The sequence below is a fragment of the Vibrio cyclitrophicus genome (genome assembly GCA_023206055.1).
GTDB lineage: Bacteria > Pseudomonadota > Gammaproteobacteria > Enterobacterales > Vibrionaceae > Vibrio > Vibrio cyclitrophicus_A.
In genome coordinates this window covers 461,370-692,055 of record CP065367.1, presented here as the reverse complement: position 1 = coordinate 692,055, position 230,686 = coordinate 461,370, and the positions used below count along the sequence as shown (strand labels likewise).

185 protein-coding genes, 9 tRNA genes and 5 pseudogenes (2 of these 199 only partly in view) are annotated in these 230,686 nt (G+C 42.1%); 112 read left to right on the top strand and 87 right to left on the bottom strand.

Annotated elements, in window-relative coordinates; all coding sequences use genetic code 11:
- Positions 1 to 217 carry the beginning of an exoribonuclease R gene (locus tag ITG09_18790; protein UPR54980.1) on the bottom strand. The gene continues 239 nt to the left of window position 1, outside the view, so 217 of the gene's 456 nt are visible here — the first part of the coding sequence; it begins with the start codon at positions 215 to 217; its stop codon lies beyond the left edge, outside the window.
- A 158-nt stretch (positions 218 to 375) separates the two neighbouring features.
- Positions 376 to 1,305 carry a DMT family transporter gene (locus ITG09_18785; protein ID UPR55211.1) on the bottom strand — a complete coding sequence of 310 codons (930 nt, stop codon included), beginning with the start codon at positions 1,303 to 1,305 and terminating at the stop codon, positions 376 to 378.
- Between the two features lie 149 nt (positions 1,306 to 1,454).
- Here ITG09_18785 and ITG09_18780 point away from each other — a divergent pair, with 149 nt between their 5' ends.
- A complete protein-coding gene (locus ITG09_18780; protein ID UPR54979.1) occupies positions 1,455 to 1,913 on the top strand; it encodes an Lrp/AsnC family transcriptional regulator in 459 nt (152 codons plus the stop codon).
- Between the two features lie 169 nt (positions 1,914 to 2,082).
- On the opposite strand, the gene ITG09_18775 is transcribed toward ITG09_18780, so the two are convergent.
- Positions 2,083 to 2,325: a hypothetical protein gene (locus ITG09_18775; GenBank protein UPR54978.1), complete on the bottom strand. Its 243-nt coding sequence runs from the start codon at positions 2,323 to 2,325 to the stop codon at positions 2,083 to 2,085.
- 293 nt (positions 2,326 to 2,618) lie between these two features.
- Entirely contained in the window at positions 2,619 to 3,170 is a 552-nt protein-coding gene (locus ITG09_18770) for a hypothetical protein (protein UPR54977.1), read from the bottom strand.
- 96 nt (positions 3,171 to 3,266) lie between these two features.
- Here ITG09_18770 and ITG09_18765 point away from each other — a divergent pair, with 96 nt between their 5' ends.
- The 5 genes from ITG09_18765 to phaC all read left to right on the top strand — a co-directional run bounded on the left by ITG09_18765 (position 3,267) and on the right by phaC (position 8,894).
- Positions 3,267 to 3,950 carry an SH3 domain-containing protein gene (locus ITG09_18765; GenBank protein UPR54976.1) on the top strand — a complete coding sequence of 228 codons (684 nt, stop codon included), beginning with the start codon at positions 3,267 to 3,269 and terminating at the stop codon, positions 3,948 to 3,950.
- Positions 3,951 to 4,534: 584 nt separating this feature from the next.
- Positions 4,535 to 5,275 carry an SDR family oxidoreductase gene (locus tag ITG09_18760; protein UPR54975.1) on the top strand — a complete coding sequence of 247 codons (741 nt, stop codon included), beginning with the start codon at positions 4,535 to 4,537 and terminating at the stop codon, positions 5,273 to 5,275.
- A gap of 26 nt (positions 5,276 to 5,301) precedes the next feature.
- Complete coding sequence (locus ITG09_18755; GenBank protein ID UPR55210.1) at positions 5,302 to 6,513, top strand: acetyl-CoA C-acetyltransferase; 1,212 nt, start codon at positions 5,302 to 5,304, stop codon at positions 6,511 to 6,513.
- 131 nt (positions 6,514 to 6,644) lie between these two features.
- Positions 6,645 to 6,992 (top strand): phasin family protein, encoded by a 348-nt coding sequence (locus tag ITG09_18750; protein ID UPR54974.1) that lies wholly within the window; start codon positions 6,645 to 6,647, stop codon positions 6,990 to 6,992.
- Between the two features lie 75 nt (positions 6,993 to 7,067).
- Entirely contained in the window at positions 7,068 to 8,894 is a 1,827-nt protein-coding gene (gene phaC, locus ITG09_18745; GenBank protein ID UPR54973.1) for a class I poly(R)-hydroxyalkanoic acid synthase, read from the top strand.
- Between the two features lie 127 nt (positions 8,895 to 9,021).
- Here the strand turns inward: phaC and ITG09_18740 are convergent, their stop codons facing one another.
- From ITG09_18740 to napF, 6 genes are all read right to left on the bottom strand, one after another.
- Positions 9,022 to 9,159: a TIGR02808 family protein gene (locus tag ITG09_18740; protein ID UPR54972.1), complete on the bottom strand. Its 138-nt coding sequence runs from the start codon at positions 9,157 to 9,159 to the stop codon at positions 9,022 to 9,024.
- An 11-nt stretch (positions 9,160 to 9,170) separates the two neighbouring features.
- Positions 9,171 to 9,752, bottom strand: a complete 582-nt coding sequence (locus ITG09_18735) for a NapC/NirT family cytochrome c (protein UPR54971.1) — start codon at positions 9,750 to 9,752, stop codon at positions 9,171 to 9,173.
- A gap of 29 nt (positions 9,753 to 9,781) precedes the next feature.
- Positions 9,782 to 10,243, bottom strand: a complete 462-nt coding sequence (locus ITG09_18730) for a nitrate reductase cytochrome c-type subunit (GenBank protein ID UPR54970.1) — start codon at positions 10,241 to 10,243, stop codon at positions 9,782 to 9,784.
- A gap of 124 nt (positions 10,244 to 10,367) precedes the next feature.
- A complete protein-coding gene (napA, locus tag ITG09_18725) occupies positions 10,368 to 12,857 on the bottom strand; it encodes a periplasmic nitrate reductase subunit alpha (protein ID UPR54969.1) in 2,490 nt (829 codons plus the stop codon).
- A complete protein-coding gene (locus tag ITG09_18720; protein ID UPR54968.1) occupies positions 12,854 to 13,159 on the bottom strand; it encodes a chaperone NapD in 306 nt (101 codons plus the stop codon). The genes napA and ITG09_18720 overlap by 4 nt, the downstream gene beginning before the upstream one ends.
- A 23-nt stretch (positions 13,160 to 13,182) precedes the next feature.
- Positions 13,183 to 13,662, bottom strand: a complete 480-nt coding sequence (napF, locus tag ITG09_18715) for a ferredoxin-type protein NapF (GenBank protein UPR54967.1) — start codon at positions 13,660 to 13,662, stop codon at positions 13,183 to 13,185.
- Positions 13,663 to 13,915: 253 nt separating this feature from the next.
- On the opposite strand from napF, the gene narQ reads away from it, so the two are divergent.
- Both narQ and ITG09_18705 read left to right on the top strand, forming a co-directional pair.
- Positions 13,916 to 15,646, top strand: a complete 1,731-nt coding sequence (narQ, locus tag ITG09_18710; GenBank protein ID UPR54966.1) for a nitrate/nitrite two-component system sensor histidine kinase NarQ — start codon at positions 13,916 to 13,918, stop codon at positions 15,644 to 15,646.
- Positions 15,633 to 16,265, top strand: a complete 633-nt coding sequence (locus ITG09_18705; protein ID UPR54965.1) for a response regulator — start codon at positions 15,633 to 15,635, stop codon at positions 16,263 to 16,265. Before narQ ends, ITG09_18705 begins: the two co-directional genes overlap by 14 nt.
- Positions 16,266 to 16,450: 185 nt before the next feature.
- Here the strand turns inward: ITG09_18705 and dcuC are convergent, their stop codons facing one another.
- The 3 genes from dcuC to ITG09_18690 all read right to left on the bottom strand — a co-directional run bounded on the left by dcuC (position 16,451) and on the right by ITG09_18690 (position 19,494).
- On the bottom strand, positions 16,451 to 17,818 hold the full coding sequence (gene dcuC, locus ITG09_18700) for an anaerobic C4-dicarboxylate transporter DcuC (protein UPR54964.1): 1,368 nt from the start codon (positions 17,816 to 17,818) through the stop codon (positions 16,451 to 16,453).
- A 472-nt stretch (positions 17,819 to 18,290) separates the two neighbouring features.
- Positions 18,291 to 18,797: a hypothetical protein gene (locus ITG09_18695; GenBank protein ID UPR54963.1), complete on the bottom strand. Its 507-nt coding sequence runs from the start codon at positions 18,795 to 18,797 to the stop codon at positions 18,291 to 18,293.
- Positions 18,790 to 19,494, bottom strand: coding sequence for a winged helix-turn-helix domain-containing protein (locus tag ITG09_18690; protein ID UPR54962.1), 705 nt, complete (start codon positions 19,492 to 19,494; stop codon positions 18,790 to 18,792). The genes ITG09_18695 and ITG09_18690 overlap by 8 nt, the downstream gene beginning before the upstream one ends.
- A gap of 357 nt (positions 19,495 to 19,851) precedes the next feature.
- Between ITG09_18690 and ITG09_18685 the strand changes: the two genes are divergently transcribed.
- From ITG09_18685 to ITG09_18670, 4 genes are all read left to right on the top strand, one after another.
- Positions 19,852 to 22,110 (top strand): lipase, encoded by a 2,259-nt coding sequence (locus ITG09_18685; GenBank protein ID UPR54961.1) that lies wholly within the window; start codon positions 19,852 to 19,854, stop codon positions 22,108 to 22,110.
- Complete coding sequence (locus ITG09_18680) at positions 22,100 to 23,293, top strand: outer membrane protein transport protein (GenBank protein UPR54960.1); 1,194 nt, start codon at positions 22,100 to 22,102, stop codon at positions 23,291 to 23,293. The genes ITG09_18685 and ITG09_18680 overlap by 11 nt, the downstream gene beginning before the upstream one ends.
- A gap of 194 nt (positions 23,294 to 23,487) precedes the next feature.
- A complete protein-coding gene (locus ITG09_18675) occupies positions 23,488 to 24,771 on the top strand; it encodes an efflux RND transporter periplasmic adaptor subunit (protein UPR54959.1) in 1,284 nt (427 codons plus the stop codon).
- Complete coding sequence (locus ITG09_18670; protein UPR54958.1) at positions 24,758 to 27,835, top strand: efflux RND transporter permease subunit; 3,078 nt, start codon at positions 24,758 to 24,760, stop codon at positions 27,833 to 27,835. The genes ITG09_18675 and ITG09_18670 overlap by 14 nt, the downstream gene beginning before the upstream one ends.
- Positions 27,836 to 27,977: 142 nt before the next feature.
- Here the strand turns inward: ITG09_18670 and ITG09_18665 are convergent, their stop codons facing one another.
- The 5 genes from ITG09_18665 to ITG09_18645 form a co-directional block, all read right to left on the bottom strand.
- The gene (locus ITG09_18665; GenBank protein UPR54957.1) at positions 27,978 to 28,889 is read right to left on the bottom strand and encodes a 2OG-Fe(II) oxygenase; all 912 of its coding nucleotides are present in this window, start codon (positions 28,887 to 28,889) and stop codon (positions 27,978 to 27,980) included.
- 292 nt (positions 28,890 to 29,181) lie between these two features.
- Positions 29,182 to 30,198 carry a polysaccharide lyase family 7 protein gene (locus tag ITG09_18660; protein UPR54956.1) on the bottom strand — a complete coding sequence of 339 codons (1,017 nt, stop codon included), beginning with the start codon at positions 30,196 to 30,198 and terminating at the stop codon, positions 29,182 to 29,184.
- Positions 30,199 to 30,389: 191 nt separating this feature from the next.
- A complete protein-coding gene (locus ITG09_18655; protein UPR54955.1) occupies positions 30,390 to 31,142 on the bottom strand; it encodes a DUF481 domain-containing protein in 753 nt (250 codons plus the stop codon).
- 192 nt (positions 31,143 to 31,334) lie between these two features.
- Complete coding sequence (locus ITG09_18650) at positions 31,335 to 32,231, bottom strand: hypothetical protein (protein UPR54954.1); 897 nt, start codon at positions 32,229 to 32,231, stop codon at positions 31,335 to 31,337.
- Positions 32,232 to 32,452: 221 nt separating this feature from the next.
- Positions 32,453 to 33,169 (bottom strand): GntR family transcriptional regulator, encoded by a 717-nt coding sequence (locus tag ITG09_18645; protein ID UPR54953.1) that lies wholly within the window; start codon positions 33,167 to 33,169, stop codon positions 32,453 to 32,455.
- Positions 33,170 to 33,486: 317 nt separating this feature from the next.
- Here ITG09_18645 and mngA point away from each other — a divergent pair, with 317 nt between their 5' ends.
- From mngA to manA, 4 genes are all read left to right on the top strand, one after another.
- Entirely contained in the window at positions 33,487 to 35,421 is a 1,935-nt protein-coding gene (gene mngA, locus ITG09_18640; protein UPR54952.1) for a PTS 2-O-a-mannosyl-D-glycerate transporter subunit IIABC, read from the top strand.
- A gap of 236 nt (positions 35,422 to 35,657) precedes the next feature.
- Positions 35,658 to 38,297 carry a mannosylglycerate hydrolase gene (gene mngB, locus ITG09_18635; GenBank protein UPR54951.1) on the top strand — a complete coding sequence of 880 codons (2,640 nt, stop codon included), beginning with the start codon at positions 35,658 to 35,660 and terminating at the stop codon, positions 38,295 to 38,297.
- Between the two features lie 45 nt (positions 38,298 to 38,342).
- A complete protein-coding gene (locus tag ITG09_18630; GenBank protein ID UPR54950.1) occupies positions 38,343 to 39,509 on the top strand; it encodes a glycerate kinase in 1,167 nt (388 codons plus the stop codon).
- Positions 39,510 to 39,511: 2 nt separating this feature from the next.
- Complete coding sequence (gene manA, locus ITG09_18625) at positions 39,512 to 40,699, top strand: mannose-6-phosphate isomerase, class I (protein UPR54949.1); 1,188 nt, start codon at positions 39,512 to 39,514, stop codon at positions 40,697 to 40,699.
- Positions 40,700 to 40,930: 231 nt separating this feature from the next.
- On the opposite strand, the gene ITG09_18620 is transcribed toward manA, so the two are convergent.
- The 3 genes from ITG09_18620 to ITG09_18610 all read right to left on the bottom strand — a co-directional run bounded on the left by ITG09_18620 (position 40,931) and on the right by ITG09_18610 (position 44,227).
- Positions 40,931 to 41,221, bottom strand: coding sequence for an antibiotic biosynthesis monooxygenase (locus ITG09_18620; GenBank protein ID UPR54948.1), 291 nt, complete (start codon positions 41,219 to 41,221; stop codon positions 40,931 to 40,933).
- Positions 41,222 to 41,403: 182 nt separating this feature from the next.
- On the bottom strand, positions 41,404 to 42,825 hold the full coding sequence (locus ITG09_18615) for an endonuclease/exonuclease/phosphatase family protein (protein ID UPR54947.1): 1,422 nt from the start codon (positions 42,823 to 42,825) through the stop codon (positions 41,404 to 41,406).
- Between the two features lie 259 nt (positions 42,826 to 43,084).
- The gene (locus ITG09_18610; GenBank protein ID UPR54946.1) at positions 43,085 to 44,227 is read right to left on the bottom strand and encodes a fatty acid desaturase; all 1,143 of its coding nucleotides are present in this window, start codon (positions 44,225 to 44,227) and stop codon (positions 43,085 to 43,087) included.
- 166 nt (positions 44,228 to 44,393) lie between these two features.
- Between ITG09_18610 and ITG09_18605 the strand changes: the two genes are divergently transcribed.
- Complete coding sequence (locus ITG09_18605; GenBank protein ID UPR54945.1) at positions 44,394 to 44,939, top strand: GNAT family N-acetyltransferase; 546 nt, start codon at positions 44,394 to 44,396, stop codon at positions 44,937 to 44,939.
- 170 nt (positions 44,940 to 45,109) lie between these two features.
- On the opposite strand, the gene ITG09_18600 is transcribed toward ITG09_18605, so the two are convergent.
- The 12 genes from ITG09_18600 to ITG09_18545 form a co-directional block, all read right to left on the bottom strand.
- Entirely contained in the window at positions 45,110 to 46,135 is a 1,026-nt protein-coding gene (locus tag ITG09_18600; protein ID UPR54944.1) for a GGDEF domain-containing protein, read from the bottom strand.
- 282 nt (positions 46,136 to 46,417) lie between these two features.
- Complete coding sequence (gene ylqF, locus ITG09_18595; GenBank protein ID UPR54943.1) at positions 46,418 to 47,353, bottom strand: ribosome biogenesis GTPase YlqF; 936 nt, start codon at positions 47,351 to 47,353, stop codon at positions 46,418 to 46,420.
- A 167-nt stretch (positions 47,354 to 47,520) separates the two neighbouring features.
- Complete coding sequence (locus ITG09_18590; protein UPR54942.1) at positions 47,521 to 47,835, bottom strand: cytochrome c; 315 nt, start codon at positions 47,833 to 47,835, stop codon at positions 47,521 to 47,523.
- Positions 47,836 to 48,172: 337 nt separating this feature from the next.
- On the bottom strand, positions 48,173 to 48,862 hold the full coding sequence (locus ITG09_18585) for a response regulator transcription factor (protein UPR54941.1): 690 nt from the start codon (positions 48,860 to 48,862) through the stop codon (positions 48,173 to 48,175).
- A 95-nt stretch (positions 48,863 to 48,957) separates the two neighbouring features.
- Positions 48,958 to 49,839, bottom strand: a complete 882-nt coding sequence (locus ITG09_18580; protein ID UPR54940.1) for a hypothetical protein — start codon at positions 49,837 to 49,839, stop codon at positions 48,958 to 48,960.
- Positions 49,829 to 52,213 carry a fimbrial biogenesis outer membrane usher protein gene (locus ITG09_18575; GenBank protein ID UPR55209.1) on the bottom strand — a complete coding sequence of 795 codons (2,385 nt, stop codon included), beginning with the start codon at positions 52,211 to 52,213 and terminating at the stop codon, positions 49,829 to 49,831. The genes ITG09_18580 and ITG09_18575 overlap by 11 nt, the downstream gene beginning before the upstream one ends.
- 91 nt (positions 52,214 to 52,304) lie before the next feature.
- On the bottom strand, positions 52,305 to 52,991 hold the full coding sequence (locus tag ITG09_18570) for a molecular chaperone (GenBank protein ID UPR54939.1): 687 nt from the start codon (positions 52,989 to 52,991) through the stop codon (positions 52,305 to 52,307).
- A gap of 2 nt (positions 52,992 to 52,993) precedes the next feature.
- Positions 52,994 to 53,719: a molecular chaperone gene (locus tag ITG09_18565; protein ID UPR54938.1), complete on the bottom strand. Its 726-nt coding sequence runs from the start codon at positions 53,717 to 53,719 to the stop codon at positions 52,994 to 52,996.
- A 98-nt stretch (positions 53,720 to 53,817) separates the two neighbouring features.
- Positions 53,818 to 54,315, bottom strand: coding sequence for a hypothetical protein (locus tag ITG09_18560; protein ID UPR54937.1), 498 nt, complete (start codon positions 54,313 to 54,315; stop codon positions 53,818 to 53,820).
- A 78-nt stretch (positions 54,316 to 54,393) separates the two neighbouring features.
- Positions 54,394 to 54,747, bottom strand: a complete 354-nt coding sequence (locus tag ITG09_18555; protein ID UPR55208.1) for a hypothetical protein — start codon at positions 54,745 to 54,747, stop codon at positions 54,394 to 54,396.
- Between the two features lie 959 nt (positions 54,748 to 55,706).
- Complete coding sequence (gene ltaE, locus ITG09_18550) at positions 55,707 to 56,711, bottom strand: low-specificity L-threonine aldolase (protein UPR54936.1); 1,005 nt, start codon at positions 56,709 to 56,711, stop codon at positions 55,707 to 55,709.
- A gap of 39 nt (positions 56,712 to 56,750) precedes the next feature.
- Positions 56,751 to 57,266 carry an NUDIX hydrolase gene (locus ITG09_18545; protein UPR54935.1) on the bottom strand — a complete coding sequence of 172 codons (516 nt, stop codon included), beginning with the start codon at positions 57,264 to 57,266 and terminating at the stop codon, positions 56,751 to 56,753.
- A gap of 288 nt (positions 57,267 to 57,554) precedes the next feature.
- On the opposite strand from ITG09_18545, the gene ITG09_18540 reads away from it, so the two are divergent.
- The 8 genes from ITG09_18540 (at position 57,555) to ITG09_18505 (ending at position 62,569) form a co-directional block, all read left to right on the top strand.
- Positions 57,555 to 59,210 carry a DUF3763 domain-containing protein gene (locus ITG09_18540; protein UPR54934.1) on the top strand — a complete coding sequence of 552 codons (1,656 nt, stop codon included), beginning with the start codon at positions 57,555 to 57,557 and terminating at the stop codon, positions 59,208 to 59,210.
- 11 nt (positions 59,211 to 59,221) lie between these two features.
- Positions 59,222 to 60,667, top strand: a complete 1,446-nt coding sequence (gene viaA, locus ITG09_18535; GenBank protein UPR54933.1) for an ATPase RavA stimulator ViaA — start codon at positions 59,222 to 59,224, stop codon at positions 60,665 to 60,667.
- Positions 60,668 to 60,866: 199 nt separating this feature from the next.
- Positions 60,867 to 60,940, top strand: a tRNA-Cys gene (locus tag ITG09_18530).
- Positions 60,941 to 60,990: 50 nt separating this feature from the next.
- Positions 60,991 to 61,066: transfer RNA gene (locus ITG09_18525), tRNA-Gly, on the top strand.
- 80 nt (positions 61,067 to 61,146) lie between these two features.
- Positions 61,147 to 61,233 (top strand) — tRNA-Leu (locus ITG09_18520).
- 61 nt (positions 61,234 to 61,294) lie between these two features.
- Positions 61,295 to 61,368, top strand: a tRNA-Cys gene (locus tag ITG09_18515).
- A 448-nt stretch (positions 61,369 to 61,816) separates the two neighbouring features.
- Positions 61,817 to 62,269, top strand: coding sequence for a hypothetical protein (locus ITG09_18510; protein ID UPR54932.1), 453 nt, complete (start codon positions 61,817 to 61,819; stop codon positions 62,267 to 62,269).
- A gap of 51 nt (positions 62,270 to 62,320) precedes the next feature.
- Positions 62,321 to 62,569, top strand: coding sequence for a hypothetical protein (locus ITG09_18505; GenBank protein ID UPR54931.1), 249 nt, complete (start codon positions 62,321 to 62,323; stop codon positions 62,567 to 62,569).
- A gap of 311 nt (positions 62,570 to 62,880) precedes the next feature.
- Here ITG09_18505 and ITG09_18500 read toward each other — a convergent pair whose 3' ends face one another.
- The 11 genes from ITG09_18500 to ITG09_18450 all read right to left on the bottom strand — a co-directional run bounded on the left by ITG09_18500 (position 62,881) and on the right by ITG09_18450 (position 76,267).
- A complete protein-coding gene (locus tag ITG09_18500) occupies positions 62,881 to 63,669 on the bottom strand; it encodes a lipase (GenBank protein ID UPR54930.1) in 789 nt (262 codons plus the stop codon).
- A 105-nt stretch (positions 63,670 to 63,774) separates the two neighbouring features.
- Complete coding sequence (locus ITG09_18495; GenBank protein ID UPR54929.1) at positions 63,775 to 64,746, bottom strand: TonB family protein; 972 nt, start codon at positions 64,744 to 64,746, stop codon at positions 63,775 to 63,777.
- A gap of 5 nt (positions 64,747 to 64,751) precedes the next feature.
- Positions 64,752 to 65,174, bottom strand: coding sequence for a biopolymer transporter ExbD (locus ITG09_18490; protein UPR54928.1), 423 nt, complete (start codon positions 65,172 to 65,174; stop codon positions 64,752 to 64,754).
- Between the two features lies 1 nt (position 65,175).
- A complete protein-coding gene (gene exbB, locus ITG09_18485) occupies positions 65,176 to 66,021 on the bottom strand; it encodes a tonB-system energizer ExbB (GenBank protein UPR54927.1) in 846 nt (281 codons plus the stop codon).
- Between the two features lie 107 nt (positions 66,022 to 66,128).
- The gene (locus tag ITG09_18480; protein UPR54926.1) at positions 66,129 to 67,610 is read right to left on the bottom strand and encodes a DUF560 domain-containing protein; all 1,482 of its coding nucleotides are present in this window, start codon (positions 67,608 to 67,610) and stop codon (positions 66,129 to 66,131) included.
- A gap of 54 nt (positions 67,611 to 67,664) precedes the next feature.
- The gene (locus tag ITG09_18475; protein UPR54925.1) at positions 67,665 to 68,393 is read right to left on the bottom strand and encodes a transferrin-binding protein-like solute binding protein; all 729 of its coding nucleotides are present in this window, start codon (positions 68,391 to 68,393) and stop codon (positions 67,665 to 67,667) included.
- Positions 68,394 to 68,538: 145 nt separating this feature from the next.
- Positions 68,539 to 69,918 carry a PKD domain-containing protein gene (locus ITG09_18470; protein ID UPR54924.1) on the bottom strand — a complete coding sequence of 460 codons (1,380 nt, stop codon included), beginning with the start codon at positions 69,916 to 69,918 and terminating at the stop codon, positions 68,539 to 68,541.
- 190 nt (positions 69,919 to 70,108) lie between these two features.
- Positions 70,109 to 71,431 (bottom strand): PKD domain-containing protein, encoded by a 1,323-nt coding sequence (locus tag ITG09_18465; GenBank protein ID UPR54923.1) that lies wholly within the window; start codon positions 71,429 to 71,431, stop codon positions 70,109 to 70,111.
- A 186-nt stretch (positions 71,432 to 71,617) separates the two neighbouring features.
- A complete protein-coding gene (locus ITG09_18460; GenBank protein ID UPR54922.1) occupies positions 71,618 to 74,740 on the bottom strand; it encodes a TonB-dependent receptor in 3,123 nt (1,040 codons plus the stop codon).
- A gap of 53 nt (positions 74,741 to 74,793) precedes the next feature.
- On the bottom strand, positions 74,794 to 75,750 hold the full coding sequence (locus tag ITG09_18455; GenBank protein UPR54921.1) for a FecR domain-containing protein: 957 nt from the start codon (positions 75,748 to 75,750) through the stop codon (positions 74,794 to 74,796).
- A gap of 1 nt (position 75,751) precedes the next feature.
- Positions 75,752 to 76,267, bottom strand: a complete 516-nt coding sequence (locus tag ITG09_18450) for a sigma-70 family RNA polymerase sigma factor (protein UPR54920.1) — start codon at positions 76,265 to 76,267, stop codon at positions 75,752 to 75,754.
- A gap of 190 nt (positions 76,268 to 76,457) precedes the next feature.
- Between ITG09_18450 and ITG09_18445 the strand changes: the two are divergent.
- The 10 genes and pseudogenes from ITG09_18445 to cobA all read left to right on the top strand — a co-directional run bounded on the left by ITG09_18445 (position 76,458) and on the right by cobA (position 83,280).
- Positions 76,458 to 76,740 (top strand): annotated as a pseudogene (locus tag ITG09_18445) (hypothetical protein).
- A 321-nt stretch (positions 76,741 to 77,061) separates the two neighbouring features.
- A tRNA-Leu gene (locus ITG09_18440) sits at positions 77,062 to 77,148 on the top strand.
- 65 nt (positions 77,149 to 77,213) lie between these two features.
- A tRNA-Cys gene (locus tag ITG09_18435) sits at positions 77,214 to 77,287 on the top strand.
- A 46-nt stretch (positions 77,288 to 77,333) separates the two neighbouring features.
- Positions 77,334 to 77,409, top strand: a tRNA-Gly gene (locus ITG09_18430).
- 80 nt (positions 77,410 to 77,489) lie between these two features.
- Positions 77,490 to 77,576: transfer RNA gene (locus ITG09_18425), tRNA-Leu, on the top strand.
- A gap of 66 nt (positions 77,577 to 77,642) precedes the next feature.
- Positions 77,643 to 77,716, top strand: a tRNA-Cys gene (locus ITG09_18420).
- Positions 77,717 to 78,395: 679 nt separating this feature from the next.
- Positions 78,396 to 80,954 (top strand): nitrite reductase large subunit, encoded by a 2,559-nt coding sequence (locus ITG09_18415; GenBank protein ID UPR54919.1) that lies wholly within the window; start codon positions 78,396 to 78,398, stop codon positions 80,952 to 80,954.
- A 15-nt stretch (positions 80,955 to 80,969) separates the two neighbouring features.
- The gene (gene nirD, locus ITG09_18410) at positions 80,970 to 81,293 is read left to right on the top strand and encodes a nitrite reductase small subunit NirD (protein ID UPR54918.1); all 324 of its coding nucleotides are present in this window, start codon (positions 80,970 to 80,972) and stop codon (positions 81,291 to 81,293) included.
- Between the two features lie 123 nt (positions 81,294 to 81,416).
- Positions 81,417 to 82,232, top strand: coding sequence for a formate/nitrite transporter family protein (locus tag ITG09_18405; protein ID UPR54917.1), 816 nt, complete (start codon positions 81,417 to 81,419; stop codon positions 82,230 to 82,232).
- Positions 82,233 to 82,509: 277 nt separating this feature from the next.
- On the top strand, positions 82,510 to 83,280 hold the full coding sequence (cobA, locus tag ITG09_18400; GenBank protein UPR54916.1) for a uroporphyrinogen-III C-methyltransferase: 771 nt from the start codon (positions 82,510 to 82,512) through the stop codon (positions 83,278 to 83,280).
- Between the two features lie 30 nt (positions 83,281 to 83,310).
- Here cobA and ITG09_18395 read toward each other — a convergent pair whose 3' ends face one another.
- A complete protein-coding gene (locus ITG09_18395; GenBank protein ID UPR54915.1) occupies positions 83,311 to 83,853 on the bottom strand; it encodes a DUF4174 domain-containing protein in 543 nt (180 codons plus the stop codon).
- Between the two features lie 267 nt (positions 83,854 to 84,120).
- On the opposite strand from ITG09_18395, the gene ITG09_18390 reads away from it, so the two are divergent.
- The 3 genes from ITG09_18390 (at position 84,121) to ITG09_18380 (ending at position 86,722) form a co-directional block, all read left to right on the top strand.
- A complete protein-coding gene (locus tag ITG09_18390) occupies positions 84,121 to 84,594 on the top strand; it encodes an NYN domain-containing protein (protein ID UPR54914.1) in 474 nt (157 codons plus the stop codon).
- A gap of 80 nt (positions 84,595 to 84,674) precedes the next feature.
- The gene (locus tag ITG09_18385) at positions 84,675 to 85,340 is read left to right on the top strand and encodes a response regulator transcription factor (GenBank protein ID UPR55207.1); all 666 of its coding nucleotides are present in this window, start codon (positions 84,675 to 84,677) and stop codon (positions 85,338 to 85,340) included.
- The gene (locus tag ITG09_18380) at positions 85,337 to 86,722 is read left to right on the top strand and encodes a histidine kinase sensor domain-containing protein (GenBank protein ID UPR54913.1); all 1,386 of its coding nucleotides are present in this window, start codon (positions 85,337 to 85,339) and stop codon (positions 86,720 to 86,722) included. The genes ITG09_18385 and ITG09_18380 overlap by 4 nt, the downstream gene beginning before the upstream one ends.
- A gap of 172 nt (positions 86,723 to 86,894) precedes the next feature.
- Here the strand turns inward: ITG09_18380 and ITG09_18375 are convergent, their stop codons facing one another.
- Entirely contained in the window at positions 86,895 to 88,199 is a 1,305-nt protein-coding gene (locus tag ITG09_18375; protein UPR54912.1) for a dicarboxylate/amino acid:cation symporter, read from the bottom strand.
- A 559-nt stretch (positions 88,200 to 88,758) separates the two neighbouring features.
- Here ITG09_18375 and ITG09_18370 point away from each other — a divergent pair.
- The 7 genes from ITG09_18370 to ITG09_18340 all read left to right on the top strand — a co-directional run bounded on the left by ITG09_18370 (position 88,759) and on the right by ITG09_18340 (position 95,977).
- Positions 88,759 to 90,879, top strand: a complete 2,121-nt coding sequence (locus tag ITG09_18370; protein ID UPR54911.1) for a TonB-dependent receptor — start codon at positions 88,759 to 88,761, stop codon at positions 90,877 to 90,879.
- A gap of 178 nt (positions 90,880 to 91,057) precedes the next feature.
- Entirely contained in the window at positions 91,058 to 91,825 is a 768-nt protein-coding gene (locus ITG09_18365) for a DUF3450 domain-containing protein (protein UPR54910.1), read from the top strand.
- Complete coding sequence (locus ITG09_18360; GenBank protein ID UPR54909.1) at positions 91,825 to 93,201, top strand: MotA/TolQ/ExbB proton channel family protein; 1,377 nt, start codon at positions 91,825 to 91,827, stop codon at positions 93,199 to 93,201. Before ITG09_18365 ends, ITG09_18360 begins: the two co-directional genes overlap by 1 nt.
- Positions 93,201 to 93,761 (top strand): MotA/TolQ/ExbB proton channel family protein, encoded by a 561-nt coding sequence (locus ITG09_18355; protein ID UPR54908.1) that lies wholly within the window; start codon positions 93,201 to 93,203, stop codon positions 93,759 to 93,761. Before ITG09_18360 ends, ITG09_18355 begins: the two co-directional genes overlap by 1 nt.
- Positions 93,758 to 94,162: a biopolymer transporter ExbD gene (locus tag ITG09_18350; protein UPR54907.1), complete on the top strand. Its 405-nt coding sequence runs from the start codon at positions 93,758 to 93,760 to the stop codon at positions 94,160 to 94,162. The genes ITG09_18355 and ITG09_18350 overlap by 4 nt, the downstream gene beginning before the upstream one ends.
- A gap of 19 nt (positions 94,163 to 94,181) precedes the next feature.
- A complete protein-coding gene (locus ITG09_18345; protein UPR54906.1) occupies positions 94,182 to 94,802 on the top strand; it encodes an energy transducer TonB in 621 nt (206 codons plus the stop codon).
- Positions 94,799 to 95,977 (top strand): hypothetical protein, encoded by a 1,179-nt coding sequence (locus tag ITG09_18340; GenBank protein ID UPR54905.1) that lies wholly within the window; start codon positions 94,799 to 94,801, stop codon positions 95,975 to 95,977. Before ITG09_18345 ends, ITG09_18340 begins: the two co-directional genes overlap by 4 nt.
- Positions 95,978 to 96,160: 183 nt before the next feature.
- Here ITG09_18340 and ITG09_18335 read toward each other — a convergent pair whose 3' ends face one another.
- Complete coding sequence (locus ITG09_18335; GenBank protein ID UPR54904.1) at positions 96,161 to 96,481, bottom strand: hypothetical protein; 321 nt, start codon at positions 96,479 to 96,481, stop codon at positions 96,161 to 96,163.
- 388 nt (positions 96,482 to 96,869) lie between these two features.
- Here ITG09_18335 and ITG09_18330 point away from each other — a divergent pair, with 388 nt between their 5' ends.
- The 9 genes from ITG09_18330 to ITG09_18290 all read left to right on the top strand — a co-directional run bounded on the left by ITG09_18330 (position 96,870) and on the right by ITG09_18290 (position 103,585).
- On the top strand, positions 96,870 to 97,499 hold the full coding sequence (locus ITG09_18330) for a PepSY-associated TM helix domain-containing protein (protein ID UPR54903.1): 630 nt from the start codon (positions 96,870 to 96,872) through the stop codon (positions 97,497 to 97,499).
- 84 nt (positions 97,500 to 97,583) lie between these two features.
- A complete protein-coding gene (locus ITG09_18325) occupies positions 97,584 to 98,102 on the top strand; it encodes a DUF2271 domain-containing protein (GenBank protein UPR54902.1) in 519 nt (172 codons plus the stop codon).
- Positions 98,103 to 98,220: 118 nt separating this feature from the next.
- On the top strand, positions 98,221 to 99,057 hold the full coding sequence (locus ITG09_18320) for a DUF4198 domain-containing protein (protein UPR54901.1): 837 nt from the start codon (positions 98,221 to 98,223) through the stop codon (positions 99,055 to 99,057).
- A gap of 115 nt (positions 99,058 to 99,172) precedes the next feature.
- Positions 99,173 to 99,508 (top strand): hypothetical protein, encoded by a 336-nt coding sequence (locus ITG09_18315; protein ID UPR54900.1) that lies wholly within the window; start codon positions 99,173 to 99,175, stop codon positions 99,506 to 99,508.
- Positions 99,505 to 100,101, top strand: coding sequence for a hypothetical protein (locus ITG09_18310; protein ID UPR54899.1), 597 nt, complete (start codon positions 99,505 to 99,507; stop codon positions 100,099 to 100,101). Before ITG09_18315 ends, ITG09_18310 begins: the two co-directional genes overlap by 4 nt.
- Positions 100,102 to 100,114: 13 nt before the next feature.
- Positions 100,115 to 101,050: a zinc ABC transporter substrate-binding protein gene (locus tag ITG09_18305; protein UPR54898.1), complete on the top strand. Its 936-nt coding sequence runs from the start codon at positions 100,115 to 100,117 to the stop codon at positions 101,048 to 101,050.
- Entirely contained in the window at positions 101,050 to 101,784 is a 735-nt protein-coding gene (locus ITG09_18300) for a metal ABC transporter ATP-binding protein (GenBank protein UPR54897.1), read from the top strand. Before ITG09_18305 ends, ITG09_18300 begins: the two co-directional genes overlap by 1 nt.
- The gene (locus ITG09_18295; protein UPR54896.1) at positions 101,784 to 102,659 is read left to right on the top strand and encodes a metal ABC transporter permease; all 876 of its coding nucleotides are present in this window, start codon (positions 101,784 to 101,786) and stop codon (positions 102,657 to 102,659) included. Before ITG09_18300 ends, ITG09_18295 begins: the two co-directional genes overlap by 1 nt.
- A gap of 2 nt (positions 102,660 to 102,661) precedes the next feature.
- Entirely contained in the window at positions 102,662 to 103,585 is a 924-nt protein-coding gene (locus ITG09_18290; GenBank protein ID UPR54895.1) for an ABC transporter substrate-binding protein, read from the top strand.
- Positions 103,586 to 103,700: 115 nt separating this feature from the next.
- Here the strand turns inward: ITG09_18290 and ITG09_18285 are convergent, their stop codons facing one another.
- Complete coding sequence (locus ITG09_18285) at positions 103,701 to 103,910, bottom strand: DUF2986 domain-containing protein (GenBank protein UPR54894.1); 210 nt, start codon at positions 103,908 to 103,910, stop codon at positions 103,701 to 103,703.
- 97 nt (positions 103,911 to 104,007) lie between these two features.
- On the opposite strand from ITG09_18285, the gene ITG09_18280 reads away from it, so the two are divergent.
- Together ITG09_18280 and ITG09_18275 are read left to right on the top strand one after the other, a co-directional pair.
- Positions 104,008 to 104,523 carry a GNAT family N-acetyltransferase gene (locus tag ITG09_18280; GenBank protein ID UPR54893.1) on the top strand — a complete coding sequence of 172 codons (516 nt, stop codon included), beginning with the start codon at positions 104,008 to 104,010 and terminating at the stop codon, positions 104,521 to 104,523.
- A gap of 3 nt (positions 104,524 to 104,526) precedes the next feature.
- On the top strand, positions 104,527 to 104,922 hold the full coding sequence (locus tag ITG09_18275) for a nitrous oxide-stimulated promoter family protein (GenBank protein ID UPR54892.1): 396 nt from the start codon (positions 104,527 to 104,529) through the stop codon (positions 104,920 to 104,922).
- A 111-nt stretch (positions 104,923 to 105,033) separates the two neighbouring features.
- Here the strand turns inward: ITG09_18275 and ITG09_18270 are convergent, their stop codons facing one another.
- Positions 105,034 to 106,431, bottom strand: a complete 1,398-nt coding sequence (locus ITG09_18270; GenBank protein UPR54891.1) for an MATE family efflux transporter — start codon at positions 106,429 to 106,431, stop codon at positions 105,034 to 105,036.
- 50 nt (positions 106,432 to 106,481) lie between these two features.
- Here ITG09_18270 and ITG09_18265 point away from each other — a divergent pair, with 50 nt between their 5' ends.
- The 3 genes from ITG09_18265 (at position 106,482) to ITG09_18255 (ending at position 108,365) form a co-directional block, all read left to right on the top strand.
- Positions 106,482 to 107,375 carry a helix-turn-helix transcriptional regulator gene (locus tag ITG09_18265; protein UPR54890.1) on the top strand — a complete coding sequence of 298 codons (894 nt, stop codon included), beginning with the start codon at positions 106,482 to 106,484 and terminating at the stop codon, positions 107,373 to 107,375.
- 148 nt (positions 107,376 to 107,523) lie between these two features.
- Positions 107,524 to 107,856, top strand: coding sequence for a winged helix-turn-helix domain-containing protein (locus ITG09_18260; protein UPR54889.1), 333 nt, complete (start codon positions 107,524 to 107,526; stop codon positions 107,854 to 107,856).
- 173 nt (positions 107,857 to 108,029) lie between these two features.
- Entirely contained in the window at positions 108,030 to 108,365 is a 336-nt protein-coding gene (locus ITG09_18255; GenBank protein ID UPR54888.1) for a winged helix-turn-helix domain-containing protein, read from the top strand.
- Positions 108,366 to 108,523: 158 nt separating this feature from the next.
- Here ITG09_18255 and ITG09_18250 read toward each other — a convergent pair whose 3' ends face one another.
- Positions 108,524 to 109,675 (bottom strand): MFS transporter, encoded by a 1,152-nt coding sequence (locus tag ITG09_18250; GenBank protein UPR54887.1) that lies wholly within the window; start codon positions 109,673 to 109,675, stop codon positions 108,524 to 108,526.
- A 534-nt stretch (positions 109,676 to 110,209) separates the two neighbouring features.
- Positions 110,210 to 111,235, bottom strand: a complete 1,026-nt coding sequence (locus tag ITG09_18245; GenBank protein ID UPR54886.1) for an AraC family transcriptional regulator — start codon at positions 111,233 to 111,235, stop codon at positions 110,210 to 110,212.
- A 369-nt stretch (positions 111,236 to 111,604) separates the two neighbouring features.
- Here ITG09_18245 and ITG09_18240 point away from each other — a divergent pair, with 369 nt between their 5' ends.
- Positions 111,605 to 113,212, top strand: coding sequence for a long-chain fatty acid--CoA ligase (locus ITG09_18240; protein UPR54885.1), 1,608 nt, complete (start codon positions 111,605 to 111,607; stop codon positions 113,210 to 113,212).
- A complete protein-coding gene (locus tag ITG09_18235; protein ID UPR54884.1) occupies positions 113,205 to 114,872 on the top strand; it encodes a GMC family oxidoreductase N-terminal domain-containing protein in 1,668 nt (555 codons plus the stop codon). The genes ITG09_18240 and ITG09_18235 overlap by 8 nt, the downstream gene beginning before the upstream one ends.
- 108 nt (positions 114,873 to 114,980) lie before the next feature.
- Here ITG09_18235 and trxC read toward each other — a convergent pair whose 3' ends face one another.
- The gene (gene trxC, locus ITG09_18230) at positions 114,981 to 115,415 is read right to left on the bottom strand and encodes a thioredoxin TrxC (GenBank protein UPR54883.1); all 435 of its coding nucleotides are present in this window, start codon (positions 115,413 to 115,415) and stop codon (positions 114,981 to 114,983) included.
- Positions 115,416 to 115,537: 122 nt separating this feature from the next.
- Between trxC and ITG09_18225 the strand changes: the two genes are divergently transcribed.
- The 5 genes from ITG09_18225 to ITG09_18205 all read left to right on the top strand — a co-directional run bounded on the left by ITG09_18225 (position 115,538) and on the right by ITG09_18205 (position 119,566).
- On the top strand, positions 115,538 to 116,635 hold the full coding sequence (locus ITG09_18225; protein ID UPR55206.1) for a ketoacyl-ACP synthase III: 1,098 nt from the start codon (positions 115,538 to 115,540) through the stop codon (positions 116,633 to 116,635).
- A gap of 32 nt (positions 116,636 to 116,667) precedes the next feature.
- Positions 116,668 to 117,132, top strand: a complete 465-nt coding sequence (locus tag ITG09_18220; protein ID UPR55205.1) for a GNAT family N-acetyltransferase — start codon at positions 116,668 to 116,670, stop codon at positions 117,130 to 117,132.
- Positions 117,133 to 117,231: 99 nt separating this feature from the next.
- A complete protein-coding gene (locus tag ITG09_18215) occupies positions 117,232 to 118,464 on the top strand; it encodes a glycosyltransferase family 4 protein (protein UPR54882.1) in 1,233 nt (410 codons plus the stop codon).
- A gap of 209 nt (positions 118,465 to 118,673) precedes the next feature.
- Positions 118,674 to 119,135, top strand: a complete 462-nt coding sequence (locus tag ITG09_18210) for a YeeE/YedE family protein (protein UPR54881.1) — start codon at positions 118,674 to 118,676, stop codon at positions 119,133 to 119,135.
- Positions 119,135 to 119,566 (top strand): YeeE/YedE family protein, encoded by a 432-nt coding sequence (locus ITG09_18205; GenBank protein UPR54880.1) that lies wholly within the window; start codon positions 119,135 to 119,137, stop codon positions 119,564 to 119,566. Before ITG09_18210 ends, ITG09_18205 begins: the two co-directional genes overlap by 1 nt.
- Positions 119,567 to 119,665: 99 nt before the next feature.
- Here the strand turns inward: ITG09_18205 and ITG09_18200 are convergent, their stop codons facing one another.
- Positions 119,666 to 120,541 (bottom strand): endonuclease/exonuclease/phosphatase family protein, encoded by an 876-nt coding sequence (locus ITG09_18200; GenBank protein UPR54879.1) that lies wholly within the window; start codon positions 120,539 to 120,541, stop codon positions 119,666 to 119,668.
- A 303-nt stretch (positions 120,542 to 120,844) separates the two neighbouring features.
- Here ITG09_18200 and ITG09_18195 point away from each other — a divergent pair.
- The 5 genes and pseudogenes from ITG09_18195 to ITG09_18175 all read left to right on the top strand — a co-directional run bounded on the left by ITG09_18195 (position 120,845) and on the right by ITG09_18175 (position 126,460).
- Positions 120,845 to 121,717 (top strand): annotated as a pseudogene (locus ITG09_18195) (NTP reductase large subunit).
- 217 nt (positions 121,718 to 121,934) lie between these two features.
- A complete protein-coding gene (gene nrdD / locus ITG09_18190; protein UPR55204.1) occupies positions 121,935 to 124,070 on the top strand; it encodes an anaerobic ribonucleoside-triphosphate reductase in 2,136 nt (711 codons plus the stop codon).
- Positions 124,071 to 124,079: 9 nt separating this feature from the next.
- Positions 124,080 to 124,547 (top strand): anaerobic ribonucleoside-triphosphate reductase-activating protein, encoded by a 468-nt coding sequence (nrdG, locus tag ITG09_18185; GenBank protein ID UPR54878.1) that lies wholly within the window; start codon positions 124,080 to 124,082, stop codon positions 124,545 to 124,547.
- A 469-nt stretch (positions 124,548 to 125,016) separates the two neighbouring features.
- The gene (locus ITG09_18180) at positions 125,017 to 126,291 is read left to right on the top strand and encodes a hypothetical protein (GenBank protein ID UPR54877.1); all 1,275 of its coding nucleotides are present in this window, start codon (positions 125,017 to 125,019) and stop codon (positions 126,289 to 126,291) included.
- Between the two features lies 1 nt (position 126,292).
- A complete protein-coding gene (locus tag ITG09_18175) occupies positions 126,293 to 126,460 on the top strand; it encodes a hypothetical protein (GenBank protein UPR54876.1) in 168 nt (55 codons plus the stop codon).
- A 658-nt stretch (positions 126,461 to 127,118) separates the two neighbouring features.
- Here ITG09_18175 and ITG09_18170 read toward each other — a convergent pair.
- From ITG09_18170 to ITG09_18150, 5 genes are all read right to left on the bottom strand, one after another.
- Positions 127,119 to 127,766 (bottom strand): recombinase family protein, encoded by a 648-nt coding sequence (locus ITG09_18170; GenBank protein ID UPR54875.1) that lies wholly within the window; start codon positions 127,764 to 127,766, stop codon positions 127,119 to 127,121.
- A gap of 625 nt (positions 127,767 to 128,391) precedes the next feature.
- On the bottom strand, positions 128,392 to 130,680 hold the full coding sequence (locus ITG09_18165) for a DUF262 domain-containing protein (GenBank protein UPR54874.1): 2,289 nt from the start codon (positions 130,678 to 130,680) through the stop codon (positions 128,392 to 128,394).
- The gene (locus tag ITG09_18160) at positions 130,677 to 132,701 is read right to left on the bottom strand and encodes a DUF262 domain-containing protein (GenBank protein ID UPR54873.1); all 2,025 of its coding nucleotides are present in this window, start codon (positions 132,699 to 132,701) and stop codon (positions 130,677 to 130,679) included. Before ITG09_18160 ends, ITG09_18165 begins: the two co-directional genes overlap by 4 nt.
- A gap of 18 nt (positions 132,702 to 132,719) precedes the next feature.
- Complete coding sequence (locus ITG09_18155) at positions 132,720 to 134,342, bottom strand: ATP-dependent helicase (protein ID UPR54872.1); 1,623 nt, start codon at positions 134,340 to 134,342, stop codon at positions 132,720 to 132,722.
- Between the two features lie 4 nt (positions 134,343 to 134,346).
- On the bottom strand, positions 134,347 to 136,041 hold the full coding sequence (locus ITG09_18150) for an AAA family ATPase (protein ID UPR54871.1): 1,695 nt from the start codon (positions 136,039 to 136,041) through the stop codon (positions 134,347 to 134,349).
- Between the two features lie 398 nt (positions 136,042 to 136,439).
- On the opposite strand from ITG09_18150, the gene ITG09_18145 reads away from it, so the two are divergent.
- The 3 genes from ITG09_18145 (at position 136,440) to ITG09_18135 (ending at position 142,435) form a co-directional block, all read left to right on the top strand.
- Positions 136,440 to 137,987 carry an N-6 DNA methylase gene (locus tag ITG09_18145; protein ID UPR54870.1) on the top strand — a complete coding sequence of 516 codons (1,548 nt, stop codon included), beginning with the start codon at positions 136,440 to 136,442 and terminating at the stop codon, positions 137,985 to 137,987.
- Positions 137,977 to 139,266 carry a restriction endonuclease subunit S gene (locus ITG09_18140; protein ID UPR54869.1) on the top strand — a complete coding sequence of 430 codons (1,290 nt, stop codon included), beginning with the start codon at positions 137,977 to 137,979 and terminating at the stop codon, positions 139,264 to 139,266. Before ITG09_18145 ends, ITG09_18140 begins: the two co-directional genes overlap by 11 nt.
- 82 nt (positions 139,267 to 139,348) lie before the next feature.
- Positions 139,349 to 142,435, top strand: a complete 3,087-nt coding sequence (locus ITG09_18135) for a type I restriction endonuclease subunit R (protein ID UPR54868.1) — start codon at positions 139,349 to 139,351, stop codon at positions 142,433 to 142,435.
- Between the two features lie 115 nt (positions 142,436 to 142,550).
- On the opposite strand, the gene ITG09_18130 is transcribed toward ITG09_18135, so the two are convergent.
- On the bottom strand, positions 142,551 to 143,078 hold the full coding sequence (locus ITG09_18130; protein ID UPR54867.1) for a hypothetical protein: 528 nt from the start codon (positions 143,076 to 143,078) through the stop codon (positions 142,551 to 142,553).
- A gap of 82 nt (positions 143,079 to 143,160) precedes the next feature.
- Here ITG09_18130 and ITG09_18125 point away from each other — a divergent pair, with 82 nt between their 5' ends.
- Positions 143,161 to 143,412, top strand: a complete 252-nt coding sequence (locus ITG09_18125) for a helix-turn-helix transcriptional regulator (GenBank protein ID UPR54866.1) — start codon at positions 143,161 to 143,163, stop codon at positions 143,410 to 143,412.
- A gap of 102 nt (positions 143,413 to 143,514) precedes the next feature.
- Positions 143,515 to 143,775, top strand: a complete 261-nt coding sequence (locus ITG09_18120; GenBank protein UPR54865.1) for an AbrB/MazE/SpoVT family DNA-binding domain-containing protein — start codon at positions 143,515 to 143,517, stop codon at positions 143,773 to 143,775.
- Between the two features lie 97 nt (positions 143,776 to 143,872).
- Here the strand turns inward: ITG09_18120 and ITG09_18115 are convergent, their stop codons facing one another.
- The 5 genes from ITG09_18115 to ITG09_18095 are packed head-to-tail and all read right to left on the bottom strand — an operon-like array spanning position 143,873 to position 152,696.
- Positions 143,873 to 146,206 (bottom strand): AAA family ATPase, encoded by a 2,334-nt coding sequence (locus tag ITG09_18115; protein ID UPR54864.1) that lies wholly within the window; start codon positions 146,204 to 146,206, stop codon positions 143,873 to 143,875.
- Positions 146,196 to 146,705 carry a hypothetical protein gene (locus tag ITG09_18110; protein ID UPR54863.1) on the bottom strand — a complete coding sequence of 170 codons (510 nt, stop codon included), beginning with the start codon at positions 146,703 to 146,705 and terminating at the stop codon, positions 146,196 to 146,198. The genes ITG09_18115 and ITG09_18110 overlap by 11 nt, the downstream gene beginning before the upstream one ends.
- The gene (locus ITG09_18105) at positions 146,698 to 147,366 is read right to left on the bottom strand and encodes a hypothetical protein (GenBank protein UPR54862.1); all 669 of its coding nucleotides are present in this window, start codon (positions 147,364 to 147,366) and stop codon (positions 146,698 to 146,700) included. Before ITG09_18105 ends, ITG09_18110 begins: the two co-directional genes overlap by 8 nt.
- The gene (locus ITG09_18100; GenBank protein UPR54861.1) at positions 147,359 to 151,171 is read right to left on the bottom strand and encodes a hypothetical protein; all 3,813 of its coding nucleotides are present in this window, start codon (positions 151,169 to 151,171) and stop codon (positions 147,359 to 147,361) included. Before ITG09_18100 ends, ITG09_18105 begins: the two co-directional genes overlap by 8 nt.
- On the bottom strand, positions 151,164 to 152,696 hold the full coding sequence (locus tag ITG09_18095; protein UPR54860.1) for a site-specific integrase: 1,533 nt from the start codon (positions 152,694 to 152,696) through the stop codon (positions 151,164 to 151,166). Before ITG09_18095 ends, ITG09_18100 begins: the two co-directional genes overlap by 8 nt.
- 135 nt (positions 152,697 to 152,831) lie before the next feature.
- On the opposite strand from ITG09_18095, the pseudogene nrdD (ITG09_18090) reads away from it, so the two are divergent.
- The 5 genes and pseudogenes from nrdD (ITG09_18090) to ITG09_18070 all read left to right on the top strand — a co-directional run bounded on the left by nrdD (ITG09_18090) (position 152,832) and on the right by ITG09_18070 (position 158,778).
- Positions 152,832 to 154,100 (top strand): annotated as a pseudogene (gene nrdD, locus ITG09_18090) (anaerobic ribonucleoside-triphosphate reductase).
- A 156-nt stretch (positions 154,101 to 154,256) separates the two neighbouring features.
- The gene (gene nrdG, locus ITG09_18085; protein ID UPR54859.1) at positions 154,257 to 154,724 is read left to right on the top strand and encodes an anaerobic ribonucleoside-triphosphate reductase-activating protein; all 468 of its coding nucleotides are present in this window, start codon (positions 154,257 to 154,259) and stop codon (positions 154,722 to 154,724) included.
- 265 nt (positions 154,725 to 154,989) lie between these two features.
- On the top strand, positions 154,990 to 156,174 hold the full coding sequence (locus ITG09_18080; protein ID UPR54858.1) for an aspartate/tyrosine/aromatic aminotransferase: 1,185 nt from the start codon (positions 154,990 to 154,992) through the stop codon (positions 156,172 to 156,174).
- Between the two features lie 11 nt (positions 156,175 to 156,185).
- On the top strand, positions 156,186 to 156,872 hold the full coding sequence (locus tag ITG09_18075) for an ATP-dependent zinc protease (protein UPR54857.1): 687 nt from the start codon (positions 156,186 to 156,188) through the stop codon (positions 156,870 to 156,872).
- A 298-nt stretch (positions 156,873 to 157,170) separates the two neighbouring features.
- Positions 157,171 to 158,778 (top strand): ABC-F family ATPase, encoded by a 1,608-nt coding sequence (locus ITG09_18070; GenBank protein ID UPR54856.1) that lies wholly within the window; start codon positions 157,171 to 157,173, stop codon positions 158,776 to 158,778.
- 184 nt (positions 158,779 to 158,962) lie between these two features.
- Here the strand turns inward: ITG09_18070 and ITG09_18065 are convergent, their stop codons facing one another.
- Both ITG09_18065 and ITG09_18060 read right to left on the bottom strand, forming a co-directional pair.
- The gene (locus ITG09_18065; protein UPR54855.1) at positions 158,963 to 159,487 is read right to left on the bottom strand and encodes a hypothetical protein; all 525 of its coding nucleotides are present in this window, start codon (positions 159,485 to 159,487) and stop codon (positions 158,963 to 158,965) included.
- A gap of 110 nt (positions 159,488 to 159,597) precedes the next feature.
- Entirely contained in the window at positions 159,598 to 159,975 is a 378-nt protein-coding gene (locus tag ITG09_18060; GenBank protein UPR54854.1) for a NirD/YgiW/YdeI family stress tolerance protein, read from the bottom strand.
- 270 nt (positions 159,976 to 160,245) lie between these two features.
- On the opposite strand from ITG09_18060, the gene ITG09_18055 reads away from it, so the two are divergent.
- From ITG09_18055 to modC, 4 genes are read left to right on the top strand one after another with little or no spacing between them, the layout of a single operon-like run.
- Positions 160,246 to 161,712 (top strand): cobyric acid synthase, encoded by a 1,467-nt coding sequence (locus tag ITG09_18055; GenBank protein UPR54853.1) that lies wholly within the window; start codon positions 160,246 to 160,248, stop codon positions 161,710 to 161,712.
- A 55-nt stretch (positions 161,713 to 161,767) separates the two neighbouring features.
- On the top strand, positions 161,768 to 162,526 hold the full coding sequence (gene modA / locus ITG09_18050) for a molybdate ABC transporter substrate-binding protein (protein UPR54852.1): 759 nt from the start codon (positions 161,768 to 161,770) through the stop codon (positions 162,524 to 162,526).
- Complete coding sequence (modB, locus tag ITG09_18045; protein UPR54851.1) at positions 162,526 to 163,224, top strand: molybdate ABC transporter permease subunit; 699 nt, start codon at positions 162,526 to 162,528, stop codon at positions 163,222 to 163,224. The genes modA and modB overlap by 1 nt, the downstream gene beginning before the upstream one ends.
- On the top strand, positions 163,221 to 164,327 hold the full coding sequence (modC, locus tag ITG09_18040; GenBank protein ID UPR54850.1) for a molybdenum ABC transporter ATP-binding protein ModC: 1,107 nt from the start codon (positions 163,221 to 163,223) through the stop codon (positions 164,325 to 164,327). The genes modB and modC overlap by 4 nt, the downstream gene beginning before the upstream one ends.
- Positions 164,328 to 164,684: 357 nt before the next feature.
- On the opposite strand, the gene ITG09_18035 is transcribed toward modC, so the two are convergent.
- A complete protein-coding gene (locus ITG09_18035) occupies positions 164,685 to 165,122 on the bottom strand; it encodes a DUF3069 domain-containing protein (protein UPR54849.1) in 438 nt (145 codons plus the stop codon).
- 131 nt (positions 165,123 to 165,253) lie between these two features.
- Between ITG09_18035 and ITG09_18030 the strand changes: the two genes are divergently transcribed.
- Together ITG09_18030 and ITG09_18025 are read left to right on the top strand one after the other, a co-directional pair.
- Positions 165,254 to 166,225, top strand: a complete 972-nt coding sequence (locus ITG09_18030) for a diguanylate cyclase (GenBank protein UPR54848.1) — start codon at positions 165,254 to 165,256, stop codon at positions 166,223 to 166,225.
- 77 nt (positions 166,226 to 166,302) lie between these two features.
- Positions 166,303 to 167,304 (top strand): Solitary outer membrane autotransporter beta-barrel domain, encoded by a 1,002-nt coding sequence (locus ITG09_18025; GenBank protein ID UPR54847.1) that lies wholly within the window; start codon positions 166,303 to 166,305, stop codon positions 167,302 to 167,304.
- A 186-nt stretch (positions 167,305 to 167,490) separates the two neighbouring features.
- Here the strand turns inward: ITG09_18025 and ITG09_18020 are convergent, their stop codons facing one another.
- Positions 167,491 to 168,732 carry a GGDEF domain-containing protein gene (locus ITG09_18020; protein ID UPR54846.1) on the bottom strand — a complete coding sequence of 414 codons (1,242 nt, stop codon included), beginning with the start codon at positions 168,730 to 168,732 and terminating at the stop codon, positions 167,491 to 167,493.
- A gap of 393 nt (positions 168,733 to 169,125) precedes the next feature.
- Here ITG09_18020 and ITG09_18015 point away from each other — a divergent pair, with 393 nt between their 5' ends.
- The 13 genes from ITG09_18015 to ITG09_17955 all read left to right on the top strand — a co-directional run bounded on the left by ITG09_18015 (position 169,126) and on the right by ITG09_17955 (position 185,690).
- On the top strand, positions 169,126 to 169,494 hold the full coding sequence (locus ITG09_18015; protein UPR54845.1) for a late competence development ComFB family protein: 369 nt from the start codon (positions 169,126 to 169,128) through the stop codon (positions 169,492 to 169,494).
- Between the two features lie 39 nt (positions 169,495 to 169,533).
- Positions 169,534 to 169,815, top strand: a complete 282-nt coding sequence (locus ITG09_18010; protein UPR54844.1) for a transcriptional regulator — start codon at positions 169,534 to 169,536, stop codon at positions 169,813 to 169,815.
- A gap of 300 nt (positions 169,816 to 170,115) precedes the next feature.
- On the top strand, positions 170,116 to 171,663 hold the full coding sequence (pntA, locus tag ITG09_18005) for a Re/Si-specific NAD(P)(+) transhydrogenase subunit alpha (GenBank protein UPR54843.1): 1,548 nt from the start codon (positions 170,116 to 170,118) through the stop codon (positions 171,661 to 171,663).
- 10 nt (positions 171,664 to 171,673) lie between these two features.
- The gene (pntB, locus tag ITG09_18000) at positions 171,674 to 173,071 is read left to right on the top strand and encodes a Re/Si-specific NAD(P)(+) transhydrogenase subunit beta (protein ID UPR54842.1); all 1,398 of its coding nucleotides are present in this window, start codon (positions 171,674 to 171,676) and stop codon (positions 173,069 to 173,071) included.
- 288 nt (positions 173,072 to 173,359) lie between these two features.
- Positions 173,360 to 174,832, top strand: coding sequence for a DUF3404 domain-containing protein (locus tag ITG09_17995; protein ID UPR54841.1), 1,473 nt, complete (start codon positions 173,360 to 173,362; stop codon positions 174,830 to 174,832).
- A complete protein-coding gene (locus tag ITG09_17990; protein ID UPR54840.1) occupies positions 174,807 to 175,466 on the top strand; it encodes a response regulator transcription factor in 660 nt (219 codons plus the stop codon). The genes ITG09_17995 and ITG09_17990 overlap by 26 nt, the downstream gene beginning before the upstream one ends.
- On the top strand, positions 175,466 to 176,353 hold the full coding sequence (locus ITG09_17985; protein UPR54839.1) for a DUF2861 family protein: 888 nt from the start codon (positions 175,466 to 175,468) through the stop codon (positions 176,351 to 176,353). The genes ITG09_17990 and ITG09_17985 overlap by 1 nt, the downstream gene beginning before the upstream one ends.
- A gap of 50 nt (positions 176,354 to 176,403) precedes the next feature.
- Positions 176,404 to 177,564 (top strand): conjugal transfer protein TraF, encoded by a 1,161-nt coding sequence (locus tag ITG09_17980; GenBank protein UPR54838.1) that lies wholly within the window; start codon positions 176,404 to 176,406, stop codon positions 177,562 to 177,564.
- Between the two features lie 41 nt (positions 177,565 to 177,605).
- Complete coding sequence (locus ITG09_17975) at positions 177,606 to 177,758, top strand: YoaH family protein (protein ID UPR54837.1); 153 nt, start codon at positions 177,606 to 177,608, stop codon at positions 177,756 to 177,758.
- A 1,782-nt stretch (positions 177,759 to 179,540) separates the two neighbouring features.
- The gene (locus ITG09_17970; GenBank protein ID UPR54836.1) at positions 179,541 to 180,977 is read left to right on the top strand and encodes a site-specific integrase; all 1,437 of its coding nucleotides are present in this window, start codon (positions 179,541 to 179,543) and stop codon (positions 180,975 to 180,977) included.
- A 39-nt stretch (positions 180,978 to 181,016) separates the two neighbouring features.
- The gene (locus ITG09_17965) at positions 181,017 to 182,561 is read left to right on the top strand and encodes a hypothetical protein (GenBank protein UPR54835.1); all 1,545 of its coding nucleotides are present in this window, start codon (positions 181,017 to 181,019) and stop codon (positions 182,559 to 182,561) included.
- Positions 182,558 to 185,050 (top strand): hypothetical protein, encoded by a 2,493-nt coding sequence (locus ITG09_17960; protein ID UPR54834.1) that lies wholly within the window; start codon positions 182,558 to 182,560, stop codon positions 185,048 to 185,050. The genes ITG09_17965 and ITG09_17960 overlap by 4 nt, the downstream gene beginning before the upstream one ends.
- Before the next feature lie 172 nt (positions 185,051 to 185,222).
- Positions 185,223 to 185,690 carry a hypothetical protein gene (locus ITG09_17955; protein ID UPR54833.1) on the top strand — a complete coding sequence of 156 codons (468 nt, stop codon included), beginning with the start codon at positions 185,223 to 185,225 and terminating at the stop codon, positions 185,688 to 185,690.
- A 113-nt stretch (positions 185,691 to 185,803) separates the two neighbouring features.
- Here ITG09_17955 and ITG09_17950 read toward each other — a convergent pair.
- The 4 genes and pseudogenes from ITG09_17950 to ITG09_17935 all read right to left on the bottom strand — a co-directional run bounded on the left by ITG09_17950 (position 185,804) and on the right by ITG09_17935 (position 194,113).
- Positions 185,804 to 186,847 (bottom strand): annotated as a pseudogene (locus ITG09_17950) (hypothetical protein).
- Positions 186,848 to 187,328: 481 nt separating this feature from the next.
- Complete coding sequence (locus ITG09_17945) at positions 187,329 to 190,202, bottom strand: UvrD-helicase domain-containing protein (GenBank protein UPR54832.1); 2,874 nt, start codon at positions 190,200 to 190,202, stop codon at positions 187,329 to 187,331.
- Between the two features lie 559 nt (positions 190,203 to 190,761).
- Entirely contained in the window at positions 190,762 to 192,399 is a 1,638-nt protein-coding gene (locus tag ITG09_17940) for a hypothetical protein (protein ID UPR54831.1), read from the bottom strand.
- Positions 192,400 to 192,874: 475 nt separating this feature from the next.
- Positions 192,875 to 194,113 carry a hypothetical protein gene (locus ITG09_17935; protein ID UPR55203.1) on the bottom strand — a complete coding sequence of 413 codons (1,239 nt, stop codon included), beginning with the start codon at positions 194,111 to 194,113 and terminating at the stop codon, positions 192,875 to 192,877.
- Positions 194,114 to 194,250: 137 nt separating this feature from the next.
- Here ITG09_17935 and ITG09_17930 point away from each other — a divergent pair, with 137 nt between their 5' ends.
- A complete protein-coding gene (locus ITG09_17930) occupies positions 194,251 to 195,417 on the top strand; it encodes a hypothetical protein (GenBank protein UPR54830.1) in 1,167 nt (388 codons plus the stop codon).
- A 124-nt stretch (positions 195,418 to 195,541) separates the two neighbouring features.
- On the opposite strand, the gene ITG09_17925 is transcribed toward ITG09_17930, so the two are convergent.
- The 3 genes and pseudogenes from ITG09_17925 to ITG09_17915 all read right to left on the bottom strand — a co-directional run bounded on the left by ITG09_17925 (position 195,542) and on the right by ITG09_17915 (position 202,040).
- The gene (locus tag ITG09_17925) at positions 195,542 to 199,261 is read right to left on the bottom strand and encodes a hypothetical protein (protein UPR54829.1); all 3,720 of its coding nucleotides are present in this window, start codon (positions 199,259 to 199,261) and stop codon (positions 195,542 to 195,544) included.
- A gap of 434 nt (positions 199,262 to 199,695) precedes the next feature.
- A pseudogene (locus tag ITG09_17920) lies at positions 199,696 to 201,470 on the bottom strand (ATP-binding protein).
- A 204-nt stretch (positions 201,471 to 201,674) separates the two neighbouring features.
- On the bottom strand, positions 201,675 to 202,040 hold the full coding sequence (locus ITG09_17915) for a regulator (GenBank protein ID UPR54828.1): 366 nt from the start codon (positions 202,038 to 202,040) through the stop codon (positions 201,675 to 201,677).
- Positions 202,041 to 202,488: 448 nt separating this feature from the next.
- Between ITG09_17915 and ITG09_17910 the strand changes: the two genes are divergently transcribed.
- From ITG09_17910 to ITG09_17895, 4 genes are all read left to right on the top strand, one after another.
- The gene (locus ITG09_17910) at positions 202,489 to 203,829 is read left to right on the top strand and encodes an AAA family ATPase (protein ID UPR54827.1); all 1,341 of its coding nucleotides are present in this window, start codon (positions 202,489 to 202,491) and stop codon (positions 203,827 to 203,829) included.
- A 572-nt stretch (positions 203,830 to 204,401) separates the two neighbouring features.
- On the top strand, positions 204,402 to 205,016 hold the full coding sequence (locus ITG09_17905) for a hypothetical protein (protein ID UPR54826.1): 615 nt from the start codon (positions 204,402 to 204,404) through the stop codon (positions 205,014 to 205,016).
- Between the two features lie 11 nt (positions 205,017 to 205,027).
- Complete coding sequence (locus tag ITG09_17900) at positions 205,028 to 205,990, top strand: DUF4868 domain-containing protein (protein UPR54825.1); 963 nt, start codon at positions 205,028 to 205,030, stop codon at positions 205,988 to 205,990.
- Positions 205,991 to 206,755: 765 nt separating this feature from the next.
- Positions 206,756 to 208,054, top strand: a complete 1,299-nt coding sequence (locus ITG09_17895) for a hypothetical protein (protein ID UPR54824.1) — start codon at positions 206,756 to 206,758, stop codon at positions 208,052 to 208,054.
- A 1,201-nt stretch (positions 208,055 to 209,255) separates the two neighbouring features.
- Here the strand turns inward: ITG09_17895 and yciH are convergent.
- Together yciH and ITG09_17885 are read right to left on the bottom strand one after the other, a co-directional pair.
- Complete coding sequence (yciH, locus tag ITG09_17890) at positions 209,256 to 209,567, bottom strand: stress response translation initiation inhibitor YciH (protein ID UPR54823.1); 312 nt, start codon at positions 209,565 to 209,567, stop codon at positions 209,256 to 209,258.
- A gap of 3 nt (positions 209,568 to 209,570) precedes the next feature.
- Positions 209,571 to 209,939, bottom strand: a complete 369-nt coding sequence (locus tag ITG09_17885; GenBank protein UPR54822.1) for a DUF3319 domain-containing protein — start codon at positions 209,937 to 209,939, stop codon at positions 209,571 to 209,573.
- A gap of 100 nt (positions 209,940 to 210,039) precedes the next feature.
- Here ITG09_17885 and ITG09_17880 point away from each other — a divergent pair, with 100 nt between their 5' ends.
- Positions 210,040 to 211,008 (top strand): tyrosine-type recombinase/integrase, encoded by a 969-nt coding sequence (locus ITG09_17880; protein UPR54821.1) that lies wholly within the window; start codon positions 210,040 to 210,042, stop codon positions 211,006 to 211,008.
- A 158-nt stretch (positions 211,009 to 211,166) separates the two neighbouring features.
- On the opposite strand, the gene ITG09_17875 is transcribed toward ITG09_17880, so the two are convergent.
- Together ITG09_17875 and ITG09_17870 are read right to left on the bottom strand one after the other, a co-directional pair.
- Positions 211,167 to 212,162, bottom strand: a complete 996-nt coding sequence (locus ITG09_17875; GenBank protein ID UPR54820.1) for a D-alanine--D-alanine ligase — start codon at positions 212,160 to 212,162, stop codon at positions 211,167 to 211,169.
- Between the two features lie 179 nt (positions 212,163 to 212,341).
- The gene (locus ITG09_17870) at positions 212,342 to 212,905 is read right to left on the bottom strand and encodes an SPOR domain-containing protein (GenBank protein UPR54819.1); all 564 of its coding nucleotides are present in this window, start codon (positions 212,903 to 212,905) and stop codon (positions 212,342 to 212,344) included.
- Positions 212,906 to 213,121: 216 nt separating this feature from the next.
- On the opposite strand from ITG09_17870, the gene ITG09_17865 reads away from it, so the two are divergent.
- The gene (locus ITG09_17865) at positions 213,122 to 215,806 is read left to right on the top strand and encodes a bifunctional acetate--CoA ligase family protein/GNAT family N-acetyltransferase (GenBank protein ID UPR54818.1); all 2,685 of its coding nucleotides are present in this window, start codon (positions 213,122 to 213,124) and stop codon (positions 215,804 to 215,806) included.
- On the opposite strand, the gene ITG09_17860 is transcribed toward ITG09_17865, so the two are convergent.
- Entirely contained in the window at positions 215,795 to 216,682 is an 888-nt protein-coding gene (locus ITG09_17860; protein ID UPR54817.1) for a LysR family transcriptional regulator, read from the bottom strand. The two genes, ITG09_17865 and ITG09_17860, sit on opposite strands and share 12 nt — an antisense overlap.
- Positions 216,683 to 216,907: 225 nt before the next feature.
- Between ITG09_17860 and ITG09_17855 the strand changes: the two genes are divergently transcribed.
- Positions 216,908 to 219,055 (top strand): TonB-dependent hemoglobin/transferrin/lactoferrin family receptor, encoded by a 2,148-nt coding sequence (locus tag ITG09_17855; GenBank protein ID UPR54816.1) that lies wholly within the window; start codon positions 216,908 to 216,910, stop codon positions 219,053 to 219,055.
- A 345-nt stretch (positions 219,056 to 219,400) separates the two neighbouring features.
- Here ITG09_17855 and galE read toward each other — a convergent pair whose 3' ends face one another.
- The 4 genes from galE to ITG09_17835 all read right to left on the bottom strand — a co-directional run bounded on the left by galE (position 219,401) and on the right by ITG09_17835 (position 223,193).
- Positions 219,401 to 220,414 carry a UDP-glucose 4-epimerase GalE gene (galE, locus tag ITG09_17850; protein UPR54815.1) on the bottom strand — a complete coding sequence of 338 codons (1,014 nt, stop codon included), beginning with the start codon at positions 220,412 to 220,414 and terminating at the stop codon, positions 219,401 to 219,403.
- Between the two features lie 82 nt (positions 220,415 to 220,496).
- Complete coding sequence (locus tag ITG09_17845; protein UPR54814.1) at positions 220,497 to 222,473, bottom strand: diguanylate cyclase; 1,977 nt, start codon at positions 222,471 to 222,473, stop codon at positions 220,497 to 220,499.
- Positions 222,473 to 222,997 carry a YfiR family protein gene (locus ITG09_17840; protein ID UPR54813.1) on the bottom strand — a complete coding sequence of 175 codons (525 nt, stop codon included), beginning with the start codon at positions 222,995 to 222,997 and terminating at the stop codon, positions 222,473 to 222,475. The genes ITG09_17845 and ITG09_17840 overlap by 1 nt, the downstream gene beginning before the upstream one ends.
- On the bottom strand, positions 222,987 to 223,193 hold the full coding sequence (locus ITG09_17835; GenBank protein ID UPR54812.1) for a hypothetical protein: 207 nt from the start codon (positions 223,191 to 223,193) through the stop codon (positions 222,987 to 222,989). Before ITG09_17835 ends, ITG09_17840 begins: the two co-directional genes overlap by 11 nt.
- 170 nt (positions 223,194 to 223,363) lie before the next feature.
- Here ITG09_17835 and ITG09_17830 point away from each other — a divergent pair, with 170 nt between their 5' ends.
- From ITG09_17830 to ITG09_17815, 4 genes are all read left to right on the top strand, one after another.
- Positions 223,364 to 224,107 carry a LamB/YcsF family protein gene (locus tag ITG09_17830; protein UPR54811.1) on the top strand — a complete coding sequence of 248 codons (744 nt, stop codon included), beginning with the start codon at positions 223,364 to 223,366 and terminating at the stop codon, positions 224,105 to 224,107.
- Position 224,108: 1 nt separating this feature from the next.
- On the top strand, positions 224,109 to 224,270 hold the full coding sequence (locus ITG09_17825) for a hypothetical protein (protein UPR54810.1): 162 nt from the start codon (positions 224,109 to 224,111) through the stop codon (positions 224,268 to 224,270).
- A 90-nt stretch (positions 224,271 to 224,360) separates the two neighbouring features.
- Complete coding sequence (locus tag ITG09_17820; GenBank protein UPR54809.1) at positions 224,361 to 225,128, top strand: carboxyltransferase domain-containing protein; 768 nt, start codon at positions 224,361 to 224,363, stop codon at positions 225,126 to 225,128.
- Positions 225,121 to 226,071, top strand: a complete 951-nt coding sequence (locus tag ITG09_17815; GenBank protein UPR54808.1) for a biotin-dependent carboxyltransferase family protein — start codon at positions 225,121 to 225,123, stop codon at positions 226,069 to 226,071. Before ITG09_17820 ends, ITG09_17815 begins: the two co-directional genes overlap by 8 nt.
- Before the next feature lie 170 nt (positions 226,072 to 226,241).
- Here the strand turns inward: ITG09_17815 and ITG09_17810 are convergent, their stop codons facing one another.
- From ITG09_17810 to ITG09_17800, 3 genes are all read right to left on the bottom strand, one after another.
- Positions 226,242 to 227,696: an FAD-dependent oxidoreductase gene (locus tag ITG09_17810; GenBank protein ID UPR54807.1), complete on the bottom strand. Its 1,455-nt coding sequence runs from the start codon at positions 227,694 to 227,696 to the stop codon at positions 226,242 to 226,244.
- Positions 227,697 to 228,228: 532 nt separating this feature from the next.
- Positions 228,229 to 230,667, bottom strand: coding sequence for an ABC transporter permease (locus ITG09_17805; GenBank protein UPR54806.1), 2,439 nt, complete (start codon positions 230,665 to 230,667; stop codon positions 228,229 to 228,231).
- Between the two features lies 1 nt (position 230,668).
- Positions 230,669 to 230,686, bottom strand: the 3' end of a protein-coding gene (locus ITG09_17800) for an ABC transporter ATP-binding protein (GenBank protein ID UPR54805.1). The gene runs 657 nt beyond the window's last position; only the last 18 of its 675 coding nucleotides appear in the window; its start codon lies off the right edge, out of view — the gene reads right to left on this strand; it ends in the stop codon at positions 230,669 to 230,671.

Sequence of the window (230,686 nt, the reverse complement as noted above, 5' to 3'; positions counted from 1 at the left end):
GGTTGACCTCACTCAGCGCGATTGCGGTCATTCGAAGCATCGCATCAAACTTCGCTGATTGCATACGCTCTTCATTGGTCACTTCTTCCTGTTCGAACGTAAACAGTTCCGTCATTGCATCTTCAGGGACAAGGCGATGAATCATTCTTAAACTAAATTCTTCTAGTTCTTCACGAGGCATGCTGTTTAAGCAAGTTAAAGTGTAATCGCGTTGCATGGTGTTCTCTTGGATCGACAAAAAGGTCGGACAGTTTAATGGAGAAGCGAGCTTAGAAAAAGCAGATTTTGGATAAGCTTACGTTGGTAGGCTTATCTGTGTACTGCAAACCCTAAGGTCGATGCTTAGGAGAACTGTGCGTTGGTTTGAACGCAGCATCAGGCTTTGCTATGGCTTGGAGGTTGATACTGCATAGACTTGTCATGCTTCATGAAAATATTGCTCGCGACCAAACTGCCAATGCAAATCGAACCAAGGGCCAGCCAAGTCATTATATCTGGAATCTCATTAAAAAGCGGTATCGCTAACAAGGTTGCCACAGCAGGTGTTGCACTGCCAAAAGCGGCAGAACGTTCAGCCCCTAACGTGTTTACAGCATATAAATAAGTGAAAGCCGCGATTAAACCTGCACCAACGCCTTGCACTGCTGAATGAAGGGCAAGCTCTGCGAAAGGCCATTGAGCGATTGGGGTATCCATTAAATGGCTAGGTAGCGTTCCTGTCAGGATTAGGGCTAGTAACAGCAAAGTGGAACAGAATGAGATAAAACCTGCACTCACGAGCGCATTAAGGTTGGCAACACGTGCTGAGATGGTAAAAGTTGCCCACATCAAGCTGCCGCACAAAAACAACAAGTGACCTTTGGTGTATTCAAAGTTGAAGCTGCTTAAGCTATTTCCTAGAAACAACAATATCCCGAGTAAAACAAGACTTAAACCAACGACACGGTGCCGGCTAAGCGGTTGTTTAAAAAAGAGTACCGCGATTCCTGTTACGAACAGAGGAAGCGTTCCCGGAACCAAAGCACTCCCGTGTGATACCGGAACAAACTTCATGGCCGTTCCTGCAACAAGTAGATAAGGTAATCCGCTACCAACAAACATACCCGTTAGATATCGTTTTGGGACTTCAGCAATCGCACTGCGTGCTTTCCACATCAGAGGCAATAACACCAAAGCCGGTATGAGAAACCTTGTGAGAGCGATATCTGCAGGTGTTAAATCTGAATTTGCTCCGCCTTTAAGAGACAGGAAAAAGCTCGCCCAAATGAGTAGGGTGACAGTAATAGATAAGTAGCCAAGATTCATAATATAAAAGGAGAGTGGGTGATGGCCCATTATGGGATAGTTGGTGTGCCACAGGTTGGCAAGTTTTGGTCTAACTTGAGCTATCGTTGAGGATTTCTGCTAATATTTGCCAAATAATTAACGGATTTAACTAATGTTTGGCATTTGCTATGGATAGAATTGATAGACATCTTCTCGAACTGCTACAAAAAGATGGTAGGTTAACCACGGCTGAACTTGCTGATGAAGTGGGTTTGTCACCGTCGCCTTGCGCAAGGCGGGTCAAAAGGCTAGAAGAAAAGGGCATTATTGACGGTTATCGTGTGAGCTTGTCTCGAGAGCAAGTTGGCATCGCAATGAGTGTATTTGTTGAGGTAAGCTTAAACAATCACCAAGAAGTGTCGATTAATAAGTTTGAAGGGGCTGTTGTAGAAATGGAGGAGGTTATCAGTTGCCACGTTGTATCTGGGGCTTATGATTATCTCTTAGAGGTGGTTAGCCCGAACTTGATGGCTTACGAGGCATTTACAAGAAAACTTCAAAGGCTCTCTAACGTGAAAGACATCCATACTCACCTTGCGATAAGACAAGTAAAAGGCAACGCGGCACTGCCAATTTATACCGATTAAACCAAAATTAGAGCAGCTACGCAGCAGCTGAATGAGCTGAAATCGAAATGGTTTACTCTTGAATTAGAAGTACCATCAATGTCAAATGTCATCGATAATTTGTCAGGTTCCAAGCAATAAAAAACGGAGCACCTCGTGAAAGGTACTCCGTATATGATAGGTGCAAAACTTAGTGATACTTAAAGTTAGAGATTGAACAATCCCCAGTTTGTGCGTTAATTCTGAATGAAAAAGCATGTGAATGGTAATCCACACCGTCATTCCAAATTGTCTCTCCAAATATCTTACATAGCTCTAGCTCACTTACTGAACCGAACTCTTCCATGTGTTTAGCTACAGATAAAAGTTTACCTCTTATCTCTGCAGTCCATTCCGTGTTACTCAAGCAGTTGAAAGCCATAGTCTTTTGCATATTACCTAGCCAAAATATTTCTTGTTATTAAGTTATATGAAGATTCATGATAACAATTTTCTGGCGTTTGTAAATCTATTTTGTGATGAATATCTCACATACTCGCTTGCATTGGTCGGAAATTGAACTTCATTGTTGATAGTTAGCACATTAGTTTTACAACTTATTGATAAAGCTTTTATTAACGAGTTCTTAGAATGTTATGAATGAGGGAGAACATATTTACCGGAAAAATCCAGTCGAACAAGTGAGAAAATCTAAAGGCGATGTCAGTTTTGTACATTCTTTATCGGCTAGTTTGTGTGACTTGCTTTATCAATCATCTTAGCTTCTCTGCGGTATTTTGAAGACAGCTGCCGGAATTTTTCACTGAGTGTATGGAGATCTCGGTAGAGTGATTGTGAGCTTTGTACGTGCATCTGCGCGTTTTCTACTTGGTGTGGGAGTTTTGCTTTAGTGCAGTGTTTGGCGACGACTTGCCATGAATACTTTAGAGACTGAGCACCTTCAAGTTCAGTAGACACAACGTACGCCTGTTGTAACAATACCTCAGAGACATCATACGCGGTATTCATATGACTCTTGAGCTGCAAACTAAACCTTTCTTCGTACTTTCCCCAAAGCTCAACAATCTGCTCTTCATTAAAGTGTTTAGATAACAAGGTTTGTGATTCATAGGTTGAGAGAACTTGGTTGAACTCTTTGGTGTACTGATTATAGCGACCTTCAAACGAGAGCTGACGATCCAGCAGTGTTTGCCAGTTTTTACGGTCACAATGATTCGCTAGAGCGACATTGGCACTCAAAGTTATGCTTGCAATGATAACCTTTCCCCAAAAACTCATGACTTTCCTCTACTTACCGTGCGATCTATCAAGAGTATAGATGAGCAGCAGGATGAGTTGATGTACACTTGAGATATACCTATAACGGAAGAGCTGGTGGATTTGATGAAAAAAGCGCTGATCGCTTTACTTGTGTTGTTGATATTGGGCGGAGGGGGAGGTGCGGCATACTACTTCTTGGTCATGAATAAAGACCCAATCCCACTAGAGCAAACGGAAGAGCCGGCGTTAGAAGCTACCAAGCAATCTGAATCTGACCTCGCACCCATCATGGATCTTCAGCCTGAACCAGAGCAGACGGAATTTTACGTTTTGGAGAGAAAGCTTGAAGTAGTTGAGCAACCTGAAATTGATGGCTTGATAACAGATTACCTCTATAAAGGAGAAAAGGTGGAGGTGCTAGAGAAACAGGGCGAATGGGCTCGTATCTCTGATTATATTGTTCTCAAGGAAGGTGGTCCGCAGACAGCTGAATGGGTCTCGATGTCTGGCCTATCCAATGATGAAGTCATTATTTCGGATAAAGAAAGCAAAGAGATATTGGATTCCTATTTGGTTAAGTCCGACGACCTTAAAATCCATAAAGAGAAGTTTCGCAATACGGTTGCAGAGCTGATCTCTGATGGTGAATGTGACCCAAGTGATTTCGAAGAATTAGGTGGTTGGGTGAAATCGGTGAAGTACAGTGAGCGAGATGTCTATTTTATCTATTGCGGTGGTTTATCTCTTGAAAATAAAATTTATTTGGATGTAAATACAAACGAAATATTTACTAAGTAAGATCCACTCCGTTATTAATATTCGATGTATTAATAGCGATTAACCTTTCTATTTATTGATTTAGACCGAAAGCCTGCTCTCAGCGAGAGTGGGCTTTTTTATTGCTCATGTTTTTCATCACCTAATCAAACAGTTAGTTACTATGAATTTAAGCATTAAATTATATTGAACTCGATATAGGTTAGCCTCGATAGATTTATTAATAAGAAATAATGGTCTGATTATTATTTGCACCGTCAATTGTTTGATTTTCCAATGTTGCATTATTCTTGAAATAAGTTAGAGAGCATCATTTTATTTATGGTAAACAATGGCTTATCGGCTTAATGATAAAAGTGAAATTAAATAAAACTTACTAATATCATAGTCTTGCGTTGGTTTACATATGTGTAACATTTCATTGGTTTTGGGATGCAAGTCTAGTTTTTAATCATAATACGGAAATATTTTATATTTGTAATAATACTTTTTGATCTTGAGTTGTAGGGTTTAATTAAAGCAAAACGAAAAGTTTAATTATCAACTAAGACATTATCTTATTAACATCATTGTTATTTAATTGCTTGTAAGGGATGGAACCATTAATGAAAAAGCTTGCTTTAATTACAGGGTCAAAAGGCGGTATCGGCTCAGCAATTTCCTCTAAATTAGTTGCAGACGGCTATCGTGTTATCGCGACTTATTTTACTGGAAATTACCAATGTGCATTGGATTGGTTTAATGAAAAACAATTCACCGAAGATCAAGTAAGATTGTTTGAATTAGATGTTACCAATACTGCGGAATGTGCGCTGAGCTTAAGCAAGTTGTTAGAAGAAGAAGGCACGGTGGATGTGCTGGTCAATAACGCAGGTATTACACGTGATAGCGTCTTTAAAAAAATGGATGCCGAAGCGTGGAAAGACGTGATTGAAACGAACTTAAACAGTTTGTTCAACGTGACTCAACCTCTGTTCGCCCCTATGTGTGAGAAAGGTAACTGTCGTGTTATCAACATCTCTTCCGTCAATGCTCTTAAAGGTCAGTTTGGACAAACCAACTACTCTGCAGCGAAAGCAGGAATGATCGGTTTCTCTAAAGCTTTGGCTGCGGAAGGTGCTCGTAGCGGCGTAACCGTGAACGTGATTGCTCCTGGCTACACAGCAACCCCTATGGTTGAGCAAATGAAGCCCGAAGTACTTGATTCAATCAAGAACCAAATCCCTATGAAACGCTTAGCGACACCTGTTGAGATTGCAGACGCAGTGGGCTTTTTAGCGAGTGAATCTGGCGCGTACATTACAGGCGAGACATTGTCTGTGAATGGCGGCTTGTACATGCACTAATTGGCGAAACTGAAGGGATTGGAATGATGGAAAAAGTATTTATTGTTGCGGCTAAGCGCACTCCTATTGGTGCATTTACCGGGTCGCTAAAAAATGTATCTGCGGGCGAGCTGGCTGGCGTTGCGATCAAAGGTGCGCTTGAGTCTGTCGATATTTCGTTAGATGCGATTGATGAAGTGATCGTCGGCAACGTGATTTCTGCTGGGCAGGGTATGGGCGTAGCGCGTCAAGCCTCAATCTACGCAGGGCTTGCAGAAGAAACGCCAGCGTACGGCGTCAACATGATTTGTGGCAGTGGCATGAAGTCAGTCATGGATGCTGCGGCACACATTAAGGCGCAAGACGCTGAAGTGGTGGTTGCTGCTGGTGTTGAAGTGATGTCTCAAATCCCTTTTGTGGTTCCGCCGAGCATTCGTAACGGACACAAGATGGGCGACATTTCGATGAAAGATCTGTTGGTAGGTGATGGTTTAACGGATGCGTTTAACAACTACCACATGGGCATGACGGCTGAAAACATCGCGAATGCGTTGAACATTTCACGTCTTGCTCAAGATAACTATGCGTTAGAGAGCCAACAGAAAGCGGTCGCGGCAATCGAAGCAGGCAAATTCACCGAGCAAATCGTGCCAGTTGAAGTCAAGCAACGTAGACAGACAGTCATTTTTGATACTGATGAGTATCCGAAATCTGACGCAACATTCGAAGGCCTACAAAAGCTTCGTCCGGCATTCGACCGTGAAGGAACCGTAACGGCGGGCAACGCTTCAGGTATCAATGACGGTGCGAGTGCAATTATCTTGGCATCAGAGAGCGCAGTCGCGAAATACGGGCTAACACCACTGGTTGAACTAAGCAGCTACGCACAATCTGGCTTAGACCCAAAAATCATGGGCTTAGGTCCTGTGGAAGCGGTATCGAAAGCGCTCGACAAAGCTGAACTCACGCTTGAAGAGATCGATTTGTTTGAACTGAATGAAGCCTTTGCAGCACAAGCGCTTGGTGTGATGTATCAGCTTTCTGAGCAGCACGACCTGCCTCTAGAAGCGTTCAAACCTAAGGTCAATGTGAATGGTGGAGCGATCGCGTTAGGCCACCCTCTAGGAGCTTCAGGCAATCGAATCATTGTTTCACTTATCCATGAGATGCTTGAACAAAAGACAACTTATGGTGTTGCTTCACTCTGTGTGGGTGGAGGAATGGGAACCGCTGTTTTGCTAAAAGGTATTGAAGGTTAGAGCCTGATATATCGGTAGCAAGCTTAAAATATCGGATCAGCTTTTCAAAGCATCGTGAGTTAATCGATGAGCGTTGGCTGAAACGGTAGTGACACAAATTTATTAAACTATGTATTCATCAGGAGTTACTTATGTACACGGATATTTTCAAAACAATTACTGACCAAACTGAAAAGCAATTTGAACCGTACTTAAAGTTCAACAAGTTGGTTGCAAAGAACGTCCAAACGATGACTGAACTGCAAATGAATGCAATGCAGACTTACACGGACATGGGTCTTGCGCAAATGAAAGCAGTGACTGAAATCAAAGACGTGACTAGCCTAACGGCTTTCAACAGCCAGCAACTAGCAGCGCTAACTCAACTGTCTCAACAGATGATGACTGATAGCTCAAAAATGCAAGCTGCTGCAAAAGAGTTCAAAGAAGATGTTGAAACACTAACAACTGAAAACTTGAAAACAGTTACACCTGCATAAATTTAATCGCCATCGAGTTAGCGCAGTGTTTGCTGTGAGGCTCGGTGGCGATTTTCCGATTATTGGAGTCATGTTATGTTTCAACACTTCTTTTCGGACTACCTTGTTAAACTTCAACAAACGAACCAGCAATGGTGGGAAAGCTTTGAACAAAACAAGGAAGCCGCGCAATCTCCCCTAAACCAAGCGATGCAAGAATTGAACTTTGAGGATGCATCAAAAATCTTCGAGCAAGCCGCCAACCAACCCGCTGTTCTACTTCAGTTACAATCTCAATGGTGGGAACAGCAACTTAAGATCTGGCAGAATGCCGCGCTGATGGGCAACACCGAGAGTCTTATCTCAGAAGACCGCAGCGACAAGCGCTTTATTGATGAAGCGTGGAAAAACGACCCGTTCTACAGCTTTATCAAACAATCCTATTTGTTATTCAGTAAAAGCTATATCGACACTATCAACTCGATCGAGGGTATTGACGAAAAAACCAAAGAGAGAGTGGCGTTCTTTTCTCGTCAGGCAATCAATGCACTTTCTCCAAGCAATTTTATTGCAACGAATCCAGAGTTGATGAAACTGACGCTTGAGCGAAATGGTGAAAACCTTCTCGATGGGTTAGAGCAGTTACAAGCGGACGTTGAAGCAAGCGCCGATATACTCAAGATCCGCATGACCAACAATAACGCTTTTCGATTGGGTGTGGATGTGGCGAACACCGAAGGTGATGTTGTTTTTCAAAACGAGCTGTTTGAACTGATTCAGTACCATCCAAAGACACCGCAGGTTAACGCGACGCCTTTGTTGATCGTTCCGCCGTTCATCAATAAGTACTACATTCTTGATCTTCGTGAGAAGAACTCGATGGCGCGCTGGTTACTTGAGCAAGGGCATAGCGTATTCATGATGTCTTGGCGCAACCCAGGTGAAGCGCAGAAAGACACTGAGTTTGGTGACTATGTCACGGAAGGTGTGGTTAAAGCCGTTACCGCGATTGAAGACATCACAGGTAAAGAGCAAATCAATGCAGCCGGTTACTGTATTGGCGGTACGGTGTTGGCTTCGACCGTAGCTTATTACGCTGCGAAACGAATGAAAAAGCGCATCAAAACAGCGACCTTCTTTACCACCTTGTTGGATTTCTCGCAGCCGGGAGAGGTTGGCGCGTATATCAACGAAACGATCATTAACGCGATTGAGAAACAGAACGACGCCAAAGGCTATATGGATGGTCGCTCATTGAGTGTGACGTTCAGTTTGCTACGTGAAAACAGTCTTTACTGGAACTACTACATTGATAACTACCTCAAAGGCAGCAGCCCGATGGAGTTTGATCTTCTGTACTGGAACAGTGATAGCACAAACGTAGCAGCTAAGTGTCATAACTTCTTGCTGCGAGAGCTTTATCTTGAAAACAAACTGGTTCAAGACAAAGGTGTGAAAGTGGGCGGTGTTTGGATTGATCTCAATAAGATAAAAATACCAAGCTACTTCATTTCAGCCAAAGAAGATCATATCGCGCTTTGGCAGGGAACTTACCGTGGTGCTTTGAATACCGGTGGCAACAAGACGTTCGTGCTTGGCGAGTCTGGTCATATTGCGGGTATTGTTAACCATCCAGATAAGAATAAGTACGGGTTCTGGCTGAATGACAACTTAGACGACTCGGCGGACGAGTGGCTAACTAATGCTACTCACAATGAAGGTTCTTGGTGGACACACTGGAATCAGTGGTTACAAGGTTTTGAAACTGAAGAAAAAATCGAACCTTTCAATCAAGGTTCAGAGCTTCACCCTGTGATTGGCAAGGCGCCGGGCAACTATGTAAAACAGGTGCTGCCGATTGTGGATAAAGAGCGGGTGGATAAAGAGACTGCAGAGACAGAAGCGCCAGAAAAAGAAGCTTAGGGCGTTAAGTCACATTCAATAATAGAAATATACAACGTCAGATAATAAAAAAGCCACTGAAATCAGTGGCTTTTTCGTATCAACTCATATCAGAAATAGCTAGAAGAAGTTGATGTAATCTCGATTGTTAATCGATTTCTTTGTCTTTACCCATAGATAAAATCCAAAGAGATACGGCTGCAACACCTGCGAAGCCGCCAAGAATGATAACTGGCATAGCGCTGTAACCTAGGATGTGCCAAATTACGCTTTCTAAAGTACTCATTCAATCGCTCCTTATTGCCAGCCTTCAACGCCGTGCATATCTGGTAGTTTGTGTGCAATACCTTTGTGACAGTCTACACACGTTTTCTCACCAGAAGCTAACGCTGTCGAGTGTTGTTTCGCACTACGAGGGCTTTGCTCTGAGAAGTCCATGTAATCGAATTGGTGGCAGTTACGACACTCAAGTGAATCGTTCTTTTTCAATCGAGCCCATTCGCGCTCTGCTAAGTGATGACGACGCTCTTTGAATTTCTCAGGCGTATCAATCGTCTTAGAAATAAAGTGCGCATATAGCTCTTTTGATGCTTGAACTTTACGAACAATTTTATCAGTCCACTCATGCGGTACGTGACAGTCTGAACAGATTGCACGAACGCCTGAACGGTTAGAGTAGTGAATCGTCTCTTGGATCTCTTCAACAATAGGTGCGTGACAGCCAGAACAGAACTCTTCCGTGTTGGTTGCCTCCATACCCGTGTTGAATGCACCCCAGAACAAAAGACCACCCGAGAAACCCAAGAACAAAACAACGCCTACGGCTGCTTTACTTGGTGTCGCGAGTCTTTTCCAAAACGCTTTAAGTAATTTTATCATATATAGCCTCTCTTACAGTCCGGCTACGATTAACGCAGTGAATCTACAGGTTTGAACTCGTTCTCAACTAGTGGCTTAGCATTAGCTTGAGGTACGTGACACTGTAGACAGAAGTAACGACGAGGTGATACGTCTGCAAGTACCGCATCTTCACGGTTCATGTAGTGAGTTACACTCACTTTAGTAGCACCCATTTCTTTTGCGTTTTTCCAGCTGTGGCAAGAAAGACACTTGTTAGCGTTAAGAGAAACTTCATAGCTACGAATAGTATGAGGCACTAGAGGTGGTTGGTATACATAGTCACTCTCAAGTACTTGGTCACGAGGGAAATTTTTGAAGTCATCTGCTGCTCGAGTTGCTTCTAGTTCACTTGCACCACGTAGAGATTCTACGCCACCAATGCCGCCTGGGTTATCCAGCTCAGCTTCAGCTTGAACTGCACCAGCTAGCAAAAGACCAGCTGATAGTAGGGCAGTAATCAGTTTTTTCATGGTTAATTTCTCCGCCTAAAGGCTAATTCTTTGAGTGGACTACTTCTTTCAAAAAGTAACGAAAAAAGTAGTCGCAATATTAAATACGTTAGATCTTGTATCTAGGTTCGAAAGCGCTTAGCTCTTAAGAAACCTTAGTGATCTTAACTGGACACTTCTTATAATCCGTCTGTTTAGACAGAGGATCCGTTGCATCCAAGATCAACTTGTTGATCAGAATTCTTGCATCAAAGAATGGTACGAATACCAAGCCTTGTGGTGGACGGTTACGACCACGAGTTTCAACACGAACGCGTACTTCACCACGTTTGTTTTCGATAAGAACTTCATCACCACGGCGAAGGCCACGAGCTTTAGCATCAGCAGGGTGGATGTAACAAAGTGCATCAGGTACTGCTTTGTAAAGTTCTGGTACACGACGAGTCATAGTACCTGTGTGCCAGTGCTCAAGAACACGACCTGTACATAGCCACATATCGTATTCATCGTTTGGTACTTCAGGTGGCGCTTCGTATGGCGCATTGATGATCAGCGCTTTACCATCTGGCTTACCGTAGAAGTCCCAATCAGAGCCTTTCTTAGCGTATGGATCCGAACCTTCTTTAAAGCGCCATAGTGTCTCTTTACCGTCAACAACAGGCCAACGTAGACCACGAACTTGGTGGTAGCGATCGTATGGTGCTAAATCGTGACCGTGGCCGCGACCAAAGGCTGCGTATTCTTCGAATAGACCTTTTTGAACGTAGAAACCTTGAGCTTGTGCATCGTCGTTAAGCTCTTGCGCTTCAGACAGTGGGAAGGCATCAACATTGCCGTTTTTGTAAAGCACGTCGTACATGGTTTTGCCACGGTACTCAGGCATTTTCGCAACCAGTTCTTCACCCCAAACTTCTTCAATAGTGAAGCGCTTAGAGAATTCCATGATTTGCCATAGGTCAGACTTAGCTTCACCTACGGTTTTCACTTGTTGGTACCATGCTTGTGTACGACGCTCTGCGTTACCGTAAGCACCTTCTTTCTCAATCCACATTGCTGTTGGAAGGATAAGGTCAGCCGCTTGAGCTGTTGCCGTTGGATACGGGTCAGAACATACAATGAAGTTATCTGGGTTACGGTAACCTGGCAGACGTTCAGTGTTGATGTTTGGACCCGCTTGCATGTTGTTGTTACACATTACCCAGTAAGCGTTGATCTTACCGTCTTTAAGCATACGGTCTTGAACAACAGCGTGAGCACCTGGTTTAGCAGGGATAGTGCCTTCTGGAAGTTTCCAGATGTCTTCTGCAATCTTACGGTGTTTAGGGTTAGCAACAACCATATCTGCCGGTAGACGGTGAGAGAACGTACCAACTTCACGAGCTGTACCACACGCAGATGGTTGGCCAGTTAGTGAGAATGGGCTGTTACCTGGAGTAGAAATCTTACCTGTAAGAAGGTGGATGTTGTACACAAGGCTGTTCATCCATACGCCACGAGTATGTTGGTTCATACCCATAGTCCAAAGTGACATTACTTTGATGTTTGGATCGGCGTATTGCTTAGCCAACTTGATAAGGTCCTCTTGAGATACGCCTGACATTTCAGATGCTTTCTCAACGGTGTATTCAGCAACAGAAGCTTTGTAGTCTTCGAAAGAGATCGCAGTCATTTCACCTGAGTTAGGGTTTGCTGCTGCTTTCTGTAGCGGATCATCGTCACGCAGACCGTAGCCGATGTCTGTCGTTGCTTGCTTGAAGTTCGTGTGCTTGTTCACGAAGTCCCAGTTAACTGCATCGTTTTGAATGATGTAGTTAGCAATGAAGTTAGCAATAGCTAGATCTGATTGAGGTTCGAAGATGTAACCCGTGTCTGCAAGCTCGAAAGAACGGTGGTAGTAAGTAGACAGTACGTTTACTTTAACGTGTGGGTGGCTTAGACGACGGTCTGTAATACGAGTCCATAGTACTGGGTGCATTTCTGCCATGTTTGAACCCCACAGTACAAATGCGTCTGCGTGTTCAAAGTCATCGTAACAACCCATTGGCTCATCGATACCGAAGGTACGCATGAATGCACCTACCGCAGAAGCCATACAGTGACGAGCGTTTGGATCGATGTTGTTTGAACGGAAACCCGCTTTCATCATCTTAACGGCTGCGTAGCCTTCCATTACTGTCCACTGACCAGAACCGAACATACCAACACCTGTTGGGCCGTTCTTCTTAAGAGATGCTTTCCATTTCTCAGCCATCACGTCGAACGCTTTGTCCCAAGATACTGGTGCAAAATCACCATCTTTGTGGAACTCGCCATCTTTCATACGAAGAAGAGGTTGTTCTAGACGGTCTTTGCCGTACATGATTTTTGAAAGGAAGTAGCCTTTGATACAGTTAAGGCCTTTGTTTACTGGTGCTTCTGGGTCGCCTTGAGTCGCAACCACTTTGCCGTTTTGAGTACCAACTAGTACCGAACAGCCCGTACCACAAAAACGACAAGGCGCTTTATCCCACGTGATTTTTGTTTGATCAGAGCTAGCAATCAGATTGGTTGCTGTTGCTGGTAGTGTTACGCCTGCAACGGCTGCCGCTGATGCAGCTGCGTTTGCTTTCACAAACGCGCGTCTTGTCATTTTCATACTTCACCCTCAAGTTGAGAATTATTGCTTCCAGTTTCTAAATCCGTTTCGTCCAGTCCAGTTTCGATTTGGTGATAAACCAAAGCTGTCCCTAAAACGTTCGTAATATTATTAATTTCTTCGATGGTATCCGTTACAAAACCTTGGTTTTCGGTTTCTAGGACCACTATGATTTTGCCTTCAGGGCTACTGCCGTAAATCTCTGCATTATCGAACTGTTCGATTTGTGCTTTGATCTCGTCTAGATGCTCTGGGCTCACATGCACGACTAAACTTGATATATGCACTTCATTTAGTGCCATAAATTGCTCTCGTTATTTTTGTTTTATGCATTACTCACAAGAATAGCCGAAGTAGGGCAAACTGCTACGCAGGCTCCACAACCGCTACACTCATCTAACTTGATTTTTGGTAGAGCAACACTGCCTGCTCTAAGTTGAAATTGAATGGCCATAGGTTCACACATGTCACCACAGCTCCGGCATTCAACATTTTGTTGCGCTAAACACTTATCAGAGATATGTGCTTTTGCTTGCCAAGGCTCTCCTTGCTTTGGCTTAAAAATGGGTTCGGGACAAACATCTGCACATTGATAACAGAACGTACACTCATCAATAGAGAAATCGACAGTAGGAAACCCACCATCGCCTACAATGATTATCTTAGTCTCACAATTCTCGATGCATTTACCGCAGCGAGTACAGTCACCTGTAAAGTTTTCTAGGTTGTTAATCCAAGGCAAACGAATCTGGCTTGAGTCAACTTTTCGTCTTGAAAAAAGACGGCGTTTTGATAGATCTACCACTAGATACCTATAGATGTTACTAAGATGTTGTAATTGTAGGTCATTATTCTATTAATATCTTGTAATGAGTCCTCATAAGTAGTGTAGTTTTAGAAACAATTGTATAAATACCCCCTAAGGGCTAATTGGGGGCATATATTGTCTTAGATCAATAAATTACGGAGCGAGTGATCACATATTGAATGGAGCTATGATTTTTGATGTGTGACAATACGATATTGCTGGCAAGTCATTTATCAATAGGAAGGCACTTTTGCTTATAAGACCGGTTTCATCTGTAACAAGTACGATAGCAAAATCCTTGCTCTCTATACTGCTGTTGTCGGTTGCTACGACTGGCTTTGCCATCTTTACTTTAGCTTCAAGTTTGAATGATGCTGAAGCGGTTAACGTGGCTGGCTCAATGCGAATGCAGAGCTACCGTTTAGCCCATGATATTCAAATAGAATCCGTCGATTACGAATCTCATATTCGTGAGTTCGAAAGTTCTCTTTACTCGCCGTCGATGACCAACTTAGTCAGTTGGAATGTTCCAACTGACATTACTCAAGACTACTATCTGATTATTGGCCGTTGGCATGAACTAAAACAAGTCTTGAATAGTGAAGAGCGCGATCACTATCTCGTGTTGGTTGAAAACTTCGTGGCTGAAATCGATGGCTTCGTTTATAAGCTGCAAGAGTTCTCTGAAGACAAGTTAATAAAATTAGCGTGGGCTGGTGGTATTGGTTTAGGCGGAATTCTCGTCATATCTCTTTTTGTTGTTCACTTTGTACGTAAACAAGTTGTTAAGCCACTACATGCGCTCGTTGGAGCCAGTCAGCGGATCAAAAACAGTGACTTTGAGGTAGAATTAAAGGTCACCAATAACAACGAACTGGGCATCCTGACTAAAACGTTTAACTCGATGGCCAAAGATTTGGGAGTGCTCTATCGAAACCTTGAATCTGTTGTGGATGCTAAGACAGTCGAGTTGCAAAACGCCAACCAATCTTTGCAGGCGCTTTACCACTCCTCACAAGAGCTCACGGTAACGCGGATTGCACCTGAAAACTTCCGAGCGATTCTGCAGCACCTAGTCAGTTTAGAAGGGATAGAGTCGTTAAGGCTTGAGATAGCAGATAATTCGGGTCGTTCATTGATTATGGACGAAGGGTATGATTCGAACTTGGATTATGAAAAATTTGAAATGAAGTTGGATGATAACGAGCTCATCTTGGGCTATTTATATTGTTCATATCATCACGGTCATTCAACCAAGACGCTGATTGAGAGCTTTATCCAACTGTTATCACGAGCGATCTATTATAATCGAGCGCAGAAAAAAGCAGAGCAGCTTATTATAATGGAAGAGCGTGCAACGATTGCACGTGAGCTGCATGATTCACTTGCTCAGTCACTTTCGTATCTGAAAATTCAAGTGACCTTATTGAAGCGCGTGATTGGCAAATTGCCAGAGCAACAGCATCGAGAGCAATCTGAACAAATAGCGTCTGAAATCGGCAACGGTTTAGCTGATGCCTATACTCAATTACGAGAGTTGCTCACAACCTTTAGGTTGACGATAAAAGAGGGTAACTTTGGAGACGCTTTGAGCACCATGCTTGAAGAGCTCAGTGAAAGAACAGATGCAAAGATTAACCTAACCAACAATCTTTCATCCATAGAACTTGATGCACATAGTCAGGTTCACTTGCTTCAATTGATTCGTGAAGCAACAATTAACGCAATAAAACACGCCAATGCCGACTTGATAGATGTATGCTGTATCGATGAGGACGGTGAAGTATTAGTCGTGATTAAAGATAATGGAGATGGCTTTGACTCAAGTAGTTCTAAGATGAACCACTACGGGATGAGCATTATGCAGGAGCGTGCGGCAAGACTGAATGGCGACTTAACGATTGAAGCGGCTCAAGGTGAAGGCTGTACAGTCATATTGAAATATAAAAGTTTGAAGGAAGTTAAAGTTGACGATTTGTAAAGTAATGCTGGTTGATGATCATCCATTGATGCGCAGAGGTATAAGCCAATTACTGAGCTTTGAAGATGAATTCGAAGTGATTGCAGAAGCAAGTAACGGTACTGAAGCGGTCGCTCTTGCCCATGAAGAAGAACCGGACCTGATCCTTTTGGATCTTAATATGAAAGGCATGTCTGGACTTGACACGCTGAAAGCACTTCGTACTGATGGCTCAAGCGCTAACATCGTTATTCTAACGGTTTCTGATAGCCCTGCAGACATTGAAGCGATTGTAAAAGCAGGCGCTGATGGCTATTTGTTGAAAGACACAGAACCCGATGAGTTAATCGAACTGCTTAAGCAAGCACACAGCGGTGACAAGGCTTACAGCAGTGTGGTTGCTCGTTACTTAAATGACGCTGGTAGCCGCAATGATATCTTCGACCAACTGACTGAACGCGAAATGCAAATCCTTCAAGAAGTCGCGAAAGGTTACCGTAACAAGCAGATAGCAGATCACCTGTTTATTTCTGAATCGACAGTTAAGGTACATATGAAAAGCTTGCTGAAAAAGCTGCAAGTGCCTTCTCGTACTGCTGCAACGGTTCTGTATCTAGAACGCTACGGTGAAATGAAGTAGGGCTTGTTCCTTTGAAATAAAACTATTTCAAGCCGTACTATTAGTTACAAGTGCTCGGATCAAATAGCGTTAGCTTCAAACGACATTGAACATGTGACATTAAAAAAGGCGCTGAGCTTATTAAGTTCAGCGCCTTTTTGTTTAAGCATTTTATATCTAAATTACCATGTCTCTTTTACTGACAATTAAGCTGCCATTGGTACTAGAACAAGCGTACCGAAGATAACGGTAATAAGACCACAGATTACCGGTACAGACGTACGTTTAACGACTTCAAATGGGCTAATTTTACCCATGCCAGAAGTCGCTACGATTACGCCAGATACTGGTGAAATGGTACGGCCTAGGTTCGATGCTTGAAGCATTGGGATGATTAGGAACGCTGGGTTCAAGCCCATTTTCGCCGCTAATGATGGAGCCAGCTCTACGAATGCATAGAAAGGCGCGTTACCAGAGCCTGTCGCGATAGCAGCAGCCACCGTTAGACCTGTCAGGATAAGCATTAATGCGATACCGCCTGCGCCTGCCGATTCAGCAAGACCGATTAGGTTATCAATCGCACCAATAGACATTAGACCTTGAGCAAATACGCCCGCCGCAACCAACAGCATTACCACGCCTTTGAATGCTTCCGCCATGCCTTGGTAGCAAGAGTCTAGATCTTCTAGTGTTTTCTCACCGTCAAACTTCTTCACAACGTAATCGATGATTGCGCCCACGAAGATAGAACCCACTACGATGGTGTAGATATCAAGTGAAAGGCCTGGAATCGTACGGCCGTTAAATAGGAATACACCGATGATAGGTAGGAATGGCAGTGCAGCGTAGAAAGCGGGTGCCGTTGTTTCAATGTCAGAAACGTCTACTTTTTCCATTGGTGTGTTTTCTTTCTTATCTAGATACTTGTTCCAGAAGAAAGCGGCTGCAGCCATTACGATGATTGCACAGATAGAAACAGGCAGTACCGTTTGAACAGCAAACACATCAAGAGACATGCCTGATTTTTCTGCTGCGATAACCACATCACCAGAGGTTGGTGAAAGAATGATGGCTGCAGGTGATGCGCAAACCGCAACTGCTGCTGGGCGAGAAATACCCATTGCCGTCATCATTGGGAATAGGGTTGCCATCAATAGCACACCAAGACCCGTTGCAGAACTTACTGCTAGAGACATTAGACACGCTACGATGTAAGCCGCAACAAGAAGTACATAGGGAGATTTGATCGCTGCAAGTGGTTTAGAAAATTGCTTTACTACCACGTTGTTCGCGCCGATGTGAGTCATGTATGAAGCGAAACCACACAGAAGCATGATTTGCATGCCTAGGCCGCCCCCGCGGTATTGAAGCATGTACTTAACGAATTCTAGTGAGTCGGTAACCATGTTACCTGTTGAAGCTACCTTAGCTGGTAAAACTGTGTGACCAATAAGGCCAGTAATAAGAAGTAGGGCGAGGCCAGCAGTTAGTAGTACACCCGCTGCTTTATAGCCTTTTACAATAAAGTAACCAACAGCAATAGTAATCACTAATCCGATCAAGAGCTCTAACATAGAAATCTCCACAAAGTTTAAAAAATATAAGAAAGTGTTTCAGAATATGACAATGAATGTACAGAAAACTGCACTGTGGCACGAGGCATAGTTGAGGTTGATATGATCTAAGACAAACATTTTTTTCGATGTTAATTGTGGTTGTAAATCGTGATTAACTACTGTTGTTTAGATGTTAATAAACAAATTTTGTAGCTCGTTAGAATATAACTTGGATCACCTTTGATTGTTCTAGTTGCATATGCAGGCGTTGTTTTATAAATTGTGAGTGTTTTTTGTACTTTGGAAGGGAATGTGTAATGAAGTGGGTATTTATCGGAGTAAAGAGGTGAGAATCTTCGCTTTTAAACTTACTTAGCTTTGAAGCTTATTTACGTTTAAAGATTACTTATGTTTAACGCTTACTTATTTCCCTTAAGTAAGCGCTAAAACACAAGCTGGCACTAAAATATAATTAGAATAGCGAGCGAGTTTAGTTTATATCAACGTCAGGAGTGTCATTTGAATACGTTGGCAGCTCAGAACAGACGACCTTCTTACAAAAGTGAATCACCCCATAGCGAGTAATGAGTAAAAACTCTTCTCTATTCAATGGAATGTAAGGCATCGCGTCAGAAGAAAGGGTAGCCCCTTCACTTATCATCACCTTTTCGTAAAACGACAACTCGCGACTCGGGATGATTTGTTGGTGTTGGTTCTCATCCAGTGAGATGTCGTGTTGAGTGACAGAGTAAGATCCTGATGACGTAAAGCCGACTTGCTTAGTTGATACGTACAATAAGTCATAACTGTCATTCTTCTTAAACTCGATATTAATAGCAGACTGGTTATGAATCATATTATTGGATGGGTTAATAATCGATGCTGTATTGGCTAAATAATGCCCTTCAAGATGTGACTTGGGAATAAAGGTAGAAACCCAGCCGACTAATACGCCAAGCAGTACCACAAAAATTGCTGCATTCGTTTTATTATTCACAAGTCACTCCTTTAAATCCGGCAGGGAAGCTCAGAGATTTTCCTGAATTATCGATGATGATGTTTCGTCCCTTATATTCATAAAGCGTCACGTTGAATAACTCATTAAAATTGAATTCGTCGGATTCGATTTTACAAGAGATAAAATGCTGACCCACGAGATCTTCGCCTAGGCTGTTTCTATCTAAATAAGAAAAAAAATAATGGGATAAACCCGCAGTCACTACAAATAATGCCACCAATGCTAATAGACGGTTTGTATTTTTCGTAGCGGCCGCTGTCTCGGTTGTTGAGCTTTCTGTCGCTGTACTGTCTTCAGGTTGTTTCGTTTCTTGTTTTGGTTGAGATTGAATTTTACGCAGCGCGCGTTCTTTGTCTTGTGTCACTTGTCCTGCAAACCGGTATCCTTTACCGCGCTCAGTGACGATGATCATCCCACCCTTATCTTCTAACGCTTTTCGGCAAATCGAGATGGTTTGCATTAGGCTGCCATCTTCAACGTATATGCCTTTAGACACCCACACCTGTTCAATAAGAACTTGGCGAGTGATCACCTCATTGGGTCTCGAGATAAAAAACTTAAGTAGTTCTGATTCATTAGAGCCTATTGGGTAGGTACGGCCCGTCTTAAAGTGATGGATTTCACTCTCTTCTAAATTGACCTGTATATCATCATTGATAATAAATTCAGCAGACATCTGGGTTCTCATTGTTATAAGCCTTCTAACCTAAATATAACAAATCTCACAACAAATATAAACTTGCTGACTTCATCGTCTTTGATGTTTAAGTATCTGAATTTATGTTGATTATTAAGATAATTAGATTTCCTTATATACCTTTTTGAGGTTGTTTCATGCGGTTTCAGGTGCTTGCTGTTAGTAGCTATTGGATCATTAACGGGTGACGCTGATTTAGTGGGTGTGGGTTAATTGCTCAGATTTCTTACGTAGTTCTATCAACGTGTCATTCCAATTTCGTGTTGCCTTGCTCTCTACAAATAAAAGTCGAACTTACCTCCGACTCAATCGGCAACTCAAATAACGATAAATCGCATGACCACACCAGTTAAATGCGAAAGCTACGAAGGAGCTGTTTTGAAAGAATTCAATAAGCCATATATATGTGGACTAATTACGCTTGCCTTACTCGGCTGTCAGTCTGAAGACTCGACTCAAGAGGCCGTTTCGGTATTGGTTCCCTACAACATTAATGAATTACCAAAACCAAACGATGGGTATGGGTATGACGACGATGGAACAATATCAGGAGTCGGTGAAGAAGTTGCCGCAATGTCATCGACCAATGATGCTTATTATCAGGACTACAACAATTCATACGCAGCCCTAGACGGTTGGGGACTTTGTGCGGAACCGATTTTAATTCCTCTACAAAGTGTTAATTCGGACAAACGTTATCCACTCAATAACGAAACCTTAGCCGGGAATGTTGTATTAATTGATGACCTAACAGGCGAAGAAGTTGTCACTCAAATATCCGCTGATGGTTCCAATATTAAAATTCAATGTGAATCAGGCTTAGCTGAGAGTCGTACTTATTCGATTGTAGTAACGGATGGGGTAAAAACTGAATTTAATGAGCCTTTAAAAGCAGATGCTAGCTTTGATGATTTGATTTATTCAGAAGTTCCATTAAATAACGAAAAAGAAGAAGTGCTTCAAGAGCAAGTATTGAGCGCTATTGATTCATATTATGCGTTATATCCAGATAAGGGTATTCCTGTATATGCCGCGCAATTTAAAACTCAAAGTTCTTATGCTCCCTTGGATGCGATGAGGGATAACCACGTCAAATTTAATACTAGGTTCTTAGATGGTTATGAAACGGTTCGAGAGTTTAATGGGGATTACAATCAGTATTCTAAGAAGTTAAGAATACCGTCATATTTACCTTTTACTCAGGCTCGAGAGTCCGAGTGCCTTGTTGATGAGTTTGATCCGAAAGAAAATTGTCCTCCTTTATATGAATGGATTACGAATCAAGATGGTGGTTTCCCAACAGCCGAGATGCCAGAGCCAAAATTAGTCGAATTCCTCGATATAACTGCTGATATCTATTTACCCAATTATTCCGATACACCTCGACCGAAAGGTACATCGATCGGTTTCCCGACTGCGATATTTATCCACGGTGTTACTGCAGAGCGCGGCACTGCTTCTTTGATGGCAGCCGAGTACACAAAAAAAGGCTATGCCGTTGTTGCTATCGATATGCCATATCACGGGGAAAGAATGCGCTATGACAATACCGATCCAGACGGTGGGGGGCCAGAGAAAGGGGTAGAGATTAGTGCTAGAGCAGACAAGGCGTTCTTTATTAATATTGATTCCCCTTTGGCACTTCGTTCTAACCTCCAGCAGTCTGTTTCTGACTTTCTGGGTCTTCGTTATGCGCTAAGCCAAGAAGCTTGGGTGAAAAGAGATGATGTCCACTTAATTGGGCAATCGTTGGGAGGAATCATGTCGGTGATGGTAAGTGAATTCAGTCAAGCGTCTCGAGCACTTACGGCTAACTCAGACTTTACTTTCAACACTGTAAACTTTGTTGTTCCGGGGCAGGGGCTAACTAACTTGGTTCTGTCCTCTCAAACCTTAGGCCCTGAAATGTCTGAAGGTGTTAAGAAGTCTCCGGATGTTCAGCGTGGCATTGCTGAAACGGTGATACCAGATACATGTACAACAGAAGCAACGAATCAGCAGTGCATTGAAGCGCTTCGTGAGTTTGTAGAGCTTTCATCTGATAACGCGCTTCTTGTCAGCCAGCTAGAGAATGACATCTTCGATTTAGTTGTGACAGACCTTAAACAAGGGGTCCAAGCAACAATTGATAGTGCTGACCCTGCGAGCTTTATCTCTCGCCAAGTCGCTGCTCAGCAACCAACTCTTTTGTTAGCTGCCGTTGGAGATTGCGGGGAGACTTGTGACGTTGGTGTTGATTACGTCCCAGATAGCGTAATTCCGAATACCGCGCCAGATAACATTCGTACTGGTACTGAACCACTGATTACTGCGCTTGGCTTAGACCCAATAACAGGTACCTCAGAAAATATTGACGAAAAGCGTGGAGCAGTACGAACCACAACCGGCGGGCATGGTACGTATCTGTTCCCCTATGAAGGTCCCGTTGATGAAAATGGCTTACCGGGCACACCAGGTGAAAACATGTCAGACGTTCGTGAAGCGGTGGACACTCAACAAATTGCCGTTGCTTCTATGGTAATGAGTGACGGTGCAGTAGTCGTCATTAATAACGAAGATCACATCGAAACCGAGGTGCCTCAAGATGAAGAATAAATTCTTACTGAGCACTGCCGCTGCTCTTGTCCCTTGCCTGACTAATGCGGCTGGCTTTCAACTTAACGCGCAGTCTGCAACCGGGTTAGGTCGTGCATTCGCCGGTGATGCAGTGATGGCAGATAGCGCGGCAATTGTTGCTAAAAACAGCGCTGCGATGGCTTACATCGAGCAACCAACACTCTCTGTCGGCGCTATCTATATCGATAGTGGTATTGATGTGTCTAGCGTTAGCTACACACCAATGATTGGTGATACTGAAATGTTAGATGACCAATCATTAGACGCAGGGACATTAGTTCCGAACATTCATTATGTACATCCAATCGAAGGTTCTAAGTTCACTCTGGGAGCGACGGTGCACTCTAATTTTGGTACCGACGTAGAATTTGATAACTCGTTCGAAGCGGATGAGTTTGGAGGAAAAACGGCGCTTTCCAGTATCAATGTGGGTTTCGCTGTGGCTTACGAGTTGTCTAAAAAAATCAATTTGGGCATAGGGCTAGATGTTATTTACGGTGAGGGCGAAATATACCGCCAAAACTTGTTAAACGTAGATGCCGATGGTTTCGGTTTGGGGGCTAACGTTGGTGCGACCTATCAAGTCAATGAACATAACAAGTTTGGTATTACTTACCGTTACAGTCCAGATATCGAAGTGGAAGGTGACATTACTAAAGGTGGTGTCCCTGCCGACAAGATGGATGTTCCGTTACCAGACACACTCGAGTTTTCTGGGTGGCACCAACTCAACGAACAATGGGCTTTCCACTACAGCTTGCAGTGGGTGAATTGGTCTGAATTTGATTCGTTAACGTCTGATTCTTATGACGATTCTATTAAAGAATACCAATGGAAAGATGCGGGACACGTTTCGGTTGGTGGCACTTACACCATGTCAAAAGAGATCATTCTGAGAGCGGGTTATATGTACGACATTTCCCCAACTGATGAACTTACATCGTTATCTATTCCTGATGTTAACCGTCATTGGCTCACGGTCGGAGGGACATATAACTTCACGGCTGCCAGTTCTGTGGACATTGGTGTCGGATTTATCATCGGAGAATCACAAGATATTGACGAAAGCCTGACGACGATCCCAGGAACGAGTTCCAATATAACTGCTGATGTGACTGCCGATGCTCTCTTGATCGGTGTTCAGTATCAGCATCGTTTTTAACTTTTACTTTGGAGTTCAGAACGTAAAAATTTAGGAATCATATAAAAATTGCAGGGCTCGACAGTGAGTTGAGCCCTTTTCTCATTATTAGCTGTTTTAGCATTATTTAAATAGCTGGAAGCTCATTAAGTAAGAAATAGCTGCTTAGAAAAACGTTTTAATTCAGACGAATTCAACGGTTATGGTTATTAAAAATGAAATTTACAAAGCTTAGTAAAACAATCTGTTTGGCACTGTTTGCCTTACATATCTCTCCATCGTTTGCCCAAGACTCAAACTTAATTCCTGTGACTATCGAAAAAGCGCACAAACAAGCCTTCACTTCTTCAATCAACGAGGTTGGCAAAATCAGGGCAACGGATTCTGCTGCATTGACATTTAGTGCCTCCGACAAAATTCTTAATATCCATTTCAAAGATGGAGATCCAGTTAAAAAAGGCGAACTGATCGCCCAGTTGGACAATACCAAAGCGAAAGCCGATTTAGACAAAGCAAGAAGCTCTCTAGCGTTAGCAAAGTCGAAATTAAAGCGTGTACAAGAATTACTGAAGAAACAGCCTGACTCGATGTCTCAACAAGATGTGGAAGAACTGGGCGAACAGGCGAACCTAGCCGCAGCTGATTTCCGTCAGAAAGAAGCGCTGATGAATGACTATTTATTGGTAGCGCCATTTGATGGGCAGCTAACTAACTTCACTCACTCAGTGGGCAGTAAGATTGATAGCGCAACCGCGTTGGTCAGTTTGATCAAACTCGATCCTGTCGAAGTTCAGTATTCCATTGGACAGTCGGATTTGGGCAACGCAAAGCTTGGGCAGAATGTTTCCATCCAAGTTGATGCATTTGTTGATGAAGCGTTTTCTGGCGTGGTGGATTACATTGCGCCAGCGGTGGACGAGAGCTCAGGCCGTGTAGAGGTGCACGCGCACGTGACTAACCCAGAGCATCGCTTAGTTCCGGGTATGTTTGCCAAAGTAAGTCAGATGACCAGCGAAGATTCAACGCAGATGGTGGTTTCTCAAAACTCCGTTCAAGCCAAAGATACAGAGCGCTTTGTTTGGGTCGTGAATGGTGAAAAGATCGATCAACGCATTGTCGAATTAGGCGTGAATACTAACGACGGCTACGTTGTTGTAGAAAAAGGCTTGAAGCTTGGTGATGACGTCGTGGTGACGGGACAGCAGAACCTCAAGAAAGCGTCGTTGGTTAAGGTCATGAACCCAAATGCTGAACAGAAAACCGTTGAGCTAATAACTGAACCGACAAGCAAAGAGAACGCTCAGCTGGCTCAACCGCATCCGATTGAACCTTCGGTTGATTGGACGGAAGCATCGAAAGGTGTAGACGAAGCGATCACCGAAAACAGCGAGCAAGCAGAAACAAGCTCGACTGTTGAGAAATCAGTAAGCGAAACTCAAAGCAAGGAAACACTAAGCAAGGAAGCTGTAACGAAGGAGAATCTGAATGAAGCTTCCTGAGATTTGTATTAAGCACCCTGTATTTGCATCAGTTCTGAGTATCGCAATTGTCTTATTTGGCCTACTGTCATTTCAAAAGCTCTCGATCCAATATTTCCCAGAACATAAAACACCGTCGGCGACTGTAACCGCGGCGATCAACGGCGCGAGCGCTGAGTTCATGTCACGCAATGTGGCAGATAAGCTTATTACCGCAGCAACGGGCCTCGACAGCGTGAAAACCATGACGACGGACTGTCAGGAGGGCACGTGTAATCTAAAAATCATCTTTGAAGATGACATTAATGATGTCGAATACACCAGCTTGATGAACAACCTGCGCAGCAGCGTCGAAGCGATTGGTGATTTCCCGCCGAGCATGACGGATAAGCCAACAGTCACGGATGACTCTTCTGACACCAGTATGCCGAGTAACATCATCACGTTTGTGAATACTGGCAAGATGTCTAAGCAAGATATGTACGACTACATTAGCCAGCAAGTCGTGCCTCAATTTAAGCATATTCAAGGTGTGGGTGGCATTTGGGGACCGTATGGTGGCAGCGAGAAGGCGGTGCGTGTTTGGTTGCAACCGGATCGCATGATGGCACTCAATATGAGTGCATCCGATGTTGTTGGAACATTGAGTTCATACAACGCAACGTTTACTGCGGGTACGATTAAGGGGCAGGTTCGAGATTTTTCCATCAACCCAGTAAACCAAGTAACCAGCGTTGATGATGTACGCGACTTGGTGGTCCGTGTTGATGACGGCAAGATCATTCGTGTCGGCGATATTGCAGAAGTTAAAATGGGAGAAGAAAGCTTAACCCCGAGTATTCTTCGAGTCGATGACAACTTAGCAATGTCGATTCAGGTGTTACCGCTAAAAAGTGAAAACCCAGTCACAGTAGCGAATAAAGTTAAGAAACAAATCGATGTGATTCAGCCTCAGTTGCCAGAAGGCATTGAGATGAAGATGGTCTACAACCAAGCGGATTTCATTAAAACCGCAATTGATGAAGGCTTCATGACTTTAGTTGAAGCGATTGTTCTGGTTTCAGCAGTGGTGGTTCTATTCCTTGGCTCTTTTCGAGTTGCTTCAATTCCGATCATCACCATCCCGGTGTGTGTGATAGGCGTATTTGCCGTCATGCATTTACTTGGGTTTAGTATCAACGTACTGACGATTCTCGCTATCATTCTCGCCATTGGTTTGGTGGTTGATGATGCGATTGTTGTGGCTGAAAACTGCTACCGTCATATCGAAGAGGGTGAAACCCCATTCAACGCTGCAATTAAAGGGTGTCGAGAGATCGTCTTCCCGGTGATTGCGATGACGCTAACTTTGGCGGTTGTTTACTTACCAATTGGCTTGATGGCAGGCCTAACCGCCGATCTATTCAGGCAGTTTGCGTTCACGCTTGCAGCAGCGGTGATCATCTCTGGATTTGTGGCGTTAACGCTCTCACCAATGATGAGTGCTTACTTAATGAAGCCAGTATCAACTCCGGCGAAGTGGTATCAAAAGGTTGATGCGAAACTGAATGTGTTATCGGATTTATACACCAAAGAGCTAGGCAAATGGTTTGATCGTAAGGCTCTGATGAGTGGTATTGCTTTAGTGCTGATCGCTTTATCGGCCTTAGCGGTTTGGAAAATGCCTCAAGTATTGCTTCCAACGGAAGATACCGGTTTTGTTGAGGTGACCTCTACACCACCAACAGGTGTTGGCCGTCAATACCATCTAGATAACAACGCGCAACTTAACAATGTGTTCAAAGGTGATAGTTCAGTAGAAGCGAACCTATCTTACATTGAAGGTACACCGACCAATCACGTTCTTTTGAAACCTTGGGGTGAACGTGATCAATCAGCGGATGAATTGGTAAACGAGTTTATCGCTAAGGCACAAAGTTCAGTCTCTGCTTACGGCATGTCTTTCAAGGTTCGCTCAGCAGATAACTTGAACATTGCAACCAACATGATCCTTGAACTGACGACGGTTAACCGTGATACCACTGTGTTGTCTGAAACCGCGAGCGAAGTCGTTAAGGCGCTTGAGGATTACGAGGGCGTGACCAACATTAAGAACTCAATGCTGCGTGACCAGTTACGTTATGACTTGTCGATTGATCGCAATGCGATTGTATTGTCTGGTGTTGATTACGGTAACGTAACCAATGCGTTATCGACGTTCCTTGGTTCTGTTAAAGCCGCAGATTTGCAAGCCGACGACGGTTATACATACCCAATTCAAGTTCAAGTGAACCGAAGTGATCTTGGTGATTTCAAGGTGCTCGATAAGCTGTATGTGGATTCACAGTCGGGTCAAAGGCTTCCTTTATCTCAGTTTGTATCAATCAAACAAGTGACATCGGAATCTAATTTCAAGACGTTCATGGGTAAAGACAGCGCTGAAATCACCGCGGACTTGATGCCCGGATATACGGCGAGCGACGTGAAGGCATACATTGATGACACGGTACCAAGCCTGTTGAAACCTGCTCAGAGCTACGAGTTCAATGGCGTAGTTAAAGATCTGGTTGATTCAACCGCGGGCGCACAAGTGCTGTTCGTATTGGCGTTGATTTTCATCTTCTTGATCTTGGCGGCGCAGTTTGAAAGCTTTGTTGACCCAATGATAATCTTGCTGACGGTTCCATTGTGTATTGTGGGCGCGATTTTGACGCTTTCGGTATTTGGTCAAAGCCTGAATATTTACTCGAAGATAGGATTGCTGACACTGGTTGGTCTCGTGACCAAACACGGTATTTTGCTGGTGGAGTTTGCCAACGAGAAACGTAAATCTGGCGCGAGTGCGAAAGAAGCGGCGATCAGCAGTGCGCGTTCAAGGTTACGTCCAATTTTGATGACCTCACTGACGATGATCCTCGGTTCATTGCCATTGGCATTGGCGGATGGCCCGGGTTCCTTAGGTCGAATCAATATTGGTTTGGTATTAGTCGGCGGTTTGACAGTCGGAACCTTCTTCTCACTGTTCTTAGTGCCAGTGGCTTACGTTGGTATGGCGAATCTAAAACAGATGGACATACTGACTCGGTTGAGAACGAAACCCGCATAACTCGCCATATAGATTGACCAGTTAATTGAAGTGAAAACTAAAACGCGCCTACCATGGCCATGGTGGGCGCGTTTGTATTTATTCTCTCAATTGCCGAGAAAGGCTAAGAGAGTTTGTATCATCTAAGATGGTACGAAGCTGTCTAGAACGGTACAAAATTATCATGTACCACGGTTGGTATCGTCCAGCGTTGATGCGCATTTATAGGTTCTAATGACGAATTGTGGTGTGGTATTTGTCCACGATCGCCATACAACCACAATACCAAGTTTGAACGTTCACCACTTGTTATCGGCAGTGCCGCATGGGCAACGTTTCCTCGATGAATCATAGCGACACCGGGTGTGAATGTCGTTTCATTCATCTTACCTGTAGCAGGATCATAAAAGTTAAGTTCTGACCCTGAAAACTCTTCATTTGGCATATTTACGTTAATGTTGAGCGTGACAGAAGACGCATCAGTATGCAGGCGTAAAGACGTATCTTTGTTCGCTTGATACTGAATCGAGAACCCAAAAGTTTGCGTATCGTAACCCATGATTTCAGGGAACAATAAGCGAGCGATAGGGCGCATGTAACTGTCGAGTAAATCTCGGTAAAACGCTTGGAAACTTGGCGCTGCCAAATAACCTTCAGAACGGCTGTCTAGCATTGCTCCACCGCGGTTAAGCACTATGCCATATGGTGGTCGCAGCGGGATTTGAGCATTTGAGACCGCTTCCAAGTAATCACGCAACTCAGCGAGACGTTCAGCATCAAAGAACTGAAACTTAAACACCCCAGGAGAGATCTCTTCGAGTAAGTCTTTTACCGCGATTTCTTTCTCTGGATCTTGCCAAGCTTCTCTGACAGCTTCACGCAGGCGGGCATCTAACAGTGAATCATCGAAATCCAATTGACTGCCTTCCGCACTTGCTTCCCATTCTTTCCAAGCGTCGCTGAACAAACCCTTATTGCTGTCCCAAAACTGTTGTACAGAAGGAGCTCGTTGAAGCATCGCTTCTCGTGTTGGTAAATCGATGGCACGTGCGCGCTCTAGTTGATTGGATAACATAATGTGTTCGCTCCTTTTGTTTGCTTGCAACCAATCTATTACACCAAGGTTTGTAGATAAACGGGCCGCTGGGCAAAACAGAATTAATGTTTTCTATATAATCAGCGTGAAGGAGGGGTTACTTTAAGAAGCTGTCAGTCCTTGCTTAGGCGAGGTCATTTGAACGTAAGTTTAACTTAGCGAGTTGCGATGTCGTGGGCGTATCAGTGATAAAACAGCGTATGGATGAGATACCCACACGCCGTTTTCAAGTATCAGTAGTGATTTTAGACACAACTGATGAGGTGACATTCTATCTATGATCAATATTGATCTTCGAGAAGCTAACCGAGAATACTTGACCAGCAAACTCTCTTGAAGGCTTTATTTGGGCGTAAAGACCGGCTTTAAAGTAGTACTCTTCCTCTAACCATGCTTTTGACAACGTAACCTTGTTACCATCACGGTCTTCTGTTTCGATGCCCCAAGGTAAGAAGCGCTCTGATAATTCGTCATTAATGAGTGTTGAAAGGTAAATACCTTGCTCATCGAGGCGAATCGTGTAATCCCAATCCAGGTTTGCAGGTGCGACTCCTAGGTTGACACTGAATGGCTGACAGTCGCTACACATTTTGTTTCCTGGTAGAAATGAATCGTTCAGAACAACACGTACCGGCTTGTTTTCACCATCCCACTGCAATTTCACCAGCGCTTGTTTAATGTCTTTACCATGAATTTGGCCGAGAACGACTTTTGGGTCACTGCCTGTCACGTCTTTATTCGGGAACTGATCAACGCTCACTGTCGCTTTAAGTTCATGTGTCCCTGTTACCGCCCAGTTTTGGTCTTTAGTGCTGCATCGATTTTCGGTATTGAACTTATACAATTCACGAAGTTCCGAACGAGCGTATTTTGTGTTTGCTGTTGTTGAAACTTGACCACCAAGATCAACGGTGAATTTTAGACGTTCTTCGCCATTAACAGACTCACGAGAGAACCAAGGAAGATGAGTGTCGTTGGTTAAGTACTCTTTACCATTACATTCTTGGGGGATGAGCTCGGCTGCGCTGCTACGGCCATTGTTGTAGTAATCGTCACCACTGACTGGAAGGGTGATTTTCCATTGCTCGATGTTCCAATTGCAATCGGTGCATGTTTTAAGCTCTGCTTGTTCGCTTTTAGCATTAGCTTCACAGCCAGCGAGTAATAATCCACTAGAGATAAACGCAGCAACTTTGAGGTATTTTAAAGGTTGTTGATAGTTGAACATAAAAATTGTTTGTAATACAAAAGGTGAGCAAACTTTATCGATAAACCATGAGGTTTTCATTGGCTAAAGAGCGGTTTTACATTTTGTTGACAGAGCTTTGAGCTACCGATCCCAAAAACACATCTCAATACAATTTTTCTAGTTATGGAGCTAGAGCTAGAGTCAATGAGGTTGGTTTTCGTATACGGCTTAGTAATGATTCTCTGAACGATCATGCAAATCCTTTTGCATGTTCGATGGGGAAGCGTTATTTAGAAATCGTAGTTGAGGTTCATTGAGCTGTAGATTTCGGCGTTACTTTGGTCTGATGCGACAGTGGTGTTGTAGATGTATTCGGTATCAAAAGTCAGAGCTAAATTGCCCATCAATATGTTCTTTAGATAGCCTTTGAGGTTGTAATTGGTGTTCTCTTCACCGTAAGCCATGTTAGCCGTTGCCCCCATAGAAAACGTTTCTGTGATCGTCAGAGAGCCATCAACACTGGCATTCACGATCAGCTCATAGTTCTCTTTGTTCGGGAACTCTTCATCGGAGGATTGGCGTTGACTGATTCGGTAACCCGGACCAGCAGAGCCTTGAAGTTTGATTCTTTCAGTATCATAAAAGTGGCGACCCAATCCTGTAGCTGTTATAAATTGCTTACGATAAGTACCAAAGTGGTCGTGTTCAAAACGTGTTGTCGCGACCAAATAGGTGACTTCGTTCAAGTCATAGCTGATGCCATAGTTGGTGGTATAGCGATTGGTGCCGTCTTCATCGTTTTCAGCATCGGTATAGTAGGTATCAAACTGAACTCGTTGGCCCCAGTTCTCTTTTTTGTATCCAACAGATATGCCAGAGTTGATAGACAAAGATGAACTGGTGTTTTGTGAGTAGATAAACCCGAGTTTGGTCAGGGTTGTAAAAGGGGATTCTTGAGCTTCTTCTTGTAAGTCAGAACCTTCGCTTAATACGACGTCGCCCTCGAGTTCCACTTCTTCAACTTCTTCGGCAAATACGGGCATAGAGATAGCGATTAGAACTAAAGGTAGCTTTACTAAGGATCGTGTATATGAAACTGTGTTGGTTAATGGGCGCGTTGTTTGTGAGATAGCGTGTGTCGACATAATGGTTTGGGTATATAAGGTGATTGAACACGATGAACGCAAGGTTAGTCGTGAAGAGTCGTCAATGATTGAATCGAAAATGCGAGTGAGTTACGACGCAATAGGCAAAGGCGAAAAGATCGTTTTTATCGCTGAGAACCCATTACCTCGATGAGGATTAAAATCTTCAATGTGGACAAAGAATTCAAGTGTCTCAGAGGGTTTATCGTCTTCGATTAATAAGAACTCGAGTAGTCCTTGTTCTACATGGCATGAAACGATGGTTTCGCTCGATTGATCTGCTGAAATCTGTTCAACGTTGACCAAGACGCTCGTCTCGGGTAACACATTGAAAGCATCTTGCGCGCACTTAAGAATACAACTGCACACGTACTCACGATATAAGGCGTTGCTTTCTGAAAGGGATAGAGTCTCTAACTTTACTTCACCTTGGCACAATACCTTTTTCTCTTTAGGGATGACGTTGTGCTTATTAACCTGAATATTGATTTCTAACAGGTGGCCGTTCTTGTAGGTATTAAAGTTATGATTGATCAGCTTAGTGTCGACCACTGCGGCGTTCAGCGTGTTTTGTTGAGCTTCAGAAAGGGCAGACAGCTTTGCTTGGCTATCGTTATTCAAAACACCTTTCGACAGTTGATTGCCTTTGGCCCAGTAGCTGTAATTCTGCACCCAATGTACAAATTCAGATTTGTATTGTTCGATGTCTTTCTCTGCCGCTCGCTCAATATTGGCGGTGAGGGTATACAGCTTAGATTTGTTGCCCAGCAGCATGTCGAGCCAGTTGGGTTTGTACTCGTCGAGCGCTTCCATGGCTTTGACTTTATGGTCGAAGCGAACCGTTGGCATTACGGGTGCCGGTTCCATGGCAATCGACTCCCAATTCACTTTTGGTGTAGGAATGGTATGGACGGATTGGATTAAGTGCAGGTGTTGATTGAACAAGGTCACTTCATTGACCGCGTCCTCAAGTTGTTTGGTATTCATCTACATTCCTGTCGACTGTTGTTCTTGTAATTTGGCGTTTAGTTTATGGTCAAAGCGCGCGAACAATATTTAAATGAATGTGAATGATCTTTCGTGAGGTTACTTGATATTGGTTTAGGAATATTTGGAGTGGTAGCGTTGAGGCTTTTCCTTTGGGGAATGAGGGTTTTCACAGAGGACGAGTGTCCTCTGTGTTGGTCATAGCAATACTTGATTGAGTTTTATCTTTGGCGTCTCGCGACCAAAGTGAATCGGTAATCGTTAGATGTGAAGTAGTTACGGCTGTATTCAAACACCGTGTTATTGGCGAGGTAACCGCGAGTACGTTTTTCAATGATAGGCTGAGCTGGGTCAATACCTAACTGTTTAGCAACGTCTTCAGGTGGAAGAATCGGCACCAGTTCTTGCTCACTTCTATCAATCACCATGCCTTTGGTGTTCTCAATAAAGTCGTACTTTGATGTCTGCATCACTTGATAGGTGAGATCTGGGAATAGGGCAACAGGTAACCAAGTTTCTTCAACCGTGATTGGATTGTTATCTATGAAACGAACGCGCTTTACGTAGAAAACCAATTCGCCTTCTTTGATATCTAAATGTTCAGACATCGCTAAAGAACACGGCTTCATTTCAAAGGCCAGAACTTCACTGTGTGTAACCACATCCAAATGCGCCCACTTTTCTTGAAAGCTCGACTGTTTGTAGATGTCGTAATTGATCTTGTTCTCTTTGACGTAAGTGCCGCTGCCTTGAATGCTTTCAAGCTCATCGTTTTCGATCAGTAGTTTCAGTGCTTGTCTTACGGTGACACGGCTGACAGAAAAGACTTCACGTAGCTGTGCTTCTGTTGGAAGTGCTTCTCCAACTTTATATTCACCAGAACTGATCTTTTCTCTTATTGCATCGGCGATTTGGCGATACATAGGGAGTCTTGCCATTTTTGCCTCATTTGTGCGCTAGGACAACTAGACTTTGATTAACAACCTGTACCTTAAATACGTAAATTTGCTCTATATAAGCCTTGCTTTAAAGGTTAGTGTGAGCGTCGTATCGGCGTTTTGTAGTACATATAATACAAATTAAACGATACATAACAAGCTTTCTTAAAGGATTTACCAATACGATTTAAATACAAATTAAATACAAATATGTATTGGTGAGATCGTGATCACGGATTAAATGTCTTAAAGTTGTATTATCCTTCTCGTCGACAGGGACGACTGTCGTACTAATCCGTGACTATGGGACAAAGGTTATGAAACTTACTACTCTAACGAATAAGTCGCTCGTAAATCTGCAAACTACGTTTAGCAGTCGAGAAGAAGCGATTTACGCACTTGCTGACCATCTGGATCAGCAAGGCAAACTGCATAACAAGCAAGAGTATCTTGATGCAGTATTTGCTCGTGAAGAGCAAGGCCCGACAGCGCTTGGTGAAGGCCTAGCTGTACCGCACGGCAAGACTGACGCGGTTAAAGAAGCTGGCTTCGCTGTCGCAACGCTTAAAGAAGACATGAAATGGAAAGGCTTGGACGAAGACGAAGATGTCAATCTTATCTTCCTAATTGCGATTCCAAATGCAGAAGCGGGTTCTACCCACATGCATCTGCTGACTGCACTGACAACTACATTGGTCGACGACGATGTTCGCGAAGCGGTATTAAAAGCGACAACGGCTGAAGAAATCTTTGCGCTTCTTGATGGCGACAATCAACAAGAAGAAAAACAAGACAACTTAGATACAAATGCACCGACAATTGTATGTGTTACTGCTTGCCCTGCAGGTATTGCTCATACCTATATGGCGGCAGAGTACCTAGAAAAAGCCGGCAAAAAGCTTGGCTACAAGGTTCATGTTGAAAAGCAGGGCGCAAACGGTATTGAAGATCGCTTAACTGCGGAACAACTTAATAATGCTGTGGCGTGTGTGTTTGCTGCTGAAGTAGCGATTAAAGAATCTGAGCGTTTTAATGGCATTCCTCGTGTTGAAACCCCAGTTGCAGAACCGATTAAGCACGGTGAACGCATTCTTAATGAAGCGATTGAAGAGTCGAAAAAAGGTAACGGTGCAGAACGTAAAGTTGCTACCGATGACAAACCGAAGAAACTGCCGTTGAAAACTGAGCTTAAACAAGCACTGCTTTCTGGTATTTCTTACGCGGTTCCTCTTATCGTTGCTGGTGGTACTGTTCTTGCGGTTGCTGTTCTTATCGCGCAAATTTTTGACCTGCAAGAGCTCTACGCAACAAAAGATTCTTGGCTATGGATGTATCGCAAACTAGGTGGCGGCCTACTGGGTACATTGATGGTGCCAGTACTGGCGGCTTACACAGCTTACTCACTAGCAGACAAACCGGCACTTGGCCCTGGCTTTGCCGCGGGTATTGCAGCAAACATCATTGGCTCTGGCTTCCTAGGCGGTGTTGTTGGTGGTTTGATTGCTGGTTACGTGATGCGTTGGGTGAAAGAGCATGTTCGCTTAGGCCCTGCGTTTAACGGTTTCCTTACTTTCTACCTTTACCCTGTGATTGGTACTTTGGTAGCGGGTAGCTTGATGCTGTTTGTTATCGGTAAACCTGTAGCGTTCCTAAACCAAGGTCTAACGGATTGGTTGAACGGTATGTCAGGCACCAATGCGCTGTTATTGGGTGCGATTCTTGGTCTGTTTGTATCATTCGACTTAGGTGGCCCTGTAAACAAAGCTGCTTACGCATTCTGCTTAGGTGCAATGGCGAACGGTGTTTATGGCCCATACGCAATCTTTGGCTCAGTAAAAATGGTATCGGCGTTCACTGTAACGGCTTCAACCATGATTGCTCCACGCCTATTCAAAGACTTTGAGATTGAAACCGGAAAATCGACATGGCTACTTGGCCTTGCGGGTATTACCGAAGGTGCAATCCCAATGGCGATTGAAGATCCAATCCGTGTAATCGGCTCATTCTTACTAGGCTCTGTGGTTACAGGTGCAATGGTTGGCGCGGCAGGTATTGGTTTATCGACTCCGGGTGCAGGTATCTTCTCTATCTTCTTGTTACACGATTCTGGTTTGGGCGCATTCTCTGCTGCTGCAATCTGGTTCGGTGCTGCGATTGTCGGCACAGTAATTTCAACGATTACTCTTCTGATGTGGCGTGGTCACGCTGTAAAAAAGGGTAAGTTTGAAGCAAGTACTGCAACACAGAACTAATTGAATTTTGGGTTAGCTCCTAACTCACTGCGAAATCAATATATAAAAATAACAAACAACTGGCTGTCCTAAATACCTGTGCTCCTAACGGTTTTATTCACACAGATTCTGGGCGTGGTTTTCTGCACCCTAAATTTAGTGGCAGCCAATTTTAACCCCTTGAAAAAATTTAATTTTAGTCGTATTTGAGTTCGAATTTTAGATTTACTCGAAGCGACACATTTAGGTAAATGATTATGACTACATCACGCGTACATATTACTCCACACATGCACTGGGATCGTGAATGGTATTTCACAACAGAAGAGTCTCGTATTCTTCTTGTGAACAACATGGAAGAAATCATGAACCGTCTGGAGAGTGATCCAGAATACAAATACTACGTTCTAGATGGTCAAACAGCCGTTCTAGAAGATTATTTCGCGATCAAACCAGAGAACACAGAACGCGTAAAAGCATTGGTTGAAGCGGGCAAGCTTATTATTGGTCCTTGGTATTCTCAAACCGACACAATGCAAGTTTCTGGCGAGTCGATTGTACGTAACATGATGTATGGCATTCGTGACTGTATGAAATTTGGCGATGCAATGAAGATTGGTTACCTACCAGATTCATTCAGCATGAGTTCTCAACTGCCGATGATCTACAACGGCTTCGACATTACACGTGCAATGTTCTGGCGTGGTTGTTCAGAGCGTCATGGCACCAACAAAACAGAATTCTTATGGCAATCAAACGACGGCAGTGAAGTAACGGCACAAGTACTTCCACTGGGTTACGCGATTGGTAAATACCTTCCGCAAGATGAAGAAGGTCTACGTGCTCGTTTAGATAAGTACTTCCCAGTGCTAGAAAAACCATCGGTAACAAAAGACATCCTATTGCCAAATGGCCACGATCAAATGCCGATTCAAAAAGACATCTTTGAAGTGATGGACAAGCTTCGTGAAATCTATCCAGATCGCGAATTCTCAATGAACCGCTTTGAAGAAGTATTCGAAAAAGTAGAAGCAGCACGCGATCAACTCGACACAATCAAAGGCGAATTCAACGACGGTAAATACATGCGTGTTCACCGTACGATTTCTTCGACGCGTATGGACATCAAACTGATCCATGCAGAAATCGAAAACAAGATTGTAAACATCTTAGAGCCTCTAGCATCCATCGCTTGGACATTAGGTTTCGAATACCACCATGGTTTGATTGAGAAAATGTGGAAAGAGAGCATGAAGAACCACGCTCATGACTCGATTGGTTGCTGCTGTTCTGACAAGGTACACGCTGAAATCCTAAACCGTTACATCCTTGCTGACGACATGGCGACAAACCTAATCCACTTCTACAAGCGTAAGATTGTCGACCATATGCCGGATCGCGAAGGTTGCGACAAACTGGCGATGTTTAACCTTTCTCCGTACGAGCGTGAAGAAGTGGTGAACACAACCATCACTATCCGTGCTCAAGAATTTTCTATCTTTGACGAAAACGAAAACCCAGTTGAGTACTTCATTCAAGACAAGCGCCAAATTGACCCAGGTAAAGTAGACCGTCAAATCGTTCACTACGGTAACTACGACCCATTCATGGAGTTTGATATTCAAATCAAACGCACTGTGCCAGCGATGGGCTTCACCACGTTACACATTCAAGCTAACGAGAAGGGCGCAGTAAAAGTTGCTGAGCAAAAAGACTATTTACTAGAGAACGAATACTACCGAATCAATGTAAACGACAACGGTACTCTGACTATTTTCGATAAAGAGACAGAGCAAGTATTCGACCAAGTACTTCGTTTAGAAGACGGTTCTGATGACGGCGATGAGTACGATTACTCTCCATCTCGTCAAGAGTGGCTGTTGTACTCAGATGAATTCCCGGTAGAAACATCGATTGACCACCAAGGCTTCCAATCGGTAGCGAACATCGCTTTCCGTATGAACGTGCCTGCAAACCTGGCAGAGCGTGAAGAACGCACGGGTCAACACGGTTTTGTGGAAGCGCAATGCCAAGTGGTACTAAAACAAGGCTCTCGCCGCATCGAAGTTCGCATGGAGCTAGACAACCAAGCCGACGACCACCGTGTACGTGTGCTAGTACCAACGCCATTCGTTTCTGAAACTGTCGTTGCAGATAACCAGTTCGGTTGCATTACTCGCCCGACCAACGACCCTGCTATGGCGGTTTGGGAAGAAGAGAAGTGGAAAGAAGCGCCAGTTCCTGTGTATCAATTAATGAACTTTGCAGCGCTAGAAAACGGCAAAGCAGGCATGGCGATCATGTCGAATGGTCTGCGTGAATTTGAGGTGATTGCATCTCAAGGTGACGAAAACAGAGATACGTTCGCACTGACACTGTTCCGTGGTATCGGCGTGTTGGGTAAAGAAGAGCTATTGCTTCGTCCGGGTCGTCCTTCTGGTATCAAGATCCCGACACCAGATTCACAAGTGCGCGGAAAGTTAGTATGTGAATTCACACTGTGTGGCTTCTCTGGTAATCACATTGACGCGAACATCATGGCGCAAGCACGTGACAATGTCACTCAAATCGAATGCTACAACAAGATCCCTTACAACGCGATGAAGCTTAATGTGGGTGAGCAAAACCTACCAATGAACTTCAGCTTGCTATCGAAGCAACAAGCAGGTGCGGTACTAAGCGTTCTTAAGAAAGCTGAAGACGAAGATGCGTTGATCATGCGTGTCTACAACCCAGCAGAAACGGGTTCAGTATCGGATTCAATCTCTTTCACTCAAGCGGTTTCAAGCTGGAAAGAGACAAGCATGGACGAGCGCGTTCGTGAAGGTGATGTAGCGGCAGAAACCTTCGGTGAATTGGCATCTTGCCAAGCAAAAACATTCCAAATCAAATTCTAATTTTAATCACCCGCTCACCTTGGTGGGCGGGAATGGTGAACGACAATGAAAATTGTAATTGCCCCTGATTCATTTAAAGAATCACTCGACGCTCATCAAGTTGCGTCTTGCATTGAGCGTGGATTTGCCGACGTTTTCCCTCATGCAGAGTTTGTGAAAATGCCACTCGCCGATGGCGGAGAAGGCACGGTAGATGTGTTGCTAGAAGCGCTCAATGGTAACAAGCAAAGCTTGCAAACGACGGATCCAATCGGTCGTGAATGTACGGCTTATTGGGCATCGTTAGAGCAGACTTTTGATGGAACTAAGGTGAAAACTGCCTTGTTGGAATTTGCTCAAGCGTCGGGCTTAGACCGATTAACGGTAGGAGAAAGAGCACCTTTAACCGCATCTTCGTTTGGCACAGGGCTATTGATTAAAGATGCTTTAGATCAAGGCGTTGAACAAATCATTATCGGCTTGGGCGGTAGCGCAACCAACGATGCAGGTGCTGGCATTTTACAAGCGTTGGGAGGCAAGTTATTAGACAAGCAAGGCAACGAGTTATCTGGTGGCGGCGCCGAATTAAGTCAGCTAGCAAGCATCGATCTTGATGGGCTGCACCCGAGATGCAAAGAAGTTGCGTTCGTGGTCGCTTGCGATGTGAATAATCCACTGTGTGGCGAAAGCGGAGCAAGTGCCGTTTTTGGTCCTCAGAAAGGGGCGTCACAAACTCAAGTTCAACAACTGGATACTGCCATTGGGCACTTTGCCGATATCGCTCAAGCCCATACAGGCGTTAATCATCGCGACAGCAAGGGTTTTGGTGCTGCTGGTGGCACACCGTTAGGCCTAAGCCTAGCGTTTAATATCCAAATTAAAGCGGGTATCGAGATGGTACTGGATGCGTTGGATGCGGATAAGGTACTTGAAGGCGCTTCACTGGTCGTGACTGGAGAAGGGCAGATGGATAACCAAACTCTGCAAGGAAAAACACCTTTTGGTATCGCACAGCGAGCTCTTAAGCAGAACATTCCAACCATTGGTATTGCTGGCTCTTTGGGCAAAGACGTTGAAAAGCTTTATGACTCAATGTCTAGCTTATTTGGAACCGTACGTTCACCTCAGTCATTAGACCAAGTTTTATTAGAAGCGAATCAAAACCTGACTCGTACTGCCCGTAATATCGCCGCCACGCTAAAGCTTGGCGGACAGATTTTTAATGAGAAGTAATTATGTCTCTATTTAAACTCGACAACGTTATTCAAAACTACGCATGGGGAAGCAAAGACTCCATTAATCAACTTTTTGGTATTGTGAACCCAAACCAAGAACCTCAAGCAGAAATTTGGATGGGTGCTCACCCTAATGGTTGCTCAAAAATAGGCGATACCGGTGAGTCGCTTTCTCACATGATTGATGAAAATAAAATCGATGTCTTAGGCGGGTATACGGCGTCACGTTTCGGTGAATTACCTTTCTTGTTCAAGGTGTTGGCCGCTGAAACACCGTTGTCGATTCAGGTTCACCCAAATAAGCGCAAATCTGAGTTAGGTTTTGAGCGAGAGAATGCACTTGGCATCCCTTTGAATGCGTCTAATCGTAATTACAAAGATCCAAACCACAAACCTGAACTTGTTTATGCGTTGACGTTCTACAAAGCGATGAATGGCTTTCGTCCAATCGACGATATTATTGCGTTGTTCGAAGAAGCGGAGATTCCTTCGTTAGTGATTGAGCTTAATGTACTTAAAGCTAATGCCGACAGTGATTCTCTGAAGTCTTTCTTTAGCGCAATTATGTCGCTTGAGGGTGACCGCAAAGAGTCTGCGCTTAATGAGCTTTATGCGGCGCATGCGCGATCAGCTAAAACGGTCATGGGGCGTGAAGCTCTGCAATACAGCAAAGAGTTCAAACAACATTATCCGGGTGATATTGGTTTGTTTGCACCATTGATGCTTAACACGGTTGAACTGGCACCGGGTGAAGCGATGTTCCTGTTCGCAGAAACCCCACACGCTTATGTTCAAGGTACGGGTTTAGAGATTATGGCAAACTCAGACAACGTATTACGTGCTGGCCTCACACCCAAATACATAGACGTTCCTGAGCTTATCGACAACACAATCTTTGAGCCGATTAAGCCAGAAGATATCCGCCTTAAGCCTGTATTGAAAGAGGGCAAGATGAGCTATCCGATTCCAGTGGATGATTTTGGCTTTGATATCCTATCTGCGACCGATGAGAGTAAGTCACAGTATTTACGTAGCGCAGAGATCTTGTTCTGTGTGGAAGGAGAGGCAGCCGTGACTTCAGAGGGACGTACAGTTTCTCTTAAGCCTGGAGAGTCGGTCTTTGTAAGTAGTAATTCAAGTGTTTACCAATATCAAGGGAATGGCATTTTGGCTCGTGCTTTTAACTAGTGCCCCCGTGCTAGCGATCAGCAAAAGGAATGTCAGAGTGCCGCTGTAAAGCGGTCCTCAATATTGGATTGATGGTTGTTACCTATCTGTTTTTGACAGTCATGATTATTGACCATACCCGCTACTCTGGCGGGTTTTTTCATTATTAGAATGAGCAGATATAAGCTTGTAGAAACGAAAAACCCTGCGATCAGAGCAGGGTTTTCTATTGAATCAGTACTGAGTTATTGGTTAGGCAATGTGCGTCATTTTATTAAGCACAAAGGTTTCGATACAATCTTCAGTCGCTGTCATGTAATCGGCGATGTGTTGGCTCGCTAAGTGTTTCTCCAGATGAGCTTCAGACTCCCAGTTCTCATGAAAAACGAAGTGAGCAGGGTTACTGTTATCTTGGTGTAGATCGTAGTTAATACAGCCGTCTTCAACACGGGTTTTGTCGATCAATTTAATCATCTCTGATTTAACAAGTTCAGTTTTGTCTTCTTTAGAGACGATAGTTGCAATAATAGTCAGTTTGCTCATTCTTTATTGCTCAGTGTTCCACTCGGAGATTGTAATTAATATAAGCAGTTGAATGAGAGGGGTAAAGATTGGCTAGATCCAATTACTATGGATACTTTAATCCATAATTAAAGCCAGTCTCTTTAATAAAAAATGTCCGACTATAATAGTCGGACATGGATGATAGAGTTTATTCGAAAGTATTAGTTGTTGATTTCTGCTTTAATCCAAACCATACGGTGGTCAGAAGATATGTCCTTACCGTTTCCGTAATTACCTACACGTTCGTCATTCATTAATAGACGGCCGTCTTCGAACGTTGCTGGCCAGTAAATACCAGAGTCTGAAATCGTTAGATTTTCTGATGGTACAACATGATCAAGGCGTAGTCCGCTCGTGCTGGTCACTTGACCAGGGTATGGAGTATCCCAGTTTGCTTCTTTACATTCGCCAAGAGCTAGACATTCTGGGCCACCAAGGCTGGCAGGTGCTAATGGACCGAACGTCGCTAACCGGTTAACTTTGTCGTGGTCCATCAGTGCATTGATTGCTGTCAAATCACCATCACCTTTAAGAGGGTCAGCGTTAAGGTCGCCCATAACAACGAATTTAGCGTCTGTACTTAATCCGCCAGTCACGCCTTTATCGTCGTACATGTAGCTTTGACCTTCGATGTAATCGACCCAGAAATTAACTTCATCTGCATTTTGAACCTTGTTCTTACCCGTGTCGAAAATAGGTGGCGTTGGGTGAGACATAAGTAGGTGAATCGTCTCTGAGGTACCGTCTTCTTGAGGGATTAGGATTGGTGCATCAACGTGGTTTTTAGAAGAAAGGCGAACTTCTGCCCACTCTTCAGCAGTATACCAGTCGTCACCACACTCCATGCCATCTGGGATAGGGTTCCAAGAATCGTTACAGTTGGTGATAGTTGGCATGGTAGCCGAAGGCATATCGCTCCATTTGAACTTTTGGAAAGTACGAATGTTGTCGTGATCAATTTCATACATAGACATTAGAGCGAACGCATATTGTCCGTGGTAGGTACCAAAGCCCCATGCATCGCCTGGTAGTTGTCCCGGATTACCGTCATTATCTAGGTCAAAACCAAATTCGTTTAAAAGGCCAGTGTTGGTCGCGAAGTTGGCAAAGTACTGGAATACGATTGGATCTAACTGAGTGCCGTCTTGATCAAAGCTATTTGAATTTTGAGATACAGATAGGTAGTTCAAGCGGAAACCGATAAGAGCATCGTTATTTTCAGCTGTACCATCGTTGTTAAACTCCGCCATCATGATTACTTCTGGGCGTTCAGTCTGGATGATTGCAGCGACGTTACGAATCTGGATTACTTTAAGAGCGGTGGCTTTGGCTTCTTCAGACAAAGTATCATTTTCCCAGCCTTCAACCAATGCGTCTTGCTCTGGCTTAGTCAGTTTCATTTCAGCTACAAGATCTTCGTAGGTATAACGGTCAAAAGACAGGTTGAATACGGCGATTTTAGCTTCTGTAGAAGATGGTACGGTTGGTTCTTGAGGGTAGTAGTTATTAGTTGTTTCGTCACCGCAGCCGAATAAAAGGGTAGTAGAGATTGCTAGCGCTAGTGATGTTTTTAACATTTTCATAAAATGATTCGCTTTTGTAGTCCGTGGAATAGGAGGGCGCGCATTTTATGTTACAAAATGAAATTCCGTAAGTGACTTTTGTCACAGTTGGTAATGTAAGAAAACGTTTTCTTACACTATATGTGTGATATTTGACATTGGTCCATTTTTGATTAGAGTTTTTATTCAACCCAAATCGCAAATAGGGTCATAAAAACAAGAAAGCGCCGAGACAGTTTGAGCCTAGGCGCTTGATAAAAAAGAATATGTAATTAAAAGGTTAAGCGTACTGTTCCACTGTCATCGCCCAATTTTTCTTCTGTTGTTCGAAATTCATTTTGATTTGTTGGTAACGAACTTTAAGTACAGAGTGTTCGTATTTTTTCACAACGTTCTCGCGCTTGCTTTCAAGTAGTTGCTTTTTAACTTCGTAATATTCGTTCATGTTTGATACTAGAGCATCAAACTCTTGTTGAAGCTTTTCCGCGATTTGTTGCTTGTCGGCACGGTGCATGATTTTTTGCTGCGTGAGCTTAAGTAGCATAGCTGCTTCTGCCTTCTCAATACGAGCTTGAGGCGTTTTCTTGAGCTTGCTTGCTAAGCCCATCAATGAAGCGCTTTTAATTAGCCATTTTGTTGGATCGTATTGCCACCAGTAAATGCCATTACGGTAGTCGTTTTCAAATATGTGGTGGAAGTTATGGTAGCCTTCGCCAAAAGTTAGAACTGCTAGCACACCGTTATCTCGGGCCGTGTTTTTGTCGGTAAAAGGTTGGCTACCCCAGATATGAGCAAGAGAATTAATGAAGAAGGTTGTGTGGTGGTTAAGTACCAAACGAACAGCGCCTACGATTAACAACATACCTAGTACATCACCGTAAATCATACCTAAAGCGATAGGAACACCGAAGTTCATCAGTAATGCCAACAGGACATAGTGTTTATGCTGCCACATTACAATCTTGTCTTTTTTAAGGTCACGACAGTTTTCGTAATCTGTGTACATCGCGGTGTTGTAGTTACGAATCATCCAGCCTATGTGTGAGTACCAAAAGCCACGTTTTGCAGAGTATGGGTCTTTGTCGTTGTTATCGACATGCTTGTGGTGAACTCGGTGATCAGAAGACCAGTGTAGCGCGCTGTTCTGCAGAGCAAATGCACCACCTAATGCAAACAGGAATCTTAGGCTTGAATGCGCTTCAAACGCTTTATGAGACCATAAGCGGTGATAGCCTGTCGTGATAGACAGATTACAAAAAGTAAAACAGATCGCTAGCCATATCCAGTGCTCCATATCATAGCCAAAAAAGTAGCCATAAACGGGAGCCGCAACAACAGCAAGCAGCATACTAGAAGAAAAAACAAAAATATTGAGCCAGATTAATGGTGGCTTTTTTGTTGATGGTTTGTCAGCACTATTCATTAGCAAATTTCCATTGGGCTTACATCTGTGCGCTAGAATATCAGCGTACACGTGTAAGTCAATATTGAAAGTGTAAACGTGTATTAGTATGTTTTGCTTAAATATTGTATAAAGGTAGTGTGAAATGTAGTAGCAAGTCATAAATGGAAGTACTAAGGGCTAATAAATGGAAATTAAGGTAGCTGAATATAAAGATTATGAGCGGATTGCCCAATTACACGCGGATAGCTGGAAGCTATATTACCGTGGCATTCTTGCTGATGATTACTTAGAAAATGATGTTTTGGAGGACAGATCTGTTATTTGGCAGACTCGTTTGATTAATCCTCCTTTCAACCAACATGTGTTATTGCTTGAAGAAGGCGGTCTACTGGTTGGTTTCGTCTGCGCGTTTGGTAATCACAACTTTGAGCGTGGCACGTTCATTGATGCGTTACACGTTGACAATAATTATCGCGGTAGAGGTGTAGGCAAGCGTTTATTGTCTGAACTATCGAAGTGGTTGCAACAATATTATTCGGACTCAGGGCTTTACCTAGAGGTGATGTCTGAGAACCACCAAGCGATTGCTTTTTATGAAGCGATTGGTGGCAAAGAAGAACTAGAGCAAGTTTGGAACGCACCATGCGGCAGCCAAGTGAACGAGAAAGTGATTTCTTGGAATTCTCCCGTTGAACTTGAACAGAAAACAGCAAGCGTCGTGTATTCTTAGCTGACTCTTGTTGAATGCTGTTTTTTTTGCTGAGTAGCAGATTCTTAACGAAGCTATTTTAAAGAAGAAGAACAAAGACAAAAGCCCCGAGCATTAAGTTGCTCGGGGCTTTTTTGATTGGGTCTATGGTCGTTTCAATGATTCGTAAAGGCGCGTGAAATATTAGGCGATTAATCACACCATGTGATCTTATTTCTACCGCCTTTCTTGGAAATGTAGAGTGCTTGGTCGGCGTCGTCGATAAGCTGTTCGACAGAACCAAGGGCTTGAGGAGCATGTTTCACACCGATTGAAATCGTTACTTCTAACCTAAGGCGGGCAGGGGATTCTAAAAGGGAATTAACGAGCGATTCAATTGAAGCCTTAGTTTCTCCTTGAACCATCACCAAAAACTCTTCACCGCCGTATCGAAAGCAGTTACTGCTGGTCGGTAGCCTTTTTTGAATCTCATCGGCCAGTTCCTTGATCACCATGTCACCCATTTGATGGCCGTAGGTGTCGTTAATCGATTTGAAATGATCAATATCTATCATGATCGATGTAATGGACAGCTGACGGTCTATGCTCGGTTCTATCACCTGATGAAGATAAAGGCGATTATAACAGCCCGTTAGTGCGTCTTGGTAGGAAAGGGCCTCAAACATATTGGATTGTTTGCGAAGCTGGATGGCTTGTTTACGCAACTGCTCGGATTGAGCGAAGCGTTTGTGTACTTCCAAGTCACGTCTTATACAGGCCGCTGAGATTAGGATGTAAGCCGAGATATAAACGGAAATTGTTTCTATCTCATGCTTTGGTTCTGCTTCATAAAGCAGTGGAGCAAGGCCTATGAGATAAGCTAAAAAGATAAACGACAGCGTAGAGATACTGTATTTGGCTGACAATCTTGAAAACGTACCAATGTAGATCATGACGAGAATGATACCGCCTTGGTAGTCGAAATTGTTCAGATCAATCGCAAGCCGACCAACATAAACTAAGAACAGCGAGCTAATTATAAGGAAGGTGCTTTCTACGATTTCTAAAATGTTGGGCTTACTTGTAATGCAGTATCTGGCGGCAGCCATCATCAACAAAAAAAGTATGACTCGGAAAATGATCGGTGTAATGCACTCACTACCAAAGTGGATGTAGTCGGTGACGATGAAAGCACAAAATATTGAGATCGGGATGTAAATGAAATTTATGTACGGCAAATAAATTTCATTGTCGAAATAGGTTTTAAATCTTTGATTCTTGAACCCAGAATAAGAGCGCATTGAGAAATTAGCCGAGATTGATACACAATAATTTGCGTAGTATGTCACAGTCTTTGGGATTGTAAACGACCGTTTCTATAGATTTGTCAGTATGTTAGCTAGATCAACAAACGGTAGCAGGCAATATTCACGTTCTATTATCGATAGAACGTGAATATCTAGAGGCAGGTGTAAGAGTAGTAAACAGAAACTAAAGCAGATTATAAAAACTAATCGCGATTAACGCTTGTTCTTCAAGTAACGCTTACGACGCTCTTCTTTTTTCTTAATCTGTTGTTCGGCTTTCAGCGCAGCCGCTTCTTCAACTTCGACCAGCTCTTGTGTGATCATTTCTGGTAGTTCAAGCGTTACCTTGCCTAACGTACCGTTACGTAGCTCATGCAGTAGGATTTCAGAACATTTGTGAATGTCGATATGACCACCGGCACGAAGTGCACCACGCTTACGACCAATCGCTTCCATTAGTTCGATGTCAGACTCTGGCAGCTCTTCAATTTGGTAACGTTCTTTTAAAAGGTTAGGGTATTGCTTTGCTAGGTATTCTACTGTGTAGAATGCTACTTCATCGTATTCCATTGCTGTATCTTTTACAGCACCTGTCGCAGCCAAGCGGAAGCCACTGTGTGGGTTTTCTACTTTAGGCCAAAGGATTCCTGGAGTGTCTGAAAGGATCACGCCATTCTGCAGGTTAATACGTTGTTGACGACGAGTCACCGCAGGTTGGTTACCAGTAACCGCGATCGTACGTCCAGCTAAGCAGTTGATGATGGTCGATTTACCCACATTCGGAATGCCCATGATCATTGTACGAATGTTCTTACCCATCTGTTCACGGTGCGGCGCCAGTTTACGTACTAGCTCCATAACGTGGTTAACTTCTTCTTTTACGCTAGTCGTAATCGCAATCGCTTTAACGCCTTGCTCTTTCTCGAAGTGCTCAATCCAACGTTGAGTCAGTTCAGGATCTGCAAGGTCACGCTTGTTCAACACTTTTACACAAGGCTTATCGCCGCGCAGTGAAGAGATCATTGGGTTTTCACTACTGAACGGGATACGAGCGTCCAGTACTTCGATGATCACGTCAACTTGTGGGATAACTTCTTCGATTTCTTTGCGGGCTTTATGCATGTGACCCGGAAACCATTGAATAGACATAGAGATAAACCTTGATAAATATATTTGCTGCACATTGTAAGGGTTGGATGATACGTGTAAAGGTATATCTATCCCGACCTTCAATGAGCCCAGTGAGTTTGCTTGAAGTATAGGCGACTTGGTGATGTTTATTTAGCTGATGATTGACTTAATGAAAGTGGGAGCCGCTAATTTTGTGAAGCGTAAAAAGCCGCCACATCTCTCAAGTCTTGATCGTTGAGCTTACTCAGTTGTGCTCGCATCATATCCGCGTAGTCACCTTGTCTTTCCTCGTTTTGATACGCTTTCATTGCGTTAAAGAGATAAATTGGATCTTGGCCAGAAAGCTTGGGATAGGAGTTATCAGTCGAAGGGCTGGTGGGGTTATGACAAAAAACGCAGCTTGGTGATTTCACTTTTCCTAGTTCAGGATCGCCAAAATCAGAGGCATTAAGGCTAGAGGAAAGAGCTAGTAATATTAGAGCGAAGGATTGGTAATACACGTTTCTACTCCGGTAAAAACATGATTATAAAGCTTACCTTAAGGGGAAGCTCAAGTTCTATTTGCTCTAGGTGAGTAATTACATGTGGTTTAGAGTGAATTTTGACATCTTTGTTAGGAAAGTTGTGTAGATCGGAACTGTTAAGCTTTCTGGAAGCTGTGAGTCATAGAATCGAAACGTGTCGTGAGGCTTAAGTTTTTGTTATATGCGGTTGTTGGATCTCATAGCAGAAACTTGTTAGGGGGGGGAACTTGGACCAAGCTTTGAAGGGGGGACTTTCGTCAACGGTCATCGTGCTTGTTGGTAACTGTGATTTACTATTGTCTTTGTGTCGTAGTTATACTTTGAGCTTTATGTCTGGTTGTATAATAGTCTCTAAACTATTGATAAAATATGCTTTTCTTATCGCTTCTTTGCGATTTGTGACATTTATTTTTTTATATATGTTGTATACGTGCGTTTTTACCGTGCTTTCTGAAATAAATAGATCGTTTGATATTTCTAAATTTGAATCCCCTTTAATTACTCGCTTGAATATTTGAACTTCTCTTTTCGTAAGGCTAGATAGTATTACTTTCGACTTGAAAGTGTAATCGTGTCTATTAGATAAAATATGGGACATTAACTTTCTTGGCAGCCACAAATCGTCGTCACACACTGTTTTTAAACAACGGGTAAGGTGATCAATAGGAGCGTCCTGATAGATGATTCCTTTTATATTAAACAAGTTGAATAGTTGTATTACAGTAATACTCTGTCCGGTAATGTCAGCAGGAACATCGTAGACTACCCATTTATTTGATTCTATTTTTGATAATATGATGTTGATGTCTTCGATATTTTCCAATAGTAAGTAGCTAATAAGTACGACATCGAAAGTCTTGTGGTTATTCGACCGCTCAATGCTCGTAATGCATTCTCTGCTAAAAGAAAAATCACTGTATTTTTCTATTTCGCGTTGAATAAACTGGTTGTTAATACCATTGTCTCCAATTAGGAGCATGTGTTTTAAATTGTTTTTTTGCATAACTTAATCCGAGCCTGGAAAATCATGTTTTGATTCTATGACGTTGTCTTTTATAAAATTAAGCTCTACGACTTAATTTTTACATAATTGCATAATTACGGTTGTTGTGAAAGTCGTGGTTCAATAGAAATTTGTAATGTGTCGTCATATTGACCTCCTGGTTTGTTCTCTGTTTCACCAATGACAAAATTCAAAGGGATAGGTTGACCAATCGTAGCGGAAAGACGTTGAATCCTTGCATCCAGTTGCTCAAGGTTTATTCTGTCGCTATCGAGGGAAAGTTGGTATGGAATATCCCATTTAGTCTCATCAGATTCATGACGTAGCATTCCTTGATGGGATGATTCGAATACAATGGTATAAGCTGTATTGCTTTGAACCCATAGGTTAGGTGCAGAACGAATAATCTTGTTTGAATATAATGTCCCTAGGTCAAGGTCATAATGTTGTTGGGTTAATCCATAAAAATGAATTTTCGCAGCAGGCGGAACGTTAACAGATACCGGGAGTGAGCTAGGGCTAATTTCTATTTGTTTACTATCTGAGGTATAAGAAGGCGAGACTTCCAATAACCCTCTATAGGTTCCTGATACTAACCATTGTTTACTTGGGAAACGCATTTGTATTGTTGCCGAAGGCTGGCTATCGGTTAATGATAAGTGCCATTGATTAGCCACCGGCATGCCAATCGGCCCTGACCACTCAAAGTTGAGTTTGTCTTGGTTCGACCCTTTTAACGATCGACTGGTATCGTTAAGTTGCAAAACTAAGGCTAATTCGCAGGGTTCGCCAATTATATTTGCATCTATACGGTAAGTGTTTATTGTTGCGAACGTTCCTGCGCCGAAAACATCATATTGTGATTTAGATGAGACGGGTTTAATCGTCAGCGCATTAGCTTCACACGTGAATGCATAGGGTATATGGTTTATGGCAATGAGAAACAAGGATCCCAAAAGTACTTGTTTATTCAACATACACATCTCCTAGTCTTATCAAATTGTCACTGCGTTCACTGAGGGAAATGATGACTGACTCTTGTTCTTTAGTGTCTAGTACCAATTGATATTTTCCCGGCTTTAATCCAGAGATTGCAAATATGCCGTTACGATTGGTAAAGAAATCAATCGGCAACTGTTTTGCCTCGCCAAGGTAATGTGCTACACCAGCGACAAGTGAAATAGGGTTGTTACCTTGACGATCGAATAGCTTGCCGATCACGGTTAATACAGCATCAGATCCAATCTGGAGTTGGAAGCCCCGTTTATAACCCGGCTTAATCCAAAAAGCGCCGTCGCCTAAGTCATACCCTGGCGGCAAGTTATCGACCTCGTAACTGATTACTTGGCCATTATAAGCAACAAGGTCAGAGACCATTGCACTCGTATCTCCTTTAAGATTAATGCGTGCGTACTCACCGTCTTTTGTGGGATCGATAGCCACATCATTCTCTTTCAGACTCTTATGTTTAGTGACAATCGCAAATGCTTCACGTACTGGTCTGCCGACTGCAACAGATGAACCTGCAAAAGCAAGTGAACTACTAATAGTTACGTCGGTACTGTGGTTTCGTGTTTCACCACTAATCTCTTCAAGCCGAGAAGCGTGGGTCGCATTCAATTCATAACGGTTTGCCGTATAGTTAATCCCTGCATCCATATCGGCATCGGTTTCTTCGTTAGTAATAACACTTGCAAACGCCGACACCCCTCCTGTGTTACCAATATTATTCTGATAGCTGTAATCTAAGGCGGCTTCATTGAGCTCTGTGGTGTAACGACCGACAACACGAGTTTGTCGACTAAGAGGCCAGCTTATGGTGACAGTAGTGCTGATGTCATCGTCTTCGCTTGCGTTATGCCGATAGTTAACACGTGCACTCCAGGTGGCGGGAGTATCAAACAGTCCGTCCGATAAACTCGGGCTAATCAGCCAATAATCGTTCTCTTTGTCTATTCCCGATCTGTAATTGAGGGTCATGGCGGCACGTAGAGACTGACCAAGGTAAATGGAGCTGAATGCAGAGACATAATGGGTGGTTAAATTGATATCGATATCGGAAGCATCAAACCCTGAGACCCCAGTAAAATTGTTGGCCAGATATTCATAACTAAAACTCAGTTGTGGTGACAGCGTGTTCGTATTGGAAAACTCTGCATCGAACGCAAATTTGTAAGCGTCGCCAGTTCCAAATGTAGGGTGTTCGCTACGAGAGGCAGTGAGTTCAGTGACGCCCCATGTAGAAGCGAGTAACGCGGTGGCACCATATTGATAAAGATCTTCACGGGTTTGAAAGTTCGTACCCAACGTTAACCAAGGGCTAATACCAACATCAATATAACCATGGAAAATACGTTCGTCGGTTAGGTACTCTAGTTGTCCATTTTGTAATTCAGAAGGTGCTCCATACATGATGCTATATTCAAACTCACCGCTATTGAGCAAGTCATTACCAGTTGCAATAGAAAACTCGATACGTTCTTCATTCCCTGACCGGTCGGTGATGACGAGTACAATATCATTGCTACCTTGCGCCAGGGGGATATCACTAAGGTTATAGCTACCAGCGCCTAGGGTTAATCGTTGGACTGCGATCCCATCTATATAGACATCGACATTTGAAGCCCTTTGAAGGGTGAATGATTGATTGGCTCGTGGTCGTGCATTTCTGGTTGGAATGAGTGTGAAATCTCGCGTTAACCCAATACCAAGTATGTCGGCACTGTCCTGAAAAGATTGACCACTGTTGTACATATCGCCAAGAACCAGTCGTGTGCCTTGTTCGGCAAAGTCAATATTAAGACGAGATCCTTCTCTTACGTATCGCGAATCTTGTGATGAGCTGTTTTCTAAATAGGATTCGTACTCAAAGTTTAGATAACCAACGTTAAGTGCTGAGTCGAATTGACCACGATAGAGATCCTGCCTTGACGAATTCTGATCCACATATTGGGTCTCATTGGCGGAAAGGGCAAAGTTAACGTATCCACTTAATAAACTTGGTTCGGCATAGTTATAAAAATCATCTGCGCCGTTCATAGACAGTTGTTGGGTTAAGCTAAATTCAGGCGGTACCGACACGATGCATTCTAATGATGAGAAATCGAAGCTCAGATCTAATCCTACGCTCTCAAAATGATGCTGAGACAGCATCTCATCGTCTGTTGTGTCATTGAGTTTCCCAATACCTTCTTGAGTTACGACGGACGAAAGGAGAGAAAGCGTATTTTCCTTCGGTAACAAGATCTCGTTGTTTGCGGTAATGATAATGTCCGCTTCCCCCAGTATGGTGTCACTTATCCTTAGTAAAGAGGTAAGTTGAATATCTCGCCCTGTTGGATTCAAGACCATTTCCTGGCCCCGAGCTGCAGGGCTTAAGGTGGCACAATAAAAAAGTACTAATCCCAAGACATACAAAACTTGCCACATCTTGTGATGGGTTTCAGTTTTCATGCCCATGGTAAGTGCCCATTGGTAAGTAATTTAAAGAAGAAGAGAAAGTAATAGTGGAGCGTGGTGGAATAAACTGTTCACCTAAAGCCGCATGCACTTTTTTGCTCTGAGATTCGAGCCCAGAGAAATGAAGTAACGATGTATAGGTAAATCGTGACCCAGAATTAGTGAGTGTTAGTTTGCCTTGTTCATCTATGTGTAATTTCACGTCTGGTTCTAACGAGGATGAGTGAATGTGCAACAAGGCATTGTAGTGAACTTGTAAATTGATACCGGTGGTTAAACCGATGGGTTTATCTATTCTCGCGTTGTTCTGGCCGATATTTACGGTACTGAAACGAATGAAATAACTCTGAGAGGTTTCGAGTGTTCTGTTACCCAACCATTGTATACGGAATACTTGACGTTCTCCGGGGGCTAACATCGCGGCTGGTGGAAATACAAACATCTCTTCATTCGCTAGATCAGATGTCTCGAATGTACCATCAGGTAAGAATGTTAATCGACGAACGTTAGCTTCAAGTGGGAGAGTTTGTGTTGAGTTGTTAGTCACAACCAGTTGAGATGCTGCCCGGTGATCGGTGTTGAGTTCGATGACGGTTGGAAACAGTGTTATGCCAAACGCTTGTGCACACAGAAAGCAATAAATGAGCGCTCCCCAAATATAACGTCTCATTACTATTGGTCCTGCTCTATTTCAATCGATAAGGTGTTTACGTCATAATTTTTAAGAGGTTGCATTTCGAAAAAACGAGTGGAGTAGGGAAGGATTAAAGTTCCCGGAATACGTTTGGCGATTTCTACGCCTTTTAAATATGTTGAATTTTTACCATCAGATATTTTCCATGTTGTATTTGTTAATCGACCATAACTATTGCCACTGTTAAGTACTTCAAGAACCCATTTGTTCCTCTTGTCATTTTTTTCGATATTTTTTACTTCTAGCTGAGAAGCCGTGTTTTGAGGTCGGACGTTGATAAGCGTATTAAACTGAAGTAAAAGGCTTACTTGCCCCTGATTGCTGCTCGCTCTTTGAACTTTTACTTGCTTAACAGCAATGCGATACGCTTTAGACTCTGTGATGGAAGGATCGCCTAAATACCGCACCATAATCGATTGCGATCGTCCAGGCTCAATAATTGCGGTCACTGGAATCACTAGTAGCTCGTCGTCAGCAGGAGTGGTGGTCTCTTTGCCATATTTGTCCATTGTCATGTAGACCGGAGACAGCTCAACCGTGAGTGGTTCTTGAGATGAGTTCTCAACCCTCATGGTCATTTGAGCCCTTTTCCCAAGGGGTGTCATTTCCATAGACATCGGTTCTACTTTGAACGCATTAGCGGACAAACAAGTGAATGACAATAGGAAAAGAACGATCCATTTATGCATGATCCATTTATACATAGCGAAGAGCTCCAAATTAAACTTATATCGTTGATATTGATATTGATATTGATATGAGATTAAGTCGGAGGCCGAATAAACCCCCGACTTATTAGCCTCTAATTAGAGGTGATATTTACGGTCAATGTATCTGAGTAACCACCTGCCCATGGAGAGGTTTCTGTCGTTACAATATCAATGGATGCAGTAACACCTGTCGCTAATGCGCCAGAGCCGGCATAAGAATTACTGACTGAAACGTCATTTAGACCTGGGCCCCCTGGTGCATTAAGCGTGAAAGGAGTTAAGCCTGACGGGTTGAATGTTGCATCATATGTAAGAGCGTAGTCTTCGCTGTCGTCTGACTCTAGACCACCTTCAGCACTTGTCAGTGTCACAGTTGCACCATCGACGTCGTTACACTTCATGTTAAGGCCACTAACAGAAAGGTTTTGAATTTGAGATACGTTACCAAAGTCCATCAGTTGCGTCGAAAGACCAGTAACTTCACATACAGGTGAAACAAATCCAACTAACTGGACATCACCAGGAGCGGCTTGGGCTTGAGCACCAAAAATAGCTGTGACTGTTGCTGCGTAGAGTGTTAGCTTTTTCATTAGAAATTCCTTTATCTTAAATGATTGGCTCGAATACTGCTGAGCGTATGTTGTATCTGCAGATACATTGCAGAGTTTTCACTTCGTCACGCTATGAATCGAAGGGTAAACTTCGATCTCAATAACGTCTTGATAATAACCTGCGAAACGCAAGCTATTTTCGAGTGCTACCCTAAGACTCCCATGTTGAGAGAACGGGATAACACCAGAACTGTCTATCATTACTGGTGAAGTAAGTTGGCTGCTGTGCCTACTTTCATAAAGACGAATTTCGTCTATTTGTAATGAAAAATTGTAACTCTCAATAATATCAACCCCTTGATGTTGATATTTTAAGCCCCCATGTTTTGAGTTGATCGTTATACCCAACGGACGGTTACAATAGATATTAAAAGGCAACGATTGCACATCACGGTGTTCCGTAAAGTTCATGATGTTGCCAGAGGAAAAATTTATTTCGCATCGATCTTTGATCTGACCGCTAATTCCTAGCGTTAAACTATTAGCATTGACATAGGATGAAATCGATAAACTAAGGATTAATACAGATGCGGTGAAGTTATGAAGGATCCTAAATACTCTAACCATAATTTCACCTCCCAACGATTGAATGTAACTTGTTGCTTAACTTTGAAAACTATATGTGCTCTAAAAAATGGTGAAGTAGTAAAAAAAGTTTATTATTTAATAGAAGTATGAGTTTTAGTATGATTTTAATCTGAGGCGTAGAGACTTAAAAATTAGATAATAATATTATATTCAAATAGATAGATGACTTTCACTAAAGAATCAGGCTGACGACAATTTTTTATTTAATTGATAAAAGTAGGGTTATGGTCTACTGATGCTCATTTGTATTGGATTTTCGATGGGTTACTGTTTTTTGCATCATAAAATTGACAGTATTATTAAAGAAATACGAATTTGATAATTACAATTTGTAAGATAAATAGAGTAGTGAATAATTGTATTAACGGATCGTGATTATTTAGGTAGGTGAAAATTTATCAATTAAAATTAGATGGTTACAGAAAACCATTTAGGAATGATGTGATCTATTTCTAACTACCACATGTGTGGAGATTACCAAATAAGCTATTGACACTGACTTATTTACCTTTAGTGACGATTCAATGTTTTATGTCACTAATGCGAGTCAAACTTAACCGATAATAGAATGCTGAAATGTGGGGATAACTCTTAGAAGGTATCCGCATAGGCCAAAACGAGATCGCGTTCTGTTCCAATCAATTTAATGTGCTTATTAGAAAACTATCAGGCTTCGAAAATTTATTTCCCCTGGAATTGTTGACCGAAATTTTTGAAAGATTAAAGCTTCTCACGGGAAGCTTTAATCTTAATTACGATAGAGGCCAATCTCGTTAAAAGAGTTAAAGCACATTTTCCAACTTTGTTAAGAAAGTAGCGATGTCTTCTGAACGGATATCTCTATGAGTAACAAATCGAACAGGATTCCCTGGTGACATCGTAATGCCTTGTTCGCCAAGCTCTCGTGCGATACGGTTGATATCTACGGACTCATCTAATTTAGCAAACACAATGTTAGTTTGGATGAAATCAGGGTTAACAGAAAAGCCTTCTAGCTTGTTTAAACCAATCGCTAGATTTTTTGCATTGTCGTGGTCAGCTTTAAGTTGTGCCACGTTCTCCGTGAGGGCCATTTTACCTGCTGCGGCAAGAATGCCAGCCTGACGCATACCGCCACCCACCATTTTACGTAGGCGGCGTGCCTTGGCGATGTACTCTTTACTACCAAGAAGTAGAGAGCCAATCGGCGCGCCTAAGCCTTTTGATAAACAGATCGTCATTGAATCGAAGTGTTGTGCGATCTCTTTAACGTGAACATCCAGTGCCACTGCCGCGTTGTATACGCGCGCGCCATCTAGGTGCATTTGCAGGCCGTGTTGGTTTACGAACTCACGTGCTTCCGCTAAGTAAGACATTGGTAGCACTTTACCATTGATCGTGTTTTCCAAACTAAGAAGCTTGGTACGAGCAAAGTGGTTGTCATCGGGCTTAATTGCAGCGGCAAGCTTTATGAAGTCTAAAGTGCCGTCTGGGTTGTTCTCGATTGGTTGAGGTTGTATAGAGCCAAGTACCGCGGCGCCGCCAGCTTCGTATTTATAGTTGTGGGCCTGTTGGCCACACAGGTATTCATCACCACGTTCACAGTGCGCCATTAAACCAAGTAGATTAGCTTGCGTACCAGAAGACGTGAACATTGCCGCCTCAAAGCCCGTTTCATTCGCTGTCCACTGTTCTAGTTCGTTGACGGTTGGGTCATCGCCATAAACATCATCGCCCACTTCTGCGTTTGCCATTGCGTCACGCATAGCTTGCGAAGGTTTAGTTACGGTATCAGAACGAAAGTCCATGTTTCTCTCCTAGAGTACTTCAGGTAGTCGTATAATTGGCTAAAGGTGGCCACATAGTTGGGCTTTACTTAAACAAGCGATAGTTTTGGTATCAGTGACTTGATCGTGTCGTATTTTATCGTGCAGTTCTTCTAAGCTCAGTTCGATCACTTCTATTACTTCATCTTCATCGCATTCAAAGCGGGTCGTGAGGCTTAAGTCTTTTGCGACGAATAAGTGTTGTATCTCATCACAAAAACCCGCCAGAGGTGTGACTTGCCCTAAACTCTGAAAAGAAGTTGCACTGTAACCTGTTTCTTCTTCCAACTCTCGCTGAGCACATTGAAGAGGTGTCTCATCAATTTCCATCGTGCCAGCAGGTAGCTCTAAAAGCCATTTTTTAAGAGAAGGTCGAAACTGGTTAATAAGGATAATTTTTCCAGACGCAGTAATAGGAAGAATAACGGCCGCGCCAGGGTGGTGTATTGTTGTGTGTTTTATTACAACACTCGTAGGGAGTGTTACGCTCTCTTCAACGAGAGAGATACTTTTCCATTGATGGATAACTTTATTCATGCAGTCTGGCCACATTCCTTGCCAATTTGTCGTATAACTGAAGACGTGCACCACCATAACGTCTATGGTGTCGAAAATAAAAGAAAAATTCGGTTTAGTGATAGGGCTTCTTTCGCACCGTTCGTGATGCTACTCTCAAATTTGGAATCTATGATTACGCGAAAATTACAGTCGTAACCATCTGATATAAAGGCAACTCAATAATAAAATACACTTGTAACAAAGTACTAACAAATGTATAAAAACATATCTACACTCTCAACTGTTCATAGATTTTCGGAGTAATGCATGACCCCCTCTATTTCCTCACATGCTGACAAGGCGCTACTCTCTGAAAGAATCAACAAATTAGCGCATGCTCTCTCAGACGGTGTCTATGAAAGAGAAGACACAATTAAGCTTTGTTTACTGGCTGCTCTTGCTGGTGAAAGCGTGTTTCTATTAGGCCCTCCGGGCATAGCAAAAAGCCTTATCGCTAAACGCCTCATTCAAGCTTTTGACAACAGTAGCTATTTCGAATATTTGATGACTCGTTTCTCTACTCCTGAGGAAGTGTTCGGCCCACTAAGTATCCAAGAATTAAAAGATAATGGTCGTTATGTCAGACTGACCGAAGGCTACCTGCCAACAGCACAGGTTGTGTTCCTTGATGAGATCTGGAAAGCCGGTCCAGCAATCCTAAACACGCTACTTACTGTAGTGAACGAAAAGACTTTCAAAAACGGCAGTGATATTGAACGTGTACCGATGCGTTTATTAGTGTCGGCATCTAACGAACTTCCAGATGAAGACAGCGGCTTAGAAGCACTTTATGACCGTATGTTGGTTCGCGTGTTTGTAAACCGTATTCAGAACAAACAAAACTTCAAATCAATGCTGACGACAGGCACATCTCAAGAAGCGGTGATCCCTAAAGGTTTGGCAATCACTGATATTGAATACCATCAATGGCAGAAAGAACTCGATAAGCTCGAACTAACAGACAACTCATTTGATAAGTTATTTGAACTGAAAACCATGCTTGAGGAAACGGTTAAGAAGCAAGGTTCTGAGTCAGAGTCAGAATTGTATGTATCGGATAGACGCTGGAAGAAGGCCGTTAAACTATTGAAAGCGAGTGCGTTCTTTAGTGGTCGCGATAGCGTGAACCCACTAGATATCATGCTTCTGCAAGATTGCTTGTGGCATAGCCCGGAATCACGCGATGTGGTTCGTAGCGTGGTGAAAGACTTTGCATTAAACCGAGCGTTTGATCAACAAGAGTCGAAAGCTCAAATTGAAATGTCTCGTGAAGAATTAGAAGAGATTCAAGACGATGTTGAATCAACGTTGTCTGTGTCGCTTTCTATGGAGTCAACCAGTGGCTTGTTGCGTAAAGACGTTTACCAACATGACATCAAGAACGCGAAAATGTACAGCGTGGGCAGTGCCTACAATCTAGTGAAACTGGTGATGCTGCAGAGCAACATGTCGGTGTCTGAATCTGAGAAAGGTGATAGTCGTTGGGTATACGTAGCCAAAGATGATTTTGACCGTGTGCTTAAAGAAGGCCACGGTGATATTTACGGTTACGTAAACGAAAATAAAAATCTATGCCGTTTAAAACTCGACTTGGATGCATCGAATCAATTAGTGATTAAAGACATTGCCAATCGCTCTGTATTGGTGAGTGTGGTTACTACTGACGGTTTAGACCAAGAATTGTACAACAAGTGGTTGAGTGGTGCTGAGAAAGCCTTAGAACAGTTAACTGAAGCTGAATTCAAGTTAAAACGCGTTCGTACTGAATTCCATGATGCGTTGCCTCACAACTATATTGATCCTGATTTACCGAAGGCAATGGAAGCAAGCTTGCAAGCTGTAACGCAAGATCTTGAAACCACGAAAGTGAAGAGCAGTAAGATCGCACAGCGCATTAAGTTCATGAGCCAGTACTTCGAGTAAGGGGAGCGCATATGTTAGGAGCAGACGGCTTAAACCTCGCTTTGATGGTAGCTGACTCAGGAATCATCGATACAGCGATGAATGATCTCATCGCTCGTTCTCAAGTCATGATGGCTGCTGAGAACAAAGGCGTGAAAACATCAGTGAAAAACCATTTGGTTAAGTGGCGCGGTAAAGTAAAAAAACGCGTCACTAAAGTGTGTGAAACTGATCGATTCCAAGAAGAAATTGCACTATACCAAGAGGTCATCTACTGGGATGAACCCCAGTTTTTTGATGAGATTGACAGTGTCATCAAAAAATTGGAGTGGCACTCAGCGTTCTACCTACAAGCAAGACGTTTAATGGAAAACAACAAAGGCGTTTATAACGCGATGTTTCCACATTACTTTTGTGACCAATGGTACCAATCGTTGTCAGATGCCATCAAACAAGCTCAAGTAACCGAGCTTGAAACAAGCAAAGAAAAAGTCTTAGCCGACCTTTACCAACGCATGGAAACCATGAAAAACATGGACAAAGTGACGGAGTCGGGTGATGAAGGCAGTGTAGGGCGTTTGTGGGACATGGCATCTGCCAAATTAAGCAAAACAGACCTTACTATCATGAAACGTCATGCTGAGTTCTTGAACAAGCACAAGGGCTTGCAAGAGATTGCCGAAAAACTTGGTCGTATGGCAGGTGAGGAAGATGATCCTTTGCTGCACAAAGCCCCTGTAGAAGAACTGCAGATGGTGGAAGAGAAAAGCGATGAAGCCGTTGATGACATTGTCGGGATTCACGAGAGTGATGACCTCAATAAGATGTTGCCAAACGAGACCATGTTTTTAGCTTATCCAGAGCTTGAGGTTATCTTCTATAAGCATTTGGCTGACAAGCGCTTACTCAGTTACCGCTCGCAGGGTAAATCTCGTACGTTACGCAAAGTGAAGGCACAAAAGCCGGATAGTAAGAACGTGGATATAGAAAAAGGCCCCTTCATCGTTTGTGTGGACGCGTCTGGCTCGATGAGTGGTTTCCCAGAGCAATCTGCTAAAGCAATGGCTTATGCCTTAATGCAAATCGCTCTCGCGGAAGAACGAGACTGCTACGTGATTCTGTTCTCTTCTGAGCAGATCACCTATGAGCTAACACGACAAGATGGTCTGCGTGAGGCGAGTGATTTCTTAAGTTACTCATTCCACGGCGGTACGGATTTAGAACCTGTGCTGATGAAGTCGATTGATTTGATGACGGGTGATAAGTACAAAAACGCAGATTTGATTGTGCTTTCTGATTTTATTGCGCCTAAGCAGTCTGACGAGATGATCGCTCAAGTCGAAAAACTGAAAGAACACAAAAACCGTTTCCATGCGGTGAGCTTATCTAAGTACGGTAACCCTCAACTTATGACCATGTTTGACCATTGTTGGGCATATCACCCAAGCTTGGTTGGTCGTTTCATGAAGAAGTGGTAACGCCAATACACCTAAATTGAACCCATTTTGCTGTGTGTTTTTTGATAGAAGAGATCGAACATGCAGCAATTTGATTTAAATGTCAGCAAACGGAATTTAAATTCACTTTTTTGTTTGACTATCTCCTCTCAATCCGTAAAGTAGGCACCCGAACGCAGCGGTGAGGCTTACTTAAGTCCCTAAAGTGTTGAATTAAAAAGGCGCCTTGGCAGAGTGGCTATGCAGCGGATTGCAAATCCGTGGACCTCGGTTCGACTCCGGGAGGCGCCTCCATTCTCTTTCTCTTACGTTTTGATAAGGTAAGAAATTAGAAGAATGAAAATGCGATACTAGCTCAGTTGGTAGAGCGCAACCTTGCCAAGGTTGAGGTCATCGGTTCGAACCCGATGTATCGCTCCAAATTTTGTAGTGTTGATTCATTTCGACATTAAGATGGTGTTTTACTTTTCAGTAATCGGCATCGCAATAAAGAATTGCGTGCCCTGGTGGTGGAATTGGTAGACACAAGGGATTTAAAATCCCTCGGCGTTCGCGCTGTGCCGGTTCAAGTCCGGCCCGGGGCACCATCTATTTGATTTCTACTTTTGGTAGAGATCACAGAGTAGTTCTCTTAAAACACTCATTGAAGGCGCCTTGGCAGAGTGGCTATGCAGCGGATTGCAAATCCGTGGACCTCGGTTCGACTCCGGGAGGCGCCTCCATTATTCAAAGTTGAAAGGCCAGCAGAAATGCTGGCCTTTTTACTATCTAGAATTGGGAAATACTTTCTCTTCAAGATCCTATAAATCACTCTATAAGATCTCACAATGCTGTCTTGAGCGCTTTTCACAATCGTTGCTGCCATAGCTTCTATATTGAAGCGAAAGACTACTCCCACATTGATGTTATACACTCCATTGACCAGTGGCTTGTCCGTCCCGTCGCTTATGGGTTCGTCGTTTCTATTTAAATACAGCCCCTATATTTAGCTTTTCTCTTTTCTCTAAACAAGCACTAAATATCAATACAAGTATTTGGATTTTTAATGTTCATCTTTATCGTATAAACCCAGTAAATTCAATAATATATAGTTACAATTAGATTCTGTAAGTATCGATTTTTTGGTCTGACTCGTGCATCAACCCAATTACTCATACGAAGGAGCTACTCATGTTCAAAAATACATTACTGACTTTGGCCACTTGTACACTGGCACCAGCTGCATTCGCAATCACATCGAACGATATTGATGACGACCGCATTCCTACCATAAAGAGTGCAGTGGAGCACCAAAATGGTGCGTTCATTTCTCAAAACGGTCATCTTGAGCCCGCGGTTAGTAAAATTAGCGGTGAGGTTGGAGAGATCATTAACGTCGCGTTGTTAACGGGTAATGAAAGTCGTCTGCTATCTAACTGTTCGTTGAACGCAACAGGGTTGGTGCTACGCCAAACTACAGCTTCAGTTTCTGAGGATGCAGAAGCAATAATGCTTAATCCTGAGGATCATTTTTGGGGACACAATGCACCAACCGTTGAAAAGCAACTCGTTGGTATATCGAATTATCTGTCTGTAAAAGCGGAGGACATGCAATTCGAACTCGCGACACCGAATGGAAGTTAATGGCGCTCTTTAGATCAAACTAAAGTGAAGGAATCTCAATCTTGGAGCGAGATGAATGAATACCCAAATGGCACCCGCTTTGTAGTAGCAATTGGTCTTGAAGAAGATCTAATTCGTGACAATAGCCACTATATTTACGCAGAGAAAGTGGAAGACCAGTTGGTATTTATTGATGGCCAGACTAACTTAGCTAAAGATATGGCACCTACGTATCTATACGACCAATTTGATTTCGCACATCTTAAGATACCTCACGTAACGACAATGATGTTTTGGGCATTGAAACCTACTCAAGCTTAATTATTCCTATATCTAATAGAGTATTTATCTCCTGATATGATCTGGCACGTTTACGATTTAAGGGCTTGAGAAGCTTTGGCTCCAATTCGTGATGTCATTCAAGTAGAGAGTGGGATGATAACTCAGGTTGCTTCTACTAATTTTCACAATTGAACCAATTAAGTTGTTGCACTGATATAGCCAGCGATTTGAAGAAAGAGCCGTCAAGATTCAAGCTTTAATATCAAAAGCGCTATAGATATAGGTTAGAAAACAAAAGAGCATAGTCTGTAATAAGTCTGTGCTCTTTCTTTCTTGGATGGCAGATATGTTCAATGCTTATCAAAGAAATCTTTGTTGCGAATATACTTGCTCATTAAGTGGTAAGAGAAAGGTCTTATCAGCCAACTAAAGATAGAGCGACCAAGGCGGATTAATGTCGGTGTGTTTTCGTAGATGCGCCCGTTATAAAGCCATAACACTTTGCCTACGTGCCAATAGAGTAACGGTACGGGTGGCATGAAGGTCACGATGTCGATGTCACAGCAGATTCGGTAGGTCTTCTTACCTAAGCGATAGTGCTTTCGAAAACTCCAGTCACCAATGGCGGGTTGGCCAAAGGTCACTATACGCTTGATACAGCCTGGATATTTTTGATCAAAGTAATCGGCAAAGACACAACCAATAGAGCCTCCGGAAGAGTGACCAGTAATAGAAACTCTTTTGCCTTGTTCTATTAGAGGAGTGAGCGTGGCTTCCAAGCGTTCAATAACGGTTAAGCCAAGCTTATCTTCATTACGACTTGGCTGACTTTCTTGAAACATCAGATGGTAGAAGCCCGCATGTACACGGTAATCGAGCCCAATTCTTTTGCAACTTCTTGTCCATAGAGCAAAGGTCAGCAACCAATCTGAGATACTGTGCGATCCTTTGATAACCACAACCACTTCATCTTTGTCGCTGCTCCACAACACTCGAATCATGGTTTTGCCAAACTGGTTCTTAATGATGCGTTGTCCATTGGGGTCAAAACCATAGCGAGTTTGTTTAAAAACTCTAGGGTAGGCGAGGTTACATAGAACGGCATAGCGCTCATATTGATATCGTTTTAGTGGTTTCACATGTTCACTTCTTAATAAGAGTTACTTAAAACTCTAGTCGTTGAATGTGAAATACACATGAAAACGCCACTTGCTTGGTTCATTATAGAGAAATCGAAATAAGCCTCAAAAGCTAAAGTTGATGGGAAGCGTAAGGCTTAAGCGAGTACCTGCTATGCTCGTCGGGGGTTTAATTAATGGTTGAGCGCGGTAAACAAGGTCGACAGCTTCGTTGTCTAACGAAAGTGTCCCCGAACTTTTAAGCAACACAACGTCAATCACATTACCTTGGCGATCCATTGTAAATTTGATAACAGGCATGCCTTTCTTCTTCATGCGCTTTGCTTTTCTGGGGTAACGCTTTTCTCGCTCAAGGTGTGCATGAAGTGCTTGCTGCCAATTAATTTTGGCCGCTTTCCCCGCTTCAGAAAGTTGCCCAACCCGAAGCGCACTCGCTTGCTGCTGGCTATTTTCAGCTATTAAATTAGGTTGAGAGTTTGCCGTTTGCACGACTTGTTGTTGGTCTTTGAGATCATCACTGATTGGACGCGGTTTCTCCATCGGGACTGGTTTCACAACCGCCTTTTGGGGATCGGGGGTGACTTTAGGTTTTGTCTCTTTGACAACGGGAGGCTCTGGACGACTTTTAGGTGGTACAGGCGTTTTAGCAATCTGTTTTGGCTCCTCGGGCTTATTTTTCGTCTCTTTTTCCGGCTTAGCCTCTTGGTTTATTACTGATGAAAGCGCGTTTGCTTTCTCAACCTCAACAAACTTTGGCTGCTCTTTCACAGGTGTTGGTTTGACGAGCGGCTGTATCTCCTCAATTGTTGCAGCTTGGAGCATCTGTTCTTGAACAATCTCAGGTTGATTTTCGCCTATCTCCGTATCTTCTACTTGTATTTTTGCCATCGCGAGAGGAGCAACAATTGTAACCGTAATGGGTGCTGCTTGCGGAGGCGGAGCAAAATCGTACTCAGGTGTCCAGAGGTAGTAAACAAGTGCAGATAAGTGAAGGGCAACACTCAATGTAAAACCGACGACAAACCAACGTCGACGAGGCTTACGTGATCTGATACTTAAGGTGGCAAAAATACTCATGCTTATTACCCCTGCGGCGCTTCTAAACCAACGAGCGCAATCTGGCTGTATCCGGCGCGTATAAGTGTGTTCATGACTTTCATGAGTTCGTCATACGTAATGCTTTTGTCACCTCTTAGATAAATCCTCTGATTTTGGTCCTCTATAAGTAGTGGAAGATCATATGATAGCTGTTCTAACGTTGAAGTTTTATCCTCACCTAATGTTAGCTCTAACCCCTTACCAATGGTAAGAAACAAAGGTTTATCAGGTAACGGTGTGGCTTCAGCAGAAGATGAAGGAAGATCGACGGGCACATTAACGGTAGCCAATGGTGCTGCTACCATCACAATGATGAGTAGAACGAGCATAACATCAACCAAAGGCGTCACATTGATATCGTGGTTCTCGACCAGTTCATCGCTGTCTGAAGATGTTTGAAATCCCATATCACACCACCTGCTTTAATTGTGATGGTGTCTCTTCGTTATTATCGCGGTCACAATCTCGGCTAACAAGTACCATGGTCGCAACAGAAACGTCTGTTAGGAGTGCTTTGTAGTGTCCAATACGGCGAGAAAAATAGTTATACATCATCACCGCAGGGATAGCGGCAACCAAACCGATCGCTGTTGCGAGTAGTGCTTCAGCTATACCAGGAGCCACAACCACAAGCGTCGTACTTTTGGCTTTCGCGATGCCGATAAACGCATTCATAATTCCCCAAACTGTACCAAATAGGCCGACGAATGGGCTAACTGAACCTATGGTTGCCAAAATGCCGGTTAGTGACGTCATGTCTCGGGTTAACTCCGCTTGCACTCGCTCAAGTCTTAATTGAACGCGTTCTTTAATGCCGTTATGAGTCGCAGGGCCTTGACCGGACATATAGATTTCGTGCTGTGCAGCGGTCACCACGGAGACTTCTTGCCCTGTTTGTAGTGTAAGAGCGGATTCCGCATGCTGAAGAGTGTCTGCGGTCACTAAGGTTGCTAATAGTTGCTTAGTTCTTTTCGTAGCAAGAACGAGCTGTATCTGCTTAGTAATGAAGACTGCCCAGCTCAAAATGGAGGCGACTAATAAAGCGATCATAACCGACTTAACCACCCAATCCGCAGCATGGTACATTCCCATCGGCGAAAGATCGTGGGTGATCAATGGATTTGAAGGTGGGGCAATCTGTTGGTTTGAGACCACAGTATCGGAGATAGGTTGAATCGACGTATCACTCAAAGAATAATGGGAAAACGTCAGCATTAAAAACACTGACGCGATACGAAAAAAAAGCGTTGTCATTAGGTATCACTCACTAGGGATTGAATTAGGCTGGTGGAATAAATTTCCACGTTGTCGCTACCTATACCGAATGAAATTAAAAAAACCGTAAAGAAATTTTAGTTATTTTAAAAACGCCTAGTGAACTTGATAGTGATCTCATTTTGCTGGTAGGTGTAGAGCCAATCAACATTGCTTTTTATTCTTTTATGATTCCAAACCAATGAAGGGGTAACACCGAATAACTTGATATCTTTTAGCGCAGCAGAGAGTGCGTAGTTTTGCTCTTGATCTCTGCGCGTTTCGCTTAGAATGCTATTGAAGCCTTGGTAGTCACGATGTCTAAACGATCCAAAAAGTGTCAGATCAACCCAAGGAATTACATCGGAATTTAAGCCAATTTTACCGCCATAAAGCTCGTAAGCATGGACTTGTTCTTTGTTCTGCTTACCTGTCCAGTCTATGCCACCGAATAACAATAGGTCATGATTAAATTGGTACCAATAAGTAAGATACGAAGCCAGCTGCCAGTCTGTTTGATAGCTGAGTACACTTGGGATGTAGTCTTGGTAGTCGGCTTTGAACTCGAATTTAAGGGCACTGCTTTGGCTGGTTGTTCTAAGCCAGTCTAACTTAATGCCTGAGCTGAAATAAACAGAGCTGTTCGCGTAACGACTTAGTTCAAAAGAGGGGCCGATTGATACTTTGTTGAGGCGATAATGAAAACTGTATCCGAAGCTGATTCGAGAAGTATGTTCATTGTAATCACTGTTGTTCCCGTAGTTAGTGCCATAAGTTAGGCCTTGTAAATGAATACCGTGGTGTCGAGACAAAGATAAACGTTTATTGATACTCGCCTCAAAATCGATCCCATATGCTTTTTCTTTTTTAGGCGTAACACGGTCAAAGAGACACTGGCCTGTGTTGGATGTCACTAGGCAAGTATAGGATTCAGAAGAGCTGTTTAAGTTATCATTAAAAGAACCGCCAATCGCCACAGACCCGTTCCAGCTGTCGCGAGCAATAAGCGCTTGGGTAAAGCTGTCGATGGTTCGAATCACGCCAGCAGCTCTCGGATTTTGTGAGGGTATTTTTGATTTGATTTGATTGAACAGATTAAGCGCATCTCGGTTTTGGTTACTTTCAAACAAGACTCGTGCGAGCTCTAACTGCGCGGGCATAAAATTGGGTTGTAAAGCTAATGCGTGTTCGAATGCGAGTTGGGCGTGTTCCAGATCACCTTTAGCTCGAGAAATTGCGCCGTCAGCATATTTCAGTAACAGTAGGTCAGGCTGTTCAAACTGTCGATAGATTTCCAGTAACTGGCTAGCTTGCACCCATTGACGATAACGAACAGCAAGATGAAGAGCTTTTGCGACTTGATTCACATCATTTGTGTCGATCTCATATCCAGTTTGGGCTGGTTTTGGGGAGTTAGCTTCGCGCTGGTTCTCTTCTTCAAGTATTGCTTGTTCTTTGTTTTGAGCCGACAGGGCGTCTCGTTGTTCAATACGAAACTGCGTATCCGTGTCTTGAGACCAAGAAAGAGGTGAAGAAAAGACGCAAGATAATAGTAGGCAACGTATAAGTGGAGTGGTGTTGGAGTTCATGTGGTGCTCATTAAAAAGAAGCAGCCGAAGCTGCTTCTTAGCCATTGAAGGTGATTACTGTTTTGCACCGCCGAATGCAGTATCAAGATCAGAGTTGCCAGCAAAAGTCGCAATACCAGCAAGTGTTGCTGCATCTGCGCCAAAGAAGTGACCTTGAGAAATACCTTGAGTTGTCACTCCTGCTTGGTTAGCTGTTGCCGTACCATTGAACGAAGCGCTTGCTGCATCAATTGTGCTATCCACATTGATAGATAGAGACGCATTAGCAATGTCGCCTGTTAGAGTTTGTTGAGCGAAATCAGCAGTAAACGTGCCTGCAAGTTGGTTACTACCGCTAAAGTGGTTAATACCAGTAATGTTGTACGTCGCGGTACCTGAAGTAGGCACAGTGGTACCAGTATTGTCGCCTACATAGTAAACAGTACGGTTGTTGAATTCTTCATCTTGTCTTCCTTCATACCACTCGCCAAACCAAACGTCTTGGTTAGCCGCTTGCGCAAAGTTGTAAAATGATGAACTAAAGTGCTTACTGCCAGAAGTATGTACATTATTTCGCTCTTTACTACTGAAGATATTACCTGCTAGTCCATCGAAATCGACGCGCTTACCTGTTGAGCTGCCAATGCCGGCTTTACCTTTTGCGTGAAACAGTGGGACGTAAACTTCAGATTCACCCACCTGACGTAGAGAGTCGTCGCTAATCGCGCCATCAAAACCTGCTTGTACAAGTGGGCTAAGGCCAATCATTGCTGCCGCGATCCATGAAAGTTGAACTGGTTTCATTTTGATTCCTTTTAAATTGAGTATGGTAAGTAAAAAAGCAAACCCAACATCCGGTGCGCGCGACAGATGTCGTGCTTGCTTTCAACTATTACACCGTTTAAGAAAGAGAAAACCGTAATAGAGAATCGAATTTGTTAATAAAATTTTATCGGCTAATGAAATCGTAGGTACCACCGACGCGCTCTATCAGCGTAAAGTCATTTGGCCCATTTAAACTCCAAGCAAATTCGAAAATCACGCGAGTGGGTTTGCTCTGGGTTGGAGGTGAATACAAAGTTAGGGTTTCACGGGTACCTGCCGGAATCACATAAACATCAGACTTAGCGAGTTCACCAAAAGGGGTTTTTATGATGGGCTGTACGATGCCTTTAAGGTCAGTCAAAGAGCTGACAGTAAGAGTGATGTCTTTTTCGACGGCTTCAAACGTATAGGATCCTAATCCATAGTATTCAGGCACTTGTCCAGTATCACCGGTTAAATCTATGCTCTTCTCGTCATTAAAAGGTAGAAGTAACGGGTCGGTTTCGTTTCTAAGAAAAACTTTTGCGTGCGGACCATTTAACGAAGCAACGCGCACGTATGTAGGTCTGCCGGGTAAATCGGTGAACTCGCCGTCACTTACTTCGACACTGACAGCAAATTGCCCGCTCACATCGGCAATAAAGCTTGTGGTTTCGCCACTAGGGTTAGCAATAGTTGCATTGCTCCCTTGCGGTTTTGACACAAAATACCAATTAAAGGTGAGGGGATCGCCGTCTGGGTCATAACTTTCACTAGCAGTTAAAGAAACCGTCATACCTTCAATGGCCAACATGGCTTGGCTATTATTAGCAGTTGGAGGTCGGTTCTGATGGTTTTCATTAAAGGTCACAGTCGTGGTTGCCTTGGTCGATAAGAAACCATCGGTGACGGTTAATTCCACCACAAAGTCGCCCACGACATCAGCGGTTAAGTCGGGGTATTTGCCCTCATATTTACTCAGGCTCGGCTGACTCCCGTCTGGCTGGTTGATAATTTGCCATTGACGGTACAGTTCATCGCCGTCAGTATCCATGGATGTATCAAAAAGTGTGACCGATTGAGACAGGGAAGCGCTGTACGTTGGGGTAAGAGAGACCACCGGTGGCGAGTTGTCTTGGTCGGGTTTAGCCACTATTTTTACTTGATTTGGACGGCTGTTCACTTGGCCATCGTTGACCACCAACGAGAGATAATACGTACCAATTTGATCCGCAATGAAAGTCGGTTTGATGGCCGCCAAACTGGAAAGTTGTGCTTCGCTTCCTGCGGGTTTTTCTGAGAATGACCAAGAATAAGAGATGAGGTCGTTGTCATAATCAACACTGTGAGTACCGTCTAAGTGGACGACTTGATTAACCTTAACTTGTTGATTGATGCCAGCGATAGCGATCGGAGTTTGATTATTCGGGTCGCTTGTCGGCGATGAATCAGAAGCGCTTCCATTACAGGCCGTAATGAAAGCGAAAGAAAGAATTATTGGAAACTTGTAAGTATAGCCATGCATTGCAATACACCGTCGAGATTAGAATGTTAAGTCATCGTTTTTTGCCTTTCTTTTCTATACCGATTGAGAATGAGAAAACCGTAATCGAAAAATAAAAAAAGCGCGAATTATCGCGCTTTTCGTACTTTTAGTTTGGAAGCTAGTGCTTTCGGTTTGGAAAATAGTGCATTGGGTTTGGAAAATAGTGGACTTAGTTCGCCTCAGCGCTTAGGTCGTACGCGACCCCCATGTATTTTGTGAAATCACTATCAAGGATGAACGAATATATGACGTTGGTTCGCGTGCCCGTCGTCGGTTTTGCCCACATTTTCACGTAAGCCACATCCCCTGCATGTAGGACTTGGTTGAGTTCTATCCCTGTCATTTTCGGTGCATAATCTTCACCTCTGAAGTCCATCTCAGTAATTTCACTAATTGTGTAGTCCTTACCAACCGCCTCTAGTGTGTACGTAGCCAATTCTACATATTCGGGTACATCACCTAGGATGGTTTTATCTAGGGTAATCGGCGTCGGTGTGTAAGGTAGGGCATGTACTGTTTTTTCATCCCCAAAGGTAAAGATGATTTCGCTGCTGCCTGCGGCACTCGCGCTCAAACGAACCGTATCGGCTTCGCTGGTGAATTCACCGTCATTTACACTAAGCGAGAAGAGGTAATCACCTACTTGGTCTGGTGTGAAATCTGTTTTCGCGACTGCTGAGTCTGACAGTTCAGCCGTACTGTTTTCCGGTTTAGAAAGTAGTTTCCACGTGTACGTAATCGCATCTTCATTACCGTCATAACTGCCGCTGCCATCTAAGGTTGCCGTTTCTCTAATCTCTAAAGACTTTACGCCACCCGCATTAGCGACTGGAGCAACGTTATCTGCTGAATAAGACACAGTAACTTCTTGGCTAACGCTCTCGTAACCGTCACTCACTGTTAATTTCAGTTTATAGTCACCGGCTGTGTTAGACAGTAGTATTGCTGTTGATGTTCCGCTGCCCGTGAGTTTCATCGTCGCATTATCCGGTGTTGATAAAAGCGCCCATTGATAAGTTAAAACATCGCCATCAAGGTCGACGGCGTTAGACGGAATTTCGATAGATTTGGTTAGAGCAACATTTGGCGGTGTCGTAATATCGATGGTTGGTGCGACGTTTTGTGATGCGTCAGTGACTTCAAAGGTTTGCTTTGTTGTATTTGAAGTGCCTGATATTGCACTTTCTAATTCAAATGTATAATTGCCAACGATATCTGGAGTGAAATAAGGTGCAATGGCCTTGTTAGCGTTGAGTGTAACGTTACTGCCATCAGGCTTGCTTGTTAGCTTCCATTCGAATGTTATGTTTTCGTTGTAGGTATCTAAACCTTGGGTTGCATCTAAGCGGACGCGCTTGCCTAATTTGGCATAGGATTTTTCGACAGTTGCGTTGTTTGAAGAATCTGAACTGCTGTCGCTGCTCCCACTACCGCAAGCGATAAGCGCTGGCATAGCGGCAGCAAGTAAGGTCCATTTTAGTTTTGAAGTCATGTATTTTTCCTAATCATGAGTGGCAAAGCTGTTTAAAATCAGCCATGCAAATGTCAATTTCATTGGGTATACCGAATCAAGATGAGAAACCCGTAAAGAAAAACGCCCGAAAGGCGTTTTATTATGGTTTTGATCAATACGTTTGATTCCGAACGAGTCTGAAAGGCTATGTCGGTGGTCTTGTTATTAAAACTTACCACTTAATTTGAAGGTTAATGTTCGGCCCGGAGCGGGCATACCGGATACCGAGCCTGTATCTAAGTAATAAACATCAGATAGATTATTACCAATCAGTTCAGCACTCAGTTTCTTAGTGAATGCATATTTAACGTAGGCATCATAAGTAATGACCTCTGTTCTTTTTATGAGCTCATCTTCGTGACTCGCGGAAACATAGTTTGTACGTACGCCTGTTTCTAAGTCGGTATCAAAGAAACGAGTGCCTAGCAAAATACTGCCTGTATATTCAGGTGCTGCATGGGCCGCAAGAAAGCTTCCTTCTGAAAATCCGCCACGGACACAAGTTTCTTCGGATGGGGTATTTCCTAGAATCACATCTTTTATATAACCTTGGGCGGCTGAGTTTCTGTCACAAACTTCGTTTCGGAAATTGTAAGCAATTGAGGCATCAGCAAAATAATCGCTGTTATCAAACTGCCCGTTGATCTCAATACCGCTAGTTCGTTGGCTGTCTAGGTTGGTGAAGTTATAACTGTCGCGATCTCTGTCCATCACATCGTCAATGGTTTGATCAAAATAGGTCAGCTTAAAGCTCGCATTGTCGAAGTAATGAATGTAGGCCGTTTCGTACAGTTTGGCGCGCTCAGGTTGTAGAGGAGCACTTGCGACAGGGTTGCTACTGAACCCACTGGTACTTTCAAATAGGCTTGGGAAACGTAAAGTCTCAGCGTAACGGGTGTAAATTCGGCTGTTATCGCTGATTAGCCATGTGGCTGTGACAGAAGGCATCCAACCGCTACCACTGGTCTTGTATCGGGTGTTGTATTCTTCAGAAGTCTCAAGCGATTTGGCCTTACAACTGCCTTCGATGTAGTTTTCTTGTTGCATTGCGATACGACAAGCATTGTTTGCCAGATCGAGTTCGTTGCCGTTATTGGTTAACCAACTGGATGCGTGGTGCTCGATGAAAGTGGTTTTATTTTTCGCCGATTCGGTTCCGGTTTGTAACTTTTGTTGCAATATAGCATCGAAATTAGCGAGTTCTGATTGTCGTGCGTCTAGCTGACTTTGGTAGTCACTAGCTTGATCAGGGAACATAACGATCAAGTTTTGCAATCTATCTATCTCAGTATTGAGGTTTTGTTGTGTGAAATTGACTCTCACCTCATGCTCTGCGTTTGCTACATTTTGCGCGATCTCTTCAGGCGCATAGGCCTCTAGCGTTTGATAAGTTAATTGGTAGCCGTCTTTCTTGTACTCTTTCAGAGGACTAATGTCGCCAGAGTTTACTTGATGTTCTATATAGTAATCTGTCGCATTGTAAGAGATGTAACGGACACCAGAATCTAACACTATGGATTCATGTGGTCGCCATTCAATCTTTACTGCGCCGTTGTATTCTTCTCTTTCACCGGCACGGACTGCACCACCATAGACGTCGACAAGGTTGGCTAGTCCCTCTTTAGGGTTCAATTCGTGCATCATGTAACTGCCGGACAATGTCATATCAATAGAGTCTGTCAGTAGCATCTTGTTATTGAAATCGAATCCGTACCTTTGCTCATCACGGTTAACGACTGACGTGTTAATGATGATATCTGGCGTATCGCTTTTGTAGTTCACGAAGTTAGGGAAGCCATAACCAGTATTGCTGCGAGAATCTGTTTTTGTAAGCCATAAGTTGGTGCTTAGGTTTAGCAAATCGTGTTCAGGGTTCGCTCGAAATTTCAGGGTGTAGGCTTGCATTTTTGCGTTGGCAAGCGGCCACTGAGCGAGTCCATCAGAATTTCGGTAGTCTGAACGACTCGCCAATATCTCACCATGAGTGCTTTCCGTGTATCGGATACTGGCGTGCAATTTGTAGTAATCACTGAAATTGATTGTACCTTTTAACAGTGCTGATTCCATTTCAGCAGATGTGTTGGGTACTTCGTGGCCAGGGTAATGGACCAATGCCATGTGTTCAGGTCTTAAGAGTGGATTTCGCCCCGCGACTTGGTCACTCGAGTCATTATCAAATGGTTTCGAGTAGAAGTCAGCTTTACTGGTACCTGAGTAGTAGTTGCCTCGATTTCGGTATGCGTATGCGGCTAGCCAGTCAAACTTTGGTTCGATTCCGGCGAGTGCGAGGCGGTAGGCAACGTCCTCTCCATTGAAGGGATTATCTGTTTTTTTGTCTCTGGTTTGGAAGCGAACTTCTGGGTCGTCGTACAGTGGAACACCACCTAACTCGGCATAAGCTGGGACATCTTGCCAACGTTTTCCGGTATGCAGTCGCGCTTTGTTTGGCTCGATTGAGTTACTGCTGCTTTCGGCGACTAACTCAATACCAAATTGTTCACCTTCTTCAACGATATCTTGGGGTTGCAATGTCGTCACTTTAACTGCACCACCGGTTGAGGTATTGATTTCTGAGTTTAATTGAGCACCTTGATAAACAGTCATACTGCCGATGAGGTTAGGGTCAATGTAGTTTCTGTTCGATGAACCACGATAGCCGTTATACACTGAAATACCTTGTTCAGTACCATCGATAACAACAGGTACACGACCAAAGCCTTGTACACCACGTACGTTCGGGTCGATACTGCCACCGCCATTTCGTGCTTCGCCACTGTGTGTATTGGCGATGCCAGTGAACAGATCCGCCGCACTGGTACCTTTGAAACGTTCGATTTCTTCTTTATCGAGATAAGCGGTTGCGACGTCTTTGTCGTACACATCCATTTCACCGTCAGTGTCTCTTTGATAGGCGTCACCAAAATGGGTTCGAACTTGAATAGCATCGAGTGTCATCGAGTCTGTAGTTGGTACGAGGAAGTAAACACCATCAGACTGTTTTTGTGCTTGCAGACCGGTATTGGTCAACAACATAGACAGCGCCTGTTCGTTGTCGTATTGGCCGACTAGACCTTGGCTATAGAGCCCTGAAGAGAGTGACGAGTCTAGATAAAATTCGATACCCGATTCTACGGCAAAGTGGTTGAGAGCACTGTCTAAGGTGGCTGCTGGAATATTGTATTGGTGGTCTTCTGCAGCGTTGGAAGCAAAAGGAAAACTCAATATAACGACACCGAGTTTTATCGTGGTAAGTTTGAAGAGTAGCGAGCGCTGCTTGGCATTTGGCACCGTAATTTCCTTATCGGGATTTCTAACTGACTGTCAGATACACCGAACAAGAATCAGAAATCCGTAATAAAATTTAATTTGGCTGTGATGGTGACCCAAAGAGGGGTACGGTAATGGATTCTTACAGGTAGTATCTGGCTGATATTGTGTAAGGTTTTATCAATATCTTTGGTCGAGAACACACCGGTAAGTTTGAGTGCTGCGGCACTGGCATCGACGTTGATGATGCCGCGTCGATAACGCCCTAATTCGTTGATGAAGGTTTTGAGCTGTATCGCTTCCGCCATAATTTTATGCTCCAGCCAAAGTATGTCTGAATCTTGGGTCTGGTTTGGCTGCGATACTGTGCGGCGATTGAAGTGTGCAGTTTGCCCTGCAAAAAGATGCGGTTTCCCCATCCCAAGCATAGGTTGAATTTCGACTTCACCTTCATAGACAGAGACTTGAGTGGTATCGGAGTGCTCGCGGATACTGAATTGGGTTCCGATGGGCAATACTAAACCTTGCGAAGTAGAAACTGTTAATGGGCTGCGGTGATGTGTGTTGGTGATCATGACTTCGCCGCGTTCGATATGAATATCACGCTGATGATTATCAAAATTGACAAACAATTTGGAATCGGTGTTGATCGCTAATTGCGTGCCATCGAACAGTGTCATTGAACGAATTTCGCCAGTCGCGGTGGAGTATTCGGTGCCTGTTGGCGTTGGTCTGTAAATCGCCATGCCTGAACCTAATGCGACAAATGAAAGCGTGCTTATGGATAAGAATTCGCGGCGGCTGACTATCGGTGGTTTACGCGTCAAGACCTGCTTACTGATTTTGCCTTGAGGAATGGCACAAAACTTACTTTGTAGCAGTTCTAATTTTTGCCATGCCAAGGCGTTATTTGGGTGGGCAAGTCGCCAACACTCGAACGAGTTATGATCTTGTTGCGTGGCATCATCAGCCCAAAGACGTGCCATCCAAACCGATGCTTGCTCTATGGTTTCAGGTGGTAATTGCTGCATCTTAACCCTCGTTAAGCATGGCTAACATGCAGCCTTGAAGGCCTGTAGCTACGTACTTTTCAACCGATGATATTGAGACTTTAAGCTCAAATGCGATCTCTTTGTAACTCTTGCCCTCGAGCTGCCTCATGAGTAGTGCTTGGCGAGCTTTGATTGGAAGTTTGTGGAGTAGGTTATCGATCTCTACTAGTGCCTCAACTACTATATTCTGGTCTTCAGGTGAACTCGCGACGAGAGTAGGCTCTTGCTCAATGAGTTCTAAATACGCACTTTCTACACGACGCTTTCGATAAAGATCAATCACTAACCCTTTAGCGATATGGGTTAGGTACTTTCTTGAATCTTTGTATTCAGGCAGCTTACCTCTGGTTAACAGGCGTAGGTAAGTATCTTGAACCAGATCAGCCGTTGTATCAGGGCATCCCAAGCGTCGTTTAATAAACACCGATAACCAGCTGTGATGCTCTTGGTACATTTGATCAACGCTGTGTGAGGTGTTGTTTCTCGCTACGGTCATTCCCTGATACTCCCTACTAATCTTAATGATAACTATTATCATTGGGGCGGTGAATATATCAGAAAATTTCTAATGTGCTACATGTTTTTTATAAAGTGGCTGAATTTGAGAGTTCGTTCAAATCTAGCTATTGAATGGTTATTCGGTAGGCAACGTTTGATCTTCAATAGAGACAAACGCAGACGGTTCAATGGAAGCCTGGTGTTTGTGTGAGTACATAACTCAAGCGCTCAATACTAAAAATATTTTATGGGAATGAACCCAATTTCCAATTACTCAACAGTACAATGGAAAAATGCGGGGATTACCCCCTGAGTACGATATTGAAGTTGAAATTATTAAGCTCATATCAACAAACGGCGATGTGATTAGCGCTTCTAAAGCTAGGGAGTTTCTAGTTAGTAGAGATTTCGGCAGTTATAAAAGCAATAGTGCCTAAGCCTCCATATCAATTCTTAACAGAAAATTATTAAGTTTGGTTTAGCATTCAACTATCACTTCTCACAAAGGTCAGTCGGTCGATTGGCTTTTTGTTTGAATTCGTTAGCTATAGTTAAGTCCAATAGATAATCTGAAGTCGAATTAGGCAGTGTATGTAGGGTGTTGTGTGTGCTGTTTGTGCAATCTGTAGTAATTTCAACCTTTAAAGTTCGATAATTAATCACTTGAATTGAAAGATAAAATTTACTGTTGACGAATTTTTTCTATCCGTTAAAGTACACCTCGTTCTCACGACTTAGGTCGCTGAGAGATGGTGTTTTACTTTTCAGTAATCAGCATCGCAAGATTGCGTTGCCCTGGTGGTGGAATTGGTAGACACAAGGGATTTAAAATCCCTCGGCGTTCGCGCTGTGCCGGTTCAAGTCCGGCCCGGGGCACCATCTATCTAGCTTCTACTTTTGAGTAGAGTGATGAACAAAGAGTTGTTCTCTTAAATCACTATAAAGGCGCCTTGGCAGAGTGGCTATGCAGCGGATTGCAAATCCGTGGACCTCGGTTCGACTCCGGGAGGCGCCTCCATTCTTTCTCTTAGTTTGATAAGTTAAGAGATGATAAGAATGAAAAAGCGATACTAGCTCAGTTGGTAGAGCGCAACCTTGCCAAGGTTGAGGTCATCGGTTCGAACCCGATGTATCGCTCCAAATTTTGTAATGTTGATTCATTTTGACATTAAGATGGTGTTTTACTTTTCAGTAATCGGCATCGCAATAAAGAATTGCGTGCCCTGGTGGTGGAATTGGTAGACACAAGGGATTTAAAATCCCTCGGCGTTCGCGCTGTGCCGGTTCAAGTCCGGCCCGGGGCACCATCTATTTGGATTGTTATCTTGTTTGGTAGTGATCAACAGAGTCGTTCTCTTAAAACACGACTTGAAGGCGCCTTGGCAGAGTGGCTATGCAGCGGATTGCAAATCCGTGGACCTCGGTTCGACTCCGGGAGGCGCCTCCACTATTCAAAGTTGAAAGGCCAGCAGAAATGCTGGCCTTTTTGCTATCTGAAATTTCATATCCTCACGATTCCTCGAAACTGCTGACGTTTACTCTCTGTTATTGCATTTAAGTTCCTTAATTCCTTAATTCTGAATTGGTCTAGTGGCTTCGTTACTCTCTTAGCCGTTCAAATACTTTAGCTATGTGGCCGGAGTAGGACTGGTTTGAGATAAAACTTGAATCAAACTCTTCCATTTACGTGTCTGCCAAACTAACTGTTAATCGGGTGTGCTGTTTGTGAATAAAATAGACAGCTCGACGAGTATGCAGACTGAGGTTTTAGGCATTAAGTTCTTCACATTTATACATAGTTACTCATGTTCCTGTAACGCTTTCATGAGTTATTACACTTTTATGACTGTAAATGAAAATGATTGTCATTTACTTACGTTATTGCTAATCTGTTGTGAAACATTACAACACACTTTGTAGTGCGTGAAATTGTATATAAATCGCCTCTAAACCTTATGAAAGCTACGGTTATTCGTTTGCTTTGCATCAAAATTAACCACATCTACCTCTTTTGTCCTACCCCTTTCGGGTAGTTCGATTTCGTAATTGATTTACATCATATTTTCATTTTCTTTCATAATTCATTATTCGCTCAGTTAAGAAATATATAACCTTCAGGAATTCTTATGAGCAAGATGAAGCTAGTCGTAATCGGTAACGGGATGGTAGGCCATCGTTATATCGAAGATTTAGTCGAGAAGACAGATGTTGCAAACATGGACATCACGGTGTTCTGTGAAGAGCCGCGTGTAGCCTATGACCGTGTACACCTTTCTTCTTATTTTTCACACCACACTGCAGACGAACTTTCTTTAGTTAAAGAAGGCTTCTACGAGAAACACGGCATCAATATGCTGATCGGCGAACGTGCAATTAACGTTAACCGTGAAAAGAAAACAGTTTACTCAAGCACTGGTCGCGAAATTCAATACGACAAACTTATCCTTGCTACAGGTTCTTTCCCATTTGTACCGCCAATTAAAGGCAACGAAGGTAAAGACTGTTTCGTTTACCGTACAATCGAAGATCTGAAAGCTATCGAAGCAACGGCCAAGAACTCAAAGTCTGGTGTTGTTGTTGGTGGCGGCCTACTTGGTCTTGAAGCGGCAGGCGCACTAAAAGCACTTGGCGTGACAACACACGTTGTTGAGTTTGCTCCTAAGCTAATGGCTGAGCAACTTGACCTAGCTGGTGGTAACCAACTTCGTCAAAAAATCGAACGTATGGGCGTTAACGTACATACAAGTAAGAACACGCTTGAGATTGCTCCTGAAGGCACTGAAGCTCGTAACGTAATGCGCTTTGCTGATGGCACTGAGCTAGAAACTGATTTCATCGTATTCTCTGCTGGTATTCGCCCTCAAGACAAACTTGCTCGTCAAATGGGCTTAGGCATTGCACCTCGTGGCGGTATCGAGATTAACGATCACTGTCAAACGACAGACAAAGATATCTACGCAATCGGTGAGTGTGCGTCTTGGAATCAAACATTCTATGGCCTAGTCGCTCCTGGTTACAAAATGGCGACGGTCGCGGTTGACCACGTTGTTGGCAACGAAAGCACATTTGAAGGTGCTGATATGTCTGCGAAGCTTAAACTTTTAGGCGTGAAAGTAGGCTCTATCGGTGATGCGAATGGTCGTACTCCTGGTTGTAAGAGCTACGTTTACCAAAACGAAGAGCAAGAAGTTTACAAGCGCCTAATCGTTTCTGAAGACAACAAGAAGCTTCTTGGTGCGGTAATGGTTGGTGATACCTCTGACTACGGCGATCTTCTACAACTAATGTTGAACGAAATCGACCTACCAGAACACCCAGATGCTCTAATTCTTCCTGCTCACGCGGGTGCTGAAAAGCCAACACTTGGTGCGGATTCTTTACCGGAAACTGCTGTTATCTGTTCTTGCTTCGATGTAACGAAAGGCAAGATCGCTCAAGCGGTTGCTGAAGGTCACCACACCATCGGTGATATCAAAGCCGTAACAGGTGCAGGTACTGGTTGTGGTGGTTGTATTCCACTAGTGACTTCAGTACTTAACGCTGAACTTGCTAAGGCCGGTGTTGAAGTGAAGAACGACGTGTGTGAGCACTTTGCTTACTCTCGCCAAGAGCTTTTCCACCTAATTCGCATTGAAGAAATCAAAACGTTCGATGAGCTATTAGAGAAATACGGTAAAGGCTACGGCTGTGAAGTATGTAAGCCTCTAGCGGGTTCTATCCTTGCTTCTTGCTGGGGTGAACACATCCTTAAGCCTGAGCTAGTGAAGCTGCACGATACCAATGATAACTTCCTAGGTAACATGCAAAAAGACGGTACTTACTCTGTTATCCCTCGTATGGCGGGTGGTGAAGTAACGCCTCAAGCACTAAGCGTTCTTGCTGATGTTGCTGCTGAATACAACCTGTACACCAAGATCACGGGTGCACAACGTATTGGTCTGTTCGGTGCTCAAAAAGATGACTTACCAGCAATCTGGAAGAAGTTAATCGCAGCAGGCTACGAAACGGGTCAAGCTTACGCAAAAGCACTTCGTATGGCGAAAACATGTGTAGGTTCAACTTGGTGTCGTTACGGCGTTCAAGATTCAGTTGGCCTAGGCGTGATGATCGAGAACCGCTACAAAGGCATCCGTACTCCTCATAAGATGAAGTTTGGTGTGTCTGGCTGTACTCGTGAGTGTGCTGAAGCTCAAGGTAAAGACTTAGGTATCATCGCAACTGACGCGGGTTGGAACATGTATGTGTGTGGTAACGGTGGTATGAAGCCTCGTCACGCAGATCTGCTAGCAAGCGACCTAGACCAAGAAACGCTGATCAAATACATCGACCGTTTCATGATGTTCTACATCCGCACGGCTGCTCCACTGCAACGTACTTCGGTATGGATGGACAACCTAGAAGGTGGTGTTGATTACCTACGTGAAGTGATTGTAGACAACAAGCTTGGCATCAATGACCAGCTTGAAACTGACATTGCAGGCTTGGTTGATAACTTTGCTTGTGAATGGACAGATACAATCAACGACGAAGCTCAACTTAAACGCTTTGCACACTTCATCAATGCTGATGACCGTGATGAAAACGTTGTGTTTGTTGATGATGGCCGTGAACAACATCGTCCAGCGACATTCACTGAGAAACACCCTGAAGCGAAGGGCGATATCCTTCACGTTGAACTGGTTTAATTGGGAGACGACACCATGGCATTTACCAAAGTTTGTAAGATCGAAGACATTATTCCAGGTACAGGTGTTTGTGCATTGGTTGGTGGTGAGCAAGTAGCTGTCTTTCGCCCAACCAAAGCTGAAGAAGTATTCGCGATTAGTAATACAGACCCTTACTTCCAGTCTAACGTGTTATCACGTGGTCTGATTGTAGAGCACAAAGAAGAGCTTTGGGTGGCAAGTCCGCTTAAGAAGCAACGCTTTAATCTGACAACAGGTGCGTGCATGGAAGACGAGAACTTCAACGTGAAAGCGTACAAAGCTCGTGTTACCAAAGGTGCTGTAGAAATCTCTGCTTAATCTTTGGATGAGTAAGATTTGATAGTTCAAGGGTTCTAGTTCTCGATATTGCCTTAACTCGGCAACTAGAGCCTTTTCCTATCCAATTTTAACTTTTAATTTTACTTTTTTAAGGACAACATTATGTCTCCTGATTACAAACCAGCTGAATTCGTTCAAACGATGATTGATGTGGGTGAAGCGAAAACGAAAACAAGTACTCGCGATCTTCTGATTCGAAGCACTATGGCTGGTATTATTCTTTCTTTAGCGGTTGTTGTCGCTATTACCGCAATGGTACAAACAGGCATTGGCCTTGTTGGCGCATTAGTGTTCCCGGTTGGTTTCGTCATTCTAAGTGTTATGGGTTACGACCTAGTCACTGGCGTTTTCGGTCTTGCTCCTTTAGCTAAATTCGACAACCGCCCAGGCATCACTTGGGGTCGTATCCTACGTTGTTGGGGTATTGTTGGTCTTGGTAACCTTATTGGTTCTTTGATTGTTGCTTTCTTAGTGGCTGTTTCATTAACAGGTAACTTCTCTCTAGAGCCAAACGCTGTTGCTCAAAAGTTCATTGCTGTTTCTACAGGCCGTAGCTTAGGTTTTGAAAACATGGGTATGGACGGATGGATCACGTGTTTCGTACGCGGTATCTTCTGTAACCTAATGGTATGTCTAGGTGTGATTGGTAACATGACAGCGCGCACTGTATCTGGCCGTGTAGCAATGATGTGGTTCCCAATCTTCATCTTCTTCGCACTAGTATTTGAGCACACAGTAGTAAACATGTTCCTATTCCCACTGGGTATGATTCTTGGCGCTGACTTCGGTATCGCGACATGGTTGAACTTCAACCTTATCCCAACAATCCTAGGTAACATCGTTGGTGGTCTACTAATGACATGTGTTCCTCTATACCTAACTCACGCTAAAACAGCTCCTTCTCTAGGCGCTAAGTAATTCTGAATACGGTCAAACGTAATTTAGTATGAGATTGAAAGCCCCAACAAAGTGTTTGGGGCTTTTTTAGTTCGAAAGCCCTTATATCATTGCGCAAATTACTCGCAATAGACTGTTTTGTTATAATTACTTCTATCTTCGTTAGTATTTAAACTGAATATTTATATCAACACCTGATAGTCTAAGGGTTAAGGATTTGGATAAGTCATCATGAATACAGTGACTTATCACATAGATTGAAGCTTGAGATAAAACAAGCAAACCTTCGGAGCGCAGCATGTCAGAAGTATCGTCATCGAATGTTAAAGAAGTAAACAAAGGATTTGTTTCATTGGTAGGTGCAGGTCCGGGCGACCCAGACTTACTTACACTAAAAGCCGCACGAGTGATTCAACAAGCAGACGTGTTGGTTTATGACCGCTTGGTATCAAAAGATATCTTAGCGATGGCTAACCCAGAAGCAGAAATGCTGTATGTGGGTAAAAAGCTTGATCATCACTGCGTACCGCAAGATCAGATCAACCAATTATTGGTCACCAAAGCACAAGAGAATAAACATGTAGTACGCCTGAAAGGTGGTGACTCGTTTATCTTTGGGCGTGGCGGGGAAGAGTGTGAAACTCTGGCTGAAAATGATGTGAAATTTGAAGTCATTCCTGGTATCACTGCAGCGGCTGGTGCTACGGCTTATGCGGGTATTCCGTTGACTCATCGTGACCACGCGCAAAGCGTCCAGTTTATTACCGGCCACTTAAAGAAAGATGGCGAAGATATCGACTGGCAATCTCTTGCTCAACACAATCACACGATCGTGTTCTACATGGGGTTAAAAGAGAGTCCGAATATTCAGAAGAATCTACTCGATAATGGTATGCGAGCAGACATGCCTGTAGCGATTATCGAAAACGGTACTCGCCAAGAACAGAAGGTGTATCGAGGTGGATTGAGTGACTTAGCTAACCTTGCGAGTGTCGCTAAAAGCCCGGCTTTGATCGTTGTTGGCAGCGTGGCTCAGCTTCATGAAAAACTCGATTGGTTTAACAAGTAACCGAGTCACATTTAATCGATTTGTATAGAGTTAAATACTGCAGCGGCTACTTTGTCGCTGCATTTCTTGTTGGCGCATTGGCATTTCGTCGATGATATTGGTGATTTTCTGCCAATCTGTCTTGCCATTCCATCTGTGCTTCTCTTTTCCATCTTTACCAATCAATACCGCGGTGTGTGACCCTTTTGGGATCTCATAAACGCTGGTTACAGCCTCTAAGTTGAACTCTTCTTCTAACCAAGTGGGTACGGTGTAGCCACTCTCTGCAATAACCATGATAACTACATCTCGTTCGTCCAGTTGACAGTTGTTGACTAAGACTTCATTAAGAAACTCTTTGACCACGGAGTCTTCTGTTGGCGCGAAATAAATGACGCTTCGGTGTGGCAGCGGACTGGAATGAGAATAAGCTGGGTAAGCGAGTACCGATTTGATGGTTAAGCTCATAATTAACACCGTGCTGATGGTAAGAAACTTTAATACAAAGGAACAAACGCTCGAGCGATTGGTTGTTTGTGCCGCTTTGGTTACGTCCATACTCATGTACGATTTGTGTGTTTGTCGGTGTAACATAGCCAACCTCCTTTTAATTCGCTAAGCCTGAGTACGATTCAGTTGTGACGTGAATGAAGCTCACGAACCAAGGCGCCATAGAGCCGCAGAACAAATCGACTTACATTAAGCATAGTTAGGTTTACGCCAAAGGTGCTTAGGTCACCACTAAATATAATTAAATTTACGTTAACGATAGCCGACAGGTTCACTTTTTATTGAGTAAAGCGACTCGCATTTTACAATTGAATAGAATAGGGTATACGGAAAATCTAAAGGTATGAATTTATGGAAAACATAGCAATTTTGGTCGACGTCCAGAACGTTTACTACACGACACGCGATAAATACCGTTCTAACTTCGACTATAACCAGTTTTGGTATGTTGCCACGGAAGGGCGTAACGTTGTTGCCGCTAATGCTTACGCAATCTCTAGCCAAGATCCTAAACAGCGCCAATTTCACCATATCCTTCGCGGTGTCGGCTTTAACGTGAAACTGAAACCATTTATCCAACGCCGAGACGGCAGTGCAAAAGGTGACTGGGATGTAGGCATCGCTTTGGATGCTATAGAACTTGCGGAAACGGTTGATACGATCGTTCTGGTATCTGGAGACGGTGATTTTGAAATCCTCGTAGAGCGAATCAAGGAACGTTTTGGTAAGCCTGTCGAGGTGTACGGTGTTCCGGGATTAACTGCTCAAAATCTTATCGATTCTGCCTCAAAATTTGTACCGATTGAAAAAGATTTCCTTCTTTAGGGTTAATCTCTCATTTTATAATTGAAATCAATAATAACGATAATTAAAATGCAAACTATTATTATTTATCGGTTTGTATGATGTCGCGCGTTTTAGTTGTTGATGATGATATTCAGTTGTGTGAATTATTGGGTGAAGTGTTAGAAAATGAGGGGTATCTCGTTGATACTGTTCATTGCGGTGAGTCCGCTCTAGAGTTTATTCAATCGAATCCTGTTGATTTGGTTTTACTCGATGTGATGCTCCCCAATTTAAGTGGCTTTCAAGTAGCAAGACGTATTTGTCAGCGTTTTGCTACTCCTATCCTTATGCTAACCGCGCTTAATGACGATGCCTCTATGCTAGATGGCTATCAAGCGGGTGCAGATCAGTACATCGCAAAGCCTTTCAATGTACCTGAACTTCTAACTCGGATTAAAGTGATCTTGCGACGAGTTGGGTTTGAGCGTCAAAGACAGTCAATGGCTTCATCAAATCAAGGCTTGTGCGAGCAACTCTCTCGTTTGCCATTAACCGGTACTGAAAAAGACTTGCTTGACTATTTGGTCAAAAATGACGGTATTGTTGTATCCAAATCTGATCTGCAAATCCATGTGCTCAAGAAAGAACTGTGTCCTTTCGATCGAAATTTAGATATGCATATCAGTAATATACGCAGAAAGCTTGTTCAGGCTGGTTTGTCTAAGCAACATATTAAAACCGTTCGTGGTAAAGGTTACAGTTATCTAGAGTCGGTAGGTGCATGAGTATAAAGTTGATACGCTGCCCAGATTTCATTGCTAAGCGCAAAGATGGACTAACATTCCAACTTTTCTCATATTTGACGATTATCCTTGTCAGTATCTTCATTTTTCAAGCCGTTGCAGAGAAGGCGTTGATGAAGGCATTACTCAAGGTGCCTGATTCTGTTAAACAAGAAATGTTGGACCTCGCTTATCAAGCCAATGTATTAATCGAAGATGGCGACATGGATGAGCTGGCTGATTGGGCCAATGCTCAGCAGTATTATTTATTTGTTTTAGACAAAGATAATCATCCGCTGACACATCGACACATGCATCCTCACTTTGAGTTCAAGTTACGTTTCTTAAGAACGTTAGATCATCAATTGGATGCCGTTGTGAATCGGCCGATCTTTGGCCTACCTCTAGAAAATAGTAATAGCTTGGTTATTCAATTGCCGCACCGGTTCCATCCCGCAAAGTCGTTTGGTTTGTACTCGTCTTTGATGAAGGTATTCATCGCTTTTATCATCCTGTCTTTGTTCTCTTTAATTATGGCGCGTAGGCTACAACAACCTTTGGATCGTTTGCGAGAAGCGAGTCGACGTTTAGCGGAAGGTGACTTCTCGGTACAAGTCGTCTCTGAATTGAAATCCAACACACGAGAGTTTAATGAACTCGCAGTGGACTTTGATCATATGACCTCTGAGATTAAATCTCTGGCTGAAAAACAACGTCGTTTGATTCGTGATGTGTCACATGAGTTAAGAACGCCATTAGCAAGGCAAAACCTCGCACTACACCTGCTGCGCAGAAAGGTTGATGATAAAAGTATTGGTTTGCTAGAACGAATGGAAAGTGAAACAGAAGAGATGAACAAGCTGGTGGGTGAGATACTTGAATTCAGCCGCTTAGAAACCTCTCGTTATGACTCCAAGTTAAGCTTTATGCACCTTGAGCACTATTGTTCGATGTTGATCGCACAGATGCAAAACGATTTAAAACCGAATCAAACTTTGATTGGCTCTCTAGAGACACCGACATCAATGGTGAACGTTGATGAGAGGCTACTGCTTCGAGTCATTGGTAACTTGGTCGGTAATGCCATTAAATACGCGGGTGAGAACGCTCATGTTGTCGTGACAACGTACGAACAGCTATTAGATAAACGTTACAGTGTCATATCTGTAGAAGATGATGGTGATGGTATTCCTGATAACAAGATTGCAGGTATATTCGACCCGTTTACACGAATAGAATCAGCCCGAGACAAACAGTCTGGTGGTTACGGTCTAGGCCTTGCGATTGTTAAGGAAGCGATGGGTGTGATGAATGGACATGTCACTGCTGAGAATAGAGAAAGTGGGGGACTGAGGGTGAATTTGATGTTTCCAATCGGCGATTAACTTAAGTACTTTTTCTAGAGATAGTTAATACCGAATACGAATTCAAAAACGATACTCAATAAAAAAACGCCACTGCATCTGCAGTGGCGTTTCTGTTTATGCGCTTTTTTGAGTTAAGGTGTAGCCATTAATTACACCTTAGCTCGAAGGCAAGAGCGTCAGATAAGCGAGATTATGCCTGTTGGCGAGCTAGCTTAACTTCTTCTTCTTTCTCACCTGCTGCTGGGTCGTTGAAGCGAGACTCGTCTAGAGCGCCTTCAGACTTAGCAACGATGATAGATACGGCACTATCACCTGTGATGTTTACAGCGGTACGAATCATATCAAGAAGACGGTCAACACCCATGATTAGAGCGATACCTTCAAGCGGTAGACCAACTTGGTTCAATACCATCGCTAGCATAACAAGACCCACACCAGGAACACCTGCAGTACCTACAGACGCCAGTGTCGCCGTTAGGATAACCATTAGGTAATCACCCATTGATAGGTCAATGTTGTACGCTTGCGCGATAAACGCTGTCGCAACACCTTGCATGATAGCAGTACCGTCCATGTTCACAGTCGCACCTAGTGGTACTGTGAAAGACGCCACTTTGTTGTCTACGCCCATGCGGTTTTTCGCGGTTTCCATTGTTACTGGAATCGTTGCGTTTGAAGATGCTGTTGAGAATGCAAACATGATTGCATCTTCCATCTTACGTAGGAACGTGATTGGGCTAAGGCCTGTGAATCCTTTAAGCATTGCGCTGTAAGTCACCAAGCCGTGTAACAGTAGGGTACCTGCAAGTACTAAGAAGTATTCTGCTAGGTTCCAAATCGCACCCAAGCCAAGGCCAGAGAACAGTTTTGCCATTAAGAAGAACACGCCGTAAGGAGCAAGGTTCATTAGTAGCGCAACTAGCTTCATGATCACTTCGTTTAGATCAGAGAAAACGGCAGCGATACGTTCTCCGGGTTTACCCGCCGCACTGATTGCGATACCAAACAACACTGCAAATACGATAACTTGTAACGTTTTGCCCTCAGCCATCGCCTGAATAGGGTTGGTTGGGAACATGTCGATGATTACTTGGCCCAGAGAAGGGGCATCAGCTGATTTGAAAGAGCTCGCAGCAGTAAGATCGGCACCAGCTCCAGGTTGGAACAGGTTACCAATAGAGAGTGCTAGAGTGATGGCAACGGCTGTAGTACCGATATAAAGTGCAAGCGTTTTGCCACCCATACGGCCAAGAGTTGATAAGTCTTTAAGAGAGCTTGTACCGCACACTAGTGAAACGAAGACTAGTGGCACAACAAGCATTTTTAAACTGGCGACAAAGATTTGTCCGCCTACTTCAAAGAGTCCGTTAACGATGTAGTTGTTAACAAATCCGCTGTCTGCAAAAAGGGATTGAATGGCAAATCCCGTTAATATACCTACGACCATACCGAGGATTACTCGACCAGTCAGAGACATAGGTTTCTTGGTATTCATTTAGAACACTCCTTATTATGTATAACTTTGATACCTTTTCAAAGTGAGCAGGAGATTAGCAGTCGGTTGTTCAAATCGAAAAACAAAAAATGAGTTTGGAATTATAGATGTGATCAAAATCACTGATAATTCCGGCAAGTAAACAAAATAAAACAAAATAATTCACCATAAATTTACATTTATCGAGGGTTTTATACATAAAGCTGTCGTTTCAAAGGTAATAAATAAGAAGAGATGATTTTCTTATCAATCTGCACTTCATAAATAGACCGAGCCAATAACGCTGTTTCAAAAGATTTGACGGCGATAACCATTTTTTCGCTTAAATGCTCTCTAAATGTTTGTATTGAATCGGTTTTATCTAACTTTATAAAGATTACGCAACGACATGCCTTTACAAACCTTTACGAATGCAAAGAATGTAAATTTAATGCAAATGGTAATAGTTATCACTTATATTCTCCCTCGGAATAATTCAGTGGTACCGGAAACGGTTCAGCGAGCACATCGAATAAATAACAAAGTGCTCGTCTAAAAGAATAAAAACGGAGTAAAGGACATGTTTTCAAAGAGCCCATTGGCTTTAGTGATCGGCGCAGTATTAGCTTCACCAGCAGTATTGGCAGAAACAGCAAAAACAGACGAGCATATGGTTGTTGAAGGTCGTGACTACGGTTACAAAGCCGACACAAATACAACAGCAATGCGCATGGAGGCGACTCAATTAGAGACTCCGGGACAAGTTTCAGTAATCGATGAGCAAATCATCGATGAACAGCGTGCTAGCACGTTAGGTGAAGTTCTAAAGAACGACGCGTCTATCTCTGCCGGTTCTAAATCTACAAACCGTGAGCGTTTTAACCTACGTGGTTTTGAACTAGACAGTGGCTCTAGTTACTTACGTGATGGCGTTCAACACTGGTCTCATTACCGCCAACCTGTTGAACTACTAGAGCGTGTTGAAGTGTTGAAGGGGCCTGCTGGTCTTCTTTACGGCGAATCAACACCTGGTGGCCTAGTTAACATGGTGTCGAAAAAACCAACATATGAAACACAAGTATCTGTTAGCCAAGATATCGGTTCTGACAATTATACGCGTACTGTTGCGGATGTGAGTGGCTCGCTAAATGAAGCTCAAACATTACGAGCACGAGCTATCATATCGCAAGAGAATCAAGATTCTTATCGCACACGTTTCGATGGTACGGATGTACAAACAGAACGTTTCGTTGGTGGTCTGTTTGTTGATTACGACATTAACGATGATGTGATGCTTTCTTTACACTACGACAGAACACAAGAACTAGGCGATCTAGATAATGGTTCTGAAATAGATACCACGACAGGTAAAGTTGTCGATCCTAATACCGTGACTGATCAACGTTTTGCTCAAACAGATAATGATGTAGCAAACTATGGTGTTGCAGTAACTGCAAACCTAAATGACACATGGTCTGTTAAATCAGGTGTTAGTCGTCAGTTTTATGAGCGTCAACGTACAGAATCTGACAATGAAGTCGACTTCAACTCATCAAATAGTGAATACGGCTACAAAGTATCGGATCGTCATGATGAATGGACTTTCGATACTGCCTATGTTGATTTTACTGGTGACTTTGATGCTCTGGGCGTAAATCATAGAGTACTTGTTGGCGTTAACGGCCTCCACTACGACTATAAACAGCTTTACTCACAAGATTACGCATGTTCAAGCGCAACTGAAGCGGAAGCGGTAACGGCTTGTGGTAATGGCTTCGATATGCCTTCAGATATTAGCTACCATAACGATGACTCGCTATCTCATTCAGAAAGCAAGCACTATGGTTTCTACCTACAAGATCTAGTAACGCTTAATGAGCAATGGCAAGTACTTGCTGGCGCACGCTTTGCCTACGACAAAACAATCAGTAGTTCAGGTAAAGAAGAAAGCTTCAATAATGTTTTACCTAAACTTGGTGTGATTTATTCACCTGCTGAAAATGGTTCTATCTATACTGTTTATTCTGAAAGTTTTGAACCTGTTGGTGAAATCACTGACCAAGATGATGCTAACTTCGGCCAGTCTCAAGATGCTAAGAAAGGTACTTTGTATGAAGTAGGTACAAAATGGGAATTATTTGATGAACGTTTATTCGTATCTGGTGCAGTTTTCCAGATCACTCAATCAAATATCCAAGTAACAGAAGATATCGACCCTGCTAACAACAACGGTGCAGATACTCGTACAACGCAGGCTGGTGAACAGGTTCACACAGGTGTTGAATTAGCTGCGACCGGTTACCTGACTAACGCATTGTCTTTAAGTGCATCGACTATGTTCCTTGATGCGGAATACAAAAACGACCCTGAATTAGAAGGTAAAACACCGGCAGACGTACCTGAATTTACAGCAAGCATTTGGTCTACTTATGCGTTTAACAATGGCACTGATGTAAATCTAGGTGTTTACCATGTAGGTGAGCGTTACACAGAAAGCGCTAATACTTTTAAGAAAGATGCTTACACTCGCGTAGATATGGGTGTTTCACATACGATTAAGTACGATGACAAACTAGATTTCGTTGCTCGCTTCAACGTAGAAAACTTGTTTGATACAGATTACCTAGAAGGTGGCAGTACAAGCAGCGTAGTTGTTGGCGAAGGCCGTAACTACATGGCGACTTTACAGGTAAAATACTAATTTGTTAGTAGGGTACTATTGTTAGCCTAAATACTAAGGGGCAAGTTTCGACTTTCCCCTTTCGTGATTCCGCTATTCAGTAAAAATATCCCTAGTAATGCGAGTGACTTTTAATGATAATGAGAGTGCTTATCAATAAAATTCATTTGACCTTCTTCTACAGTAAATGACTACAATTATGAATCTTTTAAAAACTAGCCTAGCGCTTGCCATCAGTTTGGTTGCAACGTCTTCTATGGCAAACAGCTTGGATCAAGCTCAATCAATTCAAAACAAGACCAATAACGCGTCGGCTTCGAGCCAAAAGGTTATTGATAAAAGCTCACAAGCGACTTTAATGCTGCAAGCTGAGATTGAGCGTCTGCAAGAAGAAGTGAAAAACCTAGAAATCTATCACGATCACCTTGCTGCATTAGTCGAGAGCCAAAACCAAGAAGCTCAAAGCATTGAAGAGCAGATCGAAGAAATCAAATACACACGACAAGGTGTCGTGCCATTGATGTATCAAATGATCGACGGTCTTCAGCAGTTAGTAGAGAAAGACGTGCCGATTAAGAAAGAGCAGCGTCTAGAAAGAGTTGAAAAGCTACAAACAATGATGACTCGTGCTGACGTGAGTGATGCAGAGAAATACCGTCGCATCCTAGAGGCATACCAAATCGAGATGGACTACGGCATCAAGCTAGGTGTGTACCAAGGTCGTGTCGCATTGGCGAGTGATAAAACGATCGAGGCAGATGTTCTGCACTTAGGTCGTATCTCTTTAGTTGCTCGTAACCTAAATGGCAGCCAATACTGGGCTTGGAATCAAACAGAAGCTCAATGGCAAGAACTTGATTCTTCTATGAAGTCAGAGCTAGATAAAGCGTACGATATTGCTGACCAACAAGCAGCCCCAAGCTTGATTACTTTACCTGTTTCTTTAACTGTTGCGGAGGTTAAGTAATGAACTTAAAACCATTAGCAGCATTGCTTTGTATTACATCACTTTCATTTTCTGCTTTCTCAGCTTCCGATTCAACGGCTCAGCTCGTTAACAAAGCAAAATCAGAGAACCGTACTCAAGCTTCTCATAACGTAGTTCGTGAAGCTGACTTTAAAAAGACTGAGCAAGAGCTTAAAGCGATCAAATCAGAACTTGAAGCGAAACGTACATCGGTTCAAAACGCGACAGACGTTCTTACTCAAACCTTCAGCGACAACGAGAACAAGCTTGCTCGTTTAGAAGAAAAACTGCGTTTAGAAACGGGTAGCCTTGGTGAGTTGTTCGGTGTCGTTCGTCAAAACGCGAAAGAACTAGGCGCAGAGCTTAGTTCAACAGTAAACAGCGTTGATCGCGCTGAGCACACAGCGACCGTTGACCAAATTATCGATGCTAAATCACTGCCATCAATGCCACAACTTTCTGGTTTGTGGATGAGCATGGTGGAACAGATCCAAGCAAGCTCAGAGCTTAGCAAATCTCAAATTGCATTCATCAATGGCGAAGGCAACACACAGTCTGTCGACGCTTATCGTTTAGGTTCAATTGGCCTAGTAACAGACCAAGGCTATGTTAGCTGGAACACTCAGCGTGAAGATGCAATTGCGTATCTGAAACAGCCATCAAATGGTCCAACGTTAGCGTCACTTTCTTCACTTGCGAATGGTGACGTATCTAATGTCGTTGTCGATCCTTCTCGCGGGTTCATGCTAGAGCAATTAGCACTGACGCCAAGCCTAACTGACCGTCTACAAGCGGGTGGTGTGGTTGGTAAAGTGATTCTTGGCTTATTGGCTATTGGTCTAATCATCGCATTGGTTCGTGGTGTTTCACTAGCTATCGCACGCCAGAAAATCCGTGCGCAACTTAAGAACCCTGAGCAAGCGGGTGATAACCCACTAGGCCGTGTTCTTGCGGTTTACAACAAAGAACAAAACCAAACGGTTGAAGCTCTAGAGCTGCGACTTTTAGAAGCGGTTGTTGATGAACAGACTCACTTAGAGAAAGGCTTATCGATGCTCAAGCTATTGGCGGCACTAGCACCAATGTTGGGTCTTTTAGGTACAGTAACTGGCATGATCGAAACATTCCAAGTGATCACACAGTTTGGTAATGGCGACCCTAAAGTAATGGCGGGTGGTATTTCGATGGCACTTGTAACTACGGTACTTGGTCTGGTTGCGGCAATGCCTCTTCTATTGGCGCACAACATTCTTAGCACTCAAGCAGAAAACATTCGCAACATTCTTGAGAAACAAGGTATTGGTCTTGTTGCTGAGCAGGCTGAAAAGACCGTTGAATCAAACGCTGTTGTTTCACCAGTTGGGACTGCTGCGTAATGGATATTTTGTCGGGTTCTCTATTACCAGCGAGTTGGTTAACGAGTGACTGGCTGCTGTCTTTATCAAGCTTTATGGAGCAGGGCGGTTTCGTCCTGTGGTGGCTAGCGGCTGTCGTCCTAGTGTATTGGGTGCTTGTGGTAGAACGTGTGCTTTATCTTGCGTTCTACTTTCCTAAGCAACGCCAGGCTTGGATAGCGAAATGGCATGAAAGAGAAGATCACTCTTCTTGGCATGCCAAAGCCATTCGTGAAGGTTGGTTAGGGCAAGCGAGTATCTTGCTTAACCAAAACTTAAATTTTATTAAGCTGTTAGTCGCTATTTGTCCGATGTTGGGTTTGTTAGGTACCGTAACCGGTATGATCTCTGTGTTTGATGTCATGGCGACACAAGGTAGCAGTGACCCTAAATTGATGGCTTCAGGTATCTCGTTAGCAACACTGCCAACCATGGCAGGCATGGTTGCTGCTTTAGCGGGCATGTTCGTTCATGCTCGTTTAGCAAAAGTGTGTAACCGCTTAGAATTGAAATTAGAAAAATCTTTAAGGAGTCAACGATGAGACTCGGTCGACGTCATTCTAAAAACGAAGAGGCTCAAATAGACCTTACTTCGATGCTTGATATTGTCTTTATCATGCTTATTTTCTTTATTGTGACCAGTTCATTTGTTCGTGAATCAGGGGTAGAAGTCAATCGCCCACAAGCTTCTAACGTAGTAAGCCAAAAGGATGCAGGCATCTTTGTTGCGATTACTTCTGCAAACGACATTTTCATTGATAAACGTGTTGTTGATGTTGAACGTGTGCAAGCAACGTTAGAGCATTTGTTGTTAGAACAACCTGATGCTTCTTTAGTTATTCAAGCGGATGAACACGCTTACAACGGTACCGTTGTTAAAGTGATGGATGCTGCGAAAGGTGCAGGTGTTAAAAACATTGCGCTTGCTGCTGATAAGCGATGATCTTGGAGGATCTTCATAAATGATTCGCCTATTTCTTGCTTTACCGCTAGCGGGTGCATTGGGCTTAGCGCTGTTTTCTTTCATGGCTTGGATGGTCGATAATGGCCACCAACGTTCACCAGATGATAACGAGACGTTGAGTTTCAACATGGTGATGGTGGAACAAGAACAAGAAGTTCAAAGAAGACAACGTGCAGTTCCGGAAAAACCAGAAATGCCAGAGCCGCCACCGGAAGCGCAGACATCTCAGTTCCAAGCTGAAGTTACGCCTCTAAATTCGATGTCTTCTCTGCCTTCATTGGATTTGAATACATCCATTGATGGCCTAGCGATTAACGCACCGACATTCTCTGATTTTGGGTCAAACCAACAAGCAATGCCTTTGTACCGAGTGGAGCCTCGTTACCCAGCGAAAGCACTTAAGCGTGGAGCTGAAGGCCATGTGATTATGTCTTTTACCATCGATGAAACGGGACGCCCAATTGACATTAAAGTCACTGACGCAAACCCACGTCGTATGTTTGAACGTGAAGCGATGAGAGCACTTAAAAAATGGAAATATCAACCGAAAGTCGTCGATGGAAAAGCGATAGCTCAGGTTGGTCAAACCGTGAAACTAGAGTTTAAGTTGGCAAAATGATGAAACAGATATGGATATTAGTGGGCTTGTTGTTAATGCCCCTTACAACACAAGCGCAAGAGCTGACCCAATATACTGCTATTCGTGTTCAAAAGGCGCATAAGCTTGCTCAAGATGAACAGGTTAAACAGGCCATCGACGTACTTGCAGGTTTGGAGCTTTCTAAAGGCTACGACAAAGCGTATGTCGCTCGTATGTTGGGTGTGTTTTACTGGCAAGATGGCAAAACCGATAAAGCGATTAAGCAGCTTACATACGCCGTCGATACCAATTTGCTGGTGGATGAACAAGCTTGGATAACGAAGCGTATGCTTGCTGATCTGTTATTAAATGATCAGCAGTTCAAAAACGCGCTTCCACATTACTACAAGTTAGTAAAAACAGCACCAGAGGCGGAAAAGAAAGACGTGCTTTGGATGCGAATTGCACAAGCGGAATACCAAATCGAGAACTGGTCAAAAGTACTAGTAGCCATTGGTAATCGTGACAAGTTCAATGCAAAACCAGAGTTGTCGCCTCTATCGCTAAAACTGGGTGCACAACTACAGTTAAAACAGTGGAAGCAATCTATTCCAACACTGGAAAGCCTGATTGAACTTCAGCCAGAAAAAGACAACTGGTGGCGTCAACTTGTGGGCATTCAGTTAAGACTAGAGCGCAACCGCGATGCATTGAACACACTAGCACTAGCTGATCTTCAAGGTGTAGAGCTAAAAAACTCAGACCGCCGACTACTGGCTCAGCTTTATGCTAAACGTGGTATTCCAGAGCGTGCAGCACAAGAGATCGCTAAGTTAGATGATGCGAATAGCGATGTTCAACTTCTAGCAGAGCAAGCAACCTACTGGCAGTTAGCGAAAGAGTGGGACAGTGCTATTGAAGTGTGGACGTTAGCGTCGAAAAAAGACAGGCAATATCATTGGAATGTGGCTCAGTTACTGGTTCAACAAGGTTACTATGATCGTGCTCTGGTTGTTTTGGATAAAGTGAAAGACAAGAACAAGCAAGCCGATGTCGCATTGGCGAAAGTACGTTCTTGGTACAAGTTAAAGAACCTTGATAACGCATTGGCACAAGCGAAGCGTGCGAACAACATTGAACCTTCTTCTGAAGCAAAAGGTTGGATTAAATACCTGACTCAGCTAAGAACGGTAAGTGACAACGGAAATGTCTAACTGCTGATAGCTAAAAAAGAAGATAAGAGACAGCACATAGAAGCTAGGAATAAGAAAAGCAAAAGGGTGTCATTTGAACGTTCAAATGGCACCCTTTTTGATATGTTGCGTTAAACTTTTGCTCGCTTTACTGTCTGGGAAGGCAAACAGCAAAACTAAGTTCTAAGCGTGAACGTTCTAAGCTCAAGGATTGCACATCGTACCGATTGGAATTGCACTTTGAATCACACCACTTTTATCAGCGATCCAGTTTATAGTGCAATCACGATACGGGTCTTTAAAGGCATGCAAAGTATTGCCATTATCTAAAGGCTTTTTAGTCTCAACCCAAGCATAGTTTCGAGATTCCCAAAAACTGATAGGGCGCGAACGTTCAGTTAGGTACAGCGCTTGTATATCGGTTATGTTTGAGCCAATGTGTTTTTGGATGCGGTCTTGCTTGCTTGCTATTTGGCTGGTACAAGCCGTCACCAACATGGCTAAAGCTAAAATAATAATACGCATTTTAAAATCCTTTTAAACTTGTGTAACTGTACCTAATTTATAATCAATAAGTTTAATCTGCTCTAAACCACATCTCATCAATCGCTGAACACACACCTCAATGATGTCTATAGTGATCTCAGTGCAAAACCTTGTAAGTACTCATCTGTGCACACTGCGTCCTTTGTCTTAAAGTTGCTAAACCCAGCTGTTTTAGCTCTTGTTGACCTTCAGCTTAAGCGCCATGAATATAAGTTAGCAAGAATATGCATACAGTTCGATTACTTCCCATGTAATGTTTTGTAAATTTCCTTACGCCACTCGGCAAACGTAAACAATGTAAATTGAATGCCAATACGAATGATTATCAACTAAATTGTCGCCATAAAATTTATAGGTATTGGTTTGTATGTCGTTAAAAAGTAGGGCGGTTCAGTCATGGGCTCGTCGACTTCATGTTTATATTTCTATGGCGCTTCTGTTCGTGGTTCTTTTTTTCTCAGTAACAGGTATCACCCTGAACCGACCTGAGTTATTTGAATCAAGCCAACCCAATATCCAACGCTCTACGCTAACGCTTCCCACGAGTTTATTTACGATCCAAGACGGACGTTTAAAAGCTGACGAGACAGCCTTCGAAACGTTTCTGTTTGAAGAAGCTAACCTTTCCGGCGTTCCTTCTGGTTTGGACATCTATGCAGAGATCGAAGACGGTGAGTTGCTCATCGGTGAGGTATCTATGGACTTCAAAGGACCAGGCTACAACGCTTCCGTTTTTGTTGACGTTACGTCTGAATTTGTAGAAGTCGAAACCACGAATTACGGTGTTATCGCATTGTTGAACGATCTACACAAAGGTCGAAACAGCGGTGAAGTATGGAAATGGTTTATCGATATCACTGCGCTACTGATGATCTTCTTTGTGCTGACTGGCGTGTGCTTACTGTTACCTAAGAAAAAGACGCTTAATACCTCCATCAAATGGACGGTGTTTGGGTCTGCAATCTCACTTGCTATCTATTTTGTCGCCGTACCTTAACCATTATTTGACTTGACGAATCAGTTTGATGAATCGACTTGAAGAAATAATTAATGGTTAAACGGATTTAAAAGGTTGTTAAAAATGAAAAAAATGAACTGGAGCAAGGCGCTTCTTGCTTTATCTCTTTTGCCAAGCCTAGGTATGGCACAAGCGATTCCTGATGCGGCAAAACTGGATGTCAGCTTTGAGCTTCCAAAGATTGATACCTCTATGTATGCACGTCCTTATGTGGCGGTGTGGGTAGAGAATAGCGAACGAAAGTCAGTGAAAACCATCGAGCTTTGGGTCGGTAAAGACGAATGGCTTAAGGATCTGCGTAGCTGGTGGAGAAAGGTTGGCCGTTACGATCGTGAACTGGTAGATGCTGTGACGTCTGCAACACGTCCTGCTGGTCAGTACCGTTTCGTTTGGGATGGCAAGAGCGACAGCGGTGAAACGTTAGAACAAGGCGAGTACACGGTTCATATCGAAGTGGTTCGCGAACACGGTGGCCGTAACTACCTTCGCCAAAAAGTATCACTCACAGATTCAAACACATCTTACGAATTAAAAGCAACGGAAGAGACGGGTGAAATCACCCTGAATTACATCGCTAAATAGTAAGTGCGAACAGTAACTAGTAAGTACGAACTAAAACCAAGCTGAACAGAATAGACAATGGTCATCGTAGGCTCAGAGAGAGCGACACGGCAAACAATTATAAATAATGGAATTGAACATGATGAAACAGACAAAAATCAAAGCACTTGCTCTAGCGGGTGTGATGGCATTCGGCCTAGCAGCAACGACAACGGCACAAGCTCACCCACGTTGGATTTTGCCGTCTCACTTTACTGTATCTAAAGAAGGTGGTGATTGGCTAACGTTCGATGTTACTGCGTCTCACGGTACGTTTGTTTTTGATAAGCCTGCTGGCAGCGAAAATGCTCATGTCATTATGCCTGATGGCCGCAGCGAGCGTCCTAACTTTGTTATTCGTGGCAAGCGTCGTTCAATCTTCGACTTCTATTTTGAAGAAGAAGGGACACACAAAGTGGCGATCAACAACCAGCCGTCTTACTACACGCAATACAAGGCCGGTCGCCGTGACACTGTGAAGTGGATTAAAGCAAACAAAGCGGAACGTGACTCTGTTCTTCCTGAAAAGTCACGTGACGTGGTAACACAAATCAGCTTCACTCGCGCAGAAAGCTACATCACTGTAGGTAAGCCAACGGATTCAGTGTTCAAAATTGAAGGCAAGCTTCTAGAGATGAAGCCAGTGACTCACCCTTCAGATATCGTTGAAGGCGAACCAGTAACATTCCAGTTCTTCTACAACGGTGAAATCCAGAAAGACGTGAAAGCGGAGATTACTCGTGAAGGTACGCTTTACCGCAACCACCAAGAGCAGATTGATGTGGTGAGTGATGAGAACGGTGAAATCACGTTTACTCCGGACGTAGCGGGTCGTTACGTAATGAAAGCGAACTACAAAGGTGAGTTGATTGACAACCCACTGGCAGACAAAGCAAGCGCGAACGTTCACCTAACGTTCGAAGCACTGCTTCAATAGTTTGTGATATCGGGGCTAGAACCCTGATTAAGAACCAAAAAACGTAAGGGCTCATTTGAGCCCTTTATCGCTCAGTTTACGTCTGAGAATTTGCACTGTGGCTAGGGTACGAACCATGACAATAAAAACAAAACTTAACGCTTTAATGTCTCCTTGCTTAGCTCTGGGACTTGGTTTCGCTGCATTACCTGCGCAAGCACACTTTCCACTGATGAGCTGTTGGCTTGAAGGCAAAACTGTTGCTTGTGAAGCGGGTTATTCGGATGGCAGTAAAGCGATAGATTATGCAGTTGAGATGTACGATTACGAAGACAACTTAATTGCAAAAGAGATGACAGATAAACGCTCTATCGTTGAGTTCCCACATCCTGACACTGAATTCTACCTTGTGTTCGATTCAGGCCATGAGTTTCCCGTTGAAGTTGATGTTGTTGAGATCAGTGAAAAATGATGATTCAAGGCGTACGTGCTGATACGGGCGGTAGAGAAGGCAAATGGGTAGGACTGATCATTGTGTTCATCCTTTGCTTTGCAACCGTCGCGATCCCATTTCATCAGGCAGAATCTCACGTAAAAGCAGTGCTTGATCATCAAATTCTAGTGACTGATGTTGAACAAGAAAACTTGGCGATGCTATCAGAGCTGCGTTTGGCTCATGAAGAAATTCGTGACCTGCGCATGGACTCAGATGGTGAATGGCCGAGTGTTGCATCACTTAAAGATGAATGGGTAGCCCCGTTTGTAGAAGACCAGAGTTGGAAGCGCAAAGGTTCTCATGCTTGGGTACTGGACGAGCGTGGTTATTACTTTTCTACTCCAAGTGAATATGCGACACCAAGTGAACAAGCTACGCCAACCGATCATGGTTCTGCGGATTCCTTTATTTTAAATGCGAACAGTGTTTCTCCTGAGATCTGGATCTTCTTGGGTGGTGTAGCGAAACAGCCAGCAACTTTTGACCAAAACACGCTTGAGTCTACTGGTTGGAAAATGGTCGTGAACGAATCAGAAATTGAACAGCATCATGAAAGCGATGCTCACTAATAAGAGAATTACTATGCGAATTATGACTCTGTTCATGTCGTTATTAGCGGTGTTCATGGCACCCAATGCATTGGCAAAAGAATATAAGATCGACAGCGATAAACTGACGATTGGTATCACGCTTCAACCTTACTACAGCTACGTGAAAGCCGTGGTAGGTGACAAAGTGAACATTCTTCCTTTGGTTGACGCAGGTTTCAACCCACATAACTATTTACCACAACCCAACGATTTAAAACGCTTGAGCCAGATGGATGCAATCGTAGTAAACGGTATTGGCCACGACGACTTCGCGCTTAAAGTGATTTCAGCCGCGCAACGTGATGACTTGGTGGTAATCGAAGCAAATAAAGAAGTGCCTCTCCTTCCTGCACTTGGTCAGTCTGTTGGTCAAGGCGCCGTAAACCCACATACCTTTGTTGGGCTTTCGACAACGATTCAAAAGGTTTACACCATCGCCAGTGAAGTGTCTAAGCTCGACCCAGACAACGCTGCGTTTTATCGCAAGAATGCGCGCAAATACGCTAAGCAATTTCGCTTTATGAAGCGTGATGCGATGCTGTCACTGGGCGAACTCGATACATCAGGTATGAAGGTCGCGACTACGCATAATGCTTATGGCTACATTCTTCAAGAGTTTGGTGTGGATGTCGCGGCAGTAATCGAGCCGGCACACGGTGTTGAACCAAGTGCTAGCCAACTGCAAGAGACGATCGAGAAGATCCGCGCATCGGGTATTGATGTTCTGTTCTACGAGCTAAATATGCCAAACCGCTTTGTTGACACCATTGAAGCGGAAACAGGCGTTCAGCTTTACCGTTTTTCTCACATGACGCACGGCGAATACGAAGACGATAAAGTAGAAGTTGAGATGAAGAAGAACCTAGAGACGTTAATTGAAGCAATGAAATTTGCGGCAGCGAACCAAGCTAAAAGCGGGAACGAGTAATGTTAGGTCCATCAATCTCAATTAATAAACTCGGCCTGCAATACGATAATAACGTGATTCTGGATGATATCTCGCTCGAACTTAAAGCGGGTGAATGTCATGTGATCATGGGGCCAAACGGCGGTGGTAAAACTTCTTTGCTGCGTTCTGTACTTGGTCTTACGCCTTTTTCCGGTCAAATCAATATTCACTGGCCAGAAAAGCCAAGTATTGGCTACGTACCGCAAAAAGCGACGTTCGAGTCGAGCTTACCTTTGACGGTAATGGACTTCGTATTGCTTAATCAAACGAGAATCCCGTTGTTTTGGCGTCGCAAATCTAAGCAATTGGATCTAGCACTCGCACAGTTAGATCGCGTTGGTATGGCGACACGCAGCGACCGCCGTATGGGACAGTTATCCGGTGGTGAGCAGCAACGTGTGTTGTTTGCCCAAGCGCTATTAGATAACCCAAGTCTACTGGTGTTGGATGAACCAACCACGGGTATGGACGAGCAGGGTGTTCGTTACCTTGAATCGTTAATTCGTGAATGTGTTAGTGAAGGTCGTACGATCCTTGCGGTACACCACGATGTCACGGCAGTGCGTCGACTTGAAGCGAACGTTCATGTTGTGAACCGATTCTTGGTTGATAGTGGCCCACATGAACAAGTACTGCATCCAAGTAAAATTGAAAGCTTATTCCAGCACTACAGCAGTGGTTCTGCCATAACTAAATCTCAGGAGGTTGCGTAATGGATTGGTTACGACAACTTGCCATTAGTGGTGTGGAAGCAGGCTGGTTATCAGACAGTTTCATGTATGCCTTCATGGTCAATGCTTTGGTTGCAGCGTTACTACTTGGTCCTCTATTAGGTGGTCTTGGTACTTTGGTGATTGCCAAGCGTCTGGCTTTTTTCTCTGAGGCCGTCGGTCACGCAGCATTAACCGGTATCGCTATTGGTGTTTTGCTTGGCGAGCCACCGGAAAACCCAATTATTGGTTTGTTTAGCTTCTGTATGATCTTCGCGCTGCTGCTTCACTTTGTAAGAAACAGAACCAATGTGCCATACGATACCTTAGTCGGCGTGTTTCTAGCATTAGCTCTAGCGGTCGGCGCGGCATTGTTGATGTACGTTGCTCGTAAGATCAATATCCACATGCTTGAAAACGTACTGTTTGGCTCGATTCTTACCGTAACAGACCAAGACTTAGCGATTCTTGCAGGCAGCTGCGCGATCATCATTTTGCTTTTAATACCGACGTTCAACCGTATTCTCCTGACCTGTATCAGCCCCGATATAGCCAAGGTGCGTGGTTACAACACCAGCTTCTACGATTACTTGTTTGTCATGATGATCACCTTAGTGACAATTGCAGCCGTAAAGATCGTGGGCGCGGTTTTAGTAGGTGCGTTATTGCTTATTCCAGGTGCGACAGCTCGATTGCTGACTAAACGCATGGGGAGCTTCGTACTGCTTTCGGCATTACTTGCAACCATCGCATGTTTGGTTGGAACTGTGTTGCCTATGGAGCTAAAACTGCCAGTGCCATCGGGCGCGTCAATCATCATCGTTTCTGCAACGTTTTTCCTAGCAGCAACACTATACCGAATTGTAAGAAAGGCGTAATCATGACTTGTTTAATGAATCGTATTTCAAGCTCAGTAAAAACAGTGACTCAAGTGAGTGCACTTAGCAGTCTGTTGTTGGTTGGTTCAATGGTGTCTATCAGCGCAAATGCCGAAGATATCCTCACCAGTACGCCTGTGACTTACGCACTAGCGACAGAATTGACCAAAGGCACCGACATTACGACCGAATATCTACCACCTAAACGCTACGGTATTGACCGTCTGCCGAATTGGTTTGGTACCAAGGGTGCGAGTAAAGTGCTTCAATCGGGCGAAAAGGCGACCGTTGCGGTAACGCTGTCGTCGATCTGGCAAGCTGATCCTACCTTTGTCTACGCAAGACAAGGCAATATCCGTTTGGTAGAGGTTGATGCCGCTCAAGCGATTACACCGCGTGCACAAGGGGTTGCAGCGCTTACGTTGTCGAATGGTGATGTTTCTAAATACGCGTGGTTAAATCCGACCAACTTAACACGCATGGCGGCGATCGTGGCTGACGACTTTAAGTTGTTGTGGCCGACACACGCAGAAACGATTGATAGTAACTTACAACGTGTGATGTTGGATGTTCGTGAACTGATCAACAAGCAGCAAGCGGTATTATTGGATAACGATGTAGATTCAGTATTGTTGCTTTCAGAAAGCTTGGAAGATTTTGCTTCTGGTAGCCAACTGTTTGTTGAAGAACGTATGTTTAAAGCTGAACTGGAATGGACAGACGAAGACAAAGCCAAGCTTAAAGAGATGTTTTCTGAAGACGATGCTCTATGGTTAGTTACAGCGAAAAAGCCTACGACTTTGATTAAGTCACTGGTGCCTAATGAGCGTATCTTAGTGGTGGATTCTGTTGATCGTTGGGGTAGAGCAGGGATTAATGGAAAAGCGCCGTTTGCCCGTTGGGAGGTGCAGCCATTCAAAGGCTAATCAGCGCGACTACAAATGGTAGGATCAAAAAAGCAGCCCAAATAAAGGCTGCTTTTTTTGTTCTTGTCAGTTGGCTCTGAAAAGAGTGTCAGACAAGAGGAGTGCGAGTTTAAACTTACTCTGCAGCTTTTGTCTCTTCAGCTTCAACAGTTGCTTCTACTGCACCTTCAGCTTGCTCTTGAGTTGCTTTAGCTTGTTCTTCAGCTTCCATTTTTGCACGGTCAGCTTTAGAAATGTAGCGAGGTTTGTTGCTACCATGCAGTTTAGAATTCGCCTGTTTCTGTCTTTTCTTTAGAATTTGATTGATTTTTTTCTTACGGTTCATTGCTGCATAGCCTTGTATTTAGTTTATGCGGTGGAGGATAATCATTTTAGATCTAGAACTCAATATTTACATGGTATTCAGCAAGGAAAATATCACTATGCAGGGAGTCGAGACCGAACGTTTACGATTAAGAATGATCACACCCCAAGATGCGGCGTTTATTCAACGATTATACAGCTCAGAAGATTTCCTGCGTTACATTGGTGATAAGGAAATCAACGACACTGAAAAGGCTGTGGAGTACATCGAAAACAACATTCTTAAGATGCATGAAGAGAAGGGTGTTTGTTTGTTGATGGTTGAAATCAAGGAGACTTCAACACCAATTGGTATCTGCGGACTAATAAAAAGAGACAGCTTAGAGTTACATGATATTGGTTATGGGTTTGTTCCTGAGTTTTATGGTCAAGGCTTTGCCCAAGAAGCCGCAGAGGCGATAATTGAACAAGCTAAGCAGAATGCTGACATCGATCATTTAGTTGCCATCACTACCTCTGATAACATTCGAAGTATCGCACTACTGACTAAGCTAGGTTTTGTGTTCGAGCGAGTTGAAGATGTAATAAGCGAAAACGTTAATCTCAACCTGTACGGTTTCTCATTAGGTAATTAAAACATGTTTCAACATAACAATATTCTACAAGGCGAGCTTGCAACGGAGTACAAAACCGTTATTGCGATGGTGCATATCTACTGCAAAGATCACCACGGTGACGTTCGTCAGAATAACGCGTTATGTGAGGAGTGTGAGCAACTGTTGCGTTATGCCGAAACACGATTGGATAGATGCCCTTATGGCGAAGCAAAACCGACTTGTAATAAGTGTCCAATTCATTGTTATAAACCGGATCCGAAAGAGCAAATGCGTTTAGTAATGCGTTATTCCGGGCCAAGAATGCTACTTAAGCATCCTATTTTAGCTATTCGACATCTGATTCATGAAAAACGAAAAGTGCCAGAGAAGCCGCTGCCGAATGTGTCGAATCGCCATATCCGTATGAATAAGAAGTAACTGGCGCTTAAAAGTAAGTTCGAAAGAAACGAAAAAAGGTCTGATTTCTCAGACCTTTTTTGATGTAGATACGTTTCTGTATAAGCTTCAATATAGCTAGGTAACTGTAACTTACGCTGCTTGCGGCTCGTCGTAGGTCACCGTCAGGTTGTTGATCCAGCGTCGGCTTAGGTAACGATGGGAACAAATTGCCAGTTTCACCACTTCTTCCACCAACATCAAACCATAGATGTATTTGAAATCCCATCCAGCGACAAACGCGCCGTAAACACATACTGGAATGCCCACCATCCACATCGCGATGAAATCCATACGCAAGCAGAACGCATTATCGCCACCAGCGCGAATGATACCGTTGATGATCACCATGTTCAGCATGCGAATCACGACAGCAAAGCACATGATCATCATTGCAGGTGAAGCGAGCGGGTAGAGCGCATCTGTAGAAAGGTTCAGCCATGTTAAAACATGCTCTTTACTCATAAACAGTAGCAGCCCGACAACTGCGCCGAAGCCAATGACGGCTTTAATGAATGTTAGTCCCATGCTCATAGCGTCATCAAACTCATCACGACCGAGTGAGTGACCAAGCAGCACAGAACACGCGACCGATATACCAAAGAATATTGAGTAACACAGCGATTCAAATGGTGCGAGCATTGAGAACACGGCAAGTTCCGTTGTGCCCATGTGACCGAAGATCATTTGGTACGCCATGGTACCCATTGCCCACAGCACGGCATTCATCGTTAGGGGTAACGCAATACGACGGTAAGACAGCCACAGTGACGGACGATGTGGTGAGCTTGGAGTGGTTAACAGCCAGTGTTTACGCATACGCATGTAGCTATACATCAAGCCCACTTGAATCAATCGCGCTAAGGTTGTCGCTAATGCTGCACCTGCTACACCCATAGCGGGAATACCAAAAGCACCTTTGATGAGAACGAAGTTAAGCGCAATGTTGAGTGCGATGGTAACACCGCCTAACAATAACGGAGTTACGGCGTCACCTGAAGAGCGCATGCTAGCTTCAACCACGACCACAATATGAGTCAGCAGCAGAACAGGGAAGCCATACCAAAGGTAAGTCGCGCCAAGTTCAATTACGGTTTGATCGCTAGTTTGCAACATCATTAAAAATTGGGAACCAAGAGTGATGATTGCAGTGACAGGCAGTAGAACTTTTAGGCCAAATACCATCGCGATCGATGAAACCGTTCGCGCGCTTTTTCGGTCATTCTTTCCCCAGTATTGAGCGACTAATGTTCCGTTTGCTGAGGCCAACCCTGCCATAATCATAATAGCAACGAAGTGCCATTTTGATGCAATTCCCACAGCCGCCGCTGCTTCCATACCATAGTCACTGACCATTAATACGTCAGCAAGGGCAAGAATAGCAACAAGCGCACTTTGTAAAGCAACAGGTAAACCAAGTTTAACGATACGAGGTAAGATGCTCTCTGGCTTGTTATTCATAGATGAGTTAGGGTTGATGTTAGTTGTCATAAGCTCTCCGATTTATGGCAGAACTATAGTGATTTGAGCGAAGTAACAACATGTTTAAAAAACAACAAAACCTGTGCAAACCCGTCATTGGTACAATGAGATCAAAATCAACTTGGCATGATGATGTTTTTCTCGCTGAACAGTGCAAAGAACGTTTTTTGACCGTTGAAGATATTCCAGAGATGAAAAGCTTTGGTGTCTATATGGGCGGCATGGCGAAGCTATATGATGGCTACTGGGTTGAGCGAGAATCCGTTAATGTTCATACCTTGATTTTCACTATGGAAGGTGGCGGCATTCTAACAACCGCAACCTCGGTACAAGCCATCACGCCATACACGCTTGTGGTTCTGCCTGCGGAAACCCCATTTCGATTCGAGCTTGATCCTCAATACAACTATTGGAAAATGGCGTGGATGTTGACGCCAGATACTCCGCAGTGGCAACATATTGCGAGTTTAGGTCAGGGGATTGTGCCTTTCGGAGAGTGTGAGCAGATTTGGTCATTAATGAACTTGGTTTACTTTGAGATAGGCGGTAGAGCCAGTTACCGTAAGTTACTTTTGAGTGAAATCATCCGAACCTTGACGGGGTTTGAGCCTAAGTCGACAAGTACCACAGCACGTGTTCAAGCGCTCTATAACGAGATTGAAAGCAGTCTGCACCAGCCATGGACGGTGGCAGGTATGGCCGAAAGAGTATTTATCAGTGAAGAGCAGCTCAATAGAGTCACCAAGACGTTATTCAACCTGTCACCACGAAGCAAATTAATTCAATTACGCATGGATAAAGCCACCAGTTTGCTGAAATATCAAGATTGGTCAGTATCGATGATTGCTAATCGCTTGGGCTACAAAGACCCTTATAACTTCTCACATCGTTTCAAAAAGCATTTCGGCTTGTCACCCAGTCAATACCGAAAGAGTCATCGACTGCGCGGTTAACCTTGCTTGTTTCCTCGATCAATTACGCAAGATCAAGCTTTGCAGTAATATTACTGTGTTGAGCTATCTATCAATTTAGTATTTTTGCTCTATTCGATAGTATTGGAAATATCTCGGAAGACGACTGCTTATGCAACATGAGGAATTAATGCAACAAGTTATCAGCGAGACGGATGATTTAGATCTCCCGTCAAAGCTCATTCTAAACAATAAAGAGTTTCGTTCCGGCACTAAAATCGTACGCAAGCAGGGCTGTGGTTCGATTATAGGAACGCTTTCAGGGCCTCACCGTAAAGTACTTTTTTATCTTTATCAGAACAAAGGTCAAGTAGTCAGTAAGCAAATTTTGAAGCGTGTCGGTTGGGCCGGTAAAGCGGTGACATGTGCGTCTGTATTGGTGGCTATTTACGAGATAAGAAGAGTTCTTGATTGCCGTTGTATTCAAACCGTTTCCAACGAAGGATATGTTATGGCGGACTAAATAATCATCTATTTATATCCTGTTAATATCTTAATAATAAAAATTTAATCTCTTTACCGTACGAATTCCATTGATTATCGTCAAATCTAAAACGTCCAGTTATAAGCGACGTTATATAAATACGACTGAATCTGACTTTGTCGCTGGCTATATAGTAAGGGAATGATATAAAAATGGACTCTTATCCTGTAATAGAAACGAACCACTCTGAAAACAACGTAATACTTGAATTAAACGGAAAAATTGTTGAACTCAACACCAAACTTATTCGCAATGTAGAGAATGGCTACGTACTGGCTACCATGCCTTTGGCGTACCGAAAGATCATTTTATTTATGAATCGACATCGAGGTGAATTGTTCAGTGTTGGTCAATTAAAGAAGATTGGCTGGGAAAGTGAGAAAGTGACTAACTCTTCTGTGATTGTTGCTATATCTGAAATAAGATCATTATTCGGAGATGGGCTAATCATTACCATTACTGGTGAAGGTTATGTATTTCAACCTTAACGTTCAGAGGTAATCGATTTTATTTTCTGATCGTTGACTGTTGATGTTTATTGTCGTTCTTTCCTCCAGACAACATAAACAAAAAGGGCCCTTCGTTTAGACATAAAATCTTAACTCGGAGCCCTAATCACACGTATCTGGTGTCTGCCTATTTAAGCTTACTCGCCTGCAATCTGTAGGTGAGAGCGCTTTAGGCTAGCAATCAACATGTAGATCGTTGTAGCAAGTAGAGACGCGAACAGGTAAGTGAACAATCCTGCTTGTGAATCCATAAAGCTGTCTGCAACGATTGGTCCCGCAACAGAACCGATGCTGTAGCAAAGTAGCATTATTTGAGTCACTGACACCAAGTAGCTTGGGTCAAGGTTACGGCAACCTAAGTTAATCGCGATTGGGTATAGCGCAAATGTCGCCATGCCTAATACAAACAAGCTCATGCCTAGTACGTAGAAATCGTGATTGATAGTCAGTACACCAATGCTTGCAACTCCTAACAGGCAGAACAGAGCCATTAATAACACTTGTCCTACGTAATGAGATAACCAAGTCACCATCGGCTGTACAGCCATGCCCCCCATGATAACCAAAGCCATCAAACCGCCAATGTCTTCGTGCGCAATGTTACGTTGAGCAAGTTCAACTGGCATCAAGCCGTAAATCGCACCTAGCGTTAATCCAGACACAATGCAGCCAATTAGCGCGCTGTGGCTTAATTTGCTGATCTGCTTTAAAGACAAAGATTGAGCATCGTGGATCTGTGGTGGTGTTGCTTGCCCGTACATCAGCACAATGATCGCACCAAACAAAAGGGTGAACATTGCGATGAAAGGTACGCCACCAGTAATACCTAAGTAACCGATACCTAGTTGACCAACTGCAGAACCGCCGTACAGTGAACACATGTAGATAGCGAGACGTTTTGCGCGTTGTGACTCGTCACCGCTCATTAGCCAAGATTCTACAATCACGAAGATACCTGCAACTGCCACACCAGCCACAAAGCGAGCTAATAGCCATACTGCTTGGTGTGGGATCAATGGCAATACAAGGATCGTTGCGATGAACACACTCAATGCGATGACGAAAGCGTCTTTGTGACCAACACGCGCAATAGCACGTTCAATCAATAATGTACCAGCCAGTAGACCTGCATAGAATGCACTCGCCAACCAACTCGATAGATCTTTGTCTAAGCCATACTCAGACAGCATTAATGGTAATGAACTCATTAAGTAGCCCGAAGCGATCGCGTAAAAAGACAATGCAATAACAGGAACAGTTATGCGAGTTGTTGGTTGGATGTTGTCCAATGCAGGAGCCTCTGATAGTAAAAGAAACGATGAATTTTCCGCGACTATGGGGGAGAAACTGAATTGGGTAAAACGAATAAAAATGGTCGTTAAGATAAAAGAAATTTATCGCCAATCTAAACTAAAATACCGTTGCGATAGATAGGGCGTGTTGATCTTTCGAGCTGACTTTTGCAGCGAATTGCTGGGGATTTATACAAGGCAGAGGCTTTGATGTGTAGCTAGCCTACATGATAAGCCGATAACGCAGTAGAAATGGCCAGCAAACGCTGCCCGAAGGGTTCGGCTAAAAGCGTTTTACTCTTTGTTGAGGGGGATTTGCTTAGAATGACTAGGCTACTTCCCCCTCGCCGCGATTAAAACGCTTTTATCTCGAACAAAATTTAACCACAAAAGGTCAACACGCCCTAGTGATTTCACGAGATTTTATGTGGTCAAAACGCCGTTAAACCTTTGTTCATCGGTCGTTTAATAGAGAAGGCGACAGCATAATAATTCCTGTGAACAAAATTTAATTAAATGCGCTATTTTCTGTTAGACCGCTTCTTTACGGTATTGGCGTGGCGAGCTTCCACTCCACTTACGGAAGGCATGACCAAAGTTCGCGCTATCTGAAAATCCCACACGTTCAGAGATCTCTTCAATGCTCATTTTTGTCGATGATAGATAGTGTCGAGAAAGATGAAAGCGGACATGGTCGAGTATCTTTTGATAGCTAGTATCGGCGGCTTTAAGGTGTCGTCGCAGCGTGCGAGAAGACATTCCCAGTTCTGACGAGATCGATTCTATCGATGGGTAACTTCCTGGCCTCTCAAGCAGCATTTGCGAGACCTTTTCTTTCAAACTGGTAGACGCACTGACTTTTGCCAACATGTCATCACATGATTTAAGACACATCTGCAATGTAATGGTATTGGCTGTAGGAAGAGGCGAGTACAAGCTAGTCGCATCAAACTGCCATTCAAGGCGGTCACTGTTAAATTCAACAGGGCAACGGAAAATCTCGGTATAGAGGTCACCGTATTCTGGCTTTGGGTAAGGGAAGCGGATCACTTGGGATGGAAAGGGTTGTTGCAGAACTTCTTCACATAGGCTTTGAATTGCTGCGAACCAATACTCGCAACAAAATGGCAGCAGAGAGTCCAAGTCGATCAGCTGTTCCGCTCTAAAGTACCCAACGTTATCCTCTACCGACATGGTTTTTCTTAGCACTGGGCCGGCAAGTTGGAGATATTTAAACCCAATCAGCAAAGCATCTAACAGCGTTTCGCTACTGAATACCGCATAACCCAAAACACCAAAGTCGCTAAACCGTGCTTGTTGGCCGACTCTTAACCCTAAACCGCCTTCATCACTGTTCGCCAGTGCATTGCTAAACACCGCCAACTTTTGCGCCAAGGTAATGTGCGTGTCTGGCGTGTTTAGCTGAAGATCGTCAATGTTACTGCCTTCCAATAACGCTTCGATATTAAGCGAGGGTGACATATAGCGATGCAGTAGTTGAAGATCAAGAATACCGAATGCTTGCATATCGGGTTCGTAGACTGCGGTGTATTCCATAGGATGCCTCTTGTTGAATATCGTCATCTTAACCGAACTTTTAACATTTACGCCTGTTGCTTGTTCTCACTTTCCTAAGCTTGTTCAAACTTTTGCTTTATGTGTGCAAGGTTTTACAAGGTCTGATTGAGCTGTGTCCGAATATCACCGGTTTTTGTCTTTTTGAAACCTGTTCGATATGTTATCAAAATGTTGTAATTTGATGGGTTGCACATTGGTTAGCTTCGAACACTTTGCTTATTCAACACTTTCATCGACAGACACACCAATGTGCAGGCTCTGATAGCAACAAAGACAACACTTATTACAACGATTAAAACGTCTAAGGCGAATGTGACCGTTAGGTCTAGCCAAAGAAGGAGATCATGGATGCACAATCTTGCTGTTAACTTGGAACGTAGCGCTTCACTGTTTCCAACTAAAGCCGCTCTGCGTATGGGCTCAGATGAAGTCAGCTTCGCTCAGTTGGAACAACTTGCTGGGAAGGTAGCTACGAATCTAGAGAGACTTGGCTTAAAAAAGGGCGACAAGGTCGCATTGTCATGCCCGAACGTGACTTATTTCCCTATTGCTTATTACGGTATTCTAAAAGCGGGCTGTGTGGTGGTACCTCTGAATGTATTATTCAAGGCCAGAGAAATCGCTTATCACCTTAACGATTCTGATGCGAAAGCTTATTTATGCTTTGAGGGCAGTGAAGAGTTACCTATTGGGCGCTATGGATTGCAAGGTTTTGCGCAGGCCGATAACTGCGAACATTTCGTGTCTATGCCAATACCAAACGGCGCAACATCCACGCTCTTAGAAAACGACGAGCAGCAAGAAACGATTGCAGATTGGTTAGCACAACCTTTGAACGCGTATGAGTCTGTAGCGTGTCATGGCGATGATACCGCGGTAATTCTATATACGTCAGGTACCACAGGCCAGCCGAAGGGCGCTGAGCTTTCGCACACCAATATGCAAACAAATGCGATGTCGTCACAATATCTTATGAGATTGGAATACAGCGACACGACCATGGCCACACTTCCTCTGTTCCACAGCTTTGGTCAAACAGTGATGATGAACGCGAGTGTGTTGACGGGGTCAACCATGGTCTTGATTCCACGTTTTGAGCCGTCACTGGTGATTGACCAGATCATTAGCCATAAAGTGAGTGTCTTTGCTGGCGTTCCCACCATGTATATCGCGCTGCTAAAGGCGGGAGAAGAGTCTTCTGATACTTCAGAACAAACAAGCAAACGGTCTGAACAGGTTAAACATAGCCTAAGGCTTGGGGTGTCTGGTGGTGCTTCGATGCCTCTTGAGGTCATTCGTCAGTTTGAATCACGCTTTGAATTACCAGTATTGGAAGGATACGGCTTATCTGAAACGGCGCCAGTCGCGACTTTCAATCACATTGATGGTGATCGTCTCTCGGGCAGTGTTGGTCAGCCGTTGTGTGGTCACCTTATCAAGATTACTGATGTACAAGGCAACTCGGTGGCAATGGGAGAATTGGGCGAAGTGTGCATTAAGAGCCCAAGTGTCATGAAAGGTTACTATCAAAGACCTGAAGCAACGGCAGAAGCGATCAGAAATGGTTGGTTTTTAACGGGTGATATCGGACGCGTTGATGAGCACGGTAACTTGTTCATTGTTGATCGTGTGAAAGACATGATCATCCGCGGTGGTTACAACGTTTATCCGAGAGAAATCGAAGAAGTATTGATGTGTCATCCTGACGTGGAAATGGTGGCAGTGGTCGGTGAACACCATGATCAGCTCGGTGAAGAGATTCACGCCCATGTGGTGCTTCACGAGCATACTCAATCTGACAGCAAAGCCTTGATGGCTTGGTGTCGTGAGCAACTCGCGGATTACAAATATCCTCGTAAAGTGTTCATTCGTAATGCATTACCCATGACGGCAACAGGTAAAATATTGAAGCGAGAGTTGCATCCTCTAGAAGTCTCGGAGGCAATCAATGGATAACTATGACTTTATTATCGTGGGCGGTGGCTCCGCTGGTTGTGTGATGGCTTCTCGGCTGTCTGAAGATCCAAATACGACCGTTTGTTTGTTGGAAGCTGGTGGTAAAGACACGAGCCCATTTATCCATACTCCAGTGGGTGTTGTGGCGATGATGCCAACCAAGCTCAATAACTGGGCTTTCGAGACGGTTGAACAGCCAGGATTAAATGGTCGTAAGGGCTACCAGCCGAGAGGTAAGACACTCGGTGGCTCAAGTTCAATCAATGCCATGATGTACGCCCGTGGACATCGTTATGACTACGATACATGGGAAAGCTTAGGCAATGCTGGCTGGAATTATGAATCGTGTCTAACTTACTTTAAAAAAGCAGAGAATAACGAAGTCCACCAAGATGAGTATCACGGCCAAGGTGGTCCTTTGAATGTAGCGAATCTTAGGTCGCCAAGCCCAATGTTGGAACGCTATTTAACTGCGTGTGAGTCGATCGGTGTGCCTCGCAATGAAGATATCAACGGTGCCGCTCAGTTTGGTGCAATGCCGACGCAGGTAACGCAGTTGAATGGTGAACGATGTAGTGCGGCCAAAGCGTATTTAACACCGAATCTATCGCGTCCAAACCTCACTGTGGTGACCAAAGCAACGACACATAAGGTTTTGTTTGAAGGTAAGAAAGCGGTCGGTGTTGAATACGGCTCGAATGGCAAACGTTATCAGATCCGATGCAACAAGGAAGTCATTTTGTCTGCAGGTGCTTTTGGCTCTCCTCAGTTGCTGTTGCTATCGGGCGTTGGCGCCAAAGACGAATTAGAGGCGCATGGCATCGAACAGATTCATGAGTTACCCGGAGTGGGTAAGAACCTGCAAGATCATATCGACTTAGTTCACTCGTACAAGTGCAGTGAAAAGCGCGAAACTTTTGGTATCTCGCTGCAAATGGCATCTGAAATGACCAAAGCTTTGCCGCTATGGCACAAAGAACGCCGCGGCAAGATGAGCAGTAATTTTGCCGAAGGGATAGGCTTTCTTTGTTCCGATGATCATATTGCTGTGCCAGATTTAGAGTTTGTATTTGTGGTCGCAGTAGTCGATGACCATGCGAGAAAAATTCATACCAGTCATGGGTTTACCTCGCATGTCACCTTACTGAGACCTAAAAGCCATGGCACCGTAACACTGAATAGCGCCGATCCTTACGATCCACCCAAGATCGATCCTGCATTTTTCAGTCACCCTGAAGACATGGAGATCATGATTAAAGGGTGGAAAAAGCAGTATCAAATGCTAGAAAGCGAAGCTTTCGATGATATTCGTGGCAATGCTTTTTATCCTGTCGATGCTAGTGATGACAAGGCTATAGAGCAAGATATCCGTAACCGCGCTGATACCCAATATCACCCTGTTGGAACCTGTAAAATGGGTCCTAATAGTGATTCATTAGCCGTGGTGGATAAAGATCTTAAAGTCCATGGGGTGAATAGCTTAAGAGTCATTGATGCGTCGGTTATGCCGACATTAGTCGGGGCCAATACTAATGCACCAACCATAATGATTGCTGAGAAAATCGCTGATCAGATTAAAAGCCAATATAGCTTGGATAAGAAAGACACTGTAAACGAGCAAGGCGCGAATGAAAGCGCAGAACATGAAATGACGGGTTAGAAGCACAGATTAGAGAAACAGGCAGATTTACAATAGGTTAGGGAGCCTTATCCATTAAGGTTCCTTAACCTATTTTGTTTGTTGATTACTCAAAGAACCGAAACAAACTTACTTAGTTAAAGCTTGATTAAGCCATTGATCAAATTGACCTTTGGGTAATGCACCGTTAATCGTGTCGACACGTTTGCCGTCTTTAAATACCATCACAGTAGGAATACTTCTGATTTGGTACATTGCGGCAAGTTGCTGCTGAGCTTCGGTATCAATCTTAACGAATCGAACATCTCCAGAACGCTCTTTTGCTACGTCGCCGAACACAGGCGCAAAGCCAACGCATGGGTTACACCATGTTGCCCAAAAATCGACAACCACAGGCTGTGAACTGTTCAAAATAGATTGAAAATTCAATGACGTGCCTTCGATTGGCGCACCATCTAGTAATGCGTTTTTGCATTTACCACAAGTTGGGCTTTCTGAAATTCGTTCTGAAGGAACTCGGTTTACGCCACCGCAAGAAGGGCAACGTGTGTTGAATGTAGACATAACTTTCTCTTTTTATTGCAACTCCGTGTCTAACGCGATTTACGAATCACGCACGGAACGCTTATACTGTTTAAAACAAGAATACGATACTTAAATAAAAACAAACAATAAACAGGTAAATGATGACAAAATTTTACGCCGAGATTACTGGCTGGGGAAAGTGTCTGCCACCAGCCGTGCTGTCCAATGATGATTTAAGCACTTTCATTGATACGTCTGACGAGTGGATTCGTACTCGAACTGGTATCGAAAACCGTCGTATCAGTCATGTAAATACCTCTGAGCTAGCGACTGTTGCTGCTCAACACGCAATGGCGTGTGCTGGCCTTACTGCCGAAGATATCGACCTCGTGATCATCGCGACGTGCAGCCCAGACTCCCTTATTCCAAATACCGCATCTAAGGTTCAACAGAACTTAGGCATTAAGAGTGCAGCGGCTTTCGACCTTAACGCAGCGTGTACTGGCTTCATTTACGGTGTCGAAACCGCGACTCGACTGATTCAGGCGGGTAACTACCGTAATGCGATCGTTGTAGGTGCAGAACGCCTGTCATTTTTCATTGATTGGACCAAGCGTGATACCGCGGTTCTTTTCGGTGATGGCGCTGGCGCTGTGGTTCTATCTCGCACAGAAGAGCAAGTTGGCCTGCAAGAAGCTCAAATCGGTTGTGACGCGGAAGGCCGCGATATTTTAGCAGTACCAAAGTTCGGTACTTCTATGGATCGCTTTGCTGCTGACAACGGTTACTGGGACTTTGACTTCGTTGGTAAAGAGATCTTCAAACGTGCGGTTAAAGGCATGGGTGCAGCAGCACACACTGTATTGAGCCGTACTGGCATCTCAACAGACAACATCGATGTAGTGATTCCACACCAAGCAAATATCCGCATCATTCAAACTCTGTGTGATATGGCGGGCATTGAACGTGAGAAAGCGTTCGTGAACATTCAAAACTACGGCAACACGTCGGCGGCGACTGTGCCAATTGCTTTATGTGAATCGTTAGAGCAAGGCTTTGTTAAACCTAACTCAAACATCCTTGTGGCGGCATTCGGTGCCGGTTTAACTTGGGGTGCTGGTCATATTAAATGGGGTAGCCGTGTTGAACCGCTAGGTCAATCAGATGCTAAGCTTCCAGAAGCCGACAAATCTGCGTTAGAGCTTCTAGAAAGAGCCATTTTACACTGTAAAACACACCCGAATTCAGCGAGCGAATAACGCTGATGGGTACAGTAACCAAAGTACGTCTTATGACAAAAGCCGACCTTGATGGGGCGGCTTTAGTTCACCAAGCTACTTTTGTTCGACAGCAAAACTCAAAATATTGGTTACAATGTAACTTAAATGCCGCACCACGCTTTCTTAACTTCGTTGCTGAAAGCGAAGGTGAGGTTGTTGGCTACATTATTTGGGTGCAAAAGAGTGGATTTAGACCTGAAGCTGTTTTAGAACTCGAGCAACTTGCCGTGTTACCGATCGCGCAGGGGCAAGGATTAGGTAAAAAGCTGATTCTAGACTCCTTGCCGCAAGTGAAGCTGAAGTTAGCAGAGCAAGGCTCGACGCTAAAACATGTATTAGTGACCACCAGAGCAGACAACTTCGCACAAAAGCTTTACCAGTCGACGTTGGGTGCAGAGGTCGAAACCACGATTTCAAACCTGTACTCTGCGGATGAAGTGCTTATGATAGCTCGCAATGTGGGTGAACGAATCTGATCGCTGAGTTCTTGGAACCCATTATAATCAGCGATGTAAATTGATTTACGTTTAATTAGGGACTTCTACAGTCCCTTTTGTTATTTCTTAGGAAGTGTTTTGAAGAAAGTTTTAGCAATTGGCTACGTTTGGCCAGAACCGAATTCATCGGCGGCTGGCAGCCATATGATGTCTCTATTACGTCTATTTAAGAGACAAGGTTGGTCCGTTGAGTTCGCAACGCCAGCTCAAGAAACCGAGCATATGATCGACCTCTCTGAAGAGGGCATCACAAGCCAATCTATTCAGCTAAATTGCGATAGCTTTGACCAGTACATCGAAGAGCTGCAACCTGATGTCGTGATGTTTGACCGTTTCATGATGGAAGAACAATTTGGCTGGCGCGTTGAGAAGGTATGCCCGAACGCGTTTAAGCTGTTGGATACTGAAGACTTGCAGTTTCTGCGTAATGCTCGACACGAAGCCGTTAAAAAAGAGACAGAACTGACTAAAGCGCATTTGTACGGTGACCTGGCTAAACGTGAAATTGCAGCGATTCTACGCTGTGATCTTTCGTTGATCATTTCTAGCTATGAGATAGATCTTCTTCAATCTGAGTTCAATATCGATCCAAAACTGCTTCATCACTTGCCGTTCATGGTTGATCTTAATACTCTACCTGAAAGCACGAAAAGCTTTGAAGAACGTAAGCATTTCATGACGATAGGCAACTTTAGACACGCACCGAACTGGGATGCTGTACTTCAGTTGCAAAAGATTTGGCCGAAGATTCGTAAACAGTTGCCTGAATCTGAACTTCATATTTATGGATCTTACCCGCCACCAAAAGCGACGGCTTTGCATAACCCTAAAACCGGCTTCCATATCAAAGGTTGGGCGAAAGACGCTCAAGAAGTGATGGAGCAGGCTCGCGTGTGTGTTGCGCCATTACGTTTTGGTGCTGGCATTAAAGGCAAGCTGCTAGATGCGATGAAGCTGCAAACTCCGAATGTAACTAGCGAGATCGGCAGTGAAGGCATGCTACCGCAAGGCGAACTGCAATGGCCGGGTGCAGTGGCAGATGATATCGACGAGTTTGTTGAACAAGCTGTTGCTCTCTATAAAGATGAAGAGACGTGGCTCAAGGCTCAAAGCCAATGTCACTCGATTCTTGAAGCACACTACGAACAGAATCAACTGGGCGACAAATTGATCGAGCGATTGATTGCGCTAGAGTCTGAACTTGAATCTCATCGATTGGATAACTTCTTTGGTTCGATGCTCAAGCACCACAGCATGGCGAGCACCAAGTACATGTCCCAGTGGATCGCTGAAAAGAATAAGACTAAGTAACTGACGTTACAGCTCAAATAAAATTATAAGCCCTTAGGTTAACGCCTAAGGGCTTTTTTTTGTGGTTTTGTACTGACTGAATAGCAAACCAAACAGACATAAGTAAAAGAAAAGGGTATCTATATTAGCATTGACTAATTTATATTTATTAGTAAACTCTAATTTAAAGATTGTTATGAGTTTATGATGTTTGTTGATAGGAGAGGTCTGTGCTTAGTTTGATTCCTTGGGATGCGTTTTTCGGTGGCATGTTGTTAGGTGTGTCGGCCATTGTTTTAATGTTGGGCATTGGTCGAGTTGCAGGTATTAGTGGCATTGTTAGCCGTTTATTGCCAGTTGGCACCAGCAACAAAGAAAGCGAAGGCGTGGATACAGATAAAACTGACAAGCATTGGCGTATCGCATTTGTTGTTGGAATGGTCGTAAGTGGTTGGTTGTTAATTCCTACCGGTCATCAACTCCCTCAATTGGAAGATATGAACCTCTTCGTAGTCGTTATCGCTGGCCTGTTAGTGGGTTTCGGCACTAAAACAGCGAATGGGTGTACTAGCGGACATGGCATTGTGGGAATGGCGCGTTTGTCAAAGCGCTCGATTATCGCAACGTGTGTATTCATGGGTGTCGCAATAGCCACCGTGCTTATCAAGAACCTGATGGGGTTGGGGGCATAATGAAAAATTCTTCATTCACTATCATTGTTGGTTTATTGGCTGGAATCTTGTTTGGCTCGGGTATGATCATCTCAGGTATGGTTGACCCAAATAAAGTACTTGGCTTTTTAGATATTACTGGCAATTGGGATATCAGCTTGGCATTCGTCATGGGCGGTGCGCTACTGGTATTCGCGCCGTTTTATCACCTAGTCATTAAAAAGCGTGCTAAAGCGTTTAATGGTGAGCCGTTAGATAGCCGCAACAACCCGCTAATCGACAGAAAGTTGATTCTAGGTTCAACAGCGTTTGGATTAGGTTGGGGGCTTGCAGGCTTTTGCCCAGGGCCTGCAGTGACGAGTCTCAGTGGCGGTAACCCAACCGTGTGGGTGTTTATGATAAGCATGCTGGCGGGAATGTGGTTGGCAGGTCGAATGAATAAAACTTGCTAACGTTAAATCTACCGCTTATCGAATAGGCTTGATATGAGAATTGAGAGGCTGACGCGCTTTAATGAGAAAGCCCGTCAGCCTTTTTTACATCTCTATCTACTATTTGATGGTCGTTGATACTGGGCAGTGGTCGCTGAGTTTGTAATCCAGTACATCTTGCGTTTCAAATACCTTCTGCTTCGCAGGTGACGCACTCAGTGAGTCGCTAACCACAATGTGATCAATCACAGAGCGGAATTGGTGTGTGCGGTGGTTATTACGATTTGAGCGAACCTTACAATCCGCACGGGTCTTTCTTGTCGCCAAACGAGCATCCGTGTTTTCAGTTAAATCCTTCCACATCCAATCTCTTGAGTAGGATAGGTTATGGTTGAAGTCGCCTAATATCGCATAGTCTTCACCTTTACGTTCTCTTTGTTGTATCCACTTATTCAGTTGTTGAGCTTGGTCTTTTAGGCGTGAACAATCGCGGTTAGACTTATACGCTCCACTACAGCCTGCCTTTAAATGCACAGACAACATGTGAATTGGTTTTGAGTCAGTATCAACGACCACATAGCTGGCAAACCTAAGCTTGCTGTTAGAACTCGATTCAAGAGGAAAGTCAGCGTAGTCGGTAAGTGTGATTCCTTTACGAATCGCGAACCCAGTGTATTGATTCACTTCTTTGAACTGATGGTTACTGTTTTCTGGTAAGGCTCGGTCAGACATCAATATCTTGTATTGATCGCCAGCCACACGCTGAATGGCATCTGCGTCATCGACTTCTTGAAAAGCAACCACATCCGCATCTAAAGATTGGAAGTACTGTTTGAGCTTATCGAAATCAGCTTGATCACGTTGGGCGGAAAACTTATTCACAGCCTCGTTGGTTGATAACCATTCGATATTCCAACTGGATATGGTCAAAGGTTCAGCAAATGCGTGGCTACTGAGTAAGCAACCTAACATTATCCAGTTTCGAAGTCGTTTCATGCCAAATATCCCTAATTTTGTCTTCCAATATTGATGAGCCGTTATCCTACAACACTTACCAAAAATTCAACTCTTTTTAGCAGTTTTTTTATTGTTACATTGTTTCTTTTCGACTTGAGAACTAGCGTAATAATATTGAATTGATCTTAGTCAGCGTTCTCTTTTTATTGATCCAAATCAATACTCAAAGTTGGTGGTTCTCGTTAAATACGCCACAATATCTAGTGTTAGTTAAACGATAAATCGCTCTATATAGTGTGTTTGTGGATAAGTCTGTGAATACCTCATGAGTAAGGAGAAGTGGTGAAATCAATCGTAATCAAACGTGATGGCTCAAGGGCTCCATTCAGTAGAGATCGCATCCAAGCTGCAGTGGAAGCAGCATCAGACAAAGCCGATAAGGAAATTGCTATTTATGCACTGAATGTGGCATTAGCAGTTGAGTTGAAGCTCGAAGACTACGATGAAGTTCATATCTCTGAAATTCAAACCATGGTCGAGAACGAGCTAATGCAGGGACCTTATAAGTCTCTGGCTCGTGCCTACATTGAATATCGTCATGACCGCGACATCGCGCGTGAAAAGCAAAGCGCTTTAACTCGCGAGATCGAAGGTTTGATCGAAGAAAGCAATGTTGATCTGATCAATGAGAATGCCAACAAAGACGGCAAAGTTATCCCAACTCAGCGTGACCTGCTGGCGGGTATCGTGGCTAAACACTATGCGAAAACTCACATTTTGCCGCGTGACATCGTACAAGCTCACGAATGTGGTGACATTCACTACCATGATCTAGACTACGCACCGTTCTTCCCAATGTTTAACTGTATGCTTATCGACTTGAAAGGCATGTTAACGCATGGCTTCAAGATGGGTAATGCAGAAATCGACACGCCTAAGTCTATTTCTACGGCGACAGCGGTAACAGCACAGATCATCGCACAAGTGGCGAGCCACATTTACGGCGGTACAACGATTAACCGTATCGACGAGGTTCTAGAACCTTACGTAATGGCGAGCTACGAGAAGCATTTATCATTAGCGAAAGAGTGGGACATTCATAGCCCAGAAGCGTTTGCTATCTCTCGTACAGAGAAAGAGTGTTACGACGCATTCCAATCTCTAGAGTACGAAGTAAACACGCTGCACACAGCTAACGGACATTATGTGGTAGAAGTTTTTTCAAATAATGTCGGTGTATGTATGCCTCAGGAGTTTTCTTCTCCTCAGTTAGATTGCTTAATCCCAGTATTAAAAGGCTTTGATGAGTCTAATCCACCTTCCTATCCAGCGTTAAAAGTTACGAGAGAGTACTCTCATTTATTTGCAGCAAATGACGCTAACTTTCTTGCTATTGCAGCTTAATCCGATTACGTAGGACAAAATAATGATCATGAAACCAGTAACTAAATCTATCGTTATTAAACGTGATGGGGCGAAAGTGCAGTTTAACCCTCAACTGATTAAATATGCCGTACAAGCTGCTGCCGATCAGGTAGATTCTGTAAAACTTGATTTGAGCGATATTGTTGCCGCAAATGTAGCGGAACAACTGATGAGGAAAGCTGAAATCAAAATTAATGATATACAGAAGTTAGTAGAATCTGAATTGATGCATCATGATGAGGATGTTGCTAGAGCTTATATCGAATATAGACACGATAGAGATATCAAACGTGAAAAAGCTAGTACTCTTAGCTCTGAAATTTCAGGCTTAGTCGAACAAAGTAATGCTGAGCTACTAAATGAAAATGCAAATAAAGATGGTAAAGTTATACCAACTCAGCGTGATTTATTAGCAGGCATTGTATCTAAACATTACGCTAAAAATCACATGTTGCCTCGTGATGTCGTTGCAGCACATGAAACTGGTCAAATTCACTATCACGATCTTGATTACTCGCCATTTTTTCCAATGTTTAACTGTATGATTGTTGACTTAGAAAATATGTTGACGAACGGTTTCCGCATGGGTAACGCTGAGATTGAGACTCCTAAGTCAATTCAAACAGCCACCGCAGTTACAGCGCAAATCGTAGCGCAAGTGGCAAGTCATACCTACGGTGGTACAACGTTAAATCGCCTAGATGAAGTCTTAGCACCTTACGTTACAGCTAGTTATGCAAAGCATCTTGCAACTGCTGAAAAATGGAATATTCCCGATACGAAAGCGTATGCAAAAGAGTTAACAGAAAAAGAGGTGTTTGATTCCTTTCAATCGCTAGAATATGAGATCAATACGCTATTTTCTAGCAATGGTCAGACTCCATTTTTGAGTATAAACATAGGGTTAGGAACCTCATGGGAATCTAGACTAATCCAAAAAGCTATTTTTGATAATCGAATTGCTGGACTGGGTAAGAGCAAGAAAACAGCGGTGTTCCCGAAGTTAATTTTTACAATTAAAGACGGAATTAACCATAAGCAAGAAGATCCAAACTACGACATTAAACAGTTAGCATTAGAATGTTCAACTAAACGCATGTATCCAGATATTCTGAATTATGACAAAGTTGTTGAAGTCACTGGTTCATTTAAAGCTCCAATGGGCTGTCGTAGTTTCTTAGGCAAATATGTTGATGAACAAGGCAATGAGGTTCATGAGGGTCGTAACAATCTTGGCGTTGTAAGTCTAAATCTACCTCGTATTGCTATGGAAGCAAAAGGTGAAGAACATAAGTTCTTCACGATTCTAGATGAGCGTATTGCACTGGTTCGTAAAGCTCTTGAGACTCGTATTGATCGTCTGAAGGGAGTTAAAGCAAAGGTTGCTCCTATTCTGTACACTGAAGGTGCGCTAGGTGTTCGCTTAGATCCTGAAGATGAAGTTTTGGATGTGTTCAAAAACGGTCGTGCTTCAGTGTCGATGGGCTATATCGGTATTCATGAAACAATTAATGCTCTATACGCTGACTCTGAAGAGCACATTTACGATAGCGAAGAATTACGCCAGAAAGGCATAGCTATTGTTAAGCGACTTAAAGATGCGACAGAGGCTTGGACAACAGAGACGGGATGGGGTTTTAGCTTATATAGTACTCCTTCTGAAAACCTTTGTACTCGTTTCTGTTCGTTAGATACCAAAGAGTTTGGTGTGCTAGAAAATGTTACAGATAAGGGATATTACACAAATAGCTTCCACTTGGATGTTGAAAAGAAAGTTAATCCTTACGATAAGATTGACTTTGAAATGCCATATCCAGCTTTAGCATCAGGTGGTTTTATCTGTTACGGCGAATACCCGAATATGCAACATAACCTTGAAGCTTTAGAAAACGTTTGGGATTACAGTTATTCACGTGTGCCGTACTACGGAACTAACACTCCTATTGATGAGTGTTATGAATGTGGGTTTACAGGCGAATTTGACTGTACGAGTAAAGGTTTTGAGTGTCCTAAATGTGGTAATCATGACTCAAAGAAAGTATCAGTGACCCGAAGAGTGTGTGGCTACCTTGGTTCTCCAGATGCTAGACCGTTTAATTCAGGTAAACAAGCAGAAGTGATTCGTAGAGTTAAACATATGTAGTGAGGCTAAATGAATTACCATAAGTATCATTCAGTTGATGTTGTGAACGGAGAGGGTACTCGTTGTACCCTGTTCGTAGCGGGCTGTGAGCATAATTGCAGAGGTTGCTACAACAAATCAACGCTAAACCCTAACTCGGGTCATTTTTTCACCCAAGAATTAGAAGATCGAATTATCGCTGATCTACAAGATACTCGAATTAAAAGACGAGGATTATCTTTGAGCGGTGGAGACCCGTTACATCCAGCAAATGTGTCAGCAATATTAAAGCTTGTTAAAAGGGTCAAAACAGAATGTCCTGGCAAAGATATTTGGTTGTGGACAGGCTACGAACTAGGTGAACTTAACAATTATCAGAAGGGCATTGTTGAACAAATCGATGTGATGATTGACGGGCAATTTAAAGAAGACTTGTATGATCCAGAGTTGTTATGGCGAGGTTCTAGCAATCAGGTCATTCACAGATTTAAGCTTTAATAACCAATCACAACATATAGGTTCGTCAACTTAATCTATTTGATGTGATTGGTTAAAAGTATGCGAAAAATTAACCTGTCAGTCTCAAAACGGATTAAAAGTTTTATCTCTATATCAGGGTAGTTTGTATCGCTAGAGTGTATTAACTCACATTCAATCTTACACATCTTCTGGTTAGTCAAGACTTGGTTCTACAGCCAGCTTGGTGAGCAAAAATGCTGGTCATGATCACTAATTTTGGCACACTCCTCGATAGAAGTGCGTTAGAGATATAGATCCAGCACGACAGCACGGTAGAGAAAAAACGTATTGAAACCTTCAATGTTGACTAGCTAACTCTATGATTCCCTCGTAGTCACGTATACCCCATTCAGCGAATCAAAGTCCACAAACAAGTTTGGCTACCTTTTTAGAACAATGTAAACTCGTTGCAGTATCGAAACCATCTGTATTTTCAGGGAAATGGACTGTGGACTTTATAAAATTTTGGACTATGCGGCTAAAATACAACTTTTTAGGTGTTACTGTCAGCCTCTTTCGGGACTTATTGAGAGAGCTGTTACATTTCATTGTGGTATTGGCTTCACACCCAGTTGCGACTTTCATCATTATAGTGATGCAATTAATATTGGGCGCGCTACTAGGTGTACAGTTTAGTGGAATTGATTTCGGTTTAGGTAGCTCAGAACCTGTTTATATGTGGGCATTATCTATATGGGAACGGCTTGATGATGGTGTAAAAGACTACTCATTGATCGTGTTGTTCTTCTCTCTTTTTAAGGCTTTGTGTGAGGCATATAACAGTAGATTAGCGCGAATTTCCGAGAAAAAGCGTTTAGAAAGCGAAAGATTGATTGCCTCAGACCAATGGTTTACAGATTCATACGTAAAGGCAGTTCGCAAGGTTTTGGATTATAAATATCTTATTGATAATAAACAAAAAAACTCTTTGGAGGTGATTCAAGATAGCTTAGGAATAGTACGTAAGTTGGCGGCCGAATATGAAGGTTTGAATAATGATACAATTAGCATTAACTTAATGTTAATAATGTTAACCGATGAGGTTGAGGAGCAAATTGCTCATCATTGGCAAGATTGTAGTATGTTTTTCGATGGTTCTAGCGCAAAAGCAGCCGTGGCACAAATTGATGGGATACTAACACCGATCGCAGTAGCTCATAAAAAAGAAGTTAAACTGTATATTGGGGATCTAGAAAAGTGTAAAAAGCCGCATAAGCCTCTATTGTTGCCAATTGTTGAGGATTATGAATGTGCAGGTAAGACACCACAACGTGTGATTGGTGCTCCTCGTGCATTTTCGTCAGGTGTTTATCAATATTACCCATGTTTTCTTAGGGGAGTTGAAGACTGGCTGTATAAGGAACAAAAACGGTACATAAGTCATAATCAGGCAGATTTGTTGTACAAGTACTACGTACAGGATGATTCTGCTAGATCTTTACTATCTGTACCAATTGAGTCTATATACGAGCAAGTTGACGAAAATAATACCGTGATTGAAGAAAGAAGTACTAACTTAGTAATGAATATTTACGCAGGTCACGAAAAGTTACTCAGAGGAAACCCTAGTGTTTTTCTTAGCTTAGCCCAACCAATGCTGGACACTATTTCATACGCACTAGACTCATGGATGCTTGAGTTGGAAGTCGAAAATGTTCAACCTGAAAATGATGACTCTAGTAGCTCTTTGTCGTATACTCGAACAAAGGATGAGGAGAGATAACATGTCTAAGACAAATGACAATCAAAAAACCGTTATGGTTATAAGACAAGACGGCACACACAGCCTGAAGGTTATCGCTAACAGCAAGAGCGCTAAGCGCGGCACTCGCTCTCGTTTACGCAAAAAGGCATCTCACGCGTTAAGCAAAGCTGTGTTTGGCGCAGTATAACTGCCCAGGAACGAAATACCTAGAGCCCGCTTATCGCGGGCTTTTTTACGCATGCGTTACTGCCCAGATACAACGGAGCCGCATTGCAAAACAAACCTTTGTTGCTCACAGTTACGATGAACTGCCACTGAGGAATTACGTTAACAATCTTTGGGGCAGAAGCGATTTGTACAACCTGTTAGATATGGTCACATAGAGGTAACAAAACTGACAGGATCACCCCAAAGCACGTTACTACTGTCTTTCATTATTTTTATAATGGTAGGCAAGATCTCTTCTAAGAGTAAGGTGCAATCTCTTAGCTGCTTTCGCTTAACTCTCATCAACCCACCATCATCTGAACAGATATGTGGAATGATAAGGCTCTCCCTTTCTTTAACGCTTTTATCCGAATGCTTAGAATTTTGATTATTCGAAGAACTGAATACTGTAGCCGTCTTTAACTTTACTGGGTGTGTTGCAGAAGGATCTAGATGCAAACTGCTACGATTATCAACGAAAATTACGCTTCAGCAGAACAACTATAAAACTTTAGTTGATAGGGAAGTTGGTCTACGTTAAAAAGAGATTAGCCCAGATATAATCAAGTGCAGGCATCGAGAAGTCCGAAGTGGATAACTGTTAGAATAAATCTGGGTTAATAGACTTCGGACTAAATCTAAGAAAGAGCGGTTGTTTGAGTTTGTGAAGACTTCCATCGGTAATAGGTTGCACGCCCTAAATTGTATGTTTTTAAAGCTTCAGGGAGTTTTTCGACTCCCGCATTTACCATTCGGTGAACCTTCTCACATTTTATAGCTGTCTCTGGATTTGCTTGCCTGCCTTTAAACTTACCGTGGTTTTTAGCTTTTTCAATGCCTTCCTGCTGTCTTCTACGTCTATCTTCGTAATCTTTAGAGGCTGTGGCAGCCAAGATTTCGATTAGCATTGAATTTACTGATTCCAGCACTCTTTGTTGCATTTCATCTTGAGTGTGCTCTAAAACTTTAAAGCTAGTTGCTACATCACAAGCAACAACTTTTAAGCCTTTTTGCTCTATTTCTGATCTTAACGTTTTCCAGTTAGAAGAGGTAAGGCGTGTTAATCGATCTATTTGTTCAACGAGGATAATATCGCCTGATGATGACTCTGATAGTAAACGAGTCAGTTCGGGGCGAGCGACCTTGCGTCCAGAGTAATTCTCGATATATTCGACAGAATTTAATAATGATAGATTATTTAGCAAAGCTTGTTCGAGGATATATTCTCTGGCTCGCAATGCGTCTGCTTCAGAAGTTGACGCCCTTAAGTAGATCCTTACAGTCATAAAAAGCCTCGCGGTAGTCTAATATGTATAACTTAAATGATACAGTATCACTTAAGTTGTTACAACTAATGTTTTTAGTCTAAATGAGACAGTTTATACATCGTTTTATCAGTTCTATATAAGTATACCTATTAGAGACATATAGCCTACTAAGTTAAGCGATTTATAAAGTTAATTAATAGCAATAGTATTATTGCTGAAGGTTAAGATATCTTTGGAATAGGTTAAGTGTAGTTCACTAGCAACGGAAATAGGTGTTTCTGAATCTAGATATCCTTATTAATAAAGATAAAAACGCTGCCTCAATATGGATTGGAATTATAGGTAAAACGCATCATATTTCTAACAAGTTTAAAATTCTATTTCTTAGGTTAACTTTATAAACTCAAGTATAATATGGCGTACTAATATCTGTCGCCAGATATTTAAAAATACAAAATCAGAGTCAAACATATATATTATTGGTATGGGCTAAGTGCTTAAAAATAAATGATAAGCTCTTGATTTTAAATCTAATGACTCGAAGGTGTACTTTTAATTTTTCCTACCAAAATAGCGTTAAATATCTAAAAAACACACGGAAGTTAGTTTATAAAAAACAGGTCGCACAGCAACCTGTTTGGTTCTACTCTAATTCGTCTGAGGTTTCTAATTGTTCAGACAATTCACTTAAACCTGTAATCTGGTAGGCGAACTTGGTTAACGCTTTCATTGAACGACTTTCATCAAATTTTAACTCCTCGTCCCCTTGCCATAGTTCATAAGTAAATTTGTCATAAAGATAAAAATAGAGGTTGCTATCACCTTTGTATTTGAAGTTGATACTAGGCACTTCGCTACTGCCAGTTACAAAATCATAGCATTCAAGTCCCTCTAACAAACTAGACATAGGGTGGTCAGTATCTAAATTCATTTTACTTAGTTTTAGGAAAGTATAGTAGCTGTATAAGCCATAGTGGTAGCCTGACATCCTAGAGCTACATAGAAGATAAATCTCACTACCTTCGTAATTAAAGCGAGCGCACATCCTTTTGCATTCTTTAAGTATGTCTGGCTCATCAATAACACATTTTCTCCAGTCGGAAATAGAAGAGCTTTTCACGAGCTGTGTCATACCTTCAAGTTCGTTACCAACGTCAAGAGCATTGATTAGTTGGAACAATATTTTTTGTCTATTTTCTTTATCGTTAAATATACTTCGCCAGTTTTCATTCCGATCACGAGCGTTACTCCGAGAGTTTCTACAAAAACTTTTATTTCGACCTTGCCATACTAGATAATCACCAAACGTTAATAAAGCTCGATGAAGTAAGAAATCCTTCCTATTGAGGGTTTCTTTCGAGAATAAAACGGAAGACTTTTGAGCATTAGTCTTAAATTTATCTAAACAATATAAGTTTTCATTTTTACAAGAGTCGAGTAGAAATCCAACTTGACCATAGAAGTAGTAATGCTCATGGTAAGTATCAAAAGCGGCAAGCCATTCGTGATTCTCTAAAATAAGCTGAGCTTTAAGTATCTCTTCGCTCTTTTGACGATCATTGAAAAAGGGTATATCTTTACTTTTTAGATTAGACAAATTTGAAAAAACACGAGAGTTTAAATCTTTAGCTAAGCTGCATAGCGACTTTACGGCATTGACATAATCAGTAGCCGAGTCGAAGGTTGAGTTATTAATTAATCGTTCAGATACACCTAGCCAATGACTTAAGTTATCTAATTCATTTTGAGAGAGAGGGGTTAAGTTATCAAATGATTTATTTTCTGAAATAAATGCGTAGAGTGAAGCAAAACGAACCTTCTCAAGATAGCCATTTTCACAGATTCCATTGTTAAAAACCTCAAGAATTTTTTCTTTGGCTGAGAATTCGTTACTCCAATCAAAATGAAATAGAACCTTATGTATAAAATCAAGGAATCGATGTGTATTGTTTAATGAAGCACCAGAAAAGCAAGCTAGTTCTTCATACATAGTATGACCAAAGTACGAATTATTACGTAAGTCATTTACAATATTGGAGAATTCTTTAACTGAATTTTTTTTCTTATTTTCAATAGTTAAGCCAAATTCAGTAAGAGCTATTGTTTTAAAAAATGCTTGATATACATTGTCTACTTCGTTAACATTTTCTGGTCTCATTTTCCAAAAAATATCTGTCCAGGATTTGTCTAGCTTTAGCCAGAAATCACCTTTTAAACCGATATCATCAGAACGATTTACATAACCTTGCAGCCAAGCTTTGAAATTTTCAAAATCTGTTAGAGCTTGTCCTCTCGCATTCATTTTTATGTATAACTCATCTGTTAAGGCAAAGTTATCCATGTTTAAGAAGTGAAAGGTAATTGGTGGCTTTTCCGTACAAATCAACCTTTGCCACAAACAAGAAGAAAGTGAATCTCTAAACACGTTATGCATTTCATCTAAAACGACTAGCATTGCTCTTATAGTAGGGTCATTTTCCCATACTGAAAAAAACCAACCTGCATCACAAATCGTTTCAGAAAGTGAGCCATTAATCTTGTGAATGTTTAACTCGCTTCCAAATTGCAGTAATGAGTTAGTAAATTCTTTAGATGTAATTCTGTTTTCATATTTAAACTTACTCAACTTTGTCGAAGCTTCAGCTAAATGACCAGAACCTGCTGCAATATACCAATGTAGTAGAAATAGAGTTGTGATTCTTTGTTGTCCATCTAATAGTATTAGGTCAGCGTCTTTTACTGACCCATAGATGAAATCAAGATCCTGACTTCTTTCAATATCACTAACCATAGTAAATAAAGTAGCTATAAACTCGGTTCTAATCTGACTCGATTTACTGTCTATACGACCTTGAGCATAATCTCTTTGGATGATGGGGATACATATCGAATGTAGGTCAAGTAATTGCCAGAATGTGCATTTTATGCTCATTTCAACCCCTCAATGTCACAGTAATAATTAATGCATTCGATGATCTCTTTGCGGTATTCTTTTCTATCCTTGGTAGACCATTGGTACATATTCGCCACTTTTTCACTATAAAATTTGGAAAATACATTTTTTGTTGCTATTGGGATAAAATGATGAGTCCCGTTTTTACACATAGATTTTTCATATCTCAATATTGATTGTCTTTTTTGGGTGAAAATTAAATTACCAATACCTCTATTGATTGTAGAAGACAACAAACAAAGGTTATCAAGGTCATCCATTTCTTCTTCTTCGATAGTGCCTATCACTGAATCAAGTAGGGTTAAATAAATTTTCTGTGAATCTTTTAATTCTTGACTGCTAGAACCGCTCACTTTTAACTGGTTCCATTTAGATAGAAGTTTATTTAAATTGGTTTTGGTTTCCTCAGGTATGTCTTCTGAAGCTAAGATATGTACCTGAGATTCATGCCATATATCTTGCTGTTTAGCATCTTCTAATTCTTGAGAGTTTCGAGCATGTATATGCTCTATGTCCCATTGAGTATTGGCGTAAGAGTTAAATGATAATCGTGTACCTTGCCTCCTGTGAGCTGCAATATTGAATAGAATAAAAACAGAAATTATATGCTGACGATTACCACCATATTGTAACGCGCTAAAAGATGGCTTTTGATTATCATCAACAAAATATTTTTTTAGTTCTATACCGATAAGACTTTTTAATAACTCGATAAAATCAGATTTAGTCACACCCTCAGACATTTTCCATAACTTTTGAACTGTACAAATCTTACGAGTGATCAAAAAACCAACTAGGTGATATAGTTCGTCATTGTCATACCATTCTTGCAAACGGTAGAAACCTTGTCTTAATTTGTGCCACTCCTGTTCGATAAAGGCTGTTTTTTTCTCTATATTTTTCAGGATTAAATAGTAATGGCTGAATGAATGATATTTTTTATCACTTTCAGTGTTTTTAGATTGCTTTGTGGGTTTGTTTGTCAGTAAATCAAATAATAATTCAATATGGTTCGTATAGTTTTGGTTACTGTTAAAAGGCTGTAAGAAAGCCCAAAAGTCTTTTGTTTGTAATGACTGTTCTATGGCATCCCATTGCTGCGACATATGATATTGTTTTAACTTAATTATTTCCGTTCCTTCATCGGAACTGACGAAATGCAGAAATAAAGCTTTGATTAATTCAGCGTTTGTTAACGGAATCTTTCCACTATTTAAGCGCATAAAAATATCAATGGATTCTAAGTTATTATTCGAAGGCTCAACTGCATACCAGATTACTTTTGTATGATTTAGAAACTTGTCTAACCATTCATGTTTTTGTTCTTCGCTTTTACCAGAAAACCATTCTGAAATCGTGTGGTAAGCTGTATAAAAATGGTAGTTATCTACATTATCCAAATCAAACTGTGATAGAGCAGGGGTTGGGTATTCCTCATCGGAAATCGAGTCAAATTGTTTGATATAGTTACCCCAAGGGGTAATCTTCAATGTGCTTGGTAAGTAATGAGCTAAAAACTCACTACTGCTTTTTCGCGTTCTATATTCAATGCTAAATTTATCATGTTGAAGATATGAGAGGATCATATAACTAGTTGTCATTCTTTGCTGACCATCAACAACCTCCCATAGAGGGCTGTCCTCGTTATATTTTGGAGTATGATATTTTGTTACAACAGGTTGTAAGCAATAAAAATCGCTTTGAGTGGTGTTAAATTCATCAACATCATTAAGCAGATCCTCAACCTGATCTTTTGTCCATTTATACCCACGCTGGTAGTCATCTACAAAAAATTTTAGTTGCAGTAACTCTGAAATCGATTTCAATATTAACGTATTGTTACCGAGAACTAATTTCTGCAACCTTTCCATGAATGTTTCAACATTCTTATCTTCTGATTGAGCAAGTGCGTATTGAAATTCTGTGAATAAATGCTCAATTGCAACCATAGAACTTGTATTTTGTTTTTTTTCAGTATTTGGCATTTGCTTGCCTGTCATTTACGCTTCGTAATAGCTTCATTCTGAATACAACCCTTCAAGCTGTGGTAACGTCCAAAAATATGATGGATTCGAGTATGAATCCTTACCTTTTGCGTTTTGTCTATATTCGGCTCTAACGAGAAAGCAGTGCTCTTCAGCTCTGGTAATCCCCACATAATGAAGGTTTGTATCTTGTTCTAGATTAGTGAACGTCTGTTCCCCCCAAGATTTTCCAGGTGTCAGATGAGGAAAAGACCATTCTTCTAAATCTAAGTGAAACACATACTTGAACTCCAGCCCTTTGGATTTATGAAGTGTCATGACCTGTACTTCATTTTCATCTTTTAATTTAAACTGCTTCAAAAATGATTCATCATGAACTTTCGATATTAGTGCTGTATCTGTAGATCTTGTATCTTTAATGCCAATTAAAGTGGCTAATTGGTTAAATTTACCAATCAACTCTTCCACAGTTTGATCATCTTTTAATTTTTGGATCATTGTTCTCAAGTTATTGATTGATAGTTTTTTGTGATCAATAGACTCGAAATAGGTATCAATTATGTCTTGCATCGTGGAAATCGCACCATATCGATAAGATAATAAATCCGTATAAAAATCGGCACACTCGGTTGAAGCATGCTTATCAATAGGGTTGTCGTTATATAACCTATACTTGACGGTCATTCCATTAGCAATCATCTGTAAGGATTGCTCTTTTCTAGCTAATACACCAACATCTGATGCTTGTTTGATGTTGCCATCTTTGAGCAATGTATTAATGTAAGTAGATATACCGTTTCCTATGCTTGTTAGATTACCTTGGAGGTAGGAGCGATGAACTCTGATATCGTCAGGGGCATGTTTTAACAACTGAGCATTGCTACCAATCAATCGCTCAGCGTAATTGACGATAGAAGGGTGACAACGATGGTTCTTGTCAATAACGAAGTGCTTGAATCTTGGATCTGTTGTCAACGCCAAAAGTAGCTTTGAGTCACCACCACGAAACTCATAAATACTTTGCCATGAATCACCAACTGCGGTGGCAGTTAATCCTAACTGAAGTAGCTCAACGAACAATTGATGTTGAGCAAAAGATGAATCTTGATACTCATCAATGTAGACGCTTGAATACCTTGCAGAAACATAACGCCTTGCTGCTAAAGAATTCTTGAGAACAAATAACGCTAGAGCCGCAAAAGAGTTCATCCACAAAATACCGTCATCGTATAAAGCTTTGAATCCAGGATCATTGACAATATCTGCTGTTGTTGGAGATTTATATTCTTCGTTTAAATACTCATTGTATGGGCTAATTAACTTCTTCGTTGCTCTTAATTCTAAAGCTGGTGATCCCCAAATTCTCGGTAAGAATGGTAAAATAATTTCTTTGAAACAAAAACTATCGATTGTCCCAAAAAAGCTTGCTTTGGTGTCATGTGCATTCGAAGTGCATTTACGCTTCAGTTCTGCGCTCGCTTTTCGAGTATATGTAATAGCAATGACACCTTTATAAGAAGGTAAATTTAGGGTGGATTGTCTAATTTTTTCGGTTACAACGGTTGTCTTTCCACTACCAGGACAAGCCGTAATAATCATACTTCCATTGTAATCAATCGCTTCTTGTTGCTGCGCTGTTAGCTTAAACTGCTTCATAGAGTTACCTTACCATTTCCACTAATTTGTGTAGTGGTCTCGCCAAATCACCTGAAGTAATTGAAGCTAGATCGTTATCAATCTTTTTAAGCAACGGGCGCATTCTAAGTGCTTTTTTCCCCTGTAGGTATTTAATAGCACCATTTGTATCACTTTTTTCTAATGCTTTGACTATTGACTCAGGAAGCTCTGTTACTAGGTCAGTTTCTAGGTCTACTTTAGAAAGATAAATACCTTTACAATTCACTGCATCCGATACAATTTTCCAAGTACCATTATTAAACGCATCGGTAGGTGAAAGTTTAATATCACTATGCTTTAGTTTTGAGAGGTTAGCAGCGCTTAAACAACGATTAGCTCCTGCAAATTGCCACTGACTTTTACCTTTAATTTTGTTGATGTCGTTGTCAGTTCGCATAACCCAAGGAATGTTTAAAGCGTTTAATATTTGGACATATACAGAGAACGAAATACCATCAACTGAGAGGATAGATAGATTTTTAAAATCTAAGTTTATTCCGATTTGCTTAGCTAATTCATGATAAAAGAGCATCTCTGATGGACCTTCTACCAAAAACACGCCGTTAGAGAAAAAAGCCTCTGCTGGTAAGATACTCATTCTATAACTCATACTATTCCAACTCTCCGCAATACATTGCGAACACCCATTACTAGCAGCTATAGTCGAGTTTTTAAATGAAAGTAGACGAACGATAGAATCTGGAGTGAAATTGGTAGCAATTTGAGGTGAGTGTGACGATATAATGGTCTGTCCAGGAAGCTCTTCAATCAAGTATGTCGCTAATTTACGCTGCTGATGAGGGTGGAGGTGGGCTTCAGGCTCTTCAACCACGTAAAAAACAACCTCGTGATCTGTATCCTGTTCAATTATGCTTTTTGCTTTCCATAAAGCTAGCAGTATTTGATTGTTGCGTCCATCGCCACCAAGCATGACACTTTCGCCACCAGTGGATGCACCGAGCTGTAGTTTGTCAATAAAATCATTTACTTCTATAGCGCCAGTGTCAAGCTGAACGGAATAATTTGAGTTATGGTATGCTAGTTTTTTGAGTTCACTGTTGATATCATCTGTTGCTGACTTAACATAGTTTAGTTTGGCAACTTTCCTATTTAATTTTGCTAAATCAGTACTTATTTCTGTGAGTAAAGTTTCATCTTCTTGGCTATCGTTTTCATTTAGTACTTGTTGAGCAATACGAAGAAGTTGCTTCTTTTCTTTGGCGATAACACGATTTAAGTCTCGCTGTGACTGAATGTACTTTAGGTTAATGTACTTGAGGTAAAAGCGACTTGTGACTTCTTGTAAATCTTCTAGCGATTGACCAACCCATAGCTTGTAGCTGAGGTCTGACTTATTGGCCGTGTAGCGAAAAATTGTTTCTCCATTGTCATTTACATTACCTTTTAAAATCGACAGAACAGAATCTTCTTTCACATCTTTAAAGGTTATTGTGATCTCTACATACTGAGAAGTGCCATCTAAACCAATGTGGAAGTCTAGCTCCGAGGGTTCAATATCAGCTTCAGAAAGACTCTTATCTAATAATATGCGAAGAGAATGGAGCATATTACTTTTACCTATATCATTTGAGCCAATGATTAACGTGCTTGAATTAAAATTGATTAAAGCATCATCGAAGTTTCTGAAGCCTTTGAGATGAAGAGATGAAATTTCCAATTGAGTTTCCTTTAATTTATAGGTCTAGAGTACGGTCAGGTAGGTTTAGAAGACATTAAGTCTTTCTTTAAGCTGACGCTTCATATTCGTTAGCTGTTGATTTCGATATTTCCCCACCGCTCTTCGTATTAGGGGGGCAACTAAGCAACTCTGGAAAGTCCTGTCCAGCCTTAGCTAAAAACCAATCTTTCATAGTAAGTCCATTCTTTTATAAAGCTTCATCTTAAGACTAAGCTCTATCTCTAAGGCGATACGTCTTGACTGTTCTTATGTTTTTTATAATTTGTTGTTTTTTAAGATTTTTATTGTTTCTATGTTACATAGCGTAAATGGACATTTCAACCTGTTTGAGATACGATGTTTGGTAATTAAAACCAGATTATGATGAGAACTAAAAAATGGTTAAAAACGTTGGTGACAAAGAGTTTTTTGGCACGTTGTGGGAATCAGCCGTAGCGTTACGTGGTGCATTGCAGCCCTCCGAATACAAGCACCCTGTGCTTGCTCTTCTATTCTTTAAGTATGTTAGCGACTCCTTTGTAGAATTCCGTGAAGACGCTCAAGAATGGGTAAAAGATGAAGACCATGAGTTTTTCGAGATGGACTTAGAAGACCGTGATTTATACGAAGCAGGTAATATCTTCTGGGTTCCAGAAGTTGCTCGTTGGGAATATTTAGTTGATAACGCTAAACAAACTAACTATGCGAAAGTACTTGATGATGCATCAAAAGCGATTGAGGAGCACAACCCTGAGTTAAAAGGCATGCTTTACCGTGGTTTTGGTCTTTTGAAAATTCCACCAAGTAAGCTTGGTGAGCTAGTTGATCTACTTAGCTCCCTCAGCTTCAAAAATGCTGAGCACCGTTCTGCTGATGTTCTAGGTATGGCTTATGAATTTTTCTTGGGTAAATTTGCTCTTGCTGAAGGCTCTGATGCAGGCGCATTCTTTACATCTGAATCTATCGTTAAAACGCTTGTAGAAATCATTGCCCCAACACGAGGTATTCTATACGAACCAGCTATCGGCTCTGGCGGTATGGTTGCATGGTCTGAAAAGTTCATGGAGCGCAATGGTGGTGAGCGTGGTGATATCAGTGTGTACGGTCAAGAGTACACCCACACCACTTGGAAAATGGCAGCGATGAACCTTCTAATTCGTGGTCTTGATTTCGACCTTGGAGAAGAAAATGCCGATACGCTTCTAAACGATTTACACAAAGATGTTCGTGCTGACTACATTCTAGCTAACCCACCATTCAATCAAGAAAAGTGGGGCGCAAGCAAAGTTGCTAACGATGTTCGCTGGAAATGGGGTACACCAACTGATAGCAACGCTAACTATGCTTGGATGCAACATATGCTGTATCACCTGAAAGAAACAGGTCGTGCAGGTGTGGTAATGGCGAACGGTGCGATGACTTCAACAGCCAACACTGAAGGAGATATACGTAAAGCTATCATCGAAGATGACCTAGTTGAATGTATGGTTGCTCTGCCACCAAAGCTGTTCATTAATACACAAATCCCTTCTTGTATCTTCATCTACAATAAAGGCAAGAAACGAAAAGGTGAAACACTATTCATCGATGCTCGTCATCTAGGTCGCCTAGAGACTCGTGCTCAACTTGTTTTTGATGATGAACACATCATGGAAATCGCACAAACGTATCACGCATGGGCAAAAACTGAATTTGCTGAAAAAGATAGTAAATATGCCGATGTTCCAGGTTTCTGTAAGTCAGCAAAACTTGAAGATATTCAGAAAGCAGGGTTTGTTCTATCACCAGGTCGTTACGTTGGCGCTGATGAAATTGAAGAAGATGAAGCATCATACCAAGAAGATATGGCTCTCTTAACAGAGCAATTATCTGGTCAGATATCAAAATCTATAAATCTTGACGAGCAAATCAAAGCTTCGCTTGCGGAGGTTGGGTATGAGCTTTAATGGAAAATTAAGCGATGTTGTCAATATTATCGGTGGAGGTACACCAAAAAGAAGTATTCCTGATTATTGGGGGGAGGGTATACCCTGGTTATCTGTGGCTGATTTTAACTCTGACAGTCGATATGTTGATGAGGCTAAAGAGTCAATTACAATCGAAGGGCTTGAAAAAAGTAGTACTAAGTTATTAAAGTCAGGAATGCTAATTATTTCAGCTAGAGGCACTGTTGGCTGTTTAGCACAATTAACAAAAGAAATGGCTTTTAACCAGTCTTGTTATGGTTTAGATGGCAAGAGAGAGTTAATCCAGAACAACTATTTATATTACTTAGTAAAACAAAAAGTATCTGAGTTACAAAAAAAAGGTCATGGGGCTGTATTTAACACAATTACTAGAGAAACATTTGATCATATAAGTATTGAATTACCTAGCCTTGAGGTGCAATCCAATATTTCAGGCATTCTAGGTGCAATTGATAACAAAATTGCCAACAACAAATCCATGAACCAAACTCTCGAAAAGATCGCCCAACGCATTTTCAAATCATGGTTCATCGACTTTGATCCAGTGAAAGCAAACAAAGAAGGTTTGCCTTTCGATGGGTTATCGCCTGAGGTACAAGCATTGTTTCCAAATGATTTTGAAGTTTCTGAGTTGGGGATGATTCCGAAGGGGTGGAATGTCGAGCCTCTCTCTAGCCTTATTAACATCAACCCTAAGAGAACTATTAAGAAAGGGACTGTAACTCATCATATAGATATGAAAGTCCTCCCAACATCATCAATGAGTATTAATGGTGTTAGTTCTAAAGAGTTTAAATCAGGCACGAAGTTCATCAACCATGACACTTTACTCGCACGTATAACCCCTTGCTTAGAAAACGGAAAAACGGCTTACGTAAATTGCATTCCTGGAAATGATATTGCTTGGGGTTCAACAGAGTTTATAGTTATGAATCCTAAAAATGAATACATTAGGGAATATACATATCTATTAGCAAGGAGTGATGAATTAAGAGCTTATGCTATTAAAAATATGACAGGCACAAGTGGTAGACAACGTGTGAGTGGTGCGTTAATTGGGGAATTTCAAATTCCCCAACCTGATGAAAATATTATTAAAGCTTTTCATAAAATAACAGCGTCTTTGTTTGCAAAGATTTCATTAAACACGGCAAACTCTGTTGCGCTGGAAAAAACTCGTGACCGATTATTGCCAAAATTGATCTCAGGTCAAATTTCTGTAAGTGAGGCTAAACAGGAGCTTGCAGAAGCGGTATAACTAGAAGACCTAGCTCTCGTCAGAGGGCTAGGCTTATTACTATTTAGAACAATAAAAACAATAACAAAGAATAGATATAACAATGAAAATAACTGAAGAAATGCTAGAAGACCATTGTATGGTCTGGTTTAACCAAATAGGCTACCAAACCATAAATGGCAGTGAACTAGAGCCGACTGGTGCAACACCAGAGCGAGAATCGCTATCAGATGTTGTGCTTAAACCTCGTTTGCGTAAGGCTCTGGTTGATATCAATGAACACCTTCCTGAAGTTTGTATTGATACAGCTATAGACATCTTACTTACCACCGTACCGTCTACCGAGCGTGCTAACCACACTTTTCACCGTCAATTAATCGAAGGTATCCAAGTCGATTACGAAGATGACGGTGGTCAGCCTGTTGGTGATAGAGTCATGCTGGTTGATTTTGATAATGAAGATAACGACTGGTTAGCAGTCCGTCAGCTCTCCGTAAATGGTGTGACAAATGGCGAAGTAGATAATCGTAGACCTGATATTGTTGTTTTCCTAAACGGATTACCAATCTCGGTTCTGGAGCTTAAAAATCCTGCCGATACAAAGGCTGATGTGTGGCGAGCGTACAACCAAGTACAAACCTACAAGAGTGCTATTAAAGATCTATTCATCTTCAATGAGTCACTCATTATCTCTGATGGTACTGAAGCTTACATTGGCTCTTTAACTGCTGATCGTGATCGCTTTACGCCTTGGCGAAGTATTGATGGCTCTCGTGATGACACAGAAGACACTTTAGCACTGGAAGTCATGGTACGTGGGTTCTTTAATCAAGAGCTATTGCTTGATTACCTTCAATACTACATTTCGTATGAAGTTGATGTTGAAAAGGTGGTTAAGAAAATCGCTGGTTATCACCAGTTCCACGGTGTTCGTGCTGCGGTAGAAAGCACTATTCGAGCGACAAGGCACGATGGTGATCAACGCTGTGGCGTTTACTGGCATACGCAAGGCTCTGGTAAGTCTCTGTCGATGACGTTCTACAGTGCGAAGCTGATGGCTTCTCCTTCAATGAATAATCCAACGATTGTCGTTGTTACTGACCGTAATGACTTAGATGAGCAGTTGTTCGAAACATTCTCGGAAAATGCTGAGCTTTTAAATGACACGCCAGTACAAGCCAAAGATAGAGACGATTTGATTGACCTACTCAATAATCGTCAATCTGGCGGCATTATCTTTACAACAATGCAAAAGTTCTCACCACCTAAAGGCGAGACTCGCTGTAAACCACTCACAGAACGTCATAATATCGTTGTAGCGGCAGATGAAGCCCATCGTACTCAATATGGCTTAAAAGCTCGTGTAGACAAGAAGACGAGCGAAATGAAGTATGGTTACGCTCAACACCTGAGAGACTCGCTACCTAATGCTGGCTTCATTGGTTTTACTGGTACACCTATCGAGATGGAAGACAAAGATACTCGTATCGTATTTGGTGAAGATGTCTCTGTATATGATATTGAACAGGCTCAGAAGGATGGTGCAACAAAACCACTCTATTATGAGAGTCGTCTTATCAAGCTAGATATGGATAAAAACACCACAGAAGAAGACGTTGACCAAAAAGTTGATGATCTGGTGTCTGGATATGATGAAGATGATCAAGCTAAAACTAAGTCTCGTAATGCAGCTTTAGAAGCGCTTATCTGTGCGGAAGACCGTGTTGAACGCCTTGTGAAAGATATGCTCAATCACTTTGCTGATCGTGAAGAAACGTCTCTATCTAAGGCGATGATGGTTTGCATCAGTCGTGAAGCCTGCGTTCAGGTTTACGATAAAATTGCTGAGCTAAAACCTGAATGGGCTGATGACGATCCTGAAAAGGGCTGCATGAAAGTGATCATGACAGGGACTTCTGACGATCCTGAGAAATACCAGAAACACATTCACAAGAAGCCTATTCAGAAGAAAATTGCTAAGCGAGTTAAGAACCCTAATGATGAGCTTAAATTGGTCATCGTTTGTGATATGTGGCTAACGGGTTTTGATGCTCCTTGTTTAAATACTATGTATATCGACAAACCGCTGAAAGGACATAACTTAATGCAGGCAATTGCTCGTGTTAACCGTGTGTTCCGAGACAAAGAAGGTGGTTTGATAGTTGATTACTTAGGGATTGCTCCTGAGTTGCGTAATGCTATTGCCAATTACACAGCAAGTGGTAATGGTTCTCCAACCATCGACCTAAGCGAAGCTATGGCTGTGACTAAGACAAAACTGGATGTTTGTCGTGGCATCATGCATGGTTTTGATTACAGCGATTTCAAGACTAATACGCTTGGACTGCTTGCTGGCGCAATGAACCACATTCTTAACTTAGAGGATGGCAAAAAGCGCTTTGATAAAGCGGCTTTATCTCTATCCAAGGCTTTTAGTCTGTGTTCAAGCATGGATGAGGCTAAGGAAATCAAAGAGGAAATTGCCTTCTTCGAGACTCTGCGTGCTGCAATTAAGAAATCTACTACATCAAAACAGCGTATGTCGGATGAGAAGGTTCAAACAGCTCTAAGGCAGGTTGTTTCTGAAACAATTGTTTCGGGTGATATCGTAGATGTATTTGATTCAGCAGGGTTGAATAAGCCAAACATTAGCATTCTTGACGATGAGTTCTTAGCTGAAGTTGAGAAGAGTGAGCACAAGAGTTTAGCAGTAGAGATGCTTAAAAAGCTCATACAAGATGAAATCAAAACTCGTACTGTTAAGAACGCTGTAGCTTACAAGACCTTCTCAGAGATGTTACGCAATTCACTTGATAAGTACCGTAATCGCTCAGTAGAAACTAGCGTGGTAATCGAAGAGCTGATCAAACTTGCAAAAGAATTGAGAGAATCAGCAGATCGTGGGGAAGAATTAGATCTGACCAAAGAGGAACTGGCGTTTTTCGATGCTTTAGTTGCTAACGATTCCGCTCGTGAAGCTATGAAGCAAGAAGACATCTTGACCATCGCTCGTAAGCTTGCCGAGGAAATTCGTAAAAGCGCTCAACCAGACTGGGCAAAGCGCAAAAATTTGCGAGCTAAGATGCGCCTCAAAATCAAACAGATACTTAAACGTACAGGCTACCCGCCAGATGAGCAAGCTGAGGCGGTTGAACTAGTGTTAGAGCAAGCTGAACTAGTGAATCCTTAACTTTTAAGAGTAACTACATAGAATATCGAAACAATTTCTATTCTATACTGTGACAAACTCTTGTAATCATGAGTTGAGATATTGATGTTGGAATGAAAGATTAAAAGTGTGATTTCTACGAATCACACTTGTTTTCTAGATGCTGTGTTTCTGCTAGAAGTTCGTCAATGACATCAAGATCTTCAGTGAGAAATGATTTTTGTTTTAGAAGTCGGGTTAACTTTGCATCAGACCAATCTTCAGTTTGAGGGAAGCTATAGCTCAATCTTTGATATGCGTGAATTTGATTTTCAAGTAAGTCTAGCTTTTCATCTATGGTATTGCGTACTTCTTTGATGTGCTCGATCTCAAAATAGCCTGGCAACTTTGGGTAACTCTTAATGAGTTCGCCTTGCTCATTTTCAGTATAGAGCTTTCTGTAAACAGCGCCAACGGCTGGTTTAATGCCGAGTGATTGAATGATTGGCTGATCTTCAGATTCATATGACTCTAATAAGCGTTCGACCAATCGCTTGATAGAACGTTGAGGTAAATTTCCCTGATAATCATTTTCAATTTTTTTAACGAGATCATTCAAATAGAAGACCTGAGGCATCTTGGTACATAGTGCCATTAACATTGTTTCTTCAAATGAATCTTGCATACGATAACTCCAAAATTAACAACCAGACCAAGTATAATTGGTTTTTAGAGTAAAACCAAATATATTTGGTTTTGAGATTGAAATGAAAAAAGAAATTGCGATCTGTTTCGGCATTAAAGTTGCCGATAAAAGAAAAGAAAAGGGATGGCTGCAAGGCGATCTCGCAAAATTATGTGGTTTAAGTAAGAACTACATCGGAATGTTAGAACGAGGTGAGAGTAACGTAACGTTAGAAAAAGTTTACTTGTGCGCATACGTTCTAGGGTGTTCTGTACGAGACTTGTTACCCTGTGACGATGAGATCTTTGAGTTAATACAAGAAGAGTCTGAATAGTAAATACGAGCCTTAGGCTCTACGATTGCATACGAACTTGAAAGTGGGTTGAAGTATTTAATACAATTGTACAATGCGACCTTGCTGTTAATGGAGATTGATATGGAAACAATTCTCATAAAAATTGAAAGTTCGACAGGAATTGTTATTCCTGATGAATTCTTAGCAGAAATGCAACTGAAGCCTGGTTCTAAAGTCACGCTAATCCGTAAAGAGGACGGGTTCTTTGTGAAGGCATTGGATAAAAAACCAAAGTTTGACATCAAAGACTTAATGGCTAATACGGATTTTGACTCGCAACGTAATGACCCTGAATTACAAGAATGGCAAGCTAAGTCAAGATCAGGGCGCGAGGGGATCTAAATCACAGCCCCCTCTGTTAGTGGGCTATAGAACTAATCTGCCAGATTTGATTATATCGTAGTATGGAAACAGACAGGTTGAGTCTAGGCTAATCCACCTAAGATACTCTGAACTGCTCACCTAAAGGCGGAGTAAAACCTAAATATCGCGATTTAGCATTTGGTGTACGATTAATTGCACGATTTAATGCCTGGATATCGCCGACAAAAATAGTTGCTTCAGTACTACGAGTAAGAGCTGTGTAAATTAGACTATTTTCGATTAGTGCGCTATCCCAAGATGGTATGACCACAATAGTATATTTGAATTCAGATCCTTGCGCTTTGTGTATCGTAACAGCATAACTATGATTTAAGCCTACTTGAGCAATACGTTCTTCATCCAATTCGATCTGTGTTTCGTTGAGATTACATATCAATTTTTTTATTAATTTTTTTGCACTGTTATACTCATGTACGATGCGCAGAACTACCCCCATATCGCCATTGTATAATCCTAGCTCTTCATTGTTGCGTGTTACGATAACTTTATCACCTTGTCTAAAACCAAATGTTTTACGTCCTTCGGGGTTGATAGTAAGCATGCATGCTTCGTTTATCTCATCAACCGAAACAAACTGTTTATAAGTCGAGAAAGGAGTGATGATTTGAGTTTCATAGATTCCTAAAGCTATGAGTAATTTTGAGCATGTAGCAGGGATATCTTGGTTTGTACATGCAAGTTTAAATACTCCATTATTTAATTTTGATTGATAAGGTGGTAGGTGTGCATTGGGTTCTTTTTTGAAATCTATTTCATGCTCATTCAGTTTAGTATCTTTATGACCAACAGTTCTTACTAGCGTAGCAAAATTTTGAATTGGATTATTCGTACTTTGGCGTAATGATGATGTTAGCTCTACATAGTTAATTCTTGCTTCGACCAGAGGCTGAAAAACAGCACCAAAACCTACAGGAGCAACTTGGGCAACATCACCGACCATCAGGAGTGAAAAGTCAGCATCGTGGCTCTCAAGCGCATGTAGAAGCTCTGAAATGATAGATAAATCACACATTGATGCTTCATCGACAACAATTAAACAGTTATTTTTAAGCTTGAGCCTGCTTGATGTCAGTTTATTAATGAATGAGCGTAGAGTAAAACAGCATTCTTCCATCACTGTTTTTGCGACTAATCCTTTGCGTTTTTCCCTAATTACTTTGTGTTTTATAAGGCTTTTTCGAATGCGCTTTGTTGCCACAGCAGAAAGGGCAAGATAATACGAGTCACGTTCATCATGATTACAAATATACTTTATAGCGGATAGGGCGGTACTTTTACCACTGCCGCTTACTCCTTGCGCAACTGTCAAGTGTTGGGTGGTTGCTTTTTCGACTAAGTTCACTTGCTCATGAGTAAGTGCAAAGTTAACGAGGATATTAAACTCACTGATCAATTGGTCAAATCGTGATTGTGATAGATAGAAGTCGGCTTGTTTGATTAACCTTTGTATCGACATCTCGGTCTTAGATTCAATATAAGCAACGCCAATGCCCTGGTACGCTGTTCCATATGAAGACTTGCATAGAGTTCGTTCACTTAATGCAATTTGAACTGCATTATCTACATTATTTTTATTGATGAGTGAGCCAAGCTTTTGATTGAATTCGTCAATAGGAATGGCTGTATGACCATTAGCTAAGGCTCGATATACCACTCTATCTATAGCGCCTAGAAATCGGTATTTTGGGGAACAGGGTGACTGTTTATTTATTCTTTCTGCCACCCCCCATGCATTTACAAACTTTGCGCCAAACTGGAGGGGTAGGTAGGGGTTTTGCAATAGAGATTGTTTTGCAGTGAGTCCTAATAGCTCATATAAATATTTTGCAGTTCTAATGTCATACCCAGTAGATTGAATGAATTCGATGTAATCGAATTCGTTTACTAGATTGTTGAATGCTAGCATTACAGCAAGTGCTCTTTTGGGGTTGTTAAATGCGACACTTAGAGCAGGTAGATTTTGTTCAGTGAGTATTTTAATGAATTTCCTAGCACTTCCCGCTGCTTTTATTGTTTTCTCTAGTCGTTTACGTTTGCAACCTAAACGATAGAAAATAGGATGTTTATCTAAAAGGTGGCCAAGTAATTGGGGGAGAGTAAAGGGGGCATTACCACATTCTAGCAAAGATAACTCTTTATCAAACGTCATTATCAAATCGAATCGTGGTTGAATCGCATTGGTTTGATAGTGTAAACAGTACTTTGTTGCATACGGTCTTGCGGAAGGGGTAAATTGCCAAATCTCTGCTGGTTCTGGTGCTCTATATACAAATTCTACACTTATGGTGATGCATAGTCTTTTCTGATATTTTAGACACTTAGCATATATTTGGTAAGCTTCGTTTAGCTCGTCTTTTTGACAACTTGTGACAACAAAATTAGTTTGCAAAAGTACGTCCTCCGCCCAACAGCATATTCTCTATTTGTTTTAAGTGAGTTCCTTCGATGTTGTTCCTATGAGCTTTACAAGCTAATAATTGCGCTTCTAGATCTTGAATTATTAGCTCTTGGTTTGAGATTTTCTCTTGTAACTTGTTGATTTGATGATTATTTATTGTTGAGCTGTCGGTCTCTATAGTTTGGTTCTCATTGCTTGACAAATTTAGAGTGCTGTTACTAATGCCTAGCTCAATGATGTCTTGTTTAATTCTGGCTTGAATATACGAATTATCGTTGATTGTTTGACGGCTTTTGAATCCACACCACCGTGCAAGTTCAGAGACATTGATACCCAGCGCATTGTTTTTGTCTCTTGGGAATGAGAAACCTTTTTTCTTCATCTTTGCAATACAATCATCATACAACTGACGATAAAGTTTACTTTTGGCTGGTCCTTTTAGTGCTTGTTGCTCAGGAGTCAAAGTTTGTCGAGGAAAACTTTTATTCATTATTTCCTCCATGTTCTCTGCTAGATTGCCAATCAAAATAAGGGGTCAAGTATTGGCTATTTACGATAACTTCACCGTAAATGTCCGTAATTGTATTGTTGTTTTGCTCATAAATGACTCCTAGATCTGAACTGTTTAACCAATCTAGGAGATGTGCCATTGCATGGCACATTTTTCTAGTCTCGTTCTCCGTATTATTCCCTGTTACGTCCGTATTTCCATTTCCAAGTTGTTGATCTATTTGCGCTAATGTTAACTCAAGCTGTTCATTTCGTTGATGAGACTTTGTTAGTTTTTCATTTAAGTTGCTGATTTTACACTGCAAAAGAGCCTTTTCAGCAACCCAATTTGACGGTACTGAGTCCAGTATCGACAAGTTGCCAGGTTGCTTATTTCTGCTTGAAAGTGAACTAGCGTTTAGCTTCGATATTTTTGATAGTGATTCTTCAAGAACACCTCGATATTGCCCGCTATGTTTAAGCAGGGTAGAGTAACCAATAGCATCCTGTGCATGATCCTCCGTCATGATCTCAACAGTCATTTTTGCAAGATGATCCAAATTTTTCACTTTACTGTAGAGCTTTTTAGAACGTTCAATTTTACTAACTGTGTCCCTTAAAAGCTTCAAACGAAGAAGCATCAACTCTTTTCGACTAGGCATGTTCTATACTCTCCAACGTTTTGATTATTTGATTCTGAACAAGGCTTTTCTGTGGAACAGGTTTATTAATAAGCTCAGTGTCCAGAGTCTCAATTATCTGCTTTTTGTTGATAATTCCAGCATCGATCATCGCAAGTATTGGCGCTAAAATATGGTCTGGGCTTAAGTTTTGTTCTTGATAGCTTATTGCTAGCTGCTGTCTTTGCTGTGAGCTTGCACTCATTGACAGGTACTGTACTTTTTGTGTTAGCCGAGCCATGACAACTCTGAGCTTATCGGATCTGAGAGAAGGAATATCATCCGTAGTGAGTGCATGGTTGAAGAATATTTCAGCAACCTTTTGTTGAACTTTTTCACATTTAATGCTTTCTTTCAGCAATGTAGGTGCGGGAATCATAAAACGGCTATGCTGATTATTTTTAGTTCCAAGTAGTCTTTGTCGCTGTGTTTCAACAGCTTCTTGAGCAATTGCCCACCCAATTTTTTCACTACTAATAACATCAATCTTCTGCTTTAATCGTTTTTTCTCTTGCTTGACGAAATTACTGTCCAAATCTGAATTGGAGTTTAAGCTTTTCAATTCCTCACCAGTCAGTGTTTCATCTATTTCTAACTTTTCCATCATTGCTGATATCGATACAAGATTATCAATATGGCATATTTTAATCCTGCAAACACCACAACGTTGAAAGCCTCCATTTTCATCAACAATTTCGGCTGGGCATTCGAGGTTATGGACACATATATGAGTATCTGCAAATGCAATCATTGAGTGTGGGGTCGATGATAGTAGGTCTAAGCCAGTCTTTTTTTGTATCTCGTTTCCTTCTTTATCAATCACGACTAACGGTATAGAAGTCATGCCGTAAAGATTCATCGCTTCTGAAGGCGATTGTAGAAACGCATCTTCGACTTTTGATGAAACAGCTTTACTAGATATTCGTACGCTTTCATTACTATCCGTGCGTTTGATTATTTTTAATGCTTGTCGGCTCGATTCGAATAATGCTTTTGTTTCTTCAGCATTCTCAACTCCGTAGTAAACCGCTGTCTTGCCACTCTGGTTAACTGTCCTCGCCAATAGATGTAGTGGCATATGTCCTATACGGTGTGAAACAAATGTAGTTCGTGAGCCATGAGGTGTTACGATAGGCATTAACTTGATTCTGTGTCCTATTCCATCAAACTTGTGTTTATGCAATTTGCTTTCATCAACAAATGAACGTTTTACATGAGAATTCTGAGCAGTTAATTTATTAACAAAGTTGAGATAAGTCATTGGATCATCAGGTGTCAATGGAACCATTTTAACGAATTGACAATTATTAACATACTCACCACAGTGTGTATTTATTAGCTGTTGAGCTAATAAAAGTAGATTATCCCAGACACCATTCCACTGTTGTTCTCCAAAAGCTTTTCCTGCTGCATTTCGAAATAGAACGTCAATTTCTTGATTTGAAGAACTGTACTTGATTAGATCACCGATATTTCTATCTGTTCGTAGTCTTAAAAACTCCCTTTCAGACCTCAGAATACTAATAACATCCTGATGAGAGGGGGCTTTCCAAGGTCGTTTGTTCGTCTTTTCCGTTTGTACAAGTAGGTGAGTAACATCAGTGTTATCTGTTGCATACTTATCAAAATGTCGCGCATCTAGATGTCGGATATGTATATGTCGAATCCCTTGTTCTAAGGCTACTGTCGCTCCTCGAATTGGACCTAGTAAAGGAATTGATATATTTTTACCATCAATGTGTACTTTTGATGTTTTATTCATACAGAAGGGATTTGATAGTGTTGAGGAGGGCTGATCTAAACGGAAGTACTGATACTCTAAACTATCATTTAAGTACCAAGCTATTGGGGTATAGCCAGCGACTGGCTCAGAAAACACTTGATTTCGAAGGTTTTGTATTTGTAAATCATTTGTTACTACAGCAGTCCCCTTCTTAAGTTGATATGCTTTGAGGGGGATGGCAAGACGAATAGGACTAGTGTTCTGATAGTTGAGTGTAAACTCTCCAAGTCGGGTCGAACGTTTTGGTTTTAGGTCGATAAATGAATACGGATTCGCTTTTGGTAGTGTTGACATGGATGTGAAGCCAAGTAAAGTATGTGTATAGCCCTCTAGGATTCGTTGTTGAAGATACATTCCCAAGCTTTCAAGTGAATAAGCGGTCTCTAGTAGAAATGGAAACTCTTCACGAGAAATCGTTTGTTTAACTGATTCATTATGCGCCCCAAGAGCAATACCATTACAGTGCTTATGCCAATGTTGAGTAAACTCCTTGGATAAAATCACTGCTTGGCTAGGTACGTGTTGTTGATCTAAAGCGAAATTTTCATTAATACTTAATATACAACTTCTTACGCTCGTTGGGAGTTGCTCCGATTGTTGTAATAAAAAATCTGAAAGGGTTCGAGGCCAAGTTTCATTATCAATATCCAGATTAGAAAAACTACGTATAACGAACGTTTCTCGGTCAAGAAGCTTTAGCGTTTCGGGTATCGTAATTGATTGAGATTTAGCTACATCTGGGAACATTTCTATCCAAGCCGCTACATAGAGCAAATACCGTCTTATTGTATTCCAGCCCGCAGTGTATTGTGTTTGCGCTGACTTTGTAGTTGCTTGTCTTTTGAAACTTTGGTGCTGATATTCATCCCAATGTTTAAAATTTACATCTAATGTATCATTCAAGGCTTTATTGACTACGTTCACATTGTTACTAACAACAAAATCGAACAAAGCTTGTTCATCTTTATCGAACAAAACTGCACTAAAATCGAATTCACAGGGACTCAGGGCAACTTTTATTTCATTTTTTACTGTTTCTGTGAGCTTTCTACTGTGACTTTGAAGAGAGTCTGTGTGAAAAAAATTCAGTGAGCCTGTGCAAATGCGTTTTAAGTTTGTTAGCCCAGAGCTAAAGCCTTCAAAAGGCTTAACTGAATCAGTTAATTGTTTGAGAATTGCTAAATGGGATTGCTTTTTGTGGTTAAGTTCTTTCCAAAGCACGCTTAGTCGGGTTACTTCATCAAAACTGCTTAAATCTAGAGTTTCAGTTACTTGACCGCAGTAAAGTAAAAAGTTAGTGGAATTAATGCCAAGTTTAGCTTCTTCTCGGTTAACTTTTACAATCTCACGCTCAATCAGGTTTGCACTCTCGTACCCAAAAAAAATCGCTTCAAATTTGGCAGATAGATTTTTGACGTACTCATCTGTAGCCCCAAACATAGGGGGGGTATTTCGTCTATTATTGGCTTTAAACGTAACAAAAGAGTGTAGGTTGTTAGACACAATAGTATGTGAAATCGGCAGAATAATATGCCCAGATCGCCATAGGCGAATTAATAAACACCTTGATAAGTGAATTAGATTACTGAATAAATTGCTTGTTAAAATCTCTTCATTCACGCCCATTTTTGAAGCTAAATATTTGGCTTTTTTTATGAATTCAGTAGCTGCTAAATGCTGCTTGTGTAGTGGATCGTTGGCTCTTTGCTCATTAACTTTGTAGTTCGTAGTACCATCACCAATGCATGCAAGTTGATATAATTCTTGCGCTGTGATTATTATATTTTGTTTAAGTTCAATAATTGCCCAGCGAGCATCTGCAACGCCATTTGAAATGTTAGTGCCGACAAGTGCGGAGTTGCTTAGGTCGTACTTTTTTTCAACGCCTACATCAGTGAAAAAATCATGAACATCATTTGCTAATGCATTAGCAATAATAGGTATTTGATTGTTAGCTTGCTGCTCCCCATTAGGGAAAATAACTTGATTGCTGATATTAAACATTGTTAGCCTCTGCACTGAAATTTTCGATTTGAGTTAGTTTTAGATTGATTTTTTTAGCTTGCTCTTCGTGATACAACTTTTGTTCGATCAAGGCTGTTGTTTCATGAGATAAATTGCCTATACGAGCTAAGATACGTGCTTTGGCATGTTCATCTTTTACTTTATCTTCATCAATCTTAATGTAACGTAAAGTACTATTAAGTGACTCATGCCCAATAAGTTTTTTCACTATTTGAACTTCTAATCCAAATTTTATCCTTTGGCTTCCGTCTTCCATTTCTTCTATTGTGGGATACTCGTTTAATAGGTAATTGATGAGAGTGTGTCTAGCCAAATGAAATCCATAGATGTACGACACACCAATTTTGTTGAGGGCTAGCTTATATTTTTTTTCTATGTTGCTGAGACTGCGTTTGTTTCTTCTGGCTTGATTAACTAAAAGGAGAGGGCGGCCTTTACGAGATCCCTTTTGGAATACAAAGATAAAGTCGTGACTGAAGTTTGAGCAAAACTCACTAGATCCGAGATAGTCTTCTAATGCAAGCCAGAAAACTTCCTCAGCATCACCAAAGAGGTGGACAATATCATCTTTAGTGCTTCTTCCCTTTTCGGACTTGCAAGATTGTTTTTCGATTAGTGTTAAACCACGAAAATCGATTTTCTTCATGTAAATCAATCGATTGGTAAAGTCTATGTGACTGAATTGAAGCATTAAGGCTTCACTAATCCGTAAACCCGTTGCATGTATTAATGCATAAAGTAATCTTTCCCGTTTACTTAATGATGGTAATGATAAAAGGTCACGAATTTGTTCTTGCGTCATTTCACAATAAGATCGGATTTCAGCATCTTCCGATTGTAGTCGCTTAAGTACTCTTTCTGACAGTCCGCTGTAATTGTTAGCACCTATGATCCCACCTAACAATGTATTGTTTTGCCAGTGAAGTTTTTCCGCTTGGCTAACTTTGTTGTTGTTCCAAACTTCGGCAAAGGCAGGTTGATAGTTGAAGTCATTGAGTGAGAATCCATTCTCTCTCGCAAATCGAGTGTGAAAAGCTTTAGCTTCACGTTCACTAAATTTTAAAAAGTGATCGACACCAACTGCATGAAGGTTAACAGCATTATTCCCGAGGTTGGGCTTGTAGCCATCCATTTTTTCTCTAAGAGTGTTGAGCAAGGCATCTTCGATAAGATTGTCGTTTTTAGACAAGTAGTACGGATAATTGTTTATGACTCTGGATACGTAATGTAGGTCTGCTTGATCAAACTGAAACTTTATATCGGCTTCATGCAAGTAATCAATAAACCTTATGACCGCATTACTGTACGTAAGCATGGTGTTTGGTTTTAGTGGCTTACCGTTTTTTCCAGTCAAAGTTTTTAGGTAATTAACGAATTTAGTAAATTCGATGACTTCACTCTTGTCTGCTTTTCTAAACAGTTTTGTATGAACAGAATCAATGACTCTATTGTCAGAGACCTGTATTGATTCATGCTCTTCAATGTACAAGTGCTTCAGTTTCATGAGAGTAAATATCCTTAAGCCGCAAGAGAAGATAACATGGATTACATATTATCACCCTTTTAAATCAACGGGTAGCATGTAATTCTTCGGTTTGCCGCTTCATTATTAGTGAGAGTAGTTTTAACTATATCACATAATGGTCAAACACCATTCGTGACGTTTGGTTTTGGTTTAGGTGAAAGCTGGGGTTCAAAGCTTATCCAGCAATCTATCTTGAAAAACCGCATTGCAGGTTTGGGTAAGAACCGCAAAACAGCCGTGTTCCCTAAACTGGTGTTTGCAATCAAAGATGGTTTGAACCACCAGAAGCAAGATCCAAATTACGACATCAAGCAACTAGCGCTTGAGTGTGCGTCTAAGCGTATGTATCCAGACATTCTTAACTACGACAAAGTAGTAGAAGTGACAGGGTCATTCAAAACGCCGATGGGCTGCCGTAGCTTCTTGAATACATACGAAGAAAATGGTGAGTTGATTCATGAAGGCCGTAACAACTTAGGTGTTGTAAGCCTGAACTTGCCACGTATCGCGATTAACGCGAAGCAAGATATGGCTAAGTTCTACGAACTGCTTGATGAAAAACTCAAGCTTGCTCGTCGTGCTCTAGAAACTCGCATTTCTCGTCTAGAGAACGTGAAAGCACGTGTTGCTCCGATCCTATATATGGAAGGTGCATGTGGTGTTCGTTTGAAAGCAGACGACTCAATCGCTGACATCTTTAAGAACGGCCGTGCTTCTGTTTCTCTTGGTTACATTGGTATCCACGAAGCGATGACAGCACTTTACGGTACTGACGTTCACCTGTACGACGATGACGAAATGCGTGCTAAAGCGCTTGAGCTGGTGGAGTACATGAAACGTGAAGTGGAATCTTGGACGAAAGAGACTGGTTACGCGTTCAGCCTGTACGGAACACCAAGTGAAAACCTATGTAGCCGATTCTGCAGCATCGATACCAAAGAGTTTGGTGTGATTGATGGCGTAACAGACCGTGGCTACTACACCAACAGCTTCCACTTAGATGTGCAGAAGAAAGTGAACCCATACGACAAGATCGATTTTGAGATGCCTTATCCCGAAATCTCTAGCGGCGGTTTCATCTGTTACGGTGAGTTCCCGAACATGCAGAAGAACATCGAAGCACTAGAAAACGTATGGGATTACAGCTACACACGTGTACCTTACTACGGCACGAATACGCCAATTGATGAGTGCTACGAGTGTGGTTACAACGGCGAGTTCGATTGTACAAGTAAGGGCTTTACGTGTCCTAAGTGTGGCAACCATGACTCAACGAAAGTATCGGTAACACGCCGTGTTTGTGGTTACCTTGGTAGCCCAGATGCACGACCATTTAACTTCGGTAAGCAAGAAGAAGTTAAACGCCGCGTGAAGCATCTCTAGTAAGCTCTAAGATCATTAGCTGGCTTACTTAGAAGAGCTAGGTTTCCAAGAAATATGATTGGTATCGGCGCTATGTCGATACCAATTCATATGTTTCACTTCTCGCAACTTTTCGAGTTAAACCATTAAGTCATCACGAGTTTTCAATACTGCCTTATGAATTATCACCAATACCACCCAATCGACGTTGTAAACGGCCCAGGAACACGCTGCACCTTATTTGTGTCGGGTTGTGTGCACCAATGCCGTGGGTGTTATAACCAATCGACGCAAAGGTTGGATTCTGGGCATTTGTTTACTCAAGAACTTCAAGACCACATTATTGCTGATCTGAATGATCCGCGAATCAAACGTCGTGGTTTATCACTTTCTGGTGGTGATCCAATGCATCCGGCAAACGTGTCTGAAGTGCTTAAGCTTGTGCAACGTGTAAAAGCGGAGTGTGAAGGCAAAGACATCTGGATGTGGACGGGCTACGAGCTAGATGAGCTTGATGAAAAGCAGAAGCAAGTGTTGGAATACGTTGATACCTTGATTGATGGTCGCTTTGAACAAGATAAAGCGGATCCAATGTTAGATTGGCGTGGCAGTTCAAACCAAATCATTCATCGGTTCCGACTTTAGTGGACTTACGTTAGTTAACGCCATGCTACATTGGTTCAAATTAGTAGCCTCAGCTTCTCTGCTGAGGCTTTGTTATTTTATGACGTGCTAAATTTGTAAATTGATGGAATATTGAACTATCTGGAATAGGGAATATTAGATTGCACCAGTCTCAACTAGAGTTATCTCCTAAAAATAAAAACTTTGATGAATTTCTGTTTCTTAAATTGTAAATAAAATGATAACTTGGAGGCCATTACTTGAATTTCAAAGGGTTGTGACTTTCATGTTTTCACATCTACCAAAACCAACTTTAGATCCAATTTTATCTCTTTCTGTCGCTTACCGCGGCGATCCTCGTACTGACAAAGTCGATTTAGGCATTGGCGTTTACAAAAACGACCAAGGCGAAACACCTATCATGAAAGCCGTTTCTATGGCTCAAGATATTGTTGTTGAGACTCAGAAAACCAAAGCTTACGTTGGCCTAGCTGGCTGTGAAGAGTTCAACCAGAGCATGGTTGATCTGCTGCTTAAAGGGACTTCTGCCATGGATCGCGTTGCTGCGATTCAAACACCGGGTGCAAGTGGTGCACTTCGCATGTTGGGTGACTTAATGAAAGTTTCTCAACCAGACACCACTGTTTGGATTTCAAACCCAAGCTACGTTAACCACAAACCGGTGATGGAAGCGGCAGGCTTAAAAGTTCGATACTACAATTACTTCAGTCCTGAAACGAAGCAAGTTGATACAGCAAGAATGTTGGATGACCTTTCAACTGCGGGTCCATCAGACGTGGTACTACTTCACGGTTGCTGCCATAACCCAACGGGTGCTGATATCAATTTTGAAGCGTGGCAGGAAATTACTAAGTTATCGCAAAAGAATGGTTTCCTACCGTTCGTTGATATTGCCTACCAAGGTTTTGGTGACGGCTTAGAAGAAGACGCGAAAGGTCTTCAACACATGGCGAATAACGTTGAAGAGATGTTGATTACAACGTCTTGTTCAAAGAACTTCGGTTTGTACCGTGAAAGAACGGGTGCAGCAATCGTGATTGGTAAGAACAGTGAACACGTTGGTAATGCCAAAGGTAAACTGCTGACGCTTGCGCGCTCAACTTACACTATGCCACCAGATCACGGTGCGGCTTTGGTGAAAACAATTCTTCAGAATCAAGAGTTAACAACGATTTGGAAGCAAGAGTTGAGTGAAATGCAGCAACGTTTGTTAAATCTGCGCCAGAGTTTATGTGATGAATTGCGAAATACTTATAACACGTCACAATTTGATTTCATCGAAAGCCATAAAGGCATGTTTAGTGTACTAGGCTTTAAAGAAACTCAAATGAATCAATTACGTGAAGAATATGGAGTCTATGGTGTTGGTGATGGACGCATCAATATCGCAGGCCTTTCCGAATCTCATATTCCTTATGTAGCTAAAGCGATAGCCAACGTTTCAAAATAGAAGGTGACTGAATGTATAACTGGAAAGCGATTGTAGTTTTAATGCTAAGTGGTGGCCTGTTTGCTTGTTCGACGACGACTCAAGTTCCTGTCGAACCAGAGCAAAAGCCTCAAGTAGAACAACCTGTTGTGGATGACTCTGCAAAGACTGACGCAACTGAAGGCGAGAAAGTAACGGAACCTACAGAGAAGCCTGAAGAAGTAAAACCGACCGAGCCAGAAGCCAAACCAAAGCCTGAAGAAAAGCCAGCTCCAAAACCAACTAAAACAAGTGATGGCAAACTGATTCTTGGTGAAGAAGAGTGGGTGTTTGTTCCTGGTTTGAAAGAAGCGTTTAAAGCACGTGTAGATACAGGTGCAACAACATCTTCAATCAGTGCGGTTGATATTGTTGATTTTGAACGTGACGGAAAAGATTGGGTTAAATTTAAGATTGAACATGACGGTATTACAACAGAAGAGGTCAGTTTACCTGTAGAACGTTGGGTGAAGATCAAACAATCAAGTGCTGAAGGCACACAACGACGTGCCGTTGTTGTCGCTTCAATTCAAATCGGCGATCTAAAAGACAAAACAGAGTTTACACTAGCAGACCGAACGCATCTTTCTTTCCCACTTCTGTTGGGTAGAAGCTTCTTTAGAGATGTTGCGGTAGTAGATGTAAGCCAAAAATACGTTCAAAAGAAAATTACTAAATAGCAGTTCTGCTCGTCATCAAAGCTTTTCGTTTTTAAGAGCAAGACTTTTAGTGTTAATAAATGAAATCCCTGTCAGTTCTGCTGGTGGGGATTTTTCTATTTACACCGTAATAACGTATGAAAAGCATCTAAATGGTCTATGTTTACGATTCGTTTACTGTTTAGCCTCGACAACGAGATCGAGATCTCTATATAATCCGCGCTTCGATTTTTGTTTAATCCATACTTTCGTACTTCTTATTTAGGTTCTTGAAATAGCCTAATAATTATCTGTCAGTACACGTTTAGGAATTAGTTCTTTGATATCTACCGCGAACATCACAATGCAATTTGGCGCAGAGCCGCTGTTTGAAAACATCTCTGCTAAATTTGGTAACGGCAACCGCTACGGTTTGATCGGCGCCAATGGTTGCGGCAAATCAACGTTCATGAAAATCCTAAGTGGCGCATTAACGCCAAGCTCGGGCAACGTTTCTATCACTCCCGGAGAAAAACTGGGTGTGCTAAGCCAAGATCAGTTCGCTTTCGAACAATACAGCGTTATCGACGTTGTGATCATGGGCGACAGAAAGCTATGGGAAGTAAAACAAGAACGTGACCGCATTTACTCTTTGCCAGAAATGAGCGAAGACGATGGCATGAAAGTCGCTGAGCTTGAAAGCGAATTCGCGGAAATGGATGGCTACACAGCAGAAAGCCGTGCAGGTGACATCCTGATCCAAGCGGGTATCGAAGAAGAGTTTCACTTTGGCCTGATGCAACAAGTTGCTCCGGGTTGGAAACTGCGTGTGCTATTGGCACAGGCACTGTTTGCAAACCCAGATATCTTGCTTCTTGATGAACCAACCAACAACTTGGACATTCACACGATTAACTGGCTTGCTGAAGAGCTAAACCAGCGTAAATGTACAATGATCATTATTTCGCACGATAGACACTTCCTGAACTCTGTGTGTACACACATGGCGGATATCGACTATGGCGAACTTCGTGTTTACCCAGGTAACTACGAATACTTCCTAGAAGCTTCTGGCTTGATTCGTGATCAACTACTAGCAAGCAATGCTAAGAAAGCGGCTGAGATCAGCGAATTGCAAGACTTCGTAAACCGTTTTGGTGCGAACGCATCTAAAGCGAAACAAGCAAGTTCTCGTGCTAAGAAAATGGACAAAATCACGCTTGATGAAGTGAAATCATCGAGCCGTATGAGCCCATCAATTGATTTTGGTGAAGGCAAGAAACTACACCGTCAAGCGCTTGAACTCAAAGAGCTTGGTCACGGCTTCGATGGCGAAACACTGTTTTCTGGTGGCAACTTGCTGCTTGAGGCGGGTACACGTCTTGCCGTTATCGGTGAGAACGGTGTAGGTAAAACCACGCTACTACGTTGTCTAGTTCAAGAGCTGGAGCAGAACGAAGGTATCGTTAAATGGTCTGAAAATGCTTCTGTAGGTTACTGCCCACAAGACAGCACCAAGGACTTTGACAACGATCTGAGCATCTTCGATTGGATTTCACAATGGCGTACAGCTAAGCATGATGACCTAATGGTACGTGGCATTCTTGGTCGTCTATTGTTTACCGCTGATGATGCGAACAAGAAAGCTCGTAACTGTTCTGGTGGTGAGAAGAACCGTCTGTTATTTGGCAAGTTAATGATGCAAGACATCAACGTACTTGTGATGGACGAACCAACCAACCACATGGACATGGAAGCAATCCAAGCCTTAAACGATGCACTAAAGGTTTACACTGGCACGCTGATCTTCGTGAGCCATGACCGTGAGTTCGTTTCTTCACTGGCAACACACATCATCGATGTGAAAGATCAACAGCTAGTGAGCTTCCAAGGTACTTATGAAGAGTACTTAGATCATCAGAAAAAGATGCTGATGGTTAGCTTATAACCGTGTTGGTTTATCTATAGTCGCATCGGTGAACGGCTAGTCGATATCAGTTCATCTGCGTTGAGAATAAGAAAGCCCCCGAACACAATTGTGGTCGGGGGCTTTTTCTATTTAATTTGTGTAGCTATTTATTACTTAATGAAAAAACTTGGCTTATCAGTAAAGCCTAAGTACGAAATCTGGCTTAGAATCCAAATCTAGCCGACATTAAGATTTGGTGACCGTAAGTGCCGTTGTTTCGTAAGTCAAGGCCAACAGAAAGTTGATCTGTAGAGTGGAAACGCGCACCAACACCAACAATTGAACGAGTGTCGTCGTTGTCGAGCAGTTGACCAAGGCGCGCGTTAACTTCAACGTTTGCCATTAACCAAGCTCTCAAACCGATGTTTACTTCAGTTTTGATGTGGTTGTCGTCATTACGTTCAATGTTGTGCAGTAGCATTTGGCCCGTAACGTCAGCAAATTGACTAATTGGACCGTTAAATCCCATACCTATAGCCGCATCCCAATCACTTTCAAATTCAGAATCGATACGTGCAACGAAGTGGGAGTTCTGGGTGAACATTGTCGTGACTTCACCACCGAAAGTACTAGGGCTCGTACCCATGCGCATCTCAAATGTGTTGTAGTTAAAGTTGTTTGCAGACGCAGAGAATGAACACAGTGCAGCTAACCCCAGAAGGACAGTCTTGTTTGTGCGACCTAGCATGGTGACTCCATATAAATTGTATTTTCGGCAGTATATACAAAAAAGCCTGCAATATGCAGGCCAATTTATTGAAGTTCATTATTTAAAGCAAGGTGTTTGAGATTTGAAGCTTACAAAACTTGGATATGGTCAACTTCGATCTCTGGTGTTTTGCCACCTTCGTACTCACCGAAGATACGTACTTTAGTATCAGCAGTTAGTGGTTGTGCTAGATGGATATCGTCATCTAGCTCTATTTGAATTTCACTCTGGCCATCAGAGAAGATAAACGTGTCATTCTTTAGTTGACGAACAATCTTGCCATCCACAATTGCTTCTTGCTCTGCGAACATACTTGTGTCGGCAAGTAGTGTCGCAACAGAAACGGTTTCAATCGGTCCAGTGTAAGCAATAGCGCTTTCGTGCTTATTGCTATTGTGGTCACTAGCCATTGCAAAAGTAGGAGCAAGGATAATAGTAGATGCGATAGCTAATACAGTTTTTTTCATGGTGAATCCCTTAATGTTGTTTTTAGTAGAAACGTTTTTCTGAATTTGAAACGTTTCTTTTCGTTAGTACGCTTAATTTGTTTGTAAGCTTCGTTTCGATGGAGCTATTAAACAACACTGGGGTTGAATCCAGAGTGAGTAACACATTCATTTTCCATTCATTTTATTGAGCATCTACTTGGCAATGACGTTAAGATGGTGGCAGATAGATATTACCCACAGCTATAAATTGAAAATTAAGAAATTAAGAAATTAAGGATTTAAGTACAAATGCGAGCACCATTAAGTGCCCTTATGGTTCAAGGGACAACGTCAGATGCCGGGAAAAGTGTTTTGGTGGCAGGTTTATGCCGTGTTTTGGCCAGGAAAGGAATCAAAGTGGCACCCTTCAAGCCACAGAACATGGCGTTAAACAGTGCTGTGACAAAAGATGGTGGCGAAATTGGTCGCGCTCAAGCGGTTCAGGCGCAAGCTTGTAATATTGAGCCAACCGTTCACATGAACCCTGTATTGCTAAAGCCCAATTCAGATACCGGCGCGCAAGTAATTCTGCAAGGTCGAGCGCTGAGCAACATGGAAGCGACGGGGTATCATGATTACAAGAAAGTTGCGATGGATACGGTGATCGATTCGTTTGACCGACTTTCTGAAGAATATGAAAGCGTGATGATTGAAGGTGCGGGTAGCCCAGCTGAAATCAATCTTCGCGAAAATGATATCGCTAACATGGGGTTTGCTGAGAAAGCGGACATCCCAGTGATCATCGTTGCTGATATTGACCGTGGTGGCGTTTTTGCGCACCTCTACGGGACATTAGCTCTGTTGTCTGAATCTGAACAAGCTCGAGTAAAAGGCTTTGTGATAAACCGTTTTAGAGGTGATATCGCACTGCTTCAATCTGGCCTAGATTGGCTAGAGGAAAAAACCGGCAAGCCTGTGATTGGTGTTTTGCCATACCTGCATGGTTTTAACTTAGAAGCGGAAGATGCCATTACCTCTGCTCAAGAATCTGACGGAGAAGCTAAGCTTAAGGTGGTGGTGCCAGTATTAACCCGAATCAGCAACCATACAGACTTTGACGCGTTAAGACTGAATCCTTCGATTGATTTACGTTATGTCGGTAAAGGTGAACGTTTAAACAATGCAGATTTGATTATCTTGCCAGGTACAAAATCGGTAAGGGCCGATTTGGATTACCTAAAGCAACAAGGCTGGGATAAAGATATTCAACGCCACTTGCGTTTAGGCGGCAAAGTGATGGGTATCTGCGGTGGCTACCAAATGTTAGGTAACATCATCCACGATCCTGATGGTGTTGAAGGTACGCCCGGCAGCAGTGAAGGGTTAGGGTATCTCGATACTGAAACGACTCTTACACAGCAGAAAACTTTAACAAACGTACGTGGCACTATGACGCTGGATAACAAAACAGCACAAGTAAAAGGGTATGAAATCCACGTAGGCAAGACTGATGTCAAAGAAACAGCATTACCGGTTCAGTTAGAATCTGGCAGCCTAGATGGCGCTGTGAATCAAGATAACTCGATTTTTGGTACTTACCTGCATGGCGTATTCGACAACAGTGATGCTGTGTCGCTTATTTGTGAATGGGCAGGAGCCAACGATGTGACCGCGATTGACCACGAACAGCTTAAAGAGCTGGGTATTAATCGAATCGCGGATGCCATCGAAAAATACTTAAATCTTGACCTGCTTTGGCCAGAATTAAAGGTTTAGGCTTGAATTGAAAAGATCGGCCAAGAGCTTAAACGAACATAGATAATTGATAACAATGAAGAAACCAGTCATCCTTTTTGCCATCGCCTTAACTTCGGCATTGAGTTCTACTCAGCTTTTGGCTGCCGAAAAGCTAAGAGTCTATGCTGCATCGTCAATGACCAATGCAGTTAATCTGTTGGTTAAAGAGTTTGAGAAAGCTCATTCTGTCGATGTGATTCCTGTGTATGCGAGCACGTCGTCTTTGGTGCGACAAATAGAAAGAGGAGCACCAGCAGACATTTTTATCTCGGCAAATGAGAAATGGATGACGCATTTAGTTGATCGAAAATACGTCTCTAGTGACAATGTCACAAACTTGTGTGAAAACGAACTTGTGTTGATTTCTCCGAAAGAGACGTCGGTATCATTGGAACTCTCAAAGGGAGAACAGTGGTCTAAACTGCTCACTAATGAAAGGCTTGCAGTTGGTAACACCATGTCGGTGCCTGCTGGTATCTACGCTAAGGAAGCGTTAGAAGCTCTGGGTGTTTGGGATAATGTGAGCTCTCGATTGGCACCAAGTAACAATGTTCGTATGGCATTGGCCTTGGTGGAACGCAGTGAAGCGAAGCTCGGCATTGTCTACAAAACCGACGCTTTATTATCGAAAGAAGTCGATGTCGTTGCGACGTTTCCTTCAAATCTCCACACACCAATACGTTACCCTGTAGCGAAGTTGAGCGATAAAGTTGTCGCAGAAGAGTTCTATACTTTCCTAAAGAGCGAAAAAGCGAAAGAAACCTTGAACAGTTTTGGATTTGAAGTGCGTTAATGATGTATTTATCGGAATACGAATACCAAGCCTTAATGCTGAGCTTAAAAGTCGCTGGGTTTGCCATCTTATGGCTTATTCCTATCGGCATTGGGTTAGCGTGGCTACTTGCAAAAAAACAATTTGTAGGCAAAAGCATTGTAGAGAGCATTGTCCATTTACCTTTGGTACTTCCTCCTGTGGTCATTGGCTATTTGTTACTGGTGATGATGGGCAGACAAGGCGTTATTGGCTCATGGCTTAATGACGTGTTTGGTATTGTATTCAGCTTCAGTTGGAAGGGGGCAGCATTGGCATGTGTTGTTGTCGCGTTGCCATTAATGGTTCGCTCTATCCGACTCAGCCTAGAAACAGTCGACAGCAAACTGGAAGAAGCGGCAGCCACATTGGGCGCATCGCCTATTCGCGTGTTCTTCACAATTACGTTGCCTTTGATGATCCCCGGGATCATTACTGGCACCATGCTTTCTTTCGCAAGAAGCTTGGGTGAGTTTGGCGCGACCATCAGCTTCGTTTCAAATATTCCCGGTGAAACTCAAACCATTCCTTTGGCTATGTACACCTTTATTGAAACCCCTGGTGCGGAATTGGAAGCGGCGCGTTTGTGTGTTATTTCTATTGTAATAGCACTGGGTTCATTGATGTTATCTGAGTGGCTTAACAAAAAGTCAGCACAACGTTTGGGAGGCAATGCATGAGTGCTTTGATCCTCCAATATCAGCAACAACTGGGTGAAACCTTTTTTGATATCGACTTAGAGCTCCCAAGTAGCGGCATTACGGCAATTTTTGGTCGTTCTGGTGCGGGTAAAACCTCACTCATCAATGCGATTAGTGGTCTGAAACGACCTGATAAGGGTTTGATCAGCGTATCAGGAACCACACTGTTTGATAGTGAAAATGGCATCAATTTGCCGACTCACAAGCGCAACGTTGGTTATGTGTTCCAAGAGTCGCGATTGTTCCCACACATGAAGGTGACGGCGAACCTTAAGTACGGCATGAAAAGCGTTGATAAAGCGCACTTTGACCAAATAGTCTCGCTTCTGTCATTGGGTTCGTTGCTTGATCGATACCCAGCTCGTTTGTCTGGCGGTGAGAAGCAACGTGTGGCGATTGGCCGAGCATTGTTATCAAAGCCGAGCATTTTGTTGATGGATGAACCTTTAGCGTCTCTCGACTTGCCTCGTAAGCGCGAAGTGATGCCGTTTCTGGAAAACTTATCCGAAACTGTTCAAATACCGATCATCTATGTCACTCATAGCCTTAATGAAATTTTACGCTTGGCAAATCACCTTGTGATTATTGACCAAGGCAAAGTTATTTCGTCGGGCGTGACGGAAGAGGTTTGGGCATCGAGAGCCATGCAACCTTGGCAGTCTTTCTCAGAGCAAAGCTCGTTGTTCGAAGCGACATTGGCGGAGCACAATGACGATTATGCGCTGTCTCGCCTAATGCTAGGAAAGTCGACGTCGTTATGGGTTCAGAAAGTATCGAGTGACCTTGGGGCTGCGGTAAGGTTACAAGTTAGGGCAAATGATGTCTCTATCACGCTAGAACAACCGAAAGGCACTTCGATACGTAATATCCTTCCTGTGACCATTAAGAGCGTAGAGACGCACCAGCAAGGCACAAATAAGCAGAGTGTCGCTGTCGAGCTAGAGTTAGAGTCTGGATGCTATCTATGGGCAACCATTACATTGTGGGCGCGGGATGAGTTGAATCTAGAAATCGGGCAGCGTGTTTACGCGCAAATTAAAGGTGTAAGTGTCGCTCAAAGAGATATTGCCGTCACGCACTGATTCAGATTTGATCTTAGAGGCAATGCTTAGATAGGTTCGCTCATTGTCTTTTTTATGTTTACAGCCTGTCAGCGATGTTGAATGTTTGTCTGCGATATGAATATTGATCTTGATTCCATGAATGGATAGGCGCGTCATTTTTATACGGTATAACTGCCAGTCTTGCGCCACACTGTATGAGTGTTAAGGCATATTATTTGTCGAATCATATGAACATTAGCAATAAGAATATACAGATGTAAAACTCGACGTGAAGAAAATAGCGGATATAAAAAAGCCGCATGTTTGAAGTAACATACGGCTCAATCATTAAGTTTTCGTTAAGCACTCAACCTAAATTTAGGTGAGATGAATGGCTTATCGGATGAAAACTTCTTTAAAATCACGCTTCAAGATTGCATCACGACGTGCTTTCTTGATTTGCTTAGCCATGTCTTTTACACAGTTATGTAAAATTTGGTCAAGCAGTTGAGCTCGGTACTCTTCTTTTTCTTCATCAGACATGCCTTCTGGAAGTTTAAGAGTAGGGAACTCTTCCATCATGTTTACGCCAGCGAAAGCTTGGCTAACAGAGATTAGAGCGTGGAATTGCTCAAAGTTGTCCAAAACATTTTGTGCGCTTGCTGGAAGGCTGCTCCAAGTTTCACGCACTGCTTCTTCAGACACCTCATGAATAGAAGTAACCATGTTGTGCATCTCTTTCGGCACTTCATCAAATTCGATAACTTGGCGAAGCTCTGGTGAGATAGTGGTTAAATCGATTTCTTGTACTTCGTTGTTTGTAGCGTCTGACATAGTATTTCTCTTTAAAAAGAAACAATGCTAAAAAGTTCTGTAAAAAAGTCAATATAATATAGAGATTAGGGCATGATTTAAGCCCAAATTTGAGCTACTTTGAATATTCAACACTAGATAAAGGTGATGTGATGATAGAAAAGGGATCTTCGATGCGCATATTGCTGGTTGATGATGTTCAACTAGACAGGATGCAACTTGCTATTCGACTCAAGCAACTGGGTCATATTGTAGAAGCTGTCGGTAGCGGAAAAGAAGCCCTGAGTGTTTATTCTGATTTTGATCCTGAACTCGTGTTACTTGATATTAGCATGCCAGGGATGGATGGTTTTGAAGTGGCTAATGAGGTTAGAAGTCGATTTCCAGAATGGGTTCCCATCATATTCCTGAGTGGTCACGAAGAACCTGCAATGATCGCTAAAGCAATTGACGCTGGTGGTGATGATTACCTGATCAAACCGGTAAACAAGGTCGTTTTAAATTCTAAGCTGATTGCGATGCAGCGTATCGCGCACATGAGACGAGAGCTAAAACAAAGTACCGCCAAACTCGAAGAACTGAACATTCTTCTACAACAACAAGCCAACGAAGATGGTTTGACCAAATTGTATAACCGTCGATATATGGATACTAAGCTTGAAGAGAGCATAGCGTGGCACGGAAGACGTAATATATCCATGACAGTCATACTTCTAGATGTAGACTTCTTTAAGCCTTACAACGATAATTATGGTCATATTCAAGGGGATAAGTGCTTACAAGGGCTTGCTAATACCTTGAAACAGCTGTTTGTTCGAGCGGGTGAATTTGTCGGCCGTTATGGCGGTGAAGAGTTTGTTTTGATTCTTAGTGATACAGATAGCGAAGCTGCGAAGGTACACGCGACTCGAGTTAAAGAGGCATTATATAAGATGAACTACGCTCATGACCACTCAACGGTATCGGATAGAGTGACAGCGTCACAAGGTGTGTTATCCTTTGTGCCTGAAGGTGATGAATCTATTGCGTCTATTTACGAAAAGGTCGATCAAGCGCTTTATCAAGCGAAGCAAAGTGGTAGAAATACCTTTGTACAACGCAACATTTTGGAGCTTGCTCGTTAGTTGGCGGGCTCTTTTAGATATTTCAGTTTATACTTCTATTAGCGTTTGAGCTACGAAGTGCTTTAGTGATAAGAGAAATGCCACATTCGAAGTCATTTTCTATGGCGAATACATCTTGGACACTTGCGGTTCCTATATTTTTTACCGTTTTTTCGGCGACCGTTAATGCCAATTGGCTAACTGATCGTTTCAGAAAGGATTTAGAACAGAGCTTCGCCACCAGTGTACTGCTTAACGACACCGACGTGTTTACCTTTGGTATTAATAATTTTGATCCAAACAAAGTCTTTAGTTTAGATAACGAAGATATTGGTTCAAAAGACTCTGTAAGTCGCAGAAAAGATATTACTTCAATCAGCCTTCCTTATACGTTTGAACTACCTGAAGATAATCATCAAGAGATAACATTGCGTTTGTCAGCACTGCGTATTGAGAAGGACATTTCGTACGCGTCTACGGTGAAAAGCGATTTTCAAAAAGAATCAGTCATTTCTGGCTATGTAGAATTTGCGAATGTATCCCAATTAGATGAGCACTGGAGTTTCAGTTCTGCTATTGGTAACCACGTCTCTTATTACCGTAATGACTTCGAATATCGTTCATCATTGCTTGAGCCTATTAAAGATCAATTGGATAACGTTTATCTCAATACCGATGCATGGGCTTACATCATTGAACCTAAAATTAAAATGACCTTTGAAGACAAGAATGACTGGGGAAAGTATAAATTGAGTACCAGTTGGCATTACTTCAATGGTATAGGTTGGGGGGAGGCTAATAATGGCAACGTTGGATATCCCGAAGGTTGGTATATCGCCAATGAAGCCAAGATTTTCTATGACTTAATACGCTGGGATAAGAACATTACTTCTATGTACTCCAGTATAAGAAGAATTGATATCGGTGGTGATACCGTTGCTTCTATGGGTACAACGTCATACTACGAAGGCAGTGTAGGTTGGCTACTCAACCCAAATCTGTTTAACGACTGGGTTGATAATGTTGGAATTGGATTGACAATCAATTACGGAAGTAGTCTGAAGGGAGGGAGCTTAGTTATCTTCTTCAACCAAGATTAATCTCCCTGTCTATTGCACATGGAACTTATAAGTGGTTCTTCTCGTCATTAAAGCATACAGTTATTAATGCTCTGTTTACTGGTTATTAGTAACTAGTTATAGATACTTAAGTTATTGAGCCTTTTAGTTATTGTTAGCTGTTAGCTGTTAGCTGTTAGCTGACAGTTACAGCAGCTATTGACGCTTCTAGCGACTAACACACAGCTTGTTTCGACCGGTTTCTTTCGCTTTGTACAGCGCTTGGTCAGCAAGCTTTAACACCGCTTCAGGAAGTCTGGTGGTTGTACTATCAGACAATCCAATACTCACCGTCACATTCACCACTTCCGATGGTTTACCGTTCTTACCACGCTTTTTCATACCCACTTCATGATCATCAGGGCGCTCATGGTTATTCCGAATCGTCATGTCGTAGTTTTGAACCTCGGAAATTAGAGCTTGAAGATGCTCTTTAACTTGTTCCGAATGTTTGCCTTTAAAGATAATCGTGAATTCTTCTCCACCATAGCGATAAGCTTTCGCGCCACCGGTCGTTTCTCTCAGAATGCGAGCCACCAGTTTTAACACATCGTCACCAATGTCATGTCCGTAAGTATCGTTGAATTGCTTAAAGTGATCGATATCGACCATCGCAAGCGAATACTTACGCCCTAAGTGCTTCATATCGACTTCTAAGGCGTGTCGACCGGGAATATTAGTTAGTTGGTCATTAAAGGCCATATCATGACTAGCGGACATCACATAAACGATGATCAATGTGCCTGACAATGAGAACATGGTGTTGGAGATGTATTGAACGTCGAAGAAGATGAACGTACAAGAAGAAAGCAAAATTGCGCTATAAACCACAACATCGATAGAGCGGTTATACACCAACACTAGAATGGCAGTAATGCCAAACAAGCAAAGGCTATACAACACCAAAACAAAAGGCAGTTTGGAGAAGTCTCTGACAGTAAACAGAAGCCCTTCACTCCATGATTCAAAACCGCCGGCATGGAAGTGGGAGACGATGAGTTGTGCCCACACCATGAATAGAACGAGAACGATGGCGTATAGCAGCATCGACTTTGAGTTTACGCCGTTATCAGGGAAGGCATAAACAAGTAAGCAAGTGACGGGTACCAATGCCGCAAGTAACGAGAGCTCTAATAGTGTTGTGCCAGTATTGAGAGGCGTTTGTAAGCGAACTTGGATGATCAGATAAGCGAGAAGCATGGTCACCGATACCATCGCCATTCGACCTTGTCTGAATGTGTGGCATAGCAGAACCGCAACGCTCAATAAAATGTAAGGAAGGTTGCTAGCAAACCCTAAATTTGAGTCCGTCACGAGAATGACGTTGTCCATACCAACGAGCAAAATTGTTAGCAGGACTAAAGGGAAGCAAAATCGAAACATGCTCGACGTTACAAAAGATGATGCCATTTATGTGGTGAGCCTAACTATATTGATGATCTTATTATTTAATACTATGCGTAGGATACGGTTAAACAAGCAATTGCCAAGCTTTTTGCCTAAATTAGAGCAAAAACATAGTCATAGGTCGCTATTGGTGCAATCATTTTTATATGTATTTGAGTTGCTATTAACCATAGAACGGACTAAACAGTATATATGAGAATTTAATTAGTCGTTATAGATACTTAACAAAACTAGGTGGTTTGTACCTAATGGTTACATGATGACCAACAAGCGAGAAATGTAAATCTGTAATGAAATTCAAGTAAGGTTTATAACTAAGTTACAGTGAGTTTTGCGATTAGGTTGTTCATTGGCTGAAACTCGGTCATAAACACCCGCTACAAATGGAGGTGTAGTATGCAAATAAGTGTGGATGTACATAACTATATGGAAACTCTGGTAGGTCATGTCTTGGCTACCGAAGAATACGTGTCTAGTTATACCAATGAACAATTGGCCGATCTCGCGTGTTTGGCTTTAGGTCAGCTAAAACCTATCTATATTCGTTTTGATATCGATTTCCTGTCAGCATTACCTGAAGATAAATTGGTGCTCTATAAACGCAATAGTGAGATCGCGGTCAAAAATGCTGAAAGTATGATTATTGACGATCGAAGACGCGAACGTGACGACAATGTGCCCGTTATATTTAGTCAACACAATTTTGATGATGACGTAGAATTGCAATGGTATGAAAAGCCGTTGTTGAACCGTAAACAGTCATGATAGTTTAGAGTGAATACGGTCATTTAAGGAGTAAAAAACGTGGGATTCTTTTCTAGATTATTTGGTGGCAAAGAAAAAACCGAACAAAAAGTAGAGATTGAGCCGGTCGAATATAAGGGTTTCAATATCTATCAAGATGCCATTGCAGAATCTGGTCAATACCGTGTTGCTGGGCGAATCGAGAAAGAATTCGATGGTGAGATCAAAACTCACCGTTTTATTCGTTCAGATGTTGTTTCAAACAAACAAGATGCCGATGAATTGATGCTTAAAAAATCACAGATGTTCATTGACCAAATGGGTGACAATATATTTAGCTAACCAATTAGGGTTAGAATTGATGTTGGTCATCATTTAGAGAGCTTTCAGTGTATATGCTGAAAGCTCTTTTTAGTTTTAGGGACAAAGAACAGCTAGTAGGTTGTTATTAAAAGGATTATTTGCAAGTGGTTTGACCTCTTAGTTCGAGACGGTCATCATTTCTTCAAATGAAGCGCTCAAATTCCATCCAAATCGTTATAAGTAATAACTTTTCCTGTTCTTTGAACAAAACGCTTGAAGTATTAGTTGTCGTTAGATACAAACGAATAAGTCATTCGTGCCAATAGTCAAGGAATAGCTATGCAAATTGGTGTACCAAGAGAAACGCTCGCAGGTGAAACGCGAGTCGCTGCTTCGCCGAAATCGGTAGAACAGCTTCTAAAATTAGGATTTGAAGTTTGTGTTGAATCACAAGCAGGTGCGTTAGCAAGTTTTGAAGATGCAGCTTATGAACAAGCTGGAGCAAAAGTTGTCACCGCAGATGAAGCTTGGAAATCCGAAATTATCTTTAAAGTTAATGCTCCCATCGTTGACGAGTCTAAAAATGAAATCGATCTTCTTAAAGATGGCGCAACATTGGTCAGCTTTATTTGGCCTGCTCAAAATCCAGAATTAATGGAACAATTGTCCAATCGCAACATCAACGTGATGGCGATGGATTCTGTACCACGAATTTCAAGAGCTCAGGCGTTAGATGCATTGAGCTCTATGGCAAACATCGCGGGTTACCGTGCTGTTGTTGAAGCGGCGCATGAGTTTGGTCGATTCTTCACGGGTCAAATTACGGCCGCAGGTAAGGTTCCGCCAGCGAAAGTATTGGTTGCAGGTGCGGGTGTTGCTGGCCTTGCGGCTATCGGTGCTGCGGGTAGCTTAGGTGCGATTGTTCGTTCATTCGATGTTCGTCCTGAAGTAAAAGAGCAAGTCGAGTCGATGGGCGCTGAATTCTTGGAAGTCGATTTCAAGGAAGATACCAGTGCTGGTGACGGCTACGCAAAAGAGATGTCTGAAGCATTCAATAAGAAAGCTGAAGAGCTTTATGCAGCTCAAGCAAAAGACGTCGATATCATCATTACAACAGCGCTTATTCCAGGTCGCCCGGCGCCTAAGCTGATTACCAAAGAAATGGTAGACAGCATGAGCGCAGGTAGTGTGATTGTAGACCTTGCGGCAGCCAATGGTGGTAACTGTGAATATACGGTTGCCGATCAAGTCATTACAACGGCTAATGGCGTGAAGGTGGTTGGTTACACTGATATGGTTGGCCGACTACCGACTCAATCATCTCAACTATATGCAACGAACCTAGTGAACCTGCTGAAACTGCTTTGCAAAGAGAAAGATGGCAACATCAATATCGACTTTGAAGATGTTGTTGTGCGTGGTGTCACTGTCGTAAAAGAAGGCGAGATCACTTGGCCAGCTCCACCAATTCAAGTTTCAGCTCAACCACAACAAGCTAAGCCAAAAGCGGCCAAACCAGAGCCTAAAGTTGAAGAACCTGTTTCTCCAATGAAGAAAGCGGCGGGTATGGCTGTTGCTGTTGGTGCGTTCGCTTGGGTAGCTTCGGTTGCTCCTGCTGCGTTCTTATCTCACTTTACCGTTTTTGTTCTCGCTTGTGTGGTGGGTTATTACGTAGTTTGGAATGTAAGCCATTCTCTGCATACGCCATTGATGTCCGTTACAAACGCGATTTCAGGCATCATTGTAGTAGGTGCACTGTTACAGATCGGACAAGGAAGTGGCGTTGTCACGTTCTTATCATTTATTGCCGTATTAATTGCAAGTATCAATATCTTTGGTGGCTTTACAGTGACCAAACGTATGCTTGAAATGTTCCGTAAAGACTAAGGAGTAACAGATGTCTGAAGGATTAGTACAAGCAGCTTATATTGTTGCTGCTGTATTCTTTATTATGAGCTTGGCTGGGTTATCGAAACAGGAATCTGCTCGTGCAGGTAACTATTACGGTATCACGGGTATGGCAATCGCGTTGATCGCGACGATCTTTGGCCCTCATTCTGCAGGTATTGTATGGATCATCATTGCTATGGTGATCGGTGGTGGTATTGGTATCCACTACGCAAGAAAAGTAGAAATGACTGAGATGCCTGAGCTGGTGGCGATTCTGCACAGCTTCGTAGGTATGGCGGCGGTACTTGTGGGTTACAACAGCTACATCGATCCACCTGCTGCTGTTTCTATCAACCCTGCAGATATTCATGCAGAGCACGTTATCCACCTCGTGGAAGTGTTCCTTGGCGTGTTTATCGGTGCGGTGACGTTCACGGGTTCGATTGTTGCATTTGGTAAGCTTCGCGGCGTTATCTCTTCGTCTGCATTGAACATCCCTCATAAGCACAAGTGGAACCTAGCGGCTATTGTTGCTTCTACACTGCTGATGATCACGTTCGTTAAAGCGGACGGCAGCATGTTCGCGCTAATGGTGATGACACTTATCGCTTTCGCATTCGGTTACCATCTGGTGGCATCGATTGGCGGTGCAGATATGCCAGTCGTTGTCTCTATGCTTAACTCTTACTCTGGTTGGGCAGCCGCCGCTGCAGGTTTCATGCTTGCAAACGATTTGCTTATCGTAACAGGTGCATTGGTTGGTTCGTCAGGTGCGATTCTGTCTTACATCATGTGTAAGGCGATGAACCGCTCTTTCATCAGCGTTATTGCTGGTGGATTCGGCCAAGAAGTGGTTGTGTCTGATGGCGATGAAGAGCAAGGTGAACACCGTGAAACATCGGCTGAAGATGTGGCTGATATGCTGAAAAACTCTAAGTCAGTAATTATCACTCCTGGATACGGCATGGCAGTGGCTCAAGCTCAATACCCGGTGCATGAGATTACTGAAAAACTAAGAGCACAAGGTATCAATGTTCGCTTTGGTATTCACCCTGTTGCTGGTAGGTTACCGGGTCACATGAACGTACTGCTTGCTGAAGCAAAAGTACCTTATGATGTCGTTCTTGAAATGGACGAAATCAACGATGACTTCAATGAGACAGATACTGTATTGGTAATTGGTGCGAATGACACCGTAAACCCTGCAGCATTAGAAGATCCAAACAGCCCAATCGCAGGAATGCCTGTATTGGAAGTTTGGAATGCTCAAAATGTTATCGTGTTCAAACGCTCGATGAACACAGGTTATGCTGGTGTGCAAAACCCACTGTTCTTCAAAGAAAACACGCAGATGCTGTTTGGCGATGCTAAAAAGAGCTGTCTAAGTATCTTAGAGCATCTATAAAGATCACCTCTAAGCAATCTTTAATAACTCGATAAGGAGCTCATTTGAGCTCCTTTTTTTATCTTACGAAAGTGAGCCTATGTGTGGGCTCAACTGCTAGGAAGTTGACGAAGCTTATGCAAAAACTTGCCGCAATTGAGGTTGGGCTTGCCAATCTGCCTACTAGTGCGCTCGCACAATGTGGCCGTAATATATCGACTTTATCTCTGTAGCTCGCCATTCTCACTGTTTTTCATGCGGTTAAAAATTTATCTTTGATAGCGAATGGTATATATTTGTTTGATCTATATGAATTTGCGTTGGTTTGTGATCATCAAAAGAACATTTACTCTTTTTATCGCTACGTTATCTTTGTCAGCAAATGCGTTTGCTAACTCTTTGCCTGAGCGTATCGATAATTTCACCAAACTCTTTGATCATGAAACGGCAATCGAATCTTACGATATTCGAGTGCTACAGGCTGATTATCCAACACGTTTGATCATGCCGTCTTCAATGCTGCCACAAACAGCAGAGTACCCGTTAACAGATATCCAGCGCTTATACCAGTTATCAAAAACCTGTGGTGGTAAACTGCCGTTAAGCCCGTTGATTACTGAGCCTTTAGTTTTTACTCGTGCAATGTGCAAAGGCACCAAGCTTTCCGACCGTTGGTTTAGCCGTAGTGGCTTGATTCACCCTGGCGGTGGTTCTTATGCAGCACGATACGTTGAGAAGTACCCTGAAAAGTTCGACTCTCTGAAGCGCTTTATGCATATTCAAGAGCGACCAAACACCGAACATGATGAACTGCTTTCTCGCTTACAACAAATGGATAGTGAAGCCATCACTGCGCTGCTAGCGGGTGCGAGCATGTTTGTTGAACTCGATGAAATGTGGGTAAAACGCGGCGACAGATATTACCTGTATAAAGAATCAGTCTGGAACGAAAACGCCACGCTTGCTGGGTTATCGTTTAGCTTGTCGTCAGAAGGCAATAGCTGTTTTGTCCAGCGTGGTAACGTGTGTTGGGAAATAGAAGATCATTCAGAGCTTCTTCAAGTTGCCATGTTTATCTTGGTGATCGCCAACATCATGCTTGTCTTAGGTTGGGCGATTTACCGTTGGAACAGCAAGAAACAAGAGATGAAGAGTCGTATGCTGGTTCTTCAAATCCTAACGCACGAATTAAGAACGCCGATTGCGAGTTTATCATTGACGGTGGAAGGGTTCAGACGTGAGTTCGAACAGTTGCCTGAGTCGGTATATGATGAGTTCCGTAGGTTGTGTGAAGATACGCGCCGCTTAAGGCAGTTGGCGGAAGCAAGTAAAGATTACTTGCAGTCAGACAATCAACCACTCGCAACAGAGTGGGTGCCAAGCGTCGAAGAGTGGCTCCAATACAAAGTTGAAGAAGATTTTGCGCCGGGTATCGAACTTCGTATAAACAAAGATATCGCTGCAAAAGTGAACGTATATTGGTTAGGTACGTGTATAGATAACCTAATCAGAAATGCTGTGAAATACGGCGTGGCTCCAGTAATTCTAGAACTGAATACTTCTGACAAGAAGCTGACATTCAAAGTTATAGATAATGGAGACTTGTCTCGCAAAGATTGGGGGCAACTAAGAAAGCCATTCGTAAGTAAGAGTGGACTCGGTTTAGGTCTGACGATAGTGGAATCTATGGTCGGAAAAATGGGCGGTCACATGACGCTTATCGGCCCCCCAACAACATTTATTTTGGAGATACCTTGTGAAACAGACATTGCTTCTCGTTGAAGATGATAAAAATTTAGCTGACGGTTTATTAGTTAGCCTTGAGCAAGCTGGATATGAATGTTTGCATGCAGAACTGATCTCTGAAGTTGAAGGCTACTGGGAACAAGCGGATCTAGTGATTCTAGACCGTCAACTTCCTGATGGCGACTCAGTAGATTCACTTCCAGGTTGGAAGAAAAAGAAAGATATCCCAGTTATTTTGCTAACGGCTCTCGTGACAGTAAAAGACAAAGTAGCAGGCCTAGATTCAGGTGCGAACGACTACTTAACTAAGCCATTCGCAGAGGCTGAGCTGTTTGCTCGAATTCGTGCTCAACTTCGACTGCCTGATTCTGAAGAGCAAGATGCATCAAAAGTTATCGCTCAGAATCTTGTCATCGATAAAGCGACACGTGAAGTGTTTTTCAATGAACAGGAAGTAACCTTAACGCGCACTGAATTTGACCTTCTATTGTTCTTGGCAAGTAACCTTGGACGTGTGTTTACACGTGATGAACTGCTTGACCATGTATGGGGTTACAACCATTTCCCAACAACACGTACGGTAGACACGCACGTTCTGCAACTAAGACAGAAACTGCCGGGTCTAGAAATTGAAACGCTGCGTGGCGTTGGTTACAAGATGAAAGCGTAATGAGAATAGCCTTACTTCCACTATTACTGTTTTCTTGCGTAGCGAATACCGCGCAAGCAACGGATTGGTTTAAGAGCAGCGATGCTCTGACTCAAGTACATAAACATCTGCTAGATAATGATTTACCTCAGATGTTTGATTCATTAGTGGAAGTTTGGCAAATCAACTCTTCTCAATCACGAGAAGATCACCTCAATGAACTGTTCGATCAAGCATTGAACAAAGATTGCGGTAAAACCCTCACCAGAAAAACACTACCGGATTGGATCAGTTCCGTAGTCGTCAAAAGACACATCATTCAAAGTCCTGGCCGAGATACTTTTCGTGTATCGATTAATGTCGAATCCGAAAACAACATTCAAGATATTACCTTCGAGAAATGGGTCGACAAGATCGTTTCATCGGATAGTGAGCTAACCAAAGACAGTGAAGTGGTAAACAACTCATCTGTGAGTCTATACCGCAAGCGTTACAATTTAGCCTCTCAGCTTGAATCCGGTTTATATCGTTTGAGTGTAAAAGGCGATGACGGAAATTCATGGAGTACTTGGATTATCCTTGGTGAAGTTGCAATGCGTCAACAAGTTCGCTGGGCTTCAAAAGATACGTGGCGAATCGATAAAAAAGAACTGCTGAACCCTTATTGTCCTCTTCCTAAGCTCGAAATTGGTTTGTACGATTACGTCGATGAACATTATGAACAGGTTTGGGGTAAGAGCTACGAATCTGACTATCCAATGAATCTCACTGGCGAAGAACTTCCTAATGATCGCTATGTTTTGGCGGTTTCAATGGTACATTCACGCTGGCAAGGCGATATAGCGATAGAACAAGCACAAACTATCAGTAAGACTTATGACATTTCTAGTGAAGAAGAGTTAAAGTAATTTAAAATTGTGCCGTTAACTATGTAAGTGATCTAACAAAGATAAACGGCATGAAAAAAACTACTAAACTACTCGCAGCGTCAATTGCATTCGCCAGTCTTCCTCTTTCAGCAGCAAACTACGCCATTGAAGCGCGTGGAGATGCGATGGGTGGTGTTGGTGTTGTTTCAGCAAACTTCTTAACAGCTCCATTCTATAACCCTGCACTAGTTGCCATTTATCGTCGTAATGATGATGTAGGTATGATTACGCCAAGTTTTGGTATTAATTATAATGACCCTAATAATTTAGTGGATGGTATTGATAATTTAGTTGACAGTATTGAGTCAGGTACGGTAACTGGATCTGATATAGATGCAGTTAACGGTGATAGCCTAAATGTTGATTTAGGTGGTGTTGTAGCATTTGCTCTACCAAATCAGTATATTGCAGCAAATATATTTGCAAAAGCATACACTGAATCTTTTGTAACCCCTGATACATCTAACGACCCTTCCAACAGCGATTTGGTTAATGCTGAGTTAACGGCTGTTAAAGCTGTTTCTATTGGCATTATGGAAGCCGGTATTTCGTTAGCAAAATATCAAACGTTCATGGGGCAACATTTGTCGTTTGGTATCTCTCCAAAACTCCAAAGAATCTATACGTATAACTACATTGCCTCTGCACAAAAATACGATTTAAGTGATGTGCGAGAAAACGATACCGCAGAAACTACATTTAATATTGATGCTGGTGCACTCTGGTTTTACGGGCCATTTAGAGTGGGTTTTTCTGCAACGAATATTATCGACCGAGAAATTGAGACTAAATCTATAAGCCAACAGATTACGAGCAGTAGTAACCCTGGTGCTTCGCGTACGATTACATCGAGTCATTCATATAACCTTGGTCCGGTTTACACTGTCGGCGCTGGTATTGTTTCAGACTACTTCACACTGAGTGTCGATTATGATTTGAATGAAGCTAAAAAGTTTACTTCGTTCGAAGACAACGAACAGATGATTCGTGTTGGTACAGAAGTCGATCTTCTACGTCAGCTTAAGTTAAGGGGAGGGTACTACAAGAACCTGGCTTACTCTGATTCAGAAGGAACAGTCACAGCCGGTATTGGTATTTCGCCACTCAACTTGTTCCAGTTAGATCTAAGTGCTAACTACACGAACGAAAATGCAATGGGCGCTTCAATCAATTTCCTTGCTAGTTACTAATAGTCCTTATATAGTTCTGCTCCTAAACAAAGGAGCAGAGCATGCTAAACGACTTACCAACCCTTTCTCACGAAGAACAACAGAAAGCTGTTGAACGAATTCAAGAAATGATGACTCAGGGCATCAGCACAGCACAAGCTATCAAAATCGTGGCTGAGCAAATTCGTGAAGAAATGAGTAATAAAGAAGAGTAGGGCATCAGCCCTTCTTTTTTATTACCTTAGTGCACTATAACTAAATATATTACCCTCTAGTATATTATCTCGTATATCCCAACTCTTTAGTTAACTTAAATTCCGACCTACCCAAAACCGTTAAATGCAGCTTATTCAGTAAGTTACGTCGGAGTAATCCACTCATCAGGCTTTTCTTGGCTTCTATTTGTAATTAAATTACAGAAAGATCTGAAAGTAAAACAATTGCCATTTTAGGCGTCAGCATTTATGTCACCATGTCTAAGTGTTTCAATATATGGCATTTTTTGAGGCTAGTGACGTTGTGACTTGAAATTTGAGAAGGCATAATCGGATGAGCTTACATAAATACGTAAATAAACTTTTGAACTAAGAACACAGAACTAAACCATTGATTCATCCTGCGTAAATTGAGTTAAGCCAACTGATGTAGTGATGGTGAAGCGTAAAGTCTACCAATAGGTCGTTACGCTGTAGCGTATTCAATTTTATGCAAACTAATAACAACTCATCTCCGGTCCAGCGAAACAGTGAGCAATTGATACCAAAGTTGTTATCACCGTTGAGGCAAATCGGATAAGCAATAGAACACCAGTTTCATTACCGCCTTGGTCTTTGCCTTGCTTAAAATAGTCTAAGTTAAACAGACAAATTGAATCGTCTTCCTTACTTTTTCGTTTGGTATTTATACAAAGGGTGACGTTTTCAAGAGTACAAGAATTTAACTGTATAAATAAACAGTATCATTTGGGTTCTTGATTTTGTGTCCATACGACCGGACTTAACTCGTACAGTTTAGTGACAGCGTCACTCAGTTTGTTGATTTCATGTATCGATTACCAATAAACGATTTCTTGGTTTTCTAATCTCATGCGGTAACATCACTGCGACTTTAAAAGCGGACATATCAGTTAGAGAAAGCAAGCACAGCAAGATTAAGACCAATGGGTTTCAAGCAACTCTTAGGTTTATTACCAAAGCTTATCTAAATCAATTTGAACGATAATTACAGGGCAAACCGTTAATATGGGTATCCCAAGTATCGGCGTTATGTGTTAGCGAATAAGTACAATGAATCTATGCAAACATGTCTGCACTTGTTTAGCACATAGGACAGGCATTGCCGTTTTAATCTAACTCTAGAGAGAGCTTGTATGCGAATCTATGTAAGGAAGGCGAACTTTATTGGTTGATAGATTTAAACGAAAGCTCAGCATGTGCAGTTGATAAGAAACATTGGCCGCATGTGTGGAATCTGAAAAAGAAACAACACCAATTGCTCATAAGAATTACACACAGCGCTGCGAACCGTTAGTCCAAACAGGAATGGAAGGATAAGCCTGATGAGACGAGGTTATCCGTCAATAAGATTTGTTGAAAGAAGATTTAAGTATGTGGACGTTGGCCGCACATATAGTTATTAGATTTCAAGTGCGATAAGAGAACTCTGGTCGATGCAAGAAGCTTGATAGCCAGTTTGAACAAAGGTTTTAAGGATAAACTATGAGAATATTACTTTCGGAATTAATCACACATGACTGCGTATTATGTACGTTATGTTAAATCTTGAATGAGTGTAATGTTGTACACCACCTCTTCTTTGCTTTTGTTCCATTGAACATAAGCTATTTACCATAAAGTATATAATAATCAACAGTTTATTTTCTGCGAAATAAACTGTTGATTATTAATCTGACAAAACATTAGAAGCTACTCAACAATGTTAAATCCGTTAGTCTATTATTGTACATAGAAATAAAATCTCTTAGAGGAATTTTGTTCATGTACAAGGTTGAAAATTGTGGCGACCAGTTCTGGTGCATTCTAGATGTGCAAACCACTATGCCACCATTGCTTGCATTTCGATGGCTAGAATCTAACTTAAAAGCAAATGCATTAGGAACCCAGAAATCTTACATGGATTCAGTCAAATTGTTCTATGACTTTTGGTTACAGAAGCATGGAATATCTCTAGATTACTCTTTCTATCGTACTAATTATCAAGACGTGGAAGCTATGATTGTCGAGCTTGATGCCTTTTGGGATTTCCTTATGGCTGATAAGCAGATCACTAATATCACTGCGCTCCCGTCTTCTATTATTGCAATCGAAGAAACTAACAGAAAAAAACGTACTGCTGCAAAACATTGTGGCGTGGTGTGTAACTTCATTAAGTTCTTGAATTCAACATATATAACAACATCTTATGTTGATGAAGACCGTAATACTCTGCGTAGATTGAGAGCGGAAACTGAGTCAAGACTGGTTGAAGCTCGTGAAAAATTCAATAAGTTCAATAAGTCTGCCGCTAAAGCCTCTAACAACTTCGATGATTTGAAGAGTTTGACGGGAGAGCAATACGAAGATTTCTTCAAGGTACTCCTACCAGACGTAATGAAGCCCCTAAAAAACGACAAAACGAGAGTTATTGAATGGGAGCTGATTAAACTGAACCCTCTCAACCCTATGGTCACCTATGAAGTTCAAATGCGAAATTACCTTTTAACAAACTTACTTGTTAAGTACGGATTACGCATTGGAGAGTCCCTACTCCTTCGAAAGAATTCGTTTAAAAAATCACTAACAGTCGAAAACAGTTGGATAATGAGCGTTAGGAATCTAACCGATGATGCATTAGATGATTCTGCTATTGAAGATGAGCGAAATAACAAACCTCAGATTAAGACAAAGTTTAGTAACCGACACATTCACATTGCTGCTGACGACTACAAGAACTTGATGACCTATTACCACTTCATTCGGTCGTCTGGAGCCAAGCACGACTTTATCTTTTCAGCGAGCACAAGTCCCTTCAAGCCAACGAGTTACTCGACTGTAATGACTCAGTTCAAGGCGGTCACTGAGTCGTTTAGGGAGCACTTCCCTGAACATTTCGACCCCGTTTATGCCGAATCAATAACAAAAAGCATCTCTCCTCATTGGCTCAGGCACACGTGGGCTTTCGGCACAATGGAAAACTTATATGACAGGTTCAAACATCAGTTTATTGAGGCCGGAGCAGTTAACGTCAAAGGAATAATGGCGGAGGCTAGAGAAGAACTACGGACGCTTGGTGGGTGGTCTATCAATTCAACTATGCCCTCAAAATATGCCAAACGTTTCGAGATGCGTAAGGCAAATGAAACGTTAATGGGCGTCTATAACAGTCATAAAACTGACTTATCTCTTTACGAGTTTGACGAAGAACTCCCATGGTAAACCCAAAACAACATCTTAATCTTTTTGCAGGAAGCAACAATGAGTAACGAAATACATAGCAGCCCAAGCCTTGCGCCAACCTTTACGGCAGAGCAGAAAGTCTTTATTGATGACTTACATTTACCTGCTGTTATGTCTATTGACATAGCAGCTCAAGACGATACTCCCTACATTCAGACGAAAAGTGACCGTTGGGAGTATGTCAGGTTGGGGCGTATTCATGTACTTAGGTTTGACCTATCTCCTTCATGGAATAAGCTACTGAAACTATTGGTAATAAAATACACCTCTGGCCACTTAGCTCCACTTTCAAAAGAAATTTTCAATTCAATTAAGAAGTTTATCAGAACTTTAGAATACGTCTCCTACAGTTCTTTTTTCAATTGGTTGGAAAGTTGTGCTGCGGCTGACAAAGTACAAGGTTACTTCGGGGTTAAATCGATCACGCGATATCTTGTAAGAATCGGATTTCCTGAATTTGACATTGACGATCTAGAGTCACTGGTGCGCTTACCTACTCCATCTACCACCAACCCATTTCTTCGGTATCAAGATGTCGAAGCCGCAATGCCGACTCATACCAAAAACCTCATAGTTAATAGGCTGGTTGAGTTCGGCACGCCAGAGGGACTTTCAGCTCTTAGCGATAAGGAACTAAAAGACTTATCCGTTCTTGCTATTTCTTATTCCGTCGGTTGCCGTCCCCAGCAGTTTGCAAAGCTTATTGGTGACTCTGTAAAACTACATGCAATGAATCATAAAACTGGTTTAAAACGATATTTGATAGCGGTTCATTTGGTCAAACAAAGTGCAGTGACTGATGCGGCTACCCCAGTTGCGTTGAGCAGCGAAATTGGTCGCATTATTGATGAATACAAAAAGCGGTTTAATATTGAAGATAGGGATACTTTGTATCCCTATGACGGCGATAAGAAGCGTTCATTACCCCAACAGATGCATAAATCTCTTAACGACGCACTGCTGTTTATCCAGCCTGATGATGTAAAGGTTGCTATTGAAAAAGAGCGGATGGATACCCCTACTTACACGCTCTATGATTTTCGACACAACATTGGTCATAGCATGGCAATGCTTAATGCGTCAGCGGAAGAAATTGCAATGGTGCTTGGTCATGCTTCTACAGTTGCTGCTAGCTATTACATTCAAGCGACCCCAGATATAGCCCTATTAAAGCACAAAGCTCTTGGCTCAAACCCTGTCTGGAAAGGCATGATGGGATTACTTTTAACTGGCTATTCGGTGAGTGAAGCTGAATGGGAGGGATACTTTGTTTCTGGAATTATTCGGGGTAAGTTAATAAAGCGCGTTGGGGGATGCGAAAGACACCAAAAACTGTGTCACCTTCAGAAAGTGCGTAGCTGCTATGGGTGCTTTTACTTTAGACCATTCAGGGATATTAACAAACATAGAGAGGTGCTCTATATCATGTCTGAAGAGTTGTTTGATGTTATTAATGTGTCACACGAAGGTCAAGGTGTACTCAACCCTCTTATCGATACTGCAACACAGACTAAAAACGAAATTGAAATGGTGATTAATCGTCTTGAAGGTGGTTTTCGATGAAGCAAAACTACGAACAATTAGACAGTTTTATATCCCTAAATAAGTCGTTCTTCGAGGATGTGCTTTTACCTGAAATTAATGCAGGCCACGAACAATACTCTTGGGGATCTCAAAGTTGGACATTTGGAGGGGTTTCCTTTGGAATATTTGCAACTACAAAAGGACATGTGAATTTTAGTCAAGCCAAAACCAATTCAATGAAAGGCATGTTTAAGGGGGACGAAAAAAAATTAGGTACGGTTAATTTGACCCCAGTTTTTTCTGAGTTCATCAAGGCTTACTGCGTGTCACTTTTCAGGGATAGAAACGTCTCAGGGTCGGTTGTCGTTAACACACATTTACTTTTTAAGCGTGTTTACGTTCGCATGCTGATGCGTGGTATTGAGCCTAATCCCGTGAATATCACTTCTGAAATCTTGCAGGAAGCCGTTGACCTGTGTGCTCAATCACGAACAGGAAAATCAGCAGACACTAATGCGGCTGATGATTACATTCGAGCGAACCAAATTATCAAAGAATTGAACTATCTTGGCATAACCCAAACTGAATTAGATCTTGAGGTAAAGCAAACAAGTATCTCAGGGAATTACACCGAGCAAGCTAAGAATGAACAGAAGAAAGAAGGTGAAGCCAAAAATAGTAAAGACAAAAATCTTTCCATTCAAACCTTCTTAAATATCGTCGCACTCCGATCTTTAGTTCAAAATGATGGTGAGAAAATCGTTCTCAATTTTGTGTTATTACTGATGGTGACTGGCTTTCGTCATATGGAGGCGGCAACCGTCCGATATAACAACTTTAAAGTTGTGGAAATTAACGATCCTCACACAAGAGCTGCCATGGAGAAACGTGGATTACCGACCTTTTTTGTGGGTCTAAAATATGGCGGTGAGAAACAGGCAGGCGTTCGGATACATTGGTTTGAACCAATGGCTGTTGATCTGCTCGATGAGATTGTAGTAGACACGATATGTCTCACAGAGAAACTTCGTAGCCAAGTGGAACATATAAGAGCCACCAATTTTAAATCGTTACTCCCGTACACATGGGGTGGTAATGATAACAGCGAGGTTATTGAATTATATCCCAACGTCGCAAACCTCGATTCAATCGTCGATGATGTCTACGAGTCCTTTGCGAAGACTGTAGTTGCACGTGGTCGCAGGGCGGCACGAGACTACGCTAACAAAAAGATGTTGGGCTTTGGAATCAATCCTTTCTCTGAAACTGATGCTGGGAGAAACAGTAAAGAAAAGCGATATTACTACAGTGATATTGAGAGGTTTATCAAGGCTATCTTGGTAGAAGATAAAGGAACTCCGTCGGACTTAATTTGGCGGTATACAGATTCTGAAACTAAAGAAGTTATTAGCATTCCATACGAGATGTTGCTATTTATCCTTCCCCTAGGTAGTGCGAGCCTGACCCGACAAGCTGGTCTGAAAGTTATCCCACAAGTAATTAACAAAGACGTGATCTCTCCTTTCTTAGGATATGGACAGGTTGAAAATCGTAAGCGAAGTGTCTTTGCGAAATACAATTTGACAAATGAATATGGTGAGATTGACATGATGTACACTCATTGCCCAAGGCATGGGATCAATACATTTTATGCACTGGCAGGTGTGTCCGACCATCTTCAAGCGATGTTTATGGGACGCAACGATATCAAACAAAATAAGAGCTATCAGCATCTAAGCTTTGAAGACCGTACTATCGCTCCAGCGTTGGTCTCGTTTGGTAATGCCAAACAGCTTGCCAGCGAAGGAAAGGCGTTAGAAACGGTGAAGGAGCAAGCTTCCATAAAAATCAACCCAAGCCTTACCCCCTCAAATGCGCTCGCACAAGCATTCGGCACACAGACAACAAGCGAGGATAAAGCCTCATTCATTGTCGACTTATCTAGTCACAGTTCAAGCGATGTATTTGCAGAGTTTGGTGAACTGTTTGACTTGATCGACGAAGAGGAAATGGATGATAACTCATCTCTCGCCAGAAAAGAGACTGAGGTTCATCCCCACTCAGACTTGCATGAAATGAACCTTGGGAGCTGTATGCGAAAATTGTCAACGTTCTCATGCCCTTACAACATGAAGTGCCAAGATGGATCTCCCTGCGCATACTTTACTCTCACTGGAAAATCTGACGAAGAACACAAAGTTAGGCAACTAGGTGCGCAAATTATTTCTCAAATATCCGTCATCAATCATATGGAGTTAACTGGAGAGTTATCTGTCAAGGAGTGTGAAGAGATACTTGGTGAGCTTTACTCCCGCCAAGACAATATCACGCATCACAAGACCCAGTCTGACAACCTCGTCAATGAGAAGATATTGATAAATTTAGTGGCGTTAGATGGGAATCGAAAACCGAGAATGCTTTCAGAAATATTTGCGGTTGCTCATCGAAAAATAAAATCAATGAAGGTATTGGAGTCCAAACGTAACGAGAAACTCCATATAGGACATCTTACAGCGGATAAGGATTAGCTTTAACGGTGACTCACGGTTAATCGTTTACGCTTAGCGCATAGTGAACTGTGCGAGCGTAATGATTGGACTAGCAATTTTCCTTGAACAGTAACTAAATAACACAAACATATATGAGCCGTTAATGACATAAAGTGTCATCAATGCCTTAACACACCATACGGAGCTCAACATGAGTGATAAACTCAAAGGCAAAGAGCTTGATACTCGAATCGAGCATGAGCTTTTAGACATGATTAGTGAGGGCTATGAGCGCTCTCCCATAACTCAGGCAAATCTTTACAGAAGGCTTAAAGACAAAGGCATAATAAACAGTAAAGCGACTTTAACTAACCGTAAATACTTGATAGAAAAGTTCGCCAAGGACCAGATCGATTCATTGGGAGGAACGTTTGGTGAAAGCGTCAAAAATTCGCGCTCTATGAGCAGGAAAGAGCTGGAAACTGCCAATGCTAATCTTAACGATCAAGTTAGAGAATCAAGGCGCATGGTTCAACAAAACACTACTTGTATCTTGAGCATGATTAAGATTATTCGTGCTCAAACCACAGTCAAGAATGTAGAGCGCTGCTTGTCACCTTACCTTATAAGAGAACTACATGAATTGAGGATGGGCCATAAATCAAATGATGATGACTAACAGAACTCCACTGAACATAGATAAGCTAGCTTATTTATGTTCAGTGGAGCAGATGAATAAAAGTACAACACAAACTGCTAATGTTGGTTAGTTATCGTTTACACTAAGATTACTCACCACTCCAGTTTCTCGTACAAATACTCAAACAACCCTACCCTAAACAACCGAGTCGATGTGGCTGCATTCTTGCTGTAATCAAGTCTTCCTAATGCTTTACCAGATGCTTTCGGCTCACTTAGTGAAGCTCCTTTGCTGACTAATTCATGAACTGTAAAACCCAGAGCCTGCCAGACCTGTGGCAAAAGGTGATACCCGGAACGGTCATTAAGAAAGGCATTCTTCAATGCTTCAAGCCATGCCCTCAGAAAAACAATAATTTTGTCCATGTAGTCATCAGACAAGGCAGAAGTATGGCTCGCTCTATTCGGCAACGTAATGTCTTTCGCCATCTTGCTATACTCCTGTGTGCCCAGCCCTGCGACAGCACCAACGATATACTTGAAAAGTACGTATTAAGTCGTGATATAGCGCTCTGAAGTTTTCACATGCTTGGAGTCAAAACTCACACCAACATAAGATTCAATATAGGCGTCTCGTATCAGGTTCTATAAAAGGCTTCAATGGAAAATCATCACAGGGTAACAAATTCTTCCAATCAAGAAGATGCGGAAGGCTTTTAGTAATGACTCCAAAATGTTGCTCTTTTTAAATAGCTCGATAACATCGTCACTATTCAGACCTCGTCCAGTATCAAACACAATGCGGACTTCAACCTCCTCCATTGCTAAACGTTGTCTCTGTTCATTTCGTTGATTAGCTTCTTTAACAGTCAACCTAGAGCTAAATAACAATGTTTTTAATTCCAAGCCCTTGCAGATAGCAGTCAATCCCAAAACGTTGCCGACTACATATGTATTAGAGGTGTTGTAAATCAAAGTCGGTAACTGGTGTGATGAATTAGTAAGAGTCGTTTTACCGATAACTGCAAAGGTCAACGACAAAGGTGAACTTACCGAATGATCAATAGCGTTATTTTGTAGTACAGACTGAATCTGTTGAACTTTTTCAATATTTTTAGCGTTCACAGTAGAATCAATAGCCCACCTCAATTGTGGCAAGAGGTTACTGGTTGAAAAATATGAAGCTACTTCAGCCATCTGACGCACCAACCAAACTTGTAATTCATATTTATGGGATAACGAATTCGATATTGATAATTCTAAAACTATTACAAAATCGGTTTAGCTTACTTCAATAAATTACTTATACAGGCTTTCCGCTCTAGGTATAAAGAAGCCGAACTCAATGAATTCGGCTTCTTTTTCCTTGATATGACCCAAAAGGAGGACTTATTAATCCAACAAACAAGGTGTTTGTTCCAATCGAAGCTACTTTCCCAACCTTGTTAGCCAAAGCTGCTCATCCTTTGGATTCACACTAGGTATACAGTGCTTTTCTAATACTATCGCTTTAGCTAGACAAAGTAAGTATCTCAAGTAGAGAGACCTGAGATCCATGATAAAGTTTGATTCTATCGAGACCGTCGACATAGTGATATGCAGTAGCGTGGGAAACCAAATAATAGCCATCATAATTGTTCGATTATCGTGTCAATCAATGTCTAACTTATTCTCTGAATTACCCTTTCAGCTTAAATGAACAAGAGCCATCCATCCCTTTGCGGTAAGTAGAACACCCCCAGAAGTCACTATACTTTCCTTTCCAAAGCTTCATTTCACTGCCACAATTCTGACACAAGGGACGCTCGTCGCTACAGCTTTCATCTATACACACTTGAAGACCACTTTTGATATCTCGACTCATAGGACTTCCACACTTGATGCACGGTGTCTCTTTGTTTTTGCACCTAGGGTATAAAGAACACGACATAAACTTGCCGTATTGCCCTACTTTTAACCTCAATGTACCTTCACCACAGCAATGACATGAAATCTTTTCAGCTTGCTGCTGAATGATTGCTACATCAAACTCATTGGTTTCCACTGGATATCTCGCTTTAAGCAACTCCGTTACAAACTCACTAGCGTCCATCATATCAACGAGTAGATAAGCTCGGTGTTTTGCACGGGTTAGAGCAACATAGAATAAACGACGTTCTTCAGCATATTCAAAGCTATCCCCTTGCGGTAACAGTGCATCCACAAGCGGTGGCGTTTGTTTTTGAGAAGGAAACCCGTGCTTTCCCGAACTCAACCCCATTACAACGACATACTCAGCTTCTTTACCTTTTGAAGCATGAAACGATTGGTTTTCAATTTCCAAAGTCGGAAATTTATGTTTTAGAGCTCTTAATTGATGTAAATCAGGGAGTTGATACCAGTAACGAGCAAGAAGGTATACCTTGTTCTTACTGGCCTTCTTAGACGCAAGTACTTGGTTCGATATTGAAGAAAGCGCCTTTTCTAGCGCAGATAATCCAACCTCATCACTACCTTGGCGAACAATACTTACCGCAGGAGTATCCACGTGAACTAGTGATTTGATCTTTTTACTCAACTGAACTGGGTTTTGAGTGACGAATCGAGTCGCTACATCCCCAATAGAGTTGTTAAATCTAAATGTCATATCCAACGTTGTTTCAGAAGTTGAACCAAAGTAGCGAGAAAACTCCGTAGTAAGTCGTACATCGGCTCCGCTGAAGCGGTATATTGCTTGCCAATCGTCACCAACACAAAACAATGATGAACCAAGGTAACTATCACGTAGTGCCTTAACAAGCCTAGCTCTAGGCTCTGAAATGTCTTGGAATTCATCTACCAGCAAGTACTTCCAAGGAGACAGGAATTGACCTGTTTGAACATACTGTAAAGCTTTGCCAATCATATCGTTAAAATCTATTACTTGATGGCCTCGAAGGTACTTTTCATAGTTGTGATATAGCGGCATTAATAATTCGAGTGCTTTAGCGGTTTGTTTTGAATCCACCGACTCTTTGATGATTTTGTTTATTCCACTTTCATCCAGACAAGCTGCTTTGTACATATCAACTAGCGCTCCAAGCAGTCTCGCTAACTCTGTCACTTGACCTAGTTGCTCCAAGTTAGCTAACAAAGCGTTATCAGATACAGGTTGAGTCTCTACACCGCGTTTAATCAGTTCTTTTTCTAGAGCATTAAGTAGTTTGCCGTTTTTGTGTTGGTGGTAGAATACCTCCACATAACCCGTCTCATATTTCTTGTGGGTTTCCCGTTTCCACTGGATACTTGCGTGATAACTCTCCTTGTCAACATAAGGCGCAGTATTTCCGTTTTCATCGGTGCCATAGTATTCGATGTAAATATCGTAATCAGGAAGGTAGAAATCTGGTTCATACTGACGATATTCACTGGTTGCAACATCAAATCTATACTTAGCTTCATATTCATAGTTGATACCTTTACGCAACAACCAGTTCGCAATCACTAGCTCACCATAACTCTTAACTTGCTCTCCCCTCATTGAGCGAATGTCATTATCATTTAGATACTTAAGGTGCGCACCTTGAGATTCAAAATCCCAAGGGTTCCTATCAACGTAGTAATATGAGCTGAAGTAATCGAGTAATTTTTGTTTGTAATGGCTATCGAGCATCAATTTCTCGATCTCATCATGCATCCATTTGGCTTTTACTTTGGCGCTATCTTCGAGCTTGGACAAGCTCGGCGCTTTGCCTTCAACAGCTGAGATAATTTTCACACCTAAACTGTGAAATGTACTCGCTTTCACATCATCGAAGCCTAATTTATCCTTGATTCGTTCATCCATCTCTTGGGCAGCAATACGTCCATAAGCAAGCATCAAAATATCATTTGACCTAGCTTGTCCACTATTAACTAAATACCCTGTTCTTCCGACCATAACACTTGTTTTGCCCGTACCTGCGCCAGCGAGTAGAAGGTTATTGTCGTTATCAGTCACACAAGCAATTCTCTGCCTATTTGTCAGAGGATTCGATTCCACACCATCAAAGAACGATTCAAATTGAGAAAGTTGTTTTGCTACATAACGATTGCGTATCTTATCTATATCCGAAGCATCCCAGTTTTGGATGTTAGTAAGTTGTGATGCCGTTTTCTTTGCTAATTCTGAAAGACCTTGTGCCTTTTTCCAGCCTTTCCAACGCTTTATTTCAAGACTCGCAACCGACTGAATTTGTTCAATTGAAGAATCTCTAAGAAAATTAGATGTGCATTTTTTGTAGGCATCATTTAGGAAGTCTTGCAAGCGCTCCGCACTTTGATTTGCCCACAATGGAAACAGTCCTTTTGAATACCGAAAAGGAGTTAAATAACCCAGCATACGAAAGCGATATACTCGACCGCGTGAGACCAAAGCCAAACACCCGCCGTCTATTGAAAGAGTGATATATGGTGGACAATCAAGGTGATCCCAATCAAAGCGAGCTTCATTCCCTCTTTCAACAACACGAATTCCATTATCATCTACTGTTATCTCGATCTCTTTGTTAAAGAGACGAGCAATCGGGTTAGCGGTAAGAGTCCACAAAGTCATTGTACGCAGCCAGTTTCAAGTTGATGTCATTAAAAAATTACAACCATTGTACTGTAATTGTTGATGATTTGCCTTTGAGCGTGGTTAAGCACTGAACTGATTTTAAGGGTAACTCAGAACTATTTGATTAAATTAGATCTATTACTAAGACTAGCCGTGTAATGGTTGAGTGACGATGGTCATTTATTGTCGGGCGTTCATCTACTGGGATTTTAGATAAAGGAGCCTACTTCAACGAGCATCGTGAATCACGAGAGCAAGCAGATGAGGTCTAGAACACTTATGTCCAGAGGCTTTTCAGCGCGACCATCGCTAACAAGTCTTTGCCCCACTTCGTTACTTTAACTACTCTAAGGGCAGCTCCGAACGATAACTGGTCATCCACATACGAAGCAAAATAAATTGTTGGCCTGCACGTGCACAAGTTAAAGCCATGGCTCGCTTCAGCATACAAGAGTGTAACGCTGCAAATCGTTCGTATTGCATTCGAGCAGTTCTATACCTGAAATTGGCCCCGAGTTCCCGCTCATTCTGAGTCTCCCCGTGTCGAGTGAGAGGATCATTGCTGCTTATGAATTCTGGTCGGTTCAACAAACACTTCGTCTAAGTTAGACATTGATTCTAAGGCTTCGGAATCGAAGAAACTACATACCACGGAGAGTTCCTCATGGGACAATAATCTACATTCAGTCATACCATCAAACTGCGGCCAAGATTCGTATGGGTTTACAGTGAGTTTAGACAACAAGTATTTCTCGCACTTGAGTGCATCATCTACACGCACGACTCTGTGAACCTTCTTGGGTAGTGGCACACCAATCTTCTTCCTTTTTCTGTACTGTACTTTTAAGCGGGCAAAGCCGTCTTCCCAGCTACCTAATCCAATTTTGAAGTATCCACATGTATCCTCAAACAAATAGAGCATGTTGTTATCTGTGGTATTAGAAGCACAAGACGGGCATCCAGAACCTTGGGTAATCAAAGAGCTAGCCGCAGTCGTCCACTTGCGTCCGCAGCCTACATCATTGCATTGGAATTCAGTAAGTGGATCGCTCACACCACTACCATAGCTGACAACAGTGATGTTCTTTTCCCTGTCATCTAATATTTTTTGGATTGATTCTTGAGAATGCTTTTCCATCCCTAAACAGCGAGGACACTGTGAACCTCTGAGGATATGGTAAGTACCCGTCACCCAAGGGGTGTCAATGCCATAACCGCAACCATCAATTAAACAAATAAACTCTGAGCCTTTGTCTCCTTTTCCAGAATATTTGACTAACTTGATGGGAACATTCAGCTCGACAAGTTTTGCTTCTATCTGCTTTTTAGTGTACCTCTCAACCCCCTGACATCTCGGACATTTTTTGCCATTAAGAATATGATAAGCACCTGTTAGCCATTCTCTATCCACCCCATAACCACAACCATCAACATCGCATCTAAAAGAAGACGGCTTATCAACATTTCCGCAATAACTTAGTATGGTGATCTGCGAGTTATTAACATCGAGCTCGTTCTGGATTTTATCTAGCGTCCACCTCTCACACTTTGCACACCTCGGACATCCACGTCCCCTAAGTACTGAATCACTTGTTGCCGTCCACACACAGCCACAGTCGGGAACTCTACACTTGAACTTGGATATTTCCTTAGCCTTCCCAGCGTAATGCAATATTTCAATCGGCCGACAGTTATCGTATAAGACCTGTTGAATATAGTTTTTATCTAAAGGAGCCAAACCACTACAGCGGGGGCACCCGGTACCAGCATTTAAAATATGATTTGCACTAGTCTCCCATTCATAGCCACAGTGACTCTTTTGACACTTAAAAACACTGTTCCTCTGTGAGTTTCCAGAATACTTTTTGAGTCCTATTTGCCTATTCTGGTCATCTAACCTTTTCTGAATTGACTTTACAGTCAAGGGTTCTCTGCCCGAACACCGAAGGCAACCCTTCCCATTTTGAACAACATCAGAGGCACTAGACACCCACTCGTATTCGCATCCATCAACGGTGCATGCGAAATGTGTGTCTCTAGAACTCACTCTCCCTCCGTATTGAACGATGCGAATAGGTCTATTCTCTGAAGTAAGCCTGAAGTTAAGAATTTCAAGTATCTTTGATGGGTCTACATTTCGAGCTATTTGTCCTGCCTTGTTCAGGTAATCCTTATACTTTTCTTTCCAATTCATTGATTTGTCTTAGTTAAGCTGGAAGCTAATGTCCAGAGGGTGAAGAAAAAACTCACACTTATAGGTGTGACAAGTGAACAGTGGTTAGAAGTGCGCAAGAATTTTGGTCTGATGTTAACTAATTCCTCTCATTTGCAGGATGAGCAAAATCAATAGAGCAGTTACTGTTTTCATTGCCATCAAAAGACTCCATAGTGCTTTAGAACTTTAAGCCCCCTCAGTCCAAACTCATTTCTGTCCAAAGGTGTTTCTGCGAATGTCGTAAGTCGCTTATACTAACTGGCCATAGTTTTCCAGTAGATAGACAAGAACGAATCTTAGCTACTATTTATAACAGCTTAGTTTGACCTTGAACGTATGAAATCTGATTAGTAGAGTTAGAGAGGTATGACCTCTCTAACTCGTTCTCAGTCTATAATTAAGTTTTTGTGGCACAAAGGCTATAAGTGTTGAGATCTAATTAATGAGTATAATTTTAGGTGTATGATAATCCAGCTTTTTTACATAGATGTTGAGCAAAATACTTCCTCGTAGTTGAACCACCAGAAGCGACTTTATATGTTCCGTCTTCAGATAAGGCAAGAAACGAACACTCTGACCAATGTCGAGCTCCTCTCGAATAGTCCAAACGGCCTAATTTTTCAGCTACAGAATAAATATGATTGGTGCGACTCGCAGGAGTGAGGTCAATACAATTATTCCATACCTGATGAAACACCAAACCCAAAGACTGAATCAGTGTTGTAACAAGCTGAAAACCGTTTCTATTCATTGAAAAGTCATCTCCTTGCTCGTAGATCCATGTTTCGAGAAAAAGTGTCAGATCGCTTTTAATTGTATTGACATGTGTACTTCCCAAAAGTGCACCGTCAGGCATTTCTCTAGTTCCTTTTAATCGACTCTGCATACTAAACCCACCAATACTTCCTAGCACAAATCGAGTTAATGAGTTTAAGGTCATAATGTATTCGCTAGACTCTGTAATCTTCTCTCCCTCTATCGACATTCCGCCGTGAGAGGCAATAACAGGTAACTCACCTAATTCACGAGCGAGGTTTGTTACTGGATCTGAGCGAAGCACTTTCATTAGTTTGTTCATTGTTAGCGGTTGTTGTTGGCCGTTAACGTCGACAAACATCTGAGCAAATTCATCTTCTGTTAAAGCTTCTCCAGAATCTTTGAAAATGAACATTACCGGGATTTCTAATGATGCCATTTGGTCTCGGATTTCGGCTCTTCGAGCAAGGCGTGCGCTTGAATCTCTACTTACCTGAAGCAAGAAGTTATCGAACCCCCCGATAACTGCCCCGCCAGTACTAAGCCTTCCAATGCCATCAATGACAAATGTATTCTCAGTCTCTATTTCTAACCAATCACTTAAGTTAATTTGACCAGATTTTTCAAAACTAACGCCATGCATGCAGCCCACTAAAACAGGTGGAATAACACTACCTATATCAGTTGTACCACTTAAATGTTTGTAGCAAAAATCTTCAAATCCATTTCGACGTCTTGGTGTCGCAACTCGCTGAATGTCATCATATATTGGTCTTAGGTGTTCGGGGATAAGGTCTAACGAACAACTCCTCAATAGTTCAGATAATGTCATATGTGCTAAGAAAGTTTTAACACCATTGAAACTGCCTTCACTGGATGAACCATATACTAGTTTTCTAGTGACTCCATGTCGCATAGTTGGCGCAGGGATAGTCATTTCCAAATTAATTGCCTCATATTTGTTTAGTTGTTGAAGAAGGTGATGAATTATTGATCGGGGCGAAGCCCCGATCAAATGTTTTTTATAATTTTTTGGTAAAGTTATGAGGATAAGAACTGTAAGAATCTGAAATAATGATAAAAAAAGACGTTGTAACGTTAAGAGGAATTGGTGTCGCACCTTTTGGTCGAGAGGCTAGTTCTCTTCAGTGTGCGCTCCCTCTTTCTGAGGTCTCTGAGTTTTGTTCGCTACCTGACGTATTGGAAGGGGCACAAAACATAATTGCTGATATGTCAAGACCAGTCAACTTATCGGAAGTCAAGCGAGTTCAAAGCTACTTATTAGGCTTATTGAATAACACTGGTATGAATCCGTTACTGACTGTAACAATTGCAGTAGAAGAGTGTTTTAAAGAGATTGTAGATGAGGCGTCGGGTTTAGTATCAATAACCTACTCCCCAAAAAAATCTTATATAATCAATGGAATACAAACGATAGCCGCATACGCTTCGATTACCAAATACGAATCTGAAATTGTTAGATCTCCAGCCCTAGGTATTGACGAACAAAAAGCTGAAAGCCTTAACTCTAAGATCGCTATGTTGCCTACTCTTATTAACGTCATTTACAGAAGCAATGAAAATATACGCAAGCGCGAGATAGTTTCACTACTTAACTCATACAACAACCTTGATACTAGAATTCATTCAATGTCACTCGGAGTATATGAGGACGAAACTCATCCAATTATGTTAGCTGTAACGGATATAGCTAGAGCGATCAATATAGAGAAGTTCGGAGGGATGTCGATATCCTCTCGGCTTACAAAAAATGATTCATATGTAACGACTCAAATATCAATGGCCGGATTGGTACTAGCCGCCATTGGCGGAAGAAGCGCAAGGTTGACTACTCCTCTACCCCAAAAACTTCCAAATAAAAAGATGATTACAGAAGATCTCATCAATGAAACCAAACAGTTAATTATCGATTTTTTGAAAATCTGGTTATCGACTCTTGGGACGCAGTTTGAGAAAGACCCTGACGGGTTTCATTACTCTTCTCAAGTTTGGCAAGCGCTAGGTCTGGTTATTCATCATTTACACGAAGTTGATATTGCTGATTGCGTAAGTGAATCAGCAAAGGTTCTTGCTCATCTAGACTATGATAAGGCTGCAAAGCATTGGAGTAACTGTAGTGCATTAAAGCTCGATGCTACTGGTAAGTACTATATTAATGCGACAGGGGGAGGAAGAAGTTTGAGAGATGGAATAGCAAAATATTTCATTTCGCTGCTTTGACTCATTAACATACTAGGCCGCGTTGATCTTTGCTGTGCAACAATACATCGGTAACCACAATATTTGCTCTGCTGAGCATGATCAAACGGCTAGTATCACTGTCTACATTTAGGCTCGTTGCTGGTTAGACTAGAGGTTCAGTTTGATGTGCAGTTAACTGAGGATATTGGCCACTAAATTGTGATTTCTTTCTGTTTAGCATATGCCAAGGCTTACATAGTTCATACTCTGTATCGTGGATTTCTTCCATTACATTACAAACAAACTGAAAATCGCGACTGGTTTGTTTAAAGTTATTTTTATCACTGTAATGGACAAACTTATTCTCTTGTTGATTGTATACTGTCTCACGTAAATCCATAAAAGATACTAGTTCGTCCGCCATTTTTGGGGCTTGTTCGCTGCTAGAAATTACGACCAGCTTACTAATTCCGGCCACAGCCTTTAGTAGCCGTTGCAAAGTACTAGTTCGGTAAAAAGACAAGTAGGATTCTGGTACGACAATTAATACTCTCGAATTACTGTTTTTCAGCCAGAAGTTCTCACCATAAACAAATTCTACGTTCCCGGTTAAATCTGGCGTGAAGAAATTTCGCAATATAAACTGAATGAAGTTTCTTCCCCGCATAGTACCTATAGCTTCGCATCCGTAAACAAATTCAGTAAACGCTGGTGCTTTCTCAGGGTTGTCTTCTATCAAACTAGTTTGAAAGTCATCTATTTTGTTTTCAAATGTTCCTATGCATTGCACCAGCAGCGGGTGGAGTTGGTCGAGTTCTGCGTTCTCTACCCCTAGTCTATTGAGGCGGAGGCTGATATAAGGTGAACAGAAATCTTGTTGAACATTGAAATAGCTTTCTCCAACATCTAGGCGAGGAACGTAGATTTTTTGACCTTGAATGCTCTGACAAATCACTCCGAACTCCGAACTACGGATAACTTTACACGGTACATATATGGTGGATCTCAGTTTAAGCGGTCGGTATAGTCGTAAGCTCTGATATGCAGCATGTAACACAGACTTTGTGTATGGTTGTTCAGAAAGGGCTGGTAATGAGGCAAAGTTACTTTTGAAGTCAGGAGTCGCATAATATCTATGGGAGAGTTTCATAGAAAGCGCACGTGAGAATAAACTAAAGCAACTAACACGATCGTTCACCCAGAGCAGTAAGGCCTTGCTATAGAGTCGGTTGATTTGATCAATTTGTTGTTCATGTATAGCCCGGGGGAGACGCCCAGTTTTGTGCTTGTCTGAAGATTCTAATAATTTTTCAGTTTCATTTTTCAGTCTTGTCATTTCATCGTTGCTGAGTAATGTAATAAAACTCCTTTCTTCGTCCATGTCCATGTCATTGAGAAAGTACTCTATAGCATCTTGGGTTTGTCGCAGATAGTCACAATCACTTTCGCTGAGGCGATGACGTAATATGTGGTTATCGATGATCTCAGTGACATGGTTAAACAGATCTTTAAACAATAAGTGGTCGAGTTTTGTTTCAAATTTGTTTTTTGAAATCATTTTGATAGTGTCGCCAAGTCTATCCATCAGTACATAAGCCATCCGAGGCTTTATGACCGTATGTTCACGAATACTTTCGCGGTTTTCCTCATACTCAACTAATAATTCTTTAATCGCTCGTGGAACAAAATTAACTGCATCTCTAGCATTCGTAAGGTCGGATTCCGCATAAATGTAGGCCTTGGTTCTGACGATCAACAGATAAATGTCCAAGGCATCAGCTGATTTGAAGTTGTATCGGTACAAGAGTAGTGATTCTCTCTCTAAGTTATTTAACACCGCAATTCGAAATTCGATCTCTGTTCTCGGATGTTGATCGATATACCGCACTGCCACCTCAAGGGCAGGTAGAGCATCGTAAAGGATTTCGTAGTCATTAATTATGTTGTCGAAGCTATGTTCAAATATATCTTGAGCCGCATTAGTTAGCGCCATGATTTTAGAGCTTCTATCAAGGTAGCGTCTGGCAAGCAACGTGAAGTAACAATATAGAGTTTTGATCTCCTGTTTTTGGGCTTCTGTCATCATCTTATCGGACAATAGCATTTTACGTACGTTTTCTAGCCCGGCTTCAATCATGCCAGCACGTTTGGCTTTGAATGCAGAAGACTTGGGATTGTAACTAATACTGTACAAAATCTTCCAAAACTCGATTTGGTCTTGAATCCGTAGTGAACTATCGTTGGCTTGGATGTGGTCTAACGCCGACAGTGAGTACTCCATTGCCAAATCGAATTGCCCTAACTCAATGTCTTGAAGTATTTCGGAAAGTAGCATCAACCACGCAGAGTAGGACGGGATGTCCATTTTCCCACTAGCAAACTCAATAGCAAATGTGACCCCCAAGCTGGCCTCTTTGTAGCCTCGTAGGTAACATTCGCGAACTATACGATAGCGTTTATCTGTCGCGATATATTCCAACACATCTAAGTAACATTTTGCTTCTCGCAATTGATGGTTACTTTTAAGAAAGTCTGTGGTTTTATTCTTCTTTCTGGTTATATCCATCCCAAATACGTCTATCAAGAAAGCGAACTTATTAAGGTTGAACTGCAATTCAGAAAGATTGTCTTTGTGTCGGTAATTTTTCCAACGCATATCGAGTAAGAAAGTATGAAAATCTTCAAATAGAATGTCGCCTTGTAATTCCGTTTTAGTGTAATAAAGATCTTGGAAAAAACGACGAACATAGGACAATGCTCGGAACTTTTTACCCACGCGGAATACATACTGACATTGCTGTAACTCATTGGTCCAGTTTTCAGGTAATGTCCAATTGACGTGAGCGGAGAACTCTCGGAGCTCATCTTGAGTGCAGGTTCCGCTTAGAGCGATGAGCATCTGTAACGAGAGTGCGGATCTTTGTCGGCTTTGCTGCCAGTGTTCGTACCAGTTTTTCGCAGGGTTATACAGTGATGGCAAGTTTCTAATAGTAATTTCTTGGTCAGTATTCCTAATGCGGGTAAAAACATAATGGGCACTGTCGTAGCTTTTTTGCATCATGGTTGTAAGTTGGTGAGCAACCTGATTTGTTATACCTGAATCGGTGAAAATGGCATAAAGTCCTTCCTCGTCAACAGGTTCAATAGCCAATTCCGTTATGTAGTATTCATTTATAAGGCTCATCAGCTCATTTTCACATTTTATCGATGCGTGAGAGCTTGGTCCTCTAGGTAAGAAAAGTAACAGGTTAAACCCCTTTCTCGGTAGCGACCGGATGAGCAATATGAACTGCTCTATAGTTAGCTGGTTTTTAATTATTACGGGAACTGTTGTAAATTCTGCTTCAGGGTGTTTGGTTTTTAGGTCCTCGACAAGGTAGTAACAACTAAGTGATTGTTTAACAGCATTTTCTTCTTTAATTGTCCAACTTGCTTCGACTTGGTTAGCTATTGGACTAGTACGTTTACAATGTTGATAGATATTACTCCCTTTTCGAAATCTGAAATACAGAAAGATAAAAGCTAGAATATATAACACTAGTGCAATGGTGGCATTGAAACGAAATGCTTCAGGAATCAAATTGGGAATCACAGCCCCCAATGCTGCTGCTATTGTTAATTGTATCTTTTTGGAATCTTGAAGTTTCTCAAAATAACGGTTGTGGTTGATCGCTGTGTCAACTTTTTTTAAACAGTTAGGTGAGCTATCTAAAGTGTCATAAACCTCGATGGCCTGACCAGTTTCATAGCAATGGCTCTGCACTGCTTTGACAGCACCATATCCTTCATCGGTATGAATAATAGTTCCATTTACTTGCTGATTTAAACACTCAAAAGTCTCTTGGTTTTGATCGATCAGTTTGTTTAAGTATTTTTTTTCCATTTACTTTCTCACCCAACGTCCTCAAAACAATAATGCAACTGAGTGAAGAAATATTCATTACATAATTGTAATTTATGAGAAGTTCGCCGATTCATCTAGCAGAAGTGATTTATCATATTCGCTGGGATTCAGAGTGTTACCCTCGCCAGAAAACTGGTCATTCGATTAGAAGTATTTCCATACTTTGGCTAATTTATAACGAGCTAAATTAGCAGGCTCGGTAGAACAAAATTGTTCAGAACCTTCAAAGTTGACACTTCGTAACTCAGAAGTGCCCCATGATTTGGTAACCTTTTACTCATTCACATCCTGTTCATGGGATTTTACCCTACTAGAAGTTATCCATTCTTCTAATGCTATTCGCCGTGAATCCCCGTGTTGTATCACGGGGGTAAATTCGACCATGTCACCAGAGTTAAACTCTAATTTTGTTTTTAGATTTCATTCCCATTTGCGTGACCAATAAATTCACAGAGTTGAGTAACTCGTGCATTTAAATCTAATACACTGAAATCTGGGCTATTATTCTCAATGTAATGACGAGCAACTTTAACCTTACTCGCAGTCCTCTCGATACGACTATTTTGCTTTTTATATTTCAAAAGGTTTTCCCAATCTCCTTTCGCAACAAGTTCTTGAGCTGAAGGATGGACCGTGATTACACTTTCTTCGACTAAATCATGGCTTAGATAGTTTTCAACTTCCCTACCTTTAGTTACCCATGCAAAACCAGAACCATCGTTAAACTCATTCTTTAGCCTTTGTTTTGTCGAGTTTATTCTTGCACGAGATGACTCTTTATCACTATCAAACATGATTACTGTATGTCGATTCAAATTTCTCACTGAGATGAAGTCATTTACTTGTTCCTCAATCTCATCGCTGTCTTGCGCAGACAAATGACTGAAAAGCCTTCCACCAAAAAACATAATTGAATAATGTACGCCTTCTACTAACTTTGGAGCTTTAGCTTTAATCCAATAATTTAAGTATATTCTGTCAGATGGCCCCTCAACCCAAATAATACAGTTAGCTTGTAGGATATCTGAAGCTTTGTAACCTAGGTCATGACATATACCAGACTTTTGTTTTGTGCTGGAAATTGCATTAACTTGTGACACTCCATCTGTTTGCACAACATGAAATATCTCAGATTCAACAGCATCTAAAAGGTGTGCAGAATGTGTAGTGAAGAAGTACTGGTTAGTAGTACTTTCAGAAAGATATTTGATCAGTTTCCTTTGTAATAAAGGATGTAAATGAAGCTCTGGTTCCTCTACACAAATAATAGTTTTGTCTAATAATGTCGCAGCTGAAGCTAAAATTACGACTTCATGAACACCTGTTCCAAGGGATTCTAGAGGTAAAGTCTTTCCGTCCATATGAATGAGAATCATATCTCTTTCATATGGAATTTCTATCACTGCGCTTTTGTTTTCAAGAACTTCTTGAACAAATGAGTTAATGGCTAGGAATTTGTGTTTTTCTTCCTGTGCAGTTATTGGTGGGTTTTGGATTTTGGCTAACCTTTCTATTATACCTTCACCGCTAAAGTCGCTAGCTTCAGTCCCTGCATTCCCAACTTTTCTAATCGCAGGTATCACTTCAACCTTAGGTGGTGCTGAAGGAACATACGATAATGCTTCCAATGTCTGGGGAATCCAATGAGCTCGAAGGTCGCCTTGCCCTCTACCAGTTAAAGCGCTCCACAGTTGTTGCCACTCATGCCGCTCTAGTTCGTGAGCAATACTTTCAATCGCGATATCCAAAGTAAACTGAGCTGAATGGCTATTAGCTTTGAAAACAAACCATACATCTCCTCTTTCATCTTTGAAGAAATCTGATTCAAGTAGTTTCCTAGCGATCTCTCTTTGGCGCCTATGAGCAGTTTCATTATTGAGTTTCTCGTTAATATAGGCATCTAATTCATGGCTTAAATAGGGAAAGCTATTTTATGTACAACTTGTCTGTTGCTGATTGGTTGGTCGATTCTCTTGAACGGTACATTTTCCACTTGGCCCCTAAACGACCGTTGATTAACGACTTTGGATAGGAAGTACGGATATTGTTCATTTAAGAAATTAACAATATTAGATTTACCTGTGTTGTTTTTACCTATTATTAGGTTTACTTTTTGTAATGGAGAAATCTTGGATAACCCTTCAACAAAGCTTCTATAGCCAGAAAAACCGAAACCATTTAAATACATACTGCCCTCTGAAATCTAACGCCACATCAAATTTTACACAAAATTATTAGCTGAATTATTCTGCATCCCAATACCAGAGATTATCTATATAGAATGCTGATTGATATGCATTGTATTGATCAAACGCAAGTAGTAACAGTGCTTTATGAATCAAATCGAAATGCACTAAATAGGTTCATGAGAAATTGACCAGAGGATGTAGCTCTACAAGGTTTTCGCTATCGAACTAACTAGTTTAATAAAATGCTTAGACATCTTAATTTCGAGCTCGGATTGAAGACTTAACAAAGCAATTCCGGCTAAGATTTGCTGCGGTGATACAACTTGGCCAGTAGGGAGTTCAAGACTATCATAATGCATTTTAAACTGTTCCCAATCATCACTAGCCGACAACTCACGTCCTTTTGCCATTCGCATAAGCCGTTTACACTCGGGCGGTATTGGTTTTCCTTCGTCCCAACCCGTGACGGTTCTCACAGTTTTAAAACAGCGTTCAGCGACCTCTTCCTTCGTCATTTGGCACTCTAACTCTCGAAAAATGTAATTCTTACTCATTTCGCGATACTTCACAGGTAAAATCTCCAAATAAAACAAGTTGCACTGCATTGACATGATATGATATGCAGCATTGAACACAAGCAAGCAAGGTGCGCACTGTACGAAGGCGTACTAATTGGCAAATTTGCCTTATAAAAAGTTATTCATTAATCGCTAATATTAGAATTTCCGAAACACATTTATGTCCAAGGGTGTGCTTCGTACACTGTTAGAACGTCTTTGCCCCATCCTAAGTTAAGCTATTTTTCCCTTCACATCTTAAGGATCAATACTTGTTCTCCTTTTTCTAATCAGTGTAGAGTCTAGTCGGCTGGGCTTATCAGTCACTTCACCCGTTTCGGGCTACTTTACTAATTGTGGAGCAGAGAAAAGTATTACCTTACATAATTACTAAGGAAGAACACTGGAGTCTGCTACTAAACAAAGCACCAACTAAAACTAAGAACAAAGGCTAGGTATTATGAACATCACGTTTCACGATCGAGATGAATTTCAGCGTAAGCAGATCGCAGAAAAAACAATCCAACTATTACGAGCAGATATAGACATATCTCCTATGGTTATCGATGGGAGTTGGGGGACAGGGAAAACAGAGTTTTGTCATAAGTTAATCAATCTTATGACTGAAGAAGATACGCATCACCTTATCTATGTGGATGCCTTCCAAGCTGATCATGCTGATGAGCCGCTACTAACGGTATTAGCTGAAGTTGTTAATATCCTATCGTCAGAGGAAGATAAAGAGAGTTTTATTAAGAAAGCTATACCTGCGGCAAGGTACGGTTTGAAGACTCTAGCAAAAGCTGGGGTAGCGCATTTGCTTCGCCAAGATGCAGCGGATATAGTCAATGACTTTGATAAAGAAATTCAGCAAGTTGCAAACAAAGCCATTGATGCATCGGTAGAGTCAGTGCTGAAGGAGCACGTCAAGGCATCTGAAAGTCTGAGAACGCTTCAAGAGACACTAGAAGGAATAGCACAGGAAAAGCCTATTGTGTTGTTTGTCGATGAACTTGACCGCTGTAGACCTGACTTTGCAGTTAACATGCTGGAGATCATAAAACATACATTCAACGTAAAGGGTGTACAGTTTGTCTTAGTCACCAATACCCAGCAACTAAGATCTTCTATTAATCACTGCTATGGAGAGACTGTAGACGCGCAAAGGTATTTAGATAAATTTCTCAAATACTCCTTTAGTCTGCCGCAAGTACAAGGACTTAATACCTACCAAGAAACATCCGTTTCATTAAGTCATTATAAAAACTTAGTTAGAACCAGTAATGTGCTAGCCCTCCTAAAGCTACAGGAGTGTGGTTCCATTCGGATTCTAGAACAAATCATAAAGATCAACAAGTTATCATTAAGAGAAGTTGAAACACTAGTACGCCATTTAGAGGTGTATGTTGCACTGTCTCAGCAAGGACGATTGAGCAATAATACAATTTTTGGCTATAAAACCCTCACTGTTCTGGCTATCGCTATCTATTCAATAAGACCGAAACTAGGTAACGCCATTCTATCTCAAACATTTGATGCAAAAGATGTTGGTAATATTTTAGGCAAAACAGGATTAACGATATTAGCTGAACATTCCCGTCCAGACGAGATGGAACTGATGTGCTATATGATATGTTCAAATAACTGTAAAAACTCAGAAATTTTTACTCCTGAAGGAGATAAAAACAAAGAAATATGGAAAAACTTCGCTGATAGTTACTTTAGAGGCAGCTTCTTTAGACCAGATGAGGGATATACCTCAATCTGTAAAGACGCATTAACAGTTTTGTCTCTGTATTAAGGGCGCTCAAGACATGCAACATAACGCTCCCAACTTCTTTGAAGAGAAAAGCACGAAAATCCCAATGTGTAGTGGACGAGCAAATCTGGCCGTCAGATTTGACGTTTTCAATACCCAAGATAATCCATAGATCACTAATTTAGTAGAATCACTAGCACGGAAATGTCCAAAAATATCACAACCTGAATTCTCAAGCGTGGCATTTTCTAGCTCGAAAATGCCCCATTGCTGGATAGACCTTTTACTCATTCACATCCTGTTCATGGGGTTTTGCCCTACTAGAAGTTATCCATTCTTCTAATGCTGTTCGTAGTGAACCCCCGTGTTGTATCACGGGGGGAAATTCGACGTTGCTTCAACACTCTCATAAACAAAATGCCAGTTAAACCTAAGTAAAATCAGTACATCTTGAGTTATACTGTATATAAACACACCAAAAATAAATAAATGAATACATTAATTTTCATTTGGCAAATCACAAAAGATAAATGTGGACAATCATATGGCATTAGATGCAGAATGCGATAAATATACGATTTGCTCATGTTTAGCCTATAAGAGCTAACTTACTGATGAACAATAAAGAAAAAGTAAAACTGTACATATTGTCTTTAGCGATACTATTTCTGATCATTATGATTATGTCACTGAAGATGCCAGTGTATAAGTTTTCAGTATGTCTAGGAGAGCAGTGCTCAGTAAGTTTCTGGGCGAAAGAAGTACTCTTTGCAATTTTAGATACATACCTTTTAAATTGGCTCCCTTGCCTGATGTTTTTATGTTTTTGCATCTCTATGCTAATAAAATATCAATTTGATTACATGCTGGAAGGTGGCGGTGAAAACACAATCCGTGTCTGTGAAGTAAAAAGTGAAGACTACGAACATTTAACATTTCTAGCTACGTACATCATTCCATTTTTTGGTTTCAGCTTTGATGACCCACGAAAACTGGTTGCCTATGTTGTTTTATTAGTTGTTATTGGTTTCATCTTTGTCAGAACAGACAAGTATTATGCTAACCCAACTTTGGCACTTTTTGGCTTCAAACTGTATCGCGCTAACCTAACAGACCAAAATGGGCTGTATGAATCTGTTATCGTGATATCTCAAGATACTATTGCTCCCAACCAAATCATAAAGTACAAACTTATATCGGATAACGTATTTTATGCTAAGAAAAAGTAGAAAGGTTATAAATGACTGTGTTAACTAAGGGCTTTGAAAAGTTTATTGATAGCTGTGATGGTATCAACGTGTACTTTGTAGATAAATCAAATAATGTTTTTGATTCTGATATTGCTTCGCCTGTTTTAGCTAAGTTCAGAAAAGAGTTTTGTGATGAATTTCGCCGTAAATACACCAATCATGATAAGTTTGGTGTTGTTCCACTATCTAACTATGACGAAAGAAAAAACACACTCTATCACTTCGACTTTGCTCCAAAAGATATGCCATTCGAGTTTAAGCTAACTCAACAAGTTTTGGATATCAAAGCTACAGATAACGTTCCCGTTTATCAGGCTAAAAACGACAAATTAAGCAATATTTCTGGCGTTGTTATCCTTTTGAAAAGTGCACCGTTGAACAAGTCTATGGCTTTTTATCAACATATATTCCCCGTTTCTCTTCTCGGGCCAGATAAAGGGTTATTGAACTTAACAGCACATAAAACACGCCTCGTCGAGTTAGCGCAAGATGTCATTAAACTAAATGCAAACTTTGTATTTTTGCAAGTCAAAAATGCTTACTTTATTGAACATGTCGGAACTCTTGAAACAAGACTGCACTTTAAAGAAGTTATTCATAGCCGAGCGAAAATTTATTCTAAAAAGATAGAACAAACGGGCTTGGTTAGTAACATGACAAAGTTCAACGCACGAATCGACAAAGAAACTTCTTTTGCAAGAAAGGTAGTGAAAGTTTATAAAAACTCTGTTGTTATCAAAGACAAAATACCAAACGCTGATATTGTCGCTTTTACAGAGAAAAAGGACTACTACAAGGCTCTAAGCGCAGCGGCTACTCCAACCAAAGATTCATTTAAATTAGAGAGTATTGTCAGTTGTAAACGATTCTTAGACCTACTAGATGATGACTTTCTCAAGTCAGAGTTAACTCAAAAAGACTACATATCTCGTGTTAAAGACTTAGCAGGTTAACAGCTTTGCCCGCCTACAAAAAAGGCGGGCTTTTAGATCTATAACATTTCAAATTATGCTTCTAAAATCTTCACCTTGACGCTTCTATTAGTAATCATAAAACCGAGTTATGCTAAGGTCTTATTATTGTAATTGACCTAGCAAGTTTGATTATTGTGTAGATGTTTTTATCTCTAACTCCGATTGAATCCCCAAAAGCGCAATCCCTGCTAAGATTTGTTGTGGCCTTACTACTTGGCCAGTTGGCAGCTCCATACTGTCGTATAACATTTTGAACTGTTCCCAATCATCACTTACGCTGAGTTCCCGACCTCTTCCTTCGTCATTTGGCACTCTAACTTTCGAAAAATGTAATTCTTACTCATTTCGCGATACTTCAATGATAAAACATCTAAATACAAGAGGTCGCACTGACTTAAGGTGGTATGCACCATTAAACACAATCAGACAAAGTGCGCACTGTAAGAAGGCGTATTAATTGGCAAATTTGCCTTATAAAAAGTTATTCATGAATCGCTAATATTAGAATTCCTGAAACTCATTTATGTCCAAAGGTGTGCTGAAGGGGCACTTAACACAGAAATGCCCCCTTTCAAGTTTCGGCATTTCCTCGTCACAGTACGCAGTTTGAAATTCGACCTACTTTTTCTCATGCAAAAATCTCTAACTACGTGGTCAAATTTAATAATCCACTACAATAGTAGAAAGATAAAGTCGAGATACAAAACTACACTTGAAATGTTGATAACTAATGGAGCTAAAGGTATGACATCGTTAAGTTTGCCAGAGTTGTATGAATTTATGGATAATAGGGGTGCCACTTTTAAGTACCGAATTTTAATTTCTCGAGTAAATTCAATTGGAGATCCAGATCAGAGTTTTAATAAAGGCATTGGTCAAGCACTTGGTCTTAACGCACTTGGTTTTGATCTTCACTTAGATACCTCTGACAATATATTTGTTTGTGGGTCTTCAATGGATAAAACAAAACAAGGGTATCTAATTAAGTTGGCCGAATGGAATGGAGAGTATGATAAATCTCTGAATGGTTCTGGTTGGAAAAGTTTTGATTTTGATAGTGATCAGAGGAAAGTAGGCACAATACACAGCCTATTTGTAGATGCTGACAAAAGAATTATCATAAATGGCAGTAGTCATCTTAATAATGGAGCATCGATTCAAGATTACGTTGCAGTGTTCAAAGAAAGAGGACAGATAGACCACACATTTGGAGAAGGAGGTATATATTTCGGCGAAAAGGAATGTAACAGTGGCCAGCTTATAGCTATTGATGCAGGAACTTACATTACGCCATATGAGACATTTGACGCTAATAAAAATCCAGCTTATATCGAATATTCTCTCTCTAGCCCTGAAGCAAATGTTAAGAAGAATACGCACTACTCTTTTCAAGGTTCAACTAGGTTCCATTCCGATGTTGCTTATGCCCCTACACAAAAAGCTATTTTTGTATGCAGTAGAATTACGGAAGGTGATGTTCAGGGGTATGTATTGGCTAAATTCTCCAAAGATGGAGTGCTTGACAAAGGCTTTGGGGAAAATGGTGGGCTGAAAATTTTTTTTAATTCTGGAGATTTTTTACTTCGATCCATGAAGATATTTAATGGAAAGGTTTATGTCTTAGGTTCGATGTTAGAAACAAAAGACATCGGTATCAGCGTCCATAATTTAGATGGTAGTTTTCACACTGATTTTAGTGGTGATGGAAAGCTTGTTTCTAGTATGTCTAATCTACATCTCGCCCCCGCCGATCTGGTGGTTAAGCCAGATGGAACAATTTATGTCGTTGGAACGCAGAATATCAATGTAAATAGTGTAAACAACAAAATATTCATCATAGCATATCGTTCTGATGGTGATGTCTTAACCTACTTTGGTCAAAATATGCACACCCCTCAAGGAATGGCCCTATATGAAGATTTTGCATCAACAAATGATGTTTCTCTACCCAAAGGTAAAGGCCATTCTTACTTTGGTTCTAGAATAGACATAGATTCAAAAGGGCGATTAGTGTTTACGGGGTTATATGTAACATCTTCTTGAAGGCTTTAACTCTATAATTTATGGTCAAATTTACCCTAAACGGTTAAATTATTTTGTTCCTATGTTAGCTATCGGTTTAGAAATTATTGCGACCCTAGCAGTTCAATGATGTATGGCCTAACGAATGATAATTTACGAAATACTCTCCGTAAAAAACATAACAGATAAGGATTAAGCGCTACGTAGCCAGCGCTTAATCCCGATTATTGAATAAGCCCTGTGCTGTTTTATATATGTAAGCTGTACCGTAAACGTCTCGCCTGATTAAGTACTCAAATTCGACATCGCGATACAAAAACTAATTTCATTTTCATCAAATTAACTAAAAACTCTAACAAGGATTTATCCAAGCCCGTGCTGAAGGGGTAGATCACCGTAACGCAGATCTGACCCTTTATCAGTTAATGTAAAAGCTCATACACATCCTGTTAATATGCGTTTACCCTACCAAAACTTATCTAAAAGGGGGCGTGCAGTCAGCATGACTATAAATTATGCTCCATTTACCCTCCCCCCTATCGTAATTAACCTATTGATTATTAATTGAAATGTTAAATAAATGGCGGCATCATTTTTCATGCCACAGCATAAACACTCAAATGAAAAACTTCGATGTTTATATTAAATATCAATGCTTTATTCGGTTTTTTCTTACATTGAGCAGAGTGGTGATGTGATTAAAATGTACGTAACTACGCACAGATTGTTGAAGGCGTTGACAGCTACTGTGACAGCAAAAATGGAGTTGATCCCTTCACTCTAATTACCTACATATTCACCTTATAGTGGATAAGTGAAACTGACCATTATTTGGAAGATAATTTAAGAAGAAGCTGTCTGGTCTAGTGTGATTACTCTGTGGTGTACATGTACCTATTAAGTCTATTTTGTTTGGTTTACCATCAAATACTGCTAGTACATGTACATACAATACTGATAGCTCACGCATTTTAGTCAATAAGTCTATGATTTATAATTTTTAATCCCCAAGAAACTGACGGTGTACGACATGGTTTTCGTAGATTTGTTAAATTGATTCTAGTGCTTACAAGGCAGGTATCGTTGTGTGATGCCCTGCCTTTGTTTTGTATCGATATTCTCTAATTTATACTGTGTATTTAACCATATTGGCTATTTACCATAAAATACCTAATAACCAGTGATAATAATCTTCGATTTTAACCCTGGTATTAGTTAGAGATTAACCGCCAGCAAATTTAACTTTGTAGCCTTTCTTTTCAAGGTGCGCTTTGATCTTGTCGCGAGCATCACCTTGAATTTCGATGTTGCCATCTTTTACTGAGCCGCCACAGCCGCAAACTTTCTTGAGTTCTGCTGCCATTAGTTTTAATGGTGCGTCATCTAGGTCTAAGCCAGTTACGACAGAAACGCCTTTGCCTTTACGGCCTTTGGTTTCTTTTTGGATTCGAACGATACCATCGCCTTTAGGACGTTGGACTTTCTCTTCTTCAGGCTTAATACGACCTGTTTCTGTTGAATATACTAGGCTCATAATTTACTTCTTTTGTTGCTCTGCTTTTTGTTTTGCGAGTAAGTAAGCTTCTATATGGCGTTGGATTGCAATCTTGCCGCCTTTAATTAGGCGACCGTTAAACATGCAATACCACGCATTAGGCTCACCGGTGTCATTCTTGATCTGGTAGCCGTTGAAGTTTTCAGTCGAGCCACCAGTTCCTCTCGACTTATTTAATGACATGAATTCTTTTGGATCAATAATAGATGCGGTGTCAATCCACCAATCAATACTCTTTTTTACGGCAGCTAGGTTGCCCTGAATAATGTTGTTTTTTAACTTAGCACGCCAAACTGTGTTATTAGCATCTATCGATTGAAGATGGACGCTTCGGTAAATTGAATTAGCCATATCTATTAATCATCTTTTTGTTTTCACTACATTAATCATAAGTATACTTATAATGATATCAAGCATAATATGGTAAAAACACCTATCGAGGTACGGTAATTTGAGAAAAAAAGTCCCTATTTTAACCGACCCTGTGATAATTAATTCATTTGTTGAAAAATTAAACAAGCACGTGACAATTGAAATTATAGACGAGTTGACAGGTTATCAATATTCTCATAATTCACTGCTGGGCATTTACAGTGACTGGAATCGCTATCATGCGTTCTGTACTAGACATCGTATTAGTACACTTCCCGCATCTATAACCGCTGTTCGTCGTTTTCTTGAAACTGAGTCTAACGCTAGAAAATACGCATCCCTAAAACGTTACACTGCAACGCTTAGCATGTTGCACACTGTGTTCGGCTTTGCCAACCCGATTAAGCATAGGCAAGTTCGTTTTACCCTGCTCCACTTACAATCTCAAATGGCCGGTGACGCCAAACAAACCAATGCTATGACATCTGTGCATCTCACTGATTTAAATACGTTACTCTCCCATGAGAAAGCAAACTTGAAAGAGATCAGAGACATCGCTCTTTATAATGTGATGTTCGAGTGTGCTTTAAAGCGCTCAGAACTTAAGGCGTTATCGATGAGTGATGTTGAGTACGTCGAAGATCATTATAAAGTAACAGTCAAAGATTCTGCTTATCAGTTGTCACAAATAGCCAGTGTTGCACTTCAACGTTGGCTTTCGTTTGCTGGTATACAAGATAACTTGCCAGTATTTCGTGCGATAGACAAGCATGAGAATATTGGTTTGCAGCCTTTAGATGATTCTTCCATTTACCGGATATTGAGAAGAGCTAGCGACTTACTGCAACTTCCAGAAAACCATCATTTCTCTGGAAATTCGATTCGTGTTGGTGCAGCGCAAGAGTTGTCTAAACAAGGTTTTAAGGTAAGAGAGATTCAGGACTTTGGTCGTTGGCTCAGCCCTGCAATGCCTGCCCAATATGTTGGTTTCACTGGAACGGCTGAGAGTGAGAAGCTGAAGTTTAAGGCGCTAATACCTTGGCAATAAACGCTTTGTAGATTACTTGGATATTGTTATTTGGATATAAGTTGCGGCTCAAACGATAGATTTTTAAAAACAGCTGGCTTTAAAAACAACAAGTGCCTTGGCGAAAGCTCGAGGCACTTGTTGGTTCAGCTCTAAGTGAACGAAAACGAGTTAGAGACCTAAGAAAGGCTCGTTCTCACGCAGTTCTCTAAGAACTGGCTGAACTTAGGGCCATCATGTTCCACCATTTTAGGGAACATAGAAATTGGCGTCATACCTGGGAAGGTGTTTACTTCGTTTAGGTAGATCTTGTTGTCTTGTGTTAAGAAGAAATCGATACGAGATAAGTGGCGGAGCTTCATTTGTGTAAAAACTTTACGAGCACTATCTGCGATCAACTCGCGTTGTTCGTCAGTTAGATTATTTGCTTCAACTTCAGTGATTGAATGACTGTCTGCACTGTACTTCTCTTCGTAAGAGTAAAATGCGCCATTCGGTGCAATCACCTCACCCGGCTTGCTGATATGTAGCTCGCCATCGATTTCATAAGCAGCAACTTCTAGCTCTCTAGGAACTACTGATTTCTCAACCAATACTTGGTCCGAGAAAGTGAACGCCTTGTTGATAGCCTCACTTAAATCTTCTACTTGGTTAACTTGGTAACAACCTACAGAAGAGCCTTGGCGAGCAGCTTTCACGAACACTTTACCCCATTTTTCAAATGCTTGAGTTGCTTGCAAGTGAGATTGGTCATTATTGTTTGATAAGAACAGATAAGGCGTATTTGGAATACCAAGCGCATCGTACCAAAGCTTTGACGTGATTTTATTAAAGCTGTTATTACTTGCTTCTGAACCACAACCTAGGTACGGAATCTTTGCCATTTCAAACAATGATTGAATGTCACCAGTTTCACCCGGGAAACCGTGGATACAAGGAACAATGAAATCGACTTTAGATGTTAAATTGTCACCACGTAAGGTTTGATCGTTTATATCAAGATAAACCAATTCACCTGAATCAAGACACCAGCCTTCGTTTTTAATTTCAACTCTTACAACGTTGAAATCTGCAACGCTATTGAGTTGTTCAAAAAGGTAATTGGCTGAAACTAAAGACACTTCATGTTCTGAAGATCCACCGCCGCAAAGTAGAAGGATGTTTGTGGTGTTCATGGGTAAATTCGGTCCTTGAAACTAGGAATACTGACTTCAATGATAAACAAAAGTCGAGATAGGTACAGCGTTTTGATTGTCAAAATTGCGTTCGAAAGATCAAGCGATTAACTATTAAACAAAATAGCGAGTTTTAAAACAAAAGAAGGAGCATTTGCTCCCTCTTACTGAATTAAAACTTAGTTTAACTTGTTAAGCGTTGGGTATTCCGAGTTCTTGATGTCATCAATACTCTTAACGAACGGCTTCAAGTTTTGGAAAGTGGTTGGCAGCGTAGAGATTGCTTTTTTAGCTTCTAAGCGCGTTGCGTAGTCTCCGTAAAGTACGGTGAACCACTTAGTGCCATTAACCATTTTGTAGTTTTCCCAAACTGGTTGAGAAGTCGTAGGTAGCATTTTCACGAAAGAATCGACTTTACTTTGGCTGCCCACTGCAACAACTTGAACCGTGTAACCAAATCGCTGGTTCATGTCTTGTTGTTTCTGAGTTGGGCCTGTCACTGTCGCAACTGGCTTAGTTCTCGTTGTTTGAGTCACTTTTTGTTCAACAGACTCTGTCTTAACAACGTTAACAACATTTTCTTCAACAACGCTTGTTTGCTCAGATTGAGATACAACTGGAGCTTCAACTTTGGCCGTTTTGTACTCTTCTTGATAACTATCTGAAGTGACATTGGTAACGTAGTCGTCAGATACACATGCAGCCAAGAGCAGTGGCAAAGTCACAATCGCAAATTTTTTCATGGAAAGCTCAATATCCTTAATAATAATTACTATAAATCATGCCGATACGACGGTTTAGAATCAAGTTAACTTTGAGATTATACACTATTAGCGGGTGACCTATTTCACAAACTTTATGCAGTGTTTGCTTATTCATCTGAATTCGGTGAGTTTGCCATCAACCCGCAAGCGAAAAGTAAGTTACGATGAACTTACGTGCATTGCTAGGATATGTCTATGAATCATCTTGATCCTCTACTTAAACCCCGTTCAATCGCTGTTGTTGGTGCTTCTCAACGAGAAACGCGCGCAGGATATATTGTTATGAACAATTTGTTGCATGGGGATTTTAAAGGTGCGGTGATGCCGGTTACGCCGAAATATGATTCGGTGGCAGGCGTACTCTCTTACAAGAACATTTTGTCGTTACCTATCGTTCCTGATCTCGCAATCTTGTGTACCAATGCGACACGCAATGTAACCATTTTCGAAGAGCTGGCTGAGAAAGGTATAGCCTCTGTGATTGTGCTTTCTTCCGACATGCAGCAAGAAAGCGATAATGGTGAGACGTATGATGAACGATGCCTAGCGATTGCCAAAAAGCACAACATTCGAGTGTTGGGTTCAAATAGTTTGGGGGTAATTGTCCCTTGGTTAAATTTGAACGCCTCATTCTCTCCAGTGACAGCATTACCCGGTAAGATCGCCTTTGTTTCTCAGTCGGCAGCTGTGTGTACCACGATTCTCGATTGGGCTAATGACAAGGAGATCGGTTTCTCTGCGTTTATCTCTATAGGCAATGGTAGCGATATCGAATTCTCGGAGTTATTGGATTATCTTAGCACCGACTCTCACACCGAAGCGATATTGCTTTATGTAGACAGCATTACTGATGCGAGGCGCTTTATTTCAGCAGCGCGTGCGGCATCGCGCAATCGACGAATTTTGGTGTTGAAAGGCGGACGAACCGCGAAAGGCAGAGCTGCTGCAATGGCACACACTGGCGGTGCCGACACATTAGACATTATCTATGACTCTGCGATCCGACGCAGCGGCATGTTACGAGTTAAGAACTTACATGAACTGTTTGCTGCGGTAGAGACACTGACTCATTCAGTGCCCTTGCGTGGCGAGCGCTTGGCTATTGTTACCAATGGTGGTGGCCCTGCAATTATGGCCGTGGACACCCTATTTGACCGCGGCGGTAAGCTCGCAGAATTATCTGAAGATACGCTCGATAAACTCAGTAAGGTTTTGCCATCGAGTTGGTCTCATAGCAATCCTATCGACATTGTTGGCGATGCCGGCGATCAACGCTATATCGACACCATAAACATCTTGCTCGATGGTGATGAAGCGGATGCCATTCTTATCATGCACAGCCCTTCTGCGGTCGCACATTCAGCCAAAACAGCAGAGCGAATTATTGAGGCGATTAAAAAGCATCCTCGCCACAAGCGCTTTAATATCTTAACGAATTGGTCTGGTGAGTTAACCGCAAGGCCAGCGAGAAAGCTGTTTACCGAAGCGGGTTTCCCAACCTATCGAACGCCTGAAAGTTCAGTGGTCGCATTCATGCACTTGGTCGAGTACAGACGCAACCAACGTCAGTTAATGGAAACGCCGACCACGGCAGAAAAAGTGCACATTGAAGACTTGGCAGATGCCAAAAATTGGATAGAGCGCCAACTACTGGATAAAGATACAGTTAGTCTTGATACCCATCAAAACAGTCAGTTTTTCAAGCACTTCAATCTTGATGTGTTGCCAACTTGGATTGCTTCCGACCCAAGTGAAGCGGTGCACATTGCTGAAACGATCGGTTACCCGGTCGCTGTAAAACTTCGCTCGCCAGACATTGCGCATAAGTCGGACGTTCAAGGTGTGATGCTTAATTTACGAAACAGTAGTGAAGTCGCGAATGCCGCTCAAGCAATTCTCGATCGATCTCAATTGTCGTTCCCTACTGCTCATATCCATGGCTTGTTGATTCAAGGTATGGCCAAGCTTGCAGGCGGCCAAGAACTGCGAGTTAAGGTCACAACGGATGAAACCTTTGGCCCCATCATTTTACTTGGACAAGGTGGTTCGGAGTGGGATGAATCGATAGATGCTGCCGCTGCTTTCCCACCGCTCAACATGACACTGGCGCGTTACTTGATTATTCGAGCGATAAAAAGTGGCAAGATTCGCCTACAAAAGCTCCCTAATCCTATTGATATAGAAGGTCTTTCTGAACTATTGGTTCGTATATCACAGATGGTCGTCGATTGCCCTGAAATACATGACCTAGATATCCATCCAGTACTGGCCAACGGAGACAAGTTCACAATATTAGATGCCGATATCATATTGAAAGCTTACGAAGGGGATCCGCAAGAAAGGTTGGCGATTCGCCCTTACCCCGTAGAGCTTGAAGAACGTATCCAGCTAAAAGACGGAACCGAAGTGCTGTTACGCCCTATTCTACCCGAAGATGAACCGCTTCATGCAGACTTCATTAATCTTGTATCTAAGGAAGATCTCTATAAGCGTTTCTTTAGTGATGTAGGTGAATTCAATCATGAGGCGTTGGCGAATTTCACTCAGATTGATTTCGATAGAGAAATTGCTTTTGTGGTCGTTCGCGAGGAACAAGGCGTTCCAGCGATCATCGGTGTGTCTCGTGCACTGATTAACCCAGAAAACACAGATGCAGAGTTTGCGATACTGATACGCTCTGATCTAAAAGGTGTCGGATTAGGTCGTATTCTATTGACTAAGGTTATCGACTATTGCCGGGCGAAGCAGACCAATCAGATGTCGGGAATGACAATGCCAACCAATAGAGGGATGCTGACACTAGCTCAAAAGCTCGGTTTTAAGCTAGACATAAGTTTTGAAGATGGCACGGCAGATATGGTTCTGCCGCTATTTGAGTGACCATGTCTTTTTAAGGTGTTGAATGCACCAAGATTTGGCGTCGCCCATTTTGTTGCGTCGCCAAGCCATCACTATATCGATAGGTTGCGGTTCTGTTCCCGAAATCTGCTGTAGAACGCCAGATTCGATCAGTGGTTTAGCGATAACACTCGGCAAAGTGCCAATCCCTAACCCCGTCGTTAGAGCTTCTACTTTTGCGGGGAAGCTCGTTACCGTTAAGCGCGGTTGTTTCTCTAGAATATTGATACTTAATGCAGGTTGGTCACGGGCAGTATCCGCAATTGCGATCACCCTGTAACTTTCTCTCGCTTTCTGATCGAATTCACCAGAACGTTTATGAACATAGTGGTTTGCCGCCGCGACCCATACCATTTCTATTTTACCAATCACGTCACTTTTAATATCGTTTGGAATTGTATCGAGCTTAGGGCATACCAATAAATCGGCACGACCATCTGTGAGAGATTCCCAACAACCAGCTAGGATCTCTTCTTGTAAACGAACACGTGTCTTACTAATTTTGCCTAGTTCATCAACAAGTGGAAAGAAGTTGGCAATTGGGATGATGCCATCGAAGGCGATGGTCAAATCAAGCTCCCAACCATTGGCTAGAATGCTCGCCTCGTTTACCAATCTCTCTGTCGCACCAAGAATTACTCTGCCTTGCTCAAGTATCAATTGCCCCGCTTCCGTGAAATTTGCACGGTGGCCTGAGCGGTCAAAAATCATGATATCCAAGTCTTGCTCTAATTTCTGAATTTGATAGCTAAGTGACGAGGGTGCTCGATCCATTTCATTCGCTGCGGCCGCAAAACTCCCACGGCGATCGATGGCATCCAGTATATGTAGTGCTTCAAGTGTTATTGGGCTATGCATCAGTATCCAACTTTATAAATGAGAGGTTAATCACAAAAATTGAAGTATTCACCAGCTAAATGGAACGTTTAAAGCTTTTAAAATACAACGAGTTATACGGTTAAAACAGGTTTAGACTGACGAAATTGAAAATAAATTCAAATGCAAATAATAGTAATTATCATTTAGATCCAATATTATCTTTCGCAAATCAAGATAATACTATGGAATTAAGGTAACTATCAGATGTATAAGCAATCCCTACTCTCTGCTTCAATCGTTTTAGCGCTTTCATCAACCTCAGCCTTTGCTGAAGATTATGCCCTATTTGACGAGGTTGTTGTATCTTCGACTCGTACTAATCAAACACTTATCAATACAGCGGCTTCTGTTACTGTCATCTCGGATAAGCAAATTGAAGAGAACATGGCGAAAGACGTGAATGAAATCTTCGAATACACTCCGGGTGTGACGATGAACTCAAGCTCTCGTCAAGGTGCACAAACTATCAATATTCGTGGCATGGAAGGTAAACGCGTCAAAATCTTAGTAGATGGTTCGTCGCAACCAGGTTCATTTGATGGGGGCCCTTACGCATTTATTAATTCTAGCGGTATTTCAATCGACCCAGATATGCTGAAAAGTGTCGAAATAATCAAAGGCGCGGCTTCAAGTTTACACGGAAGCGACGCTATTGGTGGTGTTGTTGCTTTTGAAACTAAAGACCCTTCTGATTTCTTGAAAGATGGCGAAGATTTTGGTGGCCAAGCGAAACTGTCTTATTCTTCGGAAGATAATTCTTTTAGCGAACATGTTGCATTAGCTAATCGATTTGGCGACCTAGAAACATTGGTAGCCTACACTCGTCGAGATGGTGAAGAGTTACAAAACTTCCGTAACTCTAACGATTTAGAGAACTACGCTGTTGAAGGTCAAGATACCTCTGCAGATAACCTATTGGTAAAATTGCAATACCAATTGAATGAAAGCCACCGTATTGAGTTTCTGGCTGAGCTAATTAAGGATACTTCAGACTCTGATATCTACCACTCAAGCTACGATAGCTATACTGGTGCTGATGACACAACGCAAAATCGATTCGCTATTAAGCACATTTGGTTTGCAGATGGCGCTATCGCTGACACCGTGACGAGCAAAGTGTCATACATCTCTAAAGAAGAAAATGGGGTGACGAAGCGCTTTAAACCTGCAGGTCCTGGTTTCCCACCTTATGTCCCTGCAAACAATGACAATCTTCAAACAAAAGATTACGAATACACCGAAGATAAGATTGAAATCGAGACACAGTTAGACAAACAGATTAACAACCATTACCTAGTTTATGGTGCGACGTATACGCATAGCGATATAAGCAACACGAATATGGAGTACAACTCTGATCCTGATACTGATGATCAGCTTTATGTATACACTCCTGATGCGAAAGAACAAAAATTTGGCCTGTTTGTTCAAGACGAAATTAGCCTAATGAATGACAAACTTATTGTTACTCCAGGTGTTCGTTTTGATTACTTCTCTACAGACCCTGGTAAAAATACTGGCGAATCTTTAACGGATTTCTCAGATTCTGCAGTTACAGGTCGTTTAGGTACTACGTATAAACTAACTGATACAGGCACTGTATTCGGTCAAATCAGTCAAGGATTTAGAGCGCCATCATTCGATGAACTGTATTATACATATGACAATCCAGGTCATGGTTACGTAAATGATCCAAACCCAGACCTAAAATCAGAAACCAGTATTTCTTACGAGCTAGGGTACCGTCACAATACTCAAGCTTCTTCGTCTGAGATTGCAGCGTACTACAGTGATTACGATGATTTCATTGAAACGGTAATCACGAAGAAAGAAAACGGTCTGACACACTACTCTAACGTTAACTTAGATTCTGCGACGATTAAGGGTGTGGAGTTCTCAAATACACTATTGTGGGATGTGTTAGTTGGTGCGCCTGAAGGTATTTCAACACACTTTGTTGCTTCATACACTGAAGGTGAAGACGGCAACGGTAACGCATTGAACAGCGTGAACCCTTGGAATGCTGTTTTAGGTCTAAACTATGATGCTCCAAGCCAAAACTGGGGTACTAGCCTTAAGCTAAACTATACGGCTAGCAAATCGGGTTCAGACATTAACTTCGATGATGAAAATGGCGGCAATGCTGGCCAAGCTGAGCTACCAAGTGCGACTGTTGTTGACTTAACAGCATACTACAAACCGATGAAAGATCTGACAATTCGCGGTGGTGTTTTCAACTTAACTAACGAAGAGTACTACCGTTGGAATGACGTTCGCGGCGACGACGAGCTGTACAAAGAGAACACTCAAGCAGAAAGAAACTACGGCATTTCAGCTAAGTACGAATTCTAATTCGTTAAAAACCTGAATTGCAGAGACTAAAAAGCCAGCTAAATGCTGGCTTTTTTTATTTCACTAAAAAATGTATAAAAAAGGAATAAGTGAAATTACGTTTTACTTCTCTGCCATTTCTTTCTTAACCATTACTGCAGCAGCAATGATGAAAGTGATGATTAGGCCTAGTTCCATGATTAACTCCAAAGAAAATTAACATTAAACATATAATTCGCGAGCATAATAACACAACCGATACGGAATGATACTTTTTAACCACCAATTTACTTTTTATTCGATTAAGATCAAAAAAGATGCCCTAAAGCATCTTTTTGTAATTTAATCATTCATGAAATAACTAGATCAACCAGGGAAACCATCAGGGTTCGTTGACTGCCAGCGCCATGTATCTTCAGTCATTTCAGTCAGTGTACGTGTCGCATTCCAACCAAGTTCTTTCTGAGCTTTAGCAGGATCTGCCCAACATTCAGCGATGTCACCCGGACGACGCTCGACTAGCTTATAAGGGATATCTTTACCGCTCGCTTTCTCAAACGCTTTAACCATATCCAATACACTTGAACCGTTACCAGTGCCAAGGTTATAGATATGAAGACCGTCTTTACGCCCTACTTTCTCAAGCGCTGCGATGTGGCCATCAGACAGATCCATTACGTGGATATAATCACGAACGCCTGTGCCGTCTTTTGTTGGATAATCGCTGCCAAATACAGATAGAAATTCACGGCGACCTACTGCTACTTGAGATACAAATGGCATTAGGTTATTTGGTATACCTTGTGGGTCTTCACCCAGCTCACCGCTTGGATGAGAGCCTACAGGGTTAAAGTAACGAAGTAGTGTGATGCTCCAATCTGGATTGGCTTTTTGGAAATCGGTTAAGCACTCTTCAACCATTAGCTTACTACGACCATATGGGTTGGTTGCGCTTGTTGGGAAGTCTTCGGTAATTGGCACACTCGCAGGATCGCCGTATACCGTCGCTGAAGAGCTAAATACTAATGTTTTTACACCAGCATCACGCATTGCATCAACAAGAACTAAAGTACCGTTTACGTTGTTGTCGTAGTATTCAAGAGGCTTTTCCACAGATTCTCCGACGGCTTTCAGACCAGCAAAGTGGATAACCGCTTCGATGTTGTGTTGCTTCATGGTTTCAGTCAAAAGCGCTTTATCACGAACGTCACCCTCAATGAAGTTGGGGCGAACGCCGGATACTTTTTCGATACGCTCTAGAACGCTTGGCTTGCTGTTGTACAAGCTATCAAAAAGTACAGGTTTCATACCTGCGTTGATCATCTGGATACTTGTATGGCTACCAATGTAACCCATGCCACCTGTAACTAAAACATTCATGCTTAGCAGACCTTTAAATTAAAATTATTCAACCTATCACTTATGATACAACAACTTAGGGTTGGCTCACAAACACCGGAGCCTATTTACCCTTACGAGAGAACACAAACTGACCTTTTCCTTTGCGTTTCGCTTGGTACATCGCTTCATCAGCAACTTTTAAAATCACGTCAATATCTCGCTCTGGGCCATCAACTAAATGGATACCCAAACTCGCTCCAACATGAAGTGAACGTTGTTTATAATTCACTTCTTGCCCAATCAGACCCAACAATCGCTCGGCTAACTTAGCTAACAAGACTTTGTTTGTCTGTTTAATAATAAGAACAAATTCATCACCCGACAAACGTGCAACCAAATCTCCCGCTCTTACCTGAGATAACAACCGGTTTGACACTTGTTTAAGGATTTCGTCACCTGCATCGTGCCCATAGTTATCATTCACTTCTTTGAAGCCATCCAAATCCAAATAGATAACCGCAAAATGCTGATTTGAATAGTGGCTCGATGTGACAATATCATCTATGACCTTATACAGCTGCGCTCTATTTGCTAGCCCGGTTAATGCATCGTGATGAGCTAAGTGTTCGAGTCTTTCCATCTCTTTGACGTTTGATAAATCAGACAGCGTTAATACCATATCAAACTCGTCTTTCTCACTGTCTGAGGCAACTCGATTCACTTTGACAAACATAGGAATTAACGTGCCGGACGCGCTCTTCTCCCAAACTTCGCCTTGCCATTGCCCATAGTTGTCTAACGAATTGCGAATTGTCGGCAGAAGTGATGAAAATTGTTGCCAAGAAAATACTTCAAATGGTGTTTTGCCCACCAGCAGATCGGCGTGATAACCGAGAAGTTGTGTGATAGCTGGGTTAACCATAGTTATCACATTGGACGAGTTCAGCACGATTAAACCGTCTTTACTGTTTTCGAAAACACCCGCTGCAATACGCTGACGACTCATGGCTGTTTCTATGTCTGTGACATCTTGGATTGCATAAAGAATACGACCATGTTTTGTCAAAGAACGGCTGCTCACACGAAGCCAGCGTTTTGATTGAAAGAGATCGGTGGTTTCCAGTAATTCGTCATTGAGTTCAATATTGGCATCAATAACATCTTGTAAGAAACTCGTTTGCTTGGTTGCGATCAACTCTTGGATTAACAAATTCTCAAGAAAGGCTTCTGAGCATTTAAAAATATCCCGAGTAGCTGCGTTCGCATGAACGATGAGCCCTTTTTCATCCACCACCAACAACGAGTGCTGAACGGTTTCAATTACCTCATTAGCAAACGATTTTTCTTCTTGTAACTTGTCCAACGTAAAATTGATTTGGTTGTCGCGATGTTGAAGTCTATCGAGCATGGTATTGAAAGCTCGAACCAGATCACCGATTTCATCTCGGTTCGTTGCGACCAATTTAGGCTGTTTGGAACGACGTTCAACAAAGGCTTGCATCGCCTCATTGAGATCAAACATCGGTTCGATAATCAAGTGTTGGACCATTTTGACTAGCACTGCGCCTAAGATCACCAGAAACAACAGGTAGACGGCCGCAACCTTGAAAATAGTCGTTAAGATCGAATGAAACGCTTCTTTCGATATTGTGACTCTTAAATTCGCGATCACAACGCCATCCAGCTTCACAGGAACGAGTAAAAAGATGAAATGCTCAGAGATGGCAAATTGATGCTCCGCGATATCGTCTAATTCATCTGCGTTTGGCCTTGGAACCAGAGTGTTACTCACCTGATAGCTAGCAAAAAGCTGTTCGTTAATGTCATAGAGTTTCACTCTAACAATATCTTTATCTGCAACGAATGCTGACAAGATTTCCTGAGCCGATGACTTGTCTTCGAATAGGATTGCGGCTTGTAGGTTATAAGCAACACCTTGTGCTAGCACTTTAACACGCTGAATCAGGCTCTCTTTTTCTCTTTCAAACGTGACAGTGTAATTTATTGATTGAATCGTAACAAAAGTGACTACGATGAAGATGATAATGGGTAATACCATCTTGTTTTTAATCGATATGTTATTAATGAAAGGCAACATTATTGGCCCTCCACTATAGCGATTCGTAACAGGTTTGAGCCAATGACGTAGTCACCGCGCCTAGCGTTATCTAGGTTGATCTTAGCTTTGAGCTTATTATCGATGTTCGTTAGCTCAATGACTCCACCTAGGTCTGTAAAGTTAGGGATGTCACTGATTGTCACAGTGTGTGGGGAGTGCTCTTGGCTACGAAATTGATCATTTTCATGATCAGATAAATATGTAATATCACACTTAGAAGTATTCGACTGTTGAACTTGGATTACGAGCGAACGAATAGATTTCCCCTCTGTAATTGACGTTAACACTTGGCTTACCTTTTTATCGCCAATCACACAAAAGTTCACAGTTTTCATTGAGCTTTCATCGTTCCAACGAATAAAATTCGCAATTCTAAAAAGGTACACCGCTTTCATTTCATAAGGCTTGATGCTAGCCGCTGAGGTATTCAAAGGCACAATAAGCATAATTAAAGCGGCAAAGCCTAGTTTAGATAAGCTGAGCTTAAGCCATTTAGAATTCATTAGAGACCCTCATATACACCAACGACGGAATGTCAGTGAGTTTTTGTGTCACTTTCCAAACCGTTACCATTTCGACACCTAACATAGACAATTCTCCAAGGCCCATCGACATGAACTGGTCTAGAGATTTTTCTTGAGCAGAGACAAAAACAGGTGTCGTTAATGCTAGTCCTAAGCAATCCTGGCGGGATATCATGTGCTCACCTAATATACAGATAGATATTAATCCTTTAATCAATAGTTCAACTATATATGAAGTGCCATACTGGTAAATCTACGGTGTCGAAAGTTTGAGTTAGGTCACTGTTTATTTATGGTATTTATAAGACCGTCATTACTTACCTCAACGTAAAGGATTAGCACCACGTGACAACGAAGATTTTGCTTAATTGCGACATGGGAGAAAGTTTCGGCAATTGGAAGATGGGCGATGACGAGTCGGTCATGGAATGGGTCGATATGGCAAACATCGCTTGTGGCTTTCACGCGTCTGACCCGCACGTTATGTCCAAGACGATAAAACTGGCACAGCATTATCACACCCAAATTGGTGCTCATCCCGGTTATCAAGATCTCGTTGGGTTTGGTCGCCGTTCTATTCCACACACCATGGACGAGATCAGTGAACTGGTGTGCTATCAAATCGGTGCATTACAAGCCCTTTGCCGCTATCACCACACCTCTGTTGGCTATGTGAAACCTCATGGCGCCCTTTACAACGATATGATGGCGAACATTGATGTGTTTAATGCAGTAGCCCAAGCCGTCGCTGAATTTAACATCCCCTTGATGATTCTCTCTTCATCAGACAATCAACAGTATCTAGATATTGCAGACGATCATGACTTGCCTCTTTTGTTTGAAGCGTTTGCCGACCGTGCCTATTTAAATAACGGGCAATTAGCGCCACGTACTCAAAAAGGCTCGGTTTACGTCAATCAAGACGATATCTATAACCAAGTCATGCAGATCATTAACTATGGCTCGGTTACGACTTTAGAGGGTGAAAGACTGCCTATTGAGGCTGATACTATCTGTGTTCATGGGGATAACCCTCAATCCATCGCATTAATTAGAAAAATCAGACAAGACCTCAACGCTTTTAACTAGTATGAAGCGTTTGATTGGCATGAAGCGTTTGATTGGCATGAAGCGTTTGATTGGCATGAAGCGTGTAATTGGCATGAAGCGTGTAATTGGTATGAAGCGTGTAATTGGTATGACGCATGGTCTAATCGCTCGCCCAATCGAGTACCTAATCAATCGCTCCTAAGATCTAATTGTTTTGTATTGGCTTGGACACGGAAATGAGACACGACAAGTCAGCTAATAAAAGGAAAGATAACAAACGTATGGAAACGAAATGACGACGAATCAGATTGAATTCAATACAGCGCCAGTCGCGGAATGTAGCGTTTTGGTGACGTTGACGCTATCGCCTTCAAATAATCAATCTAGCGCCGAATATGCGCAGTACATGGCTCACTTTTCCGATGCCATTCGCCAAAATTTAGCATCGGTGCTGATGAATGTGACGCCGGCTTACCAAACTATATTGGTTGACTACCTCCCTTATCGAATATCAGAACAACAGCTCATAGAACAACTCCATAATTTGTTGAATCACGCTCTATCGTCCTTTTCTAGTGTTAGTAAAACTCGTAATACGATTGAACTTCCTGCCTATTACTCACCAGAAACGGCGCTCGACTTAGTCAGGTATCAAGACAAAGGCGTGAATTTGGACGATATTATTCAATATCATACCTCACAGACATATAGCGTCAGTGCGATTGGGTTTACACCTGGCTTTGCGTTTATGTCTGATGTAGTTAATGAACTTGCTGTGCCCCGTCACTCCACACCTCGCTTAAATGTACCCAAAGGCAGTATCGCTATCGCGGACACGAAAACGGCTGTGTACCCTTCGGATTCACCGGGCGGTTGGAATATTATTGGCAATTGCCCGCTTCCGTTGTTCGATCATAGCCAATTGAAGAACGCCGATATTACGCAAAGACCGCTGTCTCTGCTTAATGTTGGTGACACAGTCCGTTTCATCGCGATTTCAAGACAAGAATTTGTAGAGCTTACGTTTATGGAGATTAGTGGAGGCATCATAAATGGCTAAGACAAAAGCTAAACCAACACTGACAGTGATTAAGCCAGGCCCTTTGAGTTTGATTCAAGACTTTGGACGATTTGGTGTTGCTCATCTTGGATTAACGCAAGGTGGACCGGTTGATGATTACTCTTATAGCTGGGCTAATCATCTATTGGGCAATCCAGTAAACCAAGCGGCGTTGGAAATCACGCTTGGGCAATGCGCGTTACGAATCGATTTTGATTGTGAAATGGCACTATGCGGGGGTGATTTACAAGCGAAACTCGATGGTAAACCACAGGCTAACTGGCGCACTTTTCAAGCATTTAAAGGGCAAGTTCTCTCATTTGGTTTACCTAAAAATGGTCTAAGGGCGTATTTAGCCATTAAGGGCGGATTCGATGCTCCATCAACTCTTGATAGTTGTTCTACCGTGACTCGTGAAAAGATTGGGGGATTAATGCAAGATGGAGAGCCATGCCAGCAAGGGCAGCAAATAGCTTTTACCCAACATCAACTATCACGTCCATTTAAAGCGTTGAGTGTCACCTTCCGATACACGCCTGATTACAACCTACCAGTGAACCTACGAGTGATTGAAGGCTATCAAAGCGAGCTATTCTCAGAGGCAGCAAAAGAGACTTTGTATAACGCGCAGTATCACGTTGACCAAAACTCTAATCGCATGGGTTATCGACTCAGTGGCAACCCCGTCGCCTCGCCTGACATTTCGCTGTTGTCAGAAGGCATTGCTTTAGGTGCAATTCAAATCCCCCAAGATGGGCAACCTATCGTGTTGCTTAATGACAGACAGACCATTGGTGGCTATCCGAAGATTGGATGTGTCGCCAGAATCGATTTACCGCGCTTAGCACAAGCCAAACCGGGGCATGCAGTCGCGTTTAGTAAAGGCGATCGCTTAGGTTTACAAGATGTTTGGTGCCAATGGGCTCAATTTTTCGGCTACTAGTCTTTGCTAATTACTATGTAGCTATGTGCTATATAACTAAGAAGAATTAGCTAGGAAGAAGTAGTTTGGATGAGTTTCGGTATCTAAGCTGATGCTGAAATGAAAATTCGGCTTACCTATTGTAGTAAGCCGAATTAAAGAAGTTAAGCGTGGTAGATGATGATTGGCTATTAAGCGTGATCTTGACCTGACACTTTTGCAAGCGCTTCGGGATATCCACGTTCTTGTGTTAAATCTATCGCTCTGTTTTCAATATCATTTAAATTAAGTGACATTGTCACTGAATGCGTACCTTCAATAGATACCGCCTCTGATATATCAAACCATTGTTCAGCAACCTTTTGTGCAGCTTCGAGTGTTGAAGAAGCTTTCACTACTTCAAGTCGAGCATAACGTTCACCACAGAATGAAACGTCTGAAGCTCGCAAGCTAGGATCAGTTCCTGGTATTTGCTGTGCACCAAACAAAGGCTTACCACCTACTAACGCAGAGCTGAAACTTGGAATGAACTGAGACATATGCGTTATTGCAGCGCGAGTTCTTAATTCAAGCTGCTCTTCGCTCCAACCCGATACGATTTTCTTAAGAAGCTTAGAAGGCAGCTGTGGCTGTGACGAATCTGTTGATGAAGAAACTAGCCCACCCTCAAACAGAGTAATCCCTTCTGTCATACCGTGGAGTTGGAACACACCATCAGCATAGGGCGTTAATTGCGCCATACCTTGTGGTGTACCTCTAGGGCCATGAAAGATAACCTCTGGCCACTCTTCATTACATTCTTGCGAATATGGCCACTCTGTAACGTATGCAGCTTTAAATTCAACAAGTCTTTGCTGCTTAGAACCAACAAAGTCGTCCACGATACCCGTTTCAAACCCACTCGCATTAATCAAGTAATCGGTCGTTAGTTGGCAGCTTTGGTTTTCAGCGTCTGTATAAGTCAAAGACCAAGCTTGGCCTATCGACTCAACAGATTGTAATCGGCTGTTGGTTAACACGGTACAGTTAGCTTGTTGCCCCAAAGAGAGTTGAGCGGTAGCAGAGAGTCGGAATACGCTCCAACCATATTCTTGAACCATAGCAACAGGATATTTTAGGGTCTCTAAATCTGTATGTTTCGCAAAAGGAATACACCAATCATCCAGCGATGTTGGTTTCAGAGGCTGTGTTTTCGCGGAAAGTGCTAATAAATCTTCTTTGCTGTACAGCTTGTAATACTCTTCCGGATCACCAAGCACTTGGTTGCTTTTATCTTGTTTAACAAGATCGGCATAAGCGCTTTTGATTATCTTAAGGCGTGGAAGCAAATCCAACGGCTCACCACCATCACTGTGCGGAACGGCGATGATTGTCGGGCGAATATTGATCGTATGAGGAAATAAGCGGACGGTATCAATTGACTGCGTGAGCAATTGAAGACACTGCTCTACAGAAATATCTCGATACAAATTGCCGCCAGCGTGCAGGTGGCAAATTGGTGGACCATTAACCAAACTCGGCCCTTTTTCCAATATAGTGACCTTAAAACCCAACTCACTAAAGTGAATCGCGCTCGTTGTTCCGGCAATACCACCACCAACAATGGCAATAGAAGGTTGATTTTTATCCGTTTTGTTGTGGTTCATCGTGTTCTGTAGAATAAGATTAACTGTCTCTATTCTACTTTTGTTCTGCGATGAATTAAAACACATTTTTATCAAGGTCTTAGATTCGCGGGATTTAATATCTATGTAAAAAACATAAATAATCTCTTGACTCAATAACCCCAGATAGAGTTTTGAAGGTTATTCTAACAGTCAAATTTGTCCTAAGTGACGCCACATAAAGGCTGCCTCAGCACTCTTAAAACATGGATGTTAACTTATCCCTAAAGTTATCCACCGTTTTTGTGGATAACTGTTGATAACGTTCTTGCTAAGTTGCGCAAACCCTTTGTTTACAGGGACTAACCTCTGTTTATTAAATCGGCGTTATTGTGCAATTAGTTTTAAAAAATGCTAAAAAGAGTGGAATCTAAGGTGCGATATTTTTTACTTATGCTACGGGTTGGTCATATAAAAAACGGTCTAAAGCGGCGTATTATAAATAGTGCATGACTAAGTATAAGTGATTTCACTTTTAGACCGTTTTAAGCGATTGGCTAAATCTTGCCAGCGACTAACCAAAGTCCTTGTTTACTGGTGCCAACAAGCGTTTGATTAAACTATTCACTACCGTAGCTAATGTGATGAACGTTAACACCGGTAACGCTATCCACAACATCGGGTGTAGTGAAGGTTGTAACTCGAAGCCAAAGTTCATAACGCCTGCCACGCTGAGCTCAGAACCGAGCGCTGCAATTGAGCCTGCGACTAACGCCATTAACCCGTACTCACACCAAATAGTATTGAGAATTCGTTTCTTACTCGCGCCTAATGTTCGATACAAGCGTATCTCTTGTTGTCTTTGAGATAAGCTCAATCGCAATAGAGTGAAGATAAGCAACAGCCCCGCCACCACACCTAACGCCGCAAGTACGGTAATCGACCAAACAATCTGCTTGAGCAGCTCTTGGATCTTGCTACCCATCTTGCGAATATCCATCAAACTCACGGTTGGGTGATTTCGAGAGAGTTCGTTGAGCATCTGATTATGTTGTTCTTCTAATCTGAAGCTCACTAGCCAAGTAGAAGGAATTGAGCTCAAGACATCTGGAGTAAAGATGAAGTAGAAGTTCGGCTTCATTTCACGCCACTCGACTTTGCGGATGCTATTCACTTTGGCAGAGACATTCTGGCTGTTGATTGTGAATGAAAGCTCATCGCCAATCTTTAGATCCAGTTGCTCCGCGACATCCGATTCCACAGATACGCCCTGCTCTTGTGTCCAGCTGCCTTCTAATACTTCATTGTACTCAGGTAAGCTATCTCCCCAAGTGAAGTTGATCTCACGGCTTAATGCGTCTGTTTCTCCAGAGGTATCACTGTATTCCGACGCTTCAACACCGTTTATCGTCGTCAGTCGTCCTCGGATAATTGGAAACGCTTGAGTGCGTTCTACTTCGTTTGCATCAATCGTCTCGAGATAACTGTCTTTCTCATAACTTGCAATGTTAAGGGCAAACGCATTCGGTGCGTTCTCTGGTAAGGTTTGCTGCCAATCTGACAGTAAATCACTTCTTACCAACCAGATGATAGACAGCAACATCAGTGAAAGCGCTAAAGATCCAAATTGAATCCCAGTTGCTAATGGTGTGCGATTAATTCGGCTCAATGCTAAACGCATAGATGTCGATGTCGGTAGTTTACCAACCAAACGCAGAACGAGCGTACTAACAATTGCGAGCACTAAGAACAGGCAAGCGATACCCGCTAGAACTATCCATACCAATAGATTGTCGCCATACATCAGCATCATTGGAATAATCGGTACCAGTAACAGCAAGTATTTCTTGTAGCTTTCATTGGACTGGTGACTTGATTGAATAACGCTGATTGCCGAGGTGTTGACCAAGCCAATTAACGGGATACCAAGAGCAGGAACACCAATTAAGATGCTTGATAAAATCGCCAAGATAGCCGGTTCAATGCCATAGCTAGGAAGTGGCGTTGGTAATAAGTCGCCAAGAGGTATACGAAGCAAAAACTCCAAGCCGATACCTATGGTAATTCCCAGTACTGCACCGATAACCACTAGCAGAGATACCTGTACAGACAACCATTTAACGATCCACTGCTTGCTTGCCCCCAAACTCTTAAGCATCGCGATGGTTTTTCGGCGACTCGCAACATAATGTTGGCACGTGAGTACCAAAGTAGTCGCAGCCATGATCACAACGATAGCCACAGTTAAAGAAAGGTATTGAGTCGTACTTTCGAACATGTCATTAGTACGACTTGCTGAATCTTGAGTACGCCAACGATCGCTCGGTGTTAACTCGACACTGTCTTGCGCGGCTTTCAGTTTTGTATCATCACCGTTGAGAAACAGCCTAAAACTAACACGACTACCCGGTTGAATCGCTCCTGTGGCATCGATATCACTTGTATGGATCAGCACGGCTGGCATTTGTTGGAATGGGTTAAAGCTTAAGCCTGGTTCTTGAGTGATTCGTCCAGTTATCGCTAAATCGGCATCGCCAATAGTGACATTGTCACCGATCTCAACCTCTAACTGTGCGAATATACGCTCGTCTAGCCAAAGTTCACCCGGCTTAACATGGTTACTTGATGCTTTATCAGCGCCCTCTAAGATCATTTCGCCGCGTAATGGGTAATTACTTTCAACCGCTTTCACCGTCACTAACTGCATCGAGTTGTCACTGAATGCCATGGTTGAAAAACGAGTCAACCGAGAGCTTTCTAATTGTTCAACTTGAGTGAGGTCTAACAAGGATTGTGGAACTGGGTTTGCTGAGATAAACACGCTATCGGCAGTAAGCGCATCTTTGCCCTGCTTAACAATTACCTGCTCCATACGTTCGGCCAATGCCGACAATGCAAATACACAAGCAATAATAAGCGTTAAAGCGATTGAAACTGGCCACAACTGACCGTGTCGAATCTCTTCGATACTCCACGAAAACAGGCGTTTATTCAGTCCGTTTGATGAATTCAATTTAGACTTCCTCTATCTG

Bases quoted from the DNA above. Each gene is read 5' to 3' on its own strand.
- modC (UPR54850.1), top strand. From the start codon at position 163,221: ATGAGTGCTTTGATCCTCCAATATCAGCAACAACTGGGTGAAACCTTT.
- ITG09_18565 (UPR54938.1), bottom strand. From the start codon at position 53,719: ATGTATAAATGGATCATGCATAAATGGATCGTTCTTTTCCTATTGTCA.
- ITG09_18480 (UPR54926.1), bottom strand. From the start codon at position 67,610: ATGAACTCCAACACCACTCCACTTATACGTTGCCTACTATTATCTTGC.
- ITG09_18265 (UPR54890.1), top strand. From the start codon at position 106,482: ATGTTTAAAAAACAACAAAACCTGTGCAAACCCGTCATTGGTACAATG.
- ITG09_18130 (UPR54867.1), bottom strand. From the start codon at position 143,078: ATGCAAGATTCATTTGAAGAAACAATGTTAATGGCACTATGTACCAAG.
- mngA (UPR54952.1), top strand. From the start codon at position 33,487: ATGAAACTTACTACTCTAACGAATAAGTCGCTCGTAAATCTGCAAACT.
- ITG09_17925 (UPR54829.1), bottom strand. From the start codon at position 199,261: ATGGAAAAAAAATACTTAAACAAACTGATCGATCAAAACCAAGAGACT.
- ITG09_18255 (UPR54888.1), top strand. From the start codon at position 108,030: ATGGACTCTTATCCTGTAATAGAAACGAACCACTCTGAAAACAACGTA.
- ITG09_18175 (UPR54876.1), top strand. From the start codon at position 126,293: ATGTCTAAGACAAATGACAATCAAAAAACCGTTATGGTTATAAGACAA.
- ITG09_18505 (UPR54931.1), top strand. From the start codon at position 62,321: ATGAATGAATACCCAAATGGCACCCGCTTTGTAGTAGCAATTGGTCTT.
- ITG09_18300 (UPR54897.1), top strand. From the start codon at position 101,050: ATGTTAGGTCCATCAATCTCAATTAATAAACTCGGCCTGCAATACGAT.
- ITG09_17975 (UPR54837.1), top strand. From the start codon at position 177,606: ATGCTAAACGACTTACCAACCCTTTCTCACGAAGAACAACAGAAAGCT.
- galE (UPR54815.1), bottom strand. From the start codon at position 220,414: ATGAATGTTTTAGTTACAGGTGGCATGGGTTACATTGGTAGCCATACA.
- ITG09_17960 (UPR54834.1), top strand. From the start codon at position 182,558: ATGAAGCAAAACTACGAACAATTAGACAGTTTTATATCCCTAAATAAG.
- phaC (UPR54973.1), top strand. From the start codon at position 7,068: ATGTTTCAACACTTCTTTTCGGACTACCTTGTTAAACTTCAACAAACG.
- ITG09_18720 (UPR54968.1), bottom strand. From the start codon at position 13,159: ATGGCACTAAATGAAGTGCATATATCAAGTTTAGTCGTGCATGTGAGC.
- ITG09_18170 (UPR54875.1), bottom strand. From the start codon at position 127,766: ATGACTGTAAGGATCTACTTAAGGGCGTCAACTTCTGAAGCAGACGCA.
- nrdG (UPR54859.1), top strand. From the start codon at position 154,257: ATGAATTATCACCAATACCACCCAATCGACGTTGTAAACGGCCCAGGA.
- ITG09_17870 (UPR54819.1), bottom strand. From the start codon at position 212,905: ATGAAAAAATTTGCGATTGTGACTTTGCCACTGCTCTTGGCTGCATGT.
- ITG09_18240 (UPR54885.1), top strand. From the start codon at position 111,605: ATGCACAATCTTGCTGTTAACTTGGAACGTAGCGCTTCACTGTTTCCA.
- ITG09_18200 (UPR54879.1), bottom strand. From the start codon at position 120,541: ATGAAACGACTTCGAAACTGGATAATGTTAGGTTGCTTACTCAGTAGC.
- ITG09_18615 (UPR54947.1), bottom strand. From the start codon at position 42,825: ATGAAAATGTTAAAAACATCACTAGCGCTAGCAATCTCTACTACCCTT.
- ITG09_18060 (UPR54854.1), bottom strand. From the start codon at position 159,975: ATGAAAAAAACTGTATTAGCTATCGCATCTACTATTATCCTTGCTCCT.
- ITG09_18225 (UPR55206.1), top strand. From the start codon at position 115,538: ATGACAAAATTTTACGCCGAGATTACTGGCTGGGGAAAGTGTCTGCCA.
- ITG09_18325 (UPR54902.1), top strand. From the start codon at position 97,584: ATGAAAAAAATGAACTGGAGCAAGGCGCTTCTTGCTTTATCTCTTTTG.
- ITG09_18345 (UPR54906.1), top strand. From the start codon at position 94,182: ATGATTCGCCTATTTCTTGCTTTACCGCTAGCGGGTGCATTGGGCTTA.
- ITG09_18475 (UPR54925.1), bottom strand. From the start codon at position 68,393: ATGAAACCAGTTCAACTTTCATGGATCGCGGCAGCAATGATTGGCCTT.
- exbB (UPR54927.1), bottom strand. From the start codon at position 66,021: ATGACAACGCTTTTTTTTCGTATCGCGTCAGTGTTTTTAATGCTGACG.
- ITG09_18780 (UPR54979.1), top strand. From the start codon at position 1,455: ATGGATAGAATTGATAGACATCTTCTCGAACTGCTACAAAAAGATGGT.
- ITG09_17995 (UPR54841.1), top strand. From the start codon at position 173,360: ATGAATTTGCGTTGGTTTGTGATCATCAAAAGAACATTTACTCTTTTT.
- ITG09_18385 (UPR55207.1), top strand. From the start codon at position 84,675: ATGTCGCGCGTTTTAGTTGTTGATGATGATATTCAGTTGTGTGAATTA.
- ITG09_17810 (UPR54807.1), bottom strand. From the start codon at position 227,696: ATGAACCACAACAAAACGGATAAAAATCAACCTTCTATTGCCATTGTT.
- ITG09_18775 (UPR54978.1), bottom strand. From the start codon at position 2,325: ATGCAAAAGACTATGGCTTTCAACTGCTTGAGTAACACGGAATGGACT.
- ITG09_18760 (UPR54975.1), top strand. From the start codon at position 4,535: ATGAAAAAGCTTGCTTTAATTACAGGGTCAAAAGGCGGTATCGGCTCA.
- ITG09_18305 (UPR54898.1), top strand. From the start codon at position 100,115: ATGCGAATTATGACTCTGTTCATGTCGTTATTAGCGGTGTTCATGGCA.
- ITG09_17955 (UPR54833.1), top strand. From the start codon at position 185,223: ATGAGTGATAAACTCAAAGGCAAAGAGCTTGATACTCGAATCGAGCAT.
- ITG09_18570 (UPR54939.1), bottom strand. From the start codon at position 52,991: ATGAGACGTTATATTTGGGGAGCGCTCATTTATTGCTTTCTGTGTGCA.
- ITG09_17910 (UPR54827.1), top strand. From the start codon at position 202,489: ATGAACATCACGTTTCACGATCGAGATGAATTTCAGCGTAAGCAGATC.
- ITG09_17935 (UPR55203.1), bottom strand. From the start codon at position 194,113: ATGACTATCCCTGCGCCAACTATGCGACATGGAGTCACTAGAAAACTA.
- ITG09_18330 (UPR54903.1), top strand. From the start codon at position 96,870: ATGTCGTTAAAAAGTAGGGCGGTTCAGTCATGGGCTCGTCGACTTCAT.
- ITG09_18105 (UPR54862.1), bottom strand. From the start codon at position 147,366: ATGCCTAGTCGAAAAGAGTTGATGCTTCTTCGTTTGAAGCTTTTAAGG.
- ITG09_17860 (UPR54817.1), bottom strand. From the start codon at position 216,682: ATGCATAGCCCAATAACACTTGAAGCACTACATATACTGGATGCCATC.
- ITG09_18540 (UPR54934.1), top strand. From the start codon at position 57,555: ATGACCCCCTCTATTTCCTCACATGCTGACAAGGCGCTACTCTCTGAA.
- ITG09_18395 (UPR54915.1), bottom strand. From the start codon at position 83,853: ATGTTACACCGACAAACACACAAATCGTACATGAGTATGGACGTAACC.
- ITG09_17855 (UPR54816.1), top strand. From the start codon at position 216,908: ATGTATAAGCAATCCCTACTCTCTGCTTCAATCGTTTTAGCGCTTTCA.
- ITG09_17895 (UPR54824.1), top strand. From the start codon at position 206,756: ATGACATCGTTAAGTTTGCCAGAGTTGTATGAATTTATGGATAATAGG.
- ITG09_18605 (UPR54945.1), top strand. From the start codon at position 44,394: ATGGAAATTAAGGTAGCTGAATATAAAGATTATGAGCGGATTGCCCAA.
- ITG09_17820 (UPR54809.1), top strand. From the start codon at position 224,361: ATGACGACGAATCAGATTGAATTCAATACAGCGCCAGTCGCGGAATGT.
- ITG09_18065 (UPR54855.1), bottom strand. From the start codon at position 159,487: ATGCTAGGTCGCACAAACAAGACTGTCCTTCTGGGGTTAGCTGCACTG.
- ITG09_18100 (UPR54861.1), bottom strand. From the start codon at position 151,171: ATGTTTAATATCAGCAATCAAGTTATTTTCCCTAATGGGGAGCAGCAA.
- ITG09_18160 (UPR54873.1), bottom strand. From the start codon at position 132,701: ATGACAGGCAAGCAAATGCCAAATACTGAAAAAAAACAAAATACAAGT.
- ITG09_18140 (UPR54869.1), top strand. From the start codon at position 137,977: ATGAGCTTTAATGGAAAATTAAGCGATGTTGTCAATATTATCGGTGGA.
- ITG09_18125 (UPR54866.1), top strand. From the start codon at position 143,161: ATGAAAAAAGAAATTGCGATCTGTTTCGGCATTAAAGTTGCCGATAAA.
- trxC (UPR54883.1), bottom strand. From the start codon at position 115,415: ATGTCTACATTCAACACACGTTGCCCTTCTTGCGGTGGCGTAAACCGA.
- ITG09_18035 (UPR54849.1), bottom strand. From the start codon at position 165,122: ATGTCAGACGCTACAAACAACGAAGTACAAGAAATCGATTTAACCACT.
- ITG09_18025 (UPR54847.1), top strand. From the start codon at position 166,303: ATGCCACATTCGAAGTCATTTTCTATGGCGAATACATCTTGGACACTT.
- viaA (UPR54933.1), top strand. From the start codon at position 59,222: ATGTTAGGAGCAGACGGCTTAAACCTCGCTTTGATGGTAGCTGACTCA.
- ITG09_17965 (UPR54835.1), top strand. From the start codon at position 181,017: ATGAGTAACGAAATACATAGCAGCCCAAGCCTTGCGCCAACCTTTACG.
- ITG09_18470 (UPR54924.1), bottom strand. From the start codon at position 69,918: ATGCATGGCTATACTTACAAGTTTCCAATAATTCTTTCTTTCGCTTTC.
- ITG09_18235 (UPR54884.1), top strand. From the start codon at position 113,205: ATGGATAACTATGACTTTATTATCGTGGGCGGTGGCTCCGCTGGTTGT.
- yciH (UPR54823.1), bottom strand. From the start codon at position 209,567: ATGAGCCTAGTATATTCAACAGAAACAGGTCGTATTAAGCCTGAAGAA.
- ITG09_18205 (UPR54880.1), top strand. From the start codon at position 119,135: ATGAAAAATTCTTCATTCACTATCATTGTTGGTTTATTGGCTGGAATC.
- modA (UPR54852.1), top strand. From the start codon at position 161,768: ATGAAGAAACCAGTCATCCTTTTTGCCATCGCCTTAACTTCGGCATTG.
- ITG09_18675 (UPR54959.1), top strand. From the start codon at position 23,488: ATGAAATTTACAAAGCTTAGTAAAACAATCTGTTTGGCACTGTTTGCC.
- ITG09_18755 (UPR55210.1), top strand. From the start codon at position 5,302: ATGGAAAAAGTATTTATTGTTGCGGCTAAGCGCACTCCTATTGGTGCA.
- ITG09_17905 (UPR54826.1), top strand. From the start codon at position 204,402: ATGAACAATAAAGAAAAAGTAAAACTGTACATATTGTCTTTAGCGATA.
- ITG09_18585 (UPR54941.1), bottom strand. From the start codon at position 48,862: ATGCAAAAAAACAATTTAAAACACATGCTCCTAATTGGAGACAATGGT.
- ITG09_17930 (UPR54830.1), top strand. From the start codon at position 194,251: ATGATAAAAAAAGACGTTGTAACGTTAAGAGGAATTGGTGTCGCACCT.
- ITG09_18055 (UPR54853.1), top strand. From the start codon at position 160,246: ATGCGAGCACCATTAAGTGCCCTTATGGTTCAAGGGACAACGTCAGAT.
- ITG09_18355 (UPR54908.1), top strand. From the start codon at position 93,201: ATGGATATTTTGTCGGGTTCTCTATTACCAGCGAGTTGGTTAACGAGT.
- ITG09_18750 (UPR54974.1), top strand. From the start codon at position 6,645: ATGTACACGGATATTTTCAAAACAATTACTGACCAAACTGAAAAGCAA.
- ITG09_18350 (UPR54907.1), top strand. From the start codon at position 93,758: ATGAGACTCGGTCGACGTCATTCTAAAAACGAAGAGGCTCAAATAGAC.
- ITG09_18030 (UPR54848.1), top strand. From the start codon at position 165,254: ATGATAGAAAAGGGATCTTCGATGCGCATATTGCTGGTTGATGATGTT.
- ITG09_17970 (UPR54836.1), top strand. From the start codon at position 179,541: ATGTACAAGGTTGAAAATTGTGGCGACCAGTTCTGGTGCATTCTAGAT.
- ylqF (UPR54943.1), bottom strand. From the start codon at position 47,353: ATGTCTATTCAATGGTTTCCGGGTCACATGCATAAAGCCCGCAAAGAA.
- ITG09_18155 (UPR54872.1), bottom strand. From the start codon at position 134,342: ATGAAGCAGTTTAAGCTAACAGCGCAGCAACAAGAAGCGATTGATTAC.
- ITG09_18730 (UPR54970.1), bottom strand. From the start codon at position 10,243: ATGAAAAAACTGATTACTGCCCTACTATCAGCTGGTCTTTTGCTAGCT.
- ltaE (UPR54936.1), bottom strand. From the start codon at position 56,711: ATGGACTTTCGTTCTGATACCGTAACTAAACCTTCGCAAGCTATGCGT.
- ITG09_18450 (UPR54920.1), bottom strand. From the start codon at position 76,267: ATGACCGTAGCGAGAAACAACACCTCACACAGCGTTGATCAAATGTAC.
- pntB (UPR54842.1), top strand. From the start codon at position 171,674: ATGTCTGAAGGATTAGTACAAGCAGCTTATATTGTTGCTGCTGTATTC.
- ITG09_18145 (UPR54870.1), top strand. From the start codon at position 136,440: ATGGTTAAAAACGTTGGTGACAAAGAGTTTTTTGGCACGTTGTGGGAA.
- ITG09_18620 (UPR54948.1), bottom strand. From the start codon at position 41,221: ATGAGCAAACTGACTATTATTGCAACTATCGTCTCTAAAGAAGACAAA.
- ITG09_18685 (UPR54961.1), top strand. From the start codon at position 19,852: ATGACCACACCAGTTAAATGCGAAAGCTACGAAGGAGCTGTTTTGAAA.
- ITG09_18665 (UPR54957.1), bottom strand. From the start codon at position 28,889: ATGTTATCCAATCAACTAGAGCGCGCACGTGCCATCGATTTACCAACA.
- nrdD (UPR55204.1), top strand. From the start codon at position 121,935: ATGAAACCAGTAACTAAATCTATCGTTATTAAACGTGATGGGGCGAAA.
- nirD (UPR54918.1), top strand. From the start codon at position 80,970: ATGGCATTTACCAAAGTTTGTAAGATCGAAGACATTATTCCAGGTACA.
- ITG09_17840 (UPR54813.1), bottom strand. From the start codon at position 222,997: ATGAATTCTAAATGGCTTAAGCTCAGCTTATCTAAACTAGGCTTTGCC.
- ITG09_17865 (UPR54818.1), top strand. From the start codon at position 213,122: ATGAATCATCTTGATCCTCTACTTAAACCCCGTTCAATCGCTGTTGTT.
- pntA (UPR54843.1), top strand. From the start codon at position 170,116: ATGCAAATTGGTGTACCAAGAGAAACGCTCGCAGGTGAAACGCGAGTC.
- ITG09_18270 (UPR54891.1), bottom strand. From the start codon at position 106,431: ATGACAACTAACATCAACCCTAACTCATCTATGAATAACAAGCCAGAG.
- ITG09_17835 (UPR54812.1), bottom strand. From the start codon at position 223,193: ATGATATCCCGCCAGGATTGCTTAGGACTAGCATTAACGACACCTGTT.
- ITG09_18560 (UPR54937.1), bottom strand. From the start codon at position 54,315: ATGAAAAAGCTAACACTCTACGCAGCAACAGTCACAGCTATTTTTGGT.
- ITG09_18260 (UPR54889.1), top strand. From the start codon at position 107,524: ATGCAACAAGTTATCAGCGAGACGGATGATTTAGATCTCCCGTCAAAG.
- ITG09_18490 (UPR54928.1), bottom strand. From the start codon at position 65,174: ATGGGATTTCAAACATCTTCAGACAGCGATGAACTGGTCGAGAACCAC.
- ITG09_18415 (UPR54919.1), top strand. From the start codon at position 78,396: ATGAGCAAGATGAAGCTAGTCGTAATCGGTAACGGGATGGTAGGCCAT.
- ITG09_18335 (UPR54904.1), bottom strand. From the start codon at position 96,481: ATGCGTATTATTATTTTAGCTTTAGCCATGTTGGTGACGGCTTGTACC.
- ITG09_18465 (UPR54923.1), bottom strand. From the start codon at position 71,431: ATGACTTCAAAACTAAAATGGACCTTACTTGCTGCCGCTATGCCAGCG.
- ITG09_18510 (UPR54932.1), top strand. From the start codon at position 61,817: ATGTTCAAAAATACATTACTGACTTTGGCCACTTGTACACTGGCACCA.
- ITG09_18785 (UPR55211.1), bottom strand. From the start codon at position 1,305: ATGAATCTTGGCTACTTATCTATTACTGTCACCCTACTCATTTGGGCG.
- ITG09_17945 (UPR54832.1), bottom strand. From the start codon at position 190,202: ATGACTTTGTGGACTCTTACCGCTAACCCGATTGCTCGTCTCTTTAAC.
- manA (UPR54949.1), top strand. From the start codon at position 39,512: ATGTCTCTATTTAAACTCGACAACGTTATTCAAAACTACGCATGGGGA.
- ITG09_17815 (UPR54808.1), top strand. From the start codon at position 225,121: ATGGCTAAGACAAAAGCTAAACCAACACTGACAGTGATTAAGCCAGGC.
- ITG09_18735 (UPR54971.1), bottom strand. From the start codon at position 9,752: ATGATAAAATTACTTAAAGCGTTTTGGAAAAGACTCGCGACACCAAGT.
- ITG09_17940 (UPR54831.1), bottom strand. From the start codon at position 192,399: ATGAATTGGAAAGAAAAGTATAAGGATTACCTGAACAAGGCAGGACAA.
- ITG09_18660 (UPR54956.1), bottom strand. From the start codon at position 30,198: ATGAAAACCTCATGGTTTATCGATAAAGTTTGCTCACCTTTTGTATTA.
- ITG09_18165 (UPR54874.1), bottom strand. From the start codon at position 130,680: ATGAGCATAAAATGCACATTCTGGCAATTACTTGACCTACATTCGATA.
- modB (UPR54851.1), top strand. From the start codon at position 162,526: ATGATGTATTTATCGGAATACGAATACCAAGCCTTAATGCTGAGCTTA.
- ITG09_18630 (UPR54950.1), top strand. From the start codon at position 38,343: ATGAAAATTGTAATTGCCCCTGATTCATTTAAAGAATCACTCGACGCT.
- ITG09_18095 (UPR54860.1), bottom strand. From the start codon at position 152,696: ATGAAACTGAAGCACTTGTACATTGAAGAGCATGAATCAATACAGGTC.
- ITG09_18390 (UPR54914.1), top strand. From the start codon at position 84,121: ATGGAAAACATAGCAATTTTGGTCGACGTCCAGAACGTTTACTACACG.
- ITG09_18375 (UPR54912.1), bottom strand. From the start codon at position 88,199: ATGAATACCAAGAAACCTATGTCTCTGACTGGTCGAGTAATCCTCGGT.
- ITG09_18015 (UPR54845.1), top strand. From the start codon at position 169,126: ATGCAAATAAGTGTGGATGTACATAACTATATGGAAACTCTGGTAGGT.
- ITG09_18315 (UPR54900.1), top strand. From the start codon at position 99,173: ATGACAATAAAAACAAAACTTAACGCTTTAATGTCTCCTTGCTTAGCT.
- ITG09_18405 (UPR54917.1), top strand. From the start codon at position 81,417: ATGTCTCCTGATTACAAACCAGCTGAATTCGTTCAAACGATGATTGAT.
- cobA (UPR54916.1), top strand. From the start codon at position 82,510: ATGTCAGAAGTATCGTCATCGAATGTTAAAGAAGTAAACAAAGGATTT.
- ITG09_18740 (UPR54972.1), bottom strand. From the start codon at position 9,159: ATGAGTACTTTAGAAAGCGTAATTTGGCACATCCTAGGTTACAGCGCT.
- ITG09_18135 (UPR54868.1), top strand. From the start codon at position 139,349: ATGAAAATAACTGAAGAAATGCTAGAAGACCATTGTATGGTCTGGTTT.
- ITG09_18455 (UPR54921.1), bottom strand. From the start codon at position 75,750: ATGCAGCAATTACCACCTGAAACCATAGAGCAAGCATCGGTTTGGATG.
- ITG09_18360 (UPR54909.1), top strand. From the start codon at position 91,825: ATGAACTTAAAACCATTAGCAGCATTGCTTTGTATTACATCACTTTCA.
- ITG09_17875 (UPR54820.1), bottom strand. From the start codon at position 212,162: ATGAACACCACAAACATCCTTCTACTTTGCGGCGGTGGATCTTCAGAA.
- ITG09_18645 (UPR54953.1), bottom strand. From the start codon at position 33,169: ATGGCAAGACTCCCTATGTATCGCCAAATCGCCGATGCAATAAGAGAA.
- ITG09_18650 (UPR54954.1), bottom strand. From the start codon at position 32,231: ATGAATACCAAACAACTTGAGGACGCGGTCAATGAAGTGACCTTGTTC.
- mngB (UPR54951.1), top strand. From the start codon at position 35,658: ATGACTACATCACGCGTACATATTACTCCACACATGCACTGGGATCGT.
- ITG09_18020 (UPR54846.1), bottom strand. From the start codon at position 168,732: ATGGCATCATCTTTTGTAACGTCGAGCATGTTTCGATTTTGCTTCCCT.
- ITG09_18290 (UPR54895.1), top strand. From the start codon at position 102,662: ATGACTTGTTTAATGAATCGTATTTCAAGCTCAGTAAAAACAGTGACT.
- ITG09_17980 (UPR54838.1), top strand. From the start codon at position 176,404: ATGAAAAAAACTACTAAACTACTCGCAGCGTCAATTGCATTCGCCAGT.
- ITG09_17885 (UPR54822.1), bottom strand. From the start codon at position 209,939: ATGGCTAATTCAATTTACCGAAGCGTCCATCTTCAATCGATAGATGCT.
- ITG09_18655 (UPR54955.1), bottom strand. From the start codon at position 31,142: ATGCCCGTATTTGCCGAAGAAGTTGAAGAAGTGGAACTCGAGGGCGAC.
- ITG09_18245 (UPR54886.1), bottom strand. From the start codon at position 111,235: ATGGAATACACCGCAGTCTACGAACCCGATATGCAAGCATTCGGTATT.
- dcuC (UPR54964.1), bottom strand. From the start codon at position 17,818: ATGTTAGAGCTCTTGATCGGATTAGTGATTACTATTGCTGTTGGTTAC.
- ITG09_18075 (UPR54857.1), top strand. From the start codon at position 156,186: ATGTATAACTGGAAAGCGATTGTAGTTTTAATGCTAAGTGGTGGCCTG.
- ITG09_18110 (UPR54863.1), bottom strand. From the start codon at position 146,705: ATGAATAAAAGTTTTCCTCGACAAACTTTGACTCCTGAGCAACAAGCA.
- ITG09_18555 (UPR55208.1), bottom strand. From the start codon at position 54,747: ATGAACTTTACGGAACACCGTGATGTGCAATCGTTGCCTTTTAATATC.
- ITG09_18275 (UPR54892.1), top strand. From the start codon at position 104,527: ATGTTTCAACATAACAATATTCTACAAGGCGAGCTTGCAACGGAGTAC.
- ITG09_18120 (UPR54865.1), top strand. From the start codon at position 143,515: ATGGAAACAATTCTCATAAAAATTGAAAGTTCGACAGGAATTGTTATT.
- ITG09_17985 (UPR54839.1), top strand. From the start codon at position 175,466: ATGAGAATAGCCTTACTTCCACTATTACTGTTTTCTTGCGTAGCGAAT.
- ITG09_18310 (UPR54899.1), top strand. From the start codon at position 99,505: ATGATGATTCAAGGCGTACGTGCTGATACGGGCGGTAGAGAAGGCAAA.
- ITG09_18670 (UPR54958.1), top strand. From the start codon at position 24,758: ATGAAGCTTCCTGAGATTTGTATTAAGCACCCTGTATTTGCATCAGTT.
- ITG09_17900 (UPR54825.1), top strand. From the start codon at position 205,028: ATGACTGTGTTAACTAAGGGCTTTGAAAAGTTTATTGATAGCTGTGAT.
- ITG09_18280 (UPR54893.1), top strand. From the start codon at position 104,008: ATGCAGGGAGTCGAGACCGAACGTTTACGATTAAGAATGATCACACCC.
- ITG09_17845 (UPR54814.1), bottom strand. From the start codon at position 222,473: ATGTTGCCTTTCATTAATAACATATCGATTAAAAACAAGATGGTATTA.
- ITG09_18690 (UPR54962.1), bottom strand. From the start codon at position 19,494: ATGTCTGCTGAATTTATTATCAATGATGATATACAGGTCAATTTAGAA.
- ITG09_18365 (UPR54910.1), top strand. From the start codon at position 91,058: ATGAATCTTTTAAAAACTAGCCTAGCGCTTGCCATCAGTTTGGTTGCA.
- nrdG (UPR54878.1), top strand. From the start codon at position 124,080: ATGAATTACCATAAGTATCATTCAGTTGATGTTGTGAACGGAGAGGGT.
- ITG09_18370 (UPR54911.1), top strand. From the start codon at position 88,759: ATGTTTTCAAAGAGCCCATTGGCTTTAGTGATCGGCGCAGTATTAGCT.
- ITG09_18495 (UPR54929.1), bottom strand. From the start codon at position 64,746: ATGAGTATTTTTGCCACCTTAAGTATCAGATCACGTAAGCCTCGTCGA.
- ITG09_18580 (UPR54940.1), bottom strand. From the start codon at position 49,839: ATGTTGAATAAACAAGTACTTTTGGGATCCTTGTTTCTCATTGCCATA.
- ITG09_18770 (UPR54977.1), bottom strand. From the start codon at position 3,170: ATGAGTTTTTGGGGAAAGGTTATCATTGCAAGCATAACTTTGAGTGCC.
- ITG09_17825 (UPR54810.1), top strand. From the start codon at position 224,109: ATGAAGCGTTTGATTGGCATGAAGCGTTTGATTGGCATGAAGCGTTTG.
- ITG09_18285 (UPR54894.1), bottom strand. From the start codon at position 103,910: ATGAACCGTAAGAAAAAAATCAATCAAATTCTAAAGAAAAGACAGAAA.
- ITG09_18340 (UPR54905.1), top strand. From the start codon at position 94,799: ATGATGAAACAGATATGGATATTAGTGGGCTTGTTGTTAATGCCCCTT.
- napA (UPR54969.1), bottom strand. From the start codon at position 12,857: ATGAAAATGACAAGACGCGCGTTTGTGAAAGCAAACGCAGCTGCATCA.
- ITG09_18320 (UPR54901.1), top strand. From the start codon at position 98,221: ATGATGAAACAGACAAAAATCAAAGCACTTGCTCTAGCGGGTGTGATG.
- ITG09_18380 (UPR54913.1), top strand. From the start codon at position 85,337: ATGAGTATAAAGTTGATACGCTGCCCAGATTTCATTGCTAAGCGCAAA.
- ITG09_18575 (UPR55209.1), bottom strand. From the start codon at position 52,213: ATGGTCTTGAATCCAACAGGGCGAGATATTCAACTTACCTCTTTACTA.
- ITG09_18545 (UPR54935.1), bottom strand. From the start codon at position 57,266: ATGAATAAAGTTATCCATCAATGGAAAAGTATCTCTCTCGTTGAAGAG.
- ITG09_18080 (UPR54858.1), top strand. From the start codon at position 154,990: ATGTTTTCACATCTACCAAAACCAACTTTAGATCCAATTTTATCTCTT.
- ITG09_18680 (UPR54960.1), top strand. From the start codon at position 22,100: ATGAAGAATAAATTCTTACTGAGCACTGCCGCTGCTCTTGTCCCTTGC.
- ITG09_18220 (UPR55205.1), top strand. From the start codon at position 116,668: ATGACAAAAGCCGACCTTGATGGGGCGGCTTTAGTTCACCAAGCTACT.
- ITG09_18610 (UPR54946.1), bottom strand. From the start codon at position 44,227: ATGAATAGTGCTGACAAACCATCAACAAAAAAGCCACCATTAATCTGG.
- ITG09_18295 (UPR54896.1), top strand. From the start codon at position 101,784: ATGGATTGGTTACGACAACTTGCCATTAGTGGTGTGGAAGCAGGCTGG.